The 168,681-nt window shown below is 41.2% G+C and carries 141 protein-coding genes, 4 tRNA genes and 1 pseudogene; 81 read left to right on the top strand and 65 right to left on the bottom strand.

The features are described from left to right. The 7 genes from WS34_RS04400 to WS34_RS04370 all read right to left on the bottom strand — a co-directional run. Positions 1-612: AAA family ATPase (locus WS34_RS04400; RefSeq protein WP_353743264.1), on the bottom strand; the 612-nt coding region annotated here is incomplete at its 3' end. Between the two features lie 708 nt (positions 613-1,320). Continuing rightward, positions 1,321-1,878 (bottom strand): sugar O-acetyltransferase, encoded by a 558-nt coding sequence (locus WS34_RS04395; RefSeq protein ID WP_046403344.1) that lies wholly within the window; start codon positions 1,876-1,878, stop codon positions 1,321-1,323. Positions 1,879-1,920: 42 nt separating this feature from the next. After that, positions 1,921-3,810: a biosynthetic arginine decarboxylase gene (speA, locus tag WS34_RS04390; RefSeq protein WP_046403341.1), complete on the bottom strand. Its 1,890-nt coding sequence runs from the start codon at positions 3,808-3,810 to the stop codon at positions 1,921-1,923. 377 nt (positions 3,811-4,187) lie between these two features. Next, positions 4,188-4,826, bottom strand: a complete 639-nt coding sequence (locus WS34_RS04385) for a murein L,D-transpeptidase catalytic domain family protein (RefSeq protein ID WP_046403340.1) — start codon at positions 4,824-4,826, stop codon at positions 4,188-4,190. A 9-nt stretch (positions 4,827-4,835) separates the two neighbouring features. After that, positions 4,836-5,747: a L,D-transpeptidase gene (locus tag WS34_RS04380; RefSeq protein ID WP_229041792.1), complete on the bottom strand. Its 912-nt coding sequence runs from the start codon at positions 5,745-5,747 to the stop codon at positions 4,836-4,838. A 220-nt stretch (positions 5,748-5,967) separates the two neighbouring features. Further along, the gene (locus WS34_RS04375; protein ID WP_022160792.1) at positions 5,968-6,459 is read right to left on the bottom strand and encodes a hypothetical protein; all 492 of its coding nucleotides are present in this window, start codon (positions 6,457-6,459) and stop codon (positions 5,968-5,970) included. A 1-nt stretch (position 6,460) separates the two neighbouring features. After that, a complete protein-coding gene (locus WS34_RS04370) occupies positions 6,461-7,141 on the bottom strand; it encodes a DUF3800 domain-containing protein (protein ID WP_022160793.1) in 681 nt (226 codons plus the stop codon). Positions 7,142-7,337: 196 nt separating this feature from the next. Between WS34_RS04370 and WS34_RS15845 the strand changes: the two genes are divergently transcribed. After that, complete coding sequence (locus tag WS34_RS15845; RefSeq protein ID WP_046403373.1) at positions 7,338-7,571, top strand: type II toxin-antitoxin system RelE/ParE family toxin; 234 nt, start codon at positions 7,338-7,340, stop codon at positions 7,569-7,571. Positions 7,572-7,632: 61 nt separating this feature from the next. Here WS34_RS15845 and WS34_RS04360 read toward each other — a convergent pair. Next, a tRNA-Pro gene (locus tag WS34_RS04360) sits at positions 7,633-7,705 on the bottom strand. A gap of 80 nt (positions 7,706-7,785) precedes the next feature. On the opposite strand from WS34_RS04360, the gene rbfA reads away from it, so the two are divergent. The 5 genes from rbfA (at position 7,786) to pheS (ending at position 11,709) form a co-directional block, all read left to right on the top strand. Next, entirely contained in the window at positions 7,786-8,121 is a 336-nt protein-coding gene (gene rbfA, locus WS34_RS04355) for a 30S ribosome-binding factor RbfA (protein WP_013612807.1), read from the top strand. Between the two features lie 52 nt (positions 8,122-8,173). Next, entirely contained in the window at positions 8,174-9,376 is a 1,203-nt protein-coding gene (locus WS34_RS04350; protein ID WP_013612808.1) for an ABC transporter permease, read from the top strand. Then, entirely contained in the window at positions 9,373-10,203 is an 831-nt protein-coding gene (locus tag WS34_RS04345; protein ID WP_013612809.1) for a peptidylprolyl isomerase, read from the top strand. Before WS34_RS04350 ends, WS34_RS04345 begins: the two co-directional genes overlap by 4 nt. 11 nt (positions 10,204-10,214) lie before the next feature. Continuing rightward, positions 10,215-10,604: a VanZ family protein gene (locus WS34_RS04340; protein WP_022160795.1), complete on the top strand. Its 390-nt coding sequence runs from the start codon at positions 10,215-10,217 to the stop codon at positions 10,602-10,604. Between the two features lie 85 nt (positions 10,605-10,689). Beyond that, entirely contained in the window at positions 10,690-11,709 is a 1,020-nt protein-coding gene (pheS, locus tag WS34_RS04335; protein ID WP_022160796.1) for a phenylalanine--tRNA ligase subunit alpha, read from the top strand. 65 nt (positions 11,710-11,774) lie between these two features. On the opposite strand, the gene WS34_RS04330 is transcribed toward pheS, so the two are convergent. Beyond that, positions 11,775-12,605, bottom strand: coding sequence for an OmpA/MotB family protein (locus tag WS34_RS04330; protein WP_046403338.1), 831 nt, complete (start codon positions 12,603-12,605; stop codon positions 11,775-11,777). 195 nt (positions 12,606-12,800) lie between these two features. Here WS34_RS04330 and WS34_RS04325 point away from each other — a divergent pair, with 195 nt between their 5' ends. From WS34_RS04325 to WS34_RS04315, 3 genes are all read left to right on the top strand, one after another. Further along, complete coding sequence (locus WS34_RS04325; protein ID WP_013612813.1) at positions 12,801-13,664, top strand: N-acetylmuramoyl-L-alanine amidase-like domain-containing protein; 864 nt, start codon at positions 12,801-12,803, stop codon at positions 13,662-13,664. A 71-nt stretch (positions 13,665-13,735) separates the two neighbouring features. Continuing rightward, the gene (gene lpoB, locus WS34_RS04320; RefSeq protein ID WP_013612814.1) at positions 13,736-14,338 is read left to right on the top strand and encodes a penicillin-binding protein activator LpoB; all 603 of its coding nucleotides are present in this window, start codon (positions 13,736-13,738) and stop codon (positions 14,336-14,338) included. Positions 14,339-14,449: 111 nt separating this feature from the next. Continuing rightward, a complete protein-coding gene (locus WS34_RS04315) occupies positions 14,450-15,835 on the top strand; it encodes a COG3014 family protein (protein WP_046403335.1) in 1,386 nt (461 codons plus the stop codon). 137 nt (positions 15,836-15,972) lie between these two features. On the opposite strand, the gene WS34_RS04310 is transcribed toward WS34_RS04315, so the two are convergent. After that, positions 15,973-17,343, bottom strand: a complete 1,371-nt coding sequence (locus WS34_RS04310) for a dipeptidase (protein ID WP_013612816.1) — start codon at positions 17,341-17,343, stop codon at positions 15,973-15,975. 259 nt (positions 17,344-17,602) lie between these two features. Here WS34_RS04310 and WS34_RS04305 point away from each other — a divergent pair, with 259 nt between their 5' ends. After that, complete coding sequence (locus WS34_RS04305) at positions 17,603-18,541, top strand: ribose-phosphate pyrophosphokinase (RefSeq protein WP_013612817.1); 939 nt, start codon at positions 17,603-17,605, stop codon at positions 18,539-18,541. A gap of 112 nt (positions 18,542-18,653) precedes the next feature. Then, entirely contained in the window at positions 18,654-19,529 is an 876-nt protein-coding gene (locus WS34_RS04300) for a VIT1/CCC1 transporter family protein (RefSeq protein ID WP_046403333.1), read from the top strand. 7 nt (positions 19,530-19,536) lie between these two features. Here WS34_RS04300 and WS34_RS04295 read toward each other — a convergent pair whose 3' ends face one another. Next, a complete protein-coding gene (locus WS34_RS04295) occupies positions 19,537-19,929 on the bottom strand; it encodes an SPOR domain-containing protein (protein WP_046403331.1) in 393 nt (130 codons plus the stop codon). Positions 19,930-20,013: 84 nt separating this feature from the next. After that, complete coding sequence (locus WS34_RS04290) at positions 20,014-21,462, bottom strand: sodium:solute symporter (protein ID WP_046403329.1); 1,449 nt, start codon at positions 21,460-21,462, stop codon at positions 20,014-20,016. Between the two features lie 181 nt (positions 21,463-21,643). Between WS34_RS04290 and WS34_RS04285 the strand changes: the two genes are divergently transcribed. Both WS34_RS04285 and leuS read left to right on the top strand, forming a co-directional pair. Then, the gene (locus tag WS34_RS04285) at positions 21,644-22,714 is read left to right on the top strand and encodes a DUF4934 domain-containing protein (RefSeq protein WP_041556836.1); all 1,071 of its coding nucleotides are present in this window, start codon (positions 21,644-21,646) and stop codon (positions 22,712-22,714) included. Positions 22,715-23,005: 291 nt separating this feature from the next. Then, on the top strand, positions 23,006-25,777 hold the full coding sequence (gene leuS / locus WS34_RS04280) for a leucine--tRNA ligase (protein ID WP_013612821.1): 2,772 nt from the start codon (positions 23,006-23,008) through the stop codon (positions 25,775-25,777). Positions 25,778-25,900: 123 nt separating this feature from the next. Here the strand turns inward: leuS and WS34_RS04275 are convergent, their stop codons facing one another. The 3 genes and pseudogenes from WS34_RS04275 to WS34_RS15405 form a co-directional block, all read right to left on the bottom strand. Further along, positions 25,901-26,293 carry a YbaN family protein gene (locus WS34_RS04275; RefSeq protein WP_013612822.1) on the bottom strand — a complete coding sequence of 131 codons (393 nt, stop codon included), beginning with the start codon at positions 26,291-26,293 and terminating at the stop codon, positions 25,901-25,903. Positions 26,294-26,305: 12 nt separating this feature from the next. Then, on the bottom strand, positions 26,306-27,247 hold the full coding sequence (locus WS34_RS04270) for a tRNA-dihydrouridine synthase family protein (protein WP_046403326.1): 942 nt from the start codon (positions 27,245-27,247) through the stop codon (positions 26,306-26,308). A gap of 101 nt (positions 27,248-27,348) precedes the next feature. Continuing rightward, positions 27,349-27,901, bottom strand: a pseudogene (locus WS34_RS15405) (transposase family protein). A gap of 306 nt (positions 27,902-28,207) precedes the next feature. Between WS34_RS15405 and WS34_RS04260 the strand changes: the two are divergent. The 9 genes from WS34_RS04260 to WS34_RS04220 all read left to right on the top strand — a co-directional run bounded on the left by WS34_RS04260 (position 28,208) and on the right by WS34_RS04220 (position 40,363). Then, positions 28,208-28,627, top strand: a complete 420-nt coding sequence (locus WS34_RS04260) for a MarR family winged helix-turn-helix transcriptional regulator (protein WP_013612825.1) — start codon at positions 28,208-28,210, stop codon at positions 28,625-28,627. Between the two features lie 30 nt (positions 28,628-28,657). Then, positions 28,658-29,641 carry an ornithine cyclodeaminase family protein gene (locus WS34_RS04255; protein WP_286693622.1) on the top strand — a complete coding sequence of 328 codons (984 nt, stop codon included), beginning with the start codon at positions 28,658-28,660 and terminating at the stop codon, positions 29,639-29,641. A 216-nt stretch (positions 29,642-29,857) separates the two neighbouring features. Next, positions 29,858-33,064 (top strand): SusC/RagA family TonB-linked outer membrane protein, encoded by a 3,207-nt coding sequence (locus tag WS34_RS04250; protein ID WP_286693621.1) that lies wholly within the window; start codon positions 29,858-29,860, stop codon positions 33,062-33,064. Positions 33,065-33,075: 11 nt separating this feature from the next. Further along, complete coding sequence (locus WS34_RS04245) at positions 33,076-34,590, top strand: RagB/SusD family nutrient uptake outer membrane protein (protein ID WP_046403323.1); 1,515 nt, start codon at positions 33,076-33,078, stop codon at positions 34,588-34,590. 13 nt (positions 34,591-34,603) lie between these two features. Further along, positions 34,604-35,362, top strand: a complete 759-nt coding sequence (locus WS34_RS04240; protein WP_013612829.1) for a DUF4843 domain-containing protein — start codon at positions 34,604-34,606, stop codon at positions 35,360-35,362. A 24-nt stretch (positions 35,363-35,386) separates the two neighbouring features. Continuing rightward, on the top strand, positions 35,387-36,982 hold the full coding sequence (locus WS34_RS04235) for a PKD-like family lipoprotein (protein ID WP_022160807.1): 1,596 nt from the start codon (positions 35,387-35,389) through the stop codon (positions 36,980-36,982). A gap of 12 nt (positions 36,983-36,994) precedes the next feature. Then, the gene (locus WS34_RS04230) at positions 36,995-37,999 is read left to right on the top strand and encodes a hypothetical protein (RefSeq protein WP_013612831.1); all 1,005 of its coding nucleotides are present in this window, start codon (positions 36,995-36,997) and stop codon (positions 37,997-37,999) included. Positions 38,000-38,581: 582 nt separating this feature from the next. Then, a complete protein-coding gene (locus WS34_RS04225) occupies positions 38,582-39,751 on the top strand; it encodes a DUF4934 domain-containing protein (RefSeq protein WP_046403321.1) in 1,170 nt (389 codons plus the stop codon). A gap of 108 nt (positions 39,752-39,859) precedes the next feature. Beyond that, a complete protein-coding gene (locus WS34_RS04220; RefSeq protein ID WP_228026239.1) occupies positions 39,860-40,363 on the top strand; it encodes a TlpA family protein disulfide reductase in 504 nt (167 codons plus the stop codon). Positions 40,364-40,365: 2 nt separating this feature from the next. Here the strand turns inward: WS34_RS04220 and WS34_RS04215 are convergent, their stop codons facing one another. The 4 genes from WS34_RS04215 to WS34_RS04200 all read right to left on the bottom strand — a co-directional run bounded on the left by WS34_RS04215 (position 40,366) and on the right by WS34_RS04200 (position 45,084). Beyond that, positions 40,366-41,175: a DNA/RNA non-specific endonuclease gene (locus WS34_RS04215; protein WP_046403319.1), complete on the bottom strand. Its 810-nt coding sequence runs from the start codon at positions 41,173-41,175 to the stop codon at positions 40,366-40,368. Between the two features lie 3 nt (positions 41,176-41,178). Continuing rightward, positions 41,179-42,795, bottom strand: coding sequence for a S41 family peptidase (locus tag WS34_RS04210; protein WP_046403317.1), 1,617 nt, complete (start codon positions 42,793-42,795; stop codon positions 41,179-41,181). A 3-nt stretch (positions 42,796-42,798) separates the two neighbouring features. Continuing rightward, entirely contained in the window at positions 42,799-43,773 is a 975-nt protein-coding gene (locus WS34_RS04205; protein WP_046403367.1) for a polyprenyl synthetase family protein, read from the bottom strand. Between the two features lie 168 nt (positions 43,774-43,941). Continuing rightward, positions 43,942-45,084, bottom strand: a complete 1,143-nt coding sequence (locus tag WS34_RS04200; RefSeq protein ID WP_046403364.1) for an iron-containing alcohol dehydrogenase — start codon at positions 45,082-45,084, stop codon at positions 43,942-43,944. Positions 45,085-45,189: 105 nt separating this feature from the next. Between WS34_RS04200 and WS34_RS04195 the strand changes: the two genes are divergently transcribed. Beyond that, entirely contained in the window at positions 45,190-45,492 is a 303-nt protein-coding gene (locus WS34_RS04195) for a GNAT family N-acetyltransferase (RefSeq protein WP_022160813.1), read from the top strand. A gap of 77 nt (positions 45,493-45,569) precedes the next feature. On the opposite strand, the gene WS34_RS04190 is transcribed toward WS34_RS04195, so the two are convergent. Beyond that, a tRNA-Arg gene (locus WS34_RS04190) sits at positions 45,570-45,641 on the bottom strand. Positions 45,642-45,737: 96 nt separating this feature from the next. Here WS34_RS04190 and dtd point away from each other — a divergent pair. The 3 genes from dtd to WS34_RS04175 all read left to right on the top strand — a co-directional run bounded on the left by dtd (position 45,738) and on the right by WS34_RS04175 (position 49,061). Then, positions 45,738-46,190, top strand: coding sequence for a D-aminoacyl-tRNA deacylase (gene dtd / locus WS34_RS04185; RefSeq protein WP_046403315.1), 453 nt, complete (start codon positions 45,738-45,740; stop codon positions 46,188-46,190). Positions 46,191-46,202: 12 nt separating this feature from the next. After that, positions 46,203-46,526, top strand: coding sequence for a nucleotide pyrophosphohydrolase (locus tag WS34_RS04180; RefSeq protein ID WP_013612841.1), 324 nt, complete (start codon positions 46,203-46,205; stop codon positions 46,524-46,526). A gap of 129 nt (positions 46,527-46,655) precedes the next feature. Beyond that, on the top strand, positions 46,656-49,061 hold the full coding sequence (locus WS34_RS04175) for an efflux RND transporter permease subunit (RefSeq protein WP_046403313.1): 2,406 nt from the start codon (positions 46,656-46,658) through the stop codon (positions 49,059-49,061). 38 nt (positions 49,062-49,099) lie between these two features. Here WS34_RS04175 and deoC read toward each other — a convergent pair whose 3' ends face one another. Both deoC and WS34_RS04165 read right to left on the bottom strand, forming a co-directional pair. Continuing rightward, positions 49,100-49,975 (bottom strand): deoxyribose-phosphate aldolase, encoded by an 876-nt coding sequence (gene deoC, locus WS34_RS04170; protein ID WP_046403311.1) that lies wholly within the window; start codon positions 49,973-49,975, stop codon positions 49,100-49,102. A 37-nt stretch (positions 49,976-50,012) separates the two neighbouring features. Further along, complete coding sequence (locus tag WS34_RS04165; RefSeq protein ID WP_013612844.1) at positions 50,013-50,363, bottom strand: MmcQ/YjbR family DNA-binding protein; 351 nt, start codon at positions 50,361-50,363, stop codon at positions 50,013-50,015. A 188-nt stretch (positions 50,364-50,551) separates the two neighbouring features. Here WS34_RS04165 and mutS point away from each other — a divergent pair, with 188 nt between their 5' ends. Then, positions 50,552-53,167: a DNA mismatch repair protein MutS gene (mutS, locus tag WS34_RS04155; RefSeq protein ID WP_046403310.1), complete on the top strand. Its 2,616-nt coding sequence runs from the start codon at positions 50,552-50,554 to the stop codon at positions 53,165-53,167. Positions 53,168-53,314: 147 nt separating this feature from the next. On the opposite strand, the gene WS34_RS04150 is transcribed toward mutS, so the two are convergent. Both WS34_RS04150 and WS34_RS04145 read right to left on the bottom strand, forming a co-directional pair. Then, complete coding sequence (locus tag WS34_RS04150; protein ID WP_022160817.1) at positions 53,315-54,121, bottom strand: peptidylprolyl isomerase; 807 nt, start codon at positions 54,119-54,121, stop codon at positions 53,315-53,317. After that, the gene (locus tag WS34_RS04145) at positions 54,118-54,918 is read right to left on the bottom strand and encodes a peptidylprolyl isomerase (protein ID WP_022160818.1); all 801 of its coding nucleotides are present in this window, start codon (positions 54,916-54,918) and stop codon (positions 54,118-54,120) included. The genes WS34_RS04150 and WS34_RS04145 overlap by 4 nt, the downstream gene beginning before the upstream one ends. A gap of 147 nt (positions 54,919-55,065) precedes the next feature. Between WS34_RS04145 and WS34_RS04140 the strand changes: the two genes are divergently transcribed. Continuing rightward, positions 55,066-55,500: an SPOR domain-containing protein gene (locus WS34_RS04140; protein ID WP_013612857.1), complete on the top strand. Its 435-nt coding sequence runs from the start codon at positions 55,066-55,068 to the stop codon at positions 55,498-55,500. Position 55,501: 1 nt separating this feature from the next. On the opposite strand, the gene WS34_RS04135 is transcribed toward WS34_RS04140, so the two are convergent. The 4 genes from WS34_RS04135 to hemW form a co-directional block, all read right to left on the bottom strand. Further along, complete coding sequence (locus WS34_RS04135) at positions 55,502-56,101, bottom strand: hypothetical protein (RefSeq protein ID WP_022160819.1); 600 nt, start codon at positions 56,099-56,101, stop codon at positions 55,502-55,504. A 15-nt stretch (positions 56,102-56,116) separates the two neighbouring features. Next, on the bottom strand, positions 56,117-57,628 hold the full coding sequence (gene rpoN / locus WS34_RS04130; RefSeq protein WP_046403308.1) for an RNA polymerase factor sigma-54: 1,512 nt from the start codon (positions 57,626-57,628) through the stop codon (positions 56,117-56,119). Between the two features lie 64 nt (positions 57,629-57,692). Then, the gene (gene asnS, locus WS34_RS04125; protein WP_041556852.1) at positions 57,693-59,138 is read right to left on the bottom strand and encodes an asparagine--tRNA ligase; all 1,446 of its coding nucleotides are present in this window, start codon (positions 59,136-59,138) and stop codon (positions 57,693-57,695) included. Positions 59,139-59,278: 140 nt separating this feature from the next. Then, on the bottom strand, positions 59,279-60,400 hold the full coding sequence (gene hemW / locus WS34_RS04120; protein ID WP_046403305.1) for a radical SAM family heme chaperone HemW: 1,122 nt from the start codon (positions 60,398-60,400) through the stop codon (positions 59,279-59,281). A gap of 106 nt (positions 60,401-60,506) precedes the next feature. Between hemW and WS34_RS04115 the strand changes: the two genes are divergently transcribed. The 8 genes from WS34_RS04115 (at position 60,507) to WS34_RS04080 (ending at position 69,565) form a co-directional block, all read left to right on the top strand. Next, positions 60,507-62,744, top strand: a complete 2,238-nt coding sequence (locus tag WS34_RS04115) for a TonB-dependent receptor (protein WP_046403302.1) — start codon at positions 60,507-60,509, stop codon at positions 62,742-62,744. Further along, positions 62,745-63,539, top strand: a complete 795-nt coding sequence (locus WS34_RS04110) for a DUF4249 family protein (RefSeq protein WP_046403300.1) — start codon at positions 62,745-62,747, stop codon at positions 63,537-63,539. Between the two features lie 1,090 nt (positions 63,540-64,629). After that, on the top strand, positions 64,630-65,085 hold the full coding sequence (gene rplM / locus WS34_RS04105; RefSeq protein WP_013612864.1) for a 50S ribosomal protein L13: 456 nt from the start codon (positions 64,630-64,632) through the stop codon (positions 65,083-65,085). Positions 65,086-65,091: 6 nt separating this feature from the next. Beyond that, on the top strand, positions 65,092-65,478 hold the full coding sequence (rpsI, locus tag WS34_RS04100) for a 30S ribosomal protein S9 (RefSeq protein ID WP_013612865.1): 387 nt from the start codon (positions 65,092-65,094) through the stop codon (positions 65,476-65,478). 93 nt (positions 65,479-65,571) lie between these two features. Further along, on the top strand, positions 65,572-66,369 hold the full coding sequence (gene rpsB / locus WS34_RS04095; RefSeq protein WP_046403297.1) for a 30S ribosomal protein S2: 798 nt from the start codon (positions 65,572-65,574) through the stop codon (positions 66,367-66,369). Between the two features lie 16 nt (positions 66,370-66,385). After that, positions 66,386-67,204, top strand: coding sequence for a translation elongation factor Ts (tsf, locus tag WS34_RS04090; RefSeq protein WP_022160839.1), 819 nt, complete (start codon positions 66,386-66,388; stop codon positions 67,202-67,204). Between the two features lie 167 nt (positions 67,205-67,371). Beyond that, positions 67,372-68,922 (top strand): ArnT family glycosyltransferase, encoded by a 1,551-nt coding sequence (locus WS34_RS04085; RefSeq protein ID WP_229032300.1) that lies wholly within the window; start codon positions 67,372-67,374, stop codon positions 68,920-68,922. A 7-nt stretch (positions 68,923-68,929) separates the two neighbouring features. Then, positions 68,930-69,565: a lipid-A-disaccharide synthase N-terminal domain-containing protein gene (locus WS34_RS04080; RefSeq protein ID WP_013612869.1), complete on the top strand. Its 636-nt coding sequence runs from the start codon at positions 68,930-68,932 to the stop codon at positions 69,563-69,565. A gap of 125 nt (positions 69,566-69,690) precedes the next feature. Here WS34_RS04080 and WS34_RS04075 read toward each other — a convergent pair whose 3' ends face one another. Beyond that, on the bottom strand, positions 69,691-70,422 hold the full coding sequence (locus WS34_RS04075; RefSeq protein WP_046403359.1) for a glycosyltransferase: 732 nt from the start codon (positions 70,420-70,422) through the stop codon (positions 69,691-69,693). A 103-nt stretch (positions 70,423-70,525) separates the two neighbouring features. On the opposite strand from WS34_RS04075, the gene WS34_RS04070 reads away from it, so the two are divergent. Together WS34_RS04070 and WS34_RS04065 are read left to right on the top strand one after the other, a co-directional pair. Continuing rightward, entirely contained in the window at positions 70,526-72,517 is a 1,992-nt protein-coding gene (locus tag WS34_RS04070; RefSeq protein WP_022160842.1) for an LTA synthase family protein, read from the top strand. Positions 72,518-72,523: 6 nt separating this feature from the next. Beyond that, positions 72,524-73,477, top strand: coding sequence for a glycosyltransferase family 2 protein (locus WS34_RS04065; RefSeq protein WP_013612872.1), 954 nt, complete (start codon positions 72,524-72,526; stop codon positions 73,475-73,477). A gap of 61 nt (positions 73,478-73,538) precedes the next feature. Here the strand turns inward: WS34_RS04065 and WS34_RS04060 are convergent, their stop codons facing one another. After that, the gene (locus WS34_RS04060) at positions 73,539-75,266 is read right to left on the bottom strand and encodes an ArnT family glycosyltransferase (protein ID WP_353743263.1); all 1,728 of its coding nucleotides are present in this window, start codon (positions 75,264-75,266) and stop codon (positions 73,539-73,541) included. A gap of 173 nt (positions 75,267-75,439) precedes the next feature. Between WS34_RS04060 and pyrH the strand changes: the two genes are divergently transcribed. The 9 genes from pyrH (at position 75,440) to WS34_RS04015 (ending at position 85,093) form a co-directional block, all read left to right on the top strand. Continuing rightward, the gene (gene pyrH / locus WS34_RS04055; protein WP_013612875.1) at positions 75,440-76,147 is read left to right on the top strand and encodes a UMP kinase; all 708 of its coding nucleotides are present in this window, start codon (positions 75,440-75,442) and stop codon (positions 76,145-76,147) included. Positions 76,148-76,220: 73 nt separating this feature from the next. Beyond that, positions 76,221-78,116: a 1-deoxy-D-xylulose-5-phosphate synthase gene (gene dxs / locus WS34_RS04050; RefSeq protein WP_046403293.1), complete on the top strand. Its 1,896-nt coding sequence runs from the start codon at positions 76,221-76,223 to the stop codon at positions 78,114-78,116. Continuing rightward, a complete protein-coding gene (locus WS34_RS04045) occupies positions 78,113-78,832 on the top strand; it encodes a Crp/Fnr family transcriptional regulator (RefSeq protein WP_013612877.1) in 720 nt (239 codons plus the stop codon). The genes dxs and WS34_RS04045 overlap by 4 nt, the downstream gene beginning before the upstream one ends. 55 nt (positions 78,833-78,887) lie before the next feature. Further along, positions 78,888-80,087: a pyridoxal phosphate-dependent aminotransferase gene (locus WS34_RS04040; protein WP_013612878.1), complete on the top strand. Its 1,200-nt coding sequence runs from the start codon at positions 78,888-78,890 to the stop codon at positions 80,085-80,087. Between the two features lie 113 nt (positions 80,088-80,200). After that, positions 80,201-81,331 (top strand): 1-acyl-sn-glycerol-3-phosphate acyltransferase, encoded by a 1,131-nt coding sequence (locus tag WS34_RS04035; protein WP_013612879.1) that lies wholly within the window; start codon positions 80,201-80,203, stop codon positions 81,329-81,331. A 273-nt stretch (positions 81,332-81,604) separates the two neighbouring features. After that, complete coding sequence (locus tag WS34_RS04030) at positions 81,605-81,898, top strand: hypothetical protein (protein ID WP_013612881.1); 294 nt, start codon at positions 81,605-81,607, stop codon at positions 81,896-81,898. After that, positions 81,876-83,396 carry a glutamate--tRNA ligase gene (gene gltX / locus WS34_RS04025; protein WP_046403291.1) on the top strand — a complete coding sequence of 507 codons (1,521 nt, stop codon included), beginning with the start codon at positions 81,876-81,878 and terminating at the stop codon, positions 83,394-83,396. Before WS34_RS04030 ends, gltX begins: the two co-directional genes overlap by 23 nt. 9 nt (positions 83,397-83,405) lie before the next feature. Beyond that, positions 83,406-83,741, top strand: coding sequence for a DUF4870 domain-containing protein (locus WS34_RS04020; RefSeq protein ID WP_013612883.1), 336 nt, complete (start codon positions 83,406-83,408; stop codon positions 83,739-83,741). Positions 83,742-83,905: 164 nt separating this feature from the next. Further along, positions 83,906-85,093 (top strand): hypothetical protein, encoded by a 1,188-nt coding sequence (locus tag WS34_RS04015; RefSeq protein WP_046403289.1) that lies wholly within the window; start codon positions 83,906-83,908, stop codon positions 85,091-85,093. On the opposite strand, the gene dusB is transcribed toward WS34_RS04015, so the two are convergent. Further along, complete coding sequence (dusB, locus tag WS34_RS04010; protein ID WP_046403286.1) at positions 85,080-86,081, bottom strand: tRNA dihydrouridine synthase DusB; 1,002 nt, start codon at positions 86,079-86,081, stop codon at positions 85,080-85,082. The two genes, WS34_RS04015 and dusB, sit on opposite strands and share 14 nt — an antisense overlap. A gap of 91 nt (positions 86,082-86,172) precedes the next feature. On the opposite strand from dusB, the gene WS34_RS04005 reads away from it, so the two are divergent. The 4 genes from WS34_RS04005 (at position 86,173) to WS34_RS03990 (ending at position 89,128) form a co-directional block, all read left to right on the top strand. Continuing rightward, positions 86,173-86,715 (top strand): hypothetical protein, encoded by a 543-nt coding sequence (locus WS34_RS04005; protein WP_013612886.1) that lies wholly within the window; start codon positions 86,173-86,175, stop codon positions 86,713-86,715. 45 nt (positions 86,716-86,760) lie between these two features. After that, the gene (locus WS34_RS04000) at positions 86,761-87,246 is read left to right on the top strand and encodes an RNA polymerase sigma factor (protein ID WP_013612887.1); all 486 of its coding nucleotides are present in this window, start codon (positions 86,761-86,763) and stop codon (positions 87,244-87,246) included. 27 nt (positions 87,247-87,273) lie between these two features. Beyond that, positions 87,274-88,143 carry a hypothetical protein gene (locus WS34_RS03995; protein WP_046403283.1) on the top strand — a complete coding sequence of 290 codons (870 nt, stop codon included), beginning with the start codon at positions 87,274-87,276 and terminating at the stop codon, positions 88,141-88,143. Between the two features lie 61 nt (positions 88,144-88,204). Continuing rightward, on the top strand, positions 88,205-89,128 hold the full coding sequence (locus tag WS34_RS03990) for an outer membrane beta-barrel protein (protein ID WP_013612889.1): 924 nt from the start codon (positions 88,205-88,207) through the stop codon (positions 89,126-89,128). A 79-nt stretch (positions 89,129-89,207) separates the two neighbouring features. On the opposite strand, the gene WS34_RS03985 is transcribed toward WS34_RS03990, so the two are convergent. The 4 genes from WS34_RS03985 to WS34_RS03970 are packed head-to-tail and all read right to left on the bottom strand — an operon-like array spanning position 89,208 to position 93,263. Next, a complete protein-coding gene (locus WS34_RS03985) occupies positions 89,208-90,302 on the bottom strand; it encodes a bifunctional 3-deoxy-7-phosphoheptulonate synthase/chorismate mutase type II (protein ID WP_046403280.1) in 1,095 nt (364 codons plus the stop codon). A gap of 33 nt (positions 90,303-90,335) precedes the next feature. Further along, positions 90,336-91,193, bottom strand: a complete 858-nt coding sequence (locus WS34_RS03980; protein ID WP_259305996.1) for a prephenate dehydrogenase — start codon at positions 91,191-91,193, stop codon at positions 90,336-90,338. Positions 91,194-91,211: 18 nt separating this feature from the next. After that, complete coding sequence (locus tag WS34_RS03975; protein ID WP_046403277.1) at positions 91,212-92,405, bottom strand: pyridoxal phosphate-dependent aminotransferase; 1,194 nt, start codon at positions 92,403-92,405, stop codon at positions 91,212-91,214. A 39-nt stretch (positions 92,406-92,444) separates the two neighbouring features. Then, positions 92,445-93,263 carry a prephenate dehydratase gene (locus WS34_RS03970; protein WP_046403276.1) on the bottom strand — a complete coding sequence of 273 codons (819 nt, stop codon included), beginning with the start codon at positions 93,261-93,263 and terminating at the stop codon, positions 92,445-92,447. A 513-nt stretch (positions 93,264-93,776) separates the two neighbouring features. Between WS34_RS03970 and polA the strand changes: the two genes are divergently transcribed. From polA to WS34_RS03940, 7 genes are all read left to right on the top strand, one after another. Continuing rightward, complete coding sequence (gene polA / locus WS34_RS03965; protein ID WP_046403274.1) at positions 93,777-96,467, top strand: DNA polymerase I; 2,691 nt, start codon at positions 93,777-93,779, stop codon at positions 96,465-96,467. Between the two features lie 86 nt (positions 96,468-96,553). After that, positions 96,554-97,618 carry a PorP/SprF family type IX secretion system membrane protein gene (locus WS34_RS03960; protein WP_013612895.1) on the top strand — a complete coding sequence of 355 codons (1,065 nt, stop codon included), beginning with the start codon at positions 96,554-96,556 and terminating at the stop codon, positions 97,616-97,618. Next, positions 97,551-98,339 (top strand): DUF4271 domain-containing protein, encoded by a 789-nt coding sequence (locus WS34_RS03955; RefSeq protein ID WP_286693620.1) that lies wholly within the window; start codon positions 97,551-97,553, stop codon positions 98,337-98,339. The genes WS34_RS03960 and WS34_RS03955 overlap by 68 nt, the downstream gene beginning before the upstream one ends. Positions 98,340-98,370: 31 nt before the next feature. Continuing rightward, positions 98,371-99,132: a uroporphyrinogen-III synthase gene (locus tag WS34_RS03950; protein ID WP_013612897.1), complete on the top strand. Its 762-nt coding sequence runs from the start codon at positions 98,371-98,373 to the stop codon at positions 99,130-99,132. Positions 99,133-99,206: 74 nt separating this feature from the next. Next, positions 99,207-99,590, top strand: coding sequence for a ribonuclease P protein component (rnpA, locus tag WS34_RS03945; RefSeq protein ID WP_022160858.1), 384 nt, complete (start codon positions 99,207-99,209; stop codon positions 99,588-99,590). An 18-nt stretch (positions 99,591-99,608) separates the two neighbouring features. Further along, the gene (gene yidD / locus WS34_RS15400; protein ID WP_013612899.1) at positions 99,609-99,839 is read left to right on the top strand and encodes a membrane protein insertion efficiency factor YidD; all 231 of its coding nucleotides are present in this window, start codon (positions 99,609-99,611) and stop codon (positions 99,837-99,839) included. 125 nt (positions 99,840-99,964) lie between these two features. After that, positions 99,965-101,620 carry a S41 family peptidase gene (locus WS34_RS03940; protein WP_013612900.1) on the top strand — a complete coding sequence of 552 codons (1,656 nt, stop codon included), beginning with the start codon at positions 99,965-99,967 and terminating at the stop codon, positions 101,618-101,620. A 189-nt stretch (positions 101,621-101,809) separates the two neighbouring features. On the opposite strand, the gene uvrC is transcribed toward WS34_RS03940, so the two are convergent. The 14 genes from uvrC to argR form a co-directional block, all read right to left on the bottom strand. Beyond that, positions 101,810-103,615 (bottom strand): excinuclease ABC subunit UvrC, encoded by a 1,806-nt coding sequence (gene uvrC, locus WS34_RS03935; RefSeq protein WP_013612901.1) that lies wholly within the window; start codon positions 103,613-103,615, stop codon positions 101,810-101,812. A gap of 7 nt (positions 103,616-103,622) precedes the next feature. Beyond that, on the bottom strand, positions 103,623-105,251 hold the full coding sequence (gene ade, locus WS34_RS03930) for an adenine deaminase (protein WP_046403353.1): 1,629 nt from the start codon (positions 105,249-105,251) through the stop codon (positions 103,623-103,625). Between the two features lie 91 nt (positions 105,252-105,342). Next, complete coding sequence (mnmG, locus tag WS34_RS03925; protein ID WP_046403269.1) at positions 105,343-107,226, bottom strand: tRNA uridine-5-carboxymethylaminomethyl(34) synthesis enzyme MnmG; 1,884 nt, start codon at positions 107,224-107,226, stop codon at positions 105,343-105,345. 1 nt (position 107,227) lies between these two features. Beyond that, on the bottom strand, positions 107,228-107,659 hold the full coding sequence (ybeY, locus tag WS34_RS03920; protein WP_087382079.1) for an rRNA maturation RNase YbeY: 432 nt from the start codon (positions 107,657-107,659) through the stop codon (positions 107,228-107,230). A 74-nt stretch (positions 107,660-107,733) separates the two neighbouring features. Beyond that, a complete protein-coding gene (locus WS34_RS03915; protein ID WP_013612905.1) occupies positions 107,734-108,132 on the bottom strand; it encodes an ATP-binding protein in 399 nt (132 codons plus the stop codon). Next, positions 108,125-110,818, bottom strand: coding sequence for a coiled-coil domain-containing protein (locus WS34_RS03910; protein WP_286693619.1), 2,694 nt, complete (start codon positions 110,816-110,818; stop codon positions 108,125-108,127). The genes WS34_RS03915 and WS34_RS03910 overlap by 8 nt, the downstream gene beginning before the upstream one ends. Before the next feature lie 626 nt (positions 110,819-111,444). After that, positions 111,445-112,638: a murein hydrolase activator EnvC family protein gene (locus WS34_RS03905; RefSeq protein ID WP_013612907.1), complete on the bottom strand. Its 1,194-nt coding sequence runs from the start codon at positions 112,636-112,638 to the stop codon at positions 111,445-111,447. A gap of 3 nt (positions 112,639-112,641) precedes the next feature. Next, the gene (gene lolB1, locus WS34_RS03900) at positions 112,642-113,499 is read right to left on the bottom strand and encodes a lipoprotein insertase outer membrane protein LolB1 (RefSeq protein ID WP_013612908.1); all 858 of its coding nucleotides are present in this window, start codon (positions 113,497-113,499) and stop codon (positions 112,642-112,644) included. Positions 113,500-113,519: 20 nt separating this feature from the next. Next, positions 113,520-115,244, bottom strand: coding sequence for a tetratricopeptide repeat protein (locus WS34_RS03895; RefSeq protein ID WP_013612909.1), 1,725 nt, complete (start codon positions 115,242-115,244; stop codon positions 113,520-113,522). Between the two features lie 25 nt (positions 115,245-115,269). Next, positions 115,270-115,704 (bottom strand): dUTP diphosphatase, encoded by a 435-nt coding sequence (dut, locus tag WS34_RS03890; protein ID WP_013612910.1) that lies wholly within the window; start codon positions 115,702-115,704, stop codon positions 115,270-115,272. 588 nt (positions 115,705-116,292) lie between these two features. Continuing rightward, positions 116,293-116,778 carry a D-glycero-beta-D-manno-heptose 1-phosphate adenylyltransferase gene (gene rfaE2 / locus WS34_RS03885; protein WP_013612911.1) on the bottom strand — a complete coding sequence of 162 codons (486 nt, stop codon included), beginning with the start codon at positions 116,776-116,778 and terminating at the stop codon, positions 116,293-116,295. Positions 116,779-116,812: 34 nt separating this feature from the next. Then, on the bottom strand, positions 116,813-117,163 hold the full coding sequence (gene panD, locus WS34_RS03880) for an aspartate 1-decarboxylase (protein WP_013612912.1): 351 nt from the start codon (positions 117,161-117,163) through the stop codon (positions 116,813-116,815). A 27-nt stretch (positions 117,164-117,190) separates the two neighbouring features. Beyond that, positions 117,191-118,030 carry a pantoate--beta-alanine ligase gene (gene panC, locus WS34_RS03875; protein WP_046403264.1) on the bottom strand — a complete coding sequence of 280 codons (840 nt, stop codon included), beginning with the start codon at positions 118,028-118,030 and terminating at the stop codon, positions 117,191-117,193. Positions 118,031-118,281: 251 nt separating this feature from the next. After that, positions 118,282-118,761, bottom strand: coding sequence for an arginine repressor (argR, locus tag WS34_RS03870; protein WP_013612914.1), 480 nt, complete (start codon positions 118,759-118,761; stop codon positions 118,282-118,284). 188 nt (positions 118,762-118,949) lie between these two features. Here argR and carA point away from each other — a divergent pair, with 188 nt between their 5' ends. From carA to radA, 4 genes are all read left to right on the top strand, one after another. Next, positions 118,950-120,032 carry a glutamine-hydrolyzing carbamoyl-phosphate synthase small subunit gene (gene carA, locus WS34_RS03865; RefSeq protein ID WP_013612915.1) on the top strand — a complete coding sequence of 361 codons (1,083 nt, stop codon included), beginning with the start codon at positions 118,950-118,952 and terminating at the stop codon, positions 120,030-120,032. A 37-nt stretch (positions 120,033-120,069) separates the two neighbouring features. Beyond that, the gene (gene carB / locus WS34_RS03860; RefSeq protein WP_046403261.1) at positions 120,070-123,285 is read left to right on the top strand and encodes a carbamoyl-phosphate synthase (glutamine-hydrolyzing) large subunit; all 3,216 of its coding nucleotides are present in this window, start codon (positions 120,070-120,072) and stop codon (positions 123,283-123,285) included. A gap of 740 nt (positions 123,286-124,025) precedes the next feature. Further along, positions 124,026-126,362: a transglycosylase domain-containing protein gene (locus tag WS34_RS03850; protein WP_022161374.1), complete on the top strand. Its 2,337-nt coding sequence runs from the start codon at positions 124,026-124,028 to the stop codon at positions 126,360-126,362. A 17-nt stretch (positions 126,363-126,379) separates the two neighbouring features. Next, entirely contained in the window at positions 126,380-127,741 is a 1,362-nt protein-coding gene (gene radA, locus WS34_RS03845) for a DNA repair protein RadA (RefSeq protein WP_022161373.1), read from the top strand. 152 nt (positions 127,742-127,893) lie between these two features. On the opposite strand, the gene WS34_RS03840 is transcribed toward radA, so the two are convergent. From WS34_RS03840 to WS34_RS03815, 6 genes are all read right to left on the bottom strand, one after another. Next, positions 127,894-129,909 (bottom strand): leucine-rich repeat protein, encoded by a 2,016-nt coding sequence (locus WS34_RS03840; RefSeq protein ID WP_046403259.1) that lies wholly within the window; start codon positions 129,907-129,909, stop codon positions 127,894-127,896. A 12-nt stretch (positions 129,910-129,921) separates the two neighbouring features. Beyond that, complete coding sequence (locus WS34_RS03835; RefSeq protein ID WP_046403256.1) at positions 129,922-131,229, bottom strand: outer membrane beta-barrel protein; 1,308 nt, start codon at positions 131,227-131,229, stop codon at positions 129,922-129,924. A gap of 330 nt (positions 131,230-131,559) precedes the next feature. Then, positions 131,560-132,225: a recombinase family protein gene (locus tag WS34_RS03830; RefSeq protein WP_022159809.1), complete on the bottom strand. Its 666-nt coding sequence runs from the start codon at positions 132,223-132,225 to the stop codon at positions 131,560-131,562. A 249-nt stretch (positions 132,226-132,474) separates the two neighbouring features. After that, positions 132,475-132,547 (bottom strand) — tRNA-Lys (locus WS34_RS03825). 83 nt (positions 132,548-132,630) lie between these two features. Beyond that, on the bottom strand, positions 132,631-133,350 hold the full coding sequence (locus tag WS34_RS03820; protein WP_046403253.1) for a YebC/PmpR family DNA-binding transcriptional regulator: 720 nt from the start codon (positions 133,348-133,350) through the stop codon (positions 132,631-132,633). Positions 133,351-133,449: 99 nt separating this feature from the next. After that, the gene (locus WS34_RS03815) at positions 133,450-134,130 is read right to left on the bottom strand and encodes a leucine-rich repeat domain-containing protein (RefSeq protein WP_046403251.1); all 681 of its coding nucleotides are present in this window, start codon (positions 134,128-134,130) and stop codon (positions 133,450-133,452) included. 496 nt (positions 134,131-134,626) lie between these two features. Between WS34_RS03815 and WS34_RS03810 the strand changes: the two genes are divergently transcribed. Beyond that, complete coding sequence (locus tag WS34_RS03810) at positions 134,627-135,643, top strand: LacI family DNA-binding transcriptional regulator (protein ID WP_046403249.1); 1,017 nt, start codon at positions 134,627-134,629, stop codon at positions 135,641-135,643. Positions 135,644-135,681: 38 nt separating this feature from the next. Further along, on the top strand, positions 135,682-137,241 hold the full coding sequence (locus WS34_RS03805; protein ID WP_046403247.1) for an alpha-glucosidase C-terminal domain-containing protein: 1,560 nt from the start codon (positions 135,682-135,684) through the stop codon (positions 137,239-137,241). A 93-nt stretch (positions 137,242-137,334) separates the two neighbouring features. Here the strand turns inward: WS34_RS03805 and ahpF are convergent, their stop codons facing one another. Further along, the gene (gene ahpF, locus WS34_RS03800) at positions 137,335-138,888 is read right to left on the bottom strand and encodes an alkyl hydroperoxide reductase subunit F (protein ID WP_046403245.1); all 1,554 of its coding nucleotides are present in this window, start codon (positions 138,886-138,888) and stop codon (positions 137,335-137,337) included. A 96-nt stretch (positions 138,889-138,984) separates the two neighbouring features. After that, complete coding sequence (gene ahpC, locus WS34_RS03795; protein WP_046403243.1) at positions 138,985-139,551, bottom strand: alkyl hydroperoxide reductase subunit C; 567 nt, start codon at positions 139,549-139,551, stop codon at positions 138,985-138,987. 163 nt (positions 139,552-139,714) lie between these two features. Between ahpC and WS34_RS03790 the strand changes: the two genes are divergently transcribed. Beyond that, positions 139,715-140,119, top strand: coding sequence for an acyl-CoA thioesterase (locus tag WS34_RS03790; RefSeq protein ID WP_046403349.1), 405 nt, complete (start codon positions 139,715-139,717; stop codon positions 140,117-140,119). A gap of 79 nt (positions 140,120-140,198) precedes the next feature. Then, positions 140,199-140,273: transfer RNA gene (locus WS34_RS03785), tRNA-Val, on the top strand. A 163-nt stretch (positions 140,274-140,436) separates the two neighbouring features. Here the strand turns inward: WS34_RS03785 and WS34_RS03780 are convergent. The 4 genes from WS34_RS03780 to WS34_RS03765 form a co-directional block, all read right to left on the bottom strand. Further along, complete coding sequence (locus WS34_RS03780; RefSeq protein WP_046403240.1) at positions 140,437-141,555, bottom strand: DUF362 domain-containing protein; 1,119 nt, start codon at positions 141,553-141,555, stop codon at positions 140,437-140,439. A gap of 5 nt (positions 141,556-141,560) precedes the next feature. Beyond that, positions 141,561-142,550, bottom strand: a complete 990-nt coding sequence (locus tag WS34_RS03775; RefSeq protein ID WP_046403238.1) for a Gfo/Idh/MocA family protein — start codon at positions 142,548-142,550, stop codon at positions 141,561-141,563. Positions 142,551-142,553: 3 nt separating this feature from the next. Further along, positions 142,554-143,324 carry an exodeoxyribonuclease III gene (locus tag WS34_RS03770; RefSeq protein WP_046403236.1) on the bottom strand — a complete coding sequence of 257 codons (771 nt, stop codon included), beginning with the start codon at positions 143,322-143,324 and terminating at the stop codon, positions 142,554-142,556. Between the two features lie 159 nt (positions 143,325-143,483). After that, a complete protein-coding gene (locus tag WS34_RS03765) occupies positions 143,484-144,782 on the bottom strand; it encodes a M18 family aminopeptidase (RefSeq protein ID WP_013612942.1) in 1,299 nt (432 codons plus the stop codon). A 328-nt stretch (positions 144,783-145,110) separates the two neighbouring features. On the opposite strand from WS34_RS03765, the gene WS34_RS03760 reads away from it, so the two are divergent. Next, positions 145,111-145,590, top strand: coding sequence for a Dps family protein (locus tag WS34_RS03760; RefSeq protein ID WP_013612943.1), 480 nt, complete (start codon positions 145,111-145,113; stop codon positions 145,588-145,590). Between the two features lie 64 nt (positions 145,591-145,654). Here the strand turns inward: WS34_RS03760 and WS34_RS03755 are convergent, their stop codons facing one another. Continuing rightward, positions 145,655-146,572: a DMT family transporter gene (locus WS34_RS03755; RefSeq protein WP_022159801.1), complete on the bottom strand. Its 918-nt coding sequence runs from the start codon at positions 146,570-146,572 to the stop codon at positions 145,655-145,657. A gap of 189 nt (positions 146,573-146,761) precedes the next feature. Between WS34_RS03755 and WS34_RS03750 the strand changes: the two genes are divergently transcribed. The 11 genes from WS34_RS03750 to WS34_RS03700 all read left to right on the top strand — a co-directional run bounded on the left by WS34_RS03750 (position 146,762) and on the right by WS34_RS03700 (position 160,484). Then, complete coding sequence (locus WS34_RS03750; RefSeq protein ID WP_046403233.1) at positions 146,762-147,925, top strand: dicarboxylate/amino acid:cation symporter; 1,164 nt, start codon at positions 146,762-146,764, stop codon at positions 147,923-147,925. A 72-nt stretch (positions 147,926-147,997) separates the two neighbouring features. Beyond that, positions 147,998-148,408, top strand: coding sequence for a hypothetical protein (locus WS34_RS03745; protein ID WP_217773946.1), 411 nt, complete (start codon positions 147,998-148,000; stop codon positions 148,406-148,408). Between the two features lie 270 nt (positions 148,409-148,678). Then, positions 148,679-149,278 carry a TetR/AcrR family transcriptional regulator gene (locus tag WS34_RS03740; RefSeq protein WP_041556879.1) on the top strand — a complete coding sequence of 200 codons (600 nt, stop codon included), beginning with the start codon at positions 148,679-148,681 and terminating at the stop codon, positions 149,276-149,278. Continuing rightward, the gene (locus tag WS34_RS03735) at positions 149,275-149,877 is read left to right on the top strand and encodes a TetR/AcrR family transcriptional regulator (protein WP_013612959.1); all 603 of its coding nucleotides are present in this window, start codon (positions 149,275-149,277) and stop codon (positions 149,875-149,877) included. Before WS34_RS03740 ends, WS34_RS03735 begins: the two co-directional genes overlap by 4 nt. A gap of 82 nt (positions 149,878-149,959) precedes the next feature. Continuing rightward, positions 149,960-151,396 (top strand): TolC family protein, encoded by a 1,437-nt coding sequence (locus WS34_RS03730; protein ID WP_022159800.1) that lies wholly within the window; start codon positions 149,960-149,962, stop codon positions 151,394-151,396. Between the two features lie 22 nt (positions 151,397-151,418). Beyond that, a complete protein-coding gene (locus WS34_RS03725) occupies positions 151,419-152,399 on the top strand; it encodes an HlyD family secretion protein (RefSeq protein ID WP_046403228.1) in 981 nt (326 codons plus the stop codon). After that, the gene (locus WS34_RS03720; protein WP_013612962.1) at positions 152,396-153,565 is read left to right on the top strand and encodes an ABC transporter permease; all 1,170 of its coding nucleotides are present in this window, start codon (positions 152,396-152,398) and stop codon (positions 153,563-153,565) included. The genes WS34_RS03725 and WS34_RS03720 overlap by 4 nt, the downstream gene beginning before the upstream one ends. Before the next feature lie 9 nt (positions 153,566-153,574). Continuing rightward, on the top strand, positions 153,575-154,744 hold the full coding sequence (locus WS34_RS03715; protein ID WP_306447343.1) for an ABC transporter permease: 1,170 nt from the start codon (positions 153,575-153,577) through the stop codon (positions 154,742-154,744). Between the two features lie 24 nt (positions 154,745-154,768). Next, positions 154,769-155,833, top strand: coding sequence for an efflux RND transporter periplasmic adaptor subunit (locus WS34_RS03710; protein WP_013612964.1), 1,065 nt, complete (start codon positions 154,769-154,771; stop codon positions 155,831-155,833). A 48-nt stretch (positions 155,834-155,881) separates the two neighbouring features. Further along, on the top strand, positions 155,882-159,052 hold the full coding sequence (locus WS34_RS03705; protein ID WP_013612965.1) for an efflux RND transporter permease subunit: 3,171 nt from the start codon (positions 155,882-155,884) through the stop codon (positions 159,050-159,052). 7 nt (positions 159,053-159,059) lie between these two features. Next, positions 159,060-160,484, top strand: a complete 1,425-nt coding sequence (locus WS34_RS03700; RefSeq protein ID WP_228026214.1) for a TolC family protein — start codon at positions 159,060-159,062, stop codon at positions 160,482-160,484. On the opposite strand, the gene WS34_RS03695 is transcribed toward WS34_RS03700, so the two are convergent. Further along, positions 160,481-161,182 carry a recombinase family protein gene (locus tag WS34_RS03695; protein ID WP_022159795.1) on the bottom strand — a complete coding sequence of 234 codons (702 nt, stop codon included), beginning with the start codon at positions 161,180-161,182 and terminating at the stop codon, positions 160,481-160,483. The two genes, WS34_RS03700 and WS34_RS03695, sit on opposite strands and share 4 nt — an antisense overlap. Before the next feature lie 270 nt (positions 161,183-161,452). Here WS34_RS03695 and WS34_RS03690 point away from each other — a divergent pair, with 270 nt between their 5' ends. Genes WS34_RS03690 through WS34_RS03680 form a run of 3 tightly spaced genes read left to right on the top strand, consistent with a single transcriptional unit; the run spans position 161,453 to position 167,189 of the window. Continuing rightward, positions 161,453-162,541 carry an efflux RND transporter periplasmic adaptor subunit gene (locus WS34_RS03690; protein WP_022159794.1) on the top strand — a complete coding sequence of 363 codons (1,089 nt, stop codon included), beginning with the start codon at positions 161,453-161,455 and terminating at the stop codon, positions 162,539-162,541. A gap of 60 nt (positions 162,542-162,601) precedes the next feature. After that, positions 162,602-165,778: an efflux RND transporter permease subunit gene (locus tag WS34_RS03685; RefSeq protein WP_046403224.1), complete on the top strand. Its 3,177-nt coding sequence runs from the start codon at positions 162,602-162,604 to the stop codon at positions 165,776-165,778. A gap of 1 nt (position 165,779) precedes the next feature. After that, a complete protein-coding gene (locus WS34_RS03680; protein ID WP_046403222.1) occupies positions 165,780-167,189 on the top strand; it encodes a TolC family protein in 1,410 nt (469 codons plus the stop codon). Between the two features lie 161 nt (positions 167,190-167,350). On the opposite strand, the gene WS34_RS03675 is transcribed toward WS34_RS03680, so the two are convergent. Both WS34_RS03675 and WS34_RS03670 read right to left on the bottom strand, forming a co-directional pair. Beyond that, entirely contained in the window at positions 167,351-167,899 is a 549-nt protein-coding gene (locus WS34_RS03675; protein WP_286693618.1) for an RNA polymerase sigma-70 factor, read from the bottom strand. 109 nt (positions 167,900-168,008) lie between these two features. Further along, positions 168,009-168,681: hypothetical protein (locus WS34_RS03670; RefSeq protein ID WP_046403220.1), on the bottom strand; the 673-nt coding region annotated here is incomplete at its 5' end.

The raw sequence follows: 168,681 nt of genomic DNA, 5'->3' as shown, positions 1-168,681 counted from the left end.
CTTATCCCCGGCAAAAAGGCCGATTATATCTATTTCATCCGTATCCTTACCTTTCTTGCGTTCCCGCCACGAACCGATGGCTGAATATTGTTGGCTTTCCATCATCTTTAAACGGAAATACTTTTCAAACAACGGTTCTTTATATCCCTCAAAGACCTTATGCATCATTGAAAATACCGATCCCATTAAAATCAGCTTGAGATAGGTCTGCTTCCTATATTGGTCCCATAGGTTCTGTACATCGCTATAGACCGATAGATTGACGTATTCAAATTCCTGAAACTCATCAATGATAAGATTAAATTTGCGTGTCTTTGCCAATTCCATCACCATCTGGAACAATGAACGAAAACTCTTAATCTCAGGTGGTACATAAGTTCCCAGTCCAAAAGAAATAAGTAGGGTAAACTCCTCACATAGCGTGGTTTCATTTTTCCGACTGACAAAAAGATATACAGTAGAGCCCTCTCCCTTGGTAGCCTCAACTACAAGGGAAGTCTTACCGATACGCTGCCGGCCAGTAATAACCGTCATTCTTGAATAACTATCAAACGAGAGCTTCTGTATACGTTGCAGCTCCTTTATTTCAGATGTCCGATTATAAAATTTCATAAGATTTAATTTTGTAACCATTGTAATAGTTACGGTGGTTACAAAAACAGTAAATTCTGTCGAATTGTCAAAATCAGTACTTGTTGATTATGGATTCAATCTATATCGGATAATTTTCAATAAAGATTGTAAATAATGAAATTAAAATATATTTTTGCTTTGTTATTGACGAATTTCTAATTTGTTAACTCTGAAATAAACGGACGTTTTTTTTGACGATAAAATCGTCAAAAAATGAAGAATAAAAATGAGAAATGAAAAATAACTGAAAGCTTTGTTTTAAGTGAAAAATGATTGCCCTAAAAAATAAAAAAATGGGAGGAGATGAATAAATTAAAATATTGATAACATGCATCTTAAAACAAGGTAGCAGATTTTAAATCTGCTTTATCCGAAAGGTTATTACTAATCGATAATCTGAAAAATATTTACCAAAAAACAAGGACCTTATAAACGTTATGAACTTTATAAACTTTTAACAAAAAAAACGTCCGTTTTAATTGGAAATAAAAATTAAGAAATATGAGATTTCATTTTAAGGGGAAAAGAAAACATAAAGATTTATGGATTGTGATTATTATCATAACCATCCTGCTATTATATACCTATTATGAAGCGAATTTCGGAAAAAAAAGAAGATTACAACAAAGCGAATCCCTATCTTCATGTTTAGTAAATGTTCCCCTTCCAAACCAGACTTCCCCTTTATCAGGCCAATTTCCGAATGATTCGGGCAGGACTTCCTCCTACCATTGAATCGTCGGGTACATCTTTAGTTACTACAGCCCCTGCAGCAACGATACAACGGTCCCCGATCGTCACCCCGGGACAAATCACAGCTCCTCCTCCTATCCAACAATCATCGCCGATTGTAATGGGCTCGCCATGTTCGGCTCCTGTTGCGCGTTCCCGATAATCGATCGGGTGCATCGGAGCATACAATTGTACATTCGGGCCGATCAGTATATTTTTCCCCAAATAAATCCGGGCCGTATCGAGAATCGTACAGTTATAATTAATAAAACCATTCTCACCTCCGTAAATATTGAATCCGAAATCACACCAAAAAGGAGCCTGTATCACTAAAGAAGGATGGGCATTCGGTAAAAACTTACGAAGTAACTCACCTCCTTGAGTATAATCCCGGAAATAAGTCCGGTTATATTCTTCCACCCATTTCAAACAGTCACGGTGCAACTCCATTAACTCCGGGTCGAAAGCATAATAAGTCTCCCCTGCCTGCATTTTCTCTTTTTCTGTCTTCATATTACGATTTAATTAAAAAGCCGCTTTCCAGCGGCCTTATTACTATTCTAAATAAGTATATCCATACAAACCGGAGCGGTAATTGGATAAGAATTCCCTTCCCTCTTCAGGAGAAATGATCCCTTTTTTGACAGAAGTCGTCACCCATACTTCAACGGTACGAGCCATCCGTTTGGGAGTAAATTGCACATACTCGAGTACGTCAGCAACTGTTTCTCCTTCAATAATTTTATCGATCACATATTCACCGTTTTTCACTTTGATATGCACAGCATTGGTATCACCGAACAAATTATGCAGATCCCCTAAAATTTCCTGATAAGCTCCGACCAAGAATACTCCGAAATAATAGGGTTCTTTATTGCTCAATTCATGTACCGGCAGGTGATAGGAAAAATTACGGGTAGAAATAAAATTATTGATTTTCCCATCTGAATCACAGGTAATATCCTGAATTGTAGCCGACTTTGTAGGCTGTTCGTTCAACCGAGAAATCGGCATAATGGGAAAAATCTGGTCGATCGCCCAGGAATCGGGTAAAGATTGGAAAAGCGAGAAGTTACAAAAATATTTATCCGGTAACATCTTCGCAATCTTTTTTAACTCGTCGGGAGCATGTTTTGTCGCTTCGGCCATCTCGTATACTTCACGGGCAACGGACCAGAAAAGCCGTTCTACCTGTGCGCGGGTACGCAAATCGATCAGGCCCAGATTAAATAAGTTCAAAGCATCTTCACGGCATTGCAAAGCATCGTGCCAAGTTTCCAACAAACGGGGCTGATTAAGATTTTCCCACAAATCATATAGTTCCTTCACCAGCTCGTGAGCATCTTCTGCCAAATCTTCATTTTCATCGAAAGCCGGAAGACTGGTACTGGCCAAAGCTTCAAAAACCAATACCGAATGATGGGCCGTCAAGGAACGTCCCGACTCGGTAATGATATTCGGCTGCGGCAATTCATTCTTTTCGCAAGCATCGACAATAGAAGAAACGGCATCATTGACATATTCCTGAATAGAATAATTCATACTATTCGATGTCGCTGAACGGGTACCGTCATAATCTACTCCCAATCCGCCTCCTATGTCTACAAAATTAATGTTATATCCCATCCGTTTCAACTCCACATAAAACTGAGAAGCTTCTTTCAAAGCTGTCTTTATACGACGGATATTGGTCACCTGACTGCCTATATGAAAATGAATCAGCTGAAGAGAATCGGCCATCTTATTTTTTTCAAGAATATCGAGAGCGTCCAGAAGTTCACTGGAATTTACCCCGAACTTACTTACGTCTCCTCCTGATTCTTCCCATTTACCACTCCCTGAACTAGCCAGCTTGATCCGGATTCCGATATTCGGTTTCACATTCATTTTCTTAGCCAAACGAGCGATGGTTTTCAGCTCCATCAATTTCTCCACCACCAAAAAAATCCGTTTCCCCATTTTTTGAGCCAGCAAAGCCAGTTCGATATAACTTTCATCTTTATATCCATTACAAATGATCATGGCCTCATCATCGATATCGATCGAAAGTACCGCATGCAACTCTGGCTTCGAGCCTGCTTCCAAACCGATATTGAATTTATTCCCATGACTGACAATCTCTTCAACGACAGGACGCATTTGGTTGACCTTGATCGGATAGATAATGAAATTCTTAGCCGAATAGCCATATTCCTGAGCAGCAGCCTGAAAACAATTAGAAATTTTCTCGATCCGATTATCCAGGATATCCGGGAATCGCAAAAGTACCGGGGCTTCCACATCACGAACCTGTAACTCCTCCATCAATTCTTTCAGATCGATCGAAGGTCCATCCGTTTTAGGTGTTACAGCAACATGCCCTTTTTCGTTAATCGAAAAATAGTTCAGCCCCCAACCGTTGATATTGTACAGTTCTGCTGAATCGTCAATACTCCATTTTCTCATTTCTATGCGTTGAAATCGATAATATTAGGTTTTTAAAATTCGTGCAAATCTAAGTGAATTAATCGACAATTAAAAGGTGTGACTTAAAAATTATTACGATTTCACACACAGTAAGTTAACTCAATATCCGACAATCCGGGACAACGGCTTCAATTTTATCGTCTCATCGCATCACTTCTCACCCCGGACCGTTGCCCGGTTTCATTCCACTTCTATAAATTTCGAACGACTTAAAAGCAGAATAATTATAGTTTCCCGTTGTTCAGCATTCCTCTTGCCTTGCTGAAAGAATCGGAAATTCTGTCGAGATAAGATCCTCCGGACCTTCTGGTTAGAATCCTAGTGCGAAAACGACCTCGGAAAAGAGTAAATATACCTCAAGCTTTGTTCAATCCGTAAATATAGAGCAATACCCCACCTTTGATAGTATCGATGACCTGCTTACTGATATCCGGTGGTAAGGCGGGACAACCCAGACTGCGACCGAGACGCTGCTGGCCTTTCAAGACAGCAGGATCTGCATAATTAGCCCCGTGCACAACAATAGCACGTTCCCTCGCTTTATCGTTAATTCCTTTTTCCAAACCATCTAAAAATAAAGAGTAACCATTTTTTCCCATATAAGTATCACCGGTACGAAAAAATCCCAGGGAACTTTGATACGAACCGGGTCTATTGGAAAAAGCCACGGCATAATTATCCCCACTTCCTCTGCCATGAGCCACATAAGTACTCAGTAAAAGTTTTTTTTGCAAAAGATCTAAAATATAAAACCGCTTCTCCGTGGAAGGTTTGGTATAATCGATCAGTACCAACAAGCGGTCTTGTCCGGAAGCATATCGGGAAAATCCTTTGAGTGCCTGTTCGAATGCAGGAAAATTCACTTCTCCCCTCAACCCCAATTCCTGATACAACTGAAAACTAGAGGCCACCGTAGTTTCCGGTAAAGCTTCTACAGCTTTTCCGGCTCTTACCCCACACACCAGACTCAAAATTAGAATAACTACTTTATACATCTTTCCTATTTAATCAAATACAATCACCAATGCTTCGCTTATAGGGGCCCAATCGTAAATGAATTTAGCATGAGAAGTAGCATTTCTCACACACATGTGCGAACGCGGGGTTGTCCCCAACGTACCGCTATACTCCAAAACAACGGAGTCCGGATAATTTACCGGTACTCCATGCAGGTAGGCTCCTCCGGAAAAACGGCTGGCCCATGGAGCAAATCCTCCGGGCTCAATGGAACCGTCCCTTAAAAAAGGCATCGCTTCCAGCTTACGGCGAATGACATAGACTCCCGGAGGCGTTTCTCTCTTATAGGGCGGTCTATGCAATCCTGTCGTTATCGGGTTCATACTCCTGACCAACCAGGTAGAATCCCCCTGCTCCAAAGTAGCCAGGTTTTGATTCGTCCGGTCGATAAATATCAACTTCCGAAAGTCGGCCCCACCCAAACGATCTACATATTTTTCAGGTACCCACCACTCACCACCGAAAGAAGAAGGTGTCACCAACAAAAAACCCGCACTATCACGGATGACCGATACCAACGCTCCATCACGCCCATATCGTTCGGGAACTTCCCAGTTCCCTGTTTTATAAAATGGAACGGATTGATCTCTTTTCACCCCGTATTTATCCTCGATAGCCCGATAAGCGTCTTTCCGACTCGAATCCGACAATGGAGCACGGCCGTTCCGGTTTTTATAATTACTCAAAGCTCCGAACTCTTTAGCCTGATTTTCAAAATTCAACAAAGAATCTATCATCCCTGCAATCTTATCCCACTGAAAACTCCGTTCCACCTTCCTGTATTCATAATTATCCTCCAAGGTATGCCGATCGTACAACAATTGTTTTTCAATCTTCACTCCCCCATTCTCCGAGAAAAAAAATGAAAACAGAAGAAATAAAAATGACATCTTTCCCATTCCTTAAAATATCAAAATATAAAACATGTCATTTGATACGTAAAAATAATTTTTTTTCCCAAACCTCACTCCTTCTTTTCGTACTATTTATAAAAGATTCACATTCAGGTGGTAAGAATTGGCTTTATTCAATAAATATTTTATATTTGTAGAAAGTTCATCCTCCAAAGGAGGAAGGAAATCGGAAAGCGGTAAATCGATGTATTTATCGCTTTTCGTCTCAATATACTTTTGCCAGCCGACGTTTCAATTTATGTTCAATTTTATACCGGTTTCTTCCCAAAAGATAATAGGCAGTCAGTAAATAATACCGATTGTCTCCCCGGGGTTCCAGAACGATAACATAAGATTCCTGTACATCATAAAGGTAAGTACGAATGGCTACTTTGTCTTTTACGGAAAACACCTGCAAGTGTTCAGGTTGTCTTTCTTCAAGATGATATTTGATCCAATGTAGCCTCACCGCCCGATTCCGGTCATAGATCCTCTCCCTATGCAAGCGATCTTCCATTGTAACCAAATGATTGAAAAAAATGGATAAAGTATTTTTCCCTTGTGACAATGTCGGTAATACCTTCTTTTGCCTGAAATAATTTCCCGAATCGACAAAATCCCTTTTAAAAATGCCCATTAACGATGCATTACGTTCCTCCTCATCGAACGCATCCAATTCCAAAAGAGAATTATATGTCTTGATCAGATTAAGGGGCATATCAAATCTGAATTCTAAACAAGTTGAATTTTGAAATTCTTTTTGAAGTTGTACTTTCCAGATCCGTCCGGGTACGGATTTTTAACTTTTCTATGAATCGAACTTTAGCTTCCGACGCTTTCTCTGTCTGATTCAGATTATAGGCAATGGCTCCGATAAATAAATCACACAGCTGTAATAAATCCAGTTCATGAGAACGCACATGCTGAATTTTTTCAATGATCTCCATCCTGACATTCAGTATGTCTTTCAGCTTTTCAGTCCGGTAAGAGCTGAGATTATCTTTAATATCCAAATAAATATTATAATGCCAAACCGGATCCAAAGTATGAAAAAGCAACTGATAATACATCAGATAGTAAAATTTATTGTAATCATGATCACATTTATCGGCAATATACCGGCTTTTATCTACGATAATCGCCCTGAATCGTATCCCTCCTTTTTTGAAAAACCAATCTACCAACTTCGCATAAAACGGATAATTCCACTCATTCAAATAAGTCCATTTCACTTCCAGTGTATTCTTATATTTCACCCGCAAGCTTTTCAGCTCCCCCTTCATCTGTTCTATTTTATGCAAGGGAGCCGCAATATACCCCAATACCATGAACCGTTTGCCATCTTTTTGAAGATGACAGCTCTCATCGCAATAATAATTATATACCCAAGACCCACGCATGATTTTAAGGATAAGAAGATTAAGGCTAATTTAAGCAATTTTTACCTGAAAACAAAACCCAAACACATTTTTTCCCTTTACATAGCAAAATCTTTGATCTAGCGGTAAAACGTCGGCATTGGAAGCATGTAAAAACCGGTGATTTGCCGGAAAGTTGTCATCTGTCATTGCACTTACCTTTCACTATATTTGCTGTATGAAAAGGGAAATAATAGCATTCAGAGATTATTATGACAATCTCATGAAAACCCTGTCAGCGACCGAGCCTAAAAAGGTTCATTATCTACTTGACCTTCTACAGATCAGAAATAGAATTAGTACGAAATTCGTCATATTTATCAGAGATAGCCTCTATGAAATAAGGACTATGTATCATGGAAATATCTACCGGGTATTTTTCATTTTCGATGAAGGCCGGATCATAGTTTAAGGGGTAGATTTATCAACTTTAAACAAAAAACGCACTGATAATCAGTGCGTCCTGTTTTTTGTCGAGATGACTGGACTTGAACCAGCGGCCTCCACGTCCCGAACGTGGCGCGCTACCAACTGCGCTACATCTCGTTTGCGGATGCAAATGTAATAAAAGTATCAGGAAAAAATACTATATTTGTTGAAAAATTTTTCAACTTAATTCAAATACGATGGATTCGATAAGACAAAATAAGGTAGCACGCCTGATTCAAAGAGATTTAAGTGAGATGTTTCAGCAGGAGTGTAAAGAATATACAGAAGGAGCAATGTTGTCGGTAACAGCGGTACGGGTCAGTCCGGACCTTTCTTATGCCAAGATTTATGTCAGTATTTTCCCTTCGGAACGGGTGGAGGCTGTCATGAAAAGCCTGGAAGAAAAAAATAAAAGCATCCGGTTTATTTTAGGGAAAAAAGTCGGCAAACAAATGCGCATCGTGCCGGAACTTCGTTTCTTTGTCGATGACAGCCTGGACTATATCGACAAAATCGACGAATTATTAAAATAATTCATCTATCCGGATACCGCTCTTTGTTACCGGACATCAATTCAATCCAGGAATGAAACTGTCTTTGTTTATTGCCAAACGCTATCTGTTTTCCAAAAAGAAACAGAATGCCATTAATATCATTTCGGTCATCAGTGTCGTTGGAGTTGCTATCGGAACTTCGGCATTGGTAATCATCTTATCTGTTTTCAATGGCATCGATCTGTTATTACAAAAGAGTGCGGACAGCTTCACCCCCGATCTGGTCATCAGTCCTCTGACAGGTAAATTCTCCCACTTCGACGATTCTTTGTATCAGGCACTTCGCAATAATTCGTCCGTTGCCTACTACAATCAGATCGTCGAAGAGAAAGCGCTCGTAAAATACGATGACAAGCTTTCGCCGGTAACGATCAAAGGAGTTGCCGACGACTATGCCCGTAATACCCATTTCGAGGATAACATCATACAAGGTACCTTTCAACTCAAAACCGGAGATACCTACAAATCGGTTGTCGGTTACGGTCTGGCTGCAGAATTAGGTATAGGTCTCAATTTCCTAACGCCTATGGTATTTTATTATCCGGATAAAAATGCCGGAGTTTCTGCTTCGGCTTTAAATACAGCATACCTGTACCCATCGGCTTTCTTTTCTTCCCAGCAAGAAATAGAAGGTCAATATGTACTTACAGATCTTGAATTCGCCCAACGTCTTTTCGGCATAAACGATCAGATTTCGAAGATCGAAATTAAACTGAAAGACAGTAAGCTGATCCCGGAAGTAAAAAAAGAATTATCCGATTTCACCGATACAACATATCGTCTGGAAGACAAATACGAATTGAACAAGGCCTTTTATGCTATGATGAAATCCGAAAAGCTGGCTGTCTTTATGATTCTTCTGTTTATCTTATTGATCGCTTCGTTCAACATTATCGGTTCAATTTCGATGCTCATCCTGGATAAAAAAGAAGACCTCGGTACTTACAAAGCTCTGGGAATGACAAATCAAAGAATCATTTCCGTATTCAAAACCGAAGGAAATCTTATCACAATGGCCGGCGCAGTCATTGGACTCGTCTTTGGGACGCTCATCTGTCTGTTACAGGAAAAATATGGATTGATCACACTCGGCGACGGGAGCTATATCATCACGGCCTATCCGGTCAAAATTGTTTTCGAAGATATTTTACTCATCGTGCTTGCCGTCTTATCGATCGGCTATACAGCCTCCTATTTCCCGGTAAAATATCTGGTGAATAAACTTGCCAAATGAAGAAAGGAGAAAATATGAAAAAGTTCTTTTGTGTATTATGTGGAATCTGTCTTTTTTACATGGGATATGCTCAGGAAAAAGAAGTAAAAGCGGTTATCGAGACGAATCTCGGTAACATGATTGTAAAATTATACAACGACACCCCCAACCACCGGGACAATTTCGTCCGTCTGGCCAAAGCCGGACACTATGACGGCAGTCTGTTTTATCGTGTAATCAAAAATTTTGTGATCCAGGGAGGTTCGTCGGATAGTAAAAAAGCCATTAAGGGAGCTGCAATCGGGTACGGTAAACCGATCGTTATCGATGCGGAAATCAAACCGGAGCATTATCACAAAAAAGGAGCATTAGCAGCACCGCGCCAACCCGACCGGGTTAATTTTTTCAAAGAATCGGACATTTCCCAATTTTATATCGTCCAGGGTAGGAAGTATGATCCCAAAGAACTGGATATCATAGAAAAACAAGTAAATGTTCCGATCAAAAGGGCTATTCAGCGAAAATACTATACTCCGGAGAAAAAAGCTATCCTGGACACCCTCCGAAAACAGAAAAAAGTAAAAGAATTCCGGGAAATTGCCGAGAAAATCAAACAGGATATCGCTTTCGACTGGAATGCCAATCCCAACAAAATTTATATGCCGGAGGAAAAACGGAATGCCTATATAAACGAAGGAGGTATACACCATTTGGATAAAGAATATACTGTTTTCGGAGAGGTGATCGAAGGTTTTGAGGTAATCGATAAAATTGCCGCCCTTCCGACAGACGGAAACGACCGGCCTATCACCGATGTCAGAATAAAAGTCAGAATTTTGAGCGAATAACCCCAATGTATATGAGCAGTAAACTTCGCCATATTTTTATTCTGGCCAATATTTTATGGGTCGTGATTATTTTTATTCTCTGTGCGATGCCCAGTGATGACATCCCTGATCCACACTGGAATATCCCTCATCTGGATAAGGTAGTTCATTTCGGTATGTATTTCGTTTTATCCATTCTTTTAATCTTTCCACTCGAGGAATATAGTTGCTTAAAACTAAGCCGGATCTATCTGATCGCCATCCTGGTGGCACTGATCTACGGAGGAGGAATTGAAATATTGCAAGCCAATTTTTTCAACCGAAGCGGGGATGTGTGGGATTTGGTCGCAGATGTTTCAGGCGGCATCGCAGGCTGTCTGTGTTATCCTATTGTAAAAAGATTCATCCCCATGAAAAATTGAATTCTATTCTAAATTTCAATTTTCAATTTTTAATTCTCAATTAATTAAAGTAGTTTTGTGACTTTGATAATCAAAAGCCTTTACCATGTTAGACAAGATTAAGCAGATTATATCAGAGATCGGGAGCTTCACCGCTACCACACCTGCAGAGGTTGAGCAATTCAGGATTAAGCATTTGAGTAAGAAAGGTACCATTGCCGCTTTATTCGATGATTTCAAAAATGTACCGGCAGATCAAAAAAAAGAAATCGGAAAAGCTTTGAACGAATTGAAAACAGCAGCCTTAGATAAAGTGAATGAGTTAAAGGAAAAGCTTTGTAATTCCGATCAGGGTAAAACCGGTGTGGATCTCACTTTACCGGGAGACCTGATCAAGCTAGGAAGCCGTCATCCATTGTCCATCGTAAAGAATGAAATTCTGGCTATTTTTAATAAACTAGGTTTCACGATATCAGAAGGTCCGGAAATAGAAGACGATTGGCATAATTTTTCAGCCTTGAATTTTCCGGAAGAACACCCGGCCCGGGATATGCAAGATACCTTCTTTATCGAGAAAAATCCGGATATCGTATTGCATACCCATACTTCTTCGGTACAGGTTCGCGACATGGAAACTCATTCCTTACCCATCCGGTTAGTGACGCCGGGAAGAGTGTTCCGTAATGAAGCTATTTCAGCTCGTGCACATTGTATTTTCCATCAGATCGAAGCGCTTTATATCGATGAAAATGTTTCTTTTGCAGATTTAAAACAGACGCTGACTTATTTTGCCAAAGAACTTTTCGGTCCGGAAACCCGAATCCGGCTGAGACCGTCTTACTTCCCATTTACCGAACCTTCGGCAGAAATGGATGTTTCCTGTTCGTTGTGTCATGGAGAAGGATGTAATGTATGTAAAGGTACCGGCTGGCTGGAAATTTTGGGTTGTGGAATGGTCGATCCCAACGTATTGGAATTAAATGGAATCGATAAGGAAAAATATACCGGTTTTGCTCTTGGAATGGGTATCGAGCGTATCACAATGTTAAAATACGGCATCAAAGATTTACGCTTGTTCTTTGAGAATGATATTCGTTTTCTGGAGCAGTTTACTGCAGCAATATAGAAAAGATAGAAGGTGTAAAATAAAAGGTAAAAGGTTGAAAAATATCACCTTATACCTTTTACCTTTTATTTCAATATATCCATCAGCTTATCCAATTTCGGCGCCATGATGATTTCGGTACGCCGGTTGTGTGCCCGTCCCTCTACACTTTCGTTATTGTCCACCGGCATAAACTCCCCCCGGCCGCAAGGTAAAATCTGTAAAGGATTCACCCCATAATCTTTGGTCAGAATACGTACGACAGAAGTAGCACGTACGACACTTAAATCCCAATTATCTTTAAATTGCACGGTTTTAATGGGTTTGTTATCGGTATGCCCCTCGATGAAAACATCGATATCATGCTGTTTTTTCAGCACTTCCGCTAATTTACCCAACGCTTCTTTACCCTGTTTGTTGACCTGTGCACTCCCCGACTCGAACAACAGCTTATCCGACATAGCCACATATATTTTCCCATTCTTTTCGGTCACGGTCAATTCATCCGAGCTAAATCCAAGTAAAGCATCCTTGACACTATTCAATAAACTTTGAAGACGTGCGTTTTGCGCATCGACTTCGGCCTGTAATTTATTGATGGTAGCTTCCCGTTCGGACAGTTTCTCCATTTTTTCCTTCAGTAACATATTCAGTTTTTCCTGTTCGGACAGATTGGAATACAATGATTTTCGATAATCGCGGATGGCTTGACCTAAACGAGTCGTATCACTCATCAGGTCAGTGATCTGTTGCTTCAATTTTGCAATCTCATCTTTCTGTTGTCCCAAATTTCTGTTCAGTACCCGTTCACGGCTTAAAGCTGCCAACCGACCGTTTTCAGCAACCATATACTTCTTTTTAGATACACACGACGTCACTGCAATCAATAAGCATAAGGCAAAAATGATTCTTTTCATTTGTGTAAAGAAATTATTTATTTGTAATATAATTAAAATCTACCGCTCTAACTACCATTTCACCACAAACTTAAAAATTATTCTGCAATTATGAAAATCCCTTTTTATGGATAGAATTAATTGGGAAAGTAGTTCCGGGATAATGCAGAATATTCTAACTTTGTAGTTAGAAATACCGATAAGAACTATTCAAATATGATCCGGCTAATTTTACATCTTTTCTTATTTTTGTTCCTTTCTAGTTACAGTTGTGAGGCTTACCGCCTCTCTTCGTCCGATCAGAAAGTATTAAATTCTTTTTGGAAATATGCAGAAGAACATCGCTTGGGCAATCTTCCTGTAAATGAAAGAATCCCTTCTATCGCCCGTTTTTTTTTAGGGACTCCTTATCAAAGCAATACTTTGAACGTCACCCGGGAGGAACTGCCGGTTATCAATCTACACGAATTAGATTGTGTGACGTTCGTGGAAAATGTCCTTGCTTTGGCATTTTTGGAACAATATAATCAACAATCGACAGAGGCTTTCGTGCAAAATATTATCCGGCTCAGATACCGGAATGCAGAGATCGTCGACTATACTTCCCGTTTACACTATTCTTCAGATTGGTTATATGAAATGCAACAAGCTCATTTGCTGACCGATATTACACAATTTGCCGGCGGGATCCCTTATTCCAAGCAAATCTGCTTTATGTCGGAACACAGTCAGAAATATCCACAACTCCAAAAAGACTCAAGCTTACTTAAAAAGATCAAAACCATTGAAACAGCAATAAATCAAAGGACGTATTATTATATTCCAAAAGATAAGATTAATGAAGCTTGTAATAAAATAAAAAATGGAGATATCATCCTGATCACAACGCATATAAAAGGGTTGGACACCTCTCATTTGGGTTTTGCCTGGAAAAAAGAAGGTAAGACTTATCTATTGCACGCTTCCAGCAAGGGTAAGCAAGTGATGATTAGTTCCCTTCCCCTCCAGGAATATATGGAAGGGATCGATTCCCAAAGTGGAATTATGCTCGCCAGAGCCGCTAAAACATTAGCAGAATAGATATACAAATTTTATTCTCTCATTCTGGCATAAGAATTGATTGATAAATCAAAAACTAAAACAAATATATTATGAGAAAGATTTTCACTGTAACGATAGTATTCGCACTGGCAATTGCCTTCAGCAGTTGTGCCACACGTAAAGTATCCCGTGTCAATACGAACGAAGTCATCGATTTAAGCGGTCGCTGGAACGATACGGACTCACAACTGGTTTCAGCCGAGATGATAGACGATCTTCTTGGAGCTCGCTGGTTGCCGGTTTATGAGAGCCAGCACAACAATAAACGTCCGGTAGTTGTTGTCGGAACAGTAACCAACAAGAGCCATGAGCACATCAATTCGGAGACTTTCATCAAAGACATAGAGAAAGCAATCATTAAAAACGGAAGTGTCCGGCTTGTACAAGCCGGGGAAAAACGGCAGGAATTACGTACCGAACGGGACGAACAAAACCAAGGTTATACTTCGCCGGAGACAGCTAAAAAATGGGGACTGGAATTGGGTGCCGATTTCATGTTGCAAGGAACCATCAATAGCATCGTCGACAGCTACAAAAAAGAACAGGTTGTCTATTATCAGGTAGATCTGGAACTGACCAACCTGGAAACGAACGAAGTGGTTTGGATGGGAGATAAGAAAATCAAAAAACAAGTTAGCGACAGAGCCCTGTAAGAGAAAGGCCACCCAGATATTAATTTTAGATTTGCGGTTTTCGATCGGTCACTTACGTACAGTTAGCTGTAACGTTATACATCGTAAGTCGCAAATCAAAAACTCTAAATAATGAAATTCCGGTTTTGTATCGTCCTATTCCTTTGTTGGATCGTTTCAAGTTGTGCCACCTGGTATCAACGCACAGCCGCATTTCAGGATGCTGTAAGTAAAGGCGAGTTCGAGCAAGCTGAAAAACTCCTGCAAAAGGATAAAAAACAAGCCCGGGATAAAAACAAAATACTGTATTACCTGAATCAAGGTTATGTCGAATTTATGTTAGGCCATTACGAAAAGAGTAATCAAGCTTTCGAAATCGCCGAACAGCTGACCGAAGACCAACAACGTAATCTGCTGACAGAAGCTGCTGTATTGATCTCGAATCCGGAAATCCGTCCTTATCGCCCGGAAGATTTCGAAGTGATCATGATTAACTTTTACAAGGCTCTGAACTACCTTCAGTTGAATAATATGGAAGATGCTTTGGTAGAAGTACGTAAAATCAATATTCGTCTACAGCAATTAAATGACAAATACCCGGATCATAAAAACCGTTATCAACGGGATGCATTTGCCCAATTACTGATGGGCTTGATATACGATGCTGCAGGAGATTACAATAATGCTTTCATCGCCTACCGGAATGCTTATAACACCTATCAAACCGACTATTTAAAAAATTTCGGGTTAGCTGCTCCCGAACAATTAAAAAAAGACTTGCTGCGTACAGCCTATCAATCGGGACTCACCCAAGAGTTAGCCGGGTATGAAAAAGAATTCCAACAGAAATATACCCCGGCTCCGCTCCCGGCCAACGGACAATTAGTATTTTTTTGGCTGAACGGTTTCGGGCCGGTCAAAGCAGAATGGGGAATTACTTTTACCAAAATCGATAAAGGAGACGGGGTTATCGTATTTCACAACGAAGAACTCGGTTTGACCTTTCCTTTCTTCTGGGGAAACGGATATAGTGAAAACGACCGCAATTCCCTGGCGAACATCGATGTAGTCCGGGTCGTATTCCCGAAATATGTCGAACGCCCGCGTCCTTTCACCCAAGGAGTTATCAGCTATGACGGGAAGAACTATACTTTACAAATGGCCGAAGACATCAATCAAATCGCCTTCAAAACGCTGCACGACCGCATGTTGAGGGAATTATCCAATTCGCTGTTGCGGGTAGGCATTAAACAAGGCTTGAAATATGCAGCCTCCAAACAAAATGAATGGCTCGGTCTGGCCGTCAGCCTGACCAATGCAATTACAGAGAAGGCAGATACCCGCAACTGGCAAACCCTTCCCTACTCGATTTCTTATGCCCGTGTTCCTCTACAAGCCAGTGAAAACAATATCGAATTAAAGTTCTCAGGCAATCATCCCGGAACCCAGGATCTGCAAAAACTGACCATTCCTGCCAATGGTAAACGAACCCGCTTTTTCGTCTATACCACGCTATAAGGATAAATCAGAAATGCGATCCGGCCAATTTTTTGCGAATCGGCTAATCCCCGGTAAAAATTAGCGGACCTACGATTCTGATAGTAAAATCCAGTCAGAGAAACATAGGTCCGCCAATTTAAGTAGTATGAAGAAGATTAATGCACATCTTCTACAAAATGCTTGTAGAATAACGGAATAGTACGAATGCCGTTAAAGAACTGCTCTAACGGATAATTCTCATTAGGTGAATGGATAGCATCGGCTCCCAGTCCGAAGCCCATCAAAATAGATTTGATTCCCAGCACTTCTTCAAAAGTAGCGATAATTGGAATACTACCTCCCGAGCGCACCGGTATCGGTTGCTTTCCATAAACTTCTTCATATGCTTTTTCTGCAGCTTTATATGCAGGTAAATCTATCGGACAAACATAAGATGGTCCGCCATGCAGATAGCTTACTTTCACTTTCACATATTCCGGAGCAATGGATTCGAAATATTCCTGGAACAATTTAGCAATTTTATCGTGTTTTTGATTGGGAACCAAACGGCAACTGATTTTTGCATGGGCCACAGAAGGCAGTACTGTTTTTGCCCCTTCTCCGGTATAACCTCCCCAAATACCACATACATCGAATGTGGGACGAATACCGGTTCGCTCGTTGGTAGAGAATCCTTCTTCGCCATGTACGGCTTTTATACCTAAAGATTTTTGGTAAGCTTCCAGATTAAACGGAGCTTTGGCCATTTTGGCCCGCTCATCTGCACTGACTTCCAATACGTCGTCATAAAATCCGGGAATAGTGATATGTCCTTTGTCATCGATCATATCTCCGATCATCTTACACAATACATTGATCGGATTTGCCACAGCACCTCCGAAAATACCGGAATGTAAATCAGCATTCGGGCCGACCATTTCCACCTCCCAATAGGCCAAACCTCTCAAACCGGTAGTAATAGAAGGAACGTCGGGAGCTATCATACTGGTATCGGAAACCAGAATAACATCGGCTTTCAGCATCTCCTTGTGATCCCGGCAGAATTTCGGCAAGCTCGGAGAACCGATTTCTTCTTCACCTTCCAGCATAAATTTCACATTACACTTGAGATTACCGGTTTTCACCATATATTCGAAAGCTTTAGCATGCATAAACGATTGGCCTTTATCATCGTCTGCACCACGAGCCCAGATCTTTCCGTCTTTGATCACGGGTTCAAAAGGCTGCGTATGCCACAATTCCACCGGATCGACAGGCATAACGTCCATATGTCCGTATACCAATACAGTCGGCAGAGACGGATCGATGATTTTTTCGCCATAAGTAACCGGATTTCCTTCGGTCTCATAAACTTCGGCTTTATCGGCACCGGCCGCCAGTAAAAGGGATTTCCATTTTTCTGCACAACGATACATATCGGGCTTGTGTTCTACCTCAGATGAGATAGAAGGAATACGTATCAACTCGAACAGCTCATTCAGAAACCGCTCCTTATTCTCCTCGATGTATTGGTTTAATTTTTCCATAGTTAGGTTGAAAATTGAAATTAAATAATTAGAAATTCTTCACAAACGGTATAAAGATAAGAAGAAAAGCTAAAAAGTAAAAGGTAAAAGGCAAAAAAGGCATTTCCCTTTACAGACTAAATTATTTTCAATTTTCAATTTCTAATATTCAATTAATTACTTACTTTTGTTGCGAAATAGCTCACAAGTGAGTTGGGTAATAATATCTGAAATTCGATTTTACAGCGTCTTAAAACATAAATATTGAAACGGCTAAATTATGTCAGATCTTTCCGAAGTTAAGATTTTTTCCGGGGAAAACAGCAAGTATATTGCTGAGAAAATTGCTAAATCGTTGAATTTAGATCTCGGACAAAAGACTTTATTACATTTCAGTGACGGAGAATTTGCGACTTCTTACGATGAAACAGTTCGTGGTGATCATGTTTTTATCGTACAATCCACTTTCCCGCCTAGTGATAACCTCATGGAGTTATTAATGATGATCGATGCGGCTAAACGTGCTTCTGCCTATAAAGTAGTAGCTGTCATTCCGTATTTCGGTTTTGCACGTCAGGACAGAAAAGACCGTCCGCGGGTAGCTATCGGTGCTAAGTTAGTAGCCAATTTGTTATGTGCTGCTGGGGTCGACCGGATCATGACGATGGACTTACACGCAGATCAGATTCAGGGATTCTTCGATATTCCGGTAGACCATTTGTATGGTTCCACGGTACTTGCTCCCTATATCCGTTCTCTGAAACTCGAGAATCTGGCTATTGCTTCACCGGATATCGGCGGATCTAAACGTGCTAATTCATGGGCAAAATTCTTCGATTCAGGGTTAGTGATCTGTCACAAAACCAGAGAAAGACCGAATGAAGTGGCCGACATGAAAGTAATCGGAGATGTAGAAGGTAAGAATGTAGTGATCGTAGACGATATGATCGATACTGCCGGAACTATCTGTAAGGCTTCCAGTATCCTGAAAGAGAAAGGTGCTTTATCGGTAAGAGCCGTAGCTACTCACGCCGTACTTTCGGGAAAAGCCTATGAGAATATCGAAAAATCAGCTTTAGACGAAGTTATATTTACGGATTCTATTCCTTTACACCAGGAATGCAGTAAAATCAAAGTGATTTCTGTTGCCGACATGTTTGCAGAAACAATCCGGAATGTCGTTGAACACCGTTCTATCAGTGATCACTTTATTATGTAGTCTTTACCTGATCGGATATAAAAAGCGAAGCATGGTCTTCGCTTTTTTTTGTAACCTGGCTCATGGAATACCGTAACATAACGAAACGTTTTTTACTTAACCACACCCATAAATGATACCCGATTTAACTTCCCAGGAAACCAAACAGTTATTAGCATTTCAAACTAATGAAATCACCGAACACCATATCTACCATCAATTATCACTTTTACAAAAAAATGAAAATAACCGCCGGATATTAACCGAGCTAGCGGCGGAAGAATCAGGACATTACCAGCTCCTGAAAACATATACCCAAAAGGAAGTAGGGCCTAAAAAAGGCAAAGTTCGTTTCTATGTTTGGCTTGCCCGTTTATTCGGGCTTACTTTCAGTATCAAACTGATGGAAAATAATGAGAAATATGCTCAGGAAGCCTACCGCCAAACTCATTTGGAAGATTTACAAAAAATTGCCCGGGATGAAGAAATTCATGAATCGAGATTAATCGAGCTTATCGATGAAGAAGGGCTGAATTATATGAGTTCTGTCGTTTTAGGACTGAACGATGCGCTGGTAGAATTTACCGGAGCCCTGGCCGGCTATACTTTTGCCCTTCAACATGCCAAACTGGTAGCCCTGACAGGCGCTATTACCGGCATTGCAGCAGCTCTTTCCATGGCTGCCTCGGAATATCTCTCTACCCGAACTGAAAACGATGTTCACAAAAATGCACTAAAAGCCGCCGTATACACCGGAATCGCTTATGTTATCACTGTCGTTGTCCTGATTTTGCCTTTCGTCCTCCTGTCCAATGTATATTGGGGGCTGGGCGTCTGTCTGTTCGGAGCATTAGTGATTATAGCTATTTTCAATTACTATTATTCCATTGTCAAAACAGAAAGCTTCCGGCATCGCTTTACTGAAATGGCAATAATCAGTATAGGCATAGCAGCGATCAGTTTCCTAATCGGCTATGCACTTCGGGTTTTTACAGGTATAGAGTTGTAAGCCCGGTTTATCTGACAGGATATACCCAGGTCAGTTCTTTTCCGGGTTCTCTCACAATCCGGTTCAGAGCCACTTGTGCCTCTTTACGAGTTTCATAGCCATCATAAGTGACCATGCTCATATTATAAAAAGGAACAATCCGGGAGTCGTAACCTTCCTGGATTAATTTAGCCTGTAAACGTTCAGCATTCTCCGGAATTTTAAAACATCCGGCCACCAGATAATAATTCACCTGTTTCACAACAGGTTTCGGTTCTTCTTTAGGAGGAGCCACCGGTTCCGGTTTTGCCACTTCAACAACTTCTACTTTCTGTGTCGTCAATTCTTCTTTTACCTTTTTATCCTTACAGGAAAAAAGACACAACAAAGAAAGGGCTAGTAAAATAACAGTAATTTTCATCGTGCTGTAATTAATTTCTATCACTATTACGCTTTATCGGCGTTAAAGATAACATTATAAAATAATTTTAACAAATCTATGAGGTTATATTGCTTCTACTATTCGTTTACGGAAAATCCATAAACCCAGAAAGCACAAAAAACCATTCACCAATAAAATTTCAAAACCGAAACAATAGCCCCAAAACCATTGTTCTGAAAAATGATCGAGGACATAAGAAATCAGGGGTGACAGCAAACATATCCAAGGCAGAAATTTTCCTTTTACCTGATATTCGGTCATCAGCCCAAAAGTAAACAACCCTAAAATCGGCCCATACGTATAACCGACAGCTTTCAATACCGCATTGACGACACTGGTATTATTCAATTCCCGAAAAAGAATTACTACGATACACATCAATAGTGAAAAAGCCAGATGTACTCCTATTCTCCGGCGTTTTTGCAAAGGATCCTTTGGATCGATCTTCAAAAAATCGATACTGAAGGAAGTGGTTAAAGAGGTCAGGGAAGAATCTACAGAAGAGTAAGCAGCTGCCGTTATGCCCAGCAAGAAAAATAAACCGGTGGTTACCCCGAAATAGTTCATCGATAAAAAAGCAAAAACATCGTCCGATTTTCCGGGAAGTTCTACGATTTTCATCTCCGCATATTTATATAATAAAGCTCCCAACGCGAGAAATAAAACATTCGTAAGTAAAAACAGAAAAGAAAAAGAATACATATTGATCCGGCAGTCTCTCAGTGAACGACAGGTCAAGCTCTTTTGCATCATATTTTGGTCCAATCCATTAATAGCAACCGTAATCGCTATTCCGGCCAGAAACTGTTTCAGGCTATTGTGGGAAGAACGCCAGTCCCAATCAAAGATACGGGCATAAGAACTCTCCCGAATAGAACCGGCCATCGTACTAAAATTCAGATCCAGCTCCTGACAAATGACGGCAATAGTCAAAACCACCGAAATCAGCATAAAAACCGTTTGTAAGGTATCCGTCCAAACAATCGTTTTTATACCACCCCGAAAAGTGTATATCCACACTAATCCTAAGGTAATAAATACCGTCAAAGCAAATGGAATTCCCAGACTGTCGAATAAAGCCAATTGCAATACTCCAACCACTAAGAACAAACGAAACGAAGCGCCGACCAACTGAGATAAAATAAAGAAAAACGATCCGGTCAAACGGGCTTTTTCACCGAAACGGATACCCAGCCAGGAATAAATGGACACCAAATTCAACTTGTAAAATAAAGGTAATAAAACCAAGGCAATCACCACATATCCGATGCAATTTCCCATTACGACGGGCAAATAAGTCCAATTGCTATTCCCGACTTCGCCCGGTATGGAGATAAACGTTACTCCTGAAAGGGAGGTCCCGATCATCCCAAAAGCCACCAAATACCAGGGGGAAGTCCGATTAGCCGTAAAAAAAGTCTCATTATCCGATTTCCGGGAAGTAAAATAACTGATCAAAATCAGTATCCCGAAATAAGCAAGCAAAATAAATAGCACTAAACCCGACGACATATCCTTGTTTTAAGCCCATTACCGTACGAAAGTAATTATTTTTTTATACATTTGCTAAAGAACCCTAATTCCCTTTCCGATGCGGCTACTTTTTTTCTGTCTATTCGCTTGTCTCCTATTCAATTGCGGGCACCCAACCGTCCCCCGAAATATAGATGTTACCCGTATTTCTAAAAGCGACTTGCAGAAAGTCCGGTCTTTCGATCCAACCCAACTCATCGACAGTTGTACCTACATCCCTTTAGAAACCTCGGATCGGATTTTAATCGGCAGAGTAAAACAGCTGAAAATCACCGATAAATATATTTTCCTGGTAAATTCGGAAAACGATTCCCTCTATGTTTTCAACCGTCAGGGGAAATTTCTGAATACCATCGGTACCCGGGGCAGAGGCCCACGGGAATATCGTTCTATTCAATCTTATTGTTTTCCGCCTCAGGCAGACACAGTGATTATTTTCGATTCGGATAAGCTCTTATTTTATACGCCCACAAACCGATTCATCCGGAGTGTCGATCTGGTACCCCAACTACATCGGGATACCGATATCATCCGTAGTATAAACTCGATCGATTTTGCCGAACCGGGGAAATTACTTTTCAAATACGACCTGATGTATCGATGTAACGTATTTTATTCCACTTATAATTACAATACCGATGAACTCAAAGATATCGGATATGTCCCGCTCTCACTCGATTTAGGCAATACTCTTAACCGGGTAAACCTCGATTTTTTTGAAACGGCACCCTATAAACAAGAATTGAGTTGTGCCATACTCTATAACGATACGATCTTCCAATACCGGCAAGATTCTTTATCTCCCCGTTTCATTATCAATGCATTAAAAGACAAAGTTATTCCGGACCGGATTCTCCGGCAACTGAACGGTTCGGATCCCATGAAAGCAGGCAGTCTTTTGGTCAGCTCCGGTATCTTTATCAAAAATATATACGAATCGGATTCTTATTTTTTCATTTTATACAATGGCTCCGAACCTCAGGAACTGATCTGGAATAAAACGACACACCAAGGTATACTCGTCGAACTAAACGATAACTTTCGCGGTCACACTTATGCTCCGATGGCTGTTTCCGCCTTAGCAGTATTGAACGACGACGAAAAATACTATGATCCCAACAACGGAAATCGATATTTACCGGTCTCCCGACAAAAGCAAACCTTACAATTCCGACTGAAAGAAGAAGATAACCCTGTCATCGTCATTTATCACCTGAAACCACAATTCTAACCTCATGCAAATCATTATCCTTCCGGCTTATTATCGTTGACCGTCTGTCATCCGGCTACTGTCCGGGATAAAGATCTCCTGTATACCACGACCGGCAAGACTTACAGGAAATCAAACATTTCAAGCCGGAACAGCTTACCGGCAGCATTATCTGCATGACTTTAGAAACTTCTGTCATTTTATGTTCCGCCACAACTTTATCCTTTACTTTTTAGCTTTTACCTTTTAGCTTTTACCTTTTACTTTATATCTTTGTGCCTCAAAATGAAATCATAAACAATCTATATTATCATGGAATACAACTTTAAGGAGGTAGAGAAAAAGTGGCAGAGCTACTGGAAAGAAAATCAGACTTACAAAGTCGACGTCGATCCGTCCAAACCGAAATTTTATGTACTGGATATGTTCCCTTATCCTTCCGGAGCCGGTTTGCACGTCGGCCACCCACTCGGCTACATCGCATCCGACATTTATTCCAGATATAAACGTCTGAAAGGATTCAATGTGTTGCATCCGATGGGATTCGATGCATATGGTTTGCCAGCCGAACAATATGCCATCCAAACAGGACAACATCCGGCCATTACAACAGAGAAAAATATTGCCCGCTATCGGGAACAACTCGATAAAATCGGTTTTTCTTTCGACTGGGACCGGGAAGTGAGAACTTGCGATCCGAAATATTATAAATGGACACAATGGGCATTTATCCAAATGTTCAACCATTGGTTCAATAAAGATACTCAAAAAGCCGAACCGATCGCCAAACTGGTAGAAACCTTTGAAAAAGAAGGGAACGCAAATATCAATGCAGCCAACTCGGATACCCCGATCTTCACGGCCGAAGCCTGGAAAGCCATGGATATCCGGGAACAACAGCGTGTATTGTTGAATTACCGGATCGCTTATCTGGCCGATACGATGGTGAACTGGTGTCCTCAGCTGGGAACTGTGTTAGCCAATGATGAAGTCAAAGAAGGACTCTCGGTGAGAGGTGGTTTCCCGGTCGTACAAAAGAATATGCGACAGTGGTCTTTACGGGTTTCTGCCTACGCACAGCGTTTGCTGGACGGATTGAACCACCTGGAATGGTCCGATTCGCTGAAAGATATCCAACGCAACTGGATCGGACGTTCGCAGGGAGCCGATGTGATTTTCGATGTAAAAGACTCGGATATACAATTGAAGATCTTTACAACCCGTCCCGATACGATCTATGGGGTGAGCTTTATGGTACTGGCACCGGAAAGCGATTATGTCAGGCAACTGACCACCCCCGATCAGGAAAAAGCAGTAGCTGAATACCTTGACTATGTAGCTAAACGTACCGAACGCGAACGCCAAAGCGAGATCAAAACCGTGACCGGCGTATTCACCGGTTCTTATGCGATGAATCCGTTTACCAACGAAGCGATTCCGGTATGGATCAGTGAGTATGTATTGGCAGGCTACGGAACGGGAGCTATCATGGCCGTACCGGCCCACGACAGCCGTGACTACGCTTTTGCACGTAAGTTCAATCTGCCGGTCATCCCGGTTATCGATAACGGCCAGCCTATCGATCTCAGCAAGAGTTCGTATGATGCCAAAGAAGGGAAGATGATCAACAGTGGACTGATCGACGGCATGGAAGTAAAAGAAGCTATCGCTTTCATCGCCGAAGAAGTGGAGAAACGGGGGATCGGGAAGAGCAAGATCAATTACCGCCTACGGGATGCCATTTTCAGTCGTCAACGGTATTGGGGCGAACCGTTTCCTGTATACTACAAAGACAGTATGCCCTATATGATAGATGAGGCAGAATTACCTTTGGAATTACCTGAAATCGATAAATATCTGCCCACGGAAAACGGAGAACCTCCTCTCGGCCGGGCTAAAAACTGGACCACGAAAGAAGGATATCCGATCGAGTTGAATACCATGCCGGGATTTGCGGGATCATCGGCTTATTACCTCCGCTATATGGACCCGCACAACGATAAAGCATTGGTCAGCCATGAAGCAGATGCGTACTGGCGTAATGTCGATCTGTATCTGGGAGGAGCAGAACACGCAACAGGGCACTTGATTTATTCCCGTTTCTGGAATATGTTTTTATATGACTTAGGAGTAGTTTGTGAACCGGAACCTTTCAAGAAACTGATCAATCAGGGAATGATACAAGGGCGTTCGAATTTCGTATACCGCATCGTAGGGACCAATACCTATGTATCTGCCGGTTTGAAAAGTCAATACGAAACAACCGAGATCCATGTAGATGTCAACATCGTCAAGAACGACATTTTGGACACAGAAGCCTTCAGAAAATGGATGCCTGATTATGCCGATGCCGAATTTATTCTCGAAGACGGTAAATACATCTGTGGCTGGGCCGTTGAAAAAATGTCGAAATCTATGTTCAACGTAGTCAATCCGGACGATATCATCGAACAATTCGGAGCCGATACTTTACGACTTTACGAAATGTTTCTGGGACCGCTTGAAGCACACAAACCCTGGGATACACAAGGCATCGACGGCGTATATAAATTCTTACGTAAATTCTGGCGTTTGTTCCTGAACGGAGAAGAATTCTCTGTCAGTGACGAAGTACCGACCAAAGAAGAATTAAAAGTACTTCATAAAACCTTGAAAAAAATCGAATTCGATATCGAAAATTTTTCTTTCAATACTTCTATTCCGGCTTTTATGATTTGTACCAACGAATTGGCTGCACTGAAATGCAATAAACGGGCTATTCTCGAACCCCTGGTCGTTGCTATAGCACCCTATGCTCCTCATATTGCTGAAGAATTGTGGCATTTGTTGGGACATGCCGAAAGCGTAACCGGAGCAACTTTCCCTCAATGGGAAGAAAAATACCTGGTGGAAGATAGCTTTGAATATCCGGTTTCTTTCAACGGTAAAGTACGTTTCAAACTGAATATGCCGTTGACTGCAACCCAGGCAGAAATCGAAGCTGCAGTCAAAGCCTCCCCTGAGGCAGGCAAATGGCTTGAAGGAAAAGAAATCCGGAAAATGATTATTGTTCCGAAAAAAATCGTTAATGTCGTGATCGCATAACCGGTGTAATTCTATATTATATAAAGGGAACGGTGTCAATACTGTTCCCTTTTTCTTTCTATTCCGAAATCGGAATAGAAAGAAAAAATAAACTTATGGCCGGGCGGCGGCGACTGTACGATCCTACCGGGCCTCTTCAGATCCCGGATTTTGCCGCTTAGCAGTCGGGACGATCAATAATATACTTCCTGTACCGATAGCTCCCAATATCAACAAAAGAACACGTATTTTGAAATCTTCAAGGATAAGAAAAGCAGAAATACTGATCATGATCCACATACAGGCAATCGAAATGAATTTACCGGTTAAACTCATCCCTTGCCGGGATTCGTAACGGCGGATATATTTTCCAAGGGGGGAACGATGTAAACGATCATGCAATCGCTTCGAACTTTTATAAAATAACCAGGAACTCAATAAAATAAAAGGGGTAGTGGGTAATCCAGGCACGAATATTCCGATTATTCCCAAGATTACAGAAAGGACACCTATGGTAATGAACAAAAATTTTTTCATCGAATTTTCCTGTTAAGAAGTAAATATTGCTTTTACACTTTCGGTATACTGCTGTAAGCGGGTAGACTTTTTAATCCGTTTCAATAACTTCCGGTCAGTTTCAGGCAAAAAATATTCCCACAAGGTCTTCATCTTCACCAGCAATTGAGTTTCTCCTTGAAGTACCTGGGAATAGGCTGAAAAAAGCTCTTCATGGAAGGCAAAATATATTGACATACGTTGTTCGGGCAAAAAAGTTTCATTTCCTTTAAATTCCTTAGCCAACAAAGGCGAAGACAACAATCCACGACCGATAAAAACGCCCTTCAGCAGAGGAAACCGAGTCAGAATTTGTCGGATATCCGACAAAGATTCAATATCACCATTGTAGTAAAGCGGATGCTGGCAAAGCTCATAGAAACCCTGAAATGCTTCTAAATCCGGATGGCCTTTATATTGTTGTTTGCCGGTTCGGGCATGAAGAGCGATGCGGCTAAGGCGAAGAGCATTCAACAATTCAACCAACACCATGCATTCGCTCGCATTTTCCCAACCCAACCGCATTTTCAACGAAAACTGAATTTCCGGATACTCTGCAATGGGAGCCAGTACCTCCGCTACCTGTGCGGGATAAAGTAACATTCCAGCCCCTTTATGCTTACCGGCAATCATCGGGAAAGGACAACCCAGATTAATATCGATCTGCCTGTATCCCTTCCCTCCCACTGCATCGGTCAACAAACGAAATTCATCGGCACTACCGGGAAGAATCTGAGGAATCAAGTCAGCAACCGTATTCGTTTCAGGTTCTATATCCCGGAGATCACGCTTGCGAAGAGCCCCTTTTTCTACCCGGATAAAAGGGGTATAGTACACCTCCACCCCACCGAAATAGTGAGCGAAAGCATTTCTATAAATCCGGTCTGTATAACCCTGTAGAGGAGAAAAATGAATAGAATACCTATCGGAATCCATAAAATCAATTTCGTTTGCAACAAAGGTAATATCCAAACACCGAAAAAATAACAGTAAACCACTAAAAGTCCTGTTTTATTTATAGAAATGATTTAAACCTCTTATTTTCGTGAAATTTTCTTTAGCAGCAGGATAGCGAAAGCCAGATAATTCCAAGATGTCCGGCTGGAAACAGTAGTGTCAAACCGGTTTAGAACCGTTCTGAAGCTATCCACCCAGGCGTCGGTCCGCTCTATGTAATACCTTTCGGCATACAGTTCGTCGTCCACCAGAATATCATCGGCGTTGTCCCTTCGTTTATTGGCACGGATGTTCGTGATGACTTCCTTCTTTCTCAATACGTTGCGCAGGACATGTCCAATTCAGTACGGTAGTTGTCAAGTAGCTGAATCCATACGGATTTCCATTTGCCGCCCTTGCTCCATTCCCTGTAATGATGGTAACAGTCCCGTATGTCAGTACCTTGACGCTAAACAAGGCCTCTACCGGAAAAAGCGACCATTGGCAGCCTGTCTTGAGTTTGTACAAAATGGCGTTTGCCACCTCAATAAGGCAACTTTGAGTGACATAACCATGTTTTGCTGTGGAAAGCCAGAGCAATATTTGGTCACCTATAATATAAAGAACATTTCTATTTGTACGCTGTATTTTAATATCTTAATGCATTTTTAAGAAACTAACATAAGTTCAAATCACTTCAATAAATGAACAATAGATAATCAATAAGTAAATGTTTGAAAAGTGTAAGGAAAAACTTTTCAAATTACTGGCATTCATCCATCTTTTGCGGAATCAGGCGGTGACGTTTGGAAAACGGAAAGAACAGGTTGTCTGTATGAATTTTAAAATTTTAATGTTAAAAAATAATTTGAATATGGGATATTGCATGTATTATACATATATTTGTGGGCATATAAAATATGATATATACATGTATATTACAAAATAATTAAAAATTGTATGCAAAATCAAATTGATACTTTAAGGCAATTAAACTACGAATTGATTAAAAACCTGGGGTTGTTCAGGCAGCGGGCAGGGCTTTCCTTCGGACAACGTCACACACTATACCATATCAATGCCCATCAAGGACTGTCTATTCAGGAACTGGCAGAGCTTTTACAGGTGGATCACTCCACGATGAGCCGGAATGTCAAAAAGCTGATGCAGGCGGATTTGGTGGAAACATTTCAGGACGATGCCGACAAAAGGCGTAAGATGATTGCCTTGTCTGCAGTAGGCCGGCAAGTGTTGGACGAAGCGACGGAATCCATCAACCTCACCATTTCCAATGCTCTGCAATCACTTGATGAAGATGAAATAGAGAATGTCATTACAAATCTCAGAAAATACAGCAAAGCCCTGGAAGGGGTTCGTTGACAATGTTTTAAATTCGAAAACAGACAAAATATGGAAAAAGGAACATTGGTGCTGACACGGAGTGATATTCAGAATGCCCTTTCTTTGGCAGAATACTTACCTGTCATTGAAGAGGCACATGCGTTGCATGCACAAGGGAAGGTGTATGCGCCGGATTTACTACATGCGGATGTCAGGAACGGAGAATTTCATTTGAAGACAGGCGGAATATGTTATGGGAATGAAGAATATTATGGGGTAAAGATAAACGGAGGCTTTCCTAGAAATATGGAAAATTACGGTTTGCCCAACATTTTGGGGATTATCTATATATGCGATGCCCGGAACGGAAGTCCTATAGCCATCATGGATTCTGTAACTATCAGCAAATGGCGGACCGGGGCGGCGACAGCCGTGGCAGCCAAATACCTTGCTCCTGAAGGGAGGGTTCAATTAGGCGTATTCGGTTATGGCACACAAGCGGAAATCCAGGCGAAGGCCTTGTCATTGGTGAGACCCATTGAGATAATCCGGGTAAGCGGAAGAAACATGAGAAAAGCAGAATCGTTTTCAGTCAGGCTGCAAAAAGAACTCGGCATACCGGTAATTTGCTGTTCCGGGGAAGAGGCAGCCCGGTGCAGCAACCTTATCGCGACGGCCACTCCGGCACACAAGTATTATATCCGCAAAGAATGGATACAGCCGGGATGTTTCATTGCCGCAATCGGAGCGGACAGTCCCGGCAAGCAGGAACTGGATCCGCAATTGGTCGCTTCTTCCGTCGTTGTCACCGACATTAGGGTGCAGGCATGCCGGGTGGGGGAATCACAACACGCCATATCCCAGGGGCTGATGGGTAAGGAGTCCATCTATGCAGAATTGGGGGAAATCGTCACAGGCCGGAAAATATGCCCCGCCTCTCCCGAATCAATCATTATCTATGATTCTACAGGCACAGCACTCCAGGACATCAGCGTCGGAGTGGCAATCGTTAAAAAATTGAAGTCAAAGCACTGTAACAGAATCTGTTTTTAGAAAAAAAACGCTTGTTTTTTCTGGACAATAATTCCAATTTTCCGTGTCCTGAACAACACTTTTTCCGATACTTTTCTGTTTCTGTTATCTATTAATTTTTAATTGTTTATATGATTTGTGATTTTTAGGTTTCAACAATTGATTCCGTTCGTTTTCAAGGTCTGCCGTATCCAGAAAAAACGAGCGTTTTAAATTGTCGTTAAACCTTAAAAACTCATGAAAAAGAAACAACTTTACGGACGGGGAGTCCCTATGCTCTGCATAGCCTGCCAACTCACAGTGGCTCCTCTGTTTTTTTCAAGTCGTGTGCAGGCAGTCCCGGTCGCTCCGACCCTCCTGACGACCGCACAAACACAAGAGATGAGGACAATCAAAGGGATTGTCAGAGATGTCAACAACCAGCCATTGCCCGGAGCGACCATCCGGATTAAGGGTACCTCTACAGGCGTGGTGTCGGATGTGGACGGGAATTATACCATTACCGTACCCGATGACCCGAATACTACCCTGCTCGTGTCGTTTGTCGGCATGAAACCCCAGGAGCAGAAAATTGGCAAATCGACGGCACTGAATTTCATCCTCGAAGAGGATGCCACCGTCTTGGATCAGGTGGTGGTGAACGGAGTATTTGAACGTAAGGCTAACACTTTCACCGGTTCGGTGAGGACTATCGGGAAAGATGACCTAAAGCGCGTGGGGAACTCTAATGTGTTGCAGTCGTTGAAGAACCTGGATCCTTCCATCATGTTTTTCGACAACATGTCTTTAGGTTCGGATCCGAACGCTATGCCTGAAATGGTGTTACGCGGCAAGTCCTCCATTAATATGGAAGATGTGGATCTGAAGGCGACCTACCAGAACGACCCGAATGCGCCTTTGTTCGTGCTGGACGGTTTCGAGACCTCCCTCCAGAAAATCATGGACCTTGATATGGATAGGGTGGAAAGTTTGACCATTCTGAAAGATGCCTCGGCAAAGGCCATTTATGGTTCGAAAGCAGCCAATGGTGTGATTGTCATTGAATTGAAGAAGAATCCGTCCGGAGACTTGCGCGTCACTTACAATGGAAGCATGGAAATCGAGGCTCCGGACCTCAGTTCGTACGATTTGTGCAATGCTGCGGAAAAACTGGAGGTGGAACAGGCTTTCGGGATGTTCAACGATCCGGGAGCCGATTTCGAATCACAGCGCATGATGATTAAAATGTATAACCAACGCCAGTCGGCCGTCAAATCGGGAATCAACACGGATTGGATATCCAAGCCGTTGCGGTTGGGTGTGGGCAACAAGCATAGCCTTTCTGTGGAATTGGGCGACAAGGCATTACAGGCCATCGTCGATTTGTCTTACCAGAACATCAAGGGGGTTATGAAAGGTTCGGATCGTACAAACATCTCCGGAGCAATCTCCCTGTTGTACAGGCATCAGAATTTTCTGTTCAGAAACCAGTTGACTATCACTTCCAACGAAGCGCACGACTCCAAGTACGGGACTTTCGATGAATACACCAAACTCAACCCTTATTACACACCCTACGATCAATACGGTCATTTGACCGACAACATCGTCCCTTCTTTGGATCCGGGAAACAGTGTCACGGTGAATGCATGGTATGAGGATATTGAATTTGAGGCGAATCCCCTGTACAATGCACAGTTGAACACACTCTTACAGGACAAATACGTCGACATCACCAATAATTTCGAACTACAATGGTTTGTCATGACCGGCCTGAAGGCTACAGCCCGTTTCGGACTTACAGAACAACGCAGCAGGAGCGACGAGTTTTATCCGTCGGATCATCTGAAATTTGCCTCCTACAGTACCGACCGTCTGACGGAAAAGGGGAGCTACGACCTGGAAAACGGCGAACAACATTCCTTGAGCGGTAAATTCGACGTACAATATAACAAGAATTTCCTGAGTGTGCATGACATTTTTGTCAATGCAGGTTTTGATCTGTCGCGCAAACAGTCTTCCACCAATCTGCAACAGGCAGAAGGCTTTCCGAGCGACAAGATGACCGACATTATCTTTGCCCGGCAATATCTGAAAGATGCCAAGCCCAAAGGGACGGAGGAGACTGTAAAGGATTTCGGTTATTATCTGTCGGCAAACTATTCCTATGACAATCGTCTGAACTTCGACGCCACTTTCCGTCAGAGCGCATCCAGCATGTACGGAGCCAACAGTCGTTGGGGGAAATTCTGGAGTGTGGGAGGAAGCTGGAACATACACAACGAGAGCTGGATGGAAGGTTCCAACATCACCCAACTGCGTCTGAGGGCGACGACAGGCTCGACCGGTTCCCAAAGCTCGGCAGCTTATAACGCATTGGCCTCATACGAATATTTCCTTGACAAGACATACGGAGGCCAGTTGGGAGCGCAATTGCTGAACATGCGCAACGAGGATTTGAAGTGGCAGGAGAAAGTGGAGCAAAACTATGGTTTTGACTTCAATTATAAAAACCGTTATTCGTTTACTTTCGAATACTACCATTCCATTACAAACAATGCGGTGAACCCTCTGAGCCTGGCTCCGTCTACCGGTTTCACCACCGTTCAGGAAAACGTCGGAAAAGTATTGAACCGGGGGTTCGACCTACGTGCCGGAGCGACCGTATGGCAACAGCCGGCAGACCGTTCCTATCTGTCGTTCTCCCTTATGATATCGCGCAACAAAAACATCCTGAAGGAAATATCCGAAGCCATGCGTTCCTATAACGAACAGCAGGAGGAACTGGCCACTGAAGGTAATGTACCTGTCCAGAAATATTACGACGGTGTTTCCATGGATGCCATCTGGGCGATGCCTTCCTTAGGGATAGACCCGGCCAATGGCCGCGAAATCTATATCGCGAAAGACGAGAACGGCAATCCTTACCGGACCTATACTTACGATGCGGCCCAGCAGGTCATCTGCGGTGATGAACTACCCAAATTCCAGGGGAATGCCGGTGTCAATTTCGAGTACAAAGGATTCGGCATCAATGCTGTACTGACTTATCAGTACGGGGCCAAAATGTATAACCAGACATTGGTTGACAAAGTGGAAAACGCCGACATGAAATATAACGTGGACCGACGCATCTATACCGACCGTTGGCGCAAACCGGGAGATATCGCCTTGTACAAAGCAATCAGCGAAGAAGTGTATGTGTCCGAAAAGCAGCAGTTCGCTTCAGAGAAGACATATCCTACCTCCCGTTTTGTGCAGAAACGGAACGAATTGAAGATATCCTCCCTGCAACTGTCATACGACTTCTTCCGTCATGACTTTGTGAAGAAAATCGGTCTTGAAAGGATTCTGCTGCGGTTCAATGCAAACGACCTTTTCACCTTTTCAAGCATCGACATTGAGTGGGGAACCTCCTATCCTTTCGCCAGAACGTTCAATTTCTCCTTAAATGTGACCTTATAACACCGAGAACCATGAAAAAGAATATCATATATAGTTTGTCATTGTTCCTGCTCCTTTCCCTGTCGGCCTGCAACCAATGGCTGGAAGTGGAGCCTAAAACGGAAATCAAGAGTGACAAGATGTTTGAGAATGAAACCGGCTTCAGAGATGCCCTGATCGGATGCTACATGATGATGGCGGATTCCACCCTTTACGGGCGGGAATCCACTGTCTGCTTTTTTGATGTGCTGGCACAGCAGTATGACATGGCCACGAACAATCCTTACAACAATCTCAAGCAGTACCGTTATGAAAGCTATACCGGGACCATCGACGGTATCTGGCAAAAAACCTACCGCATCATCGCCAACCTGAACGCGCTGCTCGAAGTGAGCGACGAAAAAAAGGCCATCCTGCATCCCACCACTTACGGCATCATCAAAGGAGAAGCCATCGGTCTGCGGGCTTTCCTGCACTTTGAACTGCTGCGCATATTCGGCTGGGGAAATCTGGAGAACCAGCCTTCCAACCTGGACAAGCTTTCCATCCCTTACGTGACGGAGTATAGCAAGGTGCTCACCAAACAATCTACCGTAAAAGAAGTACTGGGATACATTCACCGGGATCTTGCGGAAGCGGATTCACTGCTGAACTACTGGGATTCTTACGGAACTGCAATCAAAGGAGATGACTATGAGATGGATGAGAACGATCTCTTTTTCAAGGAACGGAAGAGCCGTTTCAATTACTATGCGGTCAAAGCAACGGAAGCGCGTGTGTGTATGTGGGAGGGGAAATACAAGGAGGCTCTGGAGGCCATTGAGGAACTGTTCATGAAGAAGCAGGTTATCCCTTGGGTGGATCCTGAATCAAGTGTGCATGTGGAAGAAAAAATGAGGGATTTGTCGTTTACCGCCGAGCACATCTTTTATCTGGAAGTGAACCAGTTATATAAGACACTCCGTCCTTATGTAGAGCAGTACAAGATAAACGCGGACTTTTCCAGCACTGACAATGAAAAGGTGTTCTATACTACCAAGACCAAGGGGGAAAGCCTTTATGAAATCGCCGATGAGACAGGCGTGTCGGATATCCGGTATATGCGGTGGTTTAACAAGACGGAAGCAAAAGCCTGGACTTTTCTGAAATTCTACGAACCGGCAGATTCAGAATCCAGGGCAAAAAACAAGATGCCCTTGATGCGCAAACCGGAGATGTACTATTATGCGGCGGAGTGCTATAACAACCTGAACAATCCCCAAAAGGCAGTCGACGCACTGAACGCCGTGCGGGTGGCCAGAGGCATCCTATATGAGAAAAACCTGCCCGCCTCCTTAAGCAAAGAGGAAATCAGCCGGGAAATACAGAAAGAATGGCAAAAGGAGTTTGCAGGAGAAGGGCAATTGTTCTTCTATTACAAACGATTGGGGCTGAACATTCCCAATGCCTCCTTAGGTGCCGGCGATGCCTTGTTTGTTCTACCCCTGCCCGAAACGGAGGTTGAAATAGGAGGACGTGAAGATTATGGCAATAGTATCAATAAATAACACAAGAACGGTTATGAGAAACTTTATTTTTCAGTTAATCATCATAGCTTCCGCCCTGTTTGCAGGGGTCTCCTGCTCCAAGGAGAAGGTGACGCTGTATACGGAAGCTCCGGGAATCTACTTCAACGGATTCTCCACCACTTATAATTTTACGGAACATCCTGAAAATGTGGAAATCGGATGTGACACTGTCAATATCCCTTTCCTCATTACCGGGAGTGCGATGGATAAAGAGCGTGTGATTAAGGTGAGGCTGTCACCGGAGGATACGATTACAGCCGAGGAGAGTATGTATGAACTCCTGTCGGGGAGTGTCCCCGCAGGAAGTTATCAGGGGCAGTTGCAGGTGAAAATAAACTACAGTCCGTTGCTGGACGATTCCGTCTATGTGACCAGACTGCGGGTGGTGGCCACGGAAGATTTTCCTGTCACGGATTTGAACGGGAGGGTTTTCAGCCTGTATATCACCAATAAAATCGGACGACCGGCCAATTGGAGTCAATTAAATAACTATTTTGGGGAGTATTCCGACTCATGGTACCGTTTCATTTTAGATGCAACCGGGCTTCCCTCCCTCCCCTATTGGTCTCCCAGAGGCAGTGCGGATCCGAACAATCCCGATCCGGAACGCTGGACCATGACCGGTACAGAGGTAAAAGCCTACGCCGCTTTGGTGAAAGAAAAACTGACCGAATACAACAATGAGCATCCCGGCAACCCGTTGAAGCATGAAGACGGAGAATATAAGGGACAGCCGGTCACCATGCCTTAAATCATCACCTAAAAACTCAAAGTCATGAAGATAAAAACATTACTTGTAGCCCTATTGGGAAGCCTGTTCCTGGCTTCCTGTTTCGAGGACGACTCTTCCTTGAACTATAAACTGATGAACCCGATTGTCATCGACCTGGGTGATGAACCGACCACCTATAAAGTTTTCGCATTCGACACCTTGGAGATAAAGCCGATTACTTACAAAGAAGGCGTGCCGGACGCAGATCTCTCATTCAAATGGACCCTGGAAGGCAATACCATTATTCCTAAAGTCATCGATTCCACCATGACCCTGAAATACATGGTCGATGTCAGTGCGCAAAACAATGCCTACAAACTGGTGTATGAAGTGAGGGACAATACCACGGACATCATCCAGGAACAAGTGTTCGATGTGACGGTGATGAGTCCGTTCGGGAGCGGTCTGATCGTGTGTGACACAAAAGACGAGATGACTTCCGATGTGTCGCTGATCATGGCATACAATTTCACCGATAGCTATCACAAAGAACAGGATACGGTGATGCGGAATCTGTTTTCGAGTGTCAATGGTCGGAAAATCAATGGAGTTGCGACAGCCGTCCGTTCTACCACTTATCAGGTCAACCGTTCGCTGACCATCGGGACCGACCACACTTTGGACCGGGTGGACCCTTTCAATTATTCCTATATCGACGGCAACGGCGACATGTTTGTCATCGATCCCGGCCAGTACAATGTGACTACCATTGGCTATGATCCGCAAATAGGGGCAGAACTTCTTGCCATTACCGGCAAAATCTATCCGAGGAGCATGCAACAAGACAACAAGGTGTATTCCTATTATCTTCAGACCAGCGATATGTCCGACTATTACATGGGCATTTTCTACCGTCCGGCCTGGGAAAATGGAATCGGGTTTGACGAGAAAAACGGACGCTTGTTGGAATTTGACAGCGACGACCAGTTGAAAGTGTTCAACAGTGCCAAGCTTCCCGCCGACGCCCCTTTCGATCAAAACAAACTGCAGGGCTTTACCTGCCTGGCCATGTTTTCCGGTGACGACAGCCAGATGCACATCATCCTGAAAGAAAAAGACCCGAAAACAGGGAAGGCCAAGACCAACGGGAAAATCTATTCGTATATAACTTTACGGACTTATGACCCTGAGACTGATAATGGGAAACCATTGAAAATTATCGACCTGAACAGTTTTCCCGAGATTCAGGACGCACGCTTTTTTGAGGGGACGGAAACCCAGAATGTCATTTATTATGCCACTTCCACCAAAATCTATTCCATCAACCTGGCTATCGCCAATCCTCTTGTGACCCTTGAATATACGGCGCCCGAAGGAGAGGAAATCACTTCCATGATGGCATGGAAAGAATATCAGGGAAAAGTGGACTACACCAATCCCAATCCGAACGCGGATGCCGACGATAAGGTGATAGAGGTAAGCAACAACAACCGTATGATTGTATTGTCGACCTACAATCCCTCAAGCCGGGAAGGGTTCGTCAGGACTGTCGCCATCGCCACCCTGGGTACGGGCACTTTGGAGAAGAACCGGGAACTGCACGGCGAGTTCGGAGGATTCGGCCGCATTACAGCCACCAATATACAGAAAGCGTTCTAAAAACACAGAATCATGAGACATACACTATATTTATCAATTCTCGTATTGTCGTTAGTGACGGCATGTACTAAAGAAGCCGATATGAACATAGCAAAAGAGTCGGAACATACTGTCAAGAAGAATCTGTTCCGGGTAACCAGGATAGAAGGACACAATGACCATTGGGGTGATTACATTTGGATTATAAATTACAACAAGGAGCAGATAGAGAGTGCTTTCCACATTGATACAGAGGGGGACACCATTGGCAACTTCGGGATATCCAACAACTCGGATATCAATTATGAAATCGAAGTCAATGATTGGATTCCCAAGATTGACAGCGATTCCATCAGTCGTTTGGACCAATTTCTGAAAAATAAGTACGGGGCAGGGAATTACAGTCTGAAAGACAGCATCCCGCTCGTTGGGAGGGTTTTGTATAGCCAGAAGGTCGATCTGTATGAGGACGGACGGATCAAACGGCAAAGCGTCGTGCATTACACCCCGAGGGAAGATGTGGGTACAGGCGAGGACTTTGACAACTCCTATCTGAAAACTTACAGGACAATCAATACTTATGAATACAATGAAAACAGCAATATCTGCATCAACCGGATTTATCATGATGTTTACGACCCGGAAGACATCCATCAGGAAACTTACGAACGCACCTTGCATAAATACGAAACATTGTATGAAGGCGACAGAATCACTTCCATCCTTTATATGACAGCCCCTGCCGGAGAGAACTGGATTGAACAGGACCGTTATTCCTTCACCTATTCCGGTAATCTGTTGCAATCCGTCAAAAGCAACGGCAGAACCCTTGAATTCACGTACAACGGAACGGTTCCTGCCACCGTCACTGACGGGGAAACACAATATACCTACAAATTCGACGGAAATGGAAATGTGACGGAAATAAACGACGGACAAGGAAATTTCATGAAAATAACCTATGAGTCCGGGCACGGAAATTTCAGTGTCTTCACCCCTGTTATTGACCAAATGTTAGGGAAACCTTTCATCAAGTAAAAAACAGAAAAAGGGATTGCCGGAACATGTTTTGGCAATCCCTATAAATACACTATTTGTTTAACCTAGCAAAATTAATGATTATGAAAACAAATTTGCGAAAAATGATTCTATGGACAATTGCTTTGCTCGCAATCAGTATTATGACGACAAGTTCTGTAAACCCCGGTTATAATGAATTTGGTAATGACATTAATGAATGTTTGGAAGATCCTTGTCCAGAAGGCTATACATGTATGAATTTGCCAGGAAGTTTTTTGTGAGAAGCTCCAGATGGTGAAATTATCGAAGGAGATGGAGATTCTAGTAGTAAAGGTTATAAAGTGCATGATGGTGATTGTAGTTTCAGCGCATCTATAGATGCAGATGGTTATGTGACTATTTTTGGGATTAGAAAATTTGTAGGTCTCAATGCAAAGGGAGTATATAAAAAAACATTTTATGGAGTCAGAAGAGATTGTGAATTGAATGGCACTTTTTTATGTAAACCTCACACTTGTGCAAAATTTTGGTTAGATATGAAATAATAATTTGTGAAGTCGGGAGATTCCCGACTTCAATTATGGTCAAAATGCTATGATTATGTCTAATATAAAATATTGCATTAGGATAGGAATTTTGTTTTTAGCCGGTATTATCGTTTTCGGTTGTAATGAAGACAGACAGAATGAAAAGGATTCCGATATATTTCAAATCAATATTCCTCTGACATCCGGGGATAAACCCTTATTTGCCGATTCGCTGTTTTGTGGGAAAGAAATAGTGCCCCTGGAAACAACTCCGGAATGCCTGATTTCCCAAATTGACAAACTGGAAATTGCGGATGATAAACTGTATCTGTTGGATGACGAACAGGATTTTATATTCATTTTCAGTAGACAAGGAAAATTTATAAACAAAATCGACGATATTGGCAGAGGACCGGAGGAATATTACGAACTGTCTGATTTTCATATTGACGACAGCCTGATATACGTGACAGTAGGGAGCGGAAGAAACAAGGTCATATGCTATGACCTGAACGGTGTTTACCAAAAGTCATTTGCAACAGGATATCCTGCTCAAAGAATTACAACCGATTCGAATTATATCTACGTCTATTATAATTTTTGGAACCGGAACCGATATAATGTGGGGGTATATGACAAAAAAGAAAACAGATTGGTCAAATGTTATAAACAGTTCCCTAAACAACAAGAAGGGGTCGGTAACAATACACGTTGTTGGACAAGTTGTAATAACAAAGTGTATGCATCATTTCGATACGAATATAACATCTATGAATTAACTCCTGACACTTGCCGTATCATTGCAAGCATTGATTATGGGAAAAAATACATGTTTCCCAAAGAATGGCACACCTATTCCTACCAGCAAACCAATAATTATAGGGAAAATACAGGAGGGGTTTTGCATTCTCCTGTTGTGTATGGCTGCTCTTCTCTTTTTATCACCCCAAAGAGGACTGTCTTCAGTTTCGTGCACAATCATCATATCAATTTGTGTATCATTGATAATGAGACAAAGGATTTCCGATTCGGCGTGCCATGGCCTAATAAATATTACTGGAATATTTTTGGAAGTTCGCCTGTTTATATGACTGACGAGTATATGGTAAATTTTACAGAAGCATCATCTATTGTTTCCTACCGGGAACAAAAAGGAAAAATACCTGATTTGGCTCAAGAGTGGGCTCTAAATATTAAGGAGGACGATAACCCTTGTCTTTATTTTTATAAATTGAAGAATTGAGTATGAAAAATACCGAAAAAATAACAGTAAACCGCTAAAAGTCCTGTTTTATTTATAGCTTTGCCTGGTAATCATACCTTTAAAATTCATTTTATGAAATATTTTTTCATGCTATTTGTTTGCCTGACGTTAAGTCATTTCGGTTATACCCAAAATGACGATCGGGGTTATATCGTAAAAGTGGGTGATAAAGCACCCGACATTACTATCACTTATACGGACGGAACCCGGAAAAAGCTATCCGATTTCCGCGGTAAAATCGTCATGTTACAATTTACAGCCAGTTGGTGCGGAGTATGCCGTAAAGAAATGCCTTTCATCGAAAAAGACATTTGGCTGAAACACAAAAATAATCCTCATTTTGCCCTGATCGGTATCGATCTGAAAGAAAACCGGGAACAGACAATACAGTTTGGCAAGGATTTAAAAATCACTTATCCATTGACCTTAGACCCCGAAGGTAAAGCCTTTTACTCCTTTGCTGCCCAGGGAGCCGGAGTCACCCGAAATATCATTATCGATAAACAAGGCAAGATAGTCTTCATGACCCGTCTCTACGATCCGGAAGAATTCGGGAAAATGTGCGAGGTCATCGACCGATTGCTGGATTAACCTTATCTCCAACTGTCATAATTGACCGCCGCTTCAAGGCGATTTTCAAGTGTATCGGATAATTGTGGGAAAAAATCGATGTTTGTGAGCCGTTCTACGGAATCCACAGTCACTGCATAATCCCGCAATTGCCTTTTTTCTTGGGTATTGGGAAGAACAAAAGCAATCATTTGCCGGGCCCCGGGAGCATAAACTACTTTGTAGAAAAAACCGGGAACGGTAACTCCAGTCCGACCGATTTTTCCTTTATTGTCTTTAAAAACAGGACCGGTGACAATATAAATCCGTTCTTTCTCTCCCCAATCCCGAACTTGCTTTTCCAGGCTTTTCCATATTCCCCGGTTAAAAACCGGCAATTGAGGAGAAATATTCGACATCAAAAAGGTTTCCTCCATCGCCTCAGCAGAATGAGTCATATCGGCAGCGGGGCATAAATGTCCGCGATCGTATCCACTTTTAGTGTAATCGGAAGGCTTCGCAGATCCGGAAGGTACTTTTTTATCTTCCCTAAACCGGTCTGTACGCTCGGCCACCCTTTCTTTTCCTTCCGATCCCAAGATATAATACACCCAGTTGGCTTGTTTATGCCGGCTATTGAAACTAAGCGTATAATAAGTATGACGAACAATTTCTCCCTCATCCGAAGGAAGCAATTCCGTATATTCAAACAACCTCTTTGCTTCATGCAAAGAGGCTGCTCCAATTTCTTTATCCGAAGTCCGGGAGACATAAAACCCCCAAACAATTCCCAAGCCTAACAAGCCACCAATAAGCCTTGTCCAACGCCGGGAATACCTTTTTTTTCCTGTCATTTACTAATCAGCTTGTACCCCTGTACCTTGTGCTTCAATCGCTTTCTTTATAGTTACATCATTCTGATAGAGAATCGGATAGAAACCATCGTCGTCCAATACATGCCGCCCGATAAAGGCTTTGATTAAAGAATTGAGAACATCATAAGAATCCCGGATTCCTTTTTCATCCCGTTTCAGTCCTTTAGCCGCTGCATAATCCGCCATCTCATTCACCAGATCGAAACGATCCAAATACTTCAATAATTGTTTATAATCCTTGATATTTTTAGTTTCCTGACGATGCCGGTCCATAAAATCAAAAGTGAAATCATACAAATACTGATTTTTCCGGTTTACCTCCACCAAATAACGGGAGAAACCGACCGTATCTCCGGGTACGAACAAATCGGGCATGATTCCGCCGCCACCGTATACCGTACGTCCGCCAACCGTCTGGTATTTAAGTTTTTCATCAAAATGTATACTATCTTTCTGAGAAAATTCCCCATGCAACAGGCGTTGATAAATATCGGTATAATATTTTTCTTTTCCTTCGTCATAAGGTTTTTGAATGGAACGGCCGGAAGGCACATAATAACGGGCCACCGTCAATCGTAAAGCCGAATTATCCGGCAACAGCCTTTGTTCCTGCACCAACCCTTTACCGAAAGAACGGCGTCCGACGATATTTCCCCGGTCATTGTCCTGTATCGCTCCGGCAAAAATCTCGCTGGCCGAAGCACTCGCCTCGTCGATCAAGACCGTCAAAGGCAATTGTTGATATTTCCCCTTGCCATTGGAATTATAATCCATCCGGGGAGAAGCTTTTCCCTGCGTATATAAAATCAATTTTCCTTCAGGCAAAAATTCATTGATCATACGGATTGCAATCGGAAGAATCCCTCCTTCATTCTCGCGCAGATCGACGATCAACCGCTTCATTCCCAATCCTTCAAGCTTAGCCAGAGAAGCCATAAATTCATCATAAGTATTCATCCCGAAGGTTTTCACCTTGATAAACCCGGTCGTATCGTCGAACATATAAGCCACATCCACACTTTTGATAGGAATACTTCCCCGGGTGATATTTTTGATCAACGGCTGTTTTTCTCCACGGCGGACAATCGTAAGCTGTACGTCGGTACCGATTTCTCCCCGCATCAGAGACATGATTTTATCCGTATTCATATTCCGGCCAGCGACGATAGAATCGTTGACTTTCACAATCCGGTCACCATCCTGCAACCCGGCAGCTTCTGAAGGTCCACCGGGAACTACTTTGACGACAGTCACCGTATCCAGATATTTATAAAACTGGACCCCGACTCCACCGAAATTTCCCACCATCTCTTCGTTCACCCGCTGCATATCTTTAGCCGGAATATAAACCGTATGCGGATCGAGATCATTCAATATCTGAGGGATAGCATCCTCCTCGATTTTATGTATATCCACCGAATCCACATAGGAATAATTGATCATATTCAGAATATAATCCAATTTACTACCTATCATCCGCTGACTCATATTTACAGGCACTTCTTTACGATCCAACAGCGAATTGATCCCCATCCCTAAAACAATGGCCAGTGCAATAACCACCGGCAAGACAATTGCTTTTAATTTATTGTTGTACATATATTATTTCTTACGTTTTCCGATAAAATCAATCATCTCATAAAACCGGACTTTCCTTTCTTCAGGAACTTCTATTTTATCCAAAGCAATCCGGCTTTTTTCAAGATAATCGTCCACTTTAGCCCTCAAAGCCTCTTTTACTCCCGAACGATTGTATATTTCTGTCACTTCCTTGATCTTTTCCTGAGGATTGAATTTTTCTTTCACGATCCACTCTTTCAATAAAGCCTTATCTTCTTCAGAAGCTAACTCAAAAGCTTTGATCAGCAGATAAGTCTTTTTATTACAGAGGATATCCCCACCGATTTTCTTCCCGAACTCTTCCACGTCTCCGTAGACATCGAGATAATCGTCTTGCAGCTGAAATACCAACCCCAGGTATCCACCGAAATCATAGAGCTCTTTGTATTCATGTTCAGGAGCACCGGCAATCAAAGCACCGTGACGCATACTTCCGGCAATCAATACAGAAGTCTTCAGGTAGATCATCTGGATATATTCTTCTTCCGTTACATCGTCCCGGGTTTCGAATTCCATATCATATTGCTGTCCTTTGCAAACATCCATCGCCACCTGGTTAAAACCATCGATTACCCGGCGTAAATAAGGATCCTCACAAGTCTCAATATACTTGTAAGCCGTGATGGCCGCAGCATCACCACTCAAAATAGCCACATTACTATTCCATTTTTTATGGACAGTCTGACGTCCCCGGCGTAATTCGGCATCGTCCATGACATCGTCGTGCAACAAGGTGTAATTATGGAAAATCTCAATCCCGATAGCAGATTTTAAAGCCTTCCCGATATCGTCCCGGTACAGGTTATACGCCATCAGAGTCAGTACAGGCCGAAGTCGCTTTCCCCCGTCTTCCATAATATATTTGATCGGTTCGAACAAAGAATAAGGTTCTTCTACATATTCTTGCTTATCTAATTCAGCCTTAATAATTTCCCGAAGTTGTTCAATCGTATACATCATCTCCTTTCAATTTAGAAAGCTGCTAAATTAACAAAAGAAGCCGGAAATTCATCGGAAAGCCCGGAATTTTTACAACAACAGGATAATACCTCCATTAAAAAATATTTTTTACAAAAAAGTGCCCGGTAAACCGGACACCTTTTTATTCATACGATTACTGACGGATTATTTACAATTTTCGAGTATTTGTCCGGCAACCTCAGCCGTTACATCCCGATCTTCTCCAAAAGCGACCTGACGTTGCGTAAAACGCTTCTGAATCTCGAGAATTGTCTCTTCCCCGATTCCGGCATCCCCTAAGCGAGTAGGTAATCCGAGACTTTTGAAAAATTCTTCTGTTTTTTGAATCGCCTTATCAGCTCTTTCTTCATCGGTTCCTTGATCGATATGCCAGATCCGTTCGCCATATTGCACGAGTTTAGCCATTTTTTTCTGTTTCAATGTACGCCATAATCCCGGTAGGACGATAGCCAATGTTGCTCCATGAGTCAAACCATGTAAAGCCGTCAGTTCATGACCGATCATATGGGTGGCCCAATCCTGCCGTACTCCCATAGCAACAAAGCCATTGAGTCCCATTGTAGCACAAAGCATAAACTCGGACATCAGCTCATAATTATCCTGTTTACGAAGAACCTCGGGAGCGATCTCTATTAAAGTATGGACAATTCCTTCTGCCCATCTGTCCATGAGGCGGGATTGTCCCGGAGTGGTCATATATTGCTCCATGACGTGCACAAAAGTATCGGCGATTCCACAAGCGACCTGATAAGGAGGCAAAGTATAAGTAACCGTCGGATCAAGAATAGAAAAAACCGGATAATTAGAATAGAAAGGATATTTTTCGGCTGTTTCTTTCCGGGAGATCACAGCTCCGCTATTCATTTCCGAACCCGTAGCCGGCAAGGTCAGGACTGTTCCTAAAGGTAAAGTGTGCTTCTCACAACCTTTCAACACCAAATCCCAGGCATCGCCTTCATACAAAATACCGGCAGATATCAGCTTCGTACCGTCGATCACCGAACCACCGCCGACAGCCAATAAATAATCTACCTTTTTCTCTTTTCCCAATTCGATAGCCTTACGCAGCGTCTCGATCTTCGGGTTAGCCTCGATCCCCCAAAATTCCGTCACCTCAAATCCTTTTAAAGCTTCTTTTACCTGATCATAAACTCCGTTTTTACGAACACTTCCTCCTCCGAAAGTCACCAGTATACGCTTTCCGGCAGGTATTTCTTTCGCTAACTGTCCGATCATCCCTTTACCAAAAATCAGTTTGGTCGGATTTTGAAAAATAAAATTCTCCATAGTTTCTATATTATCGATTATCTGTTTTATTAAATCACTCTGACAAATATACCGAATATCCCACAATTAAAAAATATTTTATATCTTCGTAAAAACAAACAAACTATGGAAATCACACATCTTCCTGAAGACAATCTGTTTAAGACAGTCGTGGACGGCTACACGGCCTACGTCACTTATATCATCCGGGACGGCAAACTGGATATCCGTCATACCATCGTCCCCCCCGAAATCGGAGGCCGGGGGATCGCAGCTCAACTAGTAAAAGCAACTTATGATTATGCCCTGCAACATCACCTCCAGCCTATCGCCACTTGCTCCTATGCTGTCGTTTGGCTGCAAAGGCATCCGGAATATCACGGCCACCCCGGAAAAGATTACGGAGGATGCAGCAGTTGTGCTCTGTAATCGCAAATGAATTTTCATAGAATTCAAAATTCCAACAAAACAAAAAGAACCGGGTTCTTCCGATTCTCTCTGTTTTGTAGCCGAGCCGGGAATCGAACCCGAATCTAAAGTTTAGGAAACTTCCGTTCTATCCATTGAACTACTCAGCCAATTTTCAAGTGCAAAAGTAAGAAATTAATTTCTAATTTCCACGTTTTCCAATTTCCAAATAGTTATTATACCTTTGCTCCACAAATAAAACAGGTATGAAAGTAGTTATACAACGGGTTATTCAAGCCAGTGTCACTATTCAGCAACAGCTACATGCTTCTATAGGACGGGGAATGATGATTCTCGTGGGGATTCAAGCGGACGATCATGAAGAAGATATTGAATGGCTAAGCAGTAAAATCTGTAACTTACGGATTTTTGACGATGAAAACGGAGTAATGAATCGTTCTATTCTGGAGACAGCAGGGGAAGTTTTAGCAGTCAGTCAGTTCACTCTAATGGCTCGTACCAAAAAAGGTAACCGCCCCTCGTACATCGACGCAGCTAAACCGGAAATCTCCGTTCCTTTGTATGAGAAATTCGTTCAATCGCTTCAGAAAGAGTTACAAAAGGAAATCAAAACCGGCGTATTCGGAGCCGACATGCAAGTCGGGCTAATTAACGATGGCCCGGTAACGATTATAATCGATTCCAAAAACAGACTATAAACCGAGTACTTTATGGAGTTAAAAGAGTTACAGGAAAAAGTGGACGAATGGATAAAATCTTATGGGGTTCGTTATTTTAATGAATTGACCAATATGACTATCCTAACGGAGGAAGTCGGAGAATTAGCCCGTGTCATGGCCCGAAAATATGGAGAACAATCTTTCAAAGAAGGGGAAAAAGATAACCTGGCAGATGAGATGGCAGATATATTATGGGTATTGACCTGTTTAGCAAATCAAACCGGAGTAGATCTCACCGAAGCGATGGAAATTAATTTTGCAAAAAAAACGGCAAGAGATCTAAAAAGGCATAAAAACAATCCGAAAATACAATAAGCTTTCACATATTCTTGTTAAATTTGTCCGTTAATGATTTATGGCGGAATCTCAGTATTGTGGTAAGAATTGACTTTTCGGCATTCGTAATAAATATATACCTATTGAAGATTTCATTTAAATTTCACTATGTGGACTAAGATTGCAGGGATTATTCTTCGAAATCGGATTGCTTTTATAGCCGGAGTATTACTCGGAACCATTTTCATGGGATTTCAAGCCAGAAAAATTCAAATGTCCTATGAAAGTGCAGATTTGCTCCCCAAAACAGACAGTGCCTATCTCGACTATACCCGTTTCAGAGAAACTTTCGGGCAAGAGGGGAATGTTATGGTTTTTGCCATTCAGGATTCCGGTTTCTATCAACTGAACAAGACCAACGACTGGATTCAGATGGGCAATGATATCAAAGCCCTTCAGGGAGTCAATGCCTTGATGTCTATCACACATACATTTAATTTACAGAAAAATACCGATCTCAAAAAATTCGAAGTTCTTCCTATTTTTCCTTCTCACATCGAAACACAGGCAGAGCTCGACAGTCTGGCTTATGTGGCCGAACATCTCCCTTTTTATGACGGTATGCTTATCAACCGCGACAAGCATACCTACAATATGATGATCACCGTATCCGCCGAGGTAATGAATTCTCCGGCACGGGTAAAACTAGTACAGGACGTACTGGAAATCACCAAACGTTTTACTGAAAAATATCACCTGAAAATGCATTATTCCGGGATGCCTTATATCCGGGTAATCAATGCCGAAAATATCAAAGGCGAAATGTATATGTTCATTGCCCTATCGCTTTTGATCACAGCTATTATTCTCTATCTGTTTTTCAGGTCTTTCCGGATTGTAGGCTTCTGTGTCGGGATCATCGGGATCAACGTAATCTGGGCCATCGGTTTTATGGCTATGATGGGCATCAAGATTACCTTATTGACTGCCATGTTACCGCCTTTGCTCATAGTAATCGGTATCCCCAACTGTGTCTACATGGTCAATAAATATCATGCCGAATATGTAAGGCACGGCAACAAAATCAAAGCTTTGCAGCGAATGATCCAAAAAGTCGGAAATGCATCCTTACTTTCCAACCTGACGACAGCTGCGGGATTTGCTACTTTCATCATCACTTCGAGCCAAATTCTTGTAGACTTCGGTCTCATCGCTTTTATCAGTATCTCTACCGTATTTTTTATCTGTCTGATTCTGATACCCAGTGTTTTCAGTTATTTACCCGTCCCCGATACCAAACAAACCAAACATCTTTATAATCCTTTTATCAACAAAGTGATCGATAAACTGATCTACTTGGTGATCAATCGCCGGCATACCATTTATTATATAACAATTGTGCTCGTTATTGCGGGAATATTCGGAATCACTTTGATGAAAACCACCGGTTATATGGTGGACGATTTGAAAGAAACCGATCCCATCCGCCAAGATCTGTCTTTCTTCGAGTCGAACTTCGACGGATTGATGCCCTTAGAGGTAACCCTGGATTTCGGAAAACCGAACCAGGTATTCAAATTAAGCAATCTAGAGAAATTGGACCGGTTAAATACCGAACTATCACAAGATCCGGATCTTTCACGGGCGTTATCGGTAGTCGAAGCGGCCAAATTTGCCAACCAGGCTTATTATAACGGCAAAGCTTCTTATTACAAACTCCCCAGTAACATGACCAAAAATTTCATTATGAAATACGTCATGGAATCGACAGGAGGTATGAATGCCATGGCCAATTCCTTTGTCGATTCAACCATGCAAAAAGTAAGAATGAATTTCCGGGTGAAAGATATCGGAACCAAAAAAATGGAAGCTAAAGAAGATTCTCTGTATAAAAAGATAGAAACGATATTCCCGAGAGATAAACATGATATATCGGTTACCGGTTCGAGTGTTATTTTTTTCAAGGGTAACCAATACCTGATCAAAAACCTGTTTTCTTCATTGGCTTTAGCCATCGTCCTGATTGCAGGATTCATGGCCTGGATGTTTAAAAGTAAAAGAATGGTACTGATTGCTTTAGTACCCAATGTCATTCCTCAGATCATCACGGCTGCCGTAATGGGATATTTCGGTATTCCTATAAAGGCATCCACCATTCTCGTATTCAGTGTCGCTTTCGGAATTTCTGTCGACAATACCATTCACTATCTGGCTAAATACCGTCAGGAACTACAGGCTACCAATTGGAGTATCCGTTCTTCGGTAGTCCTGGCGTTAAAAGAGACCGGTCAAAGTATGATTTATACATCTATCATCTTATTATTCGGATTCGGTATCTTCTGCCTGTCTAGTTTCGGCGGGACTTTCGCTTTAGGATTGTTAACCTCTATCACGCTGTTCGCCGCCATGCTGGCTAATTTAATCCTGCTTCCTTCTTTACTATTGACCATGGAGCACAGCATCAGTAAACGTACTTTCCGGGCAGAGCCACTTCTTCAGATTTACAATGAAGAAGAAGACATCGATGAAGATAAGCTGGAAATAGAACATGAAGATAAAGAAAAACAGGACTGAGTATTTACTTAGTCCTGTTTTCCTGTTTACACAGTATCTTACTTTATCATCTGCAAAGCTTTGATTTCCTTCACAATATCGTCCATTAATTGAGAAGCCCCGATCCGGAAATAATAAGGAGTCAGCCATTCACATCCCAGAACATGATTTACGATAGTCAGATATCGGATGGCATTCTGAGCTTTCGACACTCCTCCGGCTACTTTCAACCCGACCCTTTTTCCGGTTTGGGCATAATATTGCCGGATTGCTTCACACATCACATAAACCGACTCCGGTGTTGCATTCACAGGGACTTTTCCGGTAGAGGTTTTGATAAAATCAGCTCCTGCATACGCAGCGATTAACGAAGCATTGAAAATACTTTCCAAGTCTTTCAGTTCGCCGGTTTCCAAAATGACCTTTAACCGGACATTTTCACAAACTTTCCGGATAGCCTTCAATTCGCGATATACTTTTTCATAATTTTTTTCCAGAATATCCCCGACCGAGATGACAACATCGACTTCTTGTGCCCCTGCACCGATCGCCATTTTACATTCAGCCAATTTTATTTCGGTAAATGTCTGGGAATTAGGAAAATTTCCCGCCACTACTGCCGTCTGAATCTCCGTTCCTTTCAATCCCTCCCGAACAATTCCGGCATAATTAGAAAATACACACACAGCAGCGACATCCCGCAAATTAAACTTCTTCAGTTTTTTCAGCAAATCAGCAGTAAAATTCTTTACTGATTCTTCGGTATCTGAAACTTTCAAGGTTGTGTAATCCATACAAGAAACACAAAATTCCAGATTTTCAATACAATAAGCCTGCTTAATCTCTTTTTCTACAACACCATCCAGTTCGAACTGAATTTTTTCGTCCAGGCTGACACAATTGTACGTTGCTAAAATTTCTGATATACCATCCATTATCTTGTTGTTTATTTATCTTATTAAAAGAGGACAATCATACCTCCAAAAGCTTCCGATCGCTTTTGGATAGTTTCGATAACACTAACCGATATGAATTTCCTATCCAGATTCTGAGCATATTATCGCTTACCGAACCATCTATTAGTACGGTATTCCAATATCTTTTGTTCATATGATACCCAGGAAGCACAGCAGGAAATCGTTCCCGCAATTCAATAGCCTCTTCCGGATCACATTTCAGGTTCATTTTTAACTCGCCTTCATCCATCGGAGCAAAACAAAACATCTTCCCACCTACTTTGAAAACCAGTACATCACCCCATAAAATTTCAGTTGTCACAAACTTCAAACTCTGGCAATATTCAGTCAGTTCCTCTATATTCATGGACACAAAATTACATAATGTTTACGAGCTTTTAAACTTTTCTCCCCGAAAATATTTATCTTTGAATGCCGTTTATAAGTACAAGTCAGCAGTCAGAATTAAGTCATTATTTTGTGCAGATAATGAAAGGTTTACACTATTGATACAAAACAAAATAAAATATCCAGCAATCAAAAAACAACATAAATATGGCCAAAAAAGAAGGTAACGAAACCCCGTTAATGCAACAATATTATGCTACTAAAGCTAAATATCCGGATGCCATTCTATTGTACCGGATGGGAGACTTTTATGAAACATTCGGGGCAGATGCTATCACCACTTCCAGAATCTTGGGTATTACCTTAACCAAACGTTCCAGCGGTTCTCCAGGTACAGTAGAATTAGCCGGTTTTCCTTATCACGCGATCGACACTTATTTACCGAAACTTGTCCGTGCAGGACAGCGGGTAGCTATCTGTGAACAGCTGGAAGATCCTAAGAAAACAAAATTCCTGGTAAAAAGAGGGGTGATCGAATTGGTCACTCCCGGAGCTTGTTACAGCGAATATTCCACCGACACGAAAAGTAACATCTTCCTGGCCTCGGTCTATTTCAACAAAACCGAAGCCGGATTATCTTTATTGGATTTGTCCACAGGTGAATTTCTGACTACCGAAGGTTCGCATGCTACGATCGATAAATTACTGAATAGTTTTCAACCGAAAGAAGTCATCTATCCCCGGGGGCAGGAAGCCCGTTTTCATGAACTTTTCGGTAATAAATTCTATATCTATCCCATCGAAGAATGGTTTTTCGACCGGGACGCAGCCAGCGAACGCCTGGAGAAACATTTCGAAGTCAATTCTCTGAAAGGTTTCGGTATCGAACATATGAACTGCGGTATTTCCTCCGCCGGTGCCATATTGAATTACCTGGAGATGACCAAACACGATATGATTTCTCATATCACCTCTATTTCCCGGATCGACGAATCGCACTGTGTCCTGCTCGATAAGTTCACTCTTCGTAATCTGGAATTACTACATTCTGCTTACGAAGAAGGACGGTCCCTAGTGGATATTATCGACCGGACAATCACACCTATGGGAGGACGGACGCTAAGAAGATGGATTTGTATGCCTTTGAAATCTCCCGAAGAAATCAATCAGCGACTGGATATCGTCGATCATTTTATCCGGCAGGAAGACCAACGGTTACAGGCAGAAAACTTTCTGGAAAGCATCGGCGATCTGGAACGGCTCGCTTCAAAGATCGGCGTAGGCCGGATCACTCCCCGGGAAATGAATCAGTTGAAAATTGCCCTATCCTGCATCGCGCCGTTGAAAGATCTTTGCCAGCAGAGTGAATCGGCCGTTATGAAAAAAATGACAGAACCCCTGAATCCTTGCACGGAATTATTCGAAAAGATCAAATTTCAACTTCAGGAAAACGCTCCTCATCAGGTCAACAAAGGAGGAGTAATCGCTACGGGAGTAAATGCCGAACTGGACGAACTTCGTAATATCTCAAGCAACGGCAAAGAACTGTTGCTTCAAATGCAACAACGGGAGATAGAAGCAACCGGAATCCCCTCTTTGAAAATCGGATTCAATAATGTCTTCGGATACTATATCGAAGTAACCAAAGCCCATAAAGACAAAGCACCGGCCAACTGGATCCGCAAACAAACCCTGGTCAACGGGGAACGTTACATTACCCCCGAGCTCAAAGAATATGAAGATAAGATCCTGGGAGCAGAAGACCGGATTTTAGCCATAGAAACAGAACTGTATAACAATTTGCTGCAAGAAGCTGCCGGTTACATCCGCCCTCTGCAAGAGGATGCCAAGATTATCTCAGCATTGGATGTACTTATTTCTTTTGCCGAGATATCGATAGCCAATAATTACCACCGGCCGGAGATCAACGATTCGGATGTACTGGACATAAAAGCAGGACGTCACCCGGTCATCGAAAAACAATTGCCCCCGGGTGAGGAATACATCAGTAACGACGTACTGCTGGACAATAAAAAACAACAGATTATCATCATTACCGGCCCGAATATGGCCGGTAAATCGGCTCTCCTCCGGCAAACTGCCCTGATCGTGATTATGGCCCAAGCCGGCTGTTTCGTACCGGCAGCCAGCGCCAAAATCGGTTATGTCGACAAAATTTTTACCCGGGTTGGAGCTTCCGATAATATTTCCCAAGGTGAATCCACTTTTATGGTCGAAATGAATGAAGCTGCTAATATTCTCAACAATATATCCGACCGGAGCCTGGTGTTATTCGACGAATTAGGACGAGGTACTTCGACTTACGACGGGATTTCGATTGCCTGGGCGATCGTCGAATATCTGCACGAACATCCGAAATATCATGCCAAAACGCTCTTTGCCACCCATTATCACGAACTGAACGAAATGGAGCATTCTTTTAAAAAAATAAAAAACTATAATGTATCGGTAAAAGAAGTCGCACACAAAGTTATTTTTTTGCGTAAGCTGGTTAAAGGAGGTTCGAACCACTCGTTCGGTATCCAGGTTGGAAAAATGGCCGGTCTCCCTCAATCTGTTATCAAACGGGCCGATGAAATCCTGAAACAACTGGAAAACGACCGGGATAAAAATGGCACGATCCAAAAGAATGTCGAAAGTATCGCTTCAGCACGTGAAGGCCTCCAATTAAGCTTTTTCCAGTTGGACGATCCGGTTCTTTCGCAAATACGTGACGAAATCGCAGGCCTGGATATCAACGGTCTGACTCCGCTCGAAGCCCTGAACAAACTGAGTGAAATCAAGAAAATCATTTTAGGATAAAATAAATCCCAGAAATATCAGCACTTTTAGTAAATCCGATCGGCAACCTTCAAGACTGGAATAATTTCAACCGAAAGATTCAGGTTTGCCGACCGGATTTACCTTTATACGAAAAGTCTGTATTTCGACTTTTAAATAAAATCTTCTTTATTTCCTTTTCAACTTGGTTCCTAAAATAATCACATCTTCTTTAGGACGATCGTTCGAATCGGTTGCGACAAGCGCTATTTTCTCAAGAACATCCATTCCCTCCACAATCTCTCCGAATACAGTATAGTCTCCATCCAGAAAGGGGGTTCCCCCCACCGATTTGTACATTTCCCTTGTTTCCGGTGACATTTTATAAGGATTTTCGGCATATTGCTTTTCTATCTCCTCATTGACGTACCGTAGCAAACTATCTGCTTTTTGATATTGTCCTGTCTTTTTATACCGTTGAAATTCTTCCTGTAAGGGTTTAAATAACCGATCCCCCAACTGATTTTTCGCCGCCAGCCATTTTCTTTTTTCTATCTGGTCCAGCTCCTGATCCGTATATGTCTTCCCCTGAACCAGATAAAACTGTTCCCCCGACGATCTTTTCTCCGGATTGACCTCGTCTCCCTGACGTGCAGCAGCCAAAGCACCTTTGAAATGACGATACTCCGGACGAATCTCGGCCTCGATGGTATATCCCGGATTTGACATTCCTACTGCCGTTTCTTTCGGAGCATGCCGTGAATCGGAAGAACCGCCCTGAATCATAAAATCCCCGATCACCCGATGAAATAAAAGACTATCGTAATGATGCGCTTTCACCAATTTCAAAAAATTCTCACTATGCCGGGGTGTATTTTCGTACAACCTGATTTTGATATTTCCTAAATTCGTGCTTATCTCTACCAATTTATATTTTTTAGCCCCGTATGACAAGGCCGATACGCACAACAACACGAACAAACAAACCGTTCTCATTCCTCTTCTATTTTTAGAATCACAACATCCCTCAAGGGGCGGCAATTATCGTCCGTCTCTTGTTCGGCAATAGAATCGACAATTTCCATTCCCTCGATCACTTCACCGAAAACAGTATATTCCCCGTCTAAATGGGGACTTCCCCCGATGGTCGTATAGGCTGCCCGCTGTTCCCCGGTAAGTTTCAACTTCACCTGATCGAATAAAAGACGGGTCGTATCGGATAGCTTTTCGTTCAACTGCATCAACTTCTCATAATCATTTGCTAGTTGATACTTCAGGATTTCTCCTTCACAAGCTTGTTGTAAACGATTAAAAAGGGCGGTATAGCGCTTGTTATTGATTTTCTCTATTTCTTCATCGATGATATCGGGAGTAAAAATTCTTCCCTGCACGATATAAAAATGCGATCCGCTGGAGCTCCGTTCCGGATTGATATTATCGGCTTCACGGGCCGCTGCCAGTACCCCTCTTTTATGGAAATATTTCGGGACAATCTCTGCTTTCAATGTGTATCCGATATCGTTAGCTCCCAAGACCATCCCCGGACGTGCCGATTTCGAATCCGGATCACCGGTCTGAATCATAAAATCCTTTATTACCCGATGAAAAAGCATACCGTTATAATAGCCTTCGCGGATTAATTTCAGGATATTATCACGATGTAATACCGTCTCATCATACAATTTCAACCGGATATTTCCCAAAGAAGTCTCCATGCGGATAACCGTTTCCTTTTTCCGCTCACAAGCTCCGAGCAGCAGGCTTAACACCAGGATAAAAACAATTCTTTTCATAAACTACAACCATTAGGACCGAATGATACCTTTCTTGTCAGCAAAATTAATTTATCTCGGCATAAACTAACCTATTTTTTACTAAATTTGTGACGAAATATCGTTTTCCGGTTCAAACCTGTATATTTGCGACAAAATTCTTTGACAATGAAATTTACACTGCTATTTCTATTACTTAGTTTTTTGATTTACGGTTGTAAAAATAAAGAACTGCCGGCCAAGTACCTGAGTACGATTACTGTTGTCCGCGAAACAGGAGGCAACCACAACATACGGCAAACCGGCGAGGAAGCTACTTCACCTTCCCATGCTACGCCAATACTTCCCCAGCAAGCTAATACCCATAGTGGTACCAGATATCATATTATCGTGGGGAGTTTCAGCTCTGCAGAAAAAAAACGGGCGGAACAGCTTGTCGAAAAATTAAAAGCCCAGGATTATCCGGCCACATTGATCAGTTCTTCCCAAAGATATCGTGTCAGCATAGAAAGTTTCCCAACAGAAAACGAAGCGAATGCAGCCCGGGATGAATACCGGAAAATCACCGACCGGCAAGATATTTGGGTTCACAAAGTCAACTGACCTATAAAAGGATTCCAAATACAAAAAACAAACCGAACAAAAAACCCAGATAAACCTGCAAAGGAGTGTGTTTTTTCAGATACAAACGAGAAGTTGCCAATATACCGGACAAAAGCAAAAATAAAATAAAAGCATTACGCACGTCCCCCTGATAGTTCATCCCCCAGACCAGCAGAAAACCACATAATCCACCGATAGCCGTCATATGCATACTGATCTTCCACCGGAAAGTAATCACTGAAAAAGTGGACAACAAAATAATCAACACCAGGTATAGCTGCCTTACGATATTTGTATAACCGATACGTCCCAACAGCCAAAAACCTAAAAAGGCAAAGGCCACAGCCACCAATATCGGATATACCCTTTCTTGTTTATCGTTCAACTCATAACTGCGGATCAACCTGAAATACTTAAACAAAGGCAAACTGATAACGGGCATGATCAAAAGAGCGAATACGGTCACCAGATAACAATACAGTTTTACCCCCCAGGGAATATACGCAAACAAAGTGTTACTATTGAAGATAAAAAAAAGAATATACAAAGGCATCAGCATCGGATGCAAAACATAAGATATTGTTTGAGCTATATATTTCATCGATAGAGGTTGAGTTTATATTTCACGTCTTAATCGGGCCACCGGAATATCGAGCATTTGCCTGTATTTGGCAACCGTCCTCCGGGCTATCTGATAACCGGCCTTCTCCATCAAAATCACTAATTCGTCATCTGTCAGCGGTTTTTTCTTGTCTTCATCATCGACCAATTTTTTCAACATATTCTTCAATTCACCTGTACTTACCTCCTCACCACTTGTCGTTTGCATACTGCCAGTAAAAAAATCCTTTAAAGCATATATTCCAAACCACGTCTGAACGTATTTTGAATTGGAAACCCGTGATATCGTTGAAACATCCAATCCGGTAATATCAGCTATATCTTTTAGAATCATCGGTTTCAACATCGTTTCATCACCGGTCAGGAAAAATTGTTTCTGAAACTGTACGATAGCGGTCATGGTCAGCATCAGGGTGTTGTTTCGTTGTTGTACAGCATCTATAAACGATCTGGCAGAATTCAACTTATACTTTACAAACGACACGACATCTTTCTTATTCTTAGGAGACTGGTCTTTCTGATACTGTTCAAGAATATTCAGATAAGCTTTATTGATTTTCAATTCGGGAATATCCCCTGAATTTAAACTCAGCTGCAATTCTCCATCTACCAAATCGAGCATAAAATCCGGAATAATCTTTTCGGCCTGTTGTCCGTAAGAAAAATCGGCGACTGTCCCCCCGGGCTTGGGATTCAATTTCAAAATTTCGTCTATGGCCTGTTTCAGTTCTGTATCGCTCAATCGTAGTTTCCGGGATATTTTTTCGTAATGTTTACGTGAAAACTCTTCGAAACATTCTTCCAAAATTGCTTTGGCATCCTGCAACAGTTTGTGCTCCGGATTTTCGTTCAATTTATGTTGAATCTGCAATAACAGACATTCTTTCAAATCACGGGCCCCCACTCCTGCCGGTTCGAACTCCTGAATAATCTTCAGCAAGCGAAAAACCTCTTCCTCAGAGACCTCGATCCCTGCACCGAAAGCCAGATCATCGACAATATTCTCGATATCCCGCCTTAAATAACCGTCCTCATCGATGTTTCCGATGATATATTCAGTGATGCGCCGCTCCAGATCGCCCAACGGACGTGTCCCTAATTGTGCGATCAGACTTTCCCGGAACGAGGAAGCCTGAGAGAATACAAAATCACGTGTCTCCTCGTCTTTAGAAGCGTTGGAAGAATTCAAACGGTAATCAGGTGTATCGTCATCATCTGTCATGTAATCCTCTAAAGAAAAATCATCGTCACCTCTCAAATCATTTTCCTCTTCGCTTTCATCTTCCTGATAATCATCCTCAAACTCCTCTCCCGAATCGGTGGCAGTTTCCTCGTTTACATCCGTTTCTCCTTTTTCTTCCACCTCCTCCAACAAAGGATTTTGCTCCAATTCTTCTTTTATCCGCTGCTCCAATTGATACGTAGGAAGCTCCAACAGTTTAATCAACTGTATTTGAAGAGGATTAATCTTCAATCCTAATTTCTGTTGTAAACTTTGTTTGAGCACGTTTTCTATTCTCTCATTGAAAATATACCAATGTAAAAATTACATTGGTATACCGAATTAATTTTTAAAACTCTGCATTCTTAGGTGTACGCGGGAAAGGAATCACATCCCGAATATTTCCCATACCGGTTACGAATAACAATAAGCGTTCGAATCCTAAGCCGAACCCACTATGAACAGCCGATCCGAAACGACGTGTATCCAAATAATAGGACATGCTCTCTTCGGAAATCCCCACTTCGTTCATCCGGGCTACCAATTTATCATAGTTCTCTTCACGCTGTGACCCTCCGATAATCTCACCGATCTGCGGGAACAACACATCCATGGCTGCAACCGTTTTTCCGTCCGGATTTTGCTTCATATAGAAAGCTTTGATTTCTTTGGGATAGCCTGTCAGAATCACCGGTTTTTTAAAGTGTTTTTCTACCAGATAACGTTCGTGTTCACTTTGCAAATCGACACCCCAGCCATCCACCGGATACTGGAATTTTCCATTCTTATTGGGCTTACTATTTTTCAGAATCTCGATCGCCTCTGTATAAGTCACTCTTTCGAAAGAATGAGTCAGCACAAAATTCAACTTCTCGATCAATTCCATAGAACGTTCTTCTGCTTTCTTATTCTTTTCTTCCTCCTGCTGACGGGCACTCAGGAATTTCAGATCATCCATACAATTGTCCAAAGCATAACGGATCAGGTATTTCAGAAAATCTTCCGCCAAGTCCATATTATCGTCCAGATCGTAAAAAGCCGCCTCCGGTTCGATCATCCAGAATTCCGACAAATGCCGGGTCGTATTTGAATTTTCAGCCCGGAAAGTGGGTCCGAAAGTATAGATTTTTCCCAAAGCCATAGCTCCAAGCTCTCCTTCCAATTGTCCACTCACCGTCAGATTGGTTGCTTTACCAAAAAAATCCTGTCTGAAATCGACTTCTCCCTCTTCTGTCAAAGGCGGATTTTTAGGATCCAGTGTCGTTACCCGAAACATCTCGCCGGCACCTTCACAATCGGAAGCCGTAATCAGCGGAGTATGCAAATAAAAGAACCCGTGCTGATCGAAATATTGATGGATAGCAAACGCCATAGCATGACGAATCCGGAAAATAGCCCCGAACATATTGGTGCGAAAACGCAGATGGGCATGGTCTCTCAAAAATTCCAGACTATGCTTTTTAGGTTGTATCGGATATTTTTCAGGATCGGCTTCCCCTAATACGTCCAATTCATGAGCCTGAATTTCATGCGATTGTCCGCTTCCCTCACTCTTCACCAACAATCCTTTCACATGAATCGCAGCTCCTGTGGTGACTTTTTTCATCAACTCCTCTGAAATATTATTCATGTCAACCACAATCTGGATATTATTTATGGTAGAGCCATCATTCAAAGCGATAAAATTCACTTGCTTATTACCTCGCTTGGTTCTCACCCAACCACTGATTTCCACTTCTTTGTCGCAATCTCCAGATTGCAATAACTCTTTGATTGACAATTTTTTTGTGCTCATCTCGTTTAATTTACACATGAATCGTTTAACATTCTCTTCCGCCTCTTCAAGACACGGATTTGCAAAGATAACAAATTCAGACAAAAATAAAGTTCTCCTGCTTAAAACTTTATTCAATACCTTCAAAGAAAATCTCCTAATCAAACGACGAATAAATCACTGAACACATCGTCCGAAACCAACCATCCTTTTTCTGTCAGCCTGATCCGGCCGTTTTGACAAACCACCGACCCGTTTTCGAGAAAAGGGGCTAGTTTCGGACGAACGGTCTTCGAAAAGTCAGGAAACTGTAATTGCATCTTTTCTTCCTGAATCCCCCACATCGTCCTCAGGTTGGTCATGATATATTCGTTAAATTTATCTTTATCCGTCAAAATCTCTTTTTCAAAGCTTAACCTATCATTAGCTAAATTATCGATATAAGATTTTAGATGAGCTACATTCCATTGACGGGAATTCAGATCGAAAGAATGTGCAGCCGGACCAAAGCCCACATATTTCTGTTGTTGCCAATAGGAGGTGTTATGTAGGGAATATTTAGAGTTTTTAGCGAAATTAGAAATTTCATAATGCTCGAAACCAATTGATTTCAAGTAATCGGAAACCCACAAATATTGATCAGCCAGTTCATCGTCGGTTTGAGGCTGAAATCGACCTTTCTGCATCAATTTTTCAAAGACTGTATTTGAATCGATGCTTAATAAATAAACCGATAAATGTGTTATAGGTAAATGATTTACGATTTCCAGATCGTGTTGCAAATGCAGTCTCGTATACCCCGGTAATCCAAGTATCAAATCTATCCCTATATTTTCAAATCCCGAATCAGCAGCCCACTCCACGGACCGGAGGGCATCCTGAGCCGTATGTGTCCGGTTTATCCGTTTCAGAACCTCATCGTTAAACGATTGGATACCGATACTCAACCGATTAAACCCCAAGGCTCTCCACCCCTTCAGTTTATCCCGGGTAATATCTTCAGGGTTTGCTTCGATAGTGCGTTCAGCTACGCAGTTCAATGCGAAATTCATTTCGAGTGTCGTAACGATATCGGTCAATTCATCCATACTCAACCATGAGGGAGTACCTCCCCCAAAATAAAGTGTCTTTACTTCCGATGTACCCAAATAATCTTTACGCAATTGTATTTCGTGTCCTAATGCAGCTATGTAGGCTTTTTTCAGCTGAGTAGAAGCAACCGAATAGAAACCACAATAATAACACTTACTCCGGCAAAAAGGGATATGTACATAAATGCCCATAGCGATTTTTTGAAATTTCGATACAAAGCTAAGAACAAAATCCGGAACCAACAGAGTGCAGTCTTCATCTTTTTACTACATTTGTAAGGATTGTTGATAGCTTCTTATGCATAAATTCTTATTTATCATCGGTTTGTTCTTCCCAGGAATTGTTTTCTCCCAGACTCTTATCGTCGGGCGGGTAATCATCCATGACGGGACTCCGGTAAGCGGCGTCAATGTCTGGTGCCCCGAACAAAACAAGGGTACTTCTTCCGATTCCACAGGCTATTTTGAGTTAGCCTGTGAAGTTCCCTGTACGCTGGAATTTTCACATGTGAATTACAAAAAAGAAAGCTATACTTTGAAAGACTCCCGGAGTCCATTTATCGTCATTCTGAGAAATAAATTCAACAACCTAAGGGAAGTTGTCGTTACCGGCCGATCAACTCCCGGACGCCTCTATTCCTCGAAAGAAGGTATAGAAATGATTCCGGCCATTCTGGGCGAACAAGACATTTTAAAATACCTGGCCACAACTCCGGGCATTATTACCACCAATGCACTCGATCCGGGGATTTATGTCCGGGGAAGCAACAGTTGCGAAAATGGTTTCCTCACCCATGATATGGAAATCGCCAGTCCGGATCATCTTACCGGAATCCTCTCTACTTTCGATCCTTTTATCCTGAATAATTCGACAGTCTATAAAAGCGGTTTTCCGGCAGTTTACAACAGTTACTTATCCTCTTACATCAATATGAGGCCGGATCCCGGAAACAAACAAAAATACGAGGGAGAAATCACTTTAGGCCTTGTCTCTTCTGCCCTGAAAATAAAAGGTCCGTTAGTAAGAGATCATACCTCTTTTGCCGCTTCATTCCGTACGTCCTATTTACAAACCATCGCCCGCTTATATAACAAATCGGTAAAAGACCAGAAACAACAAAATTTTATGCCCGAATATGCTTTCAACGATGCCACTGTCAGTATAGATTCCAAACTTTCCAACCGTTGGCGGGTCACTGCTTTCGGGTTATTTACGATCGACGGTCTAAGTATGAAGTTAAATGAAAATGTAAATTATGACTTTAACTGGCACACTTTTTCAGGCAATGCAGGTGCTTGGTATACCCCTGCAAACGGTGATATCCTGCATTTCCGATTAGGGGTAAAATCTGCTTTCAGTGAAGGAGATGCCGAAGGTACGATTCCTATGGGAGGTGGTAACCGGAATTATTCCATCATTGCACGGATCATGTATACCCATTCTTTTCTGGACAAGTTTCAATGGAATATCGGAGGAAAATTCGAACAAGCCCGTTTTGAAACAGCCAATAGGCCCGATGCAGAAGAAAACATACTCATCCGCAGTTCTGATAAAAAATTCAATATCTATGAAATATATTCAGATATATCCTATCAAATAAATAATTACTTTACCTGTTATGCCGGTTTAAATTTTCAATATTACAACGGAAATTTAAAAAACTTCTGTGTTTCTCCCCGGGCAAAAATCAGCTTTTCAAAAAACAGATTCACTTTCTGGGCCGACTATGCCCAAACGGCACAATATTTAAGCCTTTATCCCTACTTTACTGTAAAAACTCCGGTAGACATCTGGTATCCTCTCGAAAAAAACATGAAACCCGCGCTTTGCCATCAATATTCGATCGGAGCAGAACAGGAAATCCAGGGAGGTTTGACTTTATATGCGGGTATTTTTTATAAAAAAATGAAACATGTCAAAGATTTCTCCTCAGGGTTGTCTACTAAATACACTGCTTTGACCGACAATATGATTACCGGCAGCGGACATGCCCGGGGGGTTGAATTCAATCTAGCCCTGGAGCATAGAAAGATCAGTGCCCGGTTTAACTATACCCTCTCGGAATCCAAACGTAAATTTGCTGAAATCAATAACGGAAAATCCTTTTTCCCTCCTTATGATGTCAAACACAATGTTGTGGTCAATACCTCCTACGATATCAGTACACGACTCACTTTTAATAGTTTATGGACATTTTCTTCAGGAGTTTATACCACTTTCCCTGTCGGAGTTGCTGTCGCTCATAATATTAGCAGTAGCCAAAACAAACCGATCCTTGTGCCGGTTTATACAGACCGTTACAATTACAAACTTCCCAACAATCATCGTCTGGACTTAAGCCTCGATTATACGATCCCTTATAAATATGCAAGTTTAAAATTAAGTATCGGAGCCTATAATGTTTACAATCAATCGAATCCCTCTTTTGTCTATTTTAAAGCTGAACAAACAGCAACCAATCATACAAAATTTATTCCAAAATCTAAAGTCATGTTGCCGTTTATACCGTATATTTCGTTTAAAATAAAATTATAAATGAAACACCGATACTATCCGATATTACTGCTGTATTTTTTCCAGGTAGCATGTATGCCTGAAGAAGATCTCCCTATCCGTCATACCGGGGAAACTCCGGAGTATTTTATCGAGTGTTATTGTCAACCCGGCCGGCCGTTCGCTTTATCGGCAACGAGTGTGCTTCCGGTATCCGAAGATCTGCAAATCGACTTTTCAAAAGAAATGAAAGTGACCATTCATGCAGACAAAGCCATTTCACTGATACATACTTTATACACTCTCCCCGGTTCCGAGTTTATATACAATTATGGAAGCCCGGAAAAATTTGAAGTCCGCTATATCGATTCTTTATTCCTCGATATTACTACGATCGATAACAAATCGATCACAGCTTCGACCTCCATCCCTCCGGCAGTATCTATCTATAATTGCCAGGTAGCAGGAAATGAAGCGATCATTCGTTTTTATATTTCGGAAAAAGCCGATGAAAACTATTACATTTATACAGCAGAAGCTGTCCATGCAGATTCGATTCTCAACAAAGAAGTATGTTATCTGGATTATAGTGAATTCCAACAGGAAGGCCTTACTGAAAAGTCCGTTATCCTTCCGGATATCGGACAGGCAGAGGAAATTATTTTCACGCTGAAACGAATTACGAAAGCTAATTACGATTACCAGGTATCCCTAAATGCAGCAAATACAGCCAATCAGAGCAGTATCACGACCCCTGTCCCTTTAAAAGGTAACCTGCAGGGAGCTCTGGGTATTTTTACTTGTTATACGGAAGACAAACAAACGGTTCCACTATAAGCTATCAGTCCCCTATGCTATATATATTTTTGACAGTTATATACATATTTACACGTTATAAACGTAGAATTATTTTGTTACTTGTTCGTCTTCGGTATTCGTGTTCGGGGACCCGGTCGCTTCTGTCGGTCGTCTACCTTTTTCTTTCACTGACCGGCGGAACTCCTCGCAGGCTCGTCAGACACCACCGGTCGGGCGTTCAGAAAAAGCAAGACGACACCCGACAGAGCTCCAATGGTCCCCGAACACGAACACCTCCGACTTACGTTATCACTGCATAGGAAACGAACTATGACCTGAAAAGTATAAACTTCTATCAAACAGCTGTTTTTCTGAACTCTTACCTTCGGAATTAATTCAGTAATCGGTATTTTATAGGAATAATCCGGTCAGGTAACCCAGGTATCCATACTCCGGTCAGGGTGGCCTGCCCTTTCATTCAATGAAACTTTCCTTCTTTGCCCTGTCGTGCTGACGGAAGATGCAGGGTTTTATGCCGGAAGACCATTGGAGCAGGAACGAGGGTCCGGTTAGGTTTTCCGAACGCCCGACCGGTGGTGTCTGACGAGCCTGCGAGGAGTTCCGCCGGTCAGTGAAGGAAAGCCTTAACGGACCGTTCCAGGCGAACCGGTCTGATGGCACAAAACCCGGAATCGGAATAGAAAGAAAAAATAAACCTACATTTAGTGTAAACATGTATATAAAATCAGGCTATTTCAAATCGAACTTCCCTATATCGTTTTTAACGATGATGCAGGAAATCCGGTTAATTTGCCTCTAACGAACCTGCTCAATGTGACTTATGTCAAAGCCGAACGTTATCTGATCCTTCATTACGAATAATTCACAAAATCTATTTTATAGACAAAACTCTTTGATTATAAATAATCTTTGATTAAATTTGCCCCTCATTTTGGAGTGGTGCACACTTTTAAACTGCAAGGTTGAACCTTAGCCATTTACCTTGCAGGCACATTTTCAGTGAATGGGATTTTGGCCTGCCCGACTATGCGTTTTTCCCATTCTCCGTTAATTGCAAGGGTTTGCCGCGCCAAAAAACAAACAGATGTATCATTAAAAATTAAAAAAAGTGGATCAAGTAAGTTACAAAACAACTTATGTCAACAAAGTCACCGCACAAAAAGAGTGGGTTATTGTTGACGCAGAGAATCAGGTTTTGGGACGTCTTGCTTCTAAAGTTGCGAAACTGTTAAGAGGCAAATACAAACCGTCCTTTACTCCGTTTGAAGATTGTGGCGACAACGTCATCATCATCAACGCAGAAAAAGTAGTGTTAACCGGTAATAAGTTAACCGACAAATTGTACACTCGTCACACCGGATATCCCGGAGGCCAGCGTCACACCTCTCCGGCAGCAGTATTGAAAGTACATCCGGAAAGAGTAATCGAACACGCCGTTCGTGGTATGCTTCCTAAAAACCGTCTGGGAAGAGCAGTTTTGAAAAACCTTCACCTGTATGCAGGCACCGAACACAAACACGAAGCTCAACAGCCGAAGGTAATTGATTTAAACTCTTTAAATTAACAGATCATGGAAGTAATTAACGCAATCGGTAGAAGAAAAGCAGCAGTAGCTCGCGTTTACGTCAGTGAAGGAAAAGGCAATATCACCATCAACAAACGTCCGTTGGAAGAATATTTTACCTTACCTACACTCCAGTACATTGTTAAACAACCTCTCGAACTGCTGGGAGTTACCGGTCAATATGACATCAAGGTAAATCTGGACGGTGGTGGTTTCAAAGGCCAGGCAGAAGCCCTGCGTCTGGGTATCGCCAGAGCTCTGGTTGAAATCAATGCAGAAGACAAACCTAAATTAAGGGCAGCAGGTTTCATGACACGTGATCCTCGCGAAGTTGAACGTAAGAAACCGGGTCGGCCCAAAGCACGTAAGAGATTCCAGTTCTCTAAACGTTAATCTCAGTTTAGTATCTAAATTGACAGGACTCCTTCAGTGGGACTACCTGGCAATTGCTTAAATGAAGAATGTAAACTTTTTAAAAACACAAAAATGTCAAATACGAATTTCGACGAATTATTAAATGCAGGTTGTCACTTCGGACACCTCACCCGTAAATGGAATCCTAAAATGGCTCCTTATATTTTTATGGAGCGTAATGGTATCCATATCATTGACCTGAACAAAACAGCTATCATGCTGGACAAAGCTTCTGCAGCACTGAAACAGATCGCTAAGTCAGGCCGTAAAATTCTGTTTGTTGCAACAAAGAAACAGGCTAAGGACATTGTTGCTGAGAAAATTTCTAATATTAATATGCCTTATGTGACTGAAAGATGGCCGGGTGGTATGTTGACCAACTTCCCGACAATCCGTAAGGCAGTGAAGAAAATGACCACCATCGATAAGATGGAGAAAGACGGTACTTTCGACCACCTTTCAAAACGGGAAAAACTTCAGATCGCTCGTCAGCGGGCAAAACTCGACAAGAACTTAGGAAGTATTGCCGATCTGACCCGTCTGCCAGCAGCTCTTTTCGTTGTGGATGTAATGAAGGAATATATTGCAGTGAAAGAAGCTAAAAGTCTCGGTATTCCAGTATTTGCAATGGTAGACACCAACTCTGATCCGAGTTGTATTGATTTCGTCATTCCGTGTAATGACGATGCTTCTACTTCTATCAGTTTAGTTATCGACCGGGTAGCCGATGCTATCAAAGAAGGTTTGTCAGAACGTAAAGCTGAAAAAGACAAAGAAGGCACCGAAAAAAAACCGGCAGCTAAGAAAGTAGAAAAAGTAGCTGAAGGCGAAGCTGAAGAAGTTGCAGAAGAAGCAACAGAAGAACAATAATCAAAAAATTACAAACATGGAAATAAAAGCAGCTGATGTAATGAAGTTGCGTCATGCAACTAATGCCGGAATGATGGACTGTAAGAAAGCACTTCAGGAAGCTGAAGGAGATTTCGATAAAGCAGTAGACATCATCCGTAAAAGAGGCCTGATTGTTGCTAGCAAACGTGCAGACCGCGAAGCTAAAGAAGGCTGTGTTTTGGCTCACGCAGAAGGGAAGAAAGGGGTTTTGGTAAGCCTTAATTGTGAAACCGACTTCGTAGCTAAAAATGAAAACTTCATCAATTTCACCAAACAAATTCTGGATGCAGCTTTTGAGAATATGCCTGCTGATAAAGATGCTCTTTTGGCATTACAAATCGGTGGCCGTTCTATCGCAGATCAGATTTCAGAACAAACCGGTGTGATCGGTGAAAAACTGGAATTAGCTTATTATGGCAAAATCGAAGCCGAAGCTACTATCGCTTATATTCACCCGGGTAATAAATTGGCTACTGTGATCGGTTTCAACAAAGATGCCGATACCCAAGTGAAAAAAGACATAGCGATGCAGGCTGCTGCAATGGCACCGATCGCTGTCGACAAAAACGACGTTCCTCAGGAAGTGATCGCTCACGAACTGGAAATCGGACGTGATAAAGCACGTGAAGAAGGAAAACCTGAAAACATGCTCGATAAAATCGCTGAAGGCCGTCTGAACAAATTTTATCAGGAGTCTACCCTGTTGAATCAGGCTTTTGTAAAAGATGCTAAACAAACGATCAAAGCTTATTTAGCAAGTCAGGACAAAGATCTGACCGTAACCGGATTTATTCGTTTTACACTGAACGATTGATCCGAACCCAATACAATAAGAGAGCCTTAGAAATAAGGCTCTTTTTTATTACCTCCGCCAAGCATAAATTTTTTTATTCCTTTATAGCCGAAAATGAAAATGAAACCTGCAACTTCAGGTAACCGAATTCATTTTTATACGTACGAAATATCTATAAAGGAAAAATGATGAAAATAACCAGATATTTACTTTTCTTTGCGTGCTTTATACCTCTCTTGTATTTCAGGGATTTTACTCCCAATAATGAATTGAAATATCTGAGTATTGCAGATGAAGCTCTCCGCGAAGGCCATTGGTTCACCTTTTGGAATCATGGCGCCCTATATGCCGACAAACCTCCTCTTTACCTCTGGATTGTCATGCTAGGTAAGTGGCTACTCGGTACACATTCGATGTTTTTCCTGGGATTGTTTTCCCTGATCCCGGCCTTGTGGATCCTGTTCATCATGGATAAATGGGTAAACACAGCCTTACCCTCCGACCTCAGGTTAAGCAGCCAATTCATGCTTCTGACGAGCGGTTTATTTACAGGCTCGGCCATTGTGCTACGCATGGATATGCTGATGTCTTTATTTATCATTCTAAGCCTGTATACTTTTTACCGCATCTATACCGGCCGATGTTCTCCTGCTGACCCGATCAAACTACCGATTTATATCTTTCTGGCCATTTTCACTAAAGGTCCGGTAGGTTTGATCATTCCTCTATTGACCATTCCGGCTTTTTTATTGGTAAAAAAACAATTCAAAACCATCGGTAAATATTTAGGTTGGAAACAATGGAGCATATTAATCGGGCTTTGCAGCTTGTGGTTTATTGCTGTATATCTCGAAGGGGGAAAAACCTATCTGAACAACCTGCTTTTCCACCAGACCATCAACAGGGCCGTCGATTCCTTCCATCACAAAGAACCTTTCTGGTATTATCTGAAAACGATCTGGTATTCACTCGCTCCCTGGACCCTATTTTACGTTGTCGTTCTCCTCATCGGGATACGCAAACACCTTTACAATAACGATATAAAACAATTATTCCTGACCATCCTTCTTACCGGTTTCGTGGTACTTTCTTTTTCAAGTGCCAAACTGGATATTTATCTTTTACCCCTATTCCCCTTTATGGCTTATTTGGCTTTCCTATTACTCCCCGAAATAGCACTCCCCAAAATCTATTTTACTATCGTTCTACCTGCAGCTGTACTCGTATTCGTTTTTCCGGCTTTATTCTTCCTCCCAGCCTTTCTCTCCCTGCCTTGGTTAGAAAGCTCTTATTTCTATTTCGCCGCCTTCCTGCTGTCTTCGTCGGCTATTCTGTGCTTATATTATCTTTACAAAAATAGATTCACTAATGCGACGAATAGTCTTTCTGTCGGTTTGCTCTTGTCTATTCTCATTGGATCGGTGAACATTTCCGAATTAAATAAATACATCGGTTTGAAAAATATTACTCAAAAAGCGACAAGAATAGCCCAAGAAGATGGTATAAAAAATTACTATTTCTACAAACTTCGAAGTGGAAAGAATTTAGATTCTTACCTAAATAAACAAATTAATGAAGTAGATCTACCCACTATAGATAGTCTATCAGGAAAACAAAATTTTATTCTATTCGTAAATAGAAACACACTCAAAAAAGAAAGTAAATTATATAATTTTTCAAATAATAATGAGTCATATACAATTGGAGATTACAGTATTATAATTTTCCAACAAAACTAAAAATTCAATGATATACGCACTCGGTTTTTTAGCACAAATTTGCTTCTCTGCCCGCTTACTTATTCAGTGGATTATATCTGAAAAAGAAAAGCAGGTAGTATCCCCTACTCTGTTCTGGTTATTAAGCTTATTAGGTTCATACTTACTTTTCTTTTACGGTTGGTTGCGAAATGACTTTGCCATAATTTTAGGACAACTTATATCCTACTACATCTACATTTGGAATTTGAACATGAAAAACAGCTGGCAAAAGATTCCGGTACTCATCCGCTACATTCTCCTCATAACCCCGATCGTAGCCATCGGATATATGTTAGCAGAGGTAAAAGGGTTCATCAATCAATTTTTCTACAATGAAAACATTCCTTTCGGCCTGCTTCTCTGGGGGTCTTTAGGGCAGATTATTTTCACTCTTCGCTTCGTCTACCAGTGGGTTTATTCGCGTAGGCACCATGACTCCATTTTACCGATGGGATTTTGGTTGATCAGTCTCAGCGGATCGTTGATTATCGTATCCTATGCCTTGGTGAGGCACGACCCAGTTTTAATTTTAGGCCAGTCGACGGGATTAGTCGTCTATTGCAGGGATATCTGGATTCTTTATAAAAATAAAAAACAAAATCCTGACCGGATCGAAGCTTAGAGCAAATTTCAGTTCTGTTTTAAATAGTATTCGCAGGATAAACATTTTTTAGATAATTTCAACTCATCGGAAAAAATCAGCTTTCCTAGCCGGTTCTTACCAACTCTATTCTTAAAAAATCTTTATTAAAGATGAGTATCTGCTATTTCATAATTTATATATCGTTTTTTCATCCAACGATACGCAAAGCAATCTTTAAAGGGTGATATGAGGCGATTACATAAATTGTATTTCGATTTTTCAGCTATTCGCGGGTAATGACGCACCGGTACTTGTTTCACTTTTCCTTGTTGTAGCAGGATCAGAGCCGGTAAAAAACGATGCATTCCAGTAAAAAAAGGTATTCGTTGCGCATATTCAGTATGCAAAATTTTTAAGGGGCATCCGGTGTCTTTCACCCCATCTTTTGTCATCAGTCTTCGAAACCCATTAGCTACTTTCGAGGACATATTTTTCACCAGACTATCCTTCCGTCCCACCCGAATCCCCATGACCAGCTCATAATCATCGGTATATTCCAACAAAAGATTGAAATCTTCAGGTGTAGTTTGTAAATCAGCATCTATATATCCGACCAACCTGGAGCAGGTATAATCGATTCCTGCTTTCATAGCTGCGCTCAATCCACAGTTTTTAGCCAAACCGATATAAAAAAAATCTTTATTCCGCCGGCAAATTTCTCTGATCAAATCACCGCTCCCATCTTGCGACCCGTCGTTCACAAACAAAATACAAGATTTCACTTTCGATTTTTTCAGAAAAGCCGACAAAGCAGTTTCAAGCCGCAACATATTTCCCCTTTCATTATATACCGGAACAATCACGGTCAGGTCATAATCAGAAGTTTTATTAGTCATCATATTTAAAAATATAAAGCTGTATTAATTCATCCTATATTCAAACTATAGTAATATTAAAAATGTATCTTTACGCCGTATTTTAAACCCTATTTTTTCTAAAATGCGAACATTTTCTCACCCCGGTTACAAACGGTTCTTATTGTCTGTAGGATGTTTGTTATCCATACATTTCACCGCTTTATTCTTTCTCACACTATTCAGACTCGTTTTTTTCTTCAGCGCCAATTACGATTTTCCGGATCAGGAGCATGTCGGTTTTATGTCGATATGGCCTGCCTTTATCCGGGGAGTCTGGTTCGATAATGTAATCGCTTGTTACATACTCCTCATCCCTTTAGTAGCTGTTTCCATTTCGGCTTTGTTCAACTACTACGGTAAAATACTCTGGAATGTTACATGTATTTTTTTCAGTTTATTCTATGGAATCGTATTGCTGGTTACGGCAGCCAATATTCCCTATTTTCAATATTTCTTTAAAATCATCAATTCGTCGGTCTTCAATTGGTTCGGCTATATGAATACGACAGCCGGCATGGTATTCGGAGAAACCTCCTACTACCCTCCTTTGATCGGCTTTCTATTGACTTTAGTGTTATTTATCTGGCTCATGCGACGATTGATCCGTCATTTTCAACGGTTACTAAATACAAAAAATCCGTCTGTCTTTTGGCTCGACCGTATTTATATCTTCCTGACAGCCTGCATCTGTATCGGCCTCTGCCTGTTCGGTATCCGGGGACGTACCGGATATAATCCGATAAAAGTCAGTGCAGCTTATTATTGTACCGATCCGTTTTTGAATCAATTGGGCATCAGTCCGGTATTCAATCTGTTAAGCAGTACGTTAGACGATTCACGGAAAGAAAACCGATACCTTCATCTTATGCCGGAAAACGAAGCGTTGGAAAATACCCGACACTATTTAAACCGGCCGGGAATCGAAGGGATCTCTCCCATTGCACGCCAAATCAACGCCTCCGACAGTTTAAGACGTCCGAATATTGTGCTGATTTTTATGGAATCGATGTCTGCCCATCTGATGAAACGTTTTGGACAGCAGAAGGAGCTGACTCCTTTTCTGGACAGTTTATACCGACAATCCTTAGCATTCTCTAATTTTTATTCCTCAGGAATCCATACGAATCATGGCATGTATGCGACCCTTTATTCTTTTCCTTCCATCTTAAAACGAAACGCGATGAAAGGTTCTGTCATTCCCACTTATTCCGGTCTTCCGACTATATTAAAAGAACAGGGTTACCGCACCATGTTCTTTATGACCCACGAATCCCAATACGACAATATGAATGCTTTTTTTCGTACCAATGGCTTCGACGAGATCTTTTCTCAGGAAAACTACCCGTCCGAAAAAGTAGTCAATGGTTTCGGCGTACAAGATGATTTTCTTTACGACTATGCACTGAATCATTTGAAAAAACAGTCCGCTCAGACTAGTCCGTTTTTTGCTGTCTTACTTTCTATCAGCAACCATCCTCCTTACGTGATTCCGTCTTATTTCCAGCCTAAAAGTAAAAACATAGAAGAACAAATCGTAGAATACGCCGACTGGTCGATTCGTCAATTCATGCATAAAGCCTCGCAACAACCTTGGTTCGACAATACGATCTTCGTCTTATTGGGCGATCACGGAAAATTAGTCGGCAATCCGGATAGTGAAATGCCTCAATCGTACAATCACATTCCTTTGATGTTTTATGCTCCCGCACTTCTCACCGCAGAAGAAAAAGAAAATTTCGGAGGACAGATCGACGTAGCTCCTACTTTATTGGGTATGTTACGTATCAATTATATTCAAAACAATCTGGGAATAGATTTATTAAAAGAAGAACGTCCTTGTATGTTTTTTAGCGCAGACAATATGTTAGGAGTCAAAGACACAAAACATTTCTATATTTACGATACGGAAAGTAAACAAGAGTTCAATTATAATATTCATAACGGAACTCTAAGCCCGGCAACAGCGAATGCGACATTCGACTCACTGAAAACCTATGCCTTCTCCATGTTGCAAACGACAGAATATCTGATCCGTAAACAACTGACAACCGACAAACCACATTCTAATCCATAATAAACCATGAATACAACCCACCTTATTATCGTAGTTCCGTGTTATAATGAGGAAAGCGTACTTCCGGAAACTATCCGGCAATTATCCGGCGTCCTGAACAGAATGCTGGAAAACGGAAAAATCTCCATTGGAAAAATATTATTTGTCGACGACGGCAGTAAAGACAAAACCTGGGAAATCATTACCGAGGCAGGTAAAACAAACGGACTCGTCGGTGGTTTAAAATTGGCTCATAATTCCGGTCATCAATACGCCTTGTTAGCAGGCCTGGAATGGGCCAGTACACACTGCGATGCCGCCATTTCAATCGATGCCGATTTACAGGACGATGTCGATGCTATCGAAGAGATGACCGATTGTTTCCTACAGGGAGCGGATATTGTCTATGGAGTAAGGCGGGAACGGACGACCGATACCTGGTTTAAGAAAAATACAGCTTTATTATTCTATCAGCTAATCCGTAAAATGGGAAGCGATGTCGTCTATAATCATGCCGACTTCCGACTGATGAGTAAACGCGCGTTACAGGCACTCGTATCCTATCCGGAACGCAATCTATTTCTCCGTGGAATAGTCCGGCTAATCGGTTTCCCCGAAGCTTACGTATATTATGACCGGAAAAGCCGGTTTGCAGGAGAATCCAAATATCCGTTCAAAAAGATGCTTTCTTTTGCCCTGGACGGTATTACCTCTTTTTCTGTAAAACCGCTTCAGCTAATCCTGACGGGAGGATTTATTTTCGGAATAATCGTCCCCATTATCATGATTATTTACGCCTTGGTACAACATGCTCATGCCCATACCATACCGGGTTGGACCTCCTTACTGGTCTCTATCTGGTTTATCGGTGGAATGATTATGATGGCTATCGGAATAACCGGAATATATATCGGAAAGATTTACAAAGAAGTGAAACAACGTCCCCGTTATTTTATCGAAGAAGATGTCAATCTGAAATAAATAACCGGGCTATTTGCAGATGGTCGGATATTTTCCGACCATCTGCAAAACACGGTTTCTGTTAAAAACGTTCTTCCGTTTCTGCATTTCCTATCGCCTTCTCTTTGGTAAAATGAAGAATATGGATTATATCTCTGACATCACAACTCCGGCGATTCGAAGTATAAACCGTATCTAAAACATATTCCTCTCCATATTTCTGACGAAATTCTTCCAATAGCCCCTGCTTCACTAAAACGTAGCCTTCTTCAGGCAATTCTTTTTCAAAAAGCGCCATCCGGTCACCATTGAAAAAATTGACACTATAGAAGAAATAAGTATAAGAATAAATTTTTCCTTCGGGCACCCATTTCCGTGCTTCCTGCGCCAAACCGATATCCGATTTGGTATTCAATACGGCAGGCTGATAAACTCCGTCCAAAACGACAAATATCATAAACAATAATCCGCACAAAGCATACAATACCTGAGTATTCCAGGGTTTACTTTTCAATTTTCTAAGCAAAACAACGACAGCAACAATCGGTAAAAAGATCAGAACAATATTGAATAAATTCATTGGAATTTCTTCCAACGCATGCAAAAAAGCGATATTCTCTACAGCCCTTTTACCCGCAAAAATCGTGTCGGGAACAACTCCTGCTTTCACGACAAAAAATACGACAGTCAGTAAAATAATAAGGCAAGAGATAACGATAGCAAAAATCTTTATGGCAGTTTTCCCCATACGAACCAACCAAAGAAAATAAACCGCCAGAAAATAACCGATAAAAGGGTATATCGGTAACAGATAAACACTTCTCTTACTTGCAGGGATACAATAAAATACAAATATCAGTGCTATAGTCAAAAAAGAATACAAGTGAACCGGATCACTGGTCCGGACTTTCTCTACCGTTTGTTGCCACTTCTCTTTCCAGGTCCCGGTCCATTTGCGGTAACGCAAACAGAAAAGAGAGAAGAGCAACAACAAAGTCCAGGGGAGATAGCCGGCCATAAGCATATAAATATTATAATAAAAAGGATTTTCATGGGAAGCATAAGACATCTTACCTAAAAATCGCCCGAAATTTTCTTCCATCATTAAATCTAAAAATTCCTGCTTTCCTTCGTTGTAAGCCAAAACATACCAAATGGCAGGTAACACACAAGCCAATAGGGCTATCCCGATAAAACGCAAAACCAATTTCCAGAAATGTCCTTTTCTTATCCAAAGAAATACGCCGGCTACCAAACAAGGCAAAATAATCCCCACCGGTCCTTTAGTCAAGGTAGCACATCCCATAAACAGAATAGCCAGCCAGGGGATCCCTCTCAAATCTTTTTCATACCACGAATAAAAACGGATAATAGCCAACACAATAAAAGCGGTCAATACCATATCTACCCGGCAGGTGAAACCGGCACGGTGTACCTCGAAACAGGTCAACATGACAAAGGCGGTCAATAACCCGACAGTTGCCCCTTTACGTCTGGCATAAAACCAATAAATAGCGGCAGCCATAATGATCAGGGCCAAAGCAGACGGAACCCGGGAGGAGTATTCGGACACTTCACCGCACAAAGTGGAAACAGCAGCCACACTCCAATGCAAAAAAGGAGGTTTAAAAGCAATCTCACCACCATAATTCCGGGGCAAAATCCAATTCCCGTGTTCCAACATAGAATAAGCCACAATAGCTTCCCGAGGCTCACCTTTCGTATTATAATCCGTTAAACCTAAAAGAGGGAAAATGGTTAATACACATATTGATAATAATATCAACAAATTACGATTCTGTTCGTTCATCTTCATCAATGATAAAAAATTAACAATAAAAACTACGATCTATTTTTTATACAGGCTTTGCTCTATAATCGGATAAAAATAACTAGTTTTGTTGTAATTTTTCACAATATAGAAAATCTTTTTGATAGAATAAACGATAAAAATGAAATCTGTCATTCAACTTTAAACCTAACATGATGAAATTTAACAGGATACTTCTTAAACTCAGCGGAGAGTCGTTAATGGGCGCTCAAAAATACGGGATAGACGTGACCCGTGTCGAAAGCTACGCCCGACAAATAAAAGAAATCGCCGAAATGGGCATCCAGATAGGAATAGTAATCGGCGGAGGAAATATTTTCCGGGGACTGAGCGGTACCAATAAAGGATTCGACCGGGTTAAAGGAGATAGTATGGGTATGTTGGCCACCGTAATCAATAGTCTGGCACTCAGTTCGGCACTCGACAACGAGAATTGCCGGAACAAAGTACTGACAGCTATACGCATGGAGCCCATCGGAGAATTCTACTCCAAAGCCAAAGCGATAGAATACCTTGAAAACGGCTATGTCACCATTTTCAGTGCCGGAACGGGTAATCCCTATTTCACAACCGATACAGGCAGTAGTTTGCGTGCCATAGAAATAGAAGCCGATGCCATGTTGAAAGGGACACGGGTAGACGGTATTTATACCGCCGATCCGGAAAAAGATCCGACAGCCACCAAATTCGAGAAAATCACGTATGACGAAATTTATAATAAAGGGTTAAAAGTCATGGATCTCACCGCAACGACCATGTGCAAAGAAAACCACCTTCCTATCGTTGTTTTCAATATGGATGTTGAAGGAAACCTTAAAAAATTAATGGAAGGCCAACAGATCGGTACGATCGTCTATTAATCTGCTAATATAATATGAACTAATAGGTTGATGTTTGTTATTAGCCCATTATTTATTAGCAAATGATGCATACATGAGTATCCTTGATTCTATAAATACACCTGAAGATTTAAAAAAAGTATCTGAAGATTCATTGATTCAGTTATGTCAGGAAATCCGGCAGAAAATCATCGATGATTGTGCCGAAAATCCGGGACATCTCGGATCAAGTCTGGGAGTCGTAGAATTGACTGTTGCGCTTCATTATATCCTCGACACCCCTTACGACAATCTTGTTTGGGACGTCGGACATCAATCTTATGCCCATAAAATACTCACCGGCCGCAAAGAACAATTCAAAACCAAACGTATCTACGGAGGAATCAGCGGTTTCCCGAAGATATCGGAAAGTGAATACGATTCGTTCGGTACAGGTCATTCTTCTACTTCGATTTCGGCAGCTTTAGGCATGGCTATTGCAGCAAAAATCAACGGAGAAACCGGGCGGCAAAGCGTGGCCGTAATCGGCGACGGTTCGATGACAGGCGGAATGGCTTTCGAAGCCCTCAACAATGCCGGGGTATACGATTCCAACCTATTAGTCATCCTGAACGACAATAATATGGCGATCGATCCCAACGTAGGAGGCTTGAACGAATATCTGTTGGACATCAGTACTTCTAAGACCTATAATAAAATCAAGGGGGATGTATGGAACGTTTTAGGTAAACTAAACCGGATCAGTCCAGGCATGAGGAATTTTATCCAGAATATCGACAATAGCATAAAATCGATGCTTCTGAAAAAAAGTAATCTTTTCGAAGCTATGGGATTACGTTATTTCGGTCCTGTCGACGGCCACGATATCCATCATCTGATCAAAATATTACGGGACCTGAAAAATATACCGGGTCCTAAAGTTTTGCATTGCATTACGGTCAAAGGAAAAGGATTTAAAGAAGCCGAAATCAATCAAACAATCTGGCATGCCCCCGGCAAGTTCAATAAAGTGACCGGAGAGCGAATTAAAGAGAATAATCCTAACATTCCGGCCAAATTTCAGGATGTTTTTGGAAACACAGTCACAGAGCTGGCGAAGAGCAATTCCAAGATCATCGGAATCACCCCTGCTATGCCTACCGGCTGTTCATTAAATATCATGATGCATGAAATGCCGGATCGTTGTTTCGATGTCGGGATTGCCGAGCAACACGCCGTCACTTTTTCTGCCGGCCTGGCGGCAAAAGGATTTGTTCCTTTCTGCAATATCTATTCTTCATTTATGCAGAGAGCCTACGATCAGGTGATTCATGATGTCGCCCTACAAAATCTGAATGTTGTATTTTGCCTCGACCGGGCCGGTTTTGTCGGAGCCGACGGAGCCACCCATCATGGAGCTTTTGATTTAGCCTATTTCAGATGCATTCCGAATATGATCATCGCAGCTCCCCTGGACGAAGCGGAACTGAGAAATATGATGTACACCGCCCAATTACCTGACCAGGGACCTTTTTCCATCCGCTATCCACGCGGAAACGGTTTTCTTGCCGATTGGCATACTCCTTTTCAGGAACTGGAAATCGGTAAAGGCAGATGTTTGATCGAGGGAGAAAAAATAGCGATTTTATCTATCGGAAGTATCGGAAATGTAGCGAAGAAAGCTGTATCTCACTTCGAAAAATCGCTCGTCGCCCTTTATGATATGCGTTTTTTAAAACCTATAGACGAAGAATTATTACATACCGTTTTTCAAAAATTTTCTAAAATAATCACCTTGGAAGACGGAACGATTCAAGGTGGATTAGGAAGTGCTGTCGCCGAATTTATGGCCGACCACCAATATCATGCTACTATAAAAAGATTAGGAATTCCGGATAAGTTTATCGAGCACGGAACTCAACAACAATTATATGAAGAATGCGGATTCGATGAAAAAAGCATAACCCGGTGCATTCAGGAAATGCTCATAGAAAAGGATACCAGAGAATGAAAAACGAATTAAACAAACATTCAAATATAGTTTTGCCGGACTTAGGGTCTTGTTACAAAAAACTAAAACAGACCTTTACCAATCTTTCGGACGAAGAATTAAAAGGCCTGCTTCGTCCGGATTCGGTCAAATATTACAAGAAAGGTGAACTGATTTACGCGGAAGGCACAAGAATCAAAGGTTGTTATTTCATATACAGCGGAATCATCAAAATATATCAAACAGGACATGAAGGGAAAGAGCAAATTATCAAATTCGATCAGGAAGGAGACCTCTTCGGCTTCCGTTCAGTCATCCGGCACGAACCTGCTTGCACCTCTATAGAAACACATTCAGAGGCAATTCTATGTTATATACCCGATTCGGTTTTGTTAAACTTAATCCGGAATAATTCAGGTTTTGCCTACGATATGATGCAAATAGCCTGTAAAGAATTGGGCGATTCGAATCGTTACATCCGGGATATTGCACAAAAATCTGTAAAAGAACGCCTGGCCGAGATCTTACTCCTCATTGCAGATGATTTCGGTATCGAACAAGACGGAAGTTTAAAACTGAATATCACCCGTGAAGACCTTAGCAATTTTGTCGGGACAGCGACAGAAACCGTTATTCGTTTACTTTCCGACTACAAAAACGACGGATTGATCGAAGTCAAAGGACGTAAAATAAAATTATTGAATATTGAAAAACTGAAAACGATTGCAGGAATGTAAAAAATATTGTATCTTGAGGGGCATTTAAAAAGAGGAACCTTCAAAGAAATACAATATGTTACAAATCTCAGAAAAAGGAAAAAAAATCCCGGCTTCTCCGATCCGTAAGCTGGTCCCTTATGCAGACCGTGCCAAAGAAAGAGGAATAAAGGTCTATCACCTGAATATCGGACAGCCGGATATCGCTACTCCTGAAGTAGCTTTGAAAGCAGTCCGGCAAATGAAACTTCCTGTAATCGAATATACGGCTTCCGCCGGAAATCATACACTTCGTACCAAATTAGCCGGATATTATCAGAAATTAGGGATCTCCCTGACCGAAGAAGACATACTGATTACTACCGGTGGCTCGGAAGCCATTCTGTTTGCTTTCATGAGCACCTTGAACGAGGGAGATGAAATTATTATACCGGAGCCGTTTTACGCCAATTATACGGCTTTCGCCTTAATGGTCGGAGCCAAAATTAAAACGGTAACAGCAAAAATCGAAGACAATTTCGCCCTTCCACCGATGAGTGAATTTGAAAAACAAATTACACCCAAAACCAAAGGAATTGTAATTGTCAACCCCAATAATCCGACAGGTTATCTATATTCCCCCAAAGAGCTGGAAGAGCTGGCGAAGATTGTAAAAAAACACGAATTATACCTATATTCTGACGAAGTCTACAGACGATATTGTTATGATGGCTTAAAACATTTTTCAGTAATGAATCTGAAAGGAATCGAACAAAACACCATTCTTTTCGATTCCATGTCGAAGCGTTACAGCGAATGCGGTATCCGTGTCGGAGCGATCATCACTAAAAATAAAGCGATATTGGATGCAGCCCTCAAATTCGGCATGGCCCGCCTTTGCCCTCCCGCTTTGGGACAAATTGCAGCCGAAGCCTCTCTGGACACCACCGACGAATATTTTGAAAGCGTCTATCATGAATATATCAAAAGAAGAAACTTCATGGTAGAAGCCTTGAATAAAATGCCGGGAGTGGTTTGTCCTATACCCAAAGGGGCCTTTTATTCCATAGTCAAGTTGCCTGTCGACGACGCTGAAAAATTCGCTCAATGGTTATTGGAAGAATTCGACTATAACGGTCAAACCGTTATGCTCGCCCCTGCCAGCGGCTTCTATTATACTCCCGGATTAGGCAAAAATGAAGTAAGAATAGCTTATGTACTAAAAATCAGTGATCTTCAAAAAGCGATGGAAATTTTATCCGTAGCTTTAAAGACTTACCCGGGAAAGACATTATAAATTAAGAAACAGATTAATAGGCATTTTCCGGGAAGTTTTAGCAGATAGCTTTCAGCTTTTAGCTTTTAGTTTTATCTTTGCAGCAGAAAAGAATTATTTTTTAAAATAAAATTATGACATCGGATTCCGAATTTAACACCATCAGACCCTATTGCGATAGCGAAATAGAGGCAGCAATAGAACGTCTATGTAAATCAGAAGAATTTTTGACTCTGTTTACACACCTAACTAAAATGGACCGTGCAACCATACAAGGAGCTTTACAAGGAATTCGAAGCCGTGCGGAATTTCAAGCCAAATTTTTCGGTCCGGCCATCCAATCTCTGATCAATACGACTACAGACGGAATTACAGTATCAGGAATGGAATTGGTCGACAAAAATACTTCTTATATTTTTATGTCCAATCATCGGGATATCATTCTCGATTCGGCCATCCTGAATGTACTTTTGCGTCAACATGGTAATAAATACACCCGGGCTGCTATAGGAAGTAATCTCCTGATCAACGACTGGGTAACCGATTTGGTCAAATTAGATTCTTGTTTTGTCATAGAGAGAGATATAACAGTGAGAGAAATGCTTACGAGTTCGGCTCTCCGTTCAAAATATATCCGGGAAGTCATCGAAGAAAACGAAGATTCGGTATGGATCGCCGAACGGGAAGGAAGAACTAAAAACGGCGATGATAAAGCCCAACCCAGTCTATTGAAAATGCTGAAGATGAGCGGTCCCACCCAATTCGGGATCAATTTCAGAGAACTACATATCATGCCCCTCGCCATCTCCTACGAATGGGAGCCTTGCGATGCCCTGAAAACCTCGGAATTATATACCAAAACCGTCGGAGAATATATCAAAACTCCCGAAGCCGATATGAACAGTATGCTCACCGGGCTAAGTGACTACAAAGGACGCGTACATTTTCATATCGATCAGCTCACAGATCAGGAATTCGATGAACTGGATCAACTTCCCTCCAATGGAGACAGAATAGAAGCACTCGCCGGAATTATCGATTCTAAAATTCATCAGAATTTCAAGCTTTGGCCGAATAATTACATTGCCTATGATTTATTACATTCGGTAAATAAATTCAAAGCATTCTATACCGAAGAAGAAAAGAAACGTTTTATCGAAGTGATGACTCAAAAAATGGATAAACTGGAAGGGAATATTTCCCTACTGAACAATATTTATCTGGAAATATATGCTAATCCGGTAAAAAATCAATTGAAATTATAATCCTTCGTACAGCAAGGACGAATACAATGTTTAACGGATAAGAAAAAACGATTCGCCTGCCGCATTTTAATTTTACATATAAGTTATACCCACTATGAAAATTATTCGCCTACTGATAATACTCACTGCTTTCTTACTGATGATATCGAGTGCACTATCTCTATTTAGCAATACCGATAGGACACCGGTCTATATCAACGTCGCTTCTATGGCTTGTTTAATGATAGTCGTTACACTGTTAAACTTCAAGAATAAAAATAAAAACGAACAATAATGTACAAAGTAAAACGTACAATTTACGTCGATAACCAATCGATTGACGTTTGGTTCGGATTAGTAAGCAAAACCAAAAACGGTAAAAACGGAAAATATACGGTCTATCTGTTGACCGACGATCCCAACAATCCTTATAATCACGCGGAGCCTATCTTGAGCAATATCACCTCAAAAGAAACAGCCGTCCGAAAAGCAATCGAATATACCAAAGAGCTGTTTCATAATATATTGATCAGCCAAAAAAACAACAATAAATCGCAAGAAGACAATGGAAAGAAAAGTCAGAGTTAGATTTGCTCCAAGTCCGACGGGAGCGCTTCACTTAGGAGGAGTAAGAACAGCCCTCTTCAATTATCTGTTTGCCCGCCATTATGGTGGAGATTTTCTTTTAAGAATCGAAGATACTGACCAAACCCGGTATGTACCCGGTGCAGAAGAATACATTATAGAGTCTTTGAAATGGTGTGGCTTAAAAGTGGATGAAGGAGTTGGGGTAGGTGGAGAATACGGTCCATATCGTCAAAGTGAAAGAAAAGAAATCTACAAAAAATATGCCCTCCAACTCGTTGAATCGGGAAATGCATACTACTCTTTCGATACAGCCGAAGAATTGGATGCGATGAGAAAAGAGTGTGAAGGCCGTGGGGAAACATTTATTTACAATGCCACGAGCAGAGGTAAATTAAAGAATTCCCTGAATATGGATGCCGGTAAAGTAAAACAATTGCTGGAAGCGGGTGTGCATTATGTCATCCGTTTTAAAATGCCCGAGCATGAAGATCTTCTCCTTCACGACATTATTCGCGGAGAAGTCCATTTCAACAGCTCCCTGCTTGACGATAAAGTGCTCTATAAGTCGGACGGAATGCCTACTTATCACCTGGCCAACATTGTAGACGACCACTTAATGAAAATCACCCATGTTATCCGTGGAGAAGAATGGTTGCCTTCTCTTCCCTTACATGTGTTGCTTTACAAAGCCTTCGGTTGGGAAGACACCATGCCTGAATTCGCTCACCTCCCGCTGATCTTAAAACCGGTAGGGAACGGCAAATTAAGCAAACGGGACGGTAACAAAATGGGATTCCCGGTATTCCCGATGGAATTTACAGATCCGGCAACCGGAGAAAAATGGCATGGCTACAAAGAAGACGGTTATTTCCCTGAAGCATTCATCAATATGCTGGCCCTTTTGGGATGGAATCCGGGTACGGACCAGGAAATATTCTCCCTTCAGGAGTTATGCGAACTATTCACTTTAGACAGAGTTAAAAAGTCAGGAGCTAAATTCGATCCCGAAAAAACAAAATGGTTTAATCATAAATATTTGGTGGCTAAACCGGATGCTGAATTAGCAGACCTAGTCGACGAAATGCTTAAAGCAGAACAAATCGTTTTCGACAGGAAAAAAACCGAGAAAATCTGTAGTCTGATGAAAGAACGCTATAATTTTGTAGCCGATTTGTATGCAGACTGCCGCTTTTTCTTCGTTACTCCTACCGAATTTAATGAAAAAGATACCAAAAAATATTGGAAAGAAGATACACCTGCTTTAATGCGTGAATTACTGGAAATACTGAAGAGTATCGATGATTATTCTTTTGCCAATACGGAGAAAATCATTTCTGCCTGGATCACCGAAAAAGGCTTAGGCTTCGGTAAGGTAATGAATCCTTTCCGGGTAGCCATTATCGGTGCTGCTAAAGGACCGCATATGTTCGATGTTATCGAAATTATCGGTAAAGAAGAAACGATACGCCGTATGGAAAAAGCATTGTCCACTTTATAAAACCAAATCATGGAATCGGAAAAACAATATGCCATGTTTATTCATCTTTCCCAATTGGCCGGAAGTATCGTCGTCGGTTTGGGATGGATATTGCCTTTAGTATTGTGGCTGACTAAAAAAGATAGCTCCGAATACATCGATGCCAATGGAAAAATCGTGATGAATTGGATTATTTCCTGCTTGATTTACGGTATTGTCAGTGGTATACTTTGCCTTATAGGGATCGGTGTCGTCCTGCTCATCGCCCTGGCGATATGTAACCTGACATTTATTATCATAGGTTCCGTCAAAGCAAGCCAGGGAAACTTATGGCCTTATCCTTTATCTATTCCATTTATTAAATAAAGAAAAGCAGTTATATACATATTTGCACTTATAATCGTACATTAGGGTAAACATGTATATAAACACTTAAAGAAAATAACCGGAAACTGATATTCCGGTTATTTTTTTCTCGCTTTGTAACAATCTACAGGTGCTGTTCGTCATAGTTGAAAATTGTCTTAGCTATGAAAAAATTTATCGTAATCCTTTTATCCAACTTTATTTTCACAATCAGTTTTGCACAAACCGATGCCGCTTACCGGATCTTCGGTGAAATTATGACAGTAGAGAATAAAGTCTATAAAGGTTTCATCACTTGGAATGGGAACAAAAATTATTGGATAGATTTTTTTGAGGCCTCGAAAATTGAAAATCCTTATCGTTCCTATTTCAAAAGGAGCGACGGATTGGTTTTCAGAGCAAACGACAGGGAATTCATAACACCTCCGACACATAATTTTTGTTGCCGTTTCGGAAATATAAAAAGTATCCGGCCCACTGACGTAAATGAAATCGTTCTGCAATTAAAAAACGGAGACCGACTCACTTTGGTCAAAGGGTACTCATCGGACATAAATACCCATATACGAATTACTACTCCAACCGAAACGACCTCGATAAAATGGGATCATATCAGTGAAATTCATTTTATGGGAGCAGACAAGGAGGCCATTGCCCCCGAAACGAACCAAGTCGCCGGTACGGTAAAAAGTACCCAGGGTATATACAAGGGAATCATTTATTGGAATTCCCAGCAAAGACAAAGTCAGGAAAAAATGAACCAGATAAATACTTTTTTAAACAAAATAAAGAAGTTATATGCATTCAAAGGTAAAAACGGGAACCATACTTTCGGATTGATCCCCTTAGTCTCTCCAAACGATGACCCTGCAGATGCACAGATCAATGCACTTTACCCAGTAGAAAACATAACGATCAACATGCCCAATATCGGTAGCGTATGTGTATCCCGGGCACAATTCGAAGAATTGACGATCATCCCCATCTCCGAATTGAATTTATTGAGTTATGATGATTTTCCAAGTCCCCAAGCCATAAAAGGAGAAGTAGTCACCCGCTCGGGACAAACTTTCGCCGGTAACCTGGCTTACGATCTGGACGAGAGCTATGAATTTGAAGTGCTCGACGGTAAAAACAATACGATCAGCTACCGTATCCCGTTTCGTTACATCCGCTCCATCGCACCAAAAAATTACAAATATTCCTTTATCACGCTACGGAATAACAGTCAGCTCAGCCTGGGAGAAACTTGTGATGTCAATCAGGATAACAATGGAATTATTATTTTCAGGAACGGTCAAAATCCAGTATACATCCTATGGTCGGAAATAAAAGAAATCAATCTGAAATGATCAGGTTGTAATCATCTGAATAGCGCTTTTCTATTTCATCGAAAACCTCCCAAAGAACGTCGATCGTCGGAGCCTGTAACATTCGGATCCGAAGATCCCTGAAATGAGGTAAACCTTTAAACATATAGGCCATATGACGCCTCATATGCAGTAATCCACGAACCTCGTCGATCCACTCTACCGATAAGAGAATTTGTTCTTTGATCACCTCGATCTGTTCTTTTACAGATAAATCGGGTAATAACTCACCCGTTTCAAAATAATGCCTGATTTGTTTAAATATCCAGGGATGCCCGATCGTAGCTCTTCCGATCATTACGCCATCGACTCCATACCTCTCGAAAGCCTCTTTCGCTTTCTCCGGAGAAGTAATATCTCCATTGCCTAAAATAGGAATTTTTATCCGGGGATTATTTTTTACCCGGGCAATCGGTTCCCAATCGGCTTCTCCGGAATACATCTGAGAACGGGTACGCCCATGAATAGCCAAAGCCTGAATCCCCACATCCTGCAAACGTTCAGCAATGTCTTCGATAATGATATGCTCACAATCCCAGCCTAAACGGGTTTTTGCCGTCACAGGAATCTTAACGGCTTGTACAATCTGCCGTGTCATTTCAACCATCAAAGGAATGTCCTTCAACATGCCGGCTCCGGCCCCTTTCTGAGCAACCCGTTTCACCGGACATCCAAAATTAATATCTATAAAATCAGGCCGAACCTCCTCCACAATTTTGGCAGCTTCGACCATAGAATCGATAAAACGTCCGTAGATCTGAATCGTAACCGGACGTTCTGTTTCATCGATCGTCAATTTTTTCAACGATTTATTCACCGAACGAACCAACGCATCGGCAGATACAAACTCAGAATACAACCAATCCGCACCATATTTCTTACAAAATTTCCGGAAAGGAGGATTGGTCACATCTTCCATCGGAGCCAATATCAATGGCCTGTCTCCTACTTCTATCCCAGCTACTTTCATTTATTATTCAGATATTTTAAACATTATATTAACGGTCTTCCCGGCAAATACGCTAATTTTACGACAAAAATAAATAAAATGCAGTTGTAAGATGATGTTACTGATAAAAATCAGCCTATTATTTAGCCTGTTATTGCCTGACTCCGGAAAATGGCAAAGAATTCAGACCCCGGAATGTATTTCGTTCCTGTTTCCTAATACTCCTGAAAAGATTGTAAATACAAACAACGGGATACGTTCCACCATTTACCAAACCAAAGATCTGACCTGCGTATTTGGAATTGTTTGTTCAGATATGTCATCTAAAAAGATCAGAATAACAAGTGAATACGCTCAAATACTTTATGAAGAACTTAAAAAAGGGAGTTTATCTATCGAAACGGCGATCCTCAAAGAAGAAAAAACGATTCCTTACGAAAATATGATTATCAAAGAAATTCAATACTCTATCTATAAAGATAAGTATGAGATGACCTATATTAAAAGATTTATTTTCAGAGATAATTATATTTATCAAATATCGATAGGAGGACGTACCCGCCATATGTCTGTCATTCAAAACGAAATGGAAACATTCTTCAATTCTATATCCTTCCACGATCCTACAGAAAAGATAAACGAAGTTCAGAATTAGTTTTATTTGTAACTTTTAGCTATATTCGATCGTCATATCTGCAACATGACGAGAAAAGAATATAATAAATGCGTTGATGATTTCGCAGATGCTTTGTTCCGATTTATCGTAAAATCCAGTCACAACAAAGCATTAGCTGACGATATCGTACAAGACAGTTTCCTGATTTTATGGGAAAATGTCTCCGAAATTGCATGCGTTAAAGCGAAGTCATTCCTTTTTACCACCGCCTATCACAAGCTGATCGACACGTTTCGTCATGAAAAAAAGAATGCAGACTTTGAAAATATAAATCCGACAAGTTATTTGACCGAGGAAAAATTTACCGATTTAAATGAAATCCTCGAATTTGCACTCAATAAATTACCGCCGATACAGAAGACGGTTGTATTATTAAGGGATTATGAAAATTACTCTTACAAAGAAATTGCAGAAATTACTTCTTTATCCGAGACTCAAGTGAAAGTGTATATTTTCAGAGCCCGGAATTTTATGAAAGACTTTATTCGTAAACCGGAACTGATACTTTAATACAAATACTATTATTAACAATATATCATGAATATAAATAGAAATAATTATGAGAAATATTTCATCGACTACTTAGAAGGTACTCTTTCTAAGGATGATATTCATGATTTACGGGTATTTCTTTTGTTTAATCAAGATCTGGCGGAATTATTGGATGACATAGCAAAAATAAAATTAACCGCTCCCTCGGTCCGATATACCCGTAAAGAAAACCTCAAAAAAGATGAACTCCATGCATGTAAAGATTATTATGCGATCGCTATTGCTGAGAATTCGCTCAGCACACAAGATATTTCAGACATTAAGCACTCTTCCCGTAAACAAGAAATAACAAAACAGGCAGAAGTATACCGTCAACTGAAACTAACACCGGACACGAAAATACGTTATACCCGAAAATCCAAGCTTTACCATTCGGCTTACCGGCAATTAGGGTACAAATATAGTTCGATTGCTGCTATTCTCCTTTTGATACTGACCATCGCTATAACAGTCCTGAAGTCCGATGATATTCACCCCCAGGCAACCGAAATAACCATGGTCCTTCCGCCTGCGATCGAGATTCCTGCTATAGATCGGGTTCTATCTATAAAAGAGCAATCTTTGCCCCCGCTTCCTTGTCCAAAGCCGGTTATTCCGGTACAACCGACAAGAATCCCGGTAATGACCATCCAGGAATTACCCATTTGTGGAATAACTCCTACTTCGGTTCAGGAAGCGGCAAAAATCCGGATGAGTTCTCCTGCTTTTAATTCTTCAGAACTTATTTTAACAGAAAATGCGATAGCCTGGAAGCCTTCGGAAAGTAAATTTTTAAGTAACAACCTCTTTTCTTCTATGATCAATACAGGAAAAATGATTGCAGAAAAATTGAAAAACAATATCGGTAAGGAGTAACAAATATCCCCCTTAATCCGTCACATTCGAAATAACACATAAATAATTAAAAATAACAATCATGAAAATTCTACTCGCTATCATTTTGATTTTTCCAATTTTCAATATCGTAGCACAAAATCCGGTTCAACCGAAGGATTCTACTGTAGGAAAAGACGAATTGATCATCATTTCACCGGAAAAAAAAGTCCATTCCGATACCTCTGAATTAATGATTATTAGAGACAGTAGTCAAAAACACAAGGAAGCAAATATTTCCGAATTATTTATCATAGGCCGTAATGCCTATAAACGGGGACATATCTGTAAAAACGACCAATACCCGCCATTCGAAGGACATTGGAGTGGATTCTATTATGGTTTCGTCAATTTCGGTAATACCGACTATTCGATGTATGAAGGCACAGCATATGAAGAATACGGAGAATTTATGGAATTGGATTGGAGTCATTCTTTTGCAATGCAATTCAATGTCTTTAAACACAGTATCAATCTGGTACATCGAAATAACTTCGGTATTGTATGGGGGGCCGGGTTTGAATATCAGCGGCTACGGTTCGAAAATAATTATAGTTCCGTAACCTGGGCCGATCATCAACTTATTCCGATCGACTTACACGAAAATGATAAAATTGCCAGTGTTAAACGTAGTAGTTTTAAAACTTTCTACCTGACCATCCCTTTAATGCTTGAACTTCAACTGCCTGCGGCTAAAAGAAACCGATTCTATATTTCCGGAGGTATTATGGGAGGGGTAAGATTACATTCGAAAACAAAAGTCGTTTATAAAGATAGCAGCGGGGATAAACACAAAAAGAAAGAAAAAAATAATTTCAATATGGTCCCCTTCAAAGCCGATCTCGTCGGAAGAGTGGGCTATAAACGCCTGAGCCTTTGGGGAAGCTACACGCTGACCAATATGTTCAAATCCGATAAAGGCCCGGAACTGCATGCTTATACGGTAGGCATCGGTGTTACCTTTTAGCAAACGATAAAAAGTTTCCGGGAATACAGCAGTCAAATTATTGGCCGGCTGCTGTCACCTGGAAACTTGAAAACACAAACTATTCGTTCATCACCTTTGTTTGCCGGTCGATGGAAGCTTGGTGAATCGCTTTGAAAACTTTTTCTAAAAACTCATTATCCAGTCCCATCTCAGCTCCTTTGACAAACACCTTTTCCAGGATTTTATCCCAACGTCCGGGTTGCAGAATAGTAATATTATTTTGCTTTTTATATTTTCCGATTTCGTCGGATACCTTCATCCGCCGGGTCAATAGCTCCAATATATCGTTATCGATATCATCGATCTGCGCCCGCAATTCATCTATGTTTTCCTTGTATTCTATGTTTTCCGAATCTATATCCCGGATAATCAGTTTTCCTAAAATTTCCCGAAGAGAAGTCGGTGTGACTTGCTGTGCAGCATCACTCAAAGCTATTTCAGGACAAATATGGGATTCGATGATCAGTCCGTCGAACCCCAAATCCATCGCTTGCTGGGAAATTTCCTGAATATATTCCCGTTTACCTGAAATATGGCTTGGGTCACAAATCATCAACATATCGGGAAAACGCCGTTTTATCTCGATAGGTAATTGCCACTGAGGAACATTGCGGTACTTGGATTTTACATAAGCAGAAAAACCCCGATGAATCACACCGATTTTTTTCAGTCCTGCCATATTTAAGCGTTCCAAAGCACCGATCCAGAGTTCGACATCCGGATTGACAGGATTTTTCACTAAAACCGGAATATCGGTACCTTTTAAAGCGTCGGCTATTTCCTGCATAGCAAAAGGATTGGCAGAAGTACGTGCCCCGATCCACAACATATCCACGCCGGCTTTCAGAGCTTCGTACACATGTTTGACATTAGCTACTTCCGTAGAAATTTTCATTCCTAACTCACGCTGCACCCGCTTCATCCAGACTAATCCTTCGGAACCGACTCCCTCGAAACAATTCGGACGGGTACGGGGTTTCCAGATCCCTGCCCTCAAAACTTCCACTCCGGCGGCCTTCAAACCTTTGGCTGTTTCAAAAACCTGTTGTTCACTCTCCGCACTGCAAGGTCCTGCAATAATAATAGGCTTAGTAGTATCTGTAAATAATCCCCAGTCCTCTACTTTTACCAAATCTAATTTTGTCGCTGTCATATATTTCTTTTTTATAAATTCAAATTAGTATTCTTACCGGATGATCCTTTTTATCTTATTAGCCTTATGGATCAAGTCCTTCACTCCTTTTTCATCATAATCTGCAATATGTTTTTTAAATTCCTGCAATTTTTCGATATAGGTATCTAAAACAGTCAATATATTCTCTTTATTCTGAGAGAATATCGGAGCCCACATGTCTGCATTACTTTTAGCCAATCGTACCGTCGATGAAAAACCACCGGAAGCCAGGTCAAAGATATTCTTTTCATTCTTTTCTTTTTCCAAAACAGTCAACGCAAGTGCAAAAGAAGTGATATGGGAAATATGGGAAATATAAGCCGTATGCATGTCATGATGTGCGGCCCGCATATATATCACCCTCATATTGAGGCAATCATACATTTGCTTGACCAGTTCGACGGCTTGCATATCCGAATCTTCAGCATTGCAAATAATGCCTGCCCGTCCGTCGAATAATCCGGGCAAAGCAGCCCAGGGACCCGAATATTCTGTCCCTGCCATGGGATGAGCAGCGACAAAATTCTTCCGGTTCGGATGATAACGAACCATATCGTTGATTTTTTCTTTCGTCGAACAGACATCGGTCACTACCTGACGGTCCACCTTATCCAGTATATCCGGGATCATCCGGATAGCTATACTTACCGGCACAGCTACGACAATCATATCGCTCATAGCAATACATTCTTCATAACTGACGATTTCGTCGACCAATCCCAATTCCTTCGCAGCCGAAGCATGCAAAGCATCCGCTTCAACCCCGACAACACGATCGGCAAAACCCCGGTTTTTCAAATCTACTGCCATAGAACCACCGATCAATCCAACTCCTATTATTCCAACTTGCATATCAACATTTCTTTTTATCCGACATTTACAACTGCTTCAACACCACGAACCATGTTTAAAATGACTCACATGTAAAACCCGGCGAATCCGTCCGGCAGCTTCACGTAATACCTCTTGTTTCGCACACAATGAAATCCGGATATAACGTTCGCCGTTACTTCCAAAAATAAAACCGGGAGTAATAAATACATGCGCTTTTTGCAAAATCATATCCGACAATTTTTCCCCACTCTCTTCCCGGTCATCGATCTTTCCCCACAAAAACATACCTCCGCTATGTTTATCGTATCTCACACCCAACAGATCGAAAATTTCTCCGGCCAATTTCTGTCTTTCCCGGTATTCTGCATTCAATTGTGCATACCAATCATCTTTTTGGGATAAAGCTTTCACAGCTGCCAATTGGAGCGGTTTGAACATACCCGAATCCATATTGCTTTTCACTTTCAACACCTGGGAAATGACATCTGCATCTCCGGCAATCATCCCGATTCTCCAACCCGACATATGATGTGCTTTACTCAGTGAGTTCAGTTCCACACAGCAGGTTTTCGCCCCATCGATACTCAAAATACTCAGCTGTTCATCATTTAATATAAAACTATAGGGATTATCATTACAGATCAAAATCCGGTGTTTCAAGCCAAACTCTATCAACCTTTCGTATAATGCCATCGTAGCTTTTGCTCCGGTAGGCATATTCGGATAATTTGTCCACATCATTTTTACCCTGGAAAGATCCCTGTTTTCCAACTGTTCAAAATCGGGCATCCACCCGGTTTCTTCCTTCAAATCATAAAGCACGATCCCGGCTTCTGCCAGTAAAGAAGCCGAGGAATAAGTGGGATATCCGGGATTAGGTACAAGCACTTGATCTCCTTTATTCAAAAAAGCCAGAGACAATAACAAAATTCCTTCTTTAGAACCGGCCAAAGGTTGAATCTCCGTATCCGGATTCAAATCTACCCGATAATATTTCTTATACCAGGTAGCAAATCCTTCACGCAGTTCTTTTATTCCTTTATAACTTTGATAAGCGTGATTACCTGGATGCTGAGCCTCTTTGATCAAAGTCAGGATAGCTTCCTCGGGTGGCATCCGGTCAGGGGCACCGATTCCCAGATTAATCACTTCGGCTCCTTGTCGGTTCATCAAATCAATCTCTTGTAATTTTTTTGAAAAATAGTATTCACTGACACTATTCGTTCTGTTTGCCGGTTTAATTATCATCGTTTACGATTTTTGATTTACAACTTATATACTTTCTAATCAACAATAACTTTTATATTCCCCCATCACTGTCAGTTCATCGACCAATGGTCTTACAGCATTCATCGCTTCCAGATAATGTCCGTAATCATCGAATTTCAGATCCACATAAAAAAAATACTGCCATTCCTTCCCCGGTATAGGCAAGGATTGTATTTTCGTCAGGTTAAGGTCATAAAAGGCAAATATGGAAAGTACCTGCGATAACCGACCTGTCTTATGAGGCAACGTAAAGCAAATCGAGGATTTATCGATATCTTTCTCTGATACGGTAATATGGTCGTCCAGGATCAGAAAACGGGTGAAATTTTGCTTATGAGTCTCTATACTAGCCTGAAGAATCTCCAAACCGAATAATTCTGCAGCCAATTCAGAAGCAATCGCACCGATCCGTCTTTGTCCGTTCCGCATTATATCGGCAGCACTTTTGGCTGTATCTTCCGATTCTACCAAACGGATATGTGGATATGATTTAAAAAATTCACGGGTCTGGGCTATAGCCATATAATGGGAATGCACTTCAGTAATCTCTTCTATAGTCTGCCCGGGCAAAGCCATCAGGTTTTGCTGAATCCGAAGGAATACCTCCCCTTTCACTTTGCGGGAATGTTTATGCAACAAAGAATAATTCGGTAATAATCCTCCTGCCACGGTATTCTCGATAGCCATGATAGCTCCCGAAGCTTTTCCCTGATCCAAAGCAACAAACAAATCTTCAAAACTAAGACATTCACACACACCGATCTCATTTCTATAAAACAACCGGGCAGCTTGCTCGTGAAAACATCCGTGTACTCCTTGAATTGCAATTTTCGTCATTTTCCGTCACTTTTAATTCGTATATCGGTCAATAAAAAACCCCGGACATTATGCCGGGGTTTATATTATTCCATTATTATTTTCAGGACAAAATACACAGCCTCCGGCTACTCTTCATAAAATAAAAGTAGAAGTAAAAATAAAACCAGCTGCTAAATCGAAAATACGTCGCCATCTTTGTCCAAATAAAAAAGCCCTGAGTGATCAGGGCTTACTTTAATCCTATTTTTTAATCATTACACGGAAGCCCTTTACTCTCTGCTAAAAAAGTAAAAATAAAAATAATATGCATTCCAAAATGATTTCATCGCTCTGTTTTTGTTTTGTGACGACAAATATACAAACAAATCTATTTCTTGCAAATGTATCCCATTTATTTTTCAGAGAATCTCTCTTTTTAGTACAAATACGATTCTCAATGTTTAGAATATAACATATAAAAGCCTCCCTCCGATATACTTACTGATGAGCTTTTTTTCTAACTTTGTCCGTATAAATTTTAATCCTATATTCATGTCAGATCCTAAGACCTTATTCCTACTAGACGCCTATGCACTGATATACCGGTCGTATTATGCTTTTATCAATAATCCCCGGATTACCACCACAGGAATAAACACCTCCGCCACCTTTGGTTTTTGTAATTTTCTGATCGAATTATTAGAATTAGAAAAACCGACTCATATCGCAGTGATTTTCGATCCCGAAGGTCCCACTTTCCGGCACGAAATGTACACACCTTATAAAGCACAACGTCCCCCGATGCCGGAAGATCTGAGAAAATCCATTCCTTATATAAAAAAAATTATCGCAGGTCTGGGTATTTCTTGTCTGGATGCGCCGGGTTACGAAGCCGACGATTTTATCGGTACCCTGGCCAAAAGAGCGGAGAAAGAAGGTTATACCGTTTTTATGATCACGCCGGATAAAGATTATGCCCAGCTGGTCAGTGAAAAAGTTTTTATGTATAAACCCGGACGTTCAGGAAATAAATCGGAAGTCTGGGGTATTCCCGAAGTATTGGATCACTTCGGGATCGAACGGGTGGATCAGGTCATCGATATTTTAGGACTGATGGGAGATACGGCGGACAATGTTCCGGGATGTTCCGGAATCGGCCCTAAAAGCGCTGCTACCCTGGTCTATAAATATGGAGATATCGACGGAATATATGCCCATATCGATGAACTCAAAGGCAAACAACGGCAGAATCTGCTCGATTGCCAGCCAACCGTCCATTTGTCACGTACCCTGGTCACTATTTGTACCGAAGTTCCTACCGATATCACTCCCGAAGATCTTGAGAAGAAACATATCGATGTAAAAATTCTGGATCCTATTTTCAAAGAACTGGAACTCTTTTCATTGGTAAAACGGGTATTGAATACAGATATAGAAGAAGATACCTCAGAGAAATTGTCGGACATCAAAGTCAGTTATACCGACCATTCCCAAGATCCGGCTTCTTTACTGCAAAAACTGGAAGAAGCAGATCTTTATGCTTTATATGTTGTTTTCAAAAACGGGACTCTGTATAATTCCTGGCCGACTCATCTGTGCTTCTCGACAAAACTTCACGAAGTAAGTTATATCAATCTGCCTAATGACAAAAACAAGGCATTGGAAATCATACTCCAATTCCAGGCCATTTTTGAAAACAAAAATAAAATTTTAATATCGGCCGATGTAAAAAACGATATCATTTGGTTGAAAAGAGCAGGTATCAAACTCAAAAATGATATTTTCGACATTAAAATAGCCCATTATGTACTCCATCCGGACATATCACACGACTTAGGCCGGGTTGCTTTGGAATACCTCAATTATAAACTCTCGGGAAGTAAAAAAGAAGATCAGCAACTCACGCTCCAGTTCGATGAAGAAGCAGGGACGGAAGATAACGATTTTGCAGAGAAAACCGATGTTATCTTCCAGCTTCGTGAAAAACTCTGTGACGATCTGCAACAGACCGGCTTACTGGCACTCTATAACAACATCGAAATGCCACTGGTTTTTGTACTCGCCGACATGGAATACGAAGGAGTAAGCATCGATTGTAACGAACTTCAGTCCATTTCAAGCGAACTAAAAGAACGGATCGATATCATTGAAAAAGAAATCTATGAATTAGCTCATCAGGAATTCAACATCAGTTCCCCCAAGCAATTGGGTGAAGTACTCTTCGATAAACTGAAAATCGACAGTAATCACAAAAAGACAAAATCCGGTCAATACAGTACTTCAGAACAAGTGCTTGTAAAATTAGAAGACGAACATCCCATTATCAATAAAATACTGGATTACCGGGGATTAAAAAAACTTTTGACGACATATGCAGAAGCACTTCCCAGTTTTATCGACCCGGGGACAGGAAAAATACACACTCATTTCAATCAGGCAGAAGCGGCAACCGGTCGTTTAAGCAGCCTGAACCCGAATCTGCAAAATATCCCTATCCGCACAGAAGAAGGCCGGAAAATCCGTAAGGCTTTCGTTACCGGTAATGACGACTATTTGTTTTTCTCAGCCGACTATTCCCAGGTCGAATTACGGTTGATGGCTCATTTAAGTCAGGATAAAGAATTGATTCATGCTTTCAATCACGGTATAGATGTACATACCGCTACAGCTTCAAAAATTTATCATGTCACCTTAGAGGAAGTAACTCCTGAAATGCGCCGCCGGGCTAAAACAGCTAATTTCGGTATCATATACGGTATATCTGCCTGGGGCTTGGCCGAAAGACTCCACATCAGCCGCAAAGAAGGCAAAGAATTGATCGACGGTTATTTCGATCTTTATCCAGGCGTGAAAAAATACATGGAAGAATCCGTCGAAAAAGCCAGAAAAAAAGAATTTGTCGAAACAATTATGGGCCGCAGACGTTATCTCCGGGACATAAACTCCCGGAATGCCGTAGTCAGAGGGATGGCGGAACGAAATGCCATCAATGCTCCGATACAGGGATCGGCTGCCGATATTATAAAAATGGCTATGATCTGTATCCAAAAACGCATTCAGGAAGAAGGATTGATGTCCAGAATGATCATTCAAGTTCATGACGAACTCAATTTCAAATGCCATAAATCCGAACAATATCTCCTGAAAAGCCTGGTGACGAATTGTATGGAGCATGTAATAAAACTCTCTGTGCCTCTAACGGTTAGTACAGGATTCGGAAACAATTGGTATGAAGCACATTGACCTGTAAAAAAACTTGTTTCAATTTAATAAATGTAAATTAATCCCGATTTTTTTATATTATTGCAATAAATTTCAATCAAACCAATATGCGAGTATTTATTAAAAATAGAATCCTGTTCTATTTTATATTTTTCATATATACTCCGGCTAGCTTCGCTCAGGATTATTCCTTTTCTCAATTTTGGGAGAATCGGATTTATTATAATCCTTCCTTCGTTGGTTTGAATGAAGGTGAATTCAACGGACAATTGACCTATCGGAAACTCTGGCCCAAATTTCCGGGTAATTTTTCAACGATTTTTTTTTCCGCCGATTTAAAAACATACAATAATTATGGATTCGGATTATCCGTTATTTCAAGTGATGAAGGGGGTGGTTTTATAAAATCGAACAGTATCGGACTATCCTACTCCTGGAGAGGGTATTTCAACAAAGAAAAAAATATCTACTTTCAATTAGGAGTGAAAGGTTCTTATTATGACGAAAGGCTGAATCCGAACAAATACATTTATTCCGGGAATCTTCATGAAATATACGGTAACATTCTACCGTTACCGGCTTTGGACATTGTCAATGAAAAACAAAATTATTGGGATTTCAGTACAGGTTTTATGATCTATGTTCCCTGGGAACGTCATTACCGTGAATTTATGCATAATTTCATCGGATTTTCCGTCAATCATTTCACCCGCCCCAAAGACAATTTTATCGAAGAAAATGCCCGGATTCCGATCAAACTGAGTTTACAATGGAATAGTTTTATCAGAACCTCCCTTTATAGCCTCGACAAAAAAAGTAGTTTATATGTTTGTCCGGGATTATTATATGAAAACCGAGGAGATCGATTATTATCTTCCTCCTCATTCGATAACTTTATCGTCGGTTCGGATATCACCACCGATCCCTTATTCGGTGGAGTATGGTATAGTTCTCAGCTCCTGAACAGCGATAAAGAAAATTATAAAGCGATCATTTTCAAACTTGGACTCAAGTTGAATTCTGCCAATAAAAAATTTGAATATCGTCTGGCTTATTCCTACGATATGTCTCTTGGAAATTTAGTAAAATCAACAGAAGGATCCCATGAAATCAGTTTCAACATCACCTACAGATTCAATGCCAAATACCGATATAACATATTTTCATTCTGAACAAGATAGCCTGTCTATTCTACCATTACATCAAACTGAAACAGACACATTTGAAATCTATATGCCTGCTGGTCGATTTTTACCTTCGACACAGTTGGAACACAATAAAGATCTGTTCGGAAACGTACTATTCACAGTCGGTTTCCTAATTATTTTTGCATTTGTAAGATTAAGAGGTAAAGATCTGTTTTACAATCTATTGAATACATTATTAAAAAGGAAGAAAGCTGAAATTATTTTGAATGAAGGAATATCTTCCAATCTGATCTGTTATATTCTATCCTTATGTTTGTCCTTCTCCATCATTTCTATCGGTATCGTCTATGTCATCGAAGGAAGTTTTATCAATTTATTTACATTATATCTTTTCATCGGCTTATTTCTTTATCATTTTCTTCTTCTCTTGATTGTCCGGTTATTCGGATGGACTTTTAACGCTAAAAATATGGCCGACGAAGTCATCGTAAATTTATGGACTTACAATATTTTGTCAGGACTTTTGATTTCACCTTTTGTAATTGCAATCTTTTTCGTGAAATCTTTTGCTGTTATTCCTCTATTAAAGATAGTTATATTCGGTGCAATTTTACTTATGATTGTTAAAATTATAAGATGGATTGAAATATTAATCACGCATAGGGTTTCAATTTTGTATATGATTTTGTACCTTTGTGCCCTCGAAATCATGCCACTTCTTGTGCTTTACAAGATGGTAGAATAACATCAGGGTATTAATTTAAAACTTTACTGCTTTGAAGATAAAAAAGATACTCGTATCGCAACCGCAACCAACTACAGAAAAATCTCCCTATTCTGAACTAGCGGAAAAATACGGTTTAAAACTGGAATTTCGTCCTTTTATTAAGGTTGAAGGAGTTACAGCTAAAGAATTCAGACAGGAACGGATCAATATTCTTGATCACACTGCTATTATTTTTACCAGCCGTACAGCTATAGATCACTTTTTCAGAATCTGCGGAGAGTTAAGAATAACGGTACCGGACACGATGAAATATTTTTGTATTTCGGAAGCAACGGCTTTTTATTTACAAAAATACATCGTCTACCGTAAAAGAAAAATTTTCTATGGGGATAAGAAAGTGGATGATATGACTAAAATTTTACTGAAACATAAAACAGAAAATTTTCTTGTACCTCTTTCCGATATCCACAAAGAAAATATTCCCGGATTACTGGATCAGTTGAATCTGAAATACACGAAAGCTATTCTTTATAAAACGGTTTCCAGCGATCTGAGCGATATCAAAAATTTGAAAGAATACGATATCATAGCTTTTTATACCCCATCCGGTATAAAATCTTTATTCCAGAATTTCCCGGACTTCGTTCAGGATACCACAGTTATAGCAGCTTTCGGACCTGCAACTGCAGTTGCAGTCGAAGAAGCAGGATTACGGCTGGATATAAAAGCTCCGACACCCCAATGTCCTTCCATGACAATGGCTATCGAAGAGTTTATAAAGCGTTATAACAAAGAAAACAAAACAAAATAATTCAAAAATGAAGCTAATCATAAAAAGTCAAACTTTTTGTGATTAGCTTCCCTATAAGTTACCAACCTGCATTTATGTACTCACTCAGCAAAGCCGAACGTCTATGTAGTAAAATTCTTTTCGAAGAACTATTGACTTCTGAGATCAGCTTTGTAAAATACCCGTTTCGGGTCGTACTCAAAGATTCGTCTATACCCGGAGAATATCCTGCCAGGATAGCGATCAGCGTGAGTAAAAAGAAATTTAAAAGGGCTGTTAAACGTAACCGGGTAAAACGGCTGACCCGTGAAGCTTACCGTTTAAACAAACCCGAATTCTATCAGCATATAATCCCCGGACATACAGTAGATATTCTATTTATCTACCTCGATCAGAATCTTCCGGTTTTTTCTAAAACCGAAAAGGCCATAAAAAGTGTACTGAAGAAGATTCCATCTTTACTATCCTCTGTTTCCTGATCCCGGTAAAACGATCGTATGACACTTATTAAATGCATAATCAGTCACTTATTACTTTTACCGATTCGGTTTTATCAATACTGTATCTCCCCTTTAAAGCCACCCACCTGCCGTTTTGTACCCACTTGTTCCCAGTATGCGATCGAAGCTATCCGAAAACACGGACCTTTTAAGGGATTATGGCTGGCTATAAAAAGACTACTCCGCTGTCATCCCTGGGGAGGCAGCGGCTATGATCCTGTGCCTTAAAAAATAACAATCCATCTTAAGGATTTGCTAATTTTCAATTTACCATTTTCAATTATCAATTATATATCGTATTTTCGTTAATTAAAAATCAGGTGTTGTATCACAAACAAAAATTTAAAATATAAATGAAAACAAAAAGAATTCTACTTGTTGGCATAGCATTCATCTCGATCACTCTCGGATTGACCGCACTGAGAAACGATGATAAAAGCTTTGAAATCAGTAAGCAGCTGAATATTTATGCCACTCTGTTCAGAGACGTAAATATGTTTTATGTCGATGAAGTCAATCCCGGTGACCTGGTCACTACAGGAATAAAAGCCATGTTAAAATCTTTGGATCCATATACTGTTTATTATCCGGAATCCGAAATGGAAGATGTAAAACTGATGACTACCGGAGAATATGCCGGTATCGGTTCCGTCATCAGTAAAAAAGGAGATCAGGTCATTATCCGGGAGCCTTATAAAGATTCTCCTGCAGATAAAGCCGGATTACTTCCCGGAGATATCATCCTGGCTATCGACGGAATTTCGGTGAAAGGTAAAAATACGGAAGAGGTAAGTACTTTATTAAAAGGACAACCGGGAAAAGAAATCACCATAAAAGTTCAGCGTGAATTTGAGACTAAACCACTAGAAAAGAAAGCTATACGAGAAAAAATCCAACTACCGAGCGTCCCTTATTCCGGTATGGTTAACGATACGACCGGATATATCTATCTAACCAGTTTTACCGATAAATCTGCTGCAGATGTCCGTTCGGCAATTATCTCACTAAAGAACAAAGGAGCCTCTTCTTTAATTCTGGACCTAAGAGGAAATTCAGGAGGTCTTCTGGATCAAGCCGTTGAAATAGTGAATTTCTTCGTTCCGAAAAATTCCAAAATAGTCGACACCAAAGGGAAAGTAAAACAATGGGATAAAGAATATACAGCCAAAAATAATCCCATCGTACCCGATATGCCTTTAGTAGTATTGATCGACCGGGGTTCAGCATCGGCCTCTGAAATCGTATCGGGTGCTCTTCAGGATCTCGATAGAGCTGTTCTAATAGGCGAACGTTCCTACGGAAAGGGATTGGTTCAAACAGTCCGCGATCTGGCCTACAATACGAAATTAAAAGTTACCACCGCAAAATATTATATTCCTAGCGGAAGGTGTATTCAGGCCTTGGATTATTCCCACCGGAACCCTGACGGAAGTGTCGGAAAAGTGCCCGATTCTTTGATTTCAGAATTTAAAACCCAATCCGGAAGAAAAGTGTATGACGGTGGCGGAATCAGTCCGGATATTAAAATTACTCCGGAAGATTATGCAAGAATCACTCAAGAACTTGTTTTACAAGATCTAACATTTGATTTTATCAATAGTTATGCCCTTCGGCACCCCAATATTGCCCCTATCAATGAATTTAAAATTACAGATGAAATATACAACGAATTCAAAACCTATCTGAAAGAAAAGAAATTCAGTTATGAAACCGAATCACAACAGATATTGAATAAATTGATCGAAGCAGCCAAAGCCGAAAAGTATTATGACACCGCCAAAGAACAAATTGCCGCTTTGGAAAATGATTTCACCCATTCTATCGACCGCGATATGGACCTCTTTAAAGATGAGATCACTTCGTTTTTAACAGAACAATTCATTCAACGTTACTATTATCTGCAAGGGGTAATAGAATATAAAGTCCAGCATGATCAAGAAGTAGCTAAAGCGGTTGAAGTATTAAACGATAAAGAAGTATATCGAAATACCCTGAAACCTGTCAAATAACTAAATAAAAGGCTGTTTATAGAAAATTTTTCTATTTTTTGTGACTGCCTTAAAGACCGATTGGCGAATCTAAAGTTTACAACTTATATTTACGATCGGAACTACAGATTCGCCAATCAGTATTAAAACAATACATATTAAGCTTTAAAGCAGCTGATTTACCTCGGCACTCTTTCGGATAAACTCTTATTATTCGGTTTCTTGATGAAAATACTCATGAATAAGTTGTGCTTTCTTCTTCCCGATCACCTTAGCCAGTTCTTCAATAGACTTTTGTTTGATATTACTAACTGACTTAAATTCATGCAATAATATAGTTTCAGTTGCTTCTCCGATACCCTTAATATCACCTAATATACTGTTAATCTGTGATTTTTCTCTCAATTTACGATGAAATGTAATACCAAATCGATGGGCTTCGTCCCGGATATGCATCAACGTTTTTAAAGCCATCGAATTTTTAGCCAACAGATAAGGATCCTTATCTTCAGGAAAATAAATTTCTTCCATTTGTTTTGCCAATCCTAAAATCGGTACTTTCCCATATAGATCTAATTTTTTCAAACTATTTACAGCCGAATGTAACTGTCCTTTTCCTCCATCGATCACGATCAGATCCGGTAATTCCAGACCTTCATCCAATACTCTTTTATATCTCCGGAAAATAATTTCTTCCATAGAAGCAAAATCGTCCGCCCCGACGACTGTTTTCACGTGGAACTTTCGATATTCTTTTTTAGCCGGTTTACCATCGATAAAAACTACACAGGAAGCCACTGGATTAGTCCCTTGAATATTCGAATTATCGAAACACTCCATACGATGCGGTAATGTAGGCAGTTTTAGTTCTAACTTAATGGTTTTCAATATATTAAAACTCGAATCTTCTTTCTTTAGATTCCTCTGCCGTTCTCTATCCAATCTAAAATAGGATACATTTCTTTCGGACAAATCCAATAATTGTTTCTTGTCACCTCGTTGAGGTATCACATATTGCACTCCTTCCAATTGAACATCCGGATAAAAAGGAACAATAATTTCTTTCGAATTACTATTCACCAATTGGCGGATCTCATAGATAGCGAAAGCAAGCAAAGCTTCCTTATCTTCTTCGATCTTCTTTTCTAATTCAACTGTATGTACTTGTATAACAGCACCATGAACAATTCTCAAAAAATTAACATAAGCATATTTCTCATCTTCCAAATAAGAAAAAACATCTGTATCGTGAATCGTAGTACGGACAATAGTCGATTTAGATTGATAATTTTTAATGGCTTCAAGTGCTTCTTTCATTCGATTGGCCTCCTCAAAATGCAGTGATTCCGCATACGAATTCATCTTCCTGGTCATAACCTGAATGACAGAAGACAAATTACCTTTCAAAATATTCCTCACCTGGCTGATAAATTCATCGTATTCTTCTTCCTGTATTTTACCAATACAAGGCCCGAGACAATTACCGATATGATATTCCAAACAAACTTTAAAACGGTTGTTATAGACAGCCTTCGTATTTAATGCAAGCTTACAAGTCCGTAATTTGAATAAAGATTTAATTAAAGAAATCAGTACATGGGCAAATTTTCCCGAAGTATAAGGACCGAAATATTCCGATCCGTCGTGTACAAAACGGCGGGTAAGAAACACCCGGGGATAAGGTTCTTTCTTAATACAAATCCAGGGATAAGATTTATCGTCTTTCAATAAAATATTATAACGCGGCTTATATTTTTTGATCAGATTATTTTCTAAAAGTAATGCATCTTGCTCACTATTTACAACAATATACCGTAAATCCGTGATTTTATTGACCAAAATCCGGGTTTTATTTGACTGATTACTTTGATTTAAATAAGATAATACCCTATTTTTTAAATTTTTAGCCTTTCCAATATATATAATTACTCCAGAAGAATCGAAATATTGATATACTCCAGGTGAAGAAGGTAATTCACTAATCTTTTTTTTCAAATGGTCATCATATAAAGCCATAACAAATTCAATCTGCTAAAAACTTAAATTTACTATATTCGAACAATCCTCTTTCACCTATTTTCAATTCAGGTATCACAATCAGAGCCATAAAAGAAAGAGTCATAAAAGGTGAATCGAGTATACACCCATTATGATGCAAAATTTGAATTAATTTATTCCAAATCATAGCTACCTTTTCACCATTTTCATCAGTCATAATACCGGCAATAGGTAAAGATAAAATGTCAACTTCTCCCTCAGATGCCACTGAAAGTCCTCCTTTTGCTGAAATAATAGAATTAAGAGCAATTAATAAATCCTGATCATTACATCCTACTGCAATGATATTATGGGAATCATGCGATATACTACTTGCAAAAGCACCTTTTTTCAGACCTATTCCATGTATAAAAGCAATCTGAGGAGGTTTATTCTCATAACGATTCAGATAAATAATCTTGAGTATATCTCTATCCAAATCAGATTCAAAATTATCGAATGAATCATGATTTGAAAAAATTACTTTATCTGTAATTAATTCCCCATCATACACCTTGATAGAAACGATATCGGATGTTATGGGTTTTCTCAAATCGGAAAGCTGGAGTAATTTCCGATTGAATTGATTCAAATTCGAAAAATCAGAAACTTCAGCTTTAATATCCGGCATAGACCAAGAACTAGAATATTTAAGTTCACCCTGTATGTAAACTTCCGATACTGAAAATGATTTTAAGTCTTCAAATATACAAAAATCAGCAGGATCTCCTATCCGAAGTGTACCTATCGGTAAGTGATAATGTTGTATAGGATGAAGAGAAGCTATTCTCAAAACCTGAAATAAATCGAAACCATCAGCAATAGCTCTTCGAACTATCTTATCGATGTGCCCGCAATGAATCAAATCTCCGGGATGAGAATCATCTGTACAAAACATCAAAGAATAAGGATGACTATTTATCAAGGATTTTAAAGCCTCGTAATTTTTAGCTGCACTTCCTTCCCGAATTAGAATTTTCATTCCTAAAGAAATTTTTTCCAAAGCTTCGGATAAAGATACAGATTCATGATCAGTAGAAATGCCTGCACTTACATATTGTTTCAAAACTTCCCCTATTATCCCCGGAGCATGCCCATCGATCGGTATATTATATTTTTCAGCTAATTTCAATTTACGCCATACTTCAGTATCTTTTTGTAATACTCCGGATATATTCATCATTTCCGATAGAGAAACAAACGAATAGTTTTGTAATAATTCCTCGATATGATCAGAATTTATTTCAGCTCCTGAATAATCAAAAGAAGTAGCGGGAACACAAGAAGGCACTGAAAAGAAAATTTTGATGGGTGCTTTCCAACTATTTTCTATCATAAACCGAATACCTTCTATTCCTAAAACATTGGCTATTTCATGAGGATCATTAATAACGGCTACTGTCCCTTTCGAAATAGCCAGTTTTGAAAATTCTTCAGGCACCAGCATCGAACTTTCAATATGTACATGAGCATCTATAAAACCAGGCGCTATGAAATTTTGATAAGAATTGGAATTTTCTAAAATATCGGTAATTATTCCATGGTCTATACAAATTGTTCCGGGAAAAATCCGGTTATTATAGATATCAATAATATTACCTTCAATTTTTCTCATCGGTTCAAAAATTCTTTTATAAAAATATTTTATAAAACACATATTTCACCCTTCGCACCTTTTTTATGTTCCACGTGAAACATTCGCCTCTTTACCGTCCCATCAATATCAAAAGAACATTAATATCAGCTGGCGACACACCACTTATACGAGAAGCCTGACCTATTGTTCTAGGTTGAATCTTTGACAATTTTTGACGAGCTTCAATAGACAAATTCGTGAGTTCTTCGTAATTAAATTTTCCAGCAATGACTAGATTCTCTAAACGGGATAATTTATCGGCTAACATTCGTTCCCGCTCGATATATCCCGAATATTTTATAGAAATTTCAGCAGCTTCAATGATTTCATCACGCAAAACAAATTCCCCGATAAAATTATTCAACGAAGGTAAAACATCGATCAAAGCCAATAATCCCACTTGAGGACGACTAAGAATATCCACCAACTTCATTCCTTGTCGGATAGGTGCTGTATTCAATGAAAGTAGAAAAGAATTGATTTCATCAGGTTTAACACTAAAATTCTTAATAAAATCAATTAACAAATCTCTCTTCTCTATTTTATCCAAATATATCTTATGTCTATTATTAGTAACTAAACCAATCTGAAATCCCTTAGGTGTCAAACGCATATCCGCATCATCTTGTCTCAATAAAATACGATATTCTGCCCGGGAAGTAAACATACGATAAGGTTCATCCACTCCTTTCGTCACTAAATCGTCTATGAGTACCCCAATATATGCTTCATCCCGATTCAATACAAATTCAACTGAAGAATGTAAAGATAAATGGGCATTGATCCCGGCCATCAATCCTTGTGCTGCTGCTTCCTCATAACCTGTCGTTCCATTGATCTGACCGGCAAAATAAAGTCCTTGAATCAATTTAGTCTCTAAAGTATGATAAAGCTGTGTAGGAGGAAAATAATCATATTCTATCGCATAACCCGGCCGGAAAATTCTTACATTCTCGAAACCTTCAATCAAACGCAAACCGGTCAATTGTACATCCCAGGGCAATGAAGAAGAAAAACCGTTTAAATAAAACTCTGTAGTAGTTTCTCCCTCCGGTTCCAAAAATAAATGATGACTGGTCTTATCGGCAAAAGTATTCAATTTAGTCTCTATGCTGGGACAATAACGAGGACCAACGCTCTGTATAGTGCCGTTGAATAAAGGACTATCGGTAAACCCCTGCCTCAAAGCATGATGTACAGCTTCGTTAGTATAAGCCATATAACAAGGCCTTTGGATCAGAGTATTCCTATAATCATAATGCAAATAAGAAAAACAATGAAAATCATTATCCCCGCCTTGTTCGGTCAATTTAGAAAAATCGATACTTTTTCCGTCTATACGGACAGGAGTACCGGTCTTCATCCGCCCCGTTTCGAATCCCAAGCTACACAATTGAGCTGTTAAACCGTGAGAAGCCGGCTCGGAAATACGGCCTCCTTCGAAACTTACCCGACCTATATGCATTAGGCCGTTTAAAAAAGTTCCGTTGGTTAAAATCACCCGTTTCGCATTAAAAACGACCCCCAAGGCTGTCTTAACCCCGTAAACCTGCCTATCTTTCACTACCAACTCTACTACATCATCCTGCCACATATCCAAACCATCCGTATGCTCGAGCTGATACCTCCAATTAGCAGAAAATTTCATCCGGTCGCATTGTGAACGAGGACTCCACATGGCAGGACCTTTCGAACGATTCAGCATTCTGAATTGAATCGAGCTCTGATCGGTCACTATACCGGTCAAACCTCCCAAAGCATCTATTTCTCTCACTATCTGACCTTTAGCAATACCTCCTATCGCTGGATTACAAGACATCTGAGCTATCTTATTCATATCCAGGGTGATCAATAAGGTATGAGATCCTAAATGAGCTGCTGCACAGGCAGCTTCACAACCCGCATGTCCGGCGCCGACAACAATTACATCATAATCCGGTAAAAGATTTGCCATTTTAAAGCGTTTTAAGAAGATCTAAGCAAATATTTTCATTTTTACGCATTTCCTTACTATCGACATCCGTTTTATCTTTAAATCCGATTAAATGAAGAACTGAATGACAAATCACCCTACAGAACTCATTTTCAAAAAAAGTAGAAAACATTTCGGAATTCGATTTCACTGTATCCAAACTAATGAATACATCGCCCGAAAGTACATCTCCTTCGCAATAGTCGAAAGTAATAACATCAGTATAATAATCGTGTTTCAAATATTGACGATTTACAGCAAGTATATAATCATCGTCACAAAAAATAAAATTGATAGCACCTACCGATTTATTATAATGTCCGGCAATCACCTCGATCCATTTACATATCAGCTTATCAGAAAAAAAAGAAGGATAGTCTGCTTTTCCTTCTCTATAAAACAAAATTTCTTTCATTGAAATAGCTTAAAAACGTTATTATAACCCAGGAAATCTTTCCCACAAAATAAAAACGCTGACACACACATTCACTACAAATTAAAAACCAAAGTCACCGTAGAACCTCCGTTTTCAAATATTAACTCATCGGACAAAGTTTTCATCAGATATAGCCCACGACCGGTTATTTTATTGATATTATCCGGTAAAGTCGGATCCGGTATAACTTCATAATCGAACCCCTCTCCTTCATCACTGACTGTCACCTTAAATTGTTTATCTGTTTTCTCAGCTACTAAACTCACCATTTTATCCGGTTGGCGTTTATTTCCGGATAAAATAGCATTATTAACCGCTTCGATAACCGATAAGCTGATCTTACCATACAATACAGACGGTAAAGCAAAATAATCAGTAAAAGTTTCTACAAAATTCTCAACTTTGACAATATTACTGATTTCTGACGAAATTGAAATTGATAATTTATTCATTCCCAAGCTTTATATAGTAATGGTTGTACATTGATTTAAAATAAGTATTTAATTTCAAATCAGACTTTTGAATATCCGTTTTAATGAAAGCCGATTTCTTTTGAAATTCAAACATCTGCTCAGGCCGATGAAACCGAGTCTGAGTGGCCGATTCAGATTTACGTTTATCTTCAAAATCCTCTTTCTCTTTTGATGCTTTTTCTGACATTAATAATTTATTATAAATTAAGTTATTCCGATTAATTAATTGACCGGAAACCGAATAATTAGCCATATCTCTAATATTTTGATCGATCAATTGGTTGATCTCATTCAATAATTGTTTTTCTCTGCTTGACATCGAACCAGCTTCTGAAATAAATTCATTCAAACTCTTTCTGAAGAGTTCGTTCTCTCTGATCATATTACTGATTCTTTGATGTAAAGGTTTACCTTTTTCACCATTTTTCATTTGAGAAACTAAATCTTCCAATTGCTTCTTCAGATTACGTTGAAATTGCTTCATTTTAGGATATCCACTATCACCTGATGAATTTCTTTGTCTTTCTTTATCGGAATTTTTTTCTCCTTGTCGTTTACCGGATCGATTTACTTCTTCCTTAGCTTTTTGTAATGCATCGGTCAAAGATAAAGCAATATCATTCAAATAATTAATAATATAATGTTGTTCCCTTAATAAATCGCTGCGTCTATTATCCTGAATGTAACCCGGTAATAATCCGAATTTTACTTCAAGATCATAAAACTTTCGGTCCAAAAGAGAAGCTAGCATCAAATTCGACTTAGCCAAGACAGATAAACTATCTTTTATTATCTTATATTCCTGTCTTTTTAAATCCTGAATACGGCCTAACTCATTATATTTCAAACTTTGAGCTTGTACATCAGAAAATTGCTGTAACAATTCTTCCTGTGATAGCGAAATTATTAAAATATTTTGAATTATCAATTCAATATCATTCTGAGGCAAGGATTTATTAACAAAATTTCGTTCTTGTTGTTGTTTCATTCTTTTTGAAAGTTCGAAAAGATCATCTTCAATCTCTTCTGACAACTTTTTATCTTTCTTATTCCCGGATATATTTTGCCTTTGTTGCTGCATTTTCCAAGACAATCGATCGAAATCGGTCTTAAAATCTTTCAAATCGAAAGGTTCTGACAAGGTTGAATTCTCTGTAATCAACTCTTCATAATTATTTTCTATCGCTCTCAAATCATTCAATATGCTTTTGTTCCGGGAATAAGCAGAATCCCGATCGAACGATTTGTTTTCCAGTAAACGCTCTAAACGGGCCTGATCCGATTTCAATCGATCGATTTGTTTAGAAATCAAATCATGCCTCTCTTCGATTTGAAACCGTTTCAACAATTCAATATTCCGATCCAATTCTTCACTGACCTGATCGAAAGTAAATTCCATTTTTTCGTCCAAACTTTTAAATTTATCTTTCGAAAATTCTTCGGAAAGCTTTGAAAATTCATCCAACAACTGTTTTATTTCACTATCCATCAAACGGTCCAGTAAATCCTGAATCTTCTTTTGCTTATCGATCAATAAACTGTCCTGAACAGTAAAACTTCGATTCAAATCCGATTTCTTCTGATTATTTTCTTTTACAGCTTCCAATAATCGATCCAACTGCTCTTTTTTCCGGACAACCTCCTTCGACAACTGTTGCTTTTCCCAATCATCAGTCGTATTATCCAATAATTTTTTCCGTAAATCCTGGATACCGGTAACAATTTCACCTGCTATTTTCTCAGCTTTCTTCAGATCATTGTTGACCGATTGACTAACTTCCCGGTTATAATCAAAAATAGTATTTAAATCAGGAATCCGGTAAATCAGCCGGGAAGAACGGGTACTCTTCGGACCGGAGAGATTATCGTTATCAAAAACCTCAAAATAATAATTTATTTCCGTTTTATCGGTACCGGCAAATTCAGCAAAATCAAAACTAAAATAAAATTCCTGTGTATTCAAATTCTTCATAAAAGATACCGGTACAACGACAGTCCTGTCTGTTCCCAGGGAATAATTGAAGCATAGATCTGAAAATCCATAATCATCGGTAATCACCCCATAAAAATAATGAAGAGAATTTTTCAAAGAATCCTGAATCTCCGTAATTTGAATTCCAGGGTATAAATCAGAAATGCATATAATATTGAAATTCAATAATTGACGATGAGAAAAATAAGCATTACTACCGGACAATATATATTCTCCCGAAGCTTTTATCTGTCTGGAAAAATCGGTCTTAGATACCGACTTCAAAGGAATAGAAATACTTTGTTCTTTATCTTCAAAAAATAAAGAATCCAAATTAGAATAGGTCAATTCAAATTGTAAAACCGAACCGTACAACACTTGCAAATCGACTGTATTGGTTAAAATTTCGGGCTCCTTTCCTGTATAAGCAGGAGAAATAGCTACCACTCGATAACCGTCGATAGAAGGAGTCGGCAACACCCTCAAAAGATAAGAATCGCTAGTTTGATCCTGCGTTTTAAAATAAAATTTCAAATCATTATTAACCAGTTCGAAATCATACGTAAAAATTGAATCAACGGAAGTCATTAAAAATTCTCCTCCGCCATAACAAATAAAAACAGGTTTTACAGTTGCATTGGGAATGGAAAGACTCAATTGCACCTGAAAGGTCTTACCATATTCTACTTCCAAACTTCGATTTAAAATGTGAAAACCTACCTCATTCGAAGGGCCCGAAACCTGTCTGTAATCTTTTAAATCCGAATAATAATCATACCATTCAAAACCGGTAAAGAAAAGAAGAACAAAAAGAAAAACAACAATAACCGATAATTTAAGATACAATATTCTGGGAAAAGACAAAAAAGAACGGGATGCGGTCAGCTGTCGATATTTTTGATTAAAAGCCGCTTGTTTTAACACTGTTTGTCCGATAACCAATTTATCCCGAAAAGCCAGATTATACACAGATATAAAAATATCGTCGACCTGACGGGGTATAACAGACGAGATTTGTTTTATAAGAATATCCCTGGATAATCGAAAAGACAAGAAAAACCGAATGAACGGTAAAAGGATAAAAAAGAAAAACTCTACTCCTAAGAGTAAAAATAAAATCAGATAAAGAACATATTTAAAATCGGGTAAAAGTCTGAAAAAAGAAAGAAGTCCGGCATAGAAGAATAAAAAAAGTAAAAAAGTAAAAAGCACAACCGCTACACCCTTCAACAGATCAAATCCTAATAACTCTAATCTGAAACAGGACAATTTCCTTCTAAAATGATTCTTCAGATTCTCATACACAGATTCCATCACAATTATTTAGCTAACCAAAGCTCCGGATTCAATTTCTCTGTATCCTTAAAAACTTCAAAATTCAAAACACTCCCTTTTTCTTCGTCATGAGCAACTTTTCCGATCACCTGCTTCGTTTTAACAACATCTCCTTGATTTACTTTTACCTCCTGCAAATTAATATAGACAGTAAAATAACTTCCATGACGTATAATAACTACATAACTGTCGATATCATTCATATACATAGCCACACTAACCACTCCTTGAAAAACGGAACGCACTTCAGCATTTTTTGAAGTTGTAATTCCAATCCCCCGACTGGCTACTTCAACCAATTTATGTATCGAATGATTAAATACACCGAATTTCTCAGAAATGAATCCTTCAGTCACCGGCCAGGGTAACTTTCCCTTATTTTTAGCAAAATCGTTCGATACCAATTGTTCTTCAGGAGTCAGTTTATAAGTCGAAGTAGTGCTACCGGATTTCTTGATTTGATTGGCTATCAATTTATCCAACTGTTTAGCCAACCTCTGACGTTTTTGCATTTCGGCTTGCAATTTTTTCCGAAAATCTTTCTCTTTTTTCTGAATCTGAGCAATATATTGATTTTCTTTCAATTGTTCGGATTCTAATTCTTTACTCTGTACACCGATTTCATTCAAAGCAGTATTCTTTTGTGCAAACAAATCCTTCAATTCTTTGTTTTTAACATCCAAAGAATCGTTTACCGCCTGAATCATATGTAATTGACGTTTAGAATATTCCTGAATCTGTTGAAAGTATTTAAACCGATTATAAGCCTGATTAAAATCTGCTGAAGAAAAAATAAACATCAATTTATCTGTTTTATTCCGTTTTTTCCAGCTACCATACACCAATTTCGCATAAAGATCGAGCATCGACTTCTTGTTCTCTTCCAGTTCTTTAATACGCTGCTCATTGGCAGAAATATTATTCTGAATAAGTCCTACTTCCTGATTTAAAGAACTCAATAGTTTTTTACTCTGTTGAATCTTCTGCCTTAAAATATTCAATTTCTGAGTAGAAACAGACTTGTTCTTTTCGGCTTCCTTCAACAATGAATTTAAATAAGCGATCTCCTTTTCAGTCTTAGCTTTTTGTTTTTTAATATCACTGATCGATTGAGCTGAGACATTTATCTCAAGCGAAAAAAACAAAACTAACAATATACCTAAAAACTTGTAGATCATGAATTATTCTATTCTTTTAAATTTAGGAGAAATTTTAAAATTCGGTTCCAAAGGTACGTCGAAATCTATTTTCAAAAATTTTAATTCCAGACTGGTTTTATTATTTCCAACCGCTAATTGGAAGACAATCTTTTCCGGAAAATTCTTTTCCGAAAACTGTTTAAATGCTCCATAATTCACACTCACAGACATATCTTCATCCAGATCTTCTACAGATACTTTTACAGGCCGGAAATACTCAGGATCTATTAAAATCCGCTGCAAAACCAGCATAAAATCTTTATTCTTTCGTTTTTTCTTATAGAATTTTTTGATCTTACGGCTAATTGCCCTTTCTTCTACAGTAGAAAGTTCATATCCCAATTCTGTCTTATCCAATTTATATTTCTTTTCCTTACCTAAACCTGCACAATCCTGAAAATCAAAAAAAGCATTCGTGATGATCTTCTCGACACAATCGAAACTTACCCGGACATCGAACTTATCATAAAAATAATCATAATCGGCTACAAAGAAGTTCTTATGATAAGTGTCTACAAATTTGATACTGTCTTTAGTCAATAAAATACGCGCTACTTCGATTCCTAATGGTGCTGTAACATTAGCCTGAATAAAACTATCCCGCTTAATTTTCAGAGAAGCCTTTAAACTATTGGATCCTTTCCCGTCTTTATAGGAAATATCCATCTTTTTAGCAAACAAAGTAGAATATTCCAATTCATTATTTTCGATATTTTTCAATAGCCGGCCTTCCGTTATAGAAGGAATATTCTTTTTTACCGCTATCTGTTTAGCAGAACGGCAAGACACTATTGAAACAACTACGATTATCAACAAAAATATATGTCCACCCAGTCTCATTTCATTCAATTCATCGTCTTTTAATCGGATAATTTACCGGATTGTATCTTATCATTCAATTCTTCCGAAACCCCACCTCCCATTTCAGCTGCTTTTTTCCACATCTTCAAAGCTTCCTGGTGTTCTCCACTCCGATATAGGATATCACCATAATGTTCATAAAGCACACCGGAAGGATCCTTATCCTTTTCTATAGCTAATTTAATATAATACCTGGCTTGAGAATATTCTCCCCGTTTATACAACACCCAGGCATAAGTATCCAGGTAAGTTGCATTATCGGACTCCATAGCGACAGCCTGTGAACTCATTTTTTCCGCTAAAGCCAGTCTTTCATTCCGCAAAGAGAGATAATAAGCATAATTATTCAATACCAATATATCGTTCGGATTAATTTTCAATACTTCGTCGAACATCTTGAATGCCCTCTCCACGCTATCCAAATTGTAATAACAATCAGCTAAATAAGAATAAAACTGGGATCTTAATTCGGGCTTATCGTCTGTCAACTCAACGCCTTTTTCGAACAAAGGCAAAGCTTCGGCGAATTGTTTTTGCATCATCAAAGCGATTCCCGATAAAGCATAGGGTAAAGGTTGTTCCGGAAAATACTTTATAGCTTCTATTCCATGCCGATACATACAAGTGGTATCTCCCATCTCGTTACACATCAGCAGCAATTCTTCCCAAATCAAATAATTATTTTTGTCCTTCGAAAGAATATACTCCAATTCATTCCGTGCTTCAGCCAATTTATGATCTTTTTTCAGAAAATCCGAATGTAAAGCCCTTACCGACAAATCGTCGCTATATTTTTGCATCAATAGATTCATATAATTATCCAACTGACTATCGCTTGTCAATGTCGTATCAGGATTCAGAATCAACTTCAGAATATATTGTATTTTATATCCATTCTCGATTTTATCACTGACTAAAGCTTCTTTCGTATGTCTATCGGCTTCTTTCAATTCTTTCTTACTCCGATAATAATCAGCCAAATAGAAATGAACAAAACCGTTATCAGGCTCGGCCTTCAATATACGATCCAGAATTTGTAATCCTTTTTTATCCTGATTATAATTGAAATAAAGTTCAGCTAATAAACTAAGGTATTCGCTCTTATCCGGGAACTTCCGAATCAACTTTAATAATTCGTTGGATGCTTTCTTAACATCATCGAGTTTAGTATACAACTTAATTTTTTCGATAGATACAGGTTCGGTTATGCCGTTCTGTTGTTCATAACGGTCGAATACCTCGATCGCTTTCTGCCATTTCTCGACAGAGATATATAACTCCGCTTCGATCAAATAAAATTCTTCTTTATTCGGATATTTAGCAATGATATCGGCATATACATTACAAGCCTCTTCGATCATTGCTTTCTTTTGCAAAATATTGGCTAACAATATTTTATACCACATATTATCCGGATTTCCGGCCACAGCTTCACGAGCTAACTGCAAAGCACCGTTATAATCTTCACCTGCAGTCAAAATACCGGCTATTTCATATTTTGCAACTGAACTGGAAGGAAGAATTTTAAGGCAATTATCGAACCATCCGATAGCAGCCTGATAATCCCCGGTAATTTTACTCCTGACCCCTTCCATAAAAGAATAGTCAAATTCTAATCTGGTTTTCTCATCTAGCTCCTGTATGTTCTCCGTTTTCTTTTTTTTATCGGCAAAAGCAGGTAAAATAAAAAGAAAACAAAGCATGAAAGCAATCCATCTTACCATATTTTTCTATTCTTTAATTTTATAATTATTTTTTTCCTGTATGACCGAATCCTCCGTCTCCCCGTTCGCTGTCCGATAGTTCATTTACTTCTATCCATTCGGCTTGTTCTACCTTGTTAATGACCATCTGACAAATTCTTTCTCCGTCTTCGATCGTAATCATATTATTAGAGAGATTCACCACGATAACTCCTAATTCACCACGATAATCGGCATCTAAAGTTCCCGGACTGTTCAATAGTCCTAAACCTTCATTTAAAGCCAACCCGCTACGGGGACGGATTTGTGCTTCATATCCCTCGGGTAATTCGATAAATAAACCTGTTGGGATCAATTTTCTTTCCAAAGGTTTCAACGTGACGATTTCTTCCAGATTAGCCCTAATATCCATACCAGCCGAAGCTTTTGTTTTATATTCAGGTAGCGGATGTTTTGAACGATTTACAATTTTGATTTCCATTTATCTTATATTATTCCTATTTTAATACAATCTTCAAACTTACTACTTTTTATTTTTCAAAGGAAATAGCTTTCCATAAAAATTTGAATAAAGTGTTTTGCAAAGTTACACAAAGACGTTTTTCAACAATCATATATTCATTATTATATTTTTATTCTTTTATAAAAAAAATGATGATTATAATAGACTGTTAGTTGTCTTCAAAAATGTTGATCGATTTATTTGATTTTATCGTTCTTAAAAATTGGAACTGTGTTTCTAACATGATATTGTAATATAATATGTTTTTATTCAATAATTTATATGAGTTATTAACAATTGTCAGTAACCTATTTCACAGAAAAAAAATAGATTTTGAACTGTGGAAAACTGTTAGTAATTTGTATAAATGTTTTGAGATAAAAATGAATTCTTTTCTTGGTTATTCGGGTGAAATATCAAATAAGAGTTGAAAACGAGATATCCAAATAAAGATATGAGTTTCTTTAAGTAGTTTTCAACAGCCGATTAATAACTTTTCAACAATATTTTTCTAAGCAACAATCTCCGGGAATTGATTCGATCAGAAAATATAATTACGCTGATCAATTATAGCTTTTGCAGAATAGAAGTGGTAGAAAAACCGGGAGTAAGATCTATTGTTATAATTTCCCCTCCTTTTGCTTTTACGATGTCGTAACCTACAATTTCTTCGGGTTTATAATCACTTCCTTTTACTAAAATATCGGGTTGAATAAACCGGATCAGTTCCAGAGGAGTATCTTCGTCGAAGAAAATAATTTTGTCTGTAAAAAGAAGTGAAGCAAGTAAGAGAGCCCGGGCTTCCTGGTTATTGACAGGACGTTTATCACCTTTTAATCTTTTGACCGACGCATCGGTATTCAATCCTATAACTAATTTTTGGCCAAGACCGGCAGCTTGGGCGAGATATTCGATATGTCCCCGGTGCAGAATATCGAAACAACCATTCGTGAAAACAATTTTTTCTTCTTTAAATCTCCATTGACTCAAAGTATGGATCAGAGTTTCTTTTTCTCTGACAATTTTATTTTCTATGAATGATAAGTAATTCATTTACAATTATTTTAATCTGGGATTTATTCCCAGATCATATCAATCGATTGGTATTGGTGTCCGGAAATACCAAGGTTGGCGTATGTTTTTTAGCTTCTTCGAAGTCCATCGATGCATAGGAAATAATGATGACCACATCTCCTACTGCACATTTCCGGGCCGCCGGGCCGTTCAGACATACGACACCTGAGTTTCTTTCGCCTTTAATGACATAAGTTTCTAATCTTTCTCCGTTGTTTACATTGACGATCTGAACTTTTTCATTCTCGATAATATTAGCGGCTTCCATTAAAGCTACATCAATCGTTATGCTACCTACATATTGAAGGTTAGCTTCAGTGACGGTTGCTTTGTGGATTTTAGATTTGACTACTTCTATAAACATGATGATAATTTTAAAATGGATTTAAAATTAGAATACAATGTTATCTATCAGTCGGATTTTTCCGGCATATACAGCTACACAAGCTACTTTAGTTCCTTCTTCTGACCAGTTTTCCACAACTTTTAGAGTGGTATCGCCGACAATTTCGACATACTCTGTTTCCAGGTATGGATTATTGTTGATTTCGTCAGCAATCCATTTTTTCAATTCACTGACATTCATTTGTGAAGCTAAGTTACGAGCTTTTTTTAAAGTAGCGTATATGTGAGGAGCATTTTTTTTGTATTCTTCATCGAGCAATGTGTTACGTGAACTTTTGGCTAGTCCATTTTCTTCCCGGATAATCGGACACGGAATGATTTCGATGTTGTATTTTAATTGTTTCACCATATTTTTGATAATAGCGATTTGCTGGAAATCTTTCATTCCGAAGAATGCTTTATCGGGTTGAACAATATCGAATAAACGACTCACTACCTGACCTACTCCATTGAAGTGACCCGGTCTTTTCGCTCCTTCCATCACTGTTTCTATATATCCGAAATCGAATTTTCGGGTATCCGGTTCCGGATAAATTTCTTCAACAGAAGGTGCGAATGCGATATCACAATCTACTGTTTTCAGTAATTCGATATCTTTGTCCAGTGTTCGGGGATATCTTTTCAGATCTTCCTGGTCATTGAATTGTGTTGGGTTGACAAATATACTGACTACAGTGATATCACTATTGTGTTTACTTTCTTTTACGAGGGATAAATGTCCTTCATGTAAAGCTCCCATTGTGGGAACAAATCCGATTTTTTTCCCTTCTTTACGGAGATTTTCCAGAAGGCTAATTAGTTCATTTTTAGTGTTTAAAACTTGCATGATACTTCGTTAAAAATACGGGATGCAAGTTTACGAACTATTTTTATAATTAGGAAATGAACTAGCTTAAATTATTTTATTAAGGTTTAAGGAAAAAAAGAAATCTGTTATTTCCGGACTTATCTAATGTATTGAGAGTTAAAACGGATAAAACATTCGATTGTACAGCATACTATAGAGTTTATAAAGTTTATAAAAGTATAGAGATGTCCTTCGGACAGGGTTTATGGAACTTTTTATTCAGAAAATATTTATTTATATAAGGTATGGATAGCCGGATGGACGGAAGTCAATGCTTCGATTAATTCGCTTCGGCTGACTCCTTCGCGCATAACGATAAAAATAGTATCGTCTCCTGCAATAGTTCCCAGAATTTCAAAGTAATTTTCACTGTCTATGAGGACGGTTACTGCATTGGCATATCCGGGCAAAGTTTTGATAACAGCCATATTGCCCGAAAAATCGATACTTAGTATGGTGTCGGTGATAATAGCCGAAACTTTTTCTTCCCGTTGTTCATTTTGAATACTTTCAGGAATTACATAAATATACCCTTTTTCTTTATGCGGGATTTTGGCAACTTTCATAAATTTCAAATCCCGGGATAAAGTGCTTTGGGTAGCTTCGACGTTCATTTCTTTCAAACGGAACAATAATTCTTCTTGTGAAGAAATGAGTTCCGATTCGATCAGTTTGCGTATAGTTAAAAGTCTTTTGGTTTTATTTCTCATAAATGATATCGTTAAATAATGGTCATAAGGCAAAGATAGAGATTAAATTCAGAATTTGAAATGATATCGATTTTGAATATATGGATATAAATGCATGAAAAATGCATAAATATTCTTGTGGTGATATGAAAGTTTTTTTACCTTTGCGCCAATTTGGACGTTTGATAAATTAGTTCATTTAAATAGATATGCAAAATTTAAAGAAAGCACGTTTAGTTCTGCAGGACGGAACTGTTTATGAAGGAACTTCATTCGGATATGAGAAGTCGGTTTCCGGTGAAGTGGTGTTCTACACGGCGATGACCGGTTATCCGGAAAGTTTGACGGATCCCTCCTACAAAGGTCAGATTTTGGTTCCTACCTATCCTATGATCGGTAATTACGGAGTTCCGGTGGATGATGAGGAAAACGGGGTTTCAAAATTTTTCGAATCGGATAAGATTCATTGTACAGCGATTATCATTTCCGATTATTCATTTGCATATAGTCATTGGAATTCGCAAAAAAGTCTCGGACAGTGGTTGAAAGAACAACAGGTACCGGGACTTTTTGGTATAGATACGCGGGCATTGACAAAGAAATTGCGTGAACATGGAGCCATGTTGGGAAGAATAGAATTCGATAATATTTCGATTCCCTTTTATGATCCCAATGAACATAACATTGTGGCCGAAGTTTCTACAAAGGAAGTTGTGGAGTACGGACACGGAAAATATAAAGTGATTTTAGTGGATTGTGGGGTGAAGTATAACATTATTCGTTGTCTTTTGAAACGGGATGTGACCATTAAACGGGTTCCCTGGGATTATGATTTTACTCAGGAAGAGTGTGACGGATATTTTTTGTCCAACGGCCCCGGTGACCCTGCTAAATGTGATATAACCATCAAGCATATTAAAAAAATTTTGACCGGTGATAGACCGATTATGGGGATTTGTTTAGGCAATCAGTTGATGGCAAGAGCTGCCGGTGCTGTGACTTATAAATTAAAATACGGTCACCGCAGTCATAATCAACCGGTGATGCAGCCCGGAAGCAACCGTTGTTATATTACTTCACAAAATCATGGATTTGCTATCGATGATAAAACATTACCGATAGATTGGGAACCTCTTTTTGTGAATGTCAATGACGGTACTAACGAGGGGATACGCCACAAAACCAAACCTTTTTTCTCGGCCCAGTTCCATCCCGAAGCTTCCAGCGGGCCTGTAGATACAGAATATCTGTTCGATAAGTTTATCGAGAACATGGAAAAAGGTAATAAGTAAAACATTTCAGGTAAAACCAGCTAAGATTAAAATCGACATGAAGGAAATAAATAAAATATTATTATTGGGTTCGGGAGCATTGAAAATCGGTCAAGCCGGTGAATTCGACTATTCTGGATCCCAGGCTTTGAAAGCCATCCGTGAAGAGGGAAAATACAGTGTGCTGATTAATCCGAATATTGCTACTGTGCAGACTTCGGAAGGGGTGGCCGATAAAATTTATTATTTACCGGTTACTCCTGAATATGTAGAAGAAGTCATCAAAAAAGAACGGCCTGATGGTATTTTGCTTTCTTTCGGGGGGCAGACTGCATTGAATTGTGGTGTCGAATTGTATCAGAAAGGCATCCTTGAAAAATATGATGTGCAGGTATTGGGTACTCCTGTGCAGGCGATTATCGATACGGAGGACCGGGAGATTTTTGCCAATAAATTACGCGAAATAGATGTAAAAACCCCTCGTAGTATTGCTGCCAATAGCATGGAAGAAGCCATCGCTGCTTCGAAAGAACTCGGTTTCCCGATTATTGTACGTGCTGCCTACACTTTAGGAGGTTTGGGTTCAGGCTTTTGTTCCGATGAAGAAGAACTTCGTAAATTGGCTGCCAGTGCTTTCTCTTATTCGCCTCAGGTGTTGATCGAAGAATCTTTGAAAGGTTGGAAAGAAGTAGAATATGAAGTTGTCCGTGATCAGTACGATAACTGTATCACCGTATGCAATATGGAAAATTTCGATCCACTGGGAATTCATACCGGTGAAAGTATCGTAGTGGCTCCTTCTCAGACTTTGAGTAACAGTGAATATCATAAACTTCGGGCTATCGCTATCAAGATTATTCGTCACATCGGAATTGTCGGAGAATGTAATGTTCAGTATACCCTGGATCCGAACTCTGAAGATTACCGGGTGATCGAGGTGAATGCCCGTTTGTCCCGTTCCAGTGCTTTGGCCTCGAAAGCGACGGGTTATCCCCTGGCTTTCGTGGCTGCCAAATTAGGATTGGGATACGGTTTACATGAGATTAAAAATTCTGTTACAAAAGTGACTACCGCTTGTTTCGAACCGGCTTTGGATTATGTCGTTTGTAAAATTCCGCGCTGGGATTTGAATAAGTTCGAAGGAGTATCCAAGCTGATCGGATCCTCTATGAAGAGCGTCGGAGAAATCATGGCTATCGGACGTACTTTTGAAGAAGCGATACAAAAAGGACTCCGGATGGTGGGACAAGGTATGCACGGATTTGCCGGAAATAAGATTGAAATCCCGGATATCGATGAAGAATTGGTGAATCCCACGGATAAACGGGTTTTTGCTATCGCCGAAGCTTTCGACAGAGGATACGATGTGGATAAAATACATGAGATGACACGTATCGATAAATGGTTTTTGGAGAGGTTACAAAATATCCATTATCTGAAAAATGAGCTGAATAAATATTCGACCATTACAGGAGTGAGTTCTGTTCTGCTTCGGAAAGCAAAACAAATGGGATTTTCAGATTTTCAGATCGGACGTCTGACAATCAAAGACGATCGGCTGACTGCTCATCAAAAAATGCTGGAAGTGCGTGAATATCGGAAAGGATTGGGAATTTTACCTTGTGTTAAACAGATAGATACGTTGGCCGGAGAATATCCGGCAATGACCAATTACCTGTATGTGACCTATAATGGGACGGAAAACGATATTCAGTATGAACATGACGGCCGGTCGGTCATTGTACTGGGTTCCGGAGCCTATCGGATCGGTAGTAGCGTAGAATTCGACTGGTGTGGGGTCAGTGCTTTGAATACGATCAATAAGATGGGATACCGTTCTGTGATGATTAATTATAATCCGGAGACGGTGAGTACGGATTACGATACCTGCGATCGTCTTTATTTCGACGAATTGTCTTTCGAGCGTGTGATGGATATTGTAGAGCTGGAAGAACCGAGGGGAGTGATTGTTTCTACCGGTGGACAAATTCCGAATAACCTGGCGATGCGTCTGAACGGTCAGCATGTCAATATTTTAGGTACATCGGCAGAATCTATCGACCGGGCCGAAGACCGTCAGAAATTTTCCACGATGTGTGATCATCTGGGTATCGATCAACCCCGCTGGAAAGAATTGACCAGTCTGGAGGATATTTATACGTTTGTCGATGAGGTCGGATTTCCTTTGTTGATTCGTCCTTCATATGTCCTTTCGGGAGCTGCAATGAATGTTGTATCCAATAGGGAAGAATTGGTTCATTTTCTCGAACTAGCTGCTGAAGTATCTAAAGATCATCCGGTTGTGGTGACCGAATTTATCGAACAGGCTAAAGAAGTAGAAATAGACGCCGTAGCTCAGCATGGAGAAATAAAAGCCTATGCCATTAGTGAACACGTAGAGTTTGCCGGCGTACATTCCGGAGATGCTACGATTGTCTTTCCGGCACAAAAACTATACGTGGAAACCATGCGGCGGATTAAAAGGATTGCCCGTGCTATTGCGAAAGAACTGAATATTTCCGGGCCTTTCAATATGCAATTCCTGGCCAAAGACAACGATATCAAAGTGATCGAATGTAACCTGCGTGCTTCGCGGAGTTTTCCGTTCGTATCGAAAGTTTTGAAATATAACTTTATCGAAATGGCAACCCGGATTATGTTGGGTGAACATGTAGCCGAATTGAATAAATCGGTTTTCGATTTGGATTATGTCGGAGTCAAAGCTTCTCAATTTTCGTTTGCCCGTTTGTTAAAGGCCGATCCGGTGTTAGGAGTGGATATGTCGTCTACCGGAGAGGTGGGATGTATCGGTGAAAACTATTACGAAGCTATCTTAAAGAGTATGATTTCTGTAGGTAACCGGATTCCTGAAAAGAATATTCTGATTTCTTCGGGCCCCAGCCGTTCAAAAGTGGAATTACTCAATTCTACAAAAATGCTCATTGCCAAAGGATATCATATTTTTGCAACAGCAGGCACGGCTAAGTTCTTTGAGGAAAACGGTATTCGTGTCACCATCCTTCATTGGCCCGACGAAGAGAAAGAACCGAATATTATGGACTACCTGCGGAATAAAAAAATAGATATGGTGATTAACATTCCGAAGAATCATACAAAACGGGAATTGGATAACGGTTATAAAATTCGTCGGGCTGCCGTGGATTATAATATCCCTCTGATTACCAATGCTCGTCTGGCCAGTGCTTTCATTTATGCCATCTGTAAAGTCGACCGGCAAGATATAGCGATCAAAAGCTGGGACGAGTATAAATAATTTGCGTTTGGTTTGAAAAGCTTTTATAATTCAATAAAAAAATGAATTATAAAAGCTTTTATTTTCAATAATGCAGATATATTCAGCATTTAAATCGGACTAACCACCGCTAAGATAAAGTTCTCTGATTCTTATTTTAGAATTTTACCTTGTTTTCTCAGCTTGGTTAGGAGATTCTGAATTTTATATTTTTTCTGAGTATAAGATAAGTTATCCGGTAATTTATTGAATAATAATTTGATGGTTTCTTGTTTTTTCAACGAGTAATGATTTAAAAGCAAATACAGTAATAAATCATTGCCGAGTTCTTTATTTTGTGAATATTCTATTTTTTATTCTGTTTTCTGTGCTATGGATTTTGATAAAAACAGGTTGGGTTTCCTGCCTCCGATTAGTCAAACCGATGACATTAATTTTACGGTAAGCCCGAAAACGATCGGTGATCAAACAGGACGCTGACCGTTTTTTTTTATCTGATTTTCATTATCTTTGGCACATAATAAAAACGATACTGTTTTTATTGTTGAGAATTCCTTTGGAATTGTAGAGAGAACCTTCGATTCTGTTGGGAGAAAATCCCTGGGATTTTCTGTTAAGAGTATTCATTGTCAAATTGAATACAAAAGCTGTAGGTTTCTCCTAACAGAGTTTCTGGCTTTTTCGAGAAGAACAATGTTTTCTAAACAAACCGAGAGCTTCTAAACAATAAAAGCGGTGCCGATAAATTTTGATGGAAGAGTATGTTTAAAAAATATTGGAAATTCTTTGTGATCTTTTGGTCGGTAGTGCTGGTAGGCATTATCGGAGTTTTTGTTTTCTTTTGGTTGATATCGGCCGGGAAATTAGGATTTATGCCTACATTCGAAGAATTGGAGAATCCCAATAATCGGTTTGCTTCCGAAGTTTATTTTGCCGACGGGCCTATCATGAACCGTTATTTTGAGAAGGAAAACCGGAAATATATCGAATACCGGGAAATTCCACAATCTGTGATCGATGCGTTGATCGCTACCGAAGATGTCCGTTTTTACGATCATAGCGGAGTCGATGTGAGGGGATTGTTCCGGGTAGCTAAGGGATTACTTACGGCTAATACTTCGGCTGGAGGTGGAAGTACCATCAGTCAGCAATTGGCGAAAATGCTTTTTCCCCGTGAATCCGATTTGAATGTGTTTGAATTGGCGATTCGTAAATTCCGGGAATGGGTGATTGCAGTACGTTTGGAAAAAAGCTATACGAAAGAAGAAATTCTGACCATGTATCTCAACAAATATGATTTTCTGAATCTGGCTGTAGGAATCAGCTCGGCTGCAGATATTTATTTCCAGGTTCCCTTGGATTCGTTGAAAGTCGAACAGGCGGCTATGTTGATCGGGATGGCTAAGAATTCTTCTTACTATAATCCGGTCCGTCGTCCTGAGCTCACTTTAAACCGCCGGAATGTCGTTTTATCTCAAATGTATAAATACGATAAAATCACCCGCGAAGAGTGTGATTCTTTAAAGAAGTTACCCTTGGGATTGAATTTTAAACGGGTCGATCATAAAGAAGGATTAGCAACTTATTTCCGGGAATATCTTCGTTTGTTTATGACTGCGAATAAGCCCGATAGAAAACGTTACAGAGATTTATCACAGTTCAGGCTGGATTCGATTGTCTGGGAAACCAATCCTTTGTATGGGTGGTGTAAAAAGAATGTAAAAGTAGACGGTTCGCATTATGATTTGTATTCCGATGGATTGAAAATCTATACGACCTTGGATTCCAGAATGCAGAAATATGCTGAAGAAGCTGTACGCGAGCATCTTTCTCAGGATTTGCAGCCTTTATTCGATAAAGAAAAAGTGAAAAAACTCCGTCCTCCTTTTTCTAACGACATGACACCTGCCGAGATTGAAGAGGTGCTGGACCGTTCTATCCGTCAGTCCGAGCGTTATCGGGTACTGAGTAAGCAAGGGATGAGTTTCGACGAAATCCGGAAGACGTTCGATCAACCTTTGGAAATGCAGGTATTTACCTGGAGCGGTATCCGGGATACAGTGATGACACCTTTGGATTCTATCAAACATTATAAATCATTTTTCCGCTCGGGATTTATGGTTATGCAGCCTCAGACAGGTTATATCAAAGCTTATGTCGGCGGACCGGATTACCGTTATTTTATGTACGATATGGTGAGTGCCGGAAAGCGACAGGTCGGTTCTACCATCAAACCGATCTTATATACCCTGGCTATGCAGGAAGGTCTCGGGCCTTGTGATAAAGTGCCGAATATTCCCCAAACCTTTATCCTTCCGACAGGTGAACCCTGGTCGGCACGGGGAGGTACGAAACGTCAGGGAGAAATGGTTACTTTACGTTGGGGATTGGCCAATTCGGAGAATAATATTTCGGCTTGGGTATTGAAACAATTTACTCCCGAAGCTGTTGCTCAAATGGCCCATAAGATGGGGATTACCAGTTTTATCGATCCGGTACCTTCTGTATTTTTAGGTACTGCTGAAATTACGGTAAAAGAAATGGTGGCAGCTTACTCGATTTTTGCGAATAAGGGTGTATACAATTCTCCGCTGCCTGTCTATCGGATTGAAGATAAATATGGGAATGTACTTCAGGAATTCCGTCCCGAATCCCGGGAAGTCATCACTGAGAATACGGCTTATCTGATGTGTAATTTGCTGGAAGGCGTAGTGACTGGCGGGACAGGTGTCCGTTTGCGTTATAAATATAAACTGATGAATCCGATGGGGGGAAAGACCGGTACCACCCAAAAGCATGCCGATGGTTGGTTTATGGGTGTTACTCCCGACTTGGTCGGTGGCGTTTGGGTTGGAGCAGAAGATCGTTCCATCCATTTCCAAAATCTGGCTAATGGACAGGGAGCTAGTATGGCCTTACCTATTTGGGCTAAATTTTTGCTGAAAGCTTATGCCGATCCCCGATTGAAAATGTCCGACCGTCCTTTCGACCGTCCTGCCGGAATCAATAAGCGTCTGGATTGTGATGAGACGATTTCCGAGGCAGAAGTGAAAGAAATGAATAACGGTATCCGGGAAGATGAGGAAGAATTTTATTAATCGGATTATAAGTTGATATGGTAAAGTCGAAAACAATATATGTGTGCCAGAATTGCGGGGCGAAAGAGACTAAGTGGACCGGGCGTTGTAATGTTTGCGGCGAATGGAATAGTTTTGTGGAAGAAGTCGAGGTAACTTCGAAAAGCCGGGGGAATGCAGTAATAGGTAATCCTTCCTCCAAAGCGTTGCGTTTGTCTGAGATTAAAGTGAATGCAGATGTTCGGATGGATACCGGAGATAACGAGCTGAACCGGGTATTGGGAGGAGGTATGGTTCCGGGATCGATGATTCTGTTAGGTGGTGAACCGGGTATCGGTAAATCGACTTTAGTATTGCAGTTCGCTCTTCATAACCGTTGTGGAAAAGTGTTGTATGTATCCGGTGAAGAAAGTATTTCGCAAATAAAGATGAGAGCTCAGCGTTTAGGAACCGAAAATGACGAATGTTTGTTCCTTTCCGGAAATTCTTTGGAAATGGTCTTGCAGCATGCACGTGCTATTCTGCCCGATTTATTGATTATCGATTCGATACAGACTTTAGCTACCGAAGCTGTAGACTCTATTCCCGGTAGTCTGTCTCAGATTCGTGAATGTACTAATACCTTACTTCGTTTTAGCAAAGAAAATACGATTTCTACTATATTGATCGGTCATATTACGAAAGACGGCCAATTGGCCGGTCCCAAGATACTGGAACACATGGTGGATACTGTCCTGCAATTTGAAGGTGATCAGCAATATATGTACCGTATTTTACGTTCGATGAAGAATCGGTTCGGTTCGACTTCCGAAATCGGGATTTATGAAATGTTGCAATCAGGATTGAGGCAGGTCACCAATCCTTCCGAACTACTTTTGTCCAATCATGATCAGGAATTGAGTGGAATAGCGGTTTCTGCTACTGTGGAGGGCGTGAGACCGATTTTATTGGAAGTACAGTCTTTGGTGTCGACAGCCGCTTACGGAGTTCCTCAGCGCTCTGCTACGGGCTTTGATTCGCGTCGGTTGAATATGCTATTGGCAGTGCTCGAAAAACGGGTCGGTTTTAAATTGGCTGCTAAAGATGTTTTCTTGAATATTGCCGGTGGTATCCGGGTGAGTGATCCGGCACTGGATTTAGCCGTAGTCATGGCTGTTTTGTCGTCGAATATCGATGCAGCTCTTCCGGCAGATACGGTTTTTGCCGGAGAGGTCGGGCTGTCAGGTGAGATTCGGGCTGTCAGTCGTATCGAACAGCGGATATCGGAAGCCGAAAAACTAGGTTTTAAACGAATCTTTGTGCCTTTGGGAAATAAAAAAGGATTTACCCGCAAAGCGACTCATATCGAAGTGGCATTCGTTTCCAGAATAGCGGACATCTGCCGCAGTCTGTTCGGGTGATTCGGGAAAGTTCATTGCTCACAGCGATCATCTGCCCTGAAACGGGAATAAGCGAAATGTTTTACAAAAATTGCAGATCTACCGAAGACCTGTCCTAATAAATATCCCTCGGATCAAACGATTCGAGGGATATTTATTAAATGTCATTATACCTATTGCGTAGGCATCGAGCTTATCCCATATATGACTTTCGTTATTTGGAAATTACTGGGGGCAGCCCAATAATCCGGCCAAGCTTGTCTGTATGTTTCGAGTTGTTCATCAGGAACATATATTTTATAGCTGGCATTGGTGACTGTCCAGCCGTCTGCTACGGGAAAAGCACCTTTCCCCAAGGTAGCCGGAGTCTCATCCGGACATAAGATCGTTTCCAATGCAGAACATCGATTGAATGCATTTGTACCGATTCTTTCGAGTTGTGTTCCGAGAATTACTTTTTTCAATGATGAACATTGACTGAAAGCTTTATCATCAATCACGGTAACTGCATCGGGAATTGTGATCTCTTCCAAGAGAGAACAATTTATAAAAGTATTATTAGATATTCTTTTTAGTGATTCCGGCAATTTGATATTTTGTAATTTAGAGCATTGCTCAAATGTATTGGAGGGTAATTCTTCAATATTGGCCTGAATATCGGCCGAAATCAATTCGGCGCATTTACTAAATACAGCCCTATCCAATGAGACAACACTTTTCGGTATGGTAATTCGGGTCAGTTTTGAATACCCGAAACAAGTATTTCCAATTGATTTTAAAGTATTCGGTAATTCAATTGTTTCTATGCTGCTTTGCTGAAAAGCGACACTCTCTATTGTCTCGATCCCTGAAGGTAAGACAATGCTTATTATTTGGTCTTCATAGAGGAATGCACCGTCGTTCACCCGTTCGACCGTTCCGGTATAAGCCCATTTACCCTCTTTGGTATTTTTGTCGTATGTACATTGCTCGTCAAGAAACGTGCAGTTTTTACCCCCGAAACGAGGGCCATATGCACCATTATTCCACCCAAGTTGTTGGTGTGCCGTATATTCGATATACTTCATCTGTTTGACAACCAGCTTTCGCATTATGGTGCGTTCGTCGTCTGAAACGAATACCAGTATCCCGCTTTCCGGTTCGCTGATCGCTGCCGGTTCGTCGGGAGCGGAAACAGAGATTTTCTTACCGGTTTTATCTACCGTAACCTTGTATCCGCTGTGCGAAATGCATTCGATGGAAATTTGTACGTTCAAAGGATTCGTCAATTCGTAGTTTACTACTGCTGTTGTACCTGCGCTACAGTAAACTGTCATCTCTTTCACTTTGTCGGTTCCCGAGACGAACAAAAGGTCGAATTTGTCTTTGTAGTAGGGCAGTTTTATCTGTTCGCCGTTTTCAGACAGTGTCAGAACGAGATAATCCGGATCGGAATTGTCAACATCGCTGAACATCGAATCTCCGTTCTGGCCGGGATCGCCCGTAGCCCGATCCAGTTTCGTCCATATTTGTCCCCCGTCGTAAGAGATATACCAATAACCGTCTTCCCTGATCTCCAACTTAGGGGTGATGCCGTTATCGCCTTTGTTTCCGTTATCGCCTTTGAGGGATTCCAGCCATTCTTCTTCGGTGCCCCGATAACCATTTTCGACCGCCAGTTCATAGGCCGATTTGCCGTCGTTGCCATTACTTCCGTTGAGCGATGCAAGCCATGCTTCGAGCGTGCCCCGGTAGCCTTTCTCGACTGCCAGTTCGTAGGCCGATTTGCCGGCCATACCTTGTGCCATAACCCGATCCCCACGGTCGTCCGTCAGCCATTCACCGTCGAACGTCCAATAATAGATGCCGCCATCCTGTTTGATCCCGATCACCGGCACCGTACCTTGCTGGCCGTCTTTCCCGTGGTATATCGTTACAGGACCGCTTTTGATGAAGGTGATTGTGTAGCCGATCGTTTTCCCGTTTTCTACTACCTGGGTTACACCGGTCACGTAATCGTTGCCCTGCAATGCTTCTACGATCAGTTGAAGGGAAGTTATATTGGTGTTCATCCGGCTGCACAACTCTTCGAGCGCGGTCAGACGCGAATCTATATACTCGCTCTTGTTCCATATGGCGATTTCGTCGTACTCCGTACAGGAAATCAACGACAATAAGCCAAAAATCATACAAGTTATTATCTTCTTCATGACATTTCCAGATTAAAAATTAATTCCCATTCTAACGATGAAACAGTGGTTCCTGACATGTTTGTATCCTACTTTGTGGTTGTCTTCCCCGTACATCGTGTCGGTTTTGTCGATATCGATAAGTCCTGTATGGTAATCCGCTCCGATAATGAAGCGACCGAACGCAGCATCGACCCCGCACGAAACGCCCATGTCGTGGCGTGAAAATCCACCTTCTTTTTTAAAGATGGAGATTTTTTCATCTTCAACCTCACGTTTCCCGCCTATACCGACTGCATAATATAATCCTGCGAACGGTATAAATGCGAAGTGTTTTCCTAACGCGACGGTGTAGTCGATACCCACAGGGATTTGTATGTAATTCATCGTGGTACGACTGTCGTCGAATCCGTTGACCTCGTATCCTTTGTTTATAAAGCTCACTCCTGTTCGCAGGTAGAACGGCAGTTGCCGGCTGAGCCTGACCCGGTCGGTTACGCCGATTTCGTAACCCGGTTTTGCCGATGAGGTCAGTCCGTAAGAGGTGATCCACGAGGTACAGTATCCAGCGTGTACACCGACGGTATTTGCCGGATACGAACGTACCGGCTTTACATCGACGGTTGTCGGTGTCGATGTTGCAGGATGGGCTATTTCCTTATCCGCAGGTGCTTTGGCCAGGATAGTTTGTAAAGACTCGGTGTTTTCGGCTTTGTATGATGGAGCCGTTTCAGGTTGTTTTTCGCAGTTTTTCTCTACGACATGCAGATAGAGCGTGATATTGACGCTGTTGCGCAGATCGGGAAAGAAGTGCTCCAACATATAATTATACGGTTTACCTTTCTGCAAATCCATCAACTGCTTTTTACGGCCGTCGACGATGTGTCCCTTGTCATCGTAAATCCATAGCGGAGTATGGTCGAGAATGTCCAATACTTCGTTACGTCCTGCCATGTCGGATGCTACGACTTGCTCCCGTAGCATGTTCCATGCGACACCTTCGGCGTGATGTTCGATCAGATGGGGAGGAACGTTTCCTTCGCGGACAAGATAGGCTTTCAGCTCTTCCGCCCGCCGGGCCGCCAATTGTTCGTTTGCCTGCACCGCTCCGTCGGGAGAGGCATATGAACGGATGACGATCTTTTCTACACGGTCGTTTTTTAATGTCGCGCCGATCGAATTTAAGAAATACTCCAGCTGTGACCGATTGTCCCGGAATGAAGGATCGACATTACGGTATCCGCGGCGATAATAGATTTTTATAGAATCCGCCGCTTCCTGTGCCTGCACGCTTCCAATGGTCAATGCACAGGTAAATAGAAAGAATAAGATTTTTTTCATTCGACATTCAAATATCATCGGATTAATACTTCTAACCAACGATAAACTTGGATGTTATCCTTTGTATCTATCTTGTTTAAACGTTCCTCTGAACGCCTCGGACGAATAATACATGGTATAAAACCATATAACGGCACATATGGGCAATCATAATTCTTTGATTATAAAAATATTATATATTAATCTTGTACATATACTAAAAACGATATAAATTTGTAGTTGAAAACCAACGTTTTAATCAACGTATAAACACATAAAGGAGGATAGTTATGGCGGCTTTCTGTCAAATCGAGCGGGAATCCGGTGATATACCCGAATTTCCGTCATTTCTTAAGCATTGATTTGTTTGTTTTTAAATCGACTGATTCTAAGTTGTTCTTTTTTGTCCAGCGCCTTCTGGACAGATGGGTATTTCATCCTGAATTTGGCAAATGTATCGCGCGAAAGATCGAAATGTTTGCAAATATCGCTTATGGACTTTCCCTTATTAAGCATCGCAATAACGACCTGTCGATTCTTGATCAGTACGTTCATCTTGGTATAGCTACCGTGGCGCCGTCCCAAAACCATTCCCTCCGCACGCCGTAGTGCCAACGCTTCGCGTGTACGCATAGAGATAAGGTTACGTTCGATCTCCGCCACCAGTCCGAAAGCGAAACACAGAACTTTGCTGTTGATCGTGTTGTCGAACGAGTAGCCTTCCTTGGTCGTATAAAGATTTATTCCCCTTTCCAGACATTTGCCCATAATCGCCATGATATCCGTGAGCGTCCGGCTCAGACGCGAAATTTCCGTGACGATCAGTGTGTCGTCTCGTTTAAGTCGGCGTAACAGTACGCCCAGTTTGCGGTCGCGTTCGCTCTTTTTGCCGCTGGCAACTTCTGTGACCCAATGATTGACGATGAGTTGTTTACTTTCGGCAAAACGCCTGATTTCATCCTGCTGGTTGGCCGGATGTTGTTTTTCCGTGCTGACACGTAGATAACCTATTATCATGATATTAATAATTTTAACTGAGGCAACATCACCTCGTCCGGTAAAATTAGTCGTATGCTACGGGTTTCGGGATACATTAGTGCCGGATATAAGAAATCCGGGTTATTGGTTGGCTGGAGTCATCATTATAATTCGGCCGTTTCCTGAATCGTTCCGGGACATGATTGTTAGTTAAAACAACTTGCTTAAATAGTAGAAAAACAAGCATAAAAAGAAAACCACCTACGAAAGTAGGTAGTTTATTCTCAGTGACCTCGGAGGGGCTCGAACCCTCGGCCCATTGATTAAGAGTCAATTGCTCTACCAGCTGAGCTACGAAGTCATCATTTTGTTGCATACGGATAAATTCCGTTTTGCGGGTGCAAATATGCAACAATATTTTTAATTCTGCAAGAATAAACGGAATTAATCTTCTTTGATATTGTGATAGACATTGGTCACGTCATCATCTTCATCCAGTTTATCCAGAATTTTATCGACTTCTGCTCGTTGTTCAGGGGTCAGCTCTTTCGTATCGGTAGGGATACGGGTGAATTCTCCGCTGACGATATCGTATTTATTTTCTTCCAGGTATTTTTGGATATTTCCGTAAGCATCGAACGAGCCATAGAGATTGATTACTCCATCTTCGTCTTCGAAGATTTCATCTACTCCGTAATCGATCATTTCCAATTCGAATTCATCCGGATCGAAATTTTCCGGTTTGTTGATTTTGAATACACTCTTACGGTCGAACATAAAATCGAGTGAGCCGGTCGTTCCCAGCGAACCCCCGAATTTTGTGAAGGCATGACGTACATTCGCTACGGTCCGGGTATTGTTGTCTGTAGCAGCTTCCACCACGATCGCGATACCATAAGGGGCATATCCTTCGTAAGTGATTTCCTTGTAATCGGAAGTATCTTTAGAGATTGCTCGTTTGATAGCCCGTTCTACATTTTCTTTGGGCATATTTTCAGCCTTGGCATTCTGGATCAGAATACGAAGACGGGTATTGTTTGCTGGGTCGGGGCCACCGGCTTTTACAGCAATATCGATTTCTTTTCCGATTCTGGTAAACGTACGGGCCATATTACCCCATCTTTTCAATTTGCGTGCTTTGCGGTATTCAAACGCTCTTCCCATAATATATTTTATTTAATTCCTTATTTTGGTGATATTTATGAGGTGCAAAGTTATATTATTTCAGTCAAAAAGTGAAAACTAAAAACTAAAAAGTATCCGTTAATCCCAGTTTTTTAGTTTGAGCAGATGATAATCAGAAAATTCACTGCCTGGGTTTTCCAGATAATAGATCATGGCCCGTTCCGTCCGGTGGGGTAATTGACTGAATAACAGATCTAATTTTTCTTTATTTAATGAGTTATTACACAAGTCTATATAAAGAATGTCCCTGCAATGGTTCAAACAAACCGAAGTCAGGTGATTGAACGAACAATACAAAGATTGAAGTTTAGGGCATAAAGAAAGGTCGAGGGTTTCTAAAAGATTATAGGAGGTATTCAATTGCATCAACTTTGGATTAGAACTGAGATCCAGGGTTTGTAAATTGTTGGAATTGCAATGCAACTCTTCCAATGCTGGACATGAAGAAAGATTCAGTTCCTTTAATTCATTGATCGAACAATTCAGATATTCCAAAGAAGGACAATGTTCGAGTTGTAAATCGACTAAATTTAACCGGCTGACATTCAGATTTGAAATCCGGTGGCCTGAAATTTTGATATGAAACAGTCCTTCTTGCTGATAGTGATGGATGATGTTGAAGTATTGTTTTTCTTTCAGAATCGAACTTGTTCCGTCTCCCCAGTCTATAGTCAGATCACTGGCATATATTCCTGCCTTAAAGGGGATATTTGCATAGCTGATAAAGTGGATGTGGAATTCTTCCGCACTAATATTCATTTTAATCGTAGTTTAGTTCTAAAAAAAAGCGTGTTCCGAGTGTCTGTCAGAAGGGTACCGCCAAGCACCTAAAAGCAAAACACAACAGCCCACGCTTATGCATGAACATTACATTTTATTCTTGCTTTTGTTCAAAATTGGCGGTTTCTCTGACAAGAATAAAATAACGACTAAATTCTATATTTCCCTTCTCTAAGGAATGTGACAAACATAATAAAAAATAAGAATTAAATAATCGTCTGTAACATATTTCTGCATTTTAATGGACTGTTGTTTTGATTTTAGTCTTTATTCATAAATTCATCATTACGCGCACATACACTGTTTTATTTGTTTAATGTAAAATATATATCTTGATTTAGCTAGTTATTTCGTATCAAAACTATATTAAACTTCCGAGAACTTTTGTGTTATAATCGTTTTTATTTCAGAAAATAACAGAAATCGCTTTCTGAAACTTTTCATACTTGCAGGCGTTAAAAAATAAAAAGTAGATATGGCAGTTTCTGTATCCTTAAAAAAGTTGGCTGAAATACTTGGGTTGGCTCCTTCTACCGTTTCGCGTGCACTGAAGGGCCATCCGGATATTAGCCGGGTTACTCAGGAAAGAGTAAGGGCTTTGGCACAGGAATTGCACTATAAACCTAGCGCATTGGCATTGAGTCTGAGAAATAAAAGATCTAACTCGATCGCTATGCTGGTGCCTTGTTTAGGAAATTATTTTTATGCCTGTGCTGTGAGTAGTGTGATTCGTTCTGCATATTCATCGGGGTATAAGGTGATTGTGCTTGAAAATGGAGAGGATTATGAACAAGAGGTAAAGATCTGTCAGTTTCTTCAAAAATCCGGAATAGATGGCTTGGTTGCTGTGCCTGCCCGGACGACGAATGATCTGGAACATTTTGTGAAATTGCAGTATGAGGGGATTCCGATGGTGTTTTTCGATCGTATAGCTCCCAACCTGGATACCGACCGGGTACTCGAGGATGATTATAAAGGGGCCTGTATGGCGGTCGGGCATATGATCGGGGGTGGATGCCGGAAGATTGCACATATTGCTTTGCCTCGCCGTTATCTTTGGGCACAGAAAAGAGAAAAAGGATATTTGCAGGCGTTGAAAGACCGGCATTTGTTGGCCGATGAGCAACTGGTAGTTGAATGTGAAGATGTGTCGGAAGTTTATAGAATTACCCGTCAATTGGTGTTGCATTCCGGAGTCGATGGTATTTTTGCTGCTAACGATGCGTTTGCAGTGCATATATTGAGTGCACTCCGGCAGATGAAATGCAGGGTACCGGAAGATGTCGCTGTTTGCGGATATGGTAACGACCCATTGACAGAAGTAACCTTTCCCGCTTTGACAACTGTGAATAAAGATGGGTACCGGGTGGGGAATATCGCTGCCGGTTTGTTGATTCATCGTATCGGGACTAAAGAGGAGGCTCCGACTGTGACCCGGCTGTTGAAATCCGAATTAATTGTACGGGATTCTACTCTGTCTGTCGATCGGTAATAAATTTATTATATCTTTGATAAGTTAATGATTTACGAATGTTGATGAGAATATTGATCCCTTTTATAATTTTACCCTGTATCGTGTGTTGCAGGACAAAAGAATTGCGAATTCCCGATCAACCGGCTCTGATCCATTTGGCTTCGCCCGTTTTTCTGAAGTCTGATACCACTTGGGTTGATCTGAAGGATTATTTCTTATATCCTGAGAAAATTAAAAAAATTACTCCGCTTGCCGGTGTAAAGTTGGCTTGGGACAAGACGGTCCCTGCATTAGGAGTCATTGCCGGGGATACTGGTGTGTTATTATCCGGTTTGAACATCCGTTACGAGGGATATGATTATCAGATTCCGGTGATACGGCCGAATCCGGATATTGGGTTTTATATCGGTACCGATGAAGTAAAGGGGGATACGCTTTTTTTACAGAGTACTTCTCCGGTAATAGACTGGGCTGTTTATTTTCAAAATTATAAACTGGCAGAAAATTTCCTTTCCTGTACAGAGAAGAGGGTAGGTATCGTGTTGCCCGAAGCTGCCCGCCAGTTGAAGTATGGAGAGTTGAGAATTTGGGCGAAAGACAGTTTCGGTATTTCAAATACGATTATTATTCCTCTTAGACGAGGTAAGGTGATTACCGAAGTCGGGCAATTGAACGATACAGATAAGAAGACTGCTGTTATTTATGGTTTGAAAGTGAGAGAGTTATCCGCGCCGGATTCCGGGTTTATAGCTGATTCGGTGAAGTCGGCTTATTCAAATATTGAAGTAGCTGCTATCGGTCAAAAAATGGCAGCAGGTTATTTCAAAGACTTGGGTATAAATACGCTCTGTTTGTTTCCGAAAGCTTTAGCCGGCAGTTTGTCGGCCGATCTTCGAAAGTTGGAGCTGGAAGCTCAGCGGTATCGGTTAACTGTTGTCGTAACGGACAGTCTTGCCGGATCAGACCGCTTTGTTTTTGATAAAGCCACTGCGGTTTTTGCCAGGTCGGATGCGGGTTTTGAAATTTTAGCACAGGCATTGAATGCCAGTTTGCAGGATGCGAAGAATGACCGTTTGGGGATTCATTATTCGGGTGATGGCGAAGTTCCGCGTTTTATTACCCGTACCGATGAATTTTCCCGTTCGCCTGTACAGTGTGAGCGACAGGATACAGCCTATCGGAAATTAGTCCAATTTCTGGCTTTTAATGCGACGATTCCGGGGATTCCCATGATTTGGGAAGGGGATGAAATCGGTTGGCCGAAAAAAGGAGGGATAGCTGGTCAGGGAGAGGAATGGACTGACGAACAGCTGAACGTGAGATCGAAGCTGAGCGCTTTAAATCAATTGCGGGGTGAACATATGGCTTTACTCTATGGTGATTTTATCCCCCTTCGGGTGGAAAAGCAAATCTACGCTTATATCCGTTCCTTTTTCGGTAAAAATGTCCTCGTGGTTTTCAACAAAGGCAAAGAAACGGTCTCTCTAAAGCTCGATTTGCCGAAGATGAAACGGGAGGAAAACTTCTCTTCTCTATTCGGTAACCGTTTTAGCTATGATAATTCGAAAATAATTCTGGATGTCCCCGCTTATGGAGTTGCAATCATTTATAATTGAACAGCCGGTATTTTTTGAGTATACTTTAGAAAATAAGAAAGGTTCGCTGATCAGGAGGCCTGAAAAGCGAACCGAATCAAAAACAAAGTGATATTAATCCAGTACCCCTTTAATGCGGTCTTCGAAGGCTGAGAGTGCGGCTTTGGCTCCTTCTCCCATCGAGATAATAATTTGTTTGTAGGGGACGGTGGAAACATCGCCGGCTGCATAGATACCCGGAACGTTGGTACGGCAGTGGGCATCGATAATGATTTCTCCCGGGCGATTGGTGGCGACAACTTCTTTAAAGGCACTGCTATTGGCTGCTAGTCCGATTTGTACGAAAATGCCGTCCAGGGGGAATAAGCGTTCATTACCCGTTACCCTGTCTTTTACGCGAATGCCTGTCACTTTTTCTTTATCACCCACCACTTCGGTCGTTTGGGAGTTGACCAGAATTTCTACGTTAGGCAGACTTTTCGCTTTTTCCTGTAATACCTGATCGGCTTTTAACTCTTCCAGGAATTCAAAAACAGTTACTTTAGAACAAATTCCTGCCAGATCGATCGCTGCTTCGATTCCAGAATTACCTCCTCCGACGACAGCCACGTGTTTTCCTTTATAAAAAGGACCGTCACAGTGGGGACAAAAAGCTACTCCTTTACCGATATAGTCCGTTTCGCCGGGTACATTCAGCCGCCGCCAACTGGCTCCGGTAGCGATAATGACAGCCGGGGCGATAAATTTTTCTCCTCCGGTTACCGAAAGAATTTTTTCTTTTCCGGTATGATCTATTTTTTCCACTTTCCGGTGTTCGAACAGATCGATCGGATAATGTTGGATATGGGTGCGCAGGTTATCGGCAAGCTGGCTACCTGTCGTGTGAGGGATAGAGATCAGATTTTCGATGCCTACGGTTTCTTTCACCTGGCCCCCGATACGCTCGGCGATGATGGCTACTTTCAGCCCTTTTCTGGCCGAGTAGATTGCTGCCGAAGAGCCTGCCGGGCCACCTCCTGCGATCAGAACGTCGTATTTCTTTTCCGGGATTTCCTGTCCGGTACTCACAGAGCCGTAGGTTGCCTCTAATTTTTCAAGGAGTTCTCCGAATTCTCCCCGTCCGACATGTATGAGCTTACCGTCGGCATATACCGAAGGTACTCCCTGTATATTCAATGCCTCGACTTCAGCTTGATGTATTGCTCCGTCTACCATTTCGTGCTGTATGTTGTCGTTCAGGATAGTCATCAGGTTCAGGGCCTGCACGACATCCGGACAATTCGTACACGTTAAAGATACATAGGTTGTCAATCGGATCGGTCCTTTCAAGGCTGCTATTCGTTTCTGTAAACTCTCGTCGGGTATGTTTTTCCCTTTACCGTCACTGTTGAGGATGGCCAATAGTAAAGAGGTGAATTCATGACCATTCGGTACGCCCCGGAACTTGATCCTCGTTTTTTGTTCATTTTTCAGCAATTCAAATTCCAGCCCCTCTCCTTCTTCCAGCCGGTAATTGATTTTTTCTGAGCAAGAGGCGACATCCTCTAACAGTTCGATCAATTCATTCCGGTTTTCGTGTCGGGGATTAAGCCGGATTAAAAAAGTGTATCGGGAATCCAGCGGTGCAAAAATAGTGCGTAACTGGTCTTTTAATGCTGTTTCTAACATAATATATATTTTTTCAGAAAATGATAAAGGGTTTCAATGGTAGGGAGGTTTTTCTGCAACCGAGCGGACCATTGAAACCCTGAAAGTAGTTCGGGATTAAATTTTGCCGACTAAGTCGATGCTAGGTTTCAAGGTAGCTTCACCTTTTTTCCATTTAGCCGGACAAACTTCGCCGGTATGAGTGGCTACGAATTGAGCCGCTTCAACTTTTCTTAAAAGCTCGTTAGCGTCCCGTCCGATGTTATTGTCGTGAATTTCTACAACTTTGATTTGTCCTTCCGGATTCACGACAAAAGTTCCCCGGTAAGCCATTCCTTCTTCCTCGATCATGACTCCGAAAGCACGGCTTAAAGCTCCTGTCGGGTCTGCCAGCATCGGATATTTGATTTTGCGGATGCTTTCAGAAGCGTCGTGCCATGCTTTGTGTACAAAGTGAGAGTCTGTGCTTACAGAGTAGATCTCCACACCCATAGCCTGAAATTGTTCGTACTTTTCGGCCATATCGACTAATTCGGTCGGACAAACAAAAGTGAAGTCGGCCGGATAGAAGAAGAAGATCCCCCATTTTCCCTTTACATCTTTGTCGGTTATTGTTTTAAATTGACCGTTTTGAAATGCCTGTACACTGAATTCAGGAAGCTGAGAATTGATAATTGTTTGCATAATTTTTATTTTTAAATTGTTATTGTTTTTTCTTTTCGATACAAAAATATATCAATTGTATCGATAAATAAAATATTTTCAATTGATATTTTCTATGTTGATATAGATAAATCGAATGAGTGAAAAAGAACCCTTATCTTTGTTGTGATTTTAAATGAAAGCTATGAGAAAGTATATTTTTGAATTGGAGATGAAAGTCCGGGATTATGAGTGTGATTTGCAAGGTGTAGTGAATAATGCCAATTATCAGCATTATATGGAGCATGCCCGTCATGAATTTTTGGAGCATGCCGGTGCTAATTTCGGGGAATTACATCAGCAAGGTATCGATGCGATGGTTGCCCGGGTCGAGATCGACTATAAAGTGTCTTTGATTAGTGGGGATCGTTTTACGGTTAAATTAAATATATCCCGCGAAGGAGCTAAATTGGTGTTTTTAGAAGATATTTATCGCTTGTCGGATGATAAATTGTGTGCCCGTGGCCGGGTGGAATCGATCTGTGTAAAGGACGGGAAATTGACCCGGGGGGAATTATTCGATGAGATTTTTGCCGATTATTTGAAATAATTTTGAAAAAAAATAGCATTTTGTTTGGAGTGAAAGAAAAAAGCACTACTTTTGTACCCGCAATCGAACAAGATCGCACGGGCGCTTAGCTCAGTTGGTTCAGAGCATCTGGTTTACACCCAGAGGGTCGGGGGTTCGAATCCCTCAGCGCCCACAGAAAAGGAAGTTATAGAAAAACTTCCTTTTTTATTTGTGATAACTTTTCTCTGAGCCCGGGATTCGAACGAAGGGTAGGCCGGAGTTCGTAACATGTTCATGAGGGGATTAGCCTCGAATAATTTCTCAGCGCTCTTTTTTTATCGTATGACCGCGATGGGTCATACGGAGATCAGTTCATAATCGAGTGTCCCGATTCCTATTTTTTCTGCGTGTTGAAGTCCGGCCAGCCAATTGGTGTCGGGATGGATCAGATGGAATTTATCCGTTCCTTGCAGGTGTTCATGGGGATGAGCTTCCGAGAGTTTATTCCCTCCGGTGACGGGGGCTGCGATCACCAGATCGGCACAGGCTTTATCGAGCGCTACCGGATCGAACGAAGCCAAAATTCCCAGATCCGGAATAATAGCAGCGTCATTGTGATTCCAGCAATCGCATTCGGGGGATACGTTCATGATAAAACTGATGTGGAAATGAGGTTTGTCTTTTAGTACGGCTTGTGTGTATTCTGCTATTTTATAATTCAGGCGTTCGGAAGTGTCGCTTTCGCCCATCACGGCCGCGTCGTATTGACAGAGCGCCACGCATTGGCCACAGCCGACACAACGTGAATAATCTATTTCTGCAATATGTTGTGCATTGAAGCGGATGGCTTCGTGGGCACAATGTTTGATGCAGATGCCGCATTTCTTACAGTTCTGGCTATCGATAACGGGTTGCGAAGCAGAATGAAGTTCGAGCTTCCCTCCTACACTGGCACATCCCATGCCGAGATTTTTCAATGCTCCGCCGAATCCTGCCTGCTCATGTCCTTTAAAATGGTTCATCGTGACGATAATATCTGCGTCGGCAATCGCTGCTCCGATTTTCGGAGCCTGACAATATTCTCCTCCGATCTCTATTTCCCTGTACTCTGTTCCTTTGAGTCCGTCGGCAATGATTACCTGGCATTGAGCGGAAATCGGATTGAAACCGTTTTCCATAGCACTTTGCAGGTGGTCCACGGCATTGGCCCGGCGTCCGGAATATAGCGTGTTACAATCTGTCAGGAAAGGTTTGGCGCCTAGAGAGCGTAAAACTTGTACCAGGCGGGCGGCATAATTAGGCCGTATGTAAGCTAAATTTCCGGGCTCTCCGAAATGAATCTTTATTGCTGTAAACTGCTGTTCGAATGAAATATCGGCTATGCCTGCTTTTCTGACCAAACGCTCCATTTTATCCAGCAGATTGCTGTTGGGGTTAGTCCTCAGATTGGTGAAATATACTTTTGCTTTGTTCATGGTGGTTATTTGTCGGCAGGATAAATGATTCCTGATTGTTTACGTACTTCATCGATAATTTCAAGAGTGGCGAGCGAATGATCATGACTATTGATCGTCGATTCGCATAGCCCTCTTTCTATCAGATCGATAAATTCTGCTATTTCATAATAATATTCGTTGTGTGAGGCCGGGAGCGAGAGATCCCGGGGTTGTCCTCCTTTGGGGATAAATTTTACTTCACGGATGGTTTGAATACGGTCTAAAATAAAAGTTCCTTTTTCTCCCTGGATTTCTGCAGGTAAAAAGGAATCTGCGATCTTTGAATACAGAACGGTAGCATTCAGGTTTTCGTATTCGAAGTTTACAGCCCCTTGTCCGTCTGCGCCTGTCGAAAGTTTTAGTCCTGTGGCACTGATGCGTTTAGGGCGACCGAAAAGGACGACCATGGGATAGATGGTGTAAACGCCCAGATCCATCGAAGCTCCGTTTGAAAATTCGGGATTAAAAGCATTCAATACAATTCCTGCTTTTAATTTGTCGTAACGCGAAGAATATTGACAATAGCTGGCAAAATAGCGCCGTAAACATCCCGCTTCCGCTAAATACCGGCGAAGTTGCAGGAAGTTGGGGGTGAGAGTCGATTTCATGGCTTCCATCAGAGTAACACCATTTTGCCGGGCTGTCCGGATCATTCCCCTGGCTTCTTTGGCATTGGAAGCCAGGGGCTTTTCACAAAGGACGTGTTTCCCTTGTTGCATGAAAAGGATGCTCAAAGCCGCATGCAACGAATTAGGTACAGCGATATATACGGCATCGATCAAAGAACTGGCTGCCATTTCTTCGGGCGAAGTGAAGAGGTGCGGTATACCATGTTTAAGGGCAAAAGCCCGGCCCGTTTCCCTACTCCGCGAACAGACGGCTGTGGCTTCGAAACGCAACTCTTCGCGTGCCGCTTCAAGAATCCAGTCGGTGATAAAATTGGTACCTATTATGCCGAAACGTATTTTTCTCATACTTTAGAGCTCTTTCAATTCAACGACTGCCGGGCAGTGGTCGGAGTGCTTGACCTCGGGTAAAATATAGGCATCTTTTAACAGAGGGATGACCTGCGGGCTGACCATGCAGTAGTCGATACGCCAGCCTTTATTGTTATTCCGCGCATTTGCCCGGAAACTCCACCAGGTGTATCGATGAGGTTCTTCGGGATGAAAATACCGGAAAGTATCGGTAAATCCCGATTCCAGAAACAGGCTCATCCATTCCCGTTCTTCGGGTAGGAAACCACTGCTGTTGGCATTCCGTACCGGATCGTGAATGTCGATCGGACGATGACAGATGTTATAATCCCCGCAAAGGATCAGTTTACTACGGGTTTTGCTGAGCTCTATAACATAATGCCGGAAATCTTCGAGCCATTTCATTTTAAAGGCTTGTCTTTCATCTCCGGTGGTACCAGAAGGATGGTAGACACTGACAATGGAAAGGTCGCCGTAATCGGCCCGCAAGAAACGTCCTTCCCGGTCGTATTCCTGCATCCCCATTCCGTATTCCAGATGGTCGGGGGTGATTCTGGTCAGGATGGCTACCCCACTGTAGCCTTTTTTCTCGGCTGAGAAAAAGAAGGAACGATAACCTAAAGCTTCGAATTCAAGTGTGGGGATCTGATCCGGTTGGGCTTTTGTTTCCTGTAAACAGACCACATCCGGTTGCTCTTCTGCCAGCCAGTCCGTAAATCCTTTCGATAAAGCACTACGCAGGCCATTGACGTTATAAGTGATAATTTTCATAATTGATTTTCTTTATTACAAAATTAAAAAAATATTGGTAATAGAATCATCCGAAGAATCAATTGTGAAATTAAAATTTGATCTTGCCGGCCAAAACACTGATCCCCACAAATCAGATTTTTTGATTTGTGGGGATAGCTCCTCAGGTAGTCCCTGATTTTAAATGTTATAGAAAGTCGTAAACGCTTTGATCACATAATCCTGATCGAGCACACCGGCTGTTTCACGAACAGAGTGCATGGCCCACATGGGGTTACCTATATCTACTCCGCGCATTTCCATTTGCGTCAGGAGGATATTTCCTAAGGTAGAACCTCCTGCCATATCCGAATGATTGACAAAAGTCTGATAAGGTACACCGGCCATCTTACAAATTGTAGCGAATACAGCTGCCGAATCACCGTCAGTTATATATTTTTGGTTTGCGTTGATTTTGATTACCGGTCCCTGGTTCATGATCGGATGGTTGGTCGGATCGTGTTTTTCGGGATAATTAGGATGCAAGGCATGAGCCATATCGGCCGAGATCATAAAAGAATTGTGTATGGCCCGGTAGAGCTCTTCGATTTTATAACCTTGGTTGAAAGCTACCCGTTCCAGAATAGTCCGCAGTATCGGTGATGCTGCACCTTGTTTGGTGCCGCTGCCTACTTCTTCGTTGTCGAAGATGGCTAACACTTTGGTCTTATTACATGGCTTGGAATCGAGAAGAGCCGTCAGGCCTGCATGAACCATAGCCAGGTCGTCCAACCGGCCGGAAGAGATAAATTCGTTGTTTAGTCCGAATAAAGTTCCTTTACCATATTCATATAAGGTGAGGTCGAAATCCAGGATATCTTCTGCCGGAATATTCATTTCCTGAGCAATAAGCTTCAGAAGGAAATTGTCTTTTTCGAAAGTCTCGTTGATCATGGCTATGACAGGAAGCATATCTCTTTGCTTGCTGAGCGGATTACCCTGATCGTTTACTGCCCGGTTGAAATGGATGGCGATATGGGGTATTTCAAGCAACGGCCGGTCGAAATTGATGAATTGAGTGGCCGGTTTAAGGGGTTTGTCACTCTTGACCATGACCCGTCCGGCCATAGACAGAGGCCGGTCGAACCAGGTATACATGATCGGGCCTCCGTAAACTTCTGTGTTCAGTTTCAGGTATTTCCCTTCCACCGGCATTTCTGCATGGGGTTTGATCCGGAAAGTCGGAGAATCACTATGTGCACAAATCAGTTTAAAGCCTTCTTCTGCCAAATTACCGTTGCCCGGAATAAAAGCATATAAAGAAGAATGATTCTTGGTCACGAAATATTTACCCCCGTGTTCGATATGCCAGGCTTCTCCTGAAAAAAGCTGTTTGAAACCATGAGCCTGAAGGCGTTGTTTGATGCTGAGGACAGCATGGAAGTTGGTCGGACTCTCGTGTATAAATTCGAGCAGATCCAAAGCGGCTTGTTTTTCCATAATTTATAGATTTATTTATAACAATTTTATTAGCGACAAATATACCATCGGTGGATGATCATTTTTTACCGACCTTAAATTAGAAAGAATATTTTAAATAACCTGCTCCTTCCGGGAAACATTTTGAATGGAAATGCCGATTTTTTTGTGGTTTGAAAAAAAATGGATTTGTTTTAGTGGTTTTGTTGTGTTTAATGTATTGATTATGAATAATTATAGATTATTTGAATTGTGTTGTAAATATTATTGATTTGATTTATATTTTAAGCGGTTATATATTTGTATCAAAGAAATAAGAAATAGTAGAAATCAATTAAAAATAAGAATTATGAAAACGAAAAATTTAATCGGATTGGATTCAGAGAATGCTCAACAAGTAGTAAACCTTTTAAATGAGTTGTTAGCCAACTATCAGATTTATTATCAGAATCTGCGTGGATTTCATTGGAACGTCAGAGGTAACCGTTTCTTCGTTCTGCATGCTAAATTTGAAGAGTTGTACAACGATGCTATCGAAAAGGTAGATGAAATTGCTGAACGTATTCTTACTTTAGGTGGTGTACCTTTGCATTCTTATGCAGCTTATACTAAAGTGGCTACTTTGAAAGCTAAAGAAAATGTTACTGACGGGGATGCTTGTTTGCGGGCTGTTGTAGAGGATGTGCAGGTATTGTTGAAACAGGAACGTGAAATTTTGAGTGTCGCTGCAGAGATTGGGGACGATGGGACTCAGGATGTGTTTTCTTCTTATGTTTCAAGTCAGGAAAAGCTGTTGTGGATGCTCGATGCCTATCTGAATCAGAAATGAGTAAGGTAAAAGGTATAAAGTAAAAAGTAAAAGGTGGAGAGATCGATTTTCCACCTTTTACTTTTTACTTTATACCTTTTACTTCTTCTTTCGCTTTGCTTTGTGTCACAAGGTACACACCTGTAAATACCAGTAAAGCGGCGATCGGTTTGTCCCAGCTGAATACATCTTGTCCGATAAGAATCGCTATAATGGAAGCGATGATCGGCTGTAAATTGTTGTACATACTGGCTGTAGTGGGACGAATTCGTTTCAAAGCCATAGGAACCAGGAAGTAAGCGATGCCGGTTGCCATAATGACTATATAACTCAGTTTCAGGATAACGAATGGGTTGCTTTCTGTGCCGAAGACTTTAGCTTCCGGCAGATCGGAAATACCGGGAGGAAAAGAGATAAGGGCTGAAAATAAAAACATCCATTTCATCAGAGTGATGGCGGAATAACGTTGTGAGATAGGACGGGTGATGACTAAATAGATGGCATAAGTGATTACATTAACGATGCAAAGTAGGTTACCTATCCAATTGCCGGATGAATCGGTATTTATAGCCGACGATTGAAAAATGATCAGTAAGGCACCCGATGCTCCGATCAAAACTCCGGCAGCTTTTTTGAATGTGACGGGCTCTTTTAATATCAGGGCTGCGATCAGCATAACCGCGAGCGGGGTCATGGCTGCAATGATGGTAATATTGACCGGTGAGGTGTACAGAAGGGCATTGGCAAAAGATACTTGTGCCCCTACCAGACCGAATAAGGCACCCCAAAAGATCGTCCATAGATCCCGTTTTCCGACTTCTTCTTTCGGAGCCAGTAAGCCGATACCCCAAAAAACAAGGGTAGCAAAAACCATCCTTACAAAGGTAAGAGCATACGGACTGATCCATTCCGGGACAATGGTTTTCGCTATGGGCGTATTTAAGCCGAAAATCAGATTCGTAGCCAGTATTGCTCCATGTCCCAGCCATTTGTCTTTTGTCATCTTGTTTTTTTGTTTTCTGCGGTAAATATAAGATAAATCGGCCGAATAATCTTATTTCTCGCTATTAGTAATTTTACTGACTTAATAAAGTTCTTAAACTTTACAGACTCATTTTTTTGTTGTAACATTGTGGTTTCGGAAACGTTTGAATTATTGTGGGTAAATACTAATATTAGAAAATGATTGTCTATGAAAAAGATGAAATTAGGTCTATTGCCTCGTATTATTATTGCTATTGCTTTAGGTATTGTGTGCGGACTTTTCTTTCCCGGTTGGATTGTCCGGATTTTTTTGACTGTTAATTCTTTGTTCGGTAATTTCCTGAATTTTATTATTCCGTTATTGATATTAGGCTTGGTGGCTCCCGGAATCGCCGATCTGGGGAAAGGAGCCGGACGTTTGCTGCTGATAACCGCTTTGCTGGCTTATGGTTTTACTTTGTTTTCAGGCTTTTTTACTTATTTTACCTGTGATCTTTCTTATCCCTGGTTGTTAAATACCTCCGATAAGCTGTCGGCTGTGGCGGATAATACCGTTGCCTTACAACCGTATTTCACTGTTGAAATGCCTGCTGTCATGGGAGTTATGTCGGCTCTGATATTGGCTTTTACGTTAGGTTTAGGAATGTCGGTGATCGACGGCAACCGGTTGAAGTCGGTTATGGATGATTTTAAAGACATTATCAATCAGGTGATTACTGCCGTGATTATCCCTGTTTTACCTCTCTATATTTTCGGTATTTTCCTGAATATGACCAATTCCGGGCAGGTTGCCGGAGTGATGAATGTATTTCTGAAGATTATTGTCGTTATTTTTGTGATGACCGTAGTCTTGTTGTTTATTCAGTTTTTTATCGCCGGTATGGTCGGTAAAAAGAATCCCCTCCGTTTGTTCCGCAATATGTTACCTGCTTATATGACTGCTTTAGGCACCCAATCTTCGGCGGCAACGATTCCTGTAACCCTGGAGCAAACGATACGGAATGGCGTACGTCCTGACTTGGCCGGTTTCGTTATCCCGTTGTGTGCTACGATTCATCTGTCGGGGAGTACCATGAAAATCGTCGCTTGTTCGATGGCCATCATGTTGATGAGTGGTATGGAAATAAATTTTGCCCAATTCGCCGGATTTATTATGATGCTCGGGATTGCTATGGTGGCAGCACCGGGTGTGCCGGGAGGTGCTATTATGGCAGCCTTGGGATTGTTACAGTCGATGTTGGGATTCGATGAAACTGCCCAGGGATTGATGATCGCACTTTATATTGCTATGGATAGTTTCGGTACGGCGACTAATGTTACCGGTGACGGGGCTATTGCAGTTATTGTAGACCGGATTAATTCCGGGGAATAGATACCTTTGTGAATACCGGATTTTTTGCCTCTGAATTATTTCTATATCTTTGCAGCGGAAAATCAAAATAATATGAACTTGAAGTATATACTGATCGTATGGGGAGCGATGCTATTTTGTGTGGGGTGTAGTGAAGATGACGTGGATTCCAGCTACTCGTTCGATGTGGCCAGGCTGAAAGCTACTGTGACAAATGACAAAGGAAGTGTTGTCGAGATGAATACTATTTTATTGGATTCTTTGCAACAACAGGGATTTGTAGGTGAAGTTAGTTTCTCTGAAGAAACCCGGGCCGAAAACGACCGTTTGGCTGAAGAAAAATTTGCAGAGAAACTGGAAAATATCAAAAATATCAAACCCGCCCGTTTGTTACAGCTTCTACCCGGAGAAAGGGTCATGGTAACTTTTGATTATCTGTTGAAACGCGGAAAAGATGTGCTCGAAGAGGAAGAAATAACCTTAGATGAGGCTATCGCGTTGTAGGGAACGGATTATTGTCCGTATCCAATGGTTCTGTCGGTAAATAATTGTTGTACAACGTATACCGAATCTTCGTAACTACCTGTATAATCCCAAGCAGATAAACACGACGGCCTGTACCATTCAGAAAAACCGCTTCGAATTTTTTTATAAACTACATTCCGTAGTTGAACCTTCAATCGGTCGATTTTGAAAATAAATATTAATCCTGATATTTATTGTTGTAATTTTGTTAATTATTTACTATTTTTGCATACCGAAAAGTATAAAAATATGCCGGATTTGAAAGATGAAATAGTGAATAAATCTTTTTTCCAATTTCTGAACAGAGGATATAAAGCTTGTTCGCTGAAAGATTTGGAGAAAGCTACCGGTTTGACGAAAGGTGCGTTTTATTATTATTTTCGGAATAAAGAAGAAATACTGAAAGCCGGTATCGAAAAGTATTTGTCCGTAGTCAGTGAGATAAGCGAAGAAGAGTTTTTGGAAGTCGGTTCATTGAAGGCCTACATAGATATCGTAGTGGCCCGGAAAGAACGAAGAGCTGAACAATTACAACAGATGTTCGACTTTTTTATTATAGATATCGCTTTTTTTCAGTTGGTTTTGGAAGTAGCCCCTCTCTTTCCGGAATATCGTAAATGGATTGACGAGTTGTCTAAAGATCGTTTGTCCCGTTGGGAATATATGATCTTGAAGGCGAAACAGCAGGGAGAGATCAAAGGTTCGCTCGATACTTCGGTATTGGCGCGTAACCTGATGTCGGTGTCGACCAGTATGTTGAATATCGAGTTGGGTACCGATAATTTGCACTTTATGTTTTCGGATATGCGTATGCAGTTTGAACAATATTATTTATTGATAAAAAAATGAATAATACCCGTCGGCAAATCATAGAAACCGCTTTTCTGCTCTTCTTGAAAAAAGGGTTTAAGGCTGTGCGGCTGAGTGATATAGAACGGGCTGCGAAAATTACCCGCGGTACTTTTTATTATCATTTCACCAATAAAGAAGAAGTACTGAAGGAGGGATTGTATTCTTATTATGCCTTGCTGAACTCAAAAAGAACCGAAGAATTCGGGCATATTTCGACATTGCGGGAATATGTCGACCTCACTATTCAGAAATTGACCGGGATACATAATTATTCAGCACGGACATTCAGTAGTGAAATTCCTGAAATTCTTTGCCTTTCGTTGATCGTGGAAGTGATCGCCCTATTCCCCGAATTTAAAAAAGTGGTTTTGGCTTCGAAAATGTTGCGACTTTCTAAGTTAGAACAGTTGATATTGAATGCCAAACGGGCCGGAGAATTGAGAAATGATGTGGATACCTCTATTTTGGCAAAGAATTTGCTGAATATTAGCGTCGGTGTGATAAACTATCTGATCATGCATCAGGATATATCTTATGCATTGTCGGCGGTGAGATCACAATATGAACAACTTTATTCTCTGGCTGTCGGAGAATAATTTTTTTATTGAAATACATACCGAAAAGTATAAAACAAATTACGTTATAATAGATAGAATTTATTATTCAATAACCGATCATATGAAGAAGTTGATTTGTGGAATATTAATGTTAGGAACGATTGCCGGTGTATATGGGCAAAAAGTGATGAGCTTGGAAGAGTGCAGGCTGTTGGCTCTGGAAAATAACAAAAAGTTGAAAATGGCCGATGAGCAGATAAACGCAGCAAAAGCTAAAAAAGAAGAGGCTTTTACCAAATATTTGCCTGCTTTGGATGCGATGGGGACTTATATGCGCAATCAGAAAGAGATCAATTTATTATCCGAAGATGCCCATTTGCCTGTCGGTACGATCGGACAAGACGGTAAATGGACGCTCGGTAAAGATCAGATTATGATCGGAGCAGACGGAAAACCTGTGATGAATAACGGCCAATATGTCCCTAAAGATTATGCTCTGTTGCCCAAAGAGGCGATGACCGTGGATGATAGAAATATGGCTCTTTTGCAGGTAGGACTGACACAACCGATTTATATGGGGGGTAAGATCAGAGCCTATAACCAACTGGCAGGGTTGTCCGAGAAATTGGCCGAGAGCGGGAGAGAACAGGAATTGCAAAATATTATCCAGGAAACCGACGAAGCTTATTGGCAAATCGTATCTCTGGTCAACCGACAGAAATTAGCCGTTAAATTTGTCGAGACTTTACAGAAATTCGAACATGATATCGAAGTGATGTACCGAACCGGCGTATCGACTAAGGCGGATATGCTCTCGGTGAAGGTAAAACTGAACCAGGCAGAGATGGCTCTGTTGCGGGTGGAGGACGGTTTGAGTCTGGCTCGTATGAATCTGAACCAAATCTGTGGATTAGCTGTAGATTCGGTTTATACCCTGCAAGAAGAATTATTGAATGTTTTGCCTCAGGCCGAACCGAAGTGGTTGAATATCGAGCAGGTATATGATAACCGTCCGGAGATCAGTAGCCTGACGCTGGCAACGGATATTTACCGGAAGAAAGAAAAGATTGCCCGTTCGGCTTATCTGCCGACAGTGGCTTTTATGGCTAATTATTTTGCCATGACCCCTTCTTTCTTCGATGGGATAAGTACCGGATTCGACGGGATGTGGAGTGTCGGTATCGGCGTTAAAGCACCTATATTCCATTGGGGGGCTTCCCGGAAAACGGTGCGTAGTGCCAGGGCGGAGACCAGTCTGATGAATTTTAAATTACAGGAAGCCCGCGAAAAGATAGAGTTACAGGTAAGCCAGGCCCGGTTGAAGGTCAAAGAAGCTGCCCGGAAGATGGAAGTGGCTGAAAAAAATCAGGTGAAGGCCGATGAGAATTTGAAGTATGCCAACCTGGGATTTCAGGAAGGGACGATCCCGGTATCCAATGTGTTGGAAGCCCAAACGGCTTGGTTGGCTGCTCATGCCGATTTGATCGATACACAGATAGAAATGAAATTGTGTGAAGTGTATTTGCAAAAAGCGTATGGTATATTAGGCAAAGAATAGAAATTATAAACGAAAAGATAGTATGGAAAAGATGAATGGAAAATTGGTGACTTTTACCGGAATCATTGTTTTGGTGCTTTTGGTGGCAATTTTCGGTTTTCTGTTTTGGGATCCGAAACCTGAGTATATTCAGGGAGAGGCTGAGGCAACGGAAGTACGTATTTCCGGAAAAGTGCCGGGGCGGATCGAAATATTCCGTTTTAATGAAGGAGAACAGGTGAGCCGGGGGGATACGGTGGCTATCCTGGATAGTCCTGAGGTGCTGGCCAAATATAGTCAGGCCGAAGCGGCGGAGGCTGCTGCCCAGGCTCTGAACGAAAAGGCTGAAAGAGGTACTCGCTCCGAACAGATCGTAATGACTTACCAAACCTGGCAAAAAGCAAAAGCCGCTGCCGAGGTAGCGAAAAAAACATACGACCGGATCCTGAAACTTTATGAGAGTGAGGTTGTGCCGGCCCAGAAGAAAGATGAGGCCGAAGCTAATTACAAAGCTATGATGGCTACCGAACAGGCTGCTAAAGCCCAATACGAGATGGCACGCAATGGTGCACAAAGAGAAGATAAACAAGCTGCAGAGGCTCAACTGAACCGGGCGAAAGGGGCTGTCGCAGAAGTGGAGGCTTATGTCAAAGAGACTTATTTGATCTCTCCGATAGACGGAGAAATTTCCGAGCGGTATCCGAAGGTCGGAGAATTGGTCGGTACAGGGGCACCGGTGATGGATATTTTGGATTTATCGGACATGTGGGTATCTTTTAATGTGCGTGAAGACCAGCTGAACGATTTCAGGGTAGGAGAAACATTTAAAGCTTTTGTGCCTGCTTTGGATAATCGCGAAGTGGAATTGAAAGTCACTTATCTGAAGGATATGGGAAGTTACGCTGCCTGGCGGGCTACCAAAACGACAGGGCAGTATGATGTAAAAACTTTCCGGGTAAAGGCAAAACCGGTGGACAAAGTAGATGGACTGCGTCCGGGAATGAGTGTTTTGAAAAAATTATGAGTACGCTCGGTTTGTTATCGGCTTTAATGAAACGGGAATTCAGACGTCTGGCTTCCCGGCGGATTTATTGGTTTATTCTGATTTTAGCTCCGGCATTTTGTTTTATCTTTTTTGCCGATTTGTTGAAACAGGGGTTACCAATGAAATTGCCGATAGCCGTGGTGGATGAGGATAATACATCCTTGTCACGGCAATTGGTGCGTTCTTTGGATGCGATGGCCCAAACCGAAGTGGTGATGCGGACGGCTAGCTTTAAAGAAGCCCGGGAAGCGATGCAAACAAGCCGGATCTACGGTATTTTCCATATACCGGCGAATTTCAGACAGGAGGTGTCTGTCGGTAAAAGACCTGAAATTTCATTTTATACAAATGAGACTTATCTGCTACCGGGCTCATTGGTCTATAAAAATATGCGCTTGCAGGCCGCTTTGGCAAACGGGGCTGTACAACAGACCGTATTGTTGGCAAAAGGCGGGGGAGGACCGCTATTGAAAGCCAGGCTGTCACCGATTACAGTGGATACGTTTCCCTTGAATAATCCCTGGATCAGCTATGCCATCTATCTGGCAAGTATTTTAATGCCTGCTTTCGTTTTTATGTTTGCCATGTTTACCGCCACTTATAGCATCAGTCAGGAGACTAAAGAAAAAACGGCAGCCGATTGGTTGCGTCGAAGCAATGATTCTATTGTATTGGCTTTGCTGGGAAAGCTATTGCCTCAAACGCTGATCTTTGTCACTACCGGCTTACTGTATCTTTCTATATTGTACGGTTATTTACATTTTCCTTTGAATAGTGGATTTTTTCCCATGTTTTTAGCTATGTTGCTGTTGGTACTGGCTGCTCAGGGGTTTGCTATTTTTGTTACCGGTATTGCACGGCGCAATCGGATCGCCCTCAGTTTTTGCGGGCTTTGGGGAGTTTTGTCATTCTCTGTCAGTGGTTTTACTTTCCCGGTTCCGGCTATGCCTCAGCTGATGCAGTTGATGTCTGATTTATTTCCGATGAGGCATTACTATCTGCTCTATGTCGATCAGGCTTTGAACGGTATTCCTATGGCCTACTCCTGGAAACCTTATCTGGCTTTGGTATTGTTCGTTCTGTTGCCGTTACTGACTTTGCCTAAATTGAAATTGGATTTACAGGAAAATCGTTATTTACCCTAATGGGAGGTTATGATGAAAGATATCTATTTTATATTTCGGAGAGAGTTTTACCTGGTTTTTCGGGACCATGCAGTACTTACTTTCTTTATTTTTCTGTGTTTAGGCTATCCCCTGATTTATACTTTTATTTATAGTAATGAGGTTGTAAGACAGGTGCCCGTTGCTGTCATCGATCAGTCCAAGTCTCCTTTAAGCCGTGAATTTTTGCGGATGTGGGAAGCTTCTCCGAATGTGAAAGTCGTAGCCCACTGTAACGATCTCGGAGAAGCGCAGCTTTTCATGTGGCAGAAAGAAATATACGGTATTTTAGAGATTCCGGCGGATTTCAGTAAAGATATAAATCGGGGAGAACAGGCCCATGTCGCTTTGTTTTGCGATATGGGGGCTTTACTCAATTATAAAGCTTTACTTCAGGCGACAAGCGATGTGGCTATCACCCTGGGGAAAGAAATACAGGTAGAAAATTTACCTTATGCTTCCCGCATTCAGCAAGAAATAACCGCCTCGCCGGTAGAGATTTCGGAAGTCAAAATGTTTAATCCTCAAAGTGGTTTTGCTTCTTTTATCATCCCGGCAGTATTGATCCTGGTGATCCAACAATCTTTATTGTTGGGAGTGGGAACGATTGCCGGAACAGCCCGCGACAGGAATCCACGCCATAGCCTGGTGCCCGTCGATAAACATTACTGCAAACCCTGGTGCATTGTCATCGGTAAAGCCTGTGTTTATATGCCGGTTTATTTTGTGATGGGATTTTGGGTGTTCTTTATTGTACCCCGGATCTTTAGTTTAACTCAAATCGGAGCTAAATCGGAATTGATGTTATTCCTGTTCCCCTTTTTGTTGGCTTGTGTCTTTTTTGCTATTACAGCTTCTTTTTTAAGTAGGGAGCGGGAACAGCCTTTTTTATTGTTTGTCTTTACCTCGGTGCCGCTCATGTTTATTTCGGGTATTTCGTGGCCGAAGGAGGGGATTGCCGGTTATTGGATCGCCCTGTCGAAAATTTTTCCTTCTACTCACGGAATCGACGGGTTCGTAAAAATGAACAATATGGGGGCTACCCTTGGAGAGGTGTTGCCGGAGTATCTAAATCTCTGGATTTTAGCGATTATTTATTTTATTTTGGCATGTTTATTGTATTATAGAGAAATTGTTAAAAGTCGTAAAGTACGTTCGTAAACGAATAATTAATAGGTGTGTACTATGATCAGACATTATTTATTCCCTGTGGTGGGAATTATCCTTGGATTTTCTGCTTGTCGTTCGTCGGAAACCAATGAAAAGCAGGTCTTGATGGTGAAGACCGAGACAGTAAAAAATTATGAGAACGAATTACAAGTGACCTATCCGGGGCGTGTTAAGGCTGCGGCCGACGTAGATCTGGCATTTCGGGTAGCCGGACCGATCATCCGGATTCCGGTGCAGGTGGGTAGTTTTGTGCGTAAAGGAGAAGTGATTGCAGAGATCGACCCGCGGGATTATGAATTGCAGTATAAAGCTACCGAAGCCGAATACAAACAGATTAAATCCGAGGCTGAACGGGTGATAGAACTGTATAACCGTAAAAGTGTACCTGAAAATGATTACGATAAAGCGGTGTATGGTTTGCAGCAAATCACCTCTAAATATAATGCGCATAAAAATGCTTTGAAAGATACCCGGCTTGTCGCTCCTTTCGATGGGTATATCCAGAAGAAATATTTCGATACCGACGAAACGGTGGCTGCCGGAATGCCGGTTATATCGATGATCGATACCCGTTATTTCGAGGTAGAAATCGATGTGCCTTCCAGCGATTATGTCCGTCGTCACCTTTTTAACCGGTTTACGGCAGTTGCCGATGTCTTTCCGGATCGGGTTTTTCCGTTGGAATTGATCGATGTGACGAAAAAGGCTAATCTGAATCAGCTTTATCAGATGCGTTTGCGGTTGACTCCTGATCCTGCTATTCCTTTGGCGGCAGGTATGAGTGTGAATGTAACGATCGATTATGAAGCGGGAGGCGACAATTTGACAGTGGTTCCATTGAGTGCTATTTTTCAGGACAAGGAAAAATCGTCGGTATGGGTGTATCGGCCGGCGGATAAAAAAGTGACTCAAAGACAGGTTAAAATCCGGCAAATATTGAAAGAAGGCAGAGTGGTTTTGGACGAAGGCCTGCAAAGTGGTGAAATCGTAGTCACTGCCGGTGTACATAAACTGAAAGAGGGTATGGAAGTCGAGAGGTTGAAGCCTGTTGCCGATACGAATATCGGTGGTTTGCTGTAAACGGTCGATCCGGCCTGAAACTGTTGTCTTTTATTAATTCTGATTGGAATGAATCTTGCTGAATATGCATTGAATAATAGGGCACTGGTCAAATTTCTGATTGCAGTGCTTGTTGTTGGCGGAATCTTTTCGTTTGTCTCTATGAGTAAACTGGAAGATCCGGAGATCAAGGTAAAACAAGCTCTGGTCGTGACTGTCTATCCCGGAGCTTCGGCTCATAAAGTGGAATTGGAAGTAACGGATGTGCTCGAGAAAGAAATCCGGGCGATGGGAGATATTGCCAGTGTGGAGTCGAAATCGATGGCTGATCTGTCTATTATTACGGTCGAGTTGGAGAGTACGGTTCCCCCTGCCGAATTGGAACAAAAGTGGGATATCTTACGGCGGCGGGTGACGAATGCAGCTTCACAACTGCCCGACGGATGTGTGACTCCTGTGGTAAAAGATGATTTCGGGGATGTATACGGCATGTTCTATGCCATGACTACCGATGGCATCGCCGACGAAGAAATGGTTGAGTATGCCAATCTGGTGAAGCGTGAGTTACAGGATATACCGGGAGTGAGACGGGTGGATATTTATGGCGACCGAAAACCTTGTATCAATATAGATATCATACAGGACAAAATGGCTAATCTGGGTGTACATCCCGCCGAGATTTTAGCTACCTTGAACAACCAGAATAAAACGGTTTATTCGGGATATTTCAAGACGGGAAAGAGTAGATTGAGGATAGGCGTAGACGATAGTTACGAATCGATCCGTGATATCGAAAACCTGTTGATTCAGGGACATGAAAACGATCAGCTGCGATTGCGGGATGTAGCTTCGGTCACACGGGGATATCAGGATCCTTCCCGGAATGAGATGCGTTACGATACTGTTCGTGCACTAGGGATATCGATCTCTATGGAAAAAGGAGGGAATATTGTGACTTTGGGCGAAAAGGTGGATGCTCGTTTAGAGCAATTGAAATCTTCCCGTATACCTGTCGGCATCGATTTTCAAAAGGTATTTTTCCAACCCGATCGGGTGAGGGAGGCTATCGGTACTTTTATGATCAATCTGGTAGAGTCGGTGCTGGTGGTGATTCTGGTATTGATGCTGACGATGGGATTCCGGAGCGGTGTGATTATCGGTACCGGTCTGGTCATTATCGTTTTGGGGGCTTTCGTGATTCTATATTTACTCGATGGAACTTTACAGCGGGTTTCCCTGGCGGCTTTGATCGTTGCGATGGGGATGCTGGTGGATAATGCGATTGTGATTGTCGACGGAATCCTGGTGGATTTAAAACGGGGTATCCCTAAGCCTGCCGCTTTGACCAATATTGCTAAAAAGACAGCTATGCCCCTGTTGGGAGCTACTTTGATCGCCATACTGGCTTTCTTCCCGATTTTTATGTCGCCCGATACGGTGGGGGAATATGTGCGGGATTTGTTTATCGTTCTGGCGGTGTCGTTATTATTGAGCTGGATTTTGGCTCTGACACAGATTCCGATCCATGCCGATTATTCCTTAAAAGTGAAAAATGAGCATTTGAGTGAGGAACAATTATACGATAGCGGGATGTATCGGTGGTTCAGGAAATTCCTGACCTATATGCTCTATCATAAGAAATTTGCTGTAGGAGCGGTTGTCATCTTATTGGCTTTGAGTGCCTGGTGTTTCCAATATATTCCGCAGGGATTCTTCCCGGATTTGAGTTACACCCAGTTGTATATCGAATATAAAGTGCCTGAAGGGGGGACTTTGGAAGCCGTCCAGGGAGATATTGCAGAAATCGAGGCTTATTTACTTTCCCGTCCGGATATTACACATGTGACTTCGAGTTTCGGCGGTACGCCTTCGCGCTACAATTTGGTCCGCTCGATTGCTTTGCCGGCGATGTCGTACGGTGAATTGATCGTCGACTATACGGATGCCGATGCCCTGAAAAGTTCGATTCCCGGGCTACAGCAATATCTCACAGAACATTATCCGGATGCTTATGTGCGGATCAAGCGTTATAATCTGATGTATGAGGATTTCCCGGTCGAGTTGATGTTTTGCGGACCCGATCCGGCTGTATTGAAAAGCTTGTCGGCTCAGGCTGAACAGATCATGAACGATGAACCGACGGCTACTTTGGTAACGAATAACTGGGAGCCCGAAGCGCCGGTATTGATGGTCGATTATTACCAGCCGATCGCCCGGCAAGCCGGTTTATCCCGTACGGATGTCGGCTTATCTCTGCTCTCGGCTACCGATGGATTACCTGTAGGCTCTTACTACGAAGGAACCACAGCTATGCCTATTTATATCAAAAGCGTAGATAATGAAGGAGAAGAAACTGCTGCACTGGAAAATATTCCGGTTTGGAGCGTCCTGCCTTCGCTTACCGGTTTGGATGGCGAGACGATAAAAGGGCTTTTGATGGGAACTGTCAAGAAAGAAGACCTTTTGTCGGAAGTGGTCGGTTCTACTCCGTTGTCACAGGCTACCCGGGGAGTGAAAATCGAGTGGGAAGATCCTGTCGTTTGGAGGTATAATGGACAACGGGCCATAAAAGCACGTTGTAACAATGCGCAGGGATATACCGCCGAGAGTGTACGGGGCAAGTTGATCCCGCTTGTCGATACGATCACCTTGCCTGAGGGATATACGAAACAATGGCTGGGCGAACACAAAGCGAGTAGCGAAGCCATGCGGTATCTTTTTAAAAATGTGCCCTGGGCTATTGTTATGATAATTGTTATTTTGATCATGCTGTTTAAAGATTTCCGTAAACCTACGATTATTTTCCTTTGTTTGCCGCTGGCAGCTATCGGCATTGTCTTCGGGATGCTGATCAGTGGAAAAGATTTCGGTTTTGTCGCTATTGTGGGGGCCTTGGGATTGATAGGTATGATGATTAAAAATGGAGTGGTATTGCTGGATGAGATCACTTTGCAGATTGCTTCCGGCAAAGGGAGGTTAGTGGCTTTACTGGATTCGTCGTCTTCGCGTTTCCGGCCGGTAATGATGGCTTCTTTAACGACTATCCTGGGGATGATTCCTTTGCTGGGCGACGACTTGTTCGGTTCTCTGGCCGTCACTATAATGGGCGGATTGCTGGTAGGTACGGTGATCACTTTGGTGTTTATACCTGTATTGTATGCTTTATTCTTTCCCATCGAAAAAGAAGATAAGGTCGGAGCTTTGCATAAAAGCGATAATGAACAATTGGCTAATGAATGATCGACGAATGATGAAAACAACGCTATTAATCCTGACAGTTTTATTCTTTTCCGGAGTTTGTCCGGCTCAGATAGTCGAGCTCGATTTACAGAAATGCCGGAAAATGGCGGTAGAAAATAGTAAAAAATTGCAATCGGCAGAACAACAAGGTCAAAAAGCCGGTTTTGACAAAAAAGCTTACCGGGCTAATTTCCTACCTAAACTTTCGGCTACAGGTTTATATGCCTATGTACACAAGAAGATGAAATTCGATATCGACGGGGGGTATCTGCCGGTATACGATGTGAACGATGTCGGACAGGCAGTGCCGCTGAATAGTTTGTATATGCCCGAAGGCAAACCTGTATTGGGAGCCGATGGGATACCCCTGTTCAAACAATATGCATTTATGCCGGATATCGACCTGGCTTTGGGTATTGAAAATGCTTACACGGTAGGAGTGATGTTGGAACAGCCTCTTTATATGGGGGGGAAAGTGCGTTCTGCTTTTCGCATGGCTTCGATAGGTAAAGAAATTGCAGACCTGAATGTGAAATATAATCAGGCGGAAGTACTTGCCGAAGCAGATGCGGCTTATTGGCAATATCTGAAAGTCTGTGAACAGGTCAAAGCTGCCGGAAAATACCTCGAAGTTGTGAAAGAATTGGTGCGTAATCTGGAAGATGCTTATCGGACGGGGATGGCCGCACAGAACGATCTGCTGAAAGCGCAGGTTAAACAAAATGAGGCGGAATTGATGGTACAAAAGGCACAGAACGGTCTGGCTTTGTCGGGAATGAATCTTTGCCGGATTGTCGGGGTTGATCTGATGAGTGAGCTGACGGTCAGGGATAGCCTCGGAGAAGGTATCGTTTCCGGCCTGTGGGAAGAAGGGGATAATATCACCGGCCGTCCCGAATACAATATGTTGGAACGGCAAATCGAACTGAAAGAAAAAGAAGTAGCCTTGACGCGTTCGGATTTCTTGCCTCAATTGGGAGTCTCTGCTTCGTATGGATATAGTGACGGGATTACGTTAAACGGCAAATCGGACGGTATCGCTTCTTTTGCAGCTTTGGCTTCGTTGAAAATACCTATTTATCATTGGGGAGAAGGACGTAATAAAGTCAAAGCCATGAAAGCCGAAGAAGAGATGGTGCGTTTGAAAAAAGAAGAAACCGAGCAGATGATGCAGCTCGAAGTGGCCCGGGCCCGCTATAATGTCGAAGATGCTGCAACCCGGGTTCGGCTCACACGACGGTCACTTTCTCAGGCCGAAGAAAACCTGCAGGTGAGTAAGAATCGTTTTGAAGTAGGAATGGAGACCCTTACCAATTACATGGAAGCACAGGCACAATGGCAGAAGGCTTGGAGTGATTGGATAGAGGCTAAGGCTGAACTTCGTGTGAATGAAACCTATTATTTGAAATCTACCGGAAGACTTAGCGACTAAGTCTCCGGTTTTTCTATAGGATTTTGCTCCTGGATTTCTTCTTCCGGTGTTTTTTTCGGTTTTTTCAATAACGTACGCAGGTAAAACAGCCGTACCGTTTCCGGAGAGACTTTATAGCGCATTGCAATTTTCTGAAACGAGAAACCTTCGGTCCTTAAATCTTTGATTTCTTGTTCATGTTCGAATAACTTACCGGCCCGCAGACTGCCTTTGGGACGTCCTAACTTTATTCCTTGGGCTCTGCGGCGTGCCAGAGCTTCGCGTGTACGCTGAGAAATCAACGTACGTTCGATTTCAGCACATAGACCAAAAGCGAAAGCGAGTACCTGACTGTTGATAGAAGAATCGAATTTATATCCTTCCTTAATACTGTGAATGGTGATCCCTTTTTCAATCGATTGATGAATAATGTTCATGATATTCATCATTTTCCGGCTTAGCCGGGAAACTTCGGTAATTATCAAGACATCACCTTTTTGCAGTTTTTTGAGCAGTGTTCCTAATTCTCTCTCACTTTCTTTTTTTGTTCCACTCACGGTTTCTGTACACCACATGGTAATTTTCAGTTCTTGCCGATGGCAGAAATTAATTACCTCGCTTTTCTGATTCAGAATGGTTTGCTTATCTGTGCTCACCCGCAGATAAGCAGCAACTATAGGAGCTCTGTCCTTCAGTTCCTGTTTCTTTTTTTCGGGCATAGTTGTTTAGATCAGTATGAGATACTGTTAATGCTTTTTTTCTCTTTTAGTTCACAAATATACGAAAGTTGGCCAGTTATGAGAAACTTTTGTGAAAAATGAGATCTGAAAATTAAGAGATTTGAACAGTTTTTGTTTTTTTAACTTACCGATGGGAAAGAAATAAAATTAGTTTTCAAATTCCACCTACTTCGTGAAACATATATTCGATGTCGTAAGTATATATTAAGACTTTAATATTCAGTATATAATAAATAAATGTCAGATACGATGAGAAAAAGTAGGAATAGAATTTTGAAGATGAAATGGCTGGTATGGGGTTGCATAGCAGCATCGATAGGGATTTTAGGATCTTGTCGGAATAAGCAGGTTCAGGTAGATATTCCGCAATTAGTAAAGACAGCTCCCGTGAATGGACATGATGGGATGACTTCTGTCACTTATCCTGGAAAAATTCAGGCTGCATCGAATGTGAAACTGGCCTTCCGGGTAGCCGGACCTATCCGTAAAATTTATGTAAACGAAGGACAATATGTGAAAAAAGGACAATTATTGGCCGAATTGGATCCCCGGGATTATCAGATTCAATTTAATGCTACTCAGGCCGAATATACCCAGGTGAAAGGCGAAGCAGACCGGATTATAGAGTTGTATCGCCGTGGAAGTGTTTCGGTGAATGAGTACGATAAAGCTGTCGCTGCACGTAAAAGGGTGACCGCTTTATATAATGCACACCGGAATGCATTGAACGATACCCGTTTGAAAGCTCCCTTCGATGGTTATGTACAAAATAAGTACTTCAACGCTCCTGAGATTGTGAATCAGGGTACTCCGGTGGTATCGATGATCGATAACGATTATTTTGAAGTGGACGTCAATATCCCTTCCGGAGATTTTATCCGGCGTGAGGATTTTATGACTTTCCACGCGAATGCCGATGTTTGTCCCGATTCGATTCTGCCTTTGGAACTGCTCGACATCACTCAGGGGGCAAATTACAACCAGTTGTTTACAGCTCGTTTCCGTTTAAAACGGAATCCGGTTCTGGCGCCAGGTATGAGTGTCTCCGTTACAATCGGATTTAAGCCCTCTTCAGAAGCGATGAGTATTGTTCCTGTCTCGGCCTTGTTTATGAAAGACGGACAGTCGTTTGTCTGGTTGTATAATGAGCAGGACGAAACGATCGAACCGGTGAGTGTCGCCGTAGAACGCCTGACAAAAGATGGAGAAGCAATTGTGAGATCTGCTTTGAGGAAAGGGCAAACGGTGATTTCTGCCGGTGTCAATGATTTGAAGGAAGGGCAGAAAGTAAAACTTTTACCTCCCGTCCCGGCTTCGAATGTTGGAGGGCTGTTGTAATGTAAATAGGAATGTCGGGCTTTCAGACCGGTATAGGACTAAATAGGAAAATCTTAAATTATGAACTTTACAGAATATGCTTTAAAAAATAAGGCGCTGGTTTATTTTTTTGTTTTTGTATTGGTAGTCGGAGGAATTTATTCCTTCTTTACCATGAGTAAATTAGAAGACCCGGCCATTACGGTGAAACAAGCTATGGTCGTAACTACTTTCCCCGGTGCATCTGCCTGGCAGGTGGAATTGGAGGTGACCGATGTACTCGAGAAATCGATCCGTTCTATGGGAGACCTGGATCATGTAGAATCGCGTTCTATGGACGATATCTCACTTATTCTGGTCGAATTGAGCAGTACGGTACCATTAGCAGAATTACAGCAGAATTGGGATATCCTGCGCCGTAAAGTGGCGAACGTACAAGCTCAGTTACCGGCCGGCGCCCAGCCTTCGATGGTCATGGACGATTTCGGCGATGTATACGGGATGTTTTATGCAATGACATCGGATGGCTTCGATTATCAGAAAATGATGGACTATGCCCAGTTGGTAAGACGTACTGTGCTGGATATCGACGGAGTGAGCAGTGTCGACATATATGGAGAACGGCCGGCCTGTATTGATATCGATATTCAGGAATCGAAAATGGCCAATTTGGGGGTTCATCCTGCCGAGATCATCCTCACCCTCCGCGGACAAAATGCAACGGTCTATTCCGGTTACTATAACAGTGGGGAAAAAAGAGTACGCGTAGGAATAGACGGCGATTTCAATGGAATTGAAGATATCCGTAATCTCCTGATCCGGGGACACGAAGAAGACGATATCCGTTTGGGAGACGTGGCCGATATTACCAAAGGGTACGTTCAGCCTCAGCAAGAGGGATTGAAATATGATACGCTGCCGGCTATCGCTATATCGATAGCGATGCAAAAAGGGGGAAATATCATCCAGTTGGGAAAAGTAATCGATCAAAAATTGGACGAACTGAAGCAAAATATCATTCCTGCCGGTATAAATTTCGAGAAAGTATTTTTTCAGCCTACCCGGGTAAAAGATGCGATCAGTGTATTTATGGTCAACCTGATCGAATCTGTATTGATTGTGATCATCGTGGTGATGTTAGCCATGGGATTCCGTAGTGGTTATATAATCGGGATCGGATTGGTGGTAGTTGTTTTGGGTTCTTTTGTGATTTTACATATGATGCACGGCACTTTACAAAGGGTATCCCTGGCATCGTTTATTGTAGCTATGGGAATGCTGGTCGATAATGCCATCGTTATTACCGACGGGATTATGGTGGATATGAAACGGGGGATTCCCAAGCCGGATGCTTTGGTCAATATCACGAAGAAAACGGCTTGGGCATTGTTGGGGGCTACTACGATCGGTATCCTGACTTTTTTACCGATCTATATGTCGCCCGATACAACCGGCGAATATGTCCGTGACCTTTTTATCGTATTGGCTGTATCGCTATGGCTGAGCTGGATATTGGCGCTGGCTTATGTTCCGATCCAGGCCGACCGGGCTTTTAAACCCAAAGTGGTCGAACCGGGAGAACCCGATAATCCGTTCAACGGCAGAATTTACCGGCAATATCAGCGACTTCTCCGTTTTGCCATCCACTATCGTTGGATCTGGATTGTAGCTACTGTGATTTTACTGGTTTTTAGTGTTTACGGTTATCGGTTTATAAAACAGGGATTTTTTCCCGACTTGAGTTATAATCAATTGTATATCGAATATAAAATGCCTTTCGGTACCAATCCTGAGACTGTCGAAAAAGATTTGGCCAGTATGGAAAAATATTTGATGAGTCGGCCTGAAATCACCGCCGTAACCACAAGTTTGGGTGGAACTCCCTCGCGTTATAATCTGGTCCGTACGGTGGCCGAGCCCGCTTTAAGTTATGGGGAACTGATCGTTGATTTTACTTCGCCGGCGGCTCTGAAGGAACATTTGAATGAATTGCAGGCTTATCTTTCTTCTCATTATCCGCAGGCATATGTGCGGATGAAACAGTACAACCTGATGTATATGGATTTCCCGATTCAGTTTATGATTTCAGGTCCCGATCCGGCAGTATTAAAATCACTCTGTGCACAGGTTGAAGGGATCATGCGGGCAGATTCATCGGTAATGCTGGTAACCAATAATTGGGGCCCGGAGACTCCGGCGATGCGGGTGGATTATCAACAGCAGACTGCCCGGGATGTAAACCTGAGCCGGGAAGATGTCGGGTTGGCCGTACTGGCTGCTACCGACGGCTTGCCGATCGGTTCTTATTATGAGGGCGAACATCCTTTACCGATCTATCTGAAAAGTGTGAACGATCAGGGACAACGACCCGGGCAGATCGGTAATGTCCCGGTTTGGAGTATGGTTCCTTCGACGAATGGAATAGGCCTCGGTACAGTGAAAGAGTTGATGACCGGAATGATCGGTACCGATGATGTATTAAAACGATTGATCGGTTCAGTACCGCTCAACCAGGCTAGTAGTGGAGTGGAAGTCGGCTGGGAAGTACCGGTCGTACGTCGTTATAACGGACAGCGTTCTATTGCTGTACAATGTAATAACGCTCCCGGATATACGACTACCGCAGCCAGAAATAGCTTGCTTCCGAAAATCGAGGCATTGGATATTCCTCCTGGTTATACTACAGCCTGGCAAGGCGAATACCTGGCAAGTACGCAGTCACAGTTTTATTTGTTTAAAAATGTACCGATCGCTATCGTGCTCATATTGGCTATATTGATCGCTCTGTTTAAAGATTTCCGTAAGCCACTGATGATCTTGTTGTGTTTACCGTTGGCCATTACGGGAGTGGTGGCCGGAATGCTGATCGCCGGTAAAGAATTTGGTTTTGTGGCGATTGTCGGGGCCTTGGGATTGGTCGGCATGATGATTAAGAATGGGGTAGTTTTGGTAGATGAAGTCGATATTCAAATCCGTTCCGGGAAAGATCCTTTTCTGGCTTTGGTAGATGCTTCTACCTCCCGTTTACGTCCGGTATTCCTGGCGGCGATGACGACTATTTTGGGAATGATCCCTTTGGTGAACGACGATATGTTCGGGGCTTTGGCGGTTACGATTATGGGAGGACTGTTTATCGGAACAATCATTACTCTGGTGATTTTACCGATATTATATTCTTTATTTTTCCGTATCCGTCCTGCTAAACACGGAGAAGAAGAACAACAGCAACAACAACAAATACGAATCAATTGGAGGTAATATGAAGGCACTTTTAATGATTTTGATCTTTTTTCCTGGAGTTTTATCGGCTCAGGTGGAGCTGGATTTACAGTTATGCCGGGAAATGGCTATTCGCAATAGTAAGGAGATGGAAATCGCCGACCGGCAACACCGGAAGGCTATGTTCGATACCAAATCCTACCGGGCGGATTATTTGCCTAAATTGTCTGCTGTCGGAGTCGGATTTTATAATCAGAAAAAATATAATTATAAATTGAAAGGAGGATATCTTCCCACTTATAAACCGGGAGAGAATGGGCAATTGGAACCGAATGTAATGATCGATCCCGAAACCCAGAAACCGGTGATTGGAAGTGACGGCAATCCGGTTTTCAATGAATATGCTTTTTTACCGGATATCCGTTTACAATTGAAGTTGAGAGGGGTTTATATGGCTGGGGCTCAGCTCGAACAACCGGTCTATCTGGGAGGTAAAGTCCGGGCTGCACATCGGATGGCACAATTGGGAGAGGACATCGCTGTCGAGAATATCCGGTTGAGCCGTTCTGAAATCGTGGTAGCGACAGACGAAGCTTATTGGCAACTGTTGAGAGTCGGCGAGCAGGTGTCCGCTGCCGAGAAGTACAGACAGGTCGTGAAAGAACTCCTGCAAAACCTGCGGGATGCTCAGGTGGTCGGAATGGCTACACCCAACGATGTACTGAAAGCCCAGGTCCGCTACAATGAGGCTGGCTTGATGTTGCAGAAAGCACAGAACGGACAGGTGTTGGCGAGCATGAATCTATGCCGGTTGGTCGGCCTCAATCTGCAAACGGAATTACACCTGCAAGATTCTTTGACAGATAAGATAGATCCTCGCATCTGGGCTTTGGATACTTCAGTGGAACAGCGCCCCGATTATACGATGTTGGCTCAGGAAGTAGACCTCAGGAAAAAACAAGTCGATTTGACACGGGCTGATTTTTTACCTCAGATCGGAGTGACCGTCGGTTATGGCTATGGAGGAGGATTGCAATTGAATGGAGATGATGAGGCAAGTGCTACTTTCTCGGCTATGGCAGCAGTGAAAATTCCCGTATTCCATTGGGGAGAAGGGAAAAATAAAGTAAGATCCGCCCGGATGGAGGAAGAAATCAGCCGTCTGAATCTTGAAAAAACAACGGATTTGATGCGTCTGCAAATTACTTCCGCCCGGTTTTCTGTTACAGATGCCCAAAAACGGGTAGAGATGGCCCGGAATGCCCTGTCGCAGGCAAAGGAAAACCTGAAAATCAGCAATGACCAGTATCAGGTGGGTATGGAAAACCTCACTGCCTTGCTGGAAGCACAGGCACAGTGGCAAGAAACCTGGAGCCAGTGGATCGATGCGAAAGCCTTGTTACACCTGAGTGTATCCCAATACCTGAAAGCGATTGGAAAGTTGGACTGAAGATAAATTTGGGAATTATTTATGAAATACAAGTTTATCTCAAATAATAAAGGCAGTTATATACATATTTACACTAATAAACGTACGTTTGTAAGTGTAAATATGTATATAACTGCCATAATAAATATCGCTTATTTAATAATTAAGTCTCTTAAAACTATTTAAGGTAAAAAGAATGTAAGTAATTGATAATCTTTTAATTTTTGACGTAAGATCCGAAGTGTCGCACTCATTTTTTTTTCTACGGTTTTTACGGATATACCAGCATTGCGGGCAATATCAGCATATTGTAAACCTTCATTCCGATTTTGTAAGAAAAAACGGCGGTGATCTTCCGGCAGAGTGGCAAGGATCTGTTTATATTGTTGTAAAAGTTCCTCAAATTCCATCGTTTCAAGTGCAGAATATTCCAATGCAACCAGATCGATTTTTCGTTGAAGCTCATCCGGGAGCTGTTCTTGTAGGGATAGAGTATCCTTATGTAATTTATTCCTCAATGAACTGATGCACTTATTCTTCGTTGCAACAAATAATAGACTGCCAAGATTCCCATCTTCCCTCATCTCTTGTATCTTATCCCATATCCGGATAAAAACTTCCTGCACGATATCCTCAGCATCCTCCCAATTTCGCAGATAGCTGTTAGCATATCCGAGAAGAGGAGTATGGTAAATCCTGAACAGGTCCTCAAACGAACCTATATTTTTCATCCGATAGGATTTTTTTTCTGCAGGCATTAAGTAGTAGTTGATAGTTTGTCCGAAAAATCCTTAAAAGGACTTTCCGGACATTAAAAATGAATTCTTCAAATAAATTTACTTATTTAAGTAGTTCTCTTGACAAAACTTTCATGGATTCCTCCCATACTATCGCTTCTTCGCTACCGGAAGCTTTGATCTGATTAAAGTTATCCATCATAACTGTACAATATTTTTTCCATACACTCTTATCATTACAACTACCTTTCAAGTCGATCCCCCAATTACAGGTAAGCATAGGATGGGCCTGTGCCCCATTTTTCTTCATATAGTCAGCGGTAATACTTAAAAAACGTTCCCAATCTCCCATCCGCTGCGCATTCCGAACATCGGAGGTCAAAGCGATACTCTCTGCAGCCACGAATCCACTAGCTTTCAGTTTTCGGATAGTTTCATCGTAACCTTTCCGGTCAAAAATCGGTTTCCCGTCAACTTCTTTAATATATGAATCAGCTTTAATACTCCACAGCATATAGAGATACTTGTTTAATTCGTTTTCTCCGACCGATTGAAGAAATTTGTCCTGATTCTTTATCACTTTCTGTGCCACCGGACCATCAATATCACGGGCAAATTCATACACCAGAGCGAAATTTTCACGGGTAGCCAACTGATCTGCAGAAAGTGTATTGAGATAATCAGCTGCCAGTTTAGCTGCGGCACCGCCTTCATTGGCATTGGCTAACACAACAATGTATTCGTGCATAAATTCCGGTGAACGTTCTCCTGCCAGG

It is taken from the genome of Odoribacter sp. N15.MGS-14 (genome assembly GCF_000980245.1).
Classification (GTDB): Bacteria; Bacteroidota; Bacteroidia; order Bacteroidales; family Marinifilaceae; genus Odoribacter; species Odoribacter splanchnicus.
Note: the sequence above shows the minus strand (reverse complement) of the source record. Positions and strands in the feature narration are given on the sequence as shown.

Coding starts and splice junctions, on each gene's coding strand:
- WS34_RS04045 (WP_013612877.1), top strand. CDS start 78,113: ATGAAAAACGAATTAAACAAACATTCAAATATAGTTTTGCCGGACTTA.
- WS34_RS04230 (WP_013612831.1), top strand. CDS start 36,995: ATGAGACATACACTATATTTATCAATTCTCGTATTGTCGTTAGTGACG.
- WS34_RS04310 (WP_013612816.1), bottom strand. CDS start 17,343: ATGGAAAAATTAAACCAATACATCGAGGAGAATAAGGAGCGGTTTCTG.
- WS34_RS04180 (WP_013612841.1), top strand. CDS start 46,203: ATGGAGTTAAAAGAGTTACAGGAAAAAGTGGACGAATGGATAAAATCT.
- WS34_RS04395 (WP_046403344.1), bottom strand. CDS start 1,878: ATGAAGACAGAAAAAGAGAAAATGCAGGCAGGGGAGACTTATTATGCT.
- WS34_RS04210 (WP_046403317.1), bottom strand. CDS start 42,795: ATGTACAACAATAAATTAAAAGCAATTGTCTTGCCGGTGGTTATTGCA.
- hemW (WP_046403305.1), bottom strand. CDS start 60,400: ATGGGCATTTATGTACATATCCCTTTTTGCCGGAGTAAGTGTTATTAT.
- WS34_RS04220 (WP_228026239.1), top strand. CDS start 39,860: ATGCTATTTGTTTGCCTGACGTTAAGTCATTTCGGTTATACCCAAAAT.
- WS34_RS04060 (WP_353743263.1), bottom strand. CDS start 75,266: ATGAACGAACAGAATCGTAATTTGTTGATATTATTATCAATATGTGTA.
- WS34_RS03985 (WP_046403280.1), bottom strand. CDS start 90,302: ATGACAGCGACAAAATTAGATTTGGTAAAAGTAGAGGACTGGGGATTA.
- mutS (WP_046403310.1), top strand. CDS start 50,552: ATGGCCAAAAAAGAAGGTAACGAAACCCCGTTAATGCAACAATATTAT.
- WS34_RS03815 (WP_046403251.1), bottom strand. CDS start 134,130: ATGAATATTAGTGCGGAAGAATTCCACATCCACTTTATCAGCTATGCA.
- polA (WP_046403274.1), top strand. CDS start 93,777: ATGTCAGATCCTAAGACCTTATTCCTACTAGACGCCTATGCACTGATA.
- WS34_RS04375 (WP_022160792.1), bottom strand. CDS start 6,459: ATGCCCCTTAATCTGATCAAGACATATAATTCTCTTTTGGAATTGGAT.
- WS34_RS03725 (WP_046403228.1), top strand. CDS start 151,419: ATGGAAAAGATGAATGGAAAATTGGTGACTTTTACCGGAATCATTGTT.
- WS34_RS04140 (WP_013612857.1), top strand. CDS start 55,066: ATGAAATTTACACTGCTATTTCTATTACTTAGTTTTTTGATTTACGGT.
- WS34_RS04240 (WP_013612829.1), top strand. CDS start 34,604: ATGAGAAACTTTATTTTTCAGTTAATCATCATAGCTTCCGCCCTGTTT.
- WS34_RS04065 (WP_013612872.1), top strand. CDS start 72,524: ATGAATACAACCCACCTTATTATCGTAGTTCCGTGTTATAATGAGGAA.
- WS34_RS04385 (WP_046403340.1), bottom strand. CDS start 4,826: ATGTATAAAGTAGTTATTCTAATTTTGAGTCTGGTGTGTGGGGTAAGA.
- WS34_RS03850 (WP_022161374.1), top strand. CDS start 124,026: ATGTTTAAAAAATATTGGAAATTCTTTGTGATCTTTTGGTCGGTAGTG.
- WS34_RS03955 (WP_286693620.1), top strand. CDS start 97,551: ATGAAATCAGTTTCAACATCACCTACAGATTCAATGCCAAATACCGAT.
- WS34_RS04200 (WP_046403364.1), bottom strand. CDS start 45,084: ATGGAGAATTTTATTTTTCAAAATCCGACCAAACTGATTTTTGGTAAA.
- WS34_RS04245 (WP_046403323.1), top strand. CDS start 33,076: ATGAAAAAGAATATCATATATAGTTTGTCATTGTTCCTGCTCCTTTCC.
- WS34_RS03820 (WP_046403253.1), bottom strand. CDS start 133,350: ATGGGAAGAGCGTTTGAATACCGCAAAGCACGCAAATTGAAAAGATGG.
- pheS (WP_022160796.1), top strand. CDS start 10,690: ATGTTAGACAAGATTAAGCAGATTATATCAGAGATCGGGAGCTTCACC.
- WS34_RS03745 (WP_217773946.1), top strand. CDS start 147,998: ATGAACTTGAAGTATATACTGATCGTATGGGGAGCGATGCTATTTTGT.
- WS34_RS03750 (WP_046403233.1), top strand. CDS start 146,762: ATGAAAAAGATGAAATTAGGTCTATTGCCTCGTATTATTATTGCTATT.
- WS34_RS03835 (WP_046403256.1), bottom strand. CDS start 131,229: ATGAAAAAAATCTTATTCTTTCTATTTACCTGTGCATTGACCATTGGA.
- WS34_RS04330 (WP_046403338.1), bottom strand. CDS start 12,605: ATGAAAAGAATCATTTTTGCCTTATGCTTATTGATTGCAGTGACGTCG.
- WS34_RS04215 (WP_046403319.1), bottom strand. CDS start 41,175: ATGACAGGAAAAAAAAGGTATTCCCGGCGTTGGACAAGGCTTATTGGT.
- WS34_RS04165 (WP_013612844.1), bottom strand. CDS start 50,363: ATGAATATAGAGGAACTGACTGAATATTGCCAGAGTTTGAAGTTTGTG.
- WS34_RS04370 (WP_022160793.1), bottom strand. CDS start 7,141: ATGCGTGGGTCTTGGGTATATAATTATTATTGCGATGAGAGCTGTCAT.
- WS34_RS03735 (WP_013612959.1), top strand. CDS start 149,275: ATGAATAATACCCGTCGGCAAATCATAGAAACCGCTTTTCTGCTCTTC.
- WS34_RS04070 (WP_022160842.1), top strand. CDS start 70,526: ATGCGAACATTTTCTCACCCCGGTTACAAACGGTTCTTATTGTCTGTA.
- tsf (WP_022160839.1), top strand. CDS start 66,386: ATGGAAATAAAAGCAGCTGATGTAATGAAGTTGCGTCATGCAACTAAT.
- ahpF (WP_046403245.1), bottom strand. CDS start 138,888: ATGTTAGAAACAGCATTAAAAGACCAGTTACGCACTATTTTTGCACCG.
- dtd (WP_046403315.1), top strand. CDS start 45,738: ATGAAAGTAGTTATACAACGGGTTATTCAAGCCAGTGTCACTATTCAG.
- WS34_RS03755 (WP_022159801.1), bottom strand. CDS start 146,572: ATGACAAAAGACAAATGGCTGGGACATGGAGCAATACTGGCTACGAAT.
- ahpC (WP_046403243.1), bottom strand. CDS start 139,551: ATGCAAACAATTATCAATTCTCAGCTTCCTGAATTCAGTGTACAGGCA.
- WS34_RS03905 (WP_013612907.1), bottom strand. CDS start 112,638: ATGATCTACAAGTTTTTAGGTATATTGTTAGTTTTGTTTTTTTCGCTT.
- dxs (WP_046403293.1), top strand. CDS start 76,221: ATGAGTATCCTTGATTCTATAAATACACCTGAAGATTTAAAAAAAGTA.
- WS34_RS04345 (WP_013612809.1), top strand. CDS start 9,373: ATGAAGAAAGGAGAAAATATGAAAAAGTTCTTTTGTGTATTATGTGGA.
- WS34_RS03720 (WP_013612962.1), top strand. CDS start 152,396: ATGAGTACGCTCGGTTTGTTATCGGCTTTAATGAAACGGGAATTCAGA.
- mnmG (WP_046403269.1), bottom strand. CDS start 107,226: ATGGCAAATCTTTTACCGGATTATGATGTAATTGTTGTCGGCGCCGGA.
- WS34_RS04290 (WP_046403329.1), bottom strand. CDS start 21,462: ATGTCGTCGGGTTTAGTGCTATTTATTTTGCTTGCTTATTTCGGGATA.
- WS34_RS04020 (WP_013612883.1), top strand. CDS start 83,406: ATGGAATCGGAAAAACAATATGCCATGTTTATTCATCTTTCCCAATTG.
- WS34_RS04080 (WP_013612869.1), top strand. CDS start 68,930: ATGATATACGCACTCGGTTTTTTAGCACAAATTTGCTTCTCTGCCCGC.
- WS34_RS04030 (WP_013612881.1), top strand. CDS start 81,605: ATGTACAAAGTAAAACGTACAATTTACGTCGATAACCAATCGATTGAC.
- WS34_RS04175 (WP_046403313.1), top strand. CDS start 46,656: ATGTGGACTAAGATTGCAGGGATTATTCTTCGAAATCGGATTGCTTTT.
- WS34_RS04005 (WP_013612886.1), top strand. CDS start 86,173: ATGATGTTACTGATAAAAATCAGCCTATTATTTAGCCTGTTATTGCCT.
- speA (WP_046403341.1), bottom strand. CDS start 3,810: ATGAGAAAATGGAGTATTGACGATTCAGCAGAACTGTACAATATCAAC.
- WS34_RS04235 (WP_022160807.1), top strand. CDS start 35,387: ATGAAGATAAAAACATTACTTGTAGCCCTATTGGGAAGCCTGTTCCTG.
- WS34_RS04255 (WP_286693622.1), top strand. CDS start 28,658: ATGGAAAAAGGAACATTGGTGCTGACACGGAGTGATATTCAGAATGCC.
- WS34_RS03710 (WP_013612964.1), top strand. CDS start 154,769: ATGATCAGACATTATTTATTCCCTGTGGTGGGAATTATCCTTGGATTT.
- WS34_RS04000 (WP_013612887.1), top strand. CDS start 86,761: ATGACGAGAAAAGAATATAATAAATGCGTTGATGATTTCGCAGATGCT.
- asnS (WP_041556852.1), bottom strand. CDS start 59,138: ATGAGCACAAAAAAATTGTCAATCAAAGAGTTATTGCAATCTGGAGAT.
- dusB (WP_046403286.1), bottom strand. CDS start 86,081: ATGAAAGTAGCTGGGATAGAAGTAGGAGACAGGCCATTGATATTGGCT.
- WS34_RS04035 (WP_013612879.1), top strand. CDS start 80,201: ATGACATCGGATTCCGAATTTAACACCATCAGACCCTATTGCGATAGC.
- WS34_RS03895 (WP_013612909.1), bottom strand. CDS start 115,244: ATGGTAAGATGGATTGCTTTCATGCTTTGTTTTCTTTTTATTTTACCT.
- panC (WP_046403264.1), bottom strand. CDS start 118,030: ATGCAAGTTTTAAACACTAAAAATGAACTAATTAGCCTTCTGGAAAAT.
- ybeY (WP_087382079.1), bottom strand. CDS start 107,659: ATGAAAGAAATTTTGTTTTATAGAGAAGGAAAAGCAGACTATCCTTCT.
- rpsI (WP_013612865.1), top strand. CDS start 65,092: ATGGAAGTAATTAACGCAATCGGTAGAAGAAAAGCAGCAGTAGCTCGC.
- WS34_RS03990 (WP_013612889.1), top strand. CDS start 88,205: ATGAAAATTCTACTCGCTATCATTTTGATTTTTCCAATTTTCAATATC.
- WS34_RS04350 (WP_013612808.1), top strand. CDS start 8,174: ATGAAACTGTCTTTGTTTATTGCCAAACGCTATCTGTTTTCCAAAAAG.
- WS34_RS04110 (WP_046403300.1), top strand. CDS start 62,745: ATGAAACACCGATACTATCCGATATTACTGCTGTATTTTTTCCAGGTA.
- WS34_RS03790 (WP_046403349.1), top strand. CDS start 139,715: ATGAGAAAGTATATTTTTGAATTGGAGATGAAAGTCCGGGATTATGAG.
- argR (WP_013612914.1), bottom strand. CDS start 118,761: ATGAGAAATAAAACCAAAAGACTTTTAACTATACGCAAACTGATCGAA.
- WS34_RS03715 (WP_306447343.1), top strand. CDS start 153,575: ATGATGAAAGATATCTATTTTATATTTCGGAGAGAGTTTTACCTGGTT.
- leuS (WP_013612821.1), top strand. CDS start 23,006: ATGGAATACAACTTTAAGGAGGTAGAGAAAAAGTGGCAGAGCTACTGG.
- WS34_RS04145 (WP_022160818.1), bottom strand. CDS start 54,918: ATGAAAAGAATTGTTTTTATCCTGGTGTTAAGCCTGCTGCTCGGAGCT.
- WS34_RS04325 (WP_013612813.1), top strand. CDS start 12,801: ATGATCCGGCTAATTTTACATCTTTTCTTATTTTTGTTCCTTTCTAGT.
- WS34_RS04150 (WP_022160817.1), bottom strand. CDS start 54,121: ATGAGAACGGTTTGTTTGTTCGTGTTGTTGTGCGTATCGGCCTTGTCA.
- WS34_RS03805 (WP_046403247.1), top strand. CDS start 135,682: ATGTTGATGAGAATATTGATCCCTTTTATAATTTTACCCTGTATCGTG.
- uvrC (WP_013612901.1), bottom strand. CDS start 103,615: ATGGCTTTATATGATGACCATTTGAAAAAAAAGATTAGTGAATTACCT.
- WS34_RS04075 (WP_046403359.1), bottom strand. CDS start 70,422: ATGACTAATAAAACTTCTGATTATGACCTGACCGTGATTGTTCCGGTA.
- WS34_RS04040 (WP_013612878.1), top strand. CDS start 78,888: ATGTTACAAATCTCAGAAAAAGGAAAAAAAATCCCGGCTTCTCCGATC.
- dut (WP_013612910.1), bottom strand. CDS start 115,704: ATGGAAATCAAAATTGTAAATCGTTCAAAACATCCGCTACCTGAATAT.
- WS34_RS04225 (WP_046403321.1), top strand. CDS start 38,582: ATGTCTAATATAAAATATTGCATTAGGATAGGAATTTTGTTTTTAGCC.
- WS34_RS04315 (WP_046403335.1), top strand. CDS start 14,450: ATGAAATTCCGGTTTTGTATCGTCCTATTCCTTTGTTGGATCGTTTCA.
- WS34_RS03830 (WP_022159809.1), bottom strand. CDS start 132,225: ATGATAATAGGTTATCTACGTGTCAGCACGGAAAAACAACATCCGGCC.
- WS34_RS03700 (WP_228026214.1), top strand. CDS start 159,060: ATGATGAAAACAACGCTATTAATCCTGACAGTTTTATTCTTTTCCGGA.
- WS34_RS04135 (WP_022160819.1), bottom strand. CDS start 56,101: ATGAAATATATAGCTCAAACAATATCTTATGTTTTGCATCCGATGCTG.
- rpsB (WP_046403297.1), top strand. CDS start 65,572: ATGTCAAATACGAATTTCGACGAATTATTAAATGCAGGTTGTCACTTC.
- WS34_RS04380 (WP_229041792.1), bottom strand. CDS start 5,747: ATGGGAAAGATGTCATTTTTATTTCTTCTGTTTTCATTTTTTTTCTCG.
- WS34_RS03730 (WP_022159800.1), top strand. CDS start 149,960: ATGAAGAAGTTGATTTGTGGAATATTAATGTTAGGAACGATTGCCGGT.
- WS34_RS03960 (WP_013612895.1), top strand. CDS start 96,554: ATGCGAGTATTTATTAAAAATAGAATCCTGTTCTATTTTATATTTTTC.
- WS34_RS04015 (WP_046403289.1), top strand. CDS start 83,906: ATGAAAAAATTTATCGTAATCCTTTTATCCAACTTTATTTTCACAATC.
- WS34_RS04195 (WP_022160813.1), top strand. CDS start 45,190: ATGGAAATCACACATCTTCCTGAAGACAATCTGTTTAAGACAGTCGTG.
- WS34_RS03675 (WP_286693618.1), bottom strand. CDS start 167,899: ATGAAAAATATAGGTTCGTTTGAGGACCTGTTCAGGATTTACCATACT.
- WS34_RS04085 (WP_229032300.1), top strand. CDS start 67,372: ATGAAAATAACCAGATATTTACTTTTCTTTGCGTGCTTTATACCTCTC.
- WS34_RS04295 (WP_046403331.1), bottom strand. CDS start 19,929: ATGAAAATTACTGTTATTTTACTAGCCCTTTCTTTGTTGTGTCTTTTT.
- WS34_RS03915 (WP_013612905.1), bottom strand. CDS start 108,132: ATGAATAAATTATCAATTTCAATTTCGTCAGAAATCAGTAATATTGTC.
- gltX (WP_046403291.1), top strand. CDS start 81,876: ATGGAAAGAAAAGTCAGAGTTAGATTTGCTCCAAGTCCGACGGGAGCG.
- rfaE2 (WP_013612911.1), bottom strand. CDS start 116,778: ATGAATTACTTATCATTCATAGAAAATAAAATTGTCAGAGAAAAAGAA.
- carA (WP_013612915.1), top strand. CDS start 118,950: ATGCAAAATTTAAAGAAAGCACGTTTAGTTCTGCAGGACGGAACTGTT.
- WS34_RS03690 (WP_022159794.1), top strand. CDS start 161,453: ATGAGAAAAAGTAGGAATAGAATTTTGAAGATGAAATGGCTGGTATGG.
- WS34_RS04260 (WP_013612825.1), top strand. CDS start 28,208: ATGCAAAATCAAATTGATACTTTAAGGCAATTAAACTACGAATTGATT.
- WS34_RS03840 (WP_046403259.1), bottom strand. CDS start 129,909: ATGAAGAAGATAATAACTTGTATGATTTTTGGCTTATTGTCGTTGATT.
- WS34_RS04270 (WP_046403326.1), bottom strand. CDS start 27,247: ATGGATTCCGATAGGTATTCTATTCATTTTTCTCCTCTACAGGGTTAT.
- rnpA (WP_022160858.1), top strand. CDS start 99,207: ATGTACTCACTCAGCAAAGCCGAACGTCTATGTAGTAAAATTCTTTTC.
- deoC (WP_046403311.1), bottom strand. CDS start 49,975: ATGGATGGTATATCAGAAATTTTAGCAACGTACAATTGTGTCAGCCTG.
- pyrH (WP_013612875.1), top strand. CDS start 75,440: ATGATGAAATTTAACAGGATACTTCTTAAACTCAGCGGAGAGTCGTTA.
- WS34_RS03760 (WP_013612943.1), top strand. CDS start 145,111: ATGAAAACGAAAAATTTAATCGGATTGGATTCAGAGAATGCTCAACAA.
- yidD (WP_013612899.1), top strand. CDS start 99,609: ATGACACTTATTAAATGCATAATCAGTCACTTATTACTTTTACCGATT.
- WS34_RS04305 (WP_013612817.1), top strand. CDS start 17,603: ATGTCAGATCTTTCCGAAGTTAAGATTTTTTCCGGGGAAAACAGCAAG.
- WS34_RS03695 (WP_022159795.1), bottom strand. CDS start 161,182: ATGCCCGAAAAAAAGAAACAGGAACTGAAGGACAGAGCTCCTATAGTT.
- carB (WP_046403261.1), top strand. CDS start 120,070: ATGAAGGAAATAAATAAAATATTATTATTGGGTTCGGGAGCATTGAAA.
- WS34_RS04275 (WP_013612822.1), bottom strand. CDS start 26,293: ATGAAAAAATTTTTGTTCATTACCATAGGTGTCCTTTCTGTAATCTTG.
- WS34_RS15845 (WP_046403373.1), top strand. CDS start 7,338: ATGAAAAGGGAAATAATAGCATTCAGAGATTATTATGACAATCTCATG.
- WS34_RS03940 (WP_013612900.1), top strand. CDS start 99,965: ATGAAAACAAAAAGAATTCTACTTGTTGGCATAGCATTCATCTCGATC.
- WS34_RS03995 (WP_046403283.1), top strand. CDS start 87,274: ATGAATATAAATAGAAATAATTATGAGAAATATTTCATCGACTACTTA.
- WS34_RS03770 (WP_046403236.1), bottom strand. CDS start 143,324: ATGAAAATTATCACTTATAACGTCAATGGCCTGCGTAGTGCTTTATCG.
- lpoB (WP_013612814.1), top strand. CDS start 13,736: ATGAGAAAGATTTTCACTGTAACGATAGTATTCGCACTGGCAATTGCC.
- WS34_RS03780 (WP_046403240.1), bottom strand. CDS start 141,555: ATGAACAAAGCAAAAGTATATTTCACCAATCTGAGGACTAACCCCAAC.
- WS34_RS03705 (WP_013612965.1), top strand. CDS start 155,882: ATGAATCTTGCTGAATATGCATTGAATAATAGGGCACTGGTCAAATTT.
- WS34_RS03810 (WP_046403249.1), top strand. CDS start 134,627: ATGGCAGTTTCTGTATCCTTAAAAAAGTTGGCTGAAATACTTGGGTTG.
- WS34_RS04300 (WP_046403333.1), top strand. CDS start 18,654: ATGATACCCGATTTAACTTCCCAGGAAACCAAACAGTTATTAGCATTT.
- panD (WP_013612912.1), bottom strand. CDS start 117,163: ATGTTTATAGAAGTAGTCAAATCTAAAATCCACAAAGCAACCGTCACT.
- WS34_RS04340 (WP_022160795.1), top strand. CDS start 10,215: ATGAGCAGTAAACTTCGCCATATTTTTATTCTGGCCAATATTTTATGG.
- WS34_RS03680 (WP_046403222.1), top strand. CDS start 165,780: ATGAAGGCACTTTTAATGATTTTGATCTTTTTTCCTGGAGTTTTATCG.
- WS34_RS03765 (WP_013612942.1), bottom strand. CDS start 144,782: ATGGAAAAACAAGCCGCTTTGGATCTGCTCGAATTTATACACGAGAGT.
- WS34_RS03970 (WP_046403276.1), bottom strand. CDS start 93,263: ATGACGAAAATTGCAATTCAAGGAGTACACGGATGTTTTCACGAGCAA.
- ade (WP_046403353.1), bottom strand. CDS start 105,251: ATGAGAAAAATTGAAGGTAATATTATTGATATCTATAATAACCGGATT.
- WS34_RS03740 (WP_041556879.1), top strand. CDS start 148,679: ATGCCGGATTTGAAAGATGAAATAGTGAATAAATCTTTTTTCCAATTT.
- rbfA (WP_013612807.1), top strand. CDS start 7,786: ATGGATTCGATAAGACAAAATAAGGTAGCACGCCTGATTCAAAGAGAT.
- WS34_RS03775 (WP_046403238.1), bottom strand. CDS start 142,550: ATGAGAAAAATACGTTTCGGCATAATAGGTACCAATTTTATCACCGAC.
- WS34_RS04115 (WP_046403302.1), top strand. CDS start 60,507: ATGCATAAATTCTTATTTATCATCGGTTTGTTCTTCCCAGGAATTGTT.
- WS34_RS03685 (WP_046403224.1), top strand. CDS start 162,602: ATGAACTTTACAGAATATGCTTTAAAAAATAAGGCGCTGGTTTATTTT.
- WS34_RS04205 (WP_046403367.1), bottom strand. CDS start 43,773: ATGTATACGATTGAACAACTTCGGGAAATTATTAAGGCTGAATTAGAT.
- radA (WP_022161373.1), top strand. CDS start 126,380: ATGGTAAAGTCGAAAACAATATATGTGTGCCAGAATTGCGGGGCGAAA.
- WS34_RS04250 (WP_286693621.1), top strand. CDS start 29,858: ATGAAAAAGAAACAACTTTACGGACGGGGAGTCCCTATGCTCTGCATA.
- WS34_RS03975 (WP_046403277.1), bottom strand. CDS start 92,405: ATGATAATTAAACCGGCAAACAGAACGAATAGTGTCAGTGAATACTAT.
- lolB1 (WP_013612908.1), bottom strand. CDS start 113,499: ATGAGACTGGGTGGACATATATTTTTGTTGATAATCGTAGTTGTTTCA.